220 protein-coding genes and 1 pseudogene (1 of these 221 cut by a window edge) are annotated in these 223,184 nt (G+C 64.7%); 116 read left to right on the top strand and 105 right to left on the bottom strand.

Going from position 1 to position 223,184, the window contains the following annotated elements:
- Positions 1–62: 62 nt before the first annotated feature.
- From DW352_RS01550 to DW352_RS01540, 3 genes are all read right to left on the bottom strand, one after another.
- Entirely contained in the window at positions 63–2,420 is a 2,358-nt protein-coding gene (locus DW352_RS01550) for a xanthine dehydrogenase family protein molybdopterin-binding subunit (protein ID WP_115687881.1), read from the bottom strand.
- A gap of 36 nt (positions 2,421–2,456) precedes the next feature.
- On the bottom strand, positions 2,457–2,957 hold the full coding sequence (locus tag DW352_RS01545; RefSeq protein ID WP_115687879.1) for a (2Fe-2S)-binding protein: 501 nt from the start codon (positions 2,955–2,957) through the stop codon (positions 2,457–2,459).
- A gap of 280 nt (positions 2,958–3,237) precedes the next feature.
- Entirely contained in the window at positions 3,238–3,687 is a 450-nt protein-coding gene (locus DW352_RS01540; RefSeq protein ID WP_115687877.1) for an SRPBCC family protein, read from the bottom strand.
- A 158-nt stretch (positions 3,688–3,845) separates the two neighbouring features.
- Between DW352_RS01540 and pcaD the strand changes: the two genes are divergently transcribed.
- Together pcaD and pcaC are read left to right on the top strand one after the other, a co-directional pair.
- A complete protein-coding gene (pcaD, locus tag DW352_RS01535) occupies positions 3,846–4,628 on the top strand; it encodes a 3-oxoadipate enol-lactonase (RefSeq protein ID WP_115687875.1) in 783 nt (260 codons plus the stop codon).
- Between the two features lie 12 nt (positions 4,629–4,640).
- Positions 4,641–5,030, top strand: a complete 390-nt coding sequence (gene pcaC / locus DW352_RS01530) for a 4-carboxymuconolactone decarboxylase (protein WP_115687873.1) — start codon at positions 4,641–4,643, stop codon at positions 5,028–5,030.
- A gap of 183 nt (positions 5,031–5,213) precedes the next feature.
- Here pcaC and DW352_RS01525 read toward each other — a convergent pair whose 3' ends face one another.
- From DW352_RS01525 to DW352_RS01510, 5 genes and pseudogenes are all read right to left on the bottom strand, one after another.
- Positions 5,214–17,234 (bottom strand): filamentous haemagglutinin family protein, encoded by a 12,021-nt coding sequence (locus tag DW352_RS01525; protein WP_162826711.1) that lies wholly within the window; start codon positions 17,232–17,234, stop codon positions 5,214–5,216.
- 347 nt (positions 17,235–17,581) lie between these two features.
- Positions 17,582–18,376: a FecR family protein gene (locus tag DW352_RS01520; protein WP_245434280.1), complete on the bottom strand. Its 795-nt coding sequence runs from the start codon at positions 18,374–18,376 to the stop codon at positions 17,582–17,584.
- A gap of 81 nt (positions 18,377–18,457) precedes the next feature.
- Positions 18,458–18,568 (bottom strand): annotated as a pseudogene (locus tag DW352_RS27600) (hypothetical protein); the annotation flags it as partial.
- On the bottom strand, positions 18,558–19,151 hold the full coding sequence (locus DW352_RS01515) for an RNA polymerase sigma factor (RefSeq protein ID WP_115687867.1): 594 nt from the start codon (positions 19,149–19,151) through the stop codon (positions 18,558–18,560). The pseudogene DW352_RS27600 and the gene DW352_RS01515, both read right to left, overlap by 11 nt.
- 10 nt (positions 19,152–19,161) lie before the next feature.
- Positions 19,162–19,872, bottom strand: a complete 711-nt coding sequence (locus tag DW352_RS01510; RefSeq protein ID WP_115687866.1) for a hypothetical protein — start codon at positions 19,870–19,872, stop codon at positions 19,162–19,164.
- A gap of 297 nt (positions 19,873–20,169) precedes the next feature.
- On the opposite strand from DW352_RS01510, the gene DW352_RS01505 reads away from it, so the two are divergent.
- Positions 20,170–21,243, top strand: a complete 1,074-nt coding sequence (locus DW352_RS01505; protein WP_115687865.1) for a flavodoxin family protein — start codon at positions 20,170–20,172, stop codon at positions 21,241–21,243.
- A gap of 24 nt (positions 21,244–21,267) precedes the next feature.
- Here DW352_RS01505 and DW352_RS26600 read toward each other — a convergent pair whose 3' ends face one another.
- Both DW352_RS26600 and DW352_RS01500 read right to left on the bottom strand, forming a co-directional pair.
- Positions 21,268–21,408 (bottom strand): hypothetical protein, encoded by a 141-nt coding sequence (locus DW352_RS26600; protein ID WP_162826710.1) that lies wholly within the window; start codon positions 21,406–21,408, stop codon positions 21,268–21,270.
- A 30-nt stretch (positions 21,409–21,438) separates the two neighbouring features.
- Positions 21,439–21,969 carry a hypothetical protein gene (locus tag DW352_RS01500; protein ID WP_115687864.1) on the bottom strand — a complete coding sequence of 177 codons (531 nt, stop codon included), beginning with the start codon at positions 21,967–21,969 and terminating at the stop codon, positions 21,439–21,441.
- Between the two features lie 205 nt (positions 21,970–22,174).
- Between DW352_RS01500 and DW352_RS01495 the strand changes: the two genes are divergently transcribed.
- Positions 22,175–23,590 carry an MFS transporter gene (locus tag DW352_RS01495; RefSeq protein WP_115687863.1) on the top strand — a complete coding sequence of 472 codons (1,416 nt, stop codon included), beginning with the start codon at positions 22,175–22,177 and terminating at the stop codon, positions 23,588–23,590.
- Between the two features lie 3 nt (positions 23,591–23,593).
- On the opposite strand, the gene DW352_RS01490 is transcribed toward DW352_RS01495, so the two are convergent.
- Positions 23,594–24,487, bottom strand: a complete 894-nt coding sequence (locus DW352_RS01490) for a helix-turn-helix domain-containing protein (protein ID WP_162826709.1) — start codon at positions 24,485–24,487, stop codon at positions 23,594–23,596.
- A 120-nt stretch (positions 24,488–24,607) separates the two neighbouring features.
- Positions 24,608–24,775 (bottom strand): hypothetical protein, encoded by a 168-nt coding sequence (locus DW352_RS27040; RefSeq protein WP_170153512.1) that lies wholly within the window; start codon positions 24,773–24,775, stop codon positions 24,608–24,610.
- Between the two features lie 433 nt (positions 24,776–25,208).
- Between DW352_RS27040 and DW352_RS01485 the strand changes: the two genes are divergently transcribed.
- Genes DW352_RS01485 through DW352_RS01460 form a run of 6 tightly spaced genes read left to right on the top strand, consistent with a single transcriptional unit; the run spans position 25,209 to position 30,694 of the window.
- The gene (locus tag DW352_RS01485) at positions 25,209–26,126 is read left to right on the top strand and encodes a branched-chain amino acid ABC transporter permease (protein WP_115687860.1); all 918 of its coding nucleotides are present in this window, start codon (positions 25,209–25,211) and stop codon (positions 26,124–26,126) included.
- Between the two features lies 1 nt (position 26,127).
- Positions 26,128–27,495, top strand: coding sequence for a high-affinity branched-chain amino acid ABC transporter permease LivM (livM, locus tag DW352_RS01480; protein ID WP_115687858.1), 1,368 nt, complete (start codon positions 26,128–26,130; stop codon positions 27,493–27,495).
- Positions 27,495–28,403, top strand: a complete 909-nt coding sequence (locus DW352_RS01475) for an ABC transporter ATP-binding protein (protein WP_115687856.1) — start codon at positions 27,495–27,497, stop codon at positions 28,401–28,403. The genes livM and DW352_RS01475 overlap by 1 nt, the downstream gene beginning before the upstream one ends.
- A complete protein-coding gene (locus DW352_RS01470) occupies positions 28,400–29,122 on the top strand; it encodes an ABC transporter ATP-binding protein (RefSeq protein WP_115687854.1) in 723 nt (240 codons plus the stop codon). Before DW352_RS01475 ends, DW352_RS01470 begins: the two co-directional genes overlap by 4 nt.
- On the top strand, positions 29,122–29,499 hold the full coding sequence (locus DW352_RS01465; protein ID WP_425374629.1) for a DUF6867 family protein: 378 nt from the start codon (positions 29,122–29,124) through the stop codon (positions 29,497–29,499). The genes DW352_RS01470 and DW352_RS01465 overlap by 1 nt, the downstream gene beginning before the upstream one ends.
- Positions 29,500–29,551: 52 nt before the next feature.
- Positions 29,552–30,694, top strand: a complete 1,143-nt coding sequence (locus tag DW352_RS01460; protein WP_115687852.1) for a branched-chain amino acid ABC transporter substrate-binding protein — start codon at positions 29,552–29,554, stop codon at positions 30,692–30,694.
- 214 nt (positions 30,695–30,908) lie between these two features.
- Here the strand turns inward: DW352_RS01460 and DW352_RS01455 are convergent, their stop codons facing one another.
- Positions 30,909–31,643, bottom strand: a complete 735-nt coding sequence (locus DW352_RS01455) for a cytochrome c biogenesis CcdA family protein (protein WP_115687850.1) — start codon at positions 31,641–31,643, stop codon at positions 30,909–30,911.
- Between the two features lie 83 nt (positions 31,644–31,726).
- Between DW352_RS01455 and DW352_RS01450 the strand changes: the two genes are divergently transcribed.
- Together DW352_RS01450 and DW352_RS01445 are read left to right on the top strand one after the other, a co-directional pair.
- Positions 31,727–32,716: a P1 family peptidase gene (locus DW352_RS01450; RefSeq protein WP_115687848.1), complete on the top strand. Its 990-nt coding sequence runs from the start codon at positions 31,727–31,729 to the stop codon at positions 32,714–32,716.
- A gap of 47 nt (positions 32,717–32,763) precedes the next feature.
- Positions 32,764–32,973 carry a KTSC domain-containing protein gene (locus DW352_RS01445; protein WP_115687846.1) on the top strand — a complete coding sequence of 70 codons (210 nt, stop codon included), beginning with the start codon at positions 32,764–32,766 and terminating at the stop codon, positions 32,971–32,973.
- Between the two features lie 124 nt (positions 32,974–33,097).
- On the opposite strand, the gene DW352_RS01440 is transcribed toward DW352_RS01445, so the two are convergent.
- Positions 33,098–34,669 (bottom strand): FAD-dependent monooxygenase, encoded by a 1,572-nt coding sequence (locus DW352_RS01440; RefSeq protein WP_210209913.1) that lies wholly within the window; start codon positions 34,667–34,669, stop codon positions 33,098–33,100.
- A gap of 106 nt (positions 34,670–34,775) precedes the next feature.
- Between DW352_RS01440 and DW352_RS01435 the strand changes: the two genes are divergently transcribed.
- Positions 34,776–35,759 carry a Bug family tripartite tricarboxylate transporter substrate binding protein gene (locus DW352_RS01435; RefSeq protein WP_115687842.1) on the top strand — a complete coding sequence of 328 codons (984 nt, stop codon included), beginning with the start codon at positions 34,776–34,778 and terminating at the stop codon, positions 35,757–35,759.
- 4 nt (positions 35,760–35,763) lie between these two features.
- Here DW352_RS01435 and DW352_RS01430 read toward each other — a convergent pair whose 3' ends face one another.
- The gene (locus DW352_RS01430; protein ID WP_115687840.1) at positions 35,764–37,011 is read right to left on the bottom strand and encodes an NAD(P)/FAD-dependent oxidoreductase; all 1,248 of its coding nucleotides are present in this window, start codon (positions 37,009–37,011) and stop codon (positions 35,764–35,766) included.
- 110 nt (positions 37,012–37,121) lie between these two features.
- Here DW352_RS01430 and DW352_RS01425 point away from each other — a divergent pair, with 110 nt between their 5' ends.
- Positions 37,122–38,081: a Na+-dependent transporter gene (locus DW352_RS01425; RefSeq protein ID WP_115687838.1), complete on the top strand. Its 960-nt coding sequence runs from the start codon at positions 37,122–37,124 to the stop codon at positions 38,079–38,081.
- Positions 38,082–38,083: 2 nt separating this feature from the next.
- Here DW352_RS01425 and DW352_RS01420 read toward each other — a convergent pair whose 3' ends face one another.
- On the bottom strand, positions 38,084–38,911 hold the full coding sequence (locus tag DW352_RS01420) for an EF-hand domain-containing protein (RefSeq protein WP_245434279.1): 828 nt from the start codon (positions 38,909–38,911) through the stop codon (positions 38,084–38,086).
- 239 nt (positions 38,912–39,150) lie between these two features.
- Here DW352_RS01420 and rpe point away from each other — a divergent pair, with 239 nt between their 5' ends.
- The 5 genes from rpe to DW352_RS01395 all read left to right on the top strand — a co-directional run bounded on the left by rpe (position 39,151) and on the right by DW352_RS01395 (position 43,054).
- Positions 39,151–39,828, top strand: a complete 678-nt coding sequence (gene rpe, locus DW352_RS01415) for a ribulose-phosphate 3-epimerase (RefSeq protein WP_115687836.1) — start codon at positions 39,151–39,153, stop codon at positions 39,826–39,828.
- A 9-nt stretch (positions 39,829–39,837) separates the two neighbouring features.
- Positions 39,838–40,539 (top strand): SDR family NAD(P)-dependent oxidoreductase, encoded by a 702-nt coding sequence (locus DW352_RS01410; RefSeq protein WP_115687834.1) that lies wholly within the window; start codon positions 39,838–39,840, stop codon positions 40,537–40,539.
- An 82-nt stretch (positions 40,540–40,621) separates the two neighbouring features.
- Positions 40,622–41,932 carry an adenylosuccinate lyase gene (purB, locus tag DW352_RS01405; RefSeq protein WP_115687832.1) on the top strand — a complete coding sequence of 437 codons (1,311 nt, stop codon included), beginning with the start codon at positions 40,622–40,624 and terminating at the stop codon, positions 41,930–41,932.
- Between the two features lie 4 nt (positions 41,933–41,936).
- Positions 41,937–42,488 carry an MOSC domain-containing protein gene (locus tag DW352_RS01400; protein WP_115687830.1) on the top strand — a complete coding sequence of 184 codons (552 nt, stop codon included), beginning with the start codon at positions 41,937–41,939 and terminating at the stop codon, positions 42,486–42,488.
- Between the two features lie 2 nt (positions 42,489–42,490).
- Entirely contained in the window at positions 42,491–43,054 is a 564-nt protein-coding gene (locus tag DW352_RS01395; RefSeq protein ID WP_115687828.1) for an RBBP9/YdeN family alpha/beta hydrolase, read from the top strand.
- A gap of 81 nt (positions 43,055–43,135) precedes the next feature.
- Here DW352_RS01395 and DW352_RS01390 read toward each other — a convergent pair whose 3' ends face one another.
- Positions 43,136–43,528, bottom strand: a complete 393-nt coding sequence (locus tag DW352_RS01390; RefSeq protein ID WP_115687826.1) for an SH3 domain-containing protein — start codon at positions 43,526–43,528, stop codon at positions 43,136–43,138.
- Positions 43,529–43,634: 106 nt separating this feature from the next.
- Between DW352_RS01390 and murI the strand changes: the two genes are divergently transcribed.
- Positions 43,635–44,450, top strand: coding sequence for a glutamate racemase (gene murI, locus DW352_RS01385; protein ID WP_425374628.1), 816 nt, complete (start codon positions 43,635–43,637; stop codon positions 44,448–44,450).
- On the opposite strand, the gene DW352_RS01380 is transcribed toward murI, so the two are convergent.
- Positions 44,447–45,064, bottom strand: coding sequence for a TerC family protein (locus DW352_RS01380; RefSeq protein WP_115687824.1), 618 nt, complete (start codon positions 45,062–45,064; stop codon positions 44,447–44,449). The two genes, murI and DW352_RS01380, sit on opposite strands and share 4 nt — an antisense overlap.
- A gap of 241 nt (positions 45,065–45,305) precedes the next feature.
- On the opposite strand from DW352_RS01380, the gene rpsD reads away from it, so the two are divergent.
- Positions 45,306–45,923, top strand: a complete 618-nt coding sequence (gene rpsD / locus DW352_RS01375) for a 30S ribosomal protein S4 (protein ID WP_115687822.1) — start codon at positions 45,306–45,308, stop codon at positions 45,921–45,923.
- Positions 45,924–45,986: 63 nt separating this feature from the next.
- Here the strand turns inward: rpsD and DW352_RS01370 are convergent, their stop codons facing one another.
- Positions 45,987–46,898: a LysR family transcriptional regulator gene (locus DW352_RS01370; protein ID WP_115687820.1), complete on the bottom strand. Its 912-nt coding sequence runs from the start codon at positions 46,896–46,898 to the stop codon at positions 45,987–45,989.
- Between the two features lie 96 nt (positions 46,899–46,994).
- On the opposite strand from DW352_RS01370, the gene DW352_RS01365 reads away from it, so the two are divergent.
- Positions 46,995–47,870, top strand: a complete 876-nt coding sequence (locus DW352_RS01365; protein WP_115687818.1) for an aldo/keto reductase family oxidoreductase — start codon at positions 46,995–46,997, stop codon at positions 47,868–47,870.
- Positions 47,871–47,933: 63 nt separating this feature from the next.
- Here DW352_RS01365 and DW352_RS01360 read toward each other — a convergent pair whose 3' ends face one another.
- Positions 47,934–48,905 carry a quinone oxidoreductase family protein gene (locus tag DW352_RS01360; protein WP_115687816.1) on the bottom strand — a complete coding sequence of 324 codons (972 nt, stop codon included), beginning with the start codon at positions 48,903–48,905 and terminating at the stop codon, positions 47,934–47,936.
- A gap of 105 nt (positions 48,906–49,010) precedes the next feature.
- Between DW352_RS01360 and DW352_RS01355 the strand changes: the two genes are divergently transcribed.
- Positions 49,011–49,871, top strand: coding sequence for a LysR family transcriptional regulator (locus DW352_RS01355; protein WP_115687814.1), 861 nt, complete (start codon positions 49,011–49,013; stop codon positions 49,869–49,871).
- Positions 49,872–49,943: 72 nt separating this feature from the next.
- On the opposite strand, the gene grxD is transcribed toward DW352_RS01355, so the two are convergent.
- From grxD to DW352_RS01340, 3 genes are all read right to left on the bottom strand, one after another.
- A complete protein-coding gene (gene grxD / locus DW352_RS01350) occupies positions 49,944–50,276 on the bottom strand; it encodes a Grx4 family monothiol glutaredoxin (RefSeq protein WP_115694184.1) in 333 nt (110 codons plus the stop codon).
- A 113-nt stretch (positions 50,277–50,389) separates the two neighbouring features.
- Complete coding sequence (locus DW352_RS01345; protein WP_115687812.1) at positions 50,390–50,797, bottom strand: RidA family protein; 408 nt, start codon at positions 50,795–50,797, stop codon at positions 50,390–50,392.
- A 2-nt stretch (positions 50,798–50,799) separates the two neighbouring features.
- Positions 50,800–51,036 (bottom strand): BolA family protein, encoded by a 237-nt coding sequence (locus DW352_RS01340; protein ID WP_115687810.1) that lies wholly within the window; start codon positions 51,034–51,036, stop codon positions 50,800–50,802.
- A 196-nt stretch (positions 51,037–51,232) separates the two neighbouring features.
- Here DW352_RS01340 and DW352_RS01335 point away from each other — a divergent pair, with 196 nt between their 5' ends.
- On the top strand, positions 51,233–52,195 hold the full coding sequence (locus DW352_RS01335; protein WP_210209912.1) for a hypothetical protein: 963 nt from the start codon (positions 51,233–51,235) through the stop codon (positions 52,193–52,195).
- Between the two features lie 18 nt (positions 52,196–52,213).
- Here the strand turns inward: DW352_RS01335 and purL are convergent, their stop codons facing one another.
- From purL to purC, 5 genes are all read right to left on the bottom strand, one after another.
- A complete protein-coding gene (gene purL / locus DW352_RS01330; RefSeq protein WP_210209911.1) occupies positions 52,214–54,433 on the bottom strand; it encodes a phosphoribosylformylglycinamidine synthase subunit PurL in 2,220 nt (739 codons plus the stop codon).
- Positions 54,434–54,588: 155 nt separating this feature from the next.
- Positions 54,589–55,290 carry a phosphoribosylformylglycinamidine synthase subunit PurQ gene (gene purQ / locus DW352_RS01325; protein ID WP_115687808.1) on the bottom strand — a complete coding sequence of 234 codons (702 nt, stop codon included), beginning with the start codon at positions 55,288–55,290 and terminating at the stop codon, positions 54,589–54,591.
- Positions 55,287–55,541, bottom strand: coding sequence for a hypothetical protein (locus tag DW352_RS01320; protein ID WP_115687806.1), 255 nt, complete (start codon positions 55,539–55,541; stop codon positions 55,287–55,289). The genes purQ and DW352_RS01320 overlap by 4 nt, the downstream gene beginning before the upstream one ends.
- Before the next feature lie 23 nt (positions 55,542–55,564).
- Positions 55,565–55,810: a phosphoribosylformylglycinamidine synthase subunit PurS gene (gene purS, locus DW352_RS01315; RefSeq protein WP_115687804.1), complete on the bottom strand. Its 246-nt coding sequence runs from the start codon at positions 55,808–55,810 to the stop codon at positions 55,565–55,567.
- Between the two features lie 100 nt (positions 55,811–55,910).
- Positions 55,911–56,678, bottom strand: coding sequence for a phosphoribosylaminoimidazolesuccinocarboxamide synthase (gene purC / locus DW352_RS01310; protein ID WP_210209910.1), 768 nt, complete (start codon positions 56,676–56,678; stop codon positions 55,911–55,913).
- Positions 56,679–56,976: 298 nt separating this feature from the next.
- Here purC and DW352_RS01305 point away from each other — a divergent pair, with 298 nt between their 5' ends.
- Together DW352_RS01305 and DW352_RS01300 are read left to right on the top strand one after the other, a co-directional pair.
- Positions 56,977–57,297 (top strand): DUF1476 domain-containing protein, encoded by a 321-nt coding sequence (locus DW352_RS01305; protein WP_115687800.1) that lies wholly within the window; start codon positions 56,977–56,979, stop codon positions 57,295–57,297.
- Between the two features lie 9 nt (positions 57,298–57,306).
- Complete coding sequence (locus DW352_RS01300; RefSeq protein ID WP_115687798.1) at positions 57,307–58,083, top strand: HpcH/HpaI aldolase family protein; 777 nt, start codon at positions 57,307–57,309, stop codon at positions 58,081–58,083.
- A gap of 3 nt (positions 58,084–58,086) precedes the next feature.
- Here the strand turns inward: DW352_RS01300 and DW352_RS01295 are convergent, their stop codons facing one another.
- Positions 58,087–58,629 carry a cytochrome b gene (locus tag DW352_RS01295; RefSeq protein WP_115687796.1) on the bottom strand — a complete coding sequence of 181 codons (543 nt, stop codon included), beginning with the start codon at positions 58,627–58,629 and terminating at the stop codon, positions 58,087–58,089.
- A 209-nt stretch (positions 58,630–58,838) separates the two neighbouring features.
- Complete coding sequence (locus DW352_RS01290) at positions 58,839–60,020, bottom strand: TrmJ/YjtD family RNA methyltransferase (RefSeq protein WP_115687794.1); 1,182 nt, start codon at positions 60,018–60,020, stop codon at positions 58,839–58,841.
- 290 nt (positions 60,021–60,310) lie between these two features.
- Here DW352_RS01290 and DW352_RS01285 point away from each other — a divergent pair, with 290 nt between their 5' ends.
- Entirely contained in the window at positions 60,311–62,533 is a 2,223-nt protein-coding gene (locus DW352_RS01285; protein ID WP_115687792.1) for an NADP-dependent isocitrate dehydrogenase, read from the top strand.
- Positions 62,534–62,788: 255 nt separating this feature from the next.
- Positions 62,789–64,003: an NADP-dependent isocitrate dehydrogenase gene (locus DW352_RS01280; protein WP_115687790.1), complete on the top strand. Its 1,215-nt coding sequence runs from the start codon at positions 62,789–62,791 to the stop codon at positions 64,001–64,003.
- Between the two features lie 121 nt (positions 64,004–64,124).
- Here the strand turns inward: DW352_RS01280 and DW352_RS01275 are convergent, their stop codons facing one another.
- Complete coding sequence (locus DW352_RS01275) at positions 64,125–65,360, bottom strand: cyclic nucleotide-gated ion channel (RefSeq protein ID WP_115687788.1); 1,236 nt, start codon at positions 65,358–65,360, stop codon at positions 64,125–64,127.
- A gap of 86 nt (positions 65,361–65,446) precedes the next feature.
- On the bottom strand, positions 65,447–67,195 hold the full coding sequence (locus DW352_RS01270; RefSeq protein WP_115687786.1) for a cation:proton antiporter domain-containing protein: 1,749 nt from the start codon (positions 67,193–67,195) through the stop codon (positions 65,447–65,449).
- 217 nt (positions 67,196–67,412) lie between these two features.
- On the opposite strand from DW352_RS01270, the gene DW352_RS01265 reads away from it, so the two are divergent.
- Positions 67,413–67,958, top strand: a complete 546-nt coding sequence (locus DW352_RS01265; RefSeq protein WP_115687784.1) for an AAA family ATPase — start codon at positions 67,413–67,415, stop codon at positions 67,956–67,958.
- A gap of 78 nt (positions 67,959–68,036) precedes the next feature.
- Here DW352_RS01265 and alaS read toward each other — a convergent pair whose 3' ends face one another.
- The gene (gene alaS, locus DW352_RS01260) at positions 68,037–70,694 is read right to left on the bottom strand and encodes an alanine--tRNA ligase (RefSeq protein WP_115687782.1); all 2,658 of its coding nucleotides are present in this window, start codon (positions 70,692–70,694) and stop codon (positions 68,037–68,039) included.
- A gap of 210 nt (positions 70,695–70,904) precedes the next feature.
- Positions 70,905–71,873, bottom strand: coding sequence for a zinc metalloprotease HtpX (gene htpX, locus DW352_RS01255; protein WP_115687780.1), 969 nt, complete (start codon positions 71,871–71,873; stop codon positions 70,905–70,907).
- Positions 71,874–72,140: 267 nt separating this feature from the next.
- On the opposite strand from htpX, the gene DW352_RS01250 reads away from it, so the two are divergent.
- Entirely contained in the window at positions 72,141–73,307 is a 1,167-nt protein-coding gene (locus tag DW352_RS01250; RefSeq protein WP_115687778.1) for an NADH:flavin oxidoreductase/NADH oxidase, read from the top strand.
- A gap of 151 nt (positions 73,308–73,458) precedes the next feature.
- Here DW352_RS01250 and DW352_RS01245 read toward each other — a convergent pair whose 3' ends face one another.
- From DW352_RS01245 to recA, 3 genes are all read right to left on the bottom strand, one after another.
- Positions 73,459–74,532, bottom strand: a complete 1,074-nt coding sequence (locus DW352_RS01245) for an ABC transporter substrate-binding protein (RefSeq protein WP_162826708.1) — start codon at positions 74,530–74,532, stop codon at positions 73,459–73,461.
- A 361-nt stretch (positions 74,533–74,893) separates the two neighbouring features.
- Positions 74,894–75,103: a hypothetical protein gene (locus tag DW352_RS01240; protein ID WP_162826707.1), complete on the bottom strand. Its 210-nt coding sequence runs from the start codon at positions 75,101–75,103 to the stop codon at positions 74,894–74,896.
- A gap of 234 nt (positions 75,104–75,337) precedes the next feature.
- A complete protein-coding gene (gene recA / locus DW352_RS01235) occupies positions 75,338–76,423 on the bottom strand; it encodes a recombinase RecA (protein WP_115687772.1) in 1,086 nt (361 codons plus the stop codon).
- Positions 76,424–77,188: 765 nt separating this feature from the next.
- Here recA and DW352_RS26595 point away from each other — a divergent pair.
- Positions 77,189–77,344 carry a hypothetical protein gene (locus tag DW352_RS26595; protein ID WP_162826706.1) on the top strand — a complete coding sequence of 52 codons (156 nt, stop codon included), beginning with the start codon at positions 77,189–77,191 and terminating at the stop codon, positions 77,342–77,344.
- A gap of 362 nt (positions 77,345–77,706) precedes the next feature.
- Here DW352_RS26595 and DW352_RS01225 read toward each other — a convergent pair whose 3' ends face one another.
- Positions 77,707–78,465, bottom strand: coding sequence for a hypothetical protein (locus DW352_RS01225; RefSeq protein ID WP_162826705.1), 759 nt, complete (start codon positions 78,463–78,465; stop codon positions 77,707–77,709).
- A gap of 534 nt (positions 78,466–78,999) precedes the next feature.
- On the opposite strand from DW352_RS01225, the gene DW352_RS01215 reads away from it, so the two are divergent.
- The 15 genes from DW352_RS01215 (at position 79,000) to DW352_RS01145 (ending at position 94,776) form a co-directional block, all read left to right on the top strand.
- Complete coding sequence (locus tag DW352_RS01215; protein WP_115687766.1) at positions 79,000–79,908, top strand: IS1 family transposase; 909 nt, start codon at positions 79,000–79,002, stop codon at positions 79,906–79,908.
- A gap of 594 nt (positions 79,909–80,502) precedes the next feature.
- A complete protein-coding gene (locus tag DW352_RS01210; RefSeq protein WP_115694182.1) occupies positions 80,503–81,096 on the top strand; it encodes an NYN domain-containing protein in 594 nt (197 codons plus the stop codon).
- 112 nt (positions 81,097–81,208) lie between these two features.
- A complete protein-coding gene (locus DW352_RS01205; protein WP_115687764.1) occupies positions 81,209–81,430 on the top strand; it encodes a hypothetical protein in 222 nt (73 codons plus the stop codon).
- Between the two features lie 591 nt (positions 81,431–82,021).
- A complete protein-coding gene (locus DW352_RS01200; RefSeq protein WP_115687762.1) occupies positions 82,022–82,867 on the top strand; it encodes an AraC family transcriptional regulator in 846 nt (281 codons plus the stop codon).
- Between the two features lie 119 nt (positions 82,868–82,986).
- Positions 82,987–85,932 (top strand): xanthine dehydrogenase family protein molybdopterin-binding subunit, encoded by a 2,946-nt coding sequence (locus DW352_RS01195; protein WP_115687760.1) that lies wholly within the window; start codon positions 82,987–82,989, stop codon positions 85,930–85,932.
- Positions 85,929–86,756 (top strand): FAD binding domain-containing protein, encoded by an 828-nt coding sequence (locus DW352_RS01190; RefSeq protein ID WP_115687758.1) that lies wholly within the window; start codon positions 85,929–85,931, stop codon positions 86,754–86,756. Before DW352_RS01195 ends, DW352_RS01190 begins: the two co-directional genes overlap by 4 nt.
- Entirely contained in the window at positions 86,744–87,253 is a 510-nt protein-coding gene (locus DW352_RS01185; protein WP_115687756.1) for a (2Fe-2S)-binding protein, read from the top strand. The genes DW352_RS01190 and DW352_RS01185 overlap by 13 nt, the downstream gene beginning before the upstream one ends.
- Entirely contained in the window at positions 87,246–88,799 is a 1,554-nt protein-coding gene (locus DW352_RS01180) for an AMP-binding protein (RefSeq protein WP_115687754.1), read from the top strand. Before DW352_RS01185 ends, DW352_RS01180 begins: the two co-directional genes overlap by 8 nt.
- Before the next feature lie 40 nt (positions 88,800–88,839).
- Positions 88,840–89,637 (top strand): enoyl-CoA hydratase/isomerase family protein, encoded by a 798-nt coding sequence (locus tag DW352_RS01175; protein WP_115687752.1) that lies wholly within the window; start codon positions 88,840–88,842, stop codon positions 89,635–89,637.
- Positions 89,638–89,639: 2 nt separating this feature from the next.
- The gene (locus tag DW352_RS01170; protein ID WP_115687750.1) at positions 89,640–90,119 is read left to right on the top strand and encodes a hotdog fold thioesterase; all 480 of its coding nucleotides are present in this window, start codon (positions 89,640–89,642) and stop codon (positions 90,117–90,119) included.
- A 26-nt stretch (positions 90,120–90,145) separates the two neighbouring features.
- Positions 90,146–91,330 carry an ABC transporter substrate-binding protein gene (locus tag DW352_RS01165; RefSeq protein WP_115687748.1) on the top strand — a complete coding sequence of 395 codons (1,185 nt, stop codon included), beginning with the start codon at positions 90,146–90,148 and terminating at the stop codon, positions 91,328–91,330.
- 64 nt (positions 91,331–91,394) lie between these two features.
- On the top strand, positions 91,395–92,285 hold the full coding sequence (locus DW352_RS01160; protein ID WP_115687746.1) for a branched-chain amino acid ABC transporter permease: 891 nt from the start codon (positions 91,395–91,397) through the stop codon (positions 92,283–92,285).
- Positions 92,278–93,330 carry a branched-chain amino acid ABC transporter permease gene (locus DW352_RS01155; protein WP_115687744.1) on the top strand — a complete coding sequence of 351 codons (1,053 nt, stop codon included), beginning with the start codon at positions 92,278–92,280 and terminating at the stop codon, positions 93,328–93,330. Before DW352_RS01160 ends, DW352_RS01155 begins: the two co-directional genes overlap by 8 nt.
- Positions 93,327–94,067: an ABC transporter ATP-binding protein gene (locus DW352_RS01150; RefSeq protein ID WP_115687742.1), complete on the top strand. Its 741-nt coding sequence runs from the start codon at positions 93,327–93,329 to the stop codon at positions 94,065–94,067. Before DW352_RS01155 ends, DW352_RS01150 begins: the two co-directional genes overlap by 4 nt.
- A 1-nt stretch (position 94,068) precedes the next feature.
- Positions 94,069–94,776 carry an ABC transporter ATP-binding protein gene (locus DW352_RS01145; protein ID WP_115687740.1) on the top strand — a complete coding sequence of 236 codons (708 nt, stop codon included), beginning with the start codon at positions 94,069–94,071 and terminating at the stop codon, positions 94,774–94,776.
- 27 nt (positions 94,777–94,803) lie between these two features.
- Here DW352_RS01145 and DW352_RS01140 read toward each other — a convergent pair whose 3' ends face one another.
- The 6 genes from DW352_RS01140 to DW352_RS01115 all read right to left on the bottom strand — a co-directional run bounded on the left by DW352_RS01140 (position 94,804) and on the right by DW352_RS01115 (position 102,698).
- Positions 94,804–95,784, bottom strand: coding sequence for a Bug family tripartite tricarboxylate transporter substrate binding protein (locus DW352_RS01140; RefSeq protein ID WP_115687738.1), 981 nt, complete (start codon positions 95,782–95,784; stop codon positions 94,804–94,806).
- Between the two features lie 108 nt (positions 95,785–95,892).
- Positions 95,893–97,386, bottom strand: coding sequence for an aldehyde dehydrogenase family protein (locus DW352_RS01135; protein ID WP_115687736.1), 1,494 nt, complete (start codon positions 97,384–97,386; stop codon positions 95,893–95,895).
- A 97-nt stretch (positions 97,387–97,483) separates the two neighbouring features.
- Complete coding sequence (locus DW352_RS01130) at positions 97,484–98,404, bottom strand: LysR family transcriptional regulator (protein ID WP_115687734.1); 921 nt, start codon at positions 98,402–98,404, stop codon at positions 97,484–97,486.
- 98 nt (positions 98,405–98,502) lie between these two features.
- On the bottom strand, positions 98,503–100,185 hold the full coding sequence (locus DW352_RS01125; RefSeq protein ID WP_245434278.1) for a thiamine pyrophosphate-binding protein: 1,683 nt from the start codon (positions 100,183–100,185) through the stop codon (positions 98,503–98,505).
- A 57-nt stretch (positions 100,186–100,242) separates the two neighbouring features.
- Entirely contained in the window at positions 100,243–101,670 is a 1,428-nt protein-coding gene (locus DW352_RS01120) for a UbiD family decarboxylase (RefSeq protein WP_115694181.1), read from the bottom strand.
- A gap of 53 nt (positions 101,671–101,723) precedes the next feature.
- The gene (locus tag DW352_RS01115) at positions 101,724–102,698 is read right to left on the bottom strand and encodes a Bug family tripartite tricarboxylate transporter substrate binding protein (protein ID WP_245434277.1); all 975 of its coding nucleotides are present in this window, start codon (positions 102,696–102,698) and stop codon (positions 101,724–101,726) included.
- Between the two features lie 236 nt (positions 102,699–102,934).
- Between DW352_RS01115 and DW352_RS01110 the strand changes: the two genes are divergently transcribed.
- From DW352_RS01110 to DW352_RS27035, 4 genes are all read left to right on the top strand, one after another.
- Positions 102,935–104,170, top strand: a complete 1,236-nt coding sequence (locus tag DW352_RS01110) for an alpha-hydroxy acid oxidase (RefSeq protein ID WP_115687728.1) — start codon at positions 102,935–102,937, stop codon at positions 104,168–104,170.
- A gap of 145 nt (positions 104,171–104,315) precedes the next feature.
- Positions 104,316–104,483 carry a hypothetical protein gene (locus tag DW352_RS26590; protein ID WP_162826704.1) on the top strand — a complete coding sequence of 56 codons (168 nt, stop codon included), beginning with the start codon at positions 104,316–104,318 and terminating at the stop codon, positions 104,481–104,483.
- 160 nt (positions 104,484–104,643) lie between these two features.
- The gene (locus tag DW352_RS01105; RefSeq protein ID WP_115687726.1) at positions 104,644–104,865 is read left to right on the top strand and encodes a hypothetical protein; all 222 of its coding nucleotides are present in this window, start codon (positions 104,644–104,646) and stop codon (positions 104,863–104,865) included.
- 182 nt (positions 104,866–105,047) lie between these two features.
- Complete coding sequence (locus DW352_RS27035; protein ID WP_170153511.1) at positions 105,048–105,209, top strand: hypothetical protein; 162 nt, start codon at positions 105,048–105,050, stop codon at positions 105,207–105,209.
- Here DW352_RS27035 and DW352_RS27555 read toward each other — a convergent pair.
- Complete coding sequence (locus DW352_RS27555; protein WP_342634887.1) at positions 105,206–105,508, bottom strand: hypothetical protein; 303 nt, start codon at positions 105,506–105,508, stop codon at positions 105,206–105,208. The two genes, DW352_RS27035 and DW352_RS27555, sit on opposite strands and share 4 nt — an antisense overlap.
- A gap of 88 nt (positions 105,509–105,596) precedes the next feature.
- On the opposite strand from DW352_RS27555, the gene DW352_RS27470 reads away from it, so the two are divergent.
- The 3 genes from DW352_RS27470 (at position 105,597) to DW352_RS01090 (ending at position 106,512) form a co-directional block, all read left to right on the top strand.
- Positions 105,597–105,728 carry a replication endonuclease gene (locus tag DW352_RS27470; protein WP_162826703.1) on the top strand — a complete coding sequence of 44 codons (132 nt, stop codon included), beginning with the start codon at positions 105,597–105,599 and terminating at the stop codon, positions 105,726–105,728.
- A gap of 159 nt (positions 105,729–105,887) precedes the next feature.
- Entirely contained in the window at positions 105,888–106,163 is a 276-nt protein-coding gene (locus tag DW352_RS01095; protein WP_115687724.1) for a ribbon-helix-helix domain-containing protein, read from the top strand.
- Positions 106,164–106,260: 97 nt separating this feature from the next.
- Positions 106,261–106,512, top strand: a complete 252-nt coding sequence (locus tag DW352_RS01090; RefSeq protein ID WP_115687722.1) for a ribbon-helix-helix domain-containing protein — start codon at positions 106,261–106,263, stop codon at positions 106,510–106,512.
- Between the two features lie 40 nt (positions 106,513–106,552).
- Here the strand turns inward: DW352_RS01090 and DW352_RS01085 are convergent, their stop codons facing one another.
- Positions 106,553–106,930 (bottom strand): hypothetical protein, encoded by a 378-nt coding sequence (locus tag DW352_RS01085; protein ID WP_115687720.1) that lies wholly within the window; start codon positions 106,928–106,930, stop codon positions 106,553–106,555.
- Between the two features lie 301 nt (positions 106,931–107,231).
- Here DW352_RS01085 and DW352_RS01080 point away from each other — a divergent pair, with 301 nt between their 5' ends.
- Entirely contained in the window at positions 107,232–108,227 is a 996-nt protein-coding gene (locus DW352_RS01080) for a Bug family tripartite tricarboxylate transporter substrate binding protein (protein ID WP_115687718.1), read from the top strand.
- Between the two features lie 25 nt (positions 108,228–108,252).
- Positions 108,253–109,860 carry an N-acyl-D-amino-acid deacylase family protein gene (locus DW352_RS01075; protein ID WP_115687716.1) on the top strand — a complete coding sequence of 536 codons (1,608 nt, stop codon included), beginning with the start codon at positions 108,253–108,255 and terminating at the stop codon, positions 109,858–109,860.
- 193 nt (positions 109,861–110,053) lie between these two features.
- Here DW352_RS01075 and DW352_RS01070 read toward each other — a convergent pair whose 3' ends face one another.
- Genes DW352_RS01070 through DW352_RS01055 form a run of 4 tightly spaced genes read right to left on the bottom strand, consistent with a single transcriptional unit; the run spans position 110,054 to position 113,232 of the window.
- On the bottom strand, positions 110,054–110,509 hold the full coding sequence (locus tag DW352_RS01070) for a RidA family protein (protein WP_115687714.1): 456 nt from the start codon (positions 110,507–110,509) through the stop codon (positions 110,054–110,056).
- A 29-nt stretch (positions 110,510–110,538) separates the two neighbouring features.
- Positions 110,539–111,360 carry an ABC transporter permease gene (locus DW352_RS01065; RefSeq protein ID WP_115687712.1) on the bottom strand — a complete coding sequence of 274 codons (822 nt, stop codon included), beginning with the start codon at positions 111,358–111,360 and terminating at the stop codon, positions 110,539–110,541.
- A gap of 2 nt (positions 111,361–111,362) precedes the next feature.
- On the bottom strand, positions 111,363–112,169 hold the full coding sequence (locus tag DW352_RS01060; protein WP_115687710.1) for an ABC transporter ATP-binding protein: 807 nt from the start codon (positions 112,167–112,169) through the stop codon (positions 111,363–111,365).
- 4 nt (positions 112,170–112,173) lie between these two features.
- Entirely contained in the window at positions 112,174–113,232 is a 1,059-nt protein-coding gene (locus DW352_RS01055; RefSeq protein WP_162826701.1) for an ABC transporter substrate-binding protein, read from the bottom strand.
- Between the two features lie 86 nt (positions 113,233–113,318).
- On the opposite strand from DW352_RS01055, the gene DW352_RS01050 reads away from it, so the two are divergent.
- Together DW352_RS01050 and DW352_RS01045 are read left to right on the top strand one after the other, a co-directional pair.
- Positions 113,319–113,855 (top strand): MarR family winged helix-turn-helix transcriptional regulator, encoded by a 537-nt coding sequence (locus DW352_RS01050; RefSeq protein WP_162826700.1) that lies wholly within the window; start codon positions 113,319–113,321, stop codon positions 113,853–113,855.
- 90 nt (positions 113,856–113,945) lie between these two features.
- Positions 113,946–114,932, top strand: coding sequence for an MBL fold metallo-hydrolase (locus DW352_RS01045; RefSeq protein ID WP_115687704.1), 987 nt, complete (start codon positions 113,946–113,948; stop codon positions 114,930–114,932).
- A gap of 40 nt (positions 114,933–114,972) precedes the next feature.
- Here the strand turns inward: DW352_RS01045 and DW352_RS01040 are convergent, their stop codons facing one another.
- A complete protein-coding gene (locus DW352_RS01040; protein WP_210209909.1) occupies positions 114,973–115,944 on the bottom strand; it encodes a Bug family tripartite tricarboxylate transporter substrate binding protein in 972 nt (323 codons plus the stop codon).
- 197 nt (positions 115,945–116,141) lie between these two features.
- Positions 116,142–116,816, bottom strand: a complete 675-nt coding sequence (locus DW352_RS01035) for a GntR family transcriptional regulator (protein WP_210209908.1) — start codon at positions 116,814–116,816, stop codon at positions 116,142–116,144.
- Between the two features lie 239 nt (positions 116,817–117,055).
- Between DW352_RS01035 and DW352_RS01030 the strand changes: the two genes are divergently transcribed.
- A complete protein-coding gene (locus tag DW352_RS01030; protein WP_115694177.1) occupies positions 117,056–118,030 on the top strand; it encodes a Bug family tripartite tricarboxylate transporter substrate binding protein in 975 nt (324 codons plus the stop codon).
- Positions 118,031–118,055: 25 nt separating this feature from the next.
- Positions 118,056–118,922 carry an amidohydrolase family protein gene (locus DW352_RS01025; protein ID WP_115687702.1) on the top strand — a complete coding sequence of 289 codons (867 nt, stop codon included), beginning with the start codon at positions 118,056–118,058 and terminating at the stop codon, positions 118,920–118,922.
- Between the two features lie 81 nt (positions 118,923–119,003).
- On the opposite strand, the gene DW352_RS01020 is transcribed toward DW352_RS01025, so the two are convergent.
- Entirely contained in the window at positions 119,004–120,647 is a 1,644-nt protein-coding gene (locus DW352_RS01020) for a fumarate hydratase (protein ID WP_115687700.1), read from the bottom strand.
- An 88-nt stretch (positions 120,648–120,735) separates the two neighbouring features.
- Here DW352_RS01020 and DW352_RS01015 point away from each other — a divergent pair, with 88 nt between their 5' ends.
- Positions 120,736–121,719: an RES family NAD+ phosphorylase gene (locus DW352_RS01015; RefSeq protein ID WP_115687698.1), complete on the top strand. Its 984-nt coding sequence runs from the start codon at positions 120,736–120,738 to the stop codon at positions 121,717–121,719.
- Positions 121,720–121,883: 164 nt separating this feature from the next.
- Complete coding sequence (locus DW352_RS26580) at positions 121,884–122,738, top strand: hypothetical protein (protein WP_162826698.1); 855 nt, start codon at positions 121,884–121,886, stop codon at positions 122,736–122,738.
- A 229-nt stretch (positions 122,739–122,967) separates the two neighbouring features.
- Here DW352_RS26580 and DW352_RS01010 read toward each other — a convergent pair whose 3' ends face one another.
- Both DW352_RS01010 and DW352_RS01005 read right to left on the bottom strand, forming a co-directional pair.
- Positions 122,968–123,261, bottom strand: a complete 294-nt coding sequence (locus DW352_RS01010; protein ID WP_115687696.1) for a helix-turn-helix domain-containing protein — start codon at positions 123,259–123,261, stop codon at positions 122,968–122,970.
- Between the two features lie 77 nt (positions 123,262–123,338).
- Entirely contained in the window at positions 123,339–123,662 is a 324-nt protein-coding gene (locus DW352_RS01005; RefSeq protein ID WP_115687694.1) for a helix-turn-helix domain-containing protein, read from the bottom strand.
- Positions 123,663–123,983: 321 nt separating this feature from the next.
- Here DW352_RS01005 and DW352_RS01000 point away from each other — a divergent pair, with 321 nt between their 5' ends.
- The 5 genes from DW352_RS01000 (at position 123,984) to DW352_RS27550 (ending at position 126,721) form a co-directional block, all read left to right on the top strand.
- Complete coding sequence (locus DW352_RS01000) at positions 123,984–124,511, top strand: glycine zipper family protein (RefSeq protein ID WP_115687692.1); 528 nt, start codon at positions 123,984–123,986, stop codon at positions 124,509–124,511.
- A gap of 541 nt (positions 124,512–125,052) precedes the next feature.
- Positions 125,053–125,199, top strand: coding sequence for a hypothetical protein (locus tag DW352_RS26575; RefSeq protein WP_162826697.1), 147 nt, complete (start codon positions 125,053–125,055; stop codon positions 125,197–125,199).
- Between the two features lie 2 nt (positions 125,200–125,201).
- Complete coding sequence (locus DW352_RS00995; RefSeq protein ID WP_115687690.1) at positions 125,202–125,450, top strand: DUF3551 domain-containing protein; 249 nt, start codon at positions 125,202–125,204, stop codon at positions 125,448–125,450.
- Between the two features lie 21 nt (positions 125,451–125,471).
- Positions 125,472–125,945, top strand: a complete 474-nt coding sequence (locus tag DW352_RS00990; protein WP_115687688.1) for a DUF1360 domain-containing protein — start codon at positions 125,472–125,474, stop codon at positions 125,943–125,945.
- 212 nt (positions 125,946–126,157) lie between these two features.
- Positions 126,158–126,721 (top strand): septal ring lytic transglycosylase RlpA family protein, encoded by a 564-nt coding sequence (locus DW352_RS27550; RefSeq protein WP_115687686.1) that lies wholly within the window; start codon positions 126,158–126,160, stop codon positions 126,719–126,721.
- Between the two features lie 3 nt (positions 126,722–126,724).
- Here DW352_RS27550 and DW352_RS00980 read toward each other — a convergent pair whose 3' ends face one another.
- The 3 genes from DW352_RS00980 to DW352_RS00970 all read right to left on the bottom strand — a co-directional run bounded on the left by DW352_RS00980 (position 126,725) and on the right by DW352_RS00970 (position 128,530).
- Positions 126,725–127,108, bottom strand: a complete 384-nt coding sequence (locus DW352_RS00980; RefSeq protein ID WP_115687684.1) for a hypothetical protein — start codon at positions 127,106–127,108, stop codon at positions 126,725–126,727.
- Positions 127,109–127,179: 71 nt separating this feature from the next.
- On the bottom strand, positions 127,180–127,512 hold the full coding sequence (locus DW352_RS00975) for a hypothetical protein (protein ID WP_115687682.1): 333 nt from the start codon (positions 127,510–127,512) through the stop codon (positions 127,180–127,182).
- 73 nt (positions 127,513–127,585) lie between these two features.
- Complete coding sequence (locus DW352_RS00970) at positions 127,586–128,530, bottom strand: DUF5996 family protein (RefSeq protein ID WP_115694176.1); 945 nt, start codon at positions 128,528–128,530, stop codon at positions 127,586–127,588.
- A 78-nt stretch (positions 128,531–128,608) separates the two neighbouring features.
- Between DW352_RS00970 and DW352_RS00965 the strand changes: the two genes are divergently transcribed.
- The 6 genes from DW352_RS00965 (at position 128,609) to DW352_RS00940 (ending at position 133,459) form a co-directional block, all read left to right on the top strand.
- Positions 128,609–129,544, top strand: a complete 936-nt coding sequence (locus tag DW352_RS00965; protein WP_115687680.1) for a lactate/malate family dehydrogenase — start codon at positions 128,609–128,611, stop codon at positions 129,542–129,544.
- Entirely contained in the window at positions 129,541–130,986 is a 1,446-nt protein-coding gene (locus tag DW352_RS00960; protein ID WP_115687678.1) for an MFS transporter, read from the top strand. Before DW352_RS00965 ends, DW352_RS00960 begins: the two co-directional genes overlap by 4 nt.
- An 88-nt stretch (positions 130,987–131,074) precedes the next feature.
- Positions 131,075–131,554, top strand: coding sequence for an SET domain-containing protein (locus DW352_RS00955; RefSeq protein ID WP_115687676.1), 480 nt, complete (start codon positions 131,075–131,077; stop codon positions 131,552–131,554).
- A 5-nt stretch (positions 131,555–131,559) separates the two neighbouring features.
- Positions 131,560–131,994: an SET domain-containing protein gene (locus tag DW352_RS00950; RefSeq protein WP_115687674.1), complete on the top strand. Its 435-nt coding sequence runs from the start codon at positions 131,560–131,562 to the stop codon at positions 131,992–131,994.
- Positions 131,995–132,054: 60 nt separating this feature from the next.
- On the top strand, positions 132,055–132,975 hold the full coding sequence (locus tag DW352_RS00945; protein WP_115687672.1) for a DMT family transporter: 921 nt from the start codon (positions 132,055–132,057) through the stop codon (positions 132,973–132,975).
- A 4-nt stretch (positions 132,976–132,979) separates the two neighbouring features.
- Complete coding sequence (locus DW352_RS00940) at positions 132,980–133,459, top strand: cupin domain-containing protein (RefSeq protein WP_162826696.1); 480 nt, start codon at positions 132,980–132,982, stop codon at positions 133,457–133,459.
- A 143-nt stretch (positions 133,460–133,602) separates the two neighbouring features.
- Here DW352_RS00940 and DW352_RS00935 read toward each other — a convergent pair whose 3' ends face one another.
- The 4 genes from DW352_RS00935 to DW352_RS00920 form a co-directional block, all read right to left on the bottom strand.
- The gene (locus DW352_RS00935; protein ID WP_115687668.1) at positions 133,603–134,313 is read right to left on the bottom strand and encodes a glutathione S-transferase; all 711 of its coding nucleotides are present in this window, start codon (positions 134,311–134,313) and stop codon (positions 133,603–133,605) included.
- A gap of 154 nt (positions 134,314–134,467) precedes the next feature.
- Positions 134,468–135,757 (bottom strand): GGDEF domain-containing protein, encoded by a 1,290-nt coding sequence (locus DW352_RS00930; RefSeq protein WP_115687666.1) that lies wholly within the window; start codon positions 135,755–135,757, stop codon positions 134,468–134,470.
- A 196-nt stretch (positions 135,758–135,953) separates the two neighbouring features.
- Positions 135,954–136,613: a lectin gene (locus DW352_RS00925; RefSeq protein ID WP_115687664.1), complete on the bottom strand. Its 660-nt coding sequence runs from the start codon at positions 136,611–136,613 to the stop codon at positions 135,954–135,956.
- A 307-nt stretch (positions 136,614–136,920) separates the two neighbouring features.
- Complete coding sequence (locus DW352_RS00920) at positions 136,921–137,124, bottom strand: cold-shock protein (protein ID WP_115687662.1); 204 nt, start codon at positions 137,122–137,124, stop codon at positions 136,921–136,923.
- Between the two features lie 312 nt (positions 137,125–137,436).
- Here DW352_RS00920 and DW352_RS00915 point away from each other — a divergent pair, with 312 nt between their 5' ends.
- On the top strand, positions 137,437–137,727 hold the full coding sequence (locus DW352_RS00915) for a PilZ domain-containing protein (protein WP_115687660.1): 291 nt from the start codon (positions 137,437–137,439) through the stop codon (positions 137,725–137,727).
- A gap of 61 nt (positions 137,728–137,788) precedes the next feature.
- Here DW352_RS00915 and DW352_RS00910 read toward each other — a convergent pair whose 3' ends face one another.
- Positions 137,789–138,772: a Tim44 domain-containing protein gene (locus DW352_RS00910; RefSeq protein WP_115687658.1), complete on the bottom strand. Its 984-nt coding sequence runs from the start codon at positions 138,770–138,772 to the stop codon at positions 137,789–137,791.
- Positions 138,773–138,974: 202 nt separating this feature from the next.
- On the opposite strand from DW352_RS00910, the gene DW352_RS00905 reads away from it, so the two are divergent.
- Both DW352_RS00905 and DW352_RS00900 read left to right on the top strand, forming a co-directional pair.
- Positions 138,975–139,241 (top strand): hypothetical protein, encoded by a 267-nt coding sequence (locus DW352_RS00905; RefSeq protein WP_162826695.1) that lies wholly within the window; start codon positions 138,975–138,977, stop codon positions 139,239–139,241.
- Positions 139,242–139,340: 99 nt separating this feature from the next.
- Complete coding sequence (locus DW352_RS00900; RefSeq protein WP_115694175.1) at positions 139,341–139,496, top strand: DUF3309 family protein; 156 nt, start codon at positions 139,341–139,343, stop codon at positions 139,494–139,496.
- Between the two features lie 3 nt (positions 139,497–139,499).
- Here the strand turns inward: DW352_RS00900 and cckA are convergent, their stop codons facing one another.
- The 7 genes from cckA to flgB form a co-directional block, all read right to left on the bottom strand.
- Positions 139,500–141,977 carry a cell cycle histidine kinase CckA gene (cckA, locus tag DW352_RS00895; RefSeq protein ID WP_425374646.1) on the bottom strand — a complete coding sequence of 826 codons (2,478 nt, stop codon included), beginning with the start codon at positions 141,975–141,977 and terminating at the stop codon, positions 139,500–139,502.
- Between the two features lie 228 nt (positions 141,978–142,205).
- Entirely contained in the window at positions 142,206–143,276 is a 1,071-nt protein-coding gene (gene flhB, locus DW352_RS00890; protein WP_115687652.1) for a flagellar biosynthesis protein FlhB, read from the bottom strand.
- A 12-nt stretch (positions 143,277–143,288) separates the two neighbouring features.
- Positions 143,289–144,059, bottom strand: a complete 771-nt coding sequence (fliR, locus tag DW352_RS00885) for a flagellar biosynthetic protein FliR (protein WP_115687650.1) — start codon at positions 144,057–144,059, stop codon at positions 143,289–143,291.
- Positions 144,060–144,206: 147 nt separating this feature from the next.
- Positions 144,207–144,470, bottom strand: a complete 264-nt coding sequence (gene fliQ, locus DW352_RS00880; protein ID WP_115687648.1) for a flagellar biosynthesis protein FliQ — start codon at positions 144,468–144,470, stop codon at positions 144,207–144,209.
- 60 nt (positions 144,471–144,530) lie between these two features.
- Positions 144,531–144,902 (bottom strand): flagellar hook-basal body complex protein FliE, encoded by a 372-nt coding sequence (gene fliE, locus DW352_RS00875; protein ID WP_115687646.1) that lies wholly within the window; start codon positions 144,900–144,902, stop codon positions 144,531–144,533.
- An 11-nt stretch (positions 144,903–144,913) separates the two neighbouring features.
- Entirely contained in the window at positions 144,914–145,333 is a 420-nt protein-coding gene (flgC, locus tag DW352_RS00870; RefSeq protein WP_115687644.1) for a flagellar basal body rod protein FlgC, read from the bottom strand.
- 20 nt (positions 145,334–145,353) lie between these two features.
- Positions 145,354–145,758, bottom strand: a complete 405-nt coding sequence (flgB, locus tag DW352_RS00865; RefSeq protein ID WP_115687642.1) for a flagellar basal body rod protein FlgB — start codon at positions 145,756–145,758, stop codon at positions 145,354–145,356.
- 288 nt (positions 145,759–146,046) lie between these two features.
- On the opposite strand from flgB, the gene DW352_RS00860 reads away from it, so the two are divergent.
- Both DW352_RS00860 and fliP read left to right on the top strand, forming a co-directional pair.
- Positions 146,047–147,057 carry a FliO/MopB family protein gene (locus DW352_RS00860; protein ID WP_245434276.1) on the top strand — a complete coding sequence of 337 codons (1,011 nt, stop codon included), beginning with the start codon at positions 146,047–146,049 and terminating at the stop codon, positions 147,055–147,057.
- 62 nt (positions 147,058–147,119) lie between these two features.
- The gene (gene fliP / locus DW352_RS00855; protein ID WP_115687640.1) at positions 147,120–147,818 is read left to right on the top strand and encodes a flagellar type III secretion system pore protein FliP; all 699 of its coding nucleotides are present in this window, start codon (positions 147,120–147,122) and stop codon (positions 147,816–147,818) included.
- On the opposite strand, the gene DW352_RS00850 is transcribed toward fliP, so the two are convergent.
- The 5 genes from DW352_RS00850 to fliL form a co-directional block, all read right to left on the bottom strand.
- A complete protein-coding gene (locus DW352_RS00850; RefSeq protein ID WP_115687638.1) occupies positions 147,815–151,570 on the bottom strand; it encodes a tetratricopeptide repeat protein in 3,756 nt (1,251 codons plus the stop codon). The genes fliP and DW352_RS00850 overlap by 4 nt on opposite strands.
- 92 nt (positions 151,571–151,662) lie before the next feature.
- Positions 151,663–152,544: a MotE family protein gene (locus DW352_RS00845; RefSeq protein WP_115687636.1), complete on the bottom strand. Its 882-nt coding sequence runs from the start codon at positions 152,542–152,544 to the stop codon at positions 151,663–151,665.
- Entirely contained in the window at positions 152,541–152,987 is a 447-nt protein-coding gene (locus tag DW352_RS00840) for a DUF6468 domain-containing protein (RefSeq protein ID WP_115687634.1), read from the bottom strand. Before DW352_RS00840 ends, DW352_RS00845 begins: the two co-directional genes overlap by 4 nt.
- Positions 152,984–154,186, bottom strand: coding sequence for a flagellar motor switch protein FliM (gene fliM / locus DW352_RS00835; RefSeq protein ID WP_115687632.1), 1,203 nt, complete (start codon positions 154,184–154,186; stop codon positions 152,984–152,986). The genes DW352_RS00840 and fliM overlap by 4 nt, the downstream gene beginning before the upstream one ends.
- A gap of 12 nt (positions 154,187–154,198) precedes the next feature.
- A complete protein-coding gene (gene fliL / locus DW352_RS00830; protein ID WP_115687630.1) occupies positions 154,199–154,708 on the bottom strand; it encodes a flagellar basal body-associated protein FliL in 510 nt (169 codons plus the stop codon).
- Between the two features lie 350 nt (positions 154,709–155,058).
- Between fliL and flgF the strand changes: the two genes are divergently transcribed.
- From flgF to DW352_RS00805, 5 genes are all read left to right on the top strand, one after another.
- Complete coding sequence (flgF, locus tag DW352_RS00825; RefSeq protein ID WP_115694173.1) at positions 155,059–155,823, top strand: flagellar basal-body rod protein FlgF; 765 nt, start codon at positions 155,059–155,061, stop codon at positions 155,821–155,823.
- Between the two features lie 23 nt (positions 155,824–155,846).
- Positions 155,847–156,635: a flagellar basal-body rod protein FlgG gene (gene flgG / locus DW352_RS00820; protein WP_115687628.1), complete on the top strand. Its 789-nt coding sequence runs from the start codon at positions 155,847–155,849 to the stop codon at positions 156,633–156,635.
- Positions 156,636–156,644: 9 nt separating this feature from the next.
- Positions 156,645–157,640: a flagellar basal body P-ring formation chaperone FlgA gene (gene flgA / locus DW352_RS00815; protein WP_115687626.1), complete on the top strand. Its 996-nt coding sequence runs from the start codon at positions 156,645–156,647 to the stop codon at positions 157,638–157,640.
- Between the two features lie 37 nt (positions 157,641–157,677).
- A complete protein-coding gene (gene flgH / locus DW352_RS00810) occupies positions 157,678–158,427 on the top strand; it encodes a flagellar basal body L-ring protein FlgH (protein WP_162826694.1) in 750 nt (249 codons plus the stop codon).
- A 200-nt stretch (positions 158,428–158,627) separates the two neighbouring features.
- Entirely contained in the window at positions 158,628–159,386 is a 759-nt protein-coding gene (locus DW352_RS00805; protein WP_115687622.1) for a methyltransferase domain-containing protein, read from the top strand.
- Here DW352_RS00805 and DW352_RS26570 read toward each other — a convergent pair.
- The 4 genes from DW352_RS26570 to DW352_RS00785 all read right to left on the bottom strand — a co-directional run bounded on the left by DW352_RS26570 (position 159,370) and on the right by DW352_RS00785 (position 163,164).
- Complete coding sequence (locus DW352_RS26570; RefSeq protein ID WP_162826693.1) at positions 159,370–160,302, bottom strand: radical SAM protein; 933 nt, start codon at positions 160,300–160,302, stop codon at positions 159,370–159,372. The two genes, DW352_RS00805 and DW352_RS26570, sit on opposite strands and share 17 nt — an antisense overlap.
- Before the next feature lie 117 nt (positions 160,303–160,419).
- A complete protein-coding gene (locus tag DW352_RS00795; protein ID WP_115687618.1) occupies positions 160,420–162,039 on the bottom strand; it encodes a tetratricopeptide repeat protein in 1,620 nt (539 codons plus the stop codon).
- A gap of 113 nt (positions 162,040–162,152) precedes the next feature.
- Complete coding sequence (gene dksA, locus DW352_RS00790; protein WP_115687616.1) at positions 162,153–162,566, bottom strand: RNA polymerase-binding protein DksA; 414 nt, start codon at positions 162,564–162,566, stop codon at positions 162,153–162,155.
- Between the two features lie 187 nt (positions 162,567–162,753).
- Complete coding sequence (locus DW352_RS00785; protein WP_115687614.1) at positions 162,754–163,164, bottom strand: flagellar assembly protein FliX; 411 nt, start codon at positions 163,162–163,164, stop codon at positions 162,754–162,756.
- A gap of 291 nt (positions 163,165–163,455) precedes the next feature.
- Between DW352_RS00785 and DW352_RS00780 the strand changes: the two genes are divergently transcribed.
- From DW352_RS00780 to DW352_RS00770, 3 genes are read left to right on the top strand one after another with little or no spacing between them, the layout of a single operon-like run.
- Entirely contained in the window at positions 163,456–164,529 is a 1,074-nt protein-coding gene (locus DW352_RS00780; RefSeq protein WP_245434440.1) for a flagellar basal body P-ring protein FlgI, read from the top strand.
- The gene (gene flgJ / locus DW352_RS00775; RefSeq protein ID WP_115687610.1) at positions 164,529–164,855 is read left to right on the top strand and encodes a flagellar assembly peptidoglycan hydrolase FlgJ; all 327 of its coding nucleotides are present in this window, start codon (positions 164,529–164,531) and stop codon (positions 164,853–164,855) included. The genes DW352_RS00780 and flgJ overlap by 1 nt, the downstream gene beginning before the upstream one ends.
- A complete protein-coding gene (locus DW352_RS00770) occupies positions 164,852–165,328 on the top strand; it encodes a hypothetical protein (RefSeq protein WP_162826692.1) in 477 nt (158 codons plus the stop codon). The genes flgJ and DW352_RS00770 overlap by 4 nt, the downstream gene beginning before the upstream one ends.
- Here DW352_RS00770 and DW352_RS00765 read toward each other — a convergent pair.
- Positions 165,312–165,995, bottom strand: coding sequence for a hypothetical protein (locus tag DW352_RS00765; protein ID WP_162826691.1), 684 nt, complete (start codon positions 165,993–165,995; stop codon positions 165,312–165,314). The genes DW352_RS00770 and DW352_RS00765 overlap by 17 nt on opposite strands.
- 294 nt (positions 165,996–166,289) lie before the next feature.
- Between DW352_RS00765 and DW352_RS00760 the strand changes: the two genes are divergently transcribed.
- The 4 genes from DW352_RS00760 (at position 166,290) to flaF (ending at position 168,913) form a co-directional block, all read left to right on the top strand.
- Entirely contained in the window at positions 166,290–167,102 is an 813-nt protein-coding gene (locus DW352_RS00760; protein WP_115687604.1) for a flagellin N-terminal helical domain-containing protein, read from the top strand.
- A 175-nt stretch (positions 167,103–167,277) separates the two neighbouring features.
- Positions 167,278–168,093, top strand: a complete 816-nt coding sequence (locus DW352_RS00755; RefSeq protein ID WP_115687602.1) for a flagellin N-terminal helical domain-containing protein — start codon at positions 167,278–167,280, stop codon at positions 168,091–168,093.
- 75 nt (positions 168,094–168,168) lie between these two features.
- Positions 168,169–168,603, top strand: a complete 435-nt coding sequence (flbT, locus tag DW352_RS00750; RefSeq protein WP_115687600.1) for a flagellar biosynthesis repressor FlbT — start codon at positions 168,169–168,171, stop codon at positions 168,601–168,603.
- Complete coding sequence (flaF, locus tag DW352_RS00745; protein ID WP_115687598.1) at positions 168,545–168,913, top strand: flagellar biosynthesis regulator FlaF; 369 nt, start codon at positions 168,545–168,547, stop codon at positions 168,911–168,913. Before flbT ends, flaF begins: the two co-directional genes overlap by 59 nt.
- Before the next feature lie 157 nt (positions 168,914–169,070).
- Here the strand turns inward: flaF and DW352_RS00740 are convergent, their stop codons facing one another.
- Genes DW352_RS00740 through DW352_RS00730 form a run of 3 tightly spaced genes read right to left on the bottom strand, consistent with a single transcriptional unit; the run spans position 169,071 to position 174,472 of the window.
- Positions 169,071–170,567, bottom strand: coding sequence for a flagellin N-terminal helical domain-containing protein (locus tag DW352_RS00740; protein WP_115687596.1), 1,497 nt, complete (start codon positions 170,565–170,567; stop codon positions 169,071–169,073).
- A 7-nt stretch (positions 170,568–170,574) separates the two neighbouring features.
- A complete protein-coding gene (gene flgK, locus DW352_RS00735) occupies positions 170,575–172,440 on the bottom strand; it encodes a flagellar hook-associated protein FlgK (RefSeq protein WP_115687594.1) in 1,866 nt (621 codons plus the stop codon).
- A gap of 31 nt (positions 172,441–172,471) precedes the next feature.
- Positions 172,472–174,472, bottom strand: a complete 2,001-nt coding sequence (locus DW352_RS00730; protein WP_115687592.1) for a flagellar hook-basal body complex protein — start codon at positions 174,470–174,472, stop codon at positions 172,472–172,474.
- Positions 174,473–174,801: 329 nt separating this feature from the next.
- On the opposite strand from DW352_RS00730, the gene DW352_RS00725 reads away from it, so the two are divergent.
- On the top strand, positions 174,802–175,647 hold the full coding sequence (locus DW352_RS00725; protein WP_210209907.1) for an AAA family ATPase: 846 nt from the start codon (positions 174,802–174,804) through the stop codon (positions 175,645–175,647).
- A 102-nt stretch (positions 175,648–175,749) separates the two neighbouring features.
- Here the strand turns inward: DW352_RS00725 and DW352_RS00720 are convergent, their stop codons facing one another.
- Complete coding sequence (locus DW352_RS00720; RefSeq protein WP_162826690.1) at positions 175,750–176,205, bottom strand: hypothetical protein; 456 nt, start codon at positions 176,203–176,205, stop codon at positions 175,750–175,752.
- A 226-nt stretch (positions 176,206–176,431) separates the two neighbouring features.
- Between DW352_RS00720 and DW352_RS00715 the strand changes: the two genes are divergently transcribed.
- Positions 176,432–176,980, top strand: coding sequence for a DUF2975 domain-containing protein (locus tag DW352_RS00715; RefSeq protein ID WP_115687586.1), 549 nt, complete (start codon positions 176,432–176,434; stop codon positions 176,978–176,980).
- Between the two features lie 9 nt (positions 176,981–176,989).
- Positions 176,990–177,193 (top strand): helix-turn-helix domain-containing protein, encoded by a 204-nt coding sequence (locus DW352_RS00710; RefSeq protein ID WP_115687584.1) that lies wholly within the window; start codon positions 176,990–176,992, stop codon positions 177,191–177,193.
- Positions 177,194–177,233: 40 nt separating this feature from the next.
- Here the strand turns inward: DW352_RS00710 and DW352_RS27125 are convergent, their stop codons facing one another.
- The 3 genes from DW352_RS27125 to DW352_RS00695 form a co-directional block, all read right to left on the bottom strand.
- Complete coding sequence (locus DW352_RS27125) at positions 177,234–178,049, bottom strand: hypothetical protein (protein WP_210209906.1); 816 nt, start codon at positions 178,047–178,049, stop codon at positions 177,234–177,236.
- Between the two features lie 54 nt (positions 178,050–178,103).
- A complete protein-coding gene (locus DW352_RS00700) occupies positions 178,104–178,928 on the bottom strand; it encodes a MipA/OmpV family protein (RefSeq protein WP_115687582.1) in 825 nt (274 codons plus the stop codon).
- Positions 178,929–179,071: 143 nt separating this feature from the next.
- A complete protein-coding gene (locus tag DW352_RS00695; RefSeq protein ID WP_115687580.1) occupies positions 179,072–180,433 on the bottom strand; it encodes an NAD(P)/FAD-dependent oxidoreductase in 1,362 nt (453 codons plus the stop codon).
- A gap of 121 nt (positions 180,434–180,554) precedes the next feature.
- On the opposite strand from DW352_RS00695, the gene DW352_RS00690 reads away from it, so the two are divergent.
- Positions 180,555–181,082 carry a SixA phosphatase family protein gene (locus DW352_RS00690; RefSeq protein ID WP_162826689.1) on the top strand — a complete coding sequence of 176 codons (528 nt, stop codon included), beginning with the start codon at positions 180,555–180,557 and terminating at the stop codon, positions 181,080–181,082.
- A gap of 68 nt (positions 181,083–181,150) precedes the next feature.
- A complete protein-coding gene (locus tag DW352_RS00685) occupies positions 181,151–181,576 on the top strand; it encodes a universal stress protein (protein ID WP_115687576.1) in 426 nt (141 codons plus the stop codon).
- Between the two features lie 63 nt (positions 181,577–181,639).
- Here the strand turns inward: DW352_RS00685 and DW352_RS00680 are convergent, their stop codons facing one another.
- Positions 181,640–181,906, bottom strand: coding sequence for a hypothetical protein (locus DW352_RS00680; protein WP_115687574.1), 267 nt, complete (start codon positions 181,904–181,906; stop codon positions 181,640–181,642).
- Between the two features lie 343 nt (positions 181,907–182,249).
- A complete protein-coding gene (locus DW352_RS00675) occupies positions 182,250–182,882 on the bottom strand; it encodes a hypothetical protein (protein WP_115687572.1) in 633 nt (210 codons plus the stop codon).
- A 162-nt stretch (positions 182,883–183,044) separates the two neighbouring features.
- On the opposite strand from DW352_RS00675, the gene DW352_RS00670 reads away from it, so the two are divergent.
- The 5 genes from DW352_RS00670 to DW352_RS00650 all read left to right on the top strand — a co-directional run bounded on the left by DW352_RS00670 (position 183,045) and on the right by DW352_RS00650 (position 188,290).
- Complete coding sequence (locus DW352_RS00670) at positions 183,045–184,541, top strand: hypothetical protein (protein WP_115687570.1); 1,497 nt, start codon at positions 183,045–183,047, stop codon at positions 184,539–184,541.
- A 168-nt stretch (positions 184,542–184,709) separates the two neighbouring features.
- Positions 184,710–185,231 (top strand): PRC-barrel domain-containing protein, encoded by a 522-nt coding sequence (locus DW352_RS00665; protein WP_245434275.1) that lies wholly within the window; start codon positions 184,710–184,712, stop codon positions 185,229–185,231.
- Positions 185,232–185,374: 143 nt separating this feature from the next.
- A complete protein-coding gene (locus tag DW352_RS00660) occupies positions 185,375–185,614 on the top strand; it encodes a hypothetical protein (protein ID WP_115687568.1) in 240 nt (79 codons plus the stop codon).
- 156 nt (positions 185,615–185,770) lie between these two features.
- Positions 185,771–187,423, top strand: coding sequence for an L-lactate permease (locus DW352_RS00655; RefSeq protein ID WP_115687566.1), 1,653 nt, complete (start codon positions 185,771–185,773; stop codon positions 187,421–187,423).
- A gap of 111 nt (positions 187,424–187,534) precedes the next feature.
- On the top strand, positions 187,535–188,290 hold the full coding sequence (locus DW352_RS00650) for a class I SAM-dependent methyltransferase (RefSeq protein WP_115687564.1): 756 nt from the start codon (positions 187,535–187,537) through the stop codon (positions 188,288–188,290).
- 245 nt (positions 188,291–188,535) lie between these two features.
- Here DW352_RS00650 and DW352_RS00645 read toward each other — a convergent pair whose 3' ends face one another.
- Positions 188,536–188,982, bottom strand: a complete 447-nt coding sequence (locus DW352_RS00645; RefSeq protein WP_115687562.1) for a hypothetical protein — start codon at positions 188,980–188,982, stop codon at positions 188,536–188,538.
- Positions 188,983–189,352: 370 nt separating this feature from the next.
- On the opposite strand from DW352_RS00645, the gene DW352_RS00640 reads away from it, so the two are divergent.
- From DW352_RS00640 to hemN, 3 genes are all read left to right on the top strand, one after another.
- A complete protein-coding gene (locus DW352_RS00640) occupies positions 189,353–190,741 on the top strand; it encodes a hypothetical protein (protein WP_115687560.1) in 1,389 nt (462 codons plus the stop codon).
- A gap of 168 nt (positions 190,742–190,909) precedes the next feature.
- Entirely contained in the window at positions 190,910–191,122 is a 213-nt protein-coding gene (locus DW352_RS00635; protein ID WP_115687558.1) for a ChaB family protein, read from the top strand.
- A gap of 2 nt (positions 191,123–191,124) precedes the next feature.
- Complete coding sequence (gene hemN / locus DW352_RS00630; protein WP_115687556.1) at positions 191,125–192,447, top strand: oxygen-independent coproporphyrinogen III oxidase; 1,323 nt, start codon at positions 191,125–191,127, stop codon at positions 192,445–192,447.
- Between the two features lie 13 nt (positions 192,448–192,460).
- Here the strand turns inward: hemN and DW352_RS00625 are convergent, their stop codons facing one another.
- Complete coding sequence (locus DW352_RS00625; protein ID WP_162826688.1) at positions 192,461–192,727, bottom strand: DUF6455 family protein; 267 nt, start codon at positions 192,725–192,727, stop codon at positions 192,461–192,463.
- Positions 192,728–192,926: 199 nt separating this feature from the next.
- On the opposite strand from DW352_RS00625, the gene DW352_RS00620 reads away from it, so the two are divergent.
- The gene (locus DW352_RS00620; RefSeq protein WP_162826687.1) at positions 192,927–193,346 is read left to right on the top strand and encodes a hypothetical protein; all 420 of its coding nucleotides are present in this window, start codon (positions 192,927–192,929) and stop codon (positions 193,344–193,346) included.
- 138 nt (positions 193,347–193,484) lie between these two features.
- The gene (locus DW352_RS00615) at positions 193,485–193,712 is read left to right on the top strand and encodes a DUF6894 family protein (RefSeq protein WP_115687550.1); all 228 of its coding nucleotides are present in this window, start codon (positions 193,485–193,487) and stop codon (positions 193,710–193,712) included.
- A 55-nt stretch (positions 193,713–193,767) separates the two neighbouring features.
- Here the strand turns inward: DW352_RS00615 and DW352_RS00610 are convergent, their stop codons facing one another.
- Positions 193,768–194,940 (bottom strand): vWA domain-containing protein, encoded by a 1,173-nt coding sequence (locus DW352_RS00610; protein WP_115687548.1) that lies wholly within the window; start codon positions 194,938–194,940, stop codon positions 193,768–193,770.
- A gap of 165 nt (positions 194,941–195,105) precedes the next feature.
- Positions 195,106–197,238 (bottom strand): TonB-dependent siderophore receptor, encoded by a 2,133-nt coding sequence (locus tag DW352_RS00605; protein WP_245434274.1) that lies wholly within the window; start codon positions 197,236–197,238, stop codon positions 195,106–195,108.
- 402 nt (positions 197,239–197,640) lie between these two features.
- On the opposite strand from DW352_RS00605, the gene DW352_RS00595 reads away from it, so the two are divergent.
- The 4 genes from DW352_RS00595 to DW352_RS00580 all read left to right on the top strand — a co-directional run bounded on the left by DW352_RS00595 (position 197,641) and on the right by DW352_RS00580 (position 201,779).
- Positions 197,641–199,005, top strand: coding sequence for a hypothetical protein (locus DW352_RS00595; RefSeq protein WP_245434273.1), 1,365 nt, complete (start codon positions 197,641–197,643; stop codon positions 199,003–199,005).
- 66 nt (positions 199,006–199,071) lie between these two features.
- A complete protein-coding gene (locus DW352_RS00590; protein ID WP_162826686.1) occupies positions 199,072–200,460 on the top strand; it encodes a hypothetical protein in 1,389 nt (462 codons plus the stop codon).
- 43 nt (positions 200,461–200,503) lie between these two features.
- On the top strand, positions 200,504–201,310 hold the full coding sequence (locus tag DW352_RS00585) for an ABC transporter substrate-binding protein (protein ID WP_245434272.1): 807 nt from the start codon (positions 200,504–200,506) through the stop codon (positions 201,308–201,310).
- Between the two features lie 16 nt (positions 201,311–201,326).
- Entirely contained in the window at positions 201,327–201,779 is a 453-nt protein-coding gene (locus DW352_RS00580; protein ID WP_162826685.1) for an acyl-CoA thioesterase, read from the top strand.
- A 4-nt stretch (positions 201,780–201,783) separates the two neighbouring features.
- Here DW352_RS00580 and cobT read toward each other — a convergent pair whose 3' ends face one another.
- A complete protein-coding gene (gene cobT, locus DW352_RS00575) occupies positions 201,784–202,803 on the bottom strand; it encodes a nicotinate-nucleotide--dimethylbenzimidazole phosphoribosyltransferase (protein WP_115687540.1) in 1,020 nt (339 codons plus the stop codon).
- Between the two features lie 37 nt (positions 202,804–202,840).
- Here cobT and cobS point away from each other — a divergent pair, with 37 nt between their 5' ends.
- Both cobS and DW352_RS00565 read left to right on the top strand, forming a co-directional pair.
- Entirely contained in the window at positions 202,841–203,602 is a 762-nt protein-coding gene (gene cobS, locus DW352_RS00570; protein WP_115687538.1) for an adenosylcobinamide-GDP ribazoletransferase, read from the top strand.
- Positions 203,599–204,165, top strand: coding sequence for a histidine phosphatase family protein (locus DW352_RS00565; RefSeq protein WP_115687536.1), 567 nt, complete (start codon positions 203,599–203,601; stop codon positions 204,163–204,165). Before cobS ends, DW352_RS00565 begins: the two co-directional genes overlap by 4 nt.
- On the opposite strand, the gene DW352_RS00560 is transcribed toward DW352_RS00565, so the two are convergent.
- From DW352_RS00560 to DW352_RS00550, 3 genes are all read right to left on the bottom strand, one after another.
- Positions 204,152–205,387 carry an FAD-dependent oxidoreductase gene (locus DW352_RS00560; protein ID WP_115687534.1) on the bottom strand — a complete coding sequence of 412 codons (1,236 nt, stop codon included), beginning with the start codon at positions 205,385–205,387 and terminating at the stop codon, positions 204,152–204,154. The genes DW352_RS00565 and DW352_RS00560 overlap by 14 nt on opposite strands.
- 162 nt (positions 205,388–205,549) lie before the next feature.
- On the bottom strand, positions 205,550–205,870 hold the full coding sequence (locus tag DW352_RS00555; protein ID WP_115687532.1) for a 2Fe-2S iron-sulfur cluster-binding protein: 321 nt from the start codon (positions 205,868–205,870) through the stop codon (positions 205,550–205,552).
- Positions 205,871–205,944: 74 nt separating this feature from the next.
- Entirely contained in the window at positions 205,945–206,331 is a 387-nt protein-coding gene (locus DW352_RS00550) for an Hpt domain-containing protein (protein ID WP_245434271.1), read from the bottom strand.
- A 391-nt stretch (positions 206,332–206,722) separates the two neighbouring features.
- On the opposite strand from DW352_RS00550, the gene DW352_RS00545 reads away from it, so the two are divergent.
- Complete coding sequence (locus tag DW352_RS00545; protein WP_115687530.1) at positions 206,723–211,255, top strand: apolipoprotein A-IV repeat region-like domain-containing protein; 4,533 nt, start codon at positions 206,723–206,725, stop codon at positions 211,253–211,255.
- Positions 211,256–211,488: 233 nt separating this feature from the next.
- Positions 211,489–211,998 (top strand): REP-associated tyrosine transposase, encoded by a 510-nt coding sequence (locus tag DW352_RS00540; RefSeq protein ID WP_115687528.1) that lies wholly within the window; start codon positions 211,489–211,491, stop codon positions 211,996–211,998.
- 52 nt (positions 211,999–212,050) lie between these two features.
- On the opposite strand, the gene DW352_RS00535 is transcribed toward DW352_RS00540, so the two are convergent.
- The 4 genes from DW352_RS00535 to DW352_RS00520 form a co-directional block, all read right to left on the bottom strand.
- Entirely contained in the window at positions 212,051–212,572 is a 522-nt protein-coding gene (locus DW352_RS00535; RefSeq protein WP_245434270.1) for an ABC-type transport auxiliary lipoprotein family protein, read from the bottom strand.
- A gap of 319 nt (positions 212,573–212,891) precedes the next feature.
- The gene (locus DW352_RS00530) at positions 212,892–213,755 is read right to left on the bottom strand and encodes an MlaD family protein (RefSeq protein ID WP_115687524.1); all 864 of its coding nucleotides are present in this window, start codon (positions 213,753–213,755) and stop codon (positions 212,892–212,894) included.
- A 54-nt stretch (positions 213,756–213,809) separates the two neighbouring features.
- A complete protein-coding gene (locus DW352_RS00525; RefSeq protein WP_115687522.1) occupies positions 213,810–214,676 on the bottom strand; it encodes an ABC transporter ATP-binding protein in 867 nt (288 codons plus the stop codon).
- Between the two features lie 4 nt (positions 214,677–214,680).
- Positions 214,681–215,811, bottom strand: a complete 1,131-nt coding sequence (locus DW352_RS00520; RefSeq protein ID WP_425374627.1) for an ABC transporter permease — start codon at positions 215,809–215,811, stop codon at positions 214,681–214,683.
- Positions 215,812–215,905: 94 nt separating this feature from the next.
- Here DW352_RS00520 and dgcA point away from each other — a divergent pair, with 94 nt between their 5' ends.
- The 3 genes from dgcA to DW352_RS00510 all read left to right on the top strand — a co-directional run bounded on the left by dgcA (position 215,906) and on the right by DW352_RS00510 (position 217,882).
- Entirely contained in the window at positions 215,906–216,901 is a 996-nt protein-coding gene (gene dgcA, locus DW352_RS00515) for an N-acetyl-D-Glu racemase DgcA (protein ID WP_115687518.1), read from the top strand.
- A gap of 92 nt (positions 216,902–216,993) precedes the next feature.
- Positions 216,994–217,170 carry a hypothetical protein gene (locus tag DW352_RS26565; protein ID WP_162826684.1) on the top strand — a complete coding sequence of 59 codons (177 nt, stop codon included), beginning with the start codon at positions 216,994–216,996 and terminating at the stop codon, positions 217,168–217,170.
- A gap of 187 nt (positions 217,171–217,357) precedes the next feature.
- Entirely contained in the window at positions 217,358–217,882 is a 525-nt protein-coding gene (locus DW352_RS00510) for a hypothetical protein (protein WP_245434269.1), read from the top strand.
- On the opposite strand, the gene DW352_RS00505 is transcribed toward DW352_RS00510, so the two are convergent.
- The gene (locus DW352_RS00505; RefSeq protein WP_162826683.1) at positions 217,814–218,962 is read right to left on the bottom strand and encodes an MFS transporter; all 1,149 of its coding nucleotides are present in this window, start codon (positions 218,960–218,962) and stop codon (positions 217,814–217,816) included. The genes DW352_RS00510 and DW352_RS00505 overlap by 69 nt on opposite strands.
- A 64-nt stretch (positions 218,963–219,026) precedes the next feature.
- On the opposite strand from DW352_RS00505, the gene DW352_RS00500 reads away from it, so the two are divergent.
- Positions 219,027–220,361: a hypothetical protein gene (locus DW352_RS00500; protein ID WP_115687514.1), complete on the top strand. Its 1,335-nt coding sequence runs from the start codon at positions 219,027–219,029 to the stop codon at positions 220,359–220,361.
- Positions 220,362–220,497: 136 nt separating this feature from the next.
- Here DW352_RS00500 and DW352_RS00495 read toward each other — a convergent pair whose 3' ends face one another.
- The 3 genes from DW352_RS00495 to DW352_RS00485 form a co-directional block, all read right to left on the bottom strand.
- Positions 220,498–221,490, bottom strand: a complete 993-nt coding sequence (locus DW352_RS00495; RefSeq protein WP_115694167.1) for a threonine ammonia-lyase — start codon at positions 221,488–221,490, stop codon at positions 220,498–220,500.
- Between the two features lie 217 nt (positions 221,491–221,707).
- On the bottom strand, positions 221,708–222,745 hold the full coding sequence (locus DW352_RS00490; RefSeq protein WP_115687512.1) for a glycosyltransferase family 4 protein: 1,038 nt from the start codon (positions 222,743–222,745) through the stop codon (positions 221,708–221,710).
- A gap of 211 nt (positions 222,746–222,956) precedes the next feature.
- Positions 222,957–223,184, bottom strand: the 3' portion of a protein-coding gene (locus DW352_RS00485; protein WP_115687510.1) for a UDP-2,3-diacylglucosamine diphosphatase. Its footprint extends 570 nt past the window's final position; the window shows 228 of its 798 coding nt (coding positions 571–798); its start codon lies off the right edge, out of view; it ends in the stop codon at positions 222,957–222,959.

Raw genomic sequence — 223,184 nt, 5'->3', positions numbered from 1 at the left:
CCGGGCCTCATCCTTCGAGACGCCCGCCTCCGGCGGGCTCCTCAGGATGAGGAGTAAGTCGTTCACGCCGCAGCGCGCGGTGTCGCGCGTTGCAGCGCCGACCAGACCGCGTTGGCGGTGGCCGGCATAGCAAGTTGCTCGGTGCCGATGGCATCGGTGATGGCGTTGATCACCGCGGCGGGTGCGGCGATCGCGCCGGCCTCGCCACAGCCCTTCATGCCGAGCGGATTGGACGGCGCCTTGGTCTCGGTGGTCTCCACCTTGAACGCCGGCAAATCGTGGGCGCGCGGCATGGTGTAGTCCATCATCGAGCCGGTCACGAGCTGGCCGTCCTTGTCGTAGATCACGCCTTCCAGCATGGCCTGGCCGACGCCCTGCGCGATGCCGCCATGCACTTGGCCCTCGACGATCATCGGATTGATGACCGTGCCGAAATCGTCCACCGCGGTCCACTTCACGATTTCGGTCTTGCCGGTGTCGCGATCGATTTCGATCTCGCAGATGTGGCAACCGGCCGGAAACGTGAAGTTGGTCGGATCGTAGAAGGACGTTTCCTTCAGGCCCGGCTCCAGTTCCTGCCCCGAGAACTTGTGCGCGATATAAGCGTTGAGCGCGACATCGCCCCACGCCGCCGACTTGTCCGTGCCGGCGACGGTGAACTTGCCGTCCTTGAACTCGATGTCGCCTTCGGCGGCTTCGAGCATGTGCGCGGCGACCTTCTTGGCTTTGGCCTCGACCTTGTCGAGCGCCTTGACGATCGCCGACATGCCGACCGCGCCGGAGCGCGAGCCGTAAGTGCCCATGCCGAACTGCACCTTGTCGGTGTCGCCGTGCACGATCGAGACGTTCTCGAAAGGAATGCCGAGACGCTCCGACACGAGCTGCGCGAACGTCGTCTCGTGCCCCTGCCCGTGCGCATGCGAACCGGTCAGCACTTCAACGCTGCCGGTCGGGTTGACGCGGACTTCCGCGCTTTCCCAGAGACCGACACCGGCGCCGAGCGAGCCGACGGCTTGCGACGGCGCAATGCCGCAGGCCTCGATGTAAGTCGAGTAGCCGAGGCCACGGAGCTTGCCGTGACGGGCGGCTTCGCGTTTGCGCTTGCCGAAGCCCTTCACGTCGGCAAGCTCCATCGCCCTCTTCAGCGACGCGTTATAGTCGCCGGCGTCATAAGCCATGATCACCGGCGTCTGATGCGGGAAGCTCGTGATGAAATTGCGCTTGCGCAATTCGGGCGGCTCGAGCCCCATCTCGCGCGCGGCGACTTCGACCAGACGCTCGACCACAAAAGTCGCCTCGGGACGCCCGGCGCCGCGATAGGCGTCGACCGGCACGGTGTTGGTGTAGACCGCGTCCACCTCGCAATAGATGTGCGGGATGTTGTACTGGCCGGACAGCAGCGTGGCGTAGAGATAGGTCGGCACCGACGACGAGAAGGTCGACATATAGGCGCCGAGATTGGCGATGGTGTGCGCGCGCAGCGCCAGGATCTTGCCGTTGGCATCGAGCGCCAGCTCGGCATGCGTGATGTGATCGCGGCCGTGCGCGTCGGTCAGGAACGCCTCGGTGCGCTCGGACGTCCACTTCACCGGACGGCGCACGCGGCGCGACGCCCACAGGCACACCACTTCTTCGGGATAGATGAAGATCTTGGAGCCGAAGCCACCGCCGACATCCGGCGCGATTACGCGCAGCTTGTGCTCCGGCGCGATGCCGACAAAGGCCGAGATGACGAGGCGCGCGACGTGCGGATTCTGCGACGTGTTCCACAGCGTAAGCTGATCGGTGCCGGCGTCGTATTCGGCGAGCGCGGCCCGCGGCTCCATCGCGTTCGGCGCGAGGCGGTTATTGATGAAGTCGAGCTTGGTGACATGCTTGGCCGCGGCGAACGCGGCTTCGGTCGCCTTGGCGTCGCCGAGCGACCATTCGTAGATCGTATTTTTCGGCGCCACGTCGTGAATCTGCGGGCCGGACTTGGCCTGCGCCGGATCGACCACCGCCGGCAGCTCCTCGTACTCGACCTTCACCTTCTCGGCGGCGTCTTTGCCGAGCGCGACGCTCTCGGCGATCACCACCGCGACCGCGTCGCCGACATGGTTGACCTTGCCGGCCGCGAGCGCCGGATGCGGCGACATTTTCATCGGCGATCCGTCCTTGGAGTGGACCATCCAGCCGCAGATGAGATTGCCGATCTTGTCGCCGGCGAGATCGGCGCCGGTGAGGACGTCGATCACGCCGGGCATGCGCTTGGCTTCGCCGGCGTCGATGCTCTTGATCTTGGCGTGAGCATGAGGCGAGCGCACGAACACCGCGCGCGTCTCGCCCGGCCGCGTCACGTCGTCCGTGTATTGGCCTTTGCCGGTAATAAAGCGGAAGTCTTCCTTTCGGCGCACCGCCGCGCCGATACCCGTCGCGCTCATGGCGGTCTTCCTTCCCTTTGAGTTTTTTAGTCGGCTTTACTCGGCGGCTTGGGCGCTCGGCGCGCCCGCGGCCATGGCCTTGGCTCCTGCTTGGATGGCTTTGACGATGTTGTGATAGCCCGTGCAGCGGCAGAGGTTGCCGTCGAGCTGCTCGCGGATCGTATGCTCGTCGAGATCGTTGCCGTTGCGGCGCACGATATCGAGCGCGGCCATGATCATGCCGGGCGTGCAGAAGCCGCATTGCAGGCCGTGATGCTCGCGGAAGGCCTCCTGCATCGCGTGCAGCGGACCGTTCGCTTCCGCCAAGCCTTCGATGGTGGTGATCGACGCGCCTTCGCACTGGAGCGCAAGCGTGGTGCAGGACTTCGCGGCGATGCCATCGATGTGGATAACGCAGGCGCCGCACTGCGACGTGTCGCAGCCGACATGGGTGCCGGTCAGCCGCAGATTTTCGCGCAAAAATTGAACGAGCAACGTGCGCGCTTCGACATCGCCGGTGACCGGTTTCCCGTTCACCGTCATGGATACGGACGGCATGGCCTTCCTCCCGACTTGGGGCCCATCGGCCCTTTTTCGCCCCTCCCGCACCTCGCGGGGACGACTGAGCCGCGGAATCGAGCCGATTCCCGGCCCGATCGCGGTTTAGAACTACAATAACTTTGAACCCCCGTCCCCTATCGGGTCAAGGGACTCCATCGCAAACGGCGCAAAAATCGGCAAATCGGCCTTTCACAAAATCGTTTAGGCCAGATTCGAGCCGTTTTTGCGCCGCCGGCAATTTAGGGAAATGCATGGCGGCTGTGCCGCCAGCGCGAAGCTACTTGGCTGCCACCGCGGCTGCGAAGTTCTGGAAGAACTCGTCGGCCACCTTCTTGGCTGCGCCATTGATGAGGCGCTGACCGAGCTGAGCGAGCTTGCCGCCAATCTGCGCCTCTACGTTGTAGGTCAGCAGCGTACCGCCGTCCTTGTCGGAGAGCGCCACCGTTGCGCCGCCCTTGGCGAAGCCGGCGATGCCGCCATCGCCCTCACCGGAAATCTTGTAACCGTTCGGCGGGTCGAGATCGGTGAGATGCACCTTGCCCTTGAAGCGGGCTTTGACCGGGCCGATCTTTTGCGTGGCGACGGCCTGGAATTCGGTGTCCGAGGTCTTGTTGAGTTCTTCGCAGCCTGGGATGCAGGCCTTGAGCACCTCGGCATCATTGAGCGCGGCCCATACCGTGTCGCGGCTCGCGGCGAGTTGAACCTCGCCCGTCATCGTCATCGCCATTGGCGTCGTCTCCTTCTCACGCGGCCAAGCCAATCGGCGCCGGCCCAACCCTGGCCTTTAAGCCCTTAATGGCCCGCTGAAAAGAGCTTTGCAGCCGCATACGGGCACGTTAGGTCTGTTGCCAAAGCAACCGTTCCGCGGGCGGGGAGGAATTTTTCATGCCGATTGTTACGACCGACGATGGCTGCCGCCTTTTCGTGCAGGTGGAAGGCCGCGACGACGCGCCGCCGCTGATGCTGTCGAACTCCCTCGGCACCGACCTCCACATGTGGGACGACCAGGCCGCCGAATTTGCCAAACACTTCCGGCTCATCCGTTACGACCGCCGCGGCCACGGCCAGTCCGGCACGACGACAGGGCCCTACAGCTCCGAGCTATTCGGCCGCGATATCCTCGCCGTCCTTGACGCGCTGGGGGTGGAGAAGACGAACTGGTGCGGCCTGTCGATGGGCGGCATGGACGGCCAATGGCTGGGCGCCCATGCTCCGGACCGCATCGAGAAGCTGGTGCTGGCCAACACCCATTTCCATTATGCCGACAAGGCGCCGTGGAACGATCGTCTCCGCTTTCTCAAAGACCATCAATTGAGCGAGATGGTCGCCGCTAATATGGAGCGCTGGTTCACCAAGGGCTTCCGCGAACGCGCGCCACAGAAGATCGAATGGATGACCAAGATGTTCGTCGCCACCGACCACGAAGGCTATATGGCCAGCGTCGCCGCCGTCCGCGACATCGACTTCCGCGACAGCAATCCGACCATCAAGGCACCCACCTTGGTCATCGTCGGCACGCAGGATCCGGCGACGCCGCCCGCCGCCGGCGAGGCGATTGCGAAAGCCATCTCAGGCGCCAAGCTCGTCGCGCTCGACGCCGCCCACATTTCGAACGTCGAGCAACCGCAGGCCTTCGCCAAAGCGACGCTCGAATTTCTGCTTGGCTGAAGGAGCTTTCCCATGGACGAACGCGAACGCTACGAAAAGGGCATGGCGCAGCGGCGCAAGGTGCTTGGCAATGCCTGGGTCGACCGCGCCAACGCCAAGAAGACGGCCTTCTCCGAGGAGTTCCAAGACTTCATAACCCGCGCCGCCTGGGGCGAAGTGTGGACGCGGCCGCATTACGACGAACGCACGCGCCGCATTCTCGTCATCGGCACCATGCTCGCCATCGACAAGTGGGACGAATTCCGCATGCATGTGCGCGCGGCCTTGACCGAAGGCGGCTTCACGCCGGACGACATCAAGGAGATCATCCTGCAGCAGGCGATCTATTGCGGCGTACCGGCGGCGAACCACGCCTTCAAGGAAGCCGCCGAGATCATCGCCGAGGTCGGGAAAGCAAAATAGCGCGGCTCCCTCGCTCATTTGGCGTCTTCGTGCGTCGGTTAACCCCGACATAACGGAGACGCTCCGTTGGCGGCATACGACGAGCGCCGTCACAGGTCCTTAAGAGATCGGTCCCTTACGAGTACGGTGCACGCCGAAGGCGGCGCGACGACGGGAGGCAAAAGATGGCCGCCCATCGCCCCGTCAAGGCGCACCGAGATTACGCCTTTCGGTTTCGGTCAGCTTCCCACGCTGGCCCGGTGTCAGTTCGCCGGCACCGATGACCTCAATAGCGCTGCGCGATTCCTGGCCTCGACCTTGCACATCGGTCCGCGTGTCGGGGCGGTGGTTTTCGGGCGTGGAATCGTCACCGCCAAAGCCCAGCACCTCGACGATAATGATGGAGGGCTGCGCCGCGTTGCCGTTCCCCGCCGGCGTCATCGTCTGCTGGGCCGCGCCGGCCGTGTTGGACGCCGCCAAGGCGCCGCTGACGTTCGGCAGTTGCACCACCGGCACGCCCGTCGTCGTGCCCTGGACCTGGATGTTGGCCGCGTTGACGACCTGCAGCGCTGCCAGGTTGACGTTGCCCGAGACGCGGATGCCCGCTTCGCCCGCATCGATCGTGCCGAGCGGCGCAATCAGGTCGATGTTACCGGCCTTGACCTCGGGGATCGGATTGAGCGTCGCGATGCCGGCGCCGCTCGACGGCACGACCGGCGACAGCGTGACATTGCCGTAGATGTCATACGTCCGCTTCGGCGGCGTGTAGAGCACCGTTGTTTTTGAGCCGCGGCCGGCGTTGATGTCGCCTTCCGCCGACCAGATCAGGATGTCGCCGCCGAACGTCGTCATGATGCGCGACAGGCCGAGCAGCACGCTGTCCTTCGAATAGACCTGGATCTCGCCCTGTCCTTGCGTGATCAAGCCTGCGTCGGCGCCCGGGGCCAGCCCCTCGGTGCCGACCACGACCTTACCGCCCGGCGTGAGGAACTGGATGTCGCCACCGAAGTCGGTGTGCACGAATCCGCTGTTGATCGTCGTGCTGTAGGCCGCCTTGGCGCTGAACATCGTGATGTCGCCGGCATAATTACCGGCCGGGAACAGCGCTGCGATGGCTTCACGGCCGCGCAGATAGCTGCCGAAACGCGAACTCGCTTTGTCGTTATACTCGCGGCCGCCGGCCGTGAGCTCGGCGTAATAGACCTGCCGCAGGAACACGCGCTGCTGCGCGCCCGGCAGCGCGTTGAAGTAAGCGAGCGCATCCGCGTCCGCGCCGCTATAGCCGAAGCGATCCTTGAGCCAGGTCACCAGTTCAGTGTCGTAGGTCTTCGCGACCTTGCCCGGCTGATCCGCCAGCGGTCCCGCGCCGGCGCGATTGGCCGGATCGAGATAGAGTTTGGCAAAGCCCGTCCAATCGACCTGCCCGACGCCGGGCGTGCCTTGGCCGACGCCGGCTTGCAGCACGACGCTCGCACCCGGCCGGCTGTCGCCCTGCACCAATGCGCCGATGCTTTCTATGCCGGCGAGCGAGCCTTGATAGATGTTGCCGCCCGCCGTGACTTCGAGCGTGCCGGGGCCGGCGATCTGCAGGCCGACCGCCGTAACGGACGTGGCCCCAACAGAGTAACCCACATTCGTTCCCGCATAGATCACATTGCCGCCCGCGGCGATGGTCGACACGTCGGTCGGCTCACTGTGCAGGATGAGGCCGCCAATATTGAAGATGTCGCCGCCGGCGATGATATCGATCGGCTTTGCCGCACGATAATAATCCGTGCCGACATAGCCTGAACCGAGGAACTGGACGTCGTGATAGACCTCGCCGTAGCGCAAACCGCTGATATCGCCAGTCAGCGCATAGATCTTCGAGCGGACGCCGTTGCCGGCTGCACTCGCATCGCTGGTGGTGTCAGGGCCGAATGCGAACAGCCGGCCGAGAGCGTTTATCCCAGCTTCCGTCGCGCCGAGCTGATCGCGCAGCATATTTCCCTGCGCCCAGAGATTGGACTCCTGCACGGTATCGCTGGAGCCGACCAATGCGTGCCATGCCCATGCGGGTCTGAACGGTGTCGCAATGCTGGCAAGCGAGGTCGATAGCGGGCCAAACGACGCAGTCGTGGAATTGACCTCGATAACCGAACCCTGCGCGAGCAATTGCAGCTCGCCATCCGGCGACGGCATCATCAGCGAGACTCCGTCCAGTGCCGGGTTCAGGAAAATGTCACCGCTTGCGGCTGTGACCCGCAACACCGACGGCAAAATGCCGACCGACTGGTTTGGCGACAGCGGCGACGCATCACCGCCGGCGGCGGTCAGATCGATTACGGTGCGACCGGTCCACAGCGTGAACCACGTCGAGCTCTTCACGCCATTCGCCCCGCCGGCGGTGTCCTGACCGAGAGTGACACGGCCAGGATCGTCGATACTTCCCATTGCCAGATCGCCGCGCGCGCGTACGGCGATCGCACCATCGCCCGGTGCGAAAGAGCCCCCCGCAAAAGCCGCGACTCCGAAATTCTTGAAGGGGTCGAGCGGCCGTGGATCGAACTGCCCGTTATATCCATAGTTTTTGCTGACGAGACTGCCAAAATCGCCGGCCGCGACTTGTGTGTCGCCACGCAGATTGACGAACTGGTTGCCCCCGGTACCAACATTGCCACCGGCGACGACCGACAGCGTGCCACCGCCGGTCTGGATCAATTGGCCGTCGGCCGTGACCCGGCCGCTGCCGCCAATAGCAACGACGACGCCCTGCCCGGCGTTACCGATATCGCCGCCGGCTTGCAGCGTGACGTTGCCGCCGCCAAGCGCGCCCATGCCGGAGAAGGCAGCAAGACCGATCTGCGGCCCCCCTCCGATATCGGTCCCGACATAGCTGCCGAAATTGATGCCCCAGGCGGTGGCTTGCCCGTTACCACCCTGACGCCATAGCCAGTTGCCAACCACCGTGGAGTCGCTTTGCGACGTATTCACCATCTTCTGCTTGCCGCCGATATCGCCTTGCGCCACCAGCAGGAAGTCGCCGCCATTTTCGGTGTAGTACATCCGCGGCCGATAATTGCCCCCCGCGTCTTTCAACGTCGCCTCATAGTCGGCATTTTGCGGATGGTCGGTGCTGCCAAGCACAGTGCCGTCCGGCGCGAGCGCGCGGCCGGTGTTATAGGCACTATCCACGGCGATTGCCGTGCCTGCCGTATAGACACCATAGGGCGAATCCTGCCGGTAGCTACCGCCGGCGAGAATTTCCAGATTACCGGTGCCGGTGCGCACCACGCTGACCCCGGCGCTCGATGTCCCCGTGCCGAGCAGATTGACGGTGAAAGGATCGTTCAACACAACATTGCCGGTGCCGCTCGCAAGCTTGGTTGTCGCTTGCAACGCGCGGCTGTCGGCACCGGTGAGATCGGCGCCCCCGACCAGCCGCATCGACCAGGACTGCGCGCCCGGCGTCTGCATCGCCGAGGTTGCCCAGACCTTGCGATCGCCAGGTCCGGTCAGAGTTATATCCGTGAGCGAAAAATTGAATGGCAGCACGGTGCCGGGTGGGAGCGATATTGCCTTTTCGACCGGGTTACCGCCGATCATGTAAAGATCGGTATTGGCCGGCCAAGCGGTTAGAGATGTATAGATTCCACCCCAGCCGCCGATCGAGGAATTGATGCCCCTGCCGAGCACACTGCCGGCCGGAATGATCGTCCCCCAATCAAGGATGTCGGTCGCCCTATAAAGGATATGCCCATTGGCGTCGCGAATATCGCCGCCAAGCGGATCACCAAACCCGCCATACATCAGATCCTGCGCTAGCGGGATATCGATCGGAATTGGATGATCGGGCGTGGGATCGATCAGAATGAGGAAGCCAGGCCCCAACGGAATGTCGAATCCAACCGTCACCGCCGGATCCCAGTCGTTGAAGATGCCCGTCAACCAGCCCGCCCCCAACGTCACGCCACCCGTCGTGACCGTGTAATCTGCCCCCAGCGTGCCGGAGAATAACGTGGTCAAAGCATCGGGCGAGACCGGCGGTGGCGCGAAGCCGTCATTGATGCTGCCCTTCACCGTCAGCGTGCCGCCGGCGCGGAAGTTGATCACGCCGACTTCGCCGAGACCCGTGTGGTTTTGTGTGTCGGCGCCAAGGCCGTAGCGATAATTAGAAAAATCGAGATCGCCTTTGACCGTCAGATTGCCGTTCGGCGTTGCGCTCGCGATCGTAACGCCAGGACGGAGATGGAAGGTCGAGCCAGCGATGTTCTTCAAGCCGGCAAGCCGAGCTTGGAGGTTCGTATTGCCGAGCGCGGCGTTGTAAAAGACGGTCGAGTCCTCATCGACCAGATCGAGCCAAGCTTGATCGATGATCTGCCCATTGGCATCGTCGGGATCGGCCGGCGCATTCGTGTAGGTGGCGAAGCCGTTGACCGCGACCGAGGCGGCGCCGCGGATGTTCAGCGGACCGGCTGCTGAGATCGCGATATCATCGCCGGTCGCATTGTCCGGCGCGCCGGCACCGGTCGCACTGCTCCCCGAGCCGAGCCGCGGCGCGTTGATCTCGAGCTTGCCGCGCGCAATGCCATCCGCCGATCGCATGTCGATGCTCGCGCCGGGTGCAAGATTTACCCAACCCTGCGAGCTCGTGAGGTCCACATGCGCCGTGTTATTCGCCTCGATCGGCGCGCCGTAGCTGTCGGTCTGCAGCACGGTGCTGTGGGTATCGAGGTTCGCCGTTGAAGCCAGCGTGAGATCGTCTCGCGCCGCGAGACGGATGCTGCCGGGCTTCGCGCCCGATGCATCGATGGTGCCGTTCACGGTCAAGCTGCCGTTATCGACCGAGATCGACACCGTATGCGCGCGCACGCCCGCGCCCACCACAAGATCGCCCTGCTTGAGCACGAAGGCGCGACCGCCAAAGAAACCCGCCTGATTGAGCATCGCGTTCAGCGCGGTGAAATCTCCCAGGCTCGCGGCGCGCAGGCCGATCCGGCCGCTCTGCGCATCATCGGCCGTGCTGCCGCGCAGAGTCCCGTCCAGCGCGATCACGCCGTCATCAGCGACCGCGGCGATCGACCCGGCCTGGTTATAGGTCGCCGACACGTCGATCAGCGATCCGGCCGCCTGCGTGATGTTGCCATTAGCGCTCTGCAGCATCAGGTCGCCGCCCCAGCCGAATTTGGTGATGTCGTAGAATGTGATGGCGCGGCCGGCGAGATCGACCCGGGCGTTGCCACCGAGCACGATATCGTTGGTCGCGGTCAGCGTCAGCTTGCCGCTCGGTAGCGCGAAGGCCGTATCGACGAACACGCTGTCGCCCTTGAACGATAAGGTACCGCCTTGATCGGCAACGACGGACGTTTCGCTTGGCACGCTGCCGGCCGGCGTGACGACGCGGATGGCGCCGCCGGCGGTGTAATCGATGGTGGCCCCGGCCTCCGCGGTGATCAAGGGCGACGACAGCGTGAGATTGCCGCCGATCAGCTTGCCCGATGGGTCTTTGCTGAGACCGACCGACAACGTGCCATCGCTGTTGCCTGTGATGCGGTCGGTCGCATTGATCGCGACATTGGCGAAGCCGACCGCGATCCGGTCCAGCGTGACGCCATCGCTCTGACGGCTGTATTTGTCATAGCCGAACGTAACATCCTGCGCCTGCAATACGAGATTGCCCGCACCTGTCCCCGCGCCATTGGGAGTGATAGGTGCCGGCGGTTGGACGCCATAATGTGGCGTGCCGGCGCCCGTGTTATCGAAATAGCCGGTGCGGATGCCATTCCAGAACAGCCGATCCGCGATGACCATCGCGGTGTCGCTCGCGCTCCCAAGGCCATAAATGGCCGGCGTGTTGAGCACGAATTCGACATCGCTCGTCGACTGGCTTCGCGCATCGAGGGTCACACTGCCGAACAGATTGATGGAACCGCCGACGGTGAGCGTGAGCTGCTCGAGCGCTGGCACGCCCGCGGTGGATGACGGCCGTAGCAACCGGTCCAAAGCGGCTTGGTTCAACGTCCAACCGTTTGGCAACACGCCTGCCGCCTGCGCCGCGGCGAGCGCCGCCGGGTCGCCGGCATTGATCGTATTCAGCGTAACGGAAAGATAGCGGGCGCCGAAATTGACGTCGCCCATGCTGAGCGATCCTGGCGCCCCGATCACGATGCCGCCATCGGTGAGCAGCGATGCACCAGTAGCGATCATTATGCTCCCGGTGCCGGTAGACGGCAGGAAGTTGAGCCGACCGTTGGCGACTGCAAGGAAGTTTGCGCCGCGGAAAACATAGCCGAGGCTCGAATCGAGCCCGGCCCTGCTCTGGCCGCGCGTGTCGATCGCCGCTCCGCCGGCAACACTGATCGATGAGCCGATCAGGAACACCTGCCTCGCTTGCAGGTAGGCGCCATCGAGAACGTTGACCACCGAGTCGCCGCCCGTCAGCGAGACCCCGCTGATCTCAACCCCGCCCGAAGTCGTACCTGGCGCGACATAAAGAGGCCCGCCGCCGACGAACAGGGACGCGGCGTGGAACGCGTTGAGATCGTCGGTCGAAATCGAACTGTGACCGATGATGGGCGCAACGCCCGGCGCGGTTATATCGATGATGTGGCTTGGTGCTGACGACGTAATCAGCAGGCTACCGGCAATACCGTCATTGGCGGGATCGAAATTCGCGGTACCGTCGAAGGACAACGATGGCGCCCCGGTGGACGCCCCGATGTTGAACTGCAGGATTTTGCCATCATCGGGCAGCCGTGGGCGGACGTTGCCGAACAACGCGGCTTTGCTGCGCGCGAAGTCGGCGTAGCTGGTCTCGTTATATTGCGAATAACTGCGTGTCACCTGCCCTGCCGACAGGATGAGCTCGGTGGGCAGCGCGTCGCGAATGCCTGTATTGGCGACGCCCAGGATGCCGGACGCAACATAGCTGCCATTCGCCATCGCGAACGGAGACATCGCGCGGTTGGTGCTGCCACCCAGTTCGACGCGGAACGCGCCCGGCAGCAGGGCGTAGCTCGACGGCAGCAACGTGTAGTTGCCGGCCGGCAGCCCCGGCACGCCGGCCGGGATCGTGATCTGACGGCCGATATTTGGATCGCCGGCGCCATTAGTGGCGATCGCCGGTCCGTAGGCCGACGCATAACCCGGCATGATCGCGTAGACTTTATTGCCAGCCGAACTGAATGTGTTGACCGGGTTGGCGTTGATGAGCGGCGTCTTGAGGGTGTCGACCGAACCGCCGCGGCCGGACACGAAGCCAGCGCCCGTCAATGAACCGCCACCGGACAGATCGAGGACGGCGCCTTTCTCCCCGATGACCGTGCCTGCAGTCACGGAAATGCCGGTGGTGATGACCGCACCGTTGGCAGTACTCACCAATGCCGATCCGAGATCGACCAAGGTGCCGTCGGCGCCTTGATAGCTGGTGCCATCGGCGGTGCCGCCGAACGGCATGATCAGCCCATTAGCTGTCGCGGAGGTGACGCTGCCGGCACGGAAGATTACCGTTGTTACGTCGGGCTTCTCGGTAAATTTGTCTGGAAGACCATTGAAAATAATTCTGCCCAGCGGCGCGCGCACGACACCGCCTTGGTCGATCGTGGCCGCGATCAAGGACAGATTGCCGAACACCGATGCCGGTTGCTGCGGTATGTCGCCGCTGCTGCGGCGAATTGTGATCGTCTTCTGCCGCGCCGGATCGAAGGTCTCATTTCCCCGGCTTCCAATCAGTCCCGCATAGATCGCCACCGAGGCGCCGCTGAGCGGATAGATCTGCGCCGCCGTCAGGGTCAGATCACCGCTGGTCTTCAGCCAGCCTCCGGGTTGCTGCGTGCTATCGGTCGAGAGACGGCCGTTGCCGAAGCGGATATCACCGCGGCTCATGAGATTGACCTGCGCGAAGCCGCCAGCATCGACGAACGCGCCTCCGCCCAGCGTATTATCGGTGTCGGATACCCAGCGCACATAGCCGCTGCCTTGCTGGCCGGATGCGCCGAAGCGAACACCACCGGTGATATCGAGCAGATCGGCCGCGACGGACAAGGTGCTGCTATTTAGCTTCGCGCTCGGGAGCACACTGGTCAATCCGGGATTATAATGTGTCGCGCCCACTTTATCTTCGGTGAAGCCGTCAATCCTCACATAGGGGGCGGCAAGCGCGACACTGATGTTGGGCGTTGCGTCTGAAACGCTGAAGATGCCACCGCCGAATGCGATACTGCGGGCGAGCGCCAGATTGACGTCCCCTTTAAACACGAACAGGTCGGAGGTGCGCAGCGCCAGCGATGCAAAGCCGCCTTGTGCGATTTGCTCGGCACTGATGGCGGCATTGCCGAACAGCAGACCACTATCCGCCTGTCCCGCCTGAGCACTGCCGGAAAGCCCGCTGGCCTCGCGCTGCTGGGTAACGGTGATGTCCCGCAGTTTGCGCAGCACCTCCGGCACCGTGCCAATGCCATCCGGAACCTGCGCGTTGGGTGTTGTCGGCGAATAGACACGGCTCACCAGGTTCATGCTCAGCGTGCCACCCGAGGCCCCGGCGCCGCCGGCGGCGGCGCGCATCGTGCCGTCGATATAGATGCCGCTGTTGGAATTGAGCGCGATCGAGCCGCCGTCGCTGGCGACGACGGTCGGCGTCGCGCCATTGCCGTCGAGGATGTCGATCGTCGCTGCGGTGCCCGAGGCATCGAGCAGCGCGCCGGGGCGGATGACGACGAAGGCGTCGCTGGCCGTGCCGTTGGCGCCGCCGAGCGCGATCGAGCCGCCATCGGCCACCATGCCTGAGACGCGGCCGCGCAAATCGGTGACGGTCGCGGCATAGCCGGACACGTCGAGCACGGCGTCGTCGCCGATCCAGATCGAGCGCGTCAGCGAGAAGGCGCCGTTGCCGCCGAGCTGGCGCCACTGACCTCGAAACAGTTGCGCGCCGGCAACGAGGATGTTGCCGCCCTTGGCCGTGATCGTGCCGTCGATCGTGGTCTGGCCGTAGGCGTAGATGTTGACGGCGTGGCCCGGATCGACCGCGATCGACGCGCCCTGGCCGAGCGTGAAGTCGCCGTTGCTTGCCACCAGAGTCAGGTCCGCGCCGGCGCGCGGCGTGACCGTGGCGGCAATCGGGTTACCGAGGAAGGCCGGCGGCAGCCAGAGATCCGCCGCGATGCGGCTGCCGGTCGGCAGCGACGCCAAGCCATCGTCGGCGCGATAGACCGGCACGGTCGGTGCGACCGCCGTGCCGTCGCCGATGGCGACGCCGCCGATGCCAGTGATGTCGTAGGCCGTGAAGCCCGACGCGAACAACGCCGTGTCGAGGTGCAGATCGCCGGATTGCGCGCCGCCGCCGATCACGATCTTCTGACCCGCGTTCAAGGTCAGCGTGCCGCCGCCATTGAAGCCGTAGGATTGCACGCGGCCGTCAAGTATGAGTTTGGCGTCGCGCGGCGTCGTGTAGAAGCCGCCGTCGGGCAGGTTCTCGAAGTCGTTGGCGATCAGGCTGACATCGCCGCCTTTACCGCCCTTGATCTTGCCGCTCGTCAGCATGGCGCCGCCCGACGACACATCGAGCAGCGTGCCGGATGCGACGGTGATGCCGCCGGTGGTCGCCACTTTCAGCCTGCCGCCGTTGACGAAGGCCAGGCCCGATTGATCGGACGGATCCTGCGCGGCATTGGTCCACAGACCGGTGAGATCAACGGTCGCGCCATTGCCGATCGAGACCTGCGCATGGCCGGCGCCATCGGTCAGCGCCCAATACTGCACGGGCAGGTTGACGGCCAGTTGCGCGCTCATGATGTTGCCGAGCGTGACGCGGCCGCCATGCGCCGTGATATCGGCGTTGATGCCGACGTCGGGCGCCGTGAAGGTCACCACCGCGCCGGGCGCCAAGGTCAAGGGCGCGTTGACCGCGATGGCGTCGTCGCTGGCGACGTTCAGGCCGCCGAGCTGCGCTTTGTTGACGATGCCCGCATCGAACAGCACCGTGCCGGTGCGCCCGGCCGGCACCGCGTCGGCCGCGTTCATGCCGGCGGTGATCCTGACGACGTCGTCGAACGTAACCTTGGCGGCGGTGCCGTTGATCAAGCCGCGCGCATCGTAACGGCCGATCGCCAATGTGCCGGCAAGTGGCGCGGCGTTCTGCGGCAGCTTGTAGCCGTCGCCGACGCCGTCCGGCCGCGCGCTGAGCTGCCGGCCGCCTTTGACCACGGCGGCCAGGATATCGCCTTCGAAGATCGCGGTCGGCGTCGACAGAACGAGACTGCCGGCGTCGCGGCCGACCGTATAAGCGTCCTCCCAGCGCGTGCTGACCGCGCCTTTGTTGAAGACGCTGGTCCAGGTCTCGCTGACGTTCCACCGCGCGCTGCCGCGCGTCCAACCGCCGGCAATGCCGGTGAACAGCATGTTCGCCGAGGCATCGCCGACGTTGTAGCTGCGTCCGTCGGCGCCGCGGAAGTTCGAGGTACGGATGTAGCCGCCCTGATACGCGACCGATCCGCCGGAGATGTCGAACACTGAACCCTGCTGCGCGATCACCTCCGGCGCCGCCAAGGTGATGGTGCCGCCGAGCGCCGACCATTCGCCGATCGTGTGTGCGGTGTTGTTCACGTAGCCCGACACTTCGAGCAGGCCGCCGGGCGTGTAGTAACGGTCCGAGGCGTAGCCGCCGGTGCCGGCCGGCACCAGGATGAGATCGCGCAGGTCGATCCAGACATTGGCGTTCAGCAGATTGCCGCTGTCGCGGTTGACCGGCGAGTCGCGCAGCTCGTTGCCCTGCACGTTCACCTGGATGTTGTTGGCGGCCATGGCGACCGCCACGTCGCGCACGCCGGACACGTCGATGGTGGCGCCGCTCTCGGTGAAGACGCGCCGGCCGGCGCTGACCGCCACCTGGCCGCCTTGCGCTTGCGTCAGCGAGCCGCCCTTGAACACCACATCGCCGCCGCTGACGATCTCAATGCGCGACTGATCCTGCCGGTCGGCGAGCAGCGAGAGATTGTCGAAGGCGCCGGTGGCGCTGCCGGCGCGCGCCAGATTGGCGGCGGCCGAGGCGGCGATCAGCGCGTCGCGCTGCGTGTTGAGCGCGGTGTCGGTGCTGTCGAGCTCGGGCAGGATGTCGGTGAGGCTCGACGCGCCCAAGGTGATGCTGCCTTGCGCATCCGATGCCGCGTTCAAGAGATGGATGGTGCCGCGCGTATTGACCGAGGTGGTCGACAGCAGCACGCCATCCTGCATCAAGGTGCGTCCGGCGAGCGTGATGTCGCCCTGCTGCGCGAAGATCAGACCGGTGTTGGTGACATTGCCGCTGGCGCTGCCGGCGCCGATCACCGGCGCGATCTCGCTGCCGCGCGTCGTCGAGGTGACGTTGGCCGTGGTGCCGAAGCCCGGCCGCAGGATGAAGTCGTCGCCGGCGGCCAGGATCGCCTGCCCCTTCGGCGTCGCGATCGCGCCGGCATTGTCGACCTGCGTGCCGAGCAAGGCGACAAAACCGCCGCCCGCAGTGACGGAGGCCGGCGCCGCCGTCGATATCTGCGCGCCCGCCTCGACCGTGATCTTGCCGGTGGCGCCGGTGAAGCTCGGCAGATAGACGCCGCCGGCCTGCGCCGAATAGATGCCGTTGGTGAGGAACTGCGTGTCGGCGATGTCGGCGCTCGAGGCGATCAGCGAACCGACATTCACCTGCGAGGCGCCGCCGAAGATGATGCCGTTGCGGTTGATGACGTAGACCGAACCGTCCGCCTTGATCGTGCCGAGGATGCGGCTCGGCGCCGTCGTGTCGAGCACGCGGTTGAGCGCGACCCAGTTGCGGTTGCCCTGCTGATCGAAACGCAGATCCGTCTCGCTACCGACATTGAAGGTCTGCCAGGTCAGGATGGCCTTCTGCTGGAACTGCCGCACCTCAACCTGCGTGCGGCCATTCGCCTGCGCCTGCGTCGGCAGTTGCGCGCCCTGCCACAAGCTCGATCCCGGCGTCGCGCCCGGCGCGACCTGCAGGCCGCCGACCGTCAGGCCGTTGGGCACGCCGCCGGCCGCCTGCAGCGCCGCGTTCCGCGCCGCCGCCTGCGTCGCCTGCATCGCTTGCACCGCCTGCGTCGCGCGCTTGAGCGCATTGCTCGCCGCCAGGCTCCCGTTCTGCGCCGCTTGCTGCGCGGCTTGTTGCGCCTGCGCCGCAGCGCTCGGCGACCCGCCGCCATATCCGCCCAAAGGTCGCGCAAAGGCCTGAGGCGCCGCCAGCAGCAAAGCGACCGCGCTCACGCTCGCGAGGCAGGCGGTACGGAACAAGCGAACGGAACAGGAAGCCTTGCGATGCTCCTGGCCGTGCCCAGCACCGTCCGCCGCGTTCGAGGTCAGGCGGCAAGGCTCGTGCCGCGAGAACGAAGACTCACAGGCAACGGACGGAGAATTGAACATGACACGACCTTTTCGCACGGCTCTGAACGGACAGGCTGCTCGGCTTGAGCGCGCAGTCCGTCGTCGATGGCGACCTGCCTTCGACGACGGAGCTGCTTTCCTGTTCACCAGACGACCGTGCGACGGCGTGAGCCGCCAAAGATTTCGATGAAGATTTCGTGACAGTCCGGCTCATGCGAGAGAGCCCGCGATCACCCAAGGAGGACGAAGCCGCCGGGCAGCCTCCGCACTTGCAAGCCAAACAGGCTCGCGAGCTTCGGCACGACCTCATCGAGACGGTCGAGCCGGAACGCGGCATTCAGCGGCAGCTGCCCGACGTCGCCGCTCATCAGAATGATCCGTCCGCGCCGATAGCGGTTGATCTCCTCGATCGCTTCCGATAGTGGCGCATTCTCGAACAACAATCGGCCGTCGCGCCAAGCCGACGTCACCCGACCATCATTCGCCGCGGCGACACCAAGTCCCTTCGCTGTATACGCGATCTGCTCACGGCCACGAAGCGTCGTGCTCTCGCCGTTGCATTGGAGCGTCAGCGAACCCTCGAGACAGGTGACATGACCGGCCTCACCATCGAAACTCAGGTCGAATACGGCATGCGTAGCACGAGCAACCGCGGGACCGGCGCTGACCGCCAGCGGCATCGATGCTCCGTCGCGGTTGACGCCCACTGTCGCGGCGATCTGCCCGGCGAGCAATTCGATCCGTCTTTGCTCGTTTCGCGCATGATCCATCACCAAACTCGTTCTGGTATTCAGATCGATGGTGACGTCGTCCGATAAGGCGATCCGGCGCCGCTCCCCGACGCCCGTCCGAACATCCGCGGTGAACTCCGAAAACGAGGGCCACAATCCGAGAGGCGGACGGATTCCGACATATATCGCCGCGCCGGCAGCCGCCGCGGCCGCGCCGCCCAGCAAAGCGCGCCGGCCCAGACGATGTCTCGCCGCGACCGTGTCGACATCGGCTATCTGCGCGCTTCGCCGCATAGCGCGCAAAGCCTGCCATTGCGCATTAGCTTCCGCGAAAGCCGCGCGATGGGCGGCGCTCTGCTCGCGCCACCGCCGCGCGGCGTCGAGGTCCGCCTGCACGACCTCGCCCGAATGCAAATGCACCAACCAACGCCGGGCCTCGGCGCGAAGCTCCGAACTCGCCGTCAGCAGATCGGGATCACTCGTCATCGCCGGCGTCCAGGACACGCCCCACGGACCGGCTCGCTTCCAGGAGCTCGGCCGGCGCCGCAACGCGCCGTCCTTCTTTGTGCTTGCCCAACCGCTTCGTGCAATGATCGAAGGCCTTGTTCATATCGCGTTCGACCGAGCGCACGGACATGCCGAATCGTTTGGCGATCTCCCGATACGATAACTCCTCGTACAGCGCGGCGAGAAAAACGGCGCGGCTTCGCGCTGGCAGTTCGGCGAGCGCCCGCTCGAGCGCGACGAATTCCGATTTGACCGAGAAAGCATGCTCGGGATCGATGGCATCGCTTTCCGAGCGCAGGAAGGCGGCGATTTGGTTGCGGCTGAGCCAGCGAATGTCGGCCCGGCGCCGATCCGCCGAGGCATTCAACGCCATGCGATACAGATACGATTGCGGTTGCTCGACAGCGCCGACAACGCTTGCCTGATCGAGGCGCAGCCAAACCTCGTGCAGCGCCTCCGTCGCGACATCCTCCGAACCGAGCCGGCGCGAGAGCCGGCGCCGCAGATCGTCGTAGCTCGCGATAAGCCATTGCCTCAGCAGCGCCGTGCCACCTTGCACCATTTGCCCCCGACTATCGCGTCGACGCGTCGCGCTGCGTCCGCACCGCGGACCGGCATGTATCGCCTGCGCCTTCGTCGCGTGGCGCCATCACCAAGGTGAGCGGCTGCGGCATGCCGGCCGGCGGCGACTGATCAAAAGCTATCGCGCGCATGGCTTCATCCACGGCCGCGTCGCGGACCGCCTCACCGGTCGTGTCCAGACGTTTGAAGTGCACCACCCTGCCCGATCTACCAACCCAAAGCGTCAAGGCCAACCGGTACCGTCCCGGCACCGTCTCCGCATGTGCGCAGAGCGTTGTTTCAATCTTGCCTTGAACCATCGCAAAATAGACTTTCTCGCGACCCGAGAACGCGGCCCGTGCACCTTCGCGTCCGGCCGCGGCGGTCCCCACCAAGACAGTGTCCGGCCCGAACTCGCGTGCGACGAATCCAGAACCGACCAGCAACGTGTCCAGCGCGTCGCGCGCCTCCATCGAACCCCTCACATCGAACGACTTCGTGTCCGTGGCGGCATGACGCGCATCCAGAAGCACATCGACGCCGGTCGCCGCACTGAATTTCAGCAGGGCTCGGGCCACCGGCTGCGGTGGAATGTCAAACACGATCGTTTGCCGCATCAACGACGATGGCGCGACCTCGGCCCCCGCCGCGCTCACAGCGCCCACGGATAAAAAGGCACCCAAAACGAACGAAGCCCATCGCCAAGCGATGCCGATCGACACCCGCGAACGGCACGTTGCCCGCGTCGCAGACTCAATGCACCGGCGTGAGCGTCGAAAGAGGCTCGCTCCGCTCAAATCCATAAACGCCATCTCGATACAATTGCGCGCGGCGGCCGCAAATTTCCCTTTTGTTCTTCGTACTTTATCCAGCGCGCATGGCACTTTGACGACAGTGGGCGGCGTCGTACCGGCCCCTGCGCAGCCGGAGCTTCGCCGACATTGGGCAAGGCAAAATAGCACGCGCCCTATCCTTTTGGCGTCTTCGTGCGTTGGTGACCCGACAGCACGGAGACGCTCATGGTCGAGGTCCGCAAGGGCATGCCGCCGGTCAAGCTCGACGAGGCGGAGTTCAAGAAAAGATATCTGTCACGCTTCTACGATCCCGCCTTCGAACCGCTCACCGTCGAGCTGGAGAAAGTCGCCAACGCCGCCTGGGACGCCTACAGCCACAACCGCAAGGCGCCGCGAACCGTCAAGGCCGGCCCCGGCTTTGCCGATCCCGATTACGACATGTCGATCGAGTGGCTGGACGCCCAGGCGGCGATCAAGGATGCGCAACGACGCTTTGAAGATGCGACCGGACCCTCCCGCATCCTGCTGATCAACGGATCGACACGCAGCGAGCATACCTGCCCCGGCGAAATGTCGAAGAGCTGGCGGCTGCTGGAAACGGCCGACGAGATCATCCGCGACGAGCCGGGCTTTGAATGCGACATCCTCAATCTCTCGGTGCTCGCTTCCGAGTTCAACCGCGTCATCTACCCATGCAAGTCGTGCGTCTCGACGGCAATGCCGCTCTGTCACTGGCCGTGCTCCTGCTATCCGAACCACGGCTTACAGCAGAACAATGACTGGATGAACGAGATCTATCCGAGGTGGGTCGCCGCGCATGGCGTCATAATCGTGTCGCCGGTCAACTGGTATCAGGTTTCGTCGGCATTCAAGCTGATGATGGACCGGCTCGTCTGCGCCGACGGCGGCAATCCCGATCCTACATCGACTCACGGTAAGAACGCGCAGGAAGCAAAGCAGCTTGAGCTCGCGGGCTGGTCCTATCCACGCCATCTCGCCGGACGCACCTTCGGCGTGTTCGTCCACGGCGACGCGGCCGGCGCCGACACGCTCAGGCGCATCCTCGGCGACTGGCTGGAAGACATCGGCCTCGTTGCGGCCGGACACCTTTCGAACGTCGACCGCTACATCGGCTATCTCAGACCTTACGCCACCAGCCACGAGGATCTCGATAAGGAGACAGCGACGCAGGAGGACGTGCGCAACGTGGCGCGCGCGGTCGTTCAGGCGGTGAAGCAATTGCGGAATGGCGAGTTGAAGCCGCCGGACCGGCGCCTCAAGGATCCGCGGCCGAAATGAGTGAGCGCAGCCGGGTGCCCGATTTCAGATTTTCGACAAGGCGCGCGTCACGACTTCGAGCTTTTCGCGTACGGTCGTCGTGTACTCATAAGCGATGAACCATGCCAGCGCACCCCGGATGCCCCAGAGCATGAGCATGGCGATGATGCGGTCCAGCGTCGGCATGGTCGTGCGCCCCGGTGCTGCAACCCGCGATCAGGGATGGATCGCCGGGCCGGAATAGGCGCCCGTCTCGCTCTCGGACTCAGCGTTATCGACCTCGCTCACGCTATACGTCTTGCTGCGCTCGGCGATGCACAGCGCCGTGGCAAGACAGGCCAGGACAAGCTGGATCGCGTATTCGCGCACGATCTCGCCGTTGCCGGACCGCGCCGCCAGACCCGCCGACATGATGCCGATCGCCACGATGATGATCAGCGCGCCTTCCAGCACGTCGGCGTCCGCCGTGCCGCGGATCAGCGCGCGGACGCGATCGACGATGTGCCAGGCGCAGGCGCCCGCCACGACAAGCTTCACCGCGCCGAAGAACGCCGCGACCTTAAGGAGACCGACCGGATCGAGCCCCAACATGCGGCCGACGATGAACACGTATTCCGACCGCCAGACTTCATCGAGACCGTAGTTCGGCGAAGTTAAAACACGCACCGCGTCGTAACCCCAGACGAGCGTGAAGTAGAGAGCGATCGCGATCACGATGGCCGTGCTGGCGCCCGAAAATTTGCGCATATGTTCCTCCACCTGAGCCGTCTCAACGCGTAAGCGTTTCAACCGCCGATTACAAAAGAAACCAATTCTTTACCTTACTTGTTAGGCGCTTAACCACAACGCGGAGCAAGCCTTAGCGCGTAAAATGCAGAAAACGGGTGGGTTTTCCACATGCGCGTCACTAGTTCAGGGTTAACAAATAACTGCACGCAGCACGGGAACTTGCATGAGCGCCATGCCCAACCATACGGTCGCGCCCACGCGGCCAAGCCTCGTCCTGATCGCCACGTCGCTCGGCGTTTTGCTCGCACAGATCGACACGTCCGTGGTCAATCTCGCGCTCAAAAGCATCGCGATCGATTTGCACGCCGGCGTGAGCGCCATGCAGTGGGTGATCGACGCCTACAATCTGGTCTATGCGAGCCTGTTGCTGACGGGCGGCACACTGGGCGATCTGTACGGCCGCCGGCGCATCTTTGTGACTGGCATCGCGCTGTTCGCGATGGGAACTCTCATCTGCGCTTTGGCGCCGTCAGCGACGGTCCTCATTCTCGGCCGCATCGTCAGCGGCCTGGGGGCGGCTTTCGCCCTGCCGATGTCACTGGTGCTGCTGACGATCGCCTATCCCGGCAGGGAAGAACGCGCCCACGCCCTCGGCATCTGGGCCAGTTGCAACGGACTTGCTTTTATCATCGGCCCGACGCTCGGCGGCTGGCTCGTGGACAGCATCGGCTGGCGCAGCATATTCTATCTGGCGCTGCCGATCTGCATGGTCGCCGTGGCGCTCACCTATCACGCGGTAAAGGAGAGCGCCGATCCGCGCGAACGCCACCTCGACATCCCGGGTCAGTTGCTGGCGATCGCCGGCCTTGGTGGTTTGGCCTTCGCCGCCATTGAGGGCGGCCATTGGCATTGGACGTCACCGCTCATCCTGGCGATTGGGGCAACTGCCCTCATCGCACTGACGCTCCTGGTGTGGGTCGAGGCGCGCACCGAGGGTCCATTGCTGCCGCTCGAGTTTCTGCGTGATCCGGTGTTCGCGGCTGCGCTTGCGATCGCCGGCCTAATGACGTTCGGCATGTATGCATTGCTGTTCCTGATGCCGCTTTACTTCCAGACCGTGCGCGGCGCGACGCCGTTCGAGGCCGGTCTCGCCCTGTTGCCGATGTCCCTGAGCTTCGTGATCGTATCGCAACTGGTCGGCTACCTGACCAATGCCTTTGGCCCGCGCGTCGTCATGACGACCGGCATGGCCTGCATGGCCGCCGGCGCGCTTGTCCTCGGCGAGATTGGGCCGGCGACGAGCATGATGGTCATCGGCATCGCGCTGTTCGTCGTGGGGGTCGGTCTCGGACTCAATACCGCCCCTGTCAATGGCGTCGCTGTCGCCGCCGTGCCGGCGGTTCGCGCCGGCACGGCCTCGGGCCTCCTCAACACCGCGCGCATGATCGGTGCAACGTTCGGCGTCGCCATCTTGGGAGCGATCTTCGCGGCCTACGCCGGACAGGAGGCAGCCTCCGGCGCCGGCTTTCTGCCCGGCCTGCGAGCGGCTCTTACCGTCGGCGGCATAGGTGAGATGCTCGGCGCCGCGCTTGCCTTCGCCTGCATCCGGCGCCATTCGCTCGAGGCGAGAGGCGCGTGATGCCTACCCGCCGCGGCCTTCGCGAAACACCTGCGGCGTCACGCCGGTCTGCTTGCGGAAGAAGCGCGTGAAGTGCGACGGGTCGGAGAAAGCAAGATCATAGGCGATCTCGTGAATCGCCTGGCCCGTGAACACGAGCTGACGCTTCGCTTCGGTGAGCACGCGTTGCCGGATGAGATGGCCCGCGGTGACGCCTGTTGCGCGCTTGACATGATCGTTGAGACGATCCGGCGTCATCGCCAGCTTCGCGGCGTAAAAACTGATGAGCCGCTCCTTGCGGAAATGCTGCTCGATCAGACCGCGCAACGCCTCGACCTGCGCATCGGCGCGCGTCAGCGTCACGGCGCCGGTGCGCGCGCGGCTCGCGGCCAGCCGCACGACTTCGATCGCGATGAGGGCGAGCAGCGCGCGCATCGCCAGCCGATAGCCTTCGCGCGCCACGGCGCCTTCCTCGTGCAAGTCCGCGCACAGCGCCGACAACCGCCTGGCCTCCGCGGCGTTGTAGAGCGGCACCAGGGGATCGGCCGCGACCGCCTTGAGCCGCTTCAAGGCTTCTCCGGACGATTGTTCGCCCAGGACATCGGCGACGTCGTCGGTGAATGTCACCACCCAGCCGTCGGTCTCCTGCGGCGTGAAACGGAAGCCGTGCGCGGCGGTGGCCGGCACGAGGATGGCGGTCGGCGCGGCGAACTGCACGGTGGCGGTCTCGAAGATCATCTCGCCGCCGCCCTTCTCGATCACCAGGATCTGCGACAGGTTGCGATGGCGATGCGCACGAATCGTCCAATCGTGCACCGACGAGCGCGACGCGATGGTTTCGATATGGATGAAATCGAACGCGGCGTCGTCCGGCGGATCGCCGTAAAGATGAAACAGAGGGAGCGCCGTCGCTGTCATGGCGGCAGCATAGGCGACCACGCCGGGGCGGCCAACGAGCCCCGTGGATAACAAAAGGGCCCCGCCGCCAGGCGGAGCCCTCGTTCTCGCTGAAAAATTCAACCGTCGATCACGGCCGCATTAATGGCCGCCTTGCTGACCACCCTGCTGCCCGCCCTGTCCAGGCCGCTGCTGGCCCGGCTGACCCTGCTGCTGCTGCCCAGGCTTCTGACCGCCGCCCTGCTGACCGCCTTGTTGGCCGCCTTGGTTCTGCTGGCCCGACTGCTGCGTGGGTTTATTTTGCTGCATGGCACTTCCTTCCGTGGATTGCGCTCCCCGGCCTTCGCAGCATGTCAACGCGCGGCCTCGCCCCGACGTTCCCGGTTTTGTTGGCGACAAAACATTGGGAACCAGCGCTGCCCGCCCGTGTTCCTTATCCCATGGAAAACGTCCTTCGGACACAAAAGGGGCTAACGACATGGGACGCTATATGCTGCTCTGGCTGCTGGGAGTGCCGCTCCCCCTTCTGCTGCTGATCTGGGTGTTCGGCGGTCTGCACTAGAGCGTCATCGCACCGCCGCACATCGACCGCACGGCGTCATCGAGGCAGCCCGCGCACCGCGCGGGCTGCGACTTGATAACAAGCCCGCAGAGGACGATTGCCGCTCCCCCAAGGCCCTGTTAAGCCTATGACATCATTGGTTGTCAGCCGGGCGACCTGGGAAGGCCTTTAGGGGACGGGATGGAAGTCTTCCTCCAGCAGCTCATCAACGGCATCACGCTCGGCTCGATCTACGGCCTGATCGCTCTCGGCTACACGATGGTGTTCGGCATCATCGGCATGGTCAATTTCGCCCATGGCGATGTGTTCATGGTGTCGGTGTTCATCGCGCTCATCGCGCTCCTGTTCCTGACGACCTGGGTCGGCCTGTCCTCCATCGCGCTGACCTTGTTCCTCGTCCTCATCGTGGCGATGCTGTTCACCGCCCTGGTGAACTGGGCCATCGAGCGCGTGGCTTACCGGCCGTTGCGCGGCTCATTCCGCCTGGCGCCGTTGATCTCGGCGATCGGCATGTCGATCTTCCTGTCCAATTTCGTGCAGGTCACCCAGGGACCGCGCAACAAATCCATCTCACCGCTGGTGCAGGGCGAGTTCGTATTGCTGCGGCAGAACGACTTCAACGTCACGCTGCCCTACAAATATCTCATCATCTGGGCGGTGACCGCCGTGCTGCTCGGATGCTTCTGGTACATCGTCGCCAAGACCTCGCTCGGCCGGGCCCAACGCGCCTGCGAGCAGGACCAGCGCATGGCCGCGCTTGTCGGCGTCGATGTCGACCGCACCATATCGACCACTTTCGTCATCGCGGCGGCACTCGCCGCCATCGCCGGCACCTTGTACCTGATGAACTACGGCGTCGTGAGCTTCGCCGACGGTTTCACGCCTGGCGTGAAGGCTTTCACCGCCGCCGTGCTCGGCGGCATCGGCTCGTTGCCCGGCGCGGTGATCGGCGGCCTTCTGATCGGATTGATCGAGACCATGTGGTCGAACTACGTTTCGATTGACTACAAGGACGTTGCCGCCTTTTCGGTGCTCGCCATCACGCTGATCTTCCTGCCGCAGGGATTGTTCGGCCGTCCGGATGTCGAAAAAGTCTGACATGGCGACGCACGCGGACGAAACGCGCGTGGATGTCGGCCGCGCCTTGAAGGACGCCGGACTCACCGCCTTGCTGGCGTTCGCGCTGTTCCTGCCCCTGATCGGCTTCCTGACGGTCCAGGACTTCAGCAACAATTTGGTGCTGACGACGCGCTGGCCGCTCTTGTTCTCGATCGTCGCGGTCATCGGTTTCGGGCGTCTTGCTTACGCGCTGTTCGTTGCGCCGCGGCTCGCCGCACGCGCGCGCAGACCTGCCGCCGCGCCGGCCGCTTGGCGCGGCGCCGTCGGCCGGTGGTTCGTCCCGTTCGCCGTCGGCTTCGTGCTGGTCTATCCGCCTTTGGTGATCTTCACCGCCGGTTGGGGCAGCGCGGTGAAATGGCTCGACAATTTCGGCATTCAGATCCTCATCTACATCATGCTCGGCTGGGGGCTGAACATCGTCGTCGGCCTCGCCGGCCTGCTCGATCTCGGCTACGTCGCCTTCTACGCCGTCGGCGCCTACTCCTATGCGCTGTTCGCCAAGGAATTCGGGCTGTCCTTCTGGATCCTGTTGCCGATCGCCGGCGTCCTCGCCTCGTTCTGGGGCGTGCTGCTCGGCTTTCCGGTGCTGCGACTACGGGGCGACTATCTCGCCATCGTGACGCTCGCCTTCGGCGAGATCATCCGCATCGTCCTGATCAATTTCGTCGACCTCACCAACGGCTACGCCGGCATATCGAGCATCCCGCGCCCGACATTCTTCGGCATCCCCTTCAACGCCGATGACGACGGCTTCGCGGCCGTCTTCGGGCTGGAGTTCTCGCCGGTCTACCGCACCATCTTCCTCTATTATCTCATTCTCGCGCTCGCGCTGCTCACCGCCTTCGTCACCGTGCGGCTGCGGCGTCTGCCGGTCGGCCGCGCGTGGGAAGCGCTGCGCGAGGACGAGATCGCCTGCCGCTCGCTCGGCATCAACACCACCAATACCAAGCTCACGGCTTTCGCGCTGGGCGCGATGTTCGCGGGCTTCGCCGGCTCCTTCTTCGCCGCCCGGCAAGGCTTTATCTCGCCCGACTCCTTCACCTTCATGGAGTCGGCCAGCATCGTCGCGATCGTCGTGCTCGGCGGCATGGGCAGCCAGATCGGCGTCGCCATCGCCGCCGTCGCCATGATCGGCGGCACGGAGATCATGCGCGATCTGGATTTTCTCAAGACGATCTTCGGCCCGACCTTCGACCCGACGCAGTACCGCATGCTGCTGTTCGGCTTCGCGATGGCGCTGATCATGATCTGGCGGCCGCGGGGCCTCATCTCGACGCGCGAGCCCTCGGTGTTCCTCAAGCAGCGCAAAGCCATCTCGTCCGATCTCGTCGGTGAGGGTCGCGGCTGATGGCTGAGGCGTCCGACATCCTGCTCAGGATCGAGCATCTACGCATGCGCTTCGGTGGGCTCGTCGCCGTCGACGATCTGTCCTTCGAGGCACGCACCGGCGAGATCACGGCATTGATCGGCCCGAACGGCGCTGGCAAGACGACGGTGTTCAACTGCATCACCGGCTTCTACAAACCCAGCGAAGGCCGGCTCGCGCTCCGCCATGGCGCGCCCACGGTGTGGGATGGCCTCGATACACTGACCGACAGCGGCAAGCGCAGCCTGACGCGCGAGGACGGCGCGCTGTTCCTGCTCGAGCGCATGCCGGACTATCTCGTCACGCAGGAGGCGCGGGTCGCGCGCACCTTCCAGAACATCCGCCTGTTCGCCGGCATGACCGTGCTGGAGAACCTGATGGTCGCCCAGCACAACCGCCTGATGCTCGCCTCGGGCTATACGCTGCTCGGCGTGCTTGGCTTTCCCTCCTTCGCGGCGGCCGAGCGCGCGGCCATCGACAAGGCGAGGGCCTGGCTCGATCGCGTCGGCCTCCTCGCCCGCGCCGACGACCCCGCGGGCGACCTGCCCTACGGCGCGCAACGCCGGCTCGAGATCGCGCGGGCGATGTGCGTCGATCCCGTGCTGCTGTGCCTCGACGAGCCGGCTGCCGGCCTCAATCCGCACGAGAGCGCCGAGCTCAACGAACTGCTGCTGTCGATCCGCGACGAGCACGGTCTGTCGATACTGCTCATCGAACACGACATGTCGGTGGTGATGGAGATTTCCGATCACGTCGTGGTGCTCGATTACGGCATGAAGATCGCCGACGGCGCGCCCGACGAGGTGCGCAACGATCCGAAGGTGATCGCCGCCTATCTCGGCGTCCCCGACAAGGACGTCGCCAAGGTAGAGGCGGAGGTGGGGATATGACCTCGCCGCTCCTCTCCGTGCGCGGCGTGAAGACCTTCTATGGCCGCGTGCAGGCGCTCAAGGGCGTCGATCTCGAGGTCAACGACGGCGAGATCGTCACGCTGATCGGCGCCAACGGCGCCGGCAAGTCGACATTGATGATGACCATCTGCGGCAATCCGCGCGCGCGCGAGGGCGCGATCGTGTTCGATGGCCGCGACATTACGCATCTGCCGACACACGAGATCGCGCGGCTCAAGCTCGCGCAGTCGCCGGAAGGCCGCCGCATCTTCTCGCGCATGACGGTATTCGAGAATTTGCAGATGGGCGCCACCGTCGCCGAGGCAAACGCATTCGAACACGATCTCGAGCGCGTGCTGACGCTGTTTCCGCGGCTCAAGCAGCGCATCGGCCAGCGCGGCGGCACGCTCTCGGGCGGCGAGCAGCAGATGCTGGCGATCGCGCGCGCGCTGATGGCGCGCCCGCGCCTGCTTTTGCTTGACGAGCCCTCGCTCGGACTCGCCCCGCTCGTCGTCCGGCAGATCTTCGATGCCATCAAGATGCTCAACGCCGAGCATGGCCTCACCGTGTTCCTGGTGGAACAGAACGCCTATCATGCGCTCAAGCTCGCGCATCGCGGCTACGTCATGGTCAACGGACAGATAACCTTGTCCGGCAGCGGCACCGAACTGCTCGACCGGCCTGAAATCAAAGCGGCCTATCTGGAGGGCGGACGATAATGGGCGATGTCGCCACCGCATTCTCGTTGCCGGTCCTTCTTTATGAAGAGGATTCGTTTGCGGTCTTCGTGCTGGTGACGCTGATCCTCGGCGGCGCCGCCGGATGGCTGACCGGCCGCGCCATCGCCCTGACATGGCGGCGGCCGTGGCAAATCGTCCTTTACACGCTGCTGCTCGGCCTCGGCATCCGATTCATTCATTACAGCGTGTTCGGTGGCACGCTGCTGTCGGCACATTATTATGCAGTCGATACAGCCATCTGCATGGGATTCTCCTTCCTCGGCTTCCGCACCGCCCGGGTCGCCCAGATGATCACCCAATATGGCTGGATCAACGAGAGCGGCGGCCTGCTGCGCTGGCACCGCAAGCCGTCGTGACGTAGGATCGGCCGAGGGATTTTCTTGCCGGCTTTATGAGAGGGGAAAAGCGATGAAGAGGATCAGCACGCTCGGCCTTGCATTAGGCTTTGCGATCGCGGCAGCCGGGTCGGCCTCCGCCCAGGTCAAGTTCGGCATGCAAGGGCCGATCACGGGTTCGAGCGCCTCGTTCGGCGCTCAGCTCAAGAACGGCGCCGAACAGGCCGTCGCCGACGTCAACGCCGCCGGCGGCATCCTTGGCAAAAAGGTCGAGTTGCAGTTCGGCGACGACGCGGCCGATCCGAAACAGGGTGTCTCGGTCGCCAACAAATTCGCTGCCGACGGCGTCAAGTTCGTGATCGGCGCCTTCAACTCCGGCGTCACGATCCCCTCGTCCGAGGTCTACCAGGAAAACGGCATCCTTGCGATTACGCCGGCGTCCACCAACCCGACCGTGACCGAGCGCAAGATGTGGAACATCTTCCGCGTCTGCGGCCGTGACGATCAGCAGGGCCAGGTGGCCGGCGCCTACATCGTCAAGCATTTCAAGAACAAGAAGATCGCCATCGTCCACGACAAGACGACCTACGGCAAAGGCCTCGCCGACGAGACCAAAAAGACGATCAACAAGAGCGGCATCAAGGAAGTGCTGTATGAAGGCGTCAACACCGGCGAGAAGGACTTCTCGGCGCTGGTGTCCAAGATCAAGCAATCGGGCGCCGACCTCGTCTATTGGGGCGGTCTCTACACCGAAGGCGGCCTCGTCGTGCGCCAGATGCGCGACCAGGGTGTGAAGGCCCCGCTGATGGGCGGCGACGGCATCACGGCCGACGAGTTCGCGTCCGTCGGCGGCCCTGGTGTCGAAGGTACGCTGATGACCTACGGCCCCGACGCGCGCAAAAATCCGGCCGCCGCCAAGGCGGTCGAAGAATTCCGCGCCAAGAAGATCGAGCCGGAGGCCTACACGCTCTACTCTTACGCCGGCGTGCAGGTGATCAAGCAGGCGGCCGAAGCGGCGAACTCGCTCGACCCGAAGAAAGTCGCCGAGAAGATGCACTCCGGCATGGTGTTCAAGACCGTGCTGGGCGATCTTGCCTTCGACAAGAAGGGCGACATCACCAAACTCGACTACGTGATGTATGTCTGGAAGAAGGACCCGAGCGGCAAGATCACCTACGTCGAGTGCCCCGGCTCCGACTGCACGAATGTGAAATAAGCTTCGGCTTAACTGGATACGAAAGCCCGCCAAATGGCGGGCTTTTTTTGCTTTGACGCCAAGGTTCGCCGCAATCTCTCTCCGTCATCCTGAGGTGCGAGCGCGCGTTCGCGCGCGAGCCTCCAAGGATGAACGGCCCCGTCGCCCTTCGAGGATCGCCTTCGGCGAGCACCTCAGGGTGACGGGTCAAATGTCGTGCGCCCGGAGCAAAGCCCTACCCGATCTTCCCCAGCGCGGGGAACATATCGAGCAGCCACACGCTCACATCGGTGATGCTGCCGGTGAGAAAGGCGATGCCGGTGAGGACCAAAAGGCCGCCCATGACCTGCTCGACGCGGCGCAGGTGCTTCTTGAAGCGGGCGAGGAAGCCGGCAAAGGGCTCGATCGCGAAGGCCGCGACGATGAACGGAATACCGAGTCCCAACGAATACACCGCGAGCAGGCTCGCACCCTTGGCGACCGTCTGTTCCGAAGCGGCGACCGCCAAAATCGCGGCCAGGATCGGCCCGATGCATGGCGTCCAGCCGAAAGCAAAAGCGAGCCCGATGACATAGGCGCCCCACAAGCCGACAGGCTTCGTCACCTCCAGCTTCTTTTGCCGGTGCAGCAGGGAAATCGGCGTCAGGCCGAGGAAATGCAGGCCCATGACGATGATGACGACGCCGGCGACAATCGCGAGCGGCCCCGAATAAGCGCGGATCAGCGAGCCGATCACGCTGGCGCTCGCGCCCAAGGCCACGAACACGGTCGAGAAGCCAAGCACGAACAAGGCCGCCGCGAGCACGGTCTCGCGCTTGACGCGCGGCTCCGGCTCCTTGTCCGCGAAGCGCTCCAGCGAGGTGCCGGCCAGGAAGATGAGATAAGGCGGCACCAGCGGCAGAACGCAGGGAGACAGGAAGCTGACCAAGCCCGCCACGAGAGCCGCGAGGTAAGTAACGTCACCGTTCATGCGCCGCTACATGCCCCGGCAACTGTGGCGATGGCAAGGTTCCCGTGACGGCGATGGCACACTTGTGATAAGAGCTTGAACGCATGACACGCAATCTCATTACCGACATTCCGGGAATCCGCGTCGGCCATGCTGGCGACATGGCGCTCGGCTCAGGCTCCACGGTCATCGTGTTCGACAAGCCGACGATCGGCAGCATCGATATTCGCGGCGGCGGCCCGGGCACCCGCGAAACCGCGATGCTCGAACCCGATTACACCGTCGACAACATCGACGCGGTCACCTTGTCCGGCGGCTCCGCTTTCGGCCTGGAGGCCGGCGCCGGCGCGCAGGCGCTGCTGCGCGAAAAGGGGCGCGGCTTCCGCATCCGCGACGCGGTGGTGCCGATCGTGCCGGGCGCGATCCTGTTCGACCTCCTGGCCGGCGGCAACAAGGACTGGGGACGTTACGCCCCGTATCGCGAGTTCGGCTACGAGGCGGCCAAGAACGCCCGCGCCGATTTCGCACTCGGTACCGTCGGCGCCGGCGTCGGCGCCACCACCCGCACCCTGAAGGGCGGCCTGGGCTCCGCCTCGGCCAAGACGCAGAGCGGCTTCACCGTCGGCGCCATCGTCGCGACCAATGCCGCCGGCAATGTCACCATCGGCAGCGGCCCGCATTTTTGGGCGGCGCCTTACGAGCACAACAAGGAATTCGGCGGCCGCGGCTGGCCGGCGAAGATGCCGCCCAATGCGCTCGCCTTTCGCAGCAAGGGCCAAGTGCGCGAAAACACCACCATCGCCCTGGTCGCGACCGACGCGGCGTTGACCAAATCGCAAGCCAAGCGGCTGGCGATCATGGCGCAGGACGGAATGTCGCGCGCGATCTATCCGGTGCACACGCCGCTCGACGGCGACATCGTTTTCGCGATGTCGGTCGGCCGCAAGCCATTGCCCGAGCCGATCTATGCGCTGAGCGAACTCGGTACGCTGGCCGCGAATGTGCTGGCCCGCGCCATCGCCCGCGGCGTGTACGAGGCCACGCCCCTGCCCTTCCGCGGCGCGCTGCCAAGTTGGAAGGACAAATTCGGCTGACGAACGAAACCCGGCGCGGCGCGTTGTCCGTGCGGAGGAGACGCGCCATGCCGTCGAGCGTGATTGCGGGATTTGACTACGATACCGACCACGCCACGCTCACCGTGGTGTTCGTCAGCGGCCGCATCTATCGCTATTTCGCCGTGCCCGCCGAGGTCGCGGCGATATTCCGCAAGGCGTCCTCGAAAGGCACGTACTTCAATACACACATCCGCGACCGCTATCCCTTCCGCGAAATCACCGCGGCGCCTGCGTAAAGCCCCTTGAAGACATCCGCCCGTCCCCGCGAAAGCGGGGACCCAGCGCGGCAATTCAAACTTATTGGAGCCGGTTGGATTCCCGCTTGCACGGGAATGAGCGTTGAATGTGGCGACCCCGACGCTAACGCCCGGCGACCTTGCGCATCAGCGCGAGCGGATCGGCAGGCGCAGCGTCGCCGGTCCAGGCGATGAACTGATCCGGCCGCACCAGGATCATGCGACAGCCGTAGGCTTGGCGCGCATCAGGGCTGCCATCCTCAACGACTTTCAGCGGCACCGCGAGCGCTGCGGCCGCTTCCTGAAATCTCACACCATCGGCCGAGTCAAAGGCAAAGAGCGTAAAGCCCTCGCCCAATTCCTCGAACGTATTGCGGCCTGAGGAAAGAAGCTGCGGCGCGAGGTGGTGCCCGGCGCGCGCCTCGAAGGCGTGATTGCCATGCGCCCCCGACTTGCCGTTCGGCGGCCCGGCCACAACGGGCGAGCCTTCGTAATTGGGTTCGTAAGACCGCACGCGGAGGCCGAGATCGCCTTCATGCGCGGCCCAGGCTTTTTCGAAGGCGGCCTTGTCCTTCGCCGGATTGTAGCGATTGAGGAAGTCCGCCTCTTTGCGAATGCGGTCGGCAATGAAATCCTCGGCCACGTCGCGGAACACCGGCTGGCGCTCCAGCGAATAGGAATCGAGCAACGTGTCACCGCCCCAGCCTTGCAGCCGCGCCGCCAGCTTCCAGCCGAGATTGACCGCGTCCTCGAGGCCGTTATTGAGACCGAAGCCGCCGTAGGGCGGATGGCTGTGCGCGGCATCGCCGGCGATGATCATGCGGCCGGCGCGATAGTGGTCGGCCACCGCGTTGCGCAGCTCCCAGAAGCCCGTGTAATCGAACTCCACCGCGAACTCCGCGCCGACCGCCTTGTACAGCGGTTGACGGAAATCGAAGTTGTCGCGATCGCTGTCGCGCGCGATGGGCGCGTGAAAGAAGAAGCTCTCGCCGACATCGATACGGCCGAAGAACTGCCAATAGCCTTCGAACTCCGGATGCATGACGCGATACGTCGACCGGTCTGGAAAGCGCTCGAACAATTTGTGCAGTTCGCGCGACCGGAACACGACCAGCACCATCAGCTTGTCGAAGTCCGTGCCGCTGCGCTCGATGCCGGCCGCTTTGCGCACCAGGGACCGCGCTCCATCGCAGCCGACAACGTAGTCGGCGCTCAACTCCTGACGGGCGCCGTCCTTGGCGATTGTCGCCCGCACGCCATTCGCATCCTGCGCAACCTCGACCGCCGTCCAGCCCCAGAACGCGTCAACGGACGACATGCTCGCCACCTTGCGGCGCAGCACGTCCTCCATCTGATATTGCGGCATCCGATCGTTGTCTTGGAAGTAGTACGGCCGCACGAGCTCGCGCCCCGCCGGAGCGTGCCAATACTCGCTCATGAGATTGCCGTAGGCCGTGATCTCTCCGATGGCATGCCCGCGCGGCATCAAGCGCGCGGCGCGAAGTTCCTCGACGATGTTCCAGAAATAGAAGTGCTCGAGCGTCCGTTGCGTAAGATTTTGCCCCTTTGGGATCTTATGCATCTCGGTTCGGCTTTCGATCAACGCGCATGAGATGCCGCGCGAGCCGAGACTGATCGCCAGCGCCAATCCGACCGGACCGCCGCCGACGATGATCACCTGAACGTGTTTGTCCACAATTGCATTCCCATTGCCGAGCACGACTCGCTTGCGTCGCTATCGTGATAGTCTCAAATGCGACCCCAAGAAAAATCAATAAACGTGCGCGCGGGAGAATGGAAACGTGACCATCATTTCGGCATTGCGAAATTTGCTGGCGCTAACTGTAACATTGATCGTCATCGCGGTGGCGAACACGGCCAGTGCGCAATCGTTTCCCACACGTCCCATCCGGCTCATTGTTCCGTTTCCCCCTGGCGGCTTGAACGACAACGTTGCGCGCATCGTGCAGCCCTATCTACAGGAGAAGCTCGGACAACCGGTCATCGTCGAGAACCGCGCCGGCGCGAGCGGCATTGTCGGCAGCGAGTATGTCGCGAAGGCGCCGCCTGACGGGCACACGCTGCTCGTGGTCGCGTCGTCGCATACGGTCATTCCGGCGACGAACTCGAAGTTGCCCTACGATCCCGACAGCGATCTTGCCGCCGTCGGCCTGCTGGCGCGCGACCCGATGCTGTTCGTCGTCAACGACAACGTCGAAGCGAAGACGCTGCAGGACTTCGTGAAGCTGGCCCAGTCGCAACCAGGCAAGCTCACTTACGCGACGCCTGGCACCGACAGCCAGTCGCACTTTGTGACGGAACTGTTCAGCCTCGAAGCGCATATCAAGATGCTGGAAGTGCCCTATCGCGGCGGCGCGCCGTCGGTGCTGTCGCTGATCTCGGGCGAAACGCAATTCGCAGTGCTGTCGACACAGCTCTCCGCGCCGCAAATCAAGGCCGGCAAACTACGCGCCCTCGCCTGGGGCGGCGACGCGCGCAACCCGCAATTCCCCGACGTGCCGACCTTGAAGGAGGCAGGCTTCGCCCGCGTGAAGGCGCTGCAATGGGTGGGCATGCTGGCGCCGGCGAAGACACCGCCGGATGTCATCGCGCGGCTCAACGGCGTCCTGCGCGAAACGCTGACAAATCCCGACGTCATGAAGAAGCTCGAAGTGCAGGGATTGACCGCAACGGCCACCACGCCGGCGGCGTTCGATCAGATGATCGACTCCGAGATCAAGGAATGGCGCGACGTCGGCAAGCAGGCCGGTATCGCCCAGCGCTGACACGTCAGCGAAGAAAGCGCTCGGCGCCATACGGGGCGGGATCGCAGAACGGCGTCTCGGCCGCCATCATCTGCGCGATCAGCTTGCCGGTCGGCGGTCCGAGCGTCAGGCCCCAATGCGCATGACCGATGGCGAGCCAGATGCCGGACAGCCCCGGCGCGCGGCCGATCACCGGACGTGAATCCGGGAAGCATGGCCGGCTGCCCAGCCAGGTCTTGTCGTCGGCGCGCTCGCCGAGCGCGAACAGACTACGCGCCCGCGGCATCAGTCGCTCGAACTGCACCGGCGTCGGCGCCGCATCGCGCGCCGCAAACTCAGCGCCGGTCGTCAGCCGGATGCCTTGCTCCATCGGCGTGATGAGATAGCCGGAGGCCACGTCGACCACCGGCCGCTTGAGCGTCGCGCCGTTTTCACCCTGGAAATGGCGGTGATAACCGCGCTTGAAGCCCATCGGCAGTTTCAGTCCCATCGGCTCGAGGAGATCGGGCGCCCACGGCCCGAGCGCCACCACGACCTGCGCGGAGTCGACACCGCCTTCGTCGGCCTCCACCCGCCAACGATTGCCGATGCGATGCAGCGAGCGTGCATCGCCGTTCACCGTGACGCCGCCCAACGCGGCGAAACGTTTGGCGTAAGCGCGCGTGAGCGCGAGCGGATTGCTGATGCTCGCCGCGGCGGGCCAAAACACCGCCTGCTCGAACACCGGCCGCAAGGACGGCTCGAGTTCGAGCGCGCCGGCCGTATCGAGCTTGGCGACCGGCAGGCCGAACTCGGCGGCGAGGTCGAATTCCGGTTGCAGCGCGGCCACCGACGCCTTGTCCGGATAGAGCTTCATCCACCCGGTCTTGCGCAAGAGGTGCGTCGCATCCGCTTCCGCCATCAACGCCTCGTGCTCGGGCACCGCGCGCGCAAACAGCGGCCGGTTGAGCCGCGCCGTCTCGACAATGCGGTCGGGCCGCGATGCAGCGCGGAAGGCGAACAGCCACGGCGCGGCCTTAGGCAGGAACGAGAAGTGATAATTCGCCTCGCTCGCGCGCTTGAGCGCGACCCGCATGAGCGCGCCGAACGAGGATGGAAAGGCCGGAGGCAGGATCGTCGACCCTTCGATCACACCGGAATTGCCGTAGGACGTCTGCTCGCCGACGCCACCACGGTCGACCAGCGCGACGGAAAGCCCACGCTTGACGAGATGCAGCGCCACCGACGTGCCGACGATGCCGGCCCCGAGAACAATGGCATCGGTCCGAGCCATGCTGAAAAGTCTCCACTCGCCATGCGATTTAGCCGGCTTTTAAATATGGATTGGATCGCTTGCAGACGCTATGACCCTTTAGCCGCACCTGCGCCGGAGACCCACCCCGAATGCCGATCCTGAACACGCTCGTCGCCGCGCTGTCATGGATCGGTCGAACGGGAACACGCGGGCTCGCCGTCTCGATCTTCCTCGGTCTCGCCGTTCCGCAGCTCGCAGCCTATGTGAAGCCGTATCTCAGCGAAATCGTCTTCATTCTGCTGCTGTTCTCCTATCTGCGCACGGACCCGCAGGCGTTTCGTGGTTATCTGCGCGCCCCGGCGCTGCCGGCGGCCGCTGCTCTCTGGGTCATGGTCGCGCTGCCGCTGCTGATCTGCTCGATCTACGCACTGTCGGGTGCGCGCAGCATGTTCCCCGATCTTTACGCCCTCCTCATCCTGCACATGGTTGTGGCGCCGTTGACGTCTTCCGCCGCGTTCGCGGCGCTGATGGGTCTCGACGTCGCGCTGTCGCTGATGGTCCTGATCGTCTCGAGCGCGCTGTCGCCCATCACCAGCGTCGCGTTCAGCTATCTCTTTCTCGGCACGTCGCTGTTCTCGCCGATCGGTCTCGGCGTAAAGCTGTTTTTCTTCTATGCCGCCTCCGGCGTGATCGCCTTCGTGATCCGTCGCACGGCCGGCCAAGCCTGGATCGAGAAGCAGCGCCAACCTATCGACGGCCTCAACATGATCGCGCTGTTCGCCTTCGCTATCGTCGCGATGGAGAACGTGCCGCGGAACGTGATGGCCGATCCGTTGTTCGCGCTCGGCATCCTGGGCTTCGTCGTGGCCCTCGCCTGCGCTCAGCTCGCCCTCACCGCGGCGGTCTTTGCCCGCGTGGGCATCGACCGCAGCATGGCCATCGGCTTTTGCGCCGCCTTCCGCAATCTCGGTGTGGTGATGGCGGCGCTCGGCTCATCGATATCCGACGTCGCCTGGTTTTATTTCGCGCTGGTGCAGTTGCCGATCTACGTGTTGCCGGCCGTGGTGAACGCGCTGGCCAAACGCGGCCGGCGCGTCTCCACGCCTTGAGTTCAGGCGATCGTCGAGACGAGCGAGGTCGCCTGGCCGATCAACTGCGACTGCATCTTGATCAGTTGTTCGATCAGATTGCTCGCTTGGCTATTGCCGCTGCCGGACGAACCGCTATCGCTCGATGAGCTGTCGCTGGACGACCCGCCGCCCGCCGCCTTGGCCGGCGTGGTCGAGGTGACCGTGCTGCCGTCCGCATAGGTGACGGTGGTCGTCGTCGAGCCATCGGCCGCGGTCGTCGTTTGCGTCGTAGCACCGGAAGCATCCGTTCCGTTCAGGAGCGACTCGAGGCCACCGCCTTGCCCTGACGCACCTTCCGCTTCGCCACCACCGCCGCCACCGTGGTGGTGGTGATGCCCGTGCGCGCTCGACAGTTCGCCCTGGCTGACGCTGCCGTCGCCGTTACGGTCGAGCTTGCTGAAAATCGCGTCCGCGCTCGAGGCATCGACGCCGGACGAGCTCAGCGCCTTCTCAAAATCGGACTTGCTGATGGTGCCGTCGCCATCGGTGTCCAGCTGCGAGAACAGGCCGGACGCGCCGCCCGCACTGTTGCTGCCCTGCAGGGACAGCAGGGCCGACAGCGTATCGCTTTGGAACGGCGACGAGAGGCTGCCGGTACCGCTGGTGCTTGCGGCGGATGGGGCACCGGCATTGCCGGTGGTGCTCGACGCGGCCTGCCCGAGGCCGTTGAACAGATCGGTGTTGCCCGTCGCCAGGGAGAGCCCCGACGACAGGAGTGATTGTAGATACGATAGTGCGGATGATGATGAGGTTGAACTCACCGCAGACATGACACAGTCCTCGCGCGCGCCGGCCGGGCCGGCAGACATCGCCCCACCGTGTCCGAGCAAGGGCCGGACCAACGCCGACCGATCGCAAAACTCCTGTTTTGCCTCTACTTTTCCACAGCCGCCTGCGAAGGACGCGTGCGCGACGGCGGCAAAAGCCGGCAATATTTGCCGCATGCGCGCGTGATTTGCCGGGTGCGTTAAGGTGAAGGGGCGCGAACTTCGGCGCGTTGCCCCCTACCGCCCAGCGTGTTACCCGAACTCCTTCAGGAGCCCCCGACATGTCCCGTCCGCTCATCATCTCGCCGTCGATCCTGTCCGCCGACTTCGCCAAGCTGGGCGAGGACGTGCGCGCCATCGACGCGGCGGGCGCCGATTGGATCCATGTCGACGTGATGGACGGCCATTTCGTGCCCAACATCTCGATCGGCCCGGCCGTCGTGCAGGCGCTGCGCCCGCATTCGAAGAAGATCTTCGACGTGCATCTGATGATCGCGCCGTGCGATCCATATCTTGAGGCCTTCGCCAAGGCCGGCTCCGACATCATCACCGTGCACGTGGAGGCCGGTCCGCACATCCACCGCTCGCTGCAGGCGATCAAGGCGCTCGGCAAGAAGGTCGGCGTGACGCTCAACCCGGGCACGCCAGTGTCGAGCCTGGAGAACGTGATCGACATGGTCGATCTCATTCTCGTCATGTCGGTCAATCCGGGCTTCGGCGGCCAGAGCTTCATCCCCGGCGCGCTGGAGAAGATCGCCGCCGTGCGCGCGCTGGTCGGCGCCCGTCCGATCGACATCGAGGTCGACGGCGGCGTGACGCCGCAGAACGCGGCCGAGGTCGTGCGCGCCGGCGCCAACGTGCTGGTCGCCGGCTCCGCCGTGTTCAAAGGCGGCGCCTACAAGGCGAATATCGACGCCATTCGCAACGCCGCCGCCTTGGCGCGCGGAGAAGCGGCGTAGAGCGCGCTTATGCGCGCGCTCGTCATCGGCAATTCTGACGGCATCGGGCTCGCGACCACGCGCGCGTTGCTTGCGCGCGGCCATGAGGTCACCGGCATTTCGCGGCGCGCCGCGCCGATCGCCGCCGCGGGGTACGACCACATCGTCCAGGACGTCACCGAGCCGCGCTATCGCGACGTCCTCAATGACTATCTCGCGCGTCACGCCGATATCGACCTTTGCATCTATTGCGCCGGCATCGGGGCGCGCCTCGATCTGAACGATCTCGCGCGGCAAACGCAGACCTTCGCCGTGAACCTGATGGCCGCCGTGATCACCACCGAGGTGGTCCTCGGCCACATGATCGCGCGCGACCACGGTCACTTCATCGGACTGAGTTCGATCGCCGACCTGATGGTGTCGCCGCAGGCGCCCGCTTATACCGCCTCGAAGGCCGGCATCTCGCGCTACTGGGAAGGTCTCGGACGCGCCCTCGCCGGCCGCAAGCCCAAGCTCTCGAACGTCAGGTTCGGCTTCGTCGACACCAAGATGGCCGACGCCCCGCTCCGGCCCTTGCTGATGACCGCCGACGCGGCGGCCCGTTTCGTCCTCGGCGTCGTCGACCGGCCCCGGCTCACGGCGACCAAGCCATTCGTCATGACCCTGCTCGCGCGGCTGACGACGCTCATTATCCGCTCGCCCTTGTCTTTCCTGTTCGTACCACGCAACTAAGTGCGTGGTGGCTATGGCTGGCCGACTTTGAAACGGCCGCCGCGACGTGTTACCCCCACCCGATCCCAACGAGAGACTGCCGATGATCCCCCGTTATTCCCGCCCGGCGATGACCGCCATCTGGTCGCCGGAGACCAAGTTCCGCATCTGGTTCGAGATCGAGGCGCACGCGGCCGACGCCATGGCCGAGCTCGGCGTCATTCCGAAGGAAGCCGCCAAGACGATCTGGGCCAAGGGCAAGGACGCCAAATTCGACGTCGAGCGCATCGACGCCATCGAAGCGGAAGTGAAGCACGACGTCATCGCCTTCCTCACCCACGTGTCCGAGATCGTCGGCCCGGAAGCGCGTTACATGCACTCCGGCATGACCTCCTCCGACGTGCTCGACACCTGCCTCAACGTGCAGCTCGTGCGCGCCGCCGACATCCTGCTCGCCGACATCGATGCGCTGCTCGCCGCGCTCAAGCGCCGCGCTTTCGAGCACAAGCTGACGCCGACCGTCGGCCGCTCGCACGGTATCCATGCCGAGCCGACCACCTTCGGCCTCAAGCTGGCGCAGGCTTATGCCGAATTCGCGCGCAACCGCGAGCGCCTGGTCGCCGCGCGTAAGGAAGTCGCCACCTGCGCCATCTCCGGCGCCGTCGGCACCTTCGCCCAGGTCGACCCGCGCGTCGAAGAGCACGTCGCCAAGGCGATGGGGCTCGCAGTCGAGCCGGTGTCGACGCAGGTGATCCCGCGCGACCGCCACGCGATGTATTTCGCGACGCTCGGCGTCATCGCCTCGTCGATAGAGCGCCTCGCCATCGAAATCCGCCACCTGCAGCGCACCGAAGTGCTGGAAGCCGAAGAGTTCTTCTCCGAGAAGCAGAAGGGCTCCTCGGCCATGCCGCATAAGCGCAATCCGGTGCTGACCGAGAACGTGACGGGCCTCGCCCGCATGGTGCGCTCTTACGCCCTGCCGGCGATGGAGAACGTTGCGCTCTGGCACGAGCGCGACATCTCGCACTCCTCGGTCGAGCGCATGATCGGCCCTGACGCGACGGTCACGCTCGACTTCGCGCTGGCGCGGCTTGCCGGCGTCATCGACAAGCTGATCGTCTATCCGGCGAACATGCAGAAGAACATGGATCGCCTCGGCGGCCTGATCCACTCGCAGCGCGTGCTGATCGCGTTGACCAAGGCCGGCGTGTCGCGCGAGGACGCTTATCGTCTCGTGCAGCGCAACGCCATGAAGGTCTGGAGCGGCGAGGAAAAGGACTTCCTTGCGCTGCTGAAGAAAGACCCGGACGTGAAGGCGAAGATGTCGGACAAGGAGCTCGAGGCCAATTTCGACCTCGACCACCACTACAAGAACGTCGACACGATCTTCAAACGGGTGTTCGGAGCGAGCTGAACGGATGACCGGAAATCCTGTCGGGCGCGTCGTCGCTGTCTGCGCCGCTAAAGGCCACAACTTCAGCAAGCCGCCGTGCTTGAGCATCCGCTTGCTGAAGGGCCTCGGCGTCGAAGGCGACGCGCACATGGGCGAGAAGGTGAAGCACCTCTTTCTCGCCCGCAAAAATCCCGATGCGCCAAACCTGCGACAAGTGCACCTGATGCACACCGAGCTGTTCGAGGAAGTGCGGGCCAAGGGCTTCGACGTCAAGCCGGGCGATCTCGGCGAAAACGTCACCACCGAGGGCATCGACCTGCTCGACCTGTCGACCGGGACGAAGCTGCATCTCGGCGACGAGGCGGTCATCGAAGTCACCGGCCTGCGCAATCCTTGCTATCAGATCGACAACTTCCAGAAGGGGTTGCTGCATGCGACGCTCGACAAGAGCGGCCCCAAGCTGGTGCGCAAAACCGGCATCATGAGCATCGTTCTGGTCGGCGGCGACGTCCGACCCGGCGACACCATCCGCGTCGAACCACCCGAAGGACCGCATCGGCCGCTGGAGCTGGTGTAACCATGCGCGACGCCACCGACGCTTACGACTTCCTGGTACTGCCCGGCCTGTCGAATTCCGGCGTCGACCATTGGCAGTCCTACTGGTGCATGGCGTTTCGCAACGCCAGCCGCGTGCTGCAGGACGAATGGGACAATCCGAAACTCGCCGAATGGCTGCCGCGGCTCGATGCCGCCATCGCCAACGGCACGCGGCCCGCGGTACTGATCTGCCATAGCCTCTCGTGCTCGCTCGCGGCGCACTGGGCGGCGCGCGGCAACAAGAGCCGTGTCGTCGCCGCGTTTCTGGCCGCCCCGTCCGACATCGAGTCCGATACGCATACGCCGCCATCGACCCGCGACTTCGCGCCGATGCCGCTCAAGCCGTTTCCGGTGCCGTCGCTGGTGGTGGCCAGCGTCGACGATCCTTTCGTCACCATCGCCCGCGCGCAACACTTCGCCACAGCCTGGGGCGCCGACTTCTGCAACGCCGGCGAGCTCGGCCACATCAATTCCGCCTCTCGGCTCGGCCTGTGGCCGCAGGGGCTGCTGCTGTTGGGGCAATTGCTCGCGCGCGCCGCGCGCTAACCCGCCTTCATCCGGACGGCAACAAGATGCCGCCGGCGCAGCGGACCGCGCCGGCGGCTGATCGTTTATCCGTGGAGGCGCCTAGCGCCGGTGATGCCATCCATGGTGACGGTGGTGATGTCCGCCATGCCAGCCGCGGTGCCAGCCACCGCCCCAACCGACACCAAAGCCGACCATCGGCGGCGGCGCGACGATCACCGGCGGCGGCTCTGCCGCGTAGACCGGGCTCATGCCGTCGAGATAGCTGCGGCTGGCAAAGCCGCGGGTACCGCCCCACGCCACCCGGCACCACGAGCCGCGGCAGCCGAGCACGTTCACGCTCGCACCCGCCGGCATCGTGTTGACCACGGCGTAGTTGGTGCCCGGTCCCGCGCGCAGGTTGAGATCACCGGTGACCACAGCAGGCGCCGCTGCAGCGGCCCCGGCGGAGGCCAGGAAAAGTCCGGCGGCGAGCGAGAAATGTTTAAGCTGCATGTGCTAATCCCATATTCATGATTGCGCCCCACTCCTGGAGAGAACGGCTGCGGCCGCCCGTTCCGGCTGCGACTCTTCGTCACCGTTCCGCCGCAACAGTCAGGTCATGCTGCCGCCTCCCGATCCGCTGACGCCGTCGATGACAGCCGCCCGCCCGCTCACAATCCTGGTGTTCGATTCCGGTGTCGGCGGCTTCACCGTCTTCCGCGCGGTGAAGGCCGCCCGCGCCGATGCGCGCTATGTCTACATCGCCGACGATGCCTTCTTTCCCTACGGCGCCCAGTCGGAGGATGTGCTCGTCGCGCGCATCGTCGATGTGATCGGCAAGGCGATCGACGACTACGCGCCCGATCTCGTCGTCATCGCTTGCAACACCGCCTCGACCATCGCGCTCCCCGCTTTGCGCGCGCGCTTCAAAGTGCCCTTCGTCGGCACGGTGCCCGCGATCAAGCCGGCCTGCGCGCAGTCGAAGACCAAGCGTGTCGCTGTGCTCGGCACGCAGGCGACGGTGAACCGCGAATACACGCGCGCGCTCATCCGCGAGTTCGCCAATGGTTGCGATGTCGTGCTGGTCGGCTCGGGCAAGCTCGCCGGATTTGCCGAAGCGGAGCTTGCCGGCGCACCGGTGAGCGACGACGACATTGCCGCCGAGATCGCGCCCTGCTTTGTCGACAAGGAGGAGCGGCGCACCGATACGGTGGTGCTCGCCTGCACGCACTATCCGTTGCTCACGCGGCGCTTCCGCGCCGTGGCCCCGTGGCCGGTCGAATGGCTCGATCCGGCGCCGGCGATCGCGCGCCGCGTCTCTGACCTGTTGCGCGACCGCCCGGCGGCGAGCGAACCGGCACCGCCCGCGCGCATCGTGCTCACCTCAGGCAAGACACCGCCGTTCATGGCCGGCCTCGCCAAGCTCGGTTTTTAGAACGCCTGCGCCTCGATTTCCCAGAAGCCGCGCCAGATCATGTCGAGCGCGACATAGAAGATAATGGCGAGGCCGATATAAGCGATCCAGCGATGACGGTTGAGCAGCCGCGCGATGAAGCTCGCGGCGATGCCCATCAAGAGGATCGACAGGCCAAGACCGAAGAACAAGGCCAGCGGATGCTCGCGCGCGGCGCCCGCCACCGCCAGCACGTTGTCGAGCGACATCGACAGATCGGCGACGACGATCTGCCAGGCCGCCTGCGCCAGCGTCTTCTTCGGCACATTAGCGTCACCGTTCGTGAGCGCCGCCTCGCAGTCGTCCTTGCCCGGGCCGCGCAGCTCGCGCCACATCTTCCAGCACACCCACAGCAGCAGGATGCCGCCGGCAAAGACCAGGCCGACGATTTCCAGGAGGCGCAGCGCGATGCCGGCGAAGGCGATGCGCAGCACCGTCGCCGCCGCAATGCCGATCAGGATGGCGCGCGGCCTTTTCTCGCGCGGCAGCCCGGCCGCGGCGAGGCCGATGACCACCGCATTGTCGCCGGCCAGCACCAGGTCGATCATGATGACCTGCAGGAAGGTGGCGATCGCCTGGTGGGAAATGTCGAACATTGTTGCCTTGCCTCGCGCTCCGAGCGACATACCGTACATGGACGGTGGGAAGTATTTGACTCTGCGGGCGCTTTTCCCTAGATAGCCCCTCGTCACGCGGGCCTTAAGGGCCCGCGCGGCGTTTCGCGACCCGTGGTAAGGCCTTGCGCTTACGAGGCTTTTCCTGTCGGCACCGGGGTGACCCGGGGCAAAGGAGGGCGCGGTTCCTCACCCAATACGCTCTAACAAACGCGAGGACGCGATGACCAAGCGCGCAGAATCCAAGTACAAAATCGACCGCCGGATGGGCGAGAACATCTGGGGTCGTCCGAAGAGCCCGGTAAACCGCCGTGAGTACGGCCCCGGCCAGCACGGCCAGCGCCGCAAGGGCAAGCTCTCGGACTACGGCGTGCAGCTGCGCGCCAAGCAGAAGCTCCGCTTCTACTACGGCAACATCTCCGAGAAGCAGTTCCGCGCCATCTACGACGAAGCCATCCGCATGAAGGGTGACTCGGGCGCCAACATGATCGGCCTCCTCGAGCGCCGCCTCGACGCGGTCGTGTACCGCTCGAAGTTCGTGCCGACCGTGTTCGCCGCGCGGCAGTTCGTCAACCACGGCCACGTCAAGGTGAACGGCCGCCGCGTCAACATCCCGAGCTACCGGGTGAAGATCGGCGACGTCATCGAGGTCAAGGAAAAGTCGAAGCAGCTCGCCATCGTCATCGAGTCGCAGGCTTTGCCCGAGCGCGACGTGCCGGACTACATCGAAGTCGACGGCGGCACGCTCACCGCCAAGCTGGCGCGTGTGCCGACGATCACGGACGTGCCCTACGCGGTCCAGATGGAGCCGCATCTGGTGGTCGAATACTATTCGCGCTGATCGAACGTCATCGCAGCGCTGCGAGACAGGGAAACCCCGCCCAAAAGGCGGGGTTTTTGCTTTTCACCTCGCCGTCGCAGCCGTCGTCTTGATGAAATCGATGAAGGCGCGCAGCGGCGCCGGCACGAGACGCCGGCCGGGATAATAGAGGAACGGGCCGGAGAAGCTTTCCCACCACTCTTCCAGCGCCGGCTCGAGTGCGCCGCTCTCGAAATGCGGTCGCAGCCAATCCTCGAACATATAAATGATGCCGGTGCCCGCGAGCGCCACGTCGACGGCGAGATCGGTCGCCCCGCCAAGCGTGACCATGAACGGGCCATCGGGCGCAATCCGCACCGTCTCACCGTTGCGCTCAAACTCCCACGGCGGCGGCGCTTTACCGGCGAAACGGCCGAGCAAGCATGCATGGCCGAGCAGGTCGCGCGGGTGTGCGGGCCGGCCGCGGCGGTTGAAATAGGCTGGCGCCCCGGCCAGGGCGAAACGCTGAACGCGTGGCCCGATCGGCACGGCGATCATGTCCTGCTCCAGCCGCTCGTCGTAGCGGATGCCGGCGTCGCAGCCGGCCGCCAGCACGTCGATGAAGCTTTCTTCCGCAATCACCTCGAGACGGATGTCGGGATAGGCGGCAAGAAACGCCGGCACGATGCTTGGCAGCACCAGACGCGCCGCACTCACCGGCACGTTGAGCTTGAGCGTGCCCGCCGGCCGGCCGCGGAAGGTGTTCACGACATCGAGCGCGGCCTCCACCTCGCTCAGGGCGGGCCCTAGGCGATCCAGCAGGCTCCGTCCCGCCTCGGTTGGCACGACGCTGCGGGTCGTCCGGTTCAAGAGCCGGACGCCCAGCTGCGCCTCGAGCCGCCGCACCGCCTCGCTCAGGCCGGAGGCGCTGACGCCGCTGACGCGCGCCGCGTCACGAAAGCCGCCGGCCCGCGCCACGGCCACGAAAGCATTGAGATCGGCCAGGTCCGCCTGCATTGTCCTAAATTCCGCACGACCTGTGCCGATTGTGCCGGATTATCGTAAAGCGGGCAACACACTATGTCCGGTCTCTCTTCAAAGGGAGATAGACCCATGACCACCATCGACAAAGCTGGCACCTACAAGCTCGCCGGTCACACCGTGCGGCGGCTCGGCTACGGCGCGATGCAACTCGCCGGCCCGGGCGTGTTCGGGCCGCCGAAGGACCCGACCGCCGCTCGCGCGGTGTTGCGCGAGGCCGTTGCCGCCGGCGTCAACCACATCGACACCAGCGACTTCTACGGGCCGCACGTCACCAACCAGATCATCCGTGAGGCGCTGCACCCCTATGCGGACGATCTCGTCATCGTCACCAAGATCTCGGCCCGTCGCGGCGCCGACGCGTCCTGGATACCGGCGATGTCGCCGGAAGAACTGACGCAAGCCGTGCACGACAACCTGCGCAACCTCGGCATCGACGCCATCGAGGTCGTCAACTTCCGCAGCATGCTCGATGTGCATGGGCCCGCCGAAGGTTCGATCGAGCCGCAGCTCACCGTGCTCGCCGATTTGCAACGCAAGGGGCTGATCCGTCACATCGGTCTCAGCAACGTCACGCCGACCCAGATCGCCGAAGGCCGCAAGATCTGCGAGATCGTTTGCGTGCAGAACCAGTACAACGTCGCGCATCGCGGCGACGACAAATTGATCGACGATCTCGCCCGCGACGGCATCCCTTATGTGCCGTTCTTCCCGCTCGGCGGCTTCTCGCCGCTGCAGTCATCGATCTTGTCGGATGTCGCCAAGCGCCTGAACGCGACGCCGATGCAGGTCGCGCTCGCCTGGCTGCTGCGCCGCTCGCCGAACATCCTGCTCATCCCCGGCACGTCGTCGGTCGCGCATCTGCGCGAGAATCTCGCGGCGGCCGACCTCGTATTGCCGGATGACGCGATGACGGCGCTAAATGGCATCGCAGTGAAGGCGAACTAATTCGCAAGCAACAGCATCAGAGAGGCTGTCCTCGGTGGCTGCCTCTCTGCTGCACCTTCGATGCTACGGCAAAAGGATGAGGCTCCCGGTCGTCCGGCCCGTTTCAAGATCGGCCTGCGCGCGATCAGCCTGAGCGAGCGGATATTCGCCGCCGATGTCGGCAACGATGCCAGCGCGCATAACGGCCATGAGCGCTTGCGCGGCGCGATGATAGCGGTCCATGTCCGCCGTGTAGCCCATGATGCTCGGGCGGGCGAGCGACAGCGACCGCACCGGGCCAAGCTCTTCAAGATCGAGCGGCGGAATAGGCCCAGCCGCCTGCCCGGTACTCGCCACAGTGCCAAAGCGGCGCACGCAAGCCAATGTCTGGCGCAGCATGTCGCCGCCAATGCCGTCGATCGCAAAATCGACGCCCCGCCCCTGAGTCAACTTGCCGACCTCCGCGACGATATCGGCATCGCGACCGACAATGACGTGATCGGCGCCATGAGCCCGCGCCACTGCCGCCTTGGCGGGTGAACCCGCCGTGCCAATCACCGTCGCGCCGATATGCTTAGCCCACCGAACCAGCAGGCCGCCGAGCCCACCCGCCGCGGCGTGCACAAGCAATATATCGCCCGCGCTGACGCAATAGGTTTCGGTAAGCAACATATGCGCCGTCAGGCCTTTGAATATCGTCGCCGCTGCTGTGCGCGCAGCAACGTCGTCCGGCAGGCGAACCAACCGCGCTACCGGCAGCAACCGCGTCGTTGCGTAAGCACCGACCGGCGCACCTGCATAAGCAGCCCGATCGCCGACGCGCCATTCCGTCACGTCATCTCCAACAGCTTCGACAACGCCGGCGCCTTCGATGCCGAGCACGGCGGGATAAGGCAGAGGATAAAGTCCCGTCCGGTGATAGATATCGATGAAATTGGCCCCGATCGCTTCGTGCCGAATACGCACCAGCCCCTGCCCCGGCATCTGTTCAGGAGCATCGACGAGGGCGAGCCTGTCGACGCCGCCCGGGCCAATCATTTGCACTGCCTTGCCCATAAGAACTCTCCGTTGTCAGTCCAAAATGGCAGGTGGCAAGGTGGTCGGAAATTGCTTATTATTTAGCATCGTATGTGAATATTTTAACAGACGGTCTGCGCGACAATGGACTGGGACAATCTTCGCTATTTCGCCGCGCTTGCCGCCGGTGGCAGTCTGTCTGCCGCGGCCCGCATGCTCGGCGTCGAACATGCAACGGTCGCCCGACGCATCGCCGCGCTTGAAGCCGAACTCGACCTCAAACTGGTCGATCGCCGCGCACGGCGGCTCACATTGACCCCCGACGGCGAGCGCATTGCCGCGATCGCTGCGCGCATGGAGCAGGAAACTCAAGCTGCGCGACGCACTGCATCGGGAGCCCGCGCGACGCTGAGCGGCACGGTCACGATCAGCGCACCACCGGCGCTTGCCGCGGCGCTACTCGCACCGCCATTGGTCGCGCTACGCGACAAGCATCCAAGCCTCGCAATTCACCTGCACGGCGAATTGCGCGAGGCCTCGCTTGACCGGCGCGAGGCGGACATCGCCTTGCGGCTGAGCCGTCCGACCGCGGGCGACCTCACGATCAGGAAAATCGCCGAGATGGTGTTCAGATTTTACGCGGCGCCTAATTATCTCAAGGCCGCCAAGCGCAAGGAGCGGCGTTATATCGGTTATATTGGCGCCATGCAGCAGTCGCCTCTGCAGCGACTAGTCGATCGATCGGGCGGCAGCAAGCCATCGGGCTTTGCCTCGCCGATGCTGGAAATTCATCAGGCGCTCGCGCGCGCCGGTGCCGGCCTCACCCTTCTGCCGGACTTCATGGCGGCAAACGACAAAGCCCTGGTCGCGGTGAAGGGTACCGAGACACTGACGCGCGATCTCTGGCTTGTCACGCATACTGACATGAACATGTCAGCGCCGATCCGCGCCGTCACACAAGCTTTGACGCAGTGGTTCGAAGCACCGGAGCGGTTGATTCGGTGACGCAAAAGAAAACAAACGCCGTCGCGGACGTTCCGCGACGGCGTTTTCAACTTATTGTGGCGGCGGGGACGCTCAGGCGACCTGACGGACCGCGACGCCCTTGTCCTTGAACACGTCCTGCAATTCTCCGGCTTGGAACATCTCGCGCACGATGTCGCAGCCGCCGACGAACTCGCCCTTCACGTAGAGCTGCGGAATGGTCGGCCAGTTCGAGTAGGCCTTGATGCCGTTCCGCAGATCGTCGGACTCAAGCACGTTGAGGCCCTTATAGGCGACGCCGAGATGGTCGAGGATCTGCACGACCTGGCCCGAGAAACCGCACATCGGGAACTGCGGCGTGCCCTTCATGAACAGCACCACGTCGTTGTTCTTCACTTCGTTATCGATGAATTGCTCGATGCTCATGATTTTAATCCCGTTGGGCGCCGCCGCGCGGTCGGCGCGGGGTTTCACCGCCTGTTCGCGATATATGTAGCGCAGATTCCGCCGCCACCCCAAACACCGCCAAGCACTGCAGCTCAACGATTTTGTGGGGCGTAGAAGGTCCCTTCGACCTCCACGATATCGTCTTGGTTGAGCCTCGTGACCTCCACGATGGTGCGCGGCGGGTAAGGTCCGCCGGCCCACAGCTCTTCCTGGACCCGGTTCACCAGCGGTCTTATGCCAGCCATATCAGTGACATAGACGACGAGCCGGACACAGTCGGCCAGGCCCGCCCCCTCCGATGCGGCAATCGTCCGCATATTGGCGAAGGCGGTCCGCACCCGCGCCTCGGCACCCTCGACCAGCCGGTTGCTTGCCGGGTCGATGCCGCGCATGCCCGCCACGTAAACGAAGTCCCCAGCGCGGGCGCCAACGCTCCAGGTGCCGGTCGGGTTGATCGCGCCCTCGGGCGCCAGCAGGCGGACGCCGTGTCCGCCGCTCATGGTCAGGCGTCCGGCGCGGCGGTCTGGAGGGCCAGCGCATGCAGCACGCCCCCCATCTGGCCCTTCAGCGCCTGGTAGACGAGCTGGTGCTGCTGGACGCGGGTTTTACCCTTAAAGGCCGAGGAAATTACCGTTGCCGCGTAGTGATCGCCATCACCGGCGAGATCGCGGATGGTCACCTGCGCGTCCGGCATGCTCTGCTTGATCAGCCGCTCGATTTCGCGGGCATCCATCGCCATTTCTATGTTCTCCTAAAGGCCGCGGACCCCATAAAGCGCGAATCCGTGCCTCTGCTAAGCATTAATTTGCGCCCAAATTTTTACGGCTGACAATATCCCGCGGCGCTCTAGCATGCCCTTCAACGCGATGCGTCACAGCTTTTCACGCTAAGCGCGCGCTGATGCCATTCGTCATGCAGGATTGGGGGGAATGATCATGCGGAACCAGGCTCATAAAGTGCTGCTACCGATTGCCACGGTTGTCGGGGCGCTGGCGCTGACATTGAGCGCACAGGCACAGGTCACGTCCGAGCAGCAGAGCGCGATCAAGGCCAACTGCCGCTCGGACTTCATGGCCAAGTGCTCCGGCGTGACGCCGGGCGGCAAGGACGCCCTCGTATGCCTGCAGAAGAACGTCAATGGCTTGTCCGCCGCCTGCAACTCGGCCGTGAGCGCGACATTGCCGCCGCCGGCTGCGCCGAAGGCCGTCGAGGCCGCTCCCGCTCCGGCGCCCGCTCCTGCCCCGCAATCAGCCCCACAGCCAGCCGCGACACCGCAACTGGTCGCCGTCCCGTCAGCGCCTGTGCCCGCCGCCCCACCGAAGGCTGCTGCCGCGGCTGCGCCGAAGGCCGCTCCGGTTGCCGCAGCGCCGACAGCAGCGCAGCAGAATGCGATCAAGCAGGCCTGCCGCTCCGACTTCATGGCGAAATGCACGGGCGTCACACCCGGCGGCAAGGACGCCCTCACCTGCCTGCAGCGCAACGCAGGCACGTTGGCGCCGGCCTGCAAGCAGGCGGTGGCGGCCATCGGTGGCGCAGCAGCCGCAGCTTCCGCGACGGTGGCGGCAACGACACCCGCCGTAACGGCCGCACCCGCGGCTGGACCGACGCCGCAGCAGCTCAAGGCGGTCAAGTTCACCTGCCGGGGCGACTTCACACGCTATTGCCGCGGCGTGCAGCCAGGCGGCGCGGAAGCGATCGGCTGTCTGCAAAGCAACGCCGCGCGCCTGACGCCTGACTGCAAGACCTCGCTCGCCGACATCGCCGACTCGATGCCCGCCGCCGCCAGCGCCGGCGCGCCTGCCGCCGCGGCACCCACGGCCGAACGCCGCCCGCTGCCGCCCGGCATCACGCCAGCCGGCCGCATTCTGCGCCGCGTGATGGAGCGTAATCAGCAGTGATGCGAGCGCGTTGGCCGCTCAGGCGTCGTAGACCTCGCCGGCCATATAGGCCGGTAGCCAATGCTCGGACTGCTGCCGGAGATCGGCGACCGGCAGCGGCCGCTCGCCTTCGAGCACGAGTGCTTCGCCGCCGGTAACGCCGATGCGTGACACCAGCATGCTCGACGCCCTGGCGCGTTCGATCACCGTTTCGACCTTGTCCTTCGGCACGGTAACCACATAACGCGCCTGATCCTCGCCGAACCAATGGGCGTGGGCCGGCACGTCGTTCGGCGCGGCCGATAGCACCGCGCCCATGTTCGCGGCCATTGCCATCTCGGCGACGGCAATCAGCAAGCCGCCATCCGACAGATCGTGCGCCGCGCTGACCATGCCGTCGAGAATGAGCGCGCGCACGAAATCGCCGTTCTCTTTCTCTTCAGTCAGATCGACCGGCGGCGGCGCGCCTTCTTCGCGGCCGCAGATTTCGCGCAGATACATCGACTGACCGAGCCACCCAGTGGTCTCGCCGATGAGCAGGATCGCCTCGCCCTCACACTTGAACGCGAGCGTCGCCGATTTGGTGAAGTCTTCGAGCAGACCGACACCGCCGATCGACGGCGTCGGCAAGATCGCGCGGCCGTGGGTCTCGTTGTAGAGCGAGACGTTGCCGGAGACGACCGGGAAGTCGAGCGCCTTGCACGCCTCGGCGATGCCGCGCACGCAGCCGACGAACTGGCCCATGATCTCGGGCTTTTCAGGATTGCCGAAGTTGAGGTTGTCGGTGATGGCGAGCGGCTTGGCGCCGACCGCCGTGAGGTTGCGCCAGCATTCGGCGACCGCCTGCTTGCCGCCTTCGAACGGATCGGCCTCGCAATAACGCGGCGTCACGTCGGTCGAGAACGCCAAGCCCTTCGGCCCGTCCTCCACGCGCACGACCGCGGCATCGCCACCCGGCCGTTGCACCGTGTTGCCGCCGATGACGTGATCGTACTGTTCCCACACCCAGCGCTTGGAGCAGAGGTCGGGCGAAGCGATCAGCTTCTCCAGCGCCTCGATCGTATCGACCGGCGCCTGCACGGTATCGGCCTCGATCTCTTCGAGCTTGGCCAGACTGACGAAAGGCCGCTTGTATTCGGGCGCCTCGGTGCCGAGCTCGATGATCGGCAGATCGGCCATCACCTCGCCCTGGTGCTTGACGACGAAGCGCTTGGTCGGCGTCGTCTCGCCGACGACGGCGAAGTCGAGCCCCCATTTGCGGAAGATCGCTTCGGCTTCCTGCTCCTTCTCGGGCTTGAGCACCATGAGCATCCGCTCCTGGCTTTCCGAGAGCATCATCTCGTAAGCGGTCATGCCCTCTTCGCGGCACGGCACCTTGTCGAGATCGAGCGTGACGCCGAGATCGCCCTTGGCGCCCATCTCGGTTGCCGACGATGTCAGGCCCGCCGCGCCCATGTCCTGAATGGCGATGACGCAGCCTTTGGCCATGATCTCGAGGCAGGCCTCGAGCAGCAGCTTCTCCGAGAAGGGATCGCCGACTTGCACGGTCGGACGCTTCTCCTCGGCGTCGGCGCCGAACTCGGCCGAGGCCATCGTCGCGCCATGAATGCCGTCGCGTCCGGTCTTCGAGCCGAGATAGACGATCGGCATGCCGACGCCGGAGGCGGCCGCATAGAAAATCTGATCGGCCCGCGCGATGCCGACGGCCATGGCGTTGACCAGGCAGTTGCCGTCATAACGCGAATGGAAGCGCACCGAGCCGCCGACCGTCGGCACGCCGAAAGAATTGCCGTAGCCGCCGATGCCGGCAACGACGCCGGACACGAGATGCCGCGTCTTGGGATGCGACGGTGCGCCGAACGACAGCGCGTTGAGGCACGCGATCGGCCGCGCGCCCATGGTGAAGACGTCGCGCAGGATGCCGCCGACGCCGGTCGCCGCGCCCTGGTACGGCTCGATGTAGCTCGGGTGGTTGTGGCTCTCCATCTTGAACACACAGGCGAGCCCATCGCCGATGTCGATGACGCCGGCGTTCTCGCCCGGGCCCTGGATCACCCACGGCGCCTTGGTCGGCAGGCCGCGCAAATGCACCTTGGACGACTTGTAGGAACAATGCTCGTTCCACATCGCCGAGAAGATGCCGAGTTCCGTCAATGTCGGCTCGCGTCCGATCAGCTTGAGGATGCGCTCGTACTCGTCCGGCTTGAGGCCGTGTTCGGCGACGAGTTCGGGCGTGATCTTCACTGTGTTAGGAATCATGTCGTTCCGGGCCGGGGGCGGGAGGGTGACGGTTCACCTAGCATATATAGGGGCGGCTGCCAGACAGCCTTTTCGGCGGCGTCCAGAGGAAAAAGCACGCGTTTTTCGTGACGATAAAGCGACGACGGTGTTACCGGCAGCACGCCAACGATCGGTCAGGCCGCCTGGCCGAGATAATCGGTCAAACCGGCGAACAGGCCTCGGCCGTCGGTGCAGCCGACGATGGCTTCGACGTGGTTCTCCGGATGCGGCATCATGCCGAGCACGTTGCCGCCATCGTTGAGAATGCCGGCAATGCCGTTGATGGCGCCGTTGTGATTCCAGTTGGGATCGACGAGACCGTCCGGCGACGAATAGCGGAAGAGCACCCGCCCCTCGCCTTCCAGCCGCGCGATGGTCTCGCCGTCGGCGATGTAATTGCCCTCGCCATGCGCCACCGGCACGCGGATCACCTGGCCGGCATTGTAGCCGCGGGTGAACGGCGTATCGGAACGTTCGACGCGCAGATAAACGTCGCGGCAGATGAACTTGAGCTGCTGGTTGCGCATCAACACGCCCGGCAGCAGGCCGGACTCGCAGAGAATCTGGAAGCCGTTGCAGACGCCAAGCACGAGGCCGCCTTTGGCGGCAAAGTCGTGCACCGCTTTCATGATCGGCGCGCGCGCGGCGATCGCGCCGCAGCGCAGGTAATCGCCGTAGGAGAAGCCGCCCGGCACGACGACGAGATCTGTGCCCGCCGGCAGCGCGGTCTCGGCATGCCAGACCATGGCCGGTTCATGACCGGACACCAGCTTGAGCGTGCGCGCCATATCGCGCTCGCGATTGATTCCCGGGAAGACGAGGACAGCAGCTTTCATAGCGATGGAGCGTCACTCAGTTCGAGGCGGAGTTCGATACGATCGAGGCGTTGCTCGTGGCGCACAAGCGTCGCATGGATGCCACTGAGCTCCTGGTGAACACCCAGCATTTCCTGGCGCCCCGCTTGCAATTGCGTCCTGACGGCCTGCATTTCCTGCTTCACTTCGTCGACTTTGCCGTCGACCTGCGCAAGCCGCGCCTGGACTGCGTTCAGCACCTCATAGATCAATTCGTTGGTCACTTCGGCCATCGGGCACCTTTGAGCTAAGTCCCCTAACCAAGTACCTGCACACTATAGTTCTCGACCACCGTGTTCGCCAGAAGCTTGTCGGCGGCCTGCTTGAGCAGTTCCTCCGCCTTGGCGCGGTCGGCGGTGCCTTCGAGTTCGATGTCGAACACCTTGCCCTGGCGCACGCTGGCGACGCCTTCGATGCCGAGCGAACGGAGCGCGCCCTCGATCGCCTTGCCTTGCGGATCGAGAACGCCGGTTTTCAGGGTGACGGTAACGCGGGCTTTCATCGGGGTTCCCAACGCGGAATTAAGAAGCAAAACGGGGGCCGTTAAGGCCCCCGGTTAGCATCCTTGCGGATTCGGCTCAATGACGACGAATCGCTCGTCCTCAGCCTTTCACCAATACCGGGCCGGTGCCTTGCGGCCGCTCGCCCTCGCTCATAATGCCGAGGCGCTTGGCGACTTCGGTATAGGCCTCGACGAGGCCGCCGAGATCGCGGCGGAAACGGTCCTTGTCGAGCTTCTCGTTCGACTTGATGTCCCACAGCCGGCACGAATCGGGCGAGATCTCGTCCGCGACGACGATGCGCATGACATCGTTCTCCCACAGCCGGCCGGTCTCCATCTTGAAGTCGACGAGACGGATGCCGACACCGAGGAAGAGCCCGGAGAGGAAATCGTTGACGCGGATGGCGAGCGCCATGATGTCGTCGATCTCCTGCGGCGAAGCCCAGCCGAAGGCGGTGATGTGCTCTTCCGACACCATCGGGTCGTTGAGCTTGTCGTTCTTGTAATAGAACTCGATGATCGAGCGCGGCAGCTGCGTGCCTTCCTCGATGCCGAGGCGGGTCGCCAGCGAGCCGGCGGCGACGTTGCGCACGACGACCTCGAGCGGAATGATCTCGACCTCGCGGATCAACTGCTCGCGCATGTTGAGTCGGCGGATGAAATGCGTCGGCACCCCGATGTCGTTGAGGTGCTGAAAGACGTATTCCGAGATGCGGTTGTTGAGAACGCCTTTGCCTTCGATCACTTCGTGCTTCTTGGCGTTGAAGGCGGTCGCGTCGTCCTTGAAGTGCTGGATCAACGTACCTGGCTCAGGGCCTTCATAGAGGACCTTCGCCTTGCCCTCATAAATGCGGCGACGGCGGCTCATTGGAGTATACCGTGGTTTGTGAAAGTCCATCGGGGGTGCCGTGGCTCCTGTTTAAGACTTAAGCGAGATCCGCGGCGGCGGGGCCAGACCGGCAGCGATTCCCGCGCGACGGTCCAGACACACGGGCAACCTAGCCCAACGGTCCGGGCAGCACAATCGATCAGGCCTCACGTTTTCCACTCCGCAATTTCGCCGCAAACGCGCGCCGGGATGTTGCCTTGACGCTGGCCGGGCGATATGCAAAGCCGCAGTAAAGTTACTTATGCACGCGGTTTTTCGATCGCAAGGAAGGGGCGGCATGACCACAACATTCGACAAGCGCGAAGAAGGCTTCGAAAAGCAGTTCGCGCATGACGAGGAATTGCGCTTCAAGGCCATGGCCCGCCGCAACAAGCTCCTTGGGCTCTGGGCGGCTGGTATCCTGGGCAAGAGCGGCGCCGATGCCGAGGCTTATGCCAAGGAAGTGGTGCTCGCCGACTTCGAGGAAGAAGGCGACAACGACGTCGTGCGCAAGGTGCTCAAGGATCTGGAGCCGAAGAGCATCTCCGAGCAGGATGTCCGCGCCAAGATGGCCGAGCTTCTGGCGCAGGCCGTCGAGCAGATCAAGAAGAGCGGCTGAGTCCTTCACATGACCACGGCGCCCTTTTCGCTCGCCCGCCGCCTGCGCGCGGGCGAAACCGTTTATTCCGGCTGGAGCAATCTCGCCTCCCCGGTCGTTGCCGAAAGCATCGCGCGCGAGGGCTTTCCGGCCGTCGTCATCGACGTGCAGCACGGGCTCTGGGACGTGGCCTCGGCCTTCGCCGCCATCGCCGGCATCAACCACGCGGGCAGTGCGCCGGTTCTGCGTGTACCGCTCAATGATTTCGCCTTCGTCTCGCGCGCGCTCGACATCGGCGCCGAGGGCATCATCGCGCCGATGATCAACACGCCGACGGACGCGAGCGCTTTTGCCGCAGTGGCGAAATTTCCGCCGGTCGGCGAGCGCAGCTTCGGCCCGCACCGGGCGATGGCGCTGCAAGGGCGCAAGGTCCCGGTCGACTATCTGCGCGAAGCCAACGAGGGCACCCTCACCTTCGCCATGATCGAAACGCCGACTGCCCTCGCCAATGTCGACGAGATCGCCGCGACGCCGGGCATCGATGCGCTGTTCATCGGCCCTTACGACCTGTCGACCTCGCTGTCGGCCGGCAAGGCGCAGGACATCACCGCGCCGGAGGTGGAAACGGCCATCGACCGCATCCGCGAGGCCGCCGACAAAGCGGGCAAGATTCCGGGCATCTTCTGCCGCGATGCCGAGCGCGCCAAGGCGATGGCCAAGCGCGGCTTCCGCTTCGTCACCGTCGGCAATGATCTCGGCTTCCTGCGCGAGAGCGCGTCGGCCGCGCTCAAGGTCTTGCAGGGCTGATCGTCAGCGCGCCGAGCCAGGCAGCATGCGGACGAGCGTGCGGTCGCGCAGAAGCCAGTGATGGCCCAGCGCTGCCGCGGCGTGCAGTCCGGCGACGATCAGCAAGGCGTTCGCCAAAGTCTCGTGCACTTCCTTCACCGAGCGCGCGAAAGCGCGGTCGGCCGGCCATGGTGAGGCGATCTCACCGAGGCCAAACAGCGGCAGCGCATTTCCGCGTCCGAACTGCGTGACGATGCCGACGATCGGCACCGCGATCAGCAGTGCATACAGCAGCACATGGGCGGCACGCCCGGCCCGGTCGAGCCAGATGCCGAACGGCGTGACTTCGGCTTTCGGCGGCGCGTCGACAAGGCGCCACATGAGCCGCACGACCACGATAGCCAGCACGGCCAATCCGGCCGAGATATGGGAGAACAGGCCGAAGGCCTTCGGCAGATCGTCGACGGTCTGCCCTAGCATCCAGGCGAGGACGACAAAGACGGCGGTGGACCAGTGAAGACATTGGGCGACGGCACCGTAACGCTGCGGGTTATTGAAAATCTGCATCCGCATCTCCTTTGCGTACCGAGTAGCAAAGGCGAAGCGGCTTTTTCTTGATTCACAGCAACGAATGCCTGCGATACCGATTAAATCTTGGCAATCAATGCAAAACGTTCGCAATTGCAGTCGCAGAACGTCGATAGCGAACAAGCCGCGCAAACGCGCATGAGACGCGGCGGCGACCGATGCGCCCTCCGGCTCTGCGCTGGCCGGTGCTAAGGGAGAGTCGCCGCCAACGTCTCGAGCACCGCCGGCAGATCGCGCTCGACGTCCTCCGCGTTCACGGCGACGACGCGGTAATTATGCTCGTTAAGCCAGACGTTCTTCTCCGCGCGCGTGCGCGCCGCTTCGTCCGACTCGGACGACGGCACCAGATCGATGACGCGACGCATCGGAAACGAGACGAAATCGACAATATGCGGACCGACCGGCACCTGCCGCCGGAACTCGCGGCCGGCGAAACGGCGATCGTTCGTCAAGGCTTGCCACAGAACGCGTTCAGCCTCGGTCGGATTGCGCCGCAAAAGCTTGGCGAGGCCGCGCGTCGGCGTCGGCTCGTTGGCGCGATGCTCGGCGATTACCTCGCGCAGACGCTGGGCTTCCTCGGCATCGAGCACGCCGCCGCGCGCCGGCCCTTTGCGCCCCTTCGCCAGCATCGCGACGATGCCGTGCAGCGTCTGGATGTCCTGCTCGGTCGGCGCGATGCGCAAGAAGATGTTGCGCAGGTTGTTGAGCATGACATCGCGCTTGGCGGCCGGACGGAAGAACTCCACCCGGTCGAGTTCGCTCTCCAATGTCCGGAAGAAGGCCGCAAGTTGCTGTTGCGGCGCCGGCGGCGACTTCTCCGGCATGGTGAACGGCAGCGTGCCGCCGGCCGCCTTGAACCATTCGTAGCCGAGGATCACCACCGCCTGGGCGAGATTGAGCGAGGCGAAGGCGGGATTGACCGGCAATGTGATGATGCGGTGCGCGAGACCGACCTCCTGCATCTCGAGTCCGTAGCGCTCGCGGCCGAACACCAACGCCACCGTCTCGCCGCCGGCGACGCGCGGCGCCATCTCGCTCGCGGCGGCGTCCGCGCCGATCACGGGCTTGGCCTGGTCATGCTGGCGGGCGGTACAGGCGAGCACGAAGCTGCAGTCGGCCACCGCGTCCTCGAGCGTCTCGTGGATGGTCGCGTTCTCCAGCACCCGGTCGGCGCCGGCGGCCATCACCCGGGCGCGCTCGTTGGGCCAGCCTTGCACCGGTTTAACCAGCCGCAGACGCGATAGCCCGAAATTGGCCATCGCGCGTGCCGCCGCACCGATGTTCTCCCCCATCTGGGTGCCCACCAGCACGACGATCGGCGCCGGCGTCTCCAGCCACCGTCTGGTCTTATCGGTTCCGGCCCCGGGCATGCACTGCTCCTCGAATGGGCAAATGCCCTGAAGGCGAAAGCCCCTGCCCAAGCCAGCCGCCGGCGTCAAGCGGCGGCGTGCCGGCGCTTATCTGGTACCAGCCGACAAGGCTTTTACGAGCCGGGTGCGGATGCTATAGGGCGCGCGCCGAACCCCCGTTGGCCGGATTCCCGGCTGGCGGTCTCCGCCGAGAACAATTCATTTGAAGGCCGAGGAAGCCATTCCGCCGCGCCTATCGATGGTCAGTTTCCGGTCGGCCCAATCAAGCACGGCGACCAGAGGTGTGAAGCATGTCGAATCTCGAAATTATGTGGACGAAGGTTGACGAAGCGCCGGGCCTTGCGACGTTCTCCCTGCTGCCGATCGTCGAGGCCTTCGTGGCCGCGGCCGGCGTAAAGGTGACGCTGAAGGACATTTCGCTCACGGGCCGCATCATCGCCAACTTCCCCGAGAAGCTGAAGCCGGAGCAGAGGATCAACGACGAGCTCGCCGAGCTCGGCAAGCTGGCGATGAAGCCGGAAGCCAACATCATCAAGCTGCCCAATATTTCGGCGTCGATCCCGCAGCTCAAAGCGGCGATCAAGGAGCTGCAGAGCAAGGGCTACGACGTCCCCAACTATCCCGATAGCGACGCGACGCCGGCGGACAAGGAAATTCGGGCCCGCTACGGCAAAGTGCTGGGCAGCGCCGTCAATCCGGTGCTGCGCGAAGGCAACTCCGACCGCCGCGCCGCCGGCGCCGTGAAGGCCTACGCGCGCAGCCATCCGCACAAGATGGGCGCTTGGAGCAAGGACTCGAAGACCCGCGTCGCGCATATGACGGGCAACGACTTCTACGGGTCGGAAGTCGCGACCACCACGGCTGCCGCGACGAACGCCCGTATCGAACTGGTGGAAGCCGGCGGCAAGACCACCGTGCTGAAAGAGAAGGTGCCGCTTCAGGCCGGCGAGGTCATCGATTGCTCGGTGATGAACGCGAAGGCGCTGCGCGCGTTCTACGCCGACGCGATCGAGGCGGCGAAGAAGGAAGGCATCCTGTTCTCGCTGCACCTCAAGACGACCATGATGAAGATCTCGGATCCCATCCTGTTCGGCTATTGCATTTCGGTGTTCTTCGCCGACGTGTTCAAGAAGCATGGCGCCACCTTCGCCAAGCTCGGCGTCAATCCCGACACCGGCGTCGGCGAGATGATGGCCAAGATCGAAACCTTGCCCGAGGCCGAGAAGGCGGCGATCAAGGCCGACATCCAGGCCGAATACGCCAAGCGGCCGGCCCTCGCCATGGTCAATTCCGACAAGGGCATCACCAACCTGCATGTGCCGAGCGATGTGATCATCGATGCGTCGATGCCGGCGATGATCCGCGAGTCCGGCAAGATGTGGGGCCCGGACGGCAAGCTGCACGACTGCATCGCGGCGATCCCTGACCGCTGCTACTCGACGCTCTTCCAGGCCGTCATCGACGACTGCAAGGCCAACGGCGCGTTCGATCCCAAGACCATGGGTTCGGTGCCGAACGTCGGCTTGATGGCCCAGGCGGCCGAGGAATACGGCTCGCACGACAAGACCTTCCGCATCCCCACGGACGGCACGGTCAACGTGGTGGCCGAGGATGGCAAAGTCCTGATGACCCAGAAGGTCGAGGCCGGCGACATCTTCCGCATGTGCCAGGTCAAGGACGCGCCGATCCAGGATTGGGTCAAGCTCGCGGTGCGCCGTGCACGCCTGACCAACACGCCGGCCGTGTTCTGGCTCGACAAGAATCGCGCGCACGACGCGCAGCTCATCGCCAAGGTCGAGAAGTACCTGAAGAACGAGGACACCAACGGCCTCGACATCCGCATCCTGGCCCCGGTCGAGGCGACCAAGTTCTCGCTCGAGCGAATTCGCAAGGGCCTGGACACGATCTCCGTCACCGGCAACGTGCTGCGCGACTACCTGACCGATCTGTTCCCGATCATGGAGCTCGGCACCTCGGCCAAGATGCTGTCGATCGTGCCGCTGCTGCAGGGCGGCGGGCTGTTCGAGACCGGCGCCGGCGGCTCGGCGCCGAAGCACGTCGAACAGTTCAAGCAGGAAGGCTATCTGCGCTGGGATTCGCTGGGCGAATTCCTGGCGCTGGGCGCCTCGCTGGAGCATCTGGCGCAAGTCAGCGGCAACGAGGACGTGAAGGTCCTGGCCGAGACGCTCGACGAGGCCAACAGCGAGATCCTCGAGCATAACCGCTCGCCGGCGCGCAAAGTGGGTGAGCTGGATAATCGCGGCAGCCATTTTTATCTGGCGCTCTATTGGGCCAAGGCGCTGGCCCGCCGCGACAACAGCTCCGGCCTCGCGGCACGCTTCAAGCCGCTGGCGGAAACGCTGACGGCGGAAGAAGCGAAGATCAATGCCGAACTGCTCGCCGCCCAGGGCAAGCCGGTGGATACCGGCGGCTACTACCTGCCCGACCAGAAGAAGACCTCGGCCGCGATGCGCCCGAGCGCCACGCTCAACGCGGCGCTCGATTCGCTCTAACGCCCGGCCAGCCGGCAAGGCTTCCAAGCCACGACCCGCGCGATGATCAACTCATCGGGCGGGTCGCTTTCGTTTTGCGCCCGGCCGAGCGCTTAGAATCCAACTTAAACCCAAACGCCAGTGCGCCTTTTACGGTAAGAAAGCCGATGCTATAGAGCCCATCGTGGCCGTGGCGGCGATGTCTTTCGTGAACGCGCCGAATTTTCCGTCGGCCCGACGGTTCCGATGCCGGCTCGCAAAAGGTGGCTTCTTAAAATGGCGAAGATCAAGGTAAAAAATCCCGTCGTCGAAATGGACGGCGATGAGATGACGCGCATCATCTGGCAGTTCATCAAGGACAAGCTGATCCATCCCTACCTCGATATCGACCTGCTCTATTACGACCTCAGCGTTCAGAAGCGCGACGAGACCAACGACCAGATTACCATCGACGCCGCCAACAAGACCAAAGAGGTCGGCGTTGCCGTGAAATGCGCCACCATCACGCCCGACGAAGGCCGCGTGAAGGAATTCGGTCTGAAGGACATGTGGCGTTCGCCGAACGGCACCATCCGCAACATTCTCGGCGGCACGATCTTCCGCGAGCCGATCATCTGCAAGAACATCCCGCGCCTCGTCCCGGGCTGGACCCAGCCGATCGTCATCGGCCGCCACGCCTATGGCGACCAATACCGGGCCACCGACTTCAAGTTTCCGACCGCGGGCACGATCTCGATCAAATTCACCGGCGACGACGGCAAGGTGATCGAGAAGGAAGTGTTCAAGGCGCCGGGCTCAGGCGTCACGATGGCGATGTACAATCTCGATGACTCCATCATCGACTTCGCCCGCGCCTCGATGAACTACGCGCTGAACCGCGGCTATCCGCTCTATCTTTCGACCAAGAACACCATCCTGAAGCAGTATGACGGCCGCTTCATGGAGCTCTTCCAGCAAATCTTCGACGAAGAGTTCAAGGCCAAGTTCGAGGCCAAGAAGCTGACCTATCAGCACCGCCTGATCGACGACATGGTCGCCTCGGCGCTCAAGTGGTCCGGCGGCTACGTCTGGGCGTGCAAGAACTACGACGGCGACGTGCAATCCGACACCGTCGCGCAGGGCTTCGGCTCGCTCGGCCTGATGACGTCGGTGCTGATGACGCCCGACGGCAAGGTGGTGGAAGCGGAAGCCGCGCACGGCACCGTGACGCGTCACTATCGAGAGCACCAGAAGGGCAACGAGACCTCGACCAACTCGATGGCCTCGATCTTTGCCTGGACCCGCGGCCTCGCGCACCGTGCCAAGCTCGACGACAACGAAGCGCTGGCCAAGTTCGCGGCCACGCTCGAGACGGTCTGCATCAATACGGTCGAGAGCGGCTCGATGACCAAGGACCTCGCACTCCTGGTCGGCCCCGAGCAGAAATGGCTCTCGACCACCGGCTTCCTCGACAAGATCGACGCGAACCTGAAGAAGGAGATGGCCGCGTAAAGCCGCTTACGAACCGAAGCCGAAAGGGCGCGGCCGCCGCCGCGCCCTTTTTGTTTTTCGGTCCAACATGGCACCGGCGCGCTCGACGCGCTTTCGGCGATACAGCGCTGCGGAGCCTCCCCTATTTCTTGGCCGGCTCGATGTTGCCCTCGTGGCGCTTGATCTCTTCGGTCACGAGATCGCCCTTGGCGCCGATGATCTCATGGCCGACCCGTTTTTCGACCACGTCCTTGATGCGCGCGGCGACGCGCGGGTCACGCTCCATGAGCGCGTGCAGGTCCTGCGCATCGAGCACCAGGAGGTTGGTGCGCGTCAGCGCCGTCGCCGTCGCGGAGCGGCGCGAGCGGCGCAACACCGCCACCTCGCCGAAGAACTGGCCGACACCGAGCCGCAGATGCTCCTTGCGGACCACCACCTCCACTTCACCGGCGGCGATAAAGTACATCGAATGGGCCGGATCGCCGGCGCGCACGATGATATCGCCGGTCTCGACCACCTCGGCGCGCAGCAGCTCCATGATGTCCGCAATTTCTCCCGCGTCGAGCTCGGTGAACAACGGCACGCGGGCGATCATGCCCCAGGTGACGATGAAGTTGCGACGATGGATTTCGTCGGCGAAGGCCGTGGCGATGATGCCGACCGGCAGCGCCATCATGATTAGCCCGAGAAAGATGGTGACCGTGGCGATGATCTTGCCAGCCACCGTGATGGGCACGACGTCGCCATAACCGATGGTGCCGAGCGTGACGATCGCCCACCACAGCGCCTGCGGAATGGTGCCGAGCTTGTCCGGCTGCACGCGCGCTTCGGCCAGATGCATGGCCGCCGCCGCGACCACCGCCGTGCCTAGCGTGATGACGACGCAGCCGATCAGCGCGCGGCGCTCGCGGTAGAGCACGTCGAGCAGCGAGCGCATCGCCGGCGAATAGCGCGCGATCTTGAAGAAGCGCACCATGCGGAACACCTGCAGTACCCGCAGTTCGCTCGGCACGAGGAAGGCGAACCAGAACGGCAGCACGGCGATGAGATCGACGAGGCCGGCCGCGCTCAAAGCGTATCGCACACGCGCCCGTGTTGCGCCGAGGCGATGGTAAGGCAGATGTTCCGGCGCCGCCCACAGCCGCAATACATATTCGACCGTGAAGATGACGAGCGATACGTCTTCGATCAGACCGAAGACGACACCATAGCGCTCGCTGTACTCCGGCACGGATTCGAGCGCGACGGCGACGAGGTTGACGACGATCACCGCCATCAGCAGCCGGTCGACCAGGCGGCTGGCGCCGTCGCCGACGCCGCCCTGCTCCAGGATCAGATAGATGCGCCGGCGGAGATCCCTCACCCGGTCGCGCGTCATCGTGTTCGTCGCTCTGTGGTTCGCGTAAAGAGGATCTTATACGCGACGCGACGCCGGACGATCCTTGCGTTTGATCAATCCGCCGCTCAGGCCTCGCCGGCCTCGGCACGATCGAGCTTGGCGACTTCGGCCGCGCGCATATCCGACAGGCGGCGCGCCACCGTGTCGTCCGACAGATCCAGTGTTTCCATCAAGCGGCCCGCGAGCTGCAGGCCTGCTTCCACCGTCTCGGGAATGACCCCGAACGCGCCGAGCTTGATCAGCCGGGCCGCATGCGTCGGGTCGGCGGCGCGCGCGAAGATGAAGGCGCTGCGGTTGATCTTCCGCGCGGCGACCACCATCCGCTCGGCCCCGCGCGCACGGTTGAGCGTGACGACGAACGCGCGCGCTCGCTGAGCGCCCACCTTCTCCAGGAGTTCGGTCCGGCAAGCGTCGCCGAAATAGGCCGGCCGGCCTTGCCTGCGCATCAGGGCAACCGCCTCGCCATTGAGGTCGAGACACACATACGGGATGCCCTCGGCCTCCAAAGCCTCGGCGATCAGTTGACCGACGCGGCCGCAACCGCCGATCACGACATGGTTTTCCATTTCGGATTGATCGGGGCCCGGCGCTTCGTCGAGGTGATCGGCCATCACCAGCTTCGCGCCAAACCGGCGTCCGAGTGCGGCGCAGAGCGGCGTCAGCATCATACTGAGGCTGACCACGGCGATGGCGCCAACGATAAGCCGTTGCGGCAACAGCGAGCGCTGCTGCGCGACGCCGAGCACGACGAAGGCGAACTCGCCCGTCTGCGCCAGCAGCAACGCCACCTCGGCGGCGACGGTGCGCGTCACGCCGAACGCGCGGGCGATGACGTAGAGAATGAGGGCCTTGCCCGCCAAAAGCACGACGACGGCGAGGAGGATCCAGCCGATGTCGCGGGCGATGACGAACAGGTCGAGATTGGTGCCGACCGTGATGAAGAACAGCCCGAGCAGAAGACCCTTGAACGGCTCGAGGTCGACTTCGATGTGATGACGCGCTTCGTTTTCGCTGAGCAGAAGGCCGGCCAGGAACGCGCCGAGCGCAACCGACAAACCGGCAAGGCCCGTCGCTACCGAGGCGCAGACCAGTATCAGCAAGGCCAGCGCCATGATGAGATCGCGGCTGCCGGTCTTCACCACCGAACGCAACAGCGGCCCGAGCAAAAAGCGGCCGGCCAGCATAATGGCGATGACGGAGGCGAGCGCGCCCGCAAAGGGCGTGATCAGGTCGTAGATGCTGCTCGCGCGCGCTTCGCCGCCGCCGCCGAGCATGCCGACGATGAACAGGATCGGCACCACCATCAGGTCCTGGAACAGCAGCACCGACAGCGCGATGCGTCCGACCGGATGCGCGACGCGATGCTGCTCGGCCAGGATCTGCATCACGATGGCGGTCGAGGACAGCGTGAGGCAGAGACCGAGCACGATGCCCGCGGGCGGCACGCCGCCGGCAAAGCGCACGGCCAGCCCGATCGCCGACGTGGTGATGACGACCTGCGCGAAACCGATGCCGAGCACGTAGCGGCGCAACTGCCAGAAGCGTTGCAGCGACAGCTCCAGCCCGAGCAGAAACAACAGAATGATGATGCCGAACTCCGCCAGCGCCTCGCTTCGCTGCGGATCGTCGAATGTGATGTAGTGGATCCAGGGATGGGTCGCCTCGAGCCGGCCAAGCCCGTGCGGCCCCAGCACCACGCCGGCGATGAGGAAGCCGAGCACGGTGCCGATCCGGGCACGGTGGAACAGCGGCACGATCACGCCCGCCACCACGAGGAAGACGATCAGGCCTTTGAGATTTTCGGCGTGCAGCACGGGTCAGGATCCGATGATCACATTGCGGACAAAGTCGCCGGCCTCATCTTCCGCCTGCGCCCGTGCGGACGGGACGCGCGCGAAAAATCCCCCCGTTTCTTCTTGGTCTTGGGTCCCCGCTGGAGCGGGGCCGAACGGCATCCCGTTCTGTGCCAGAACGGTTCCGCCGCTGCAATTTGCCGCGCGACTTTTTCCCCGACACAGCCTGGATATCGCAATGTGCTCCCCGAAACTTTTTGTCCTGACTGGCGGCCCGGGCGCCGGCAAAACCACCCTGATCGGTGCGCTGGCCCATGCCGGCTTCGCCGTCGCGCCGGAAGCCGGGCGGCACGTCATCCGGGCCGAGCAGGCCCAAGGCGGGACTGCCCTGCCCTGGATCGACCCGCTCGCCTTTGCACAAGCCATGCTCGCGCACGACGCCGAGAGCTACGCGCGGCTGCGTACGGCGCCGCAGCCGGTGTTCTGCGATCGCGGCATTCCGGACGTCATCGGCTATTTGCGGCTGGAAGGCATCCCTATCCCGGAGGCGATGTGGCGCGCTGCGCGGGCGCATCCCTATCAGGCCCGGGTGTTCATCTGTCCGCCGTGGCGCGCGATCTATGCAACCGACAGCGAGCGGCGGCAGACCTGGGATGTCGCCGAGCGGACCTACGCGGCCATGGCCGGTGTCTATACCGAGCTCGGCTACACATTGGTGGAGGTGCCCCGCGCACCGGTCGATACGCGGGTGAAGTTTGTGCGGGAGGCGGTCAGCAGCGTTTAGCACGACTTCGCCACTTGCACACTTCCCCTCGCCCCTTGCGGGAGAGGGAAAGAGAGATCGTGGCTGGCGCTTTCGCTTTTAACCGCCCAGCGCGGTTTCGACCGCCTTCAGCGCCGCGTCGGCCTTGGAGCCGTCCGGGCCGCCGGCCTGGGCCATGTCGGGCCGGCCACCACCGCCTTTGCCGCCGAGCGCCTCGGCGCCCTTCTTCACCAGATCGACCGCGTTGAAGCGCGACGTCAGATCGTTGGTGACGCCGACGACGATGCCGGCCTTGCCGTCGTCCGACAGGCCGACGATGGCGACGACGCCGGAGCCGACCTGCTTCTTGCCCTCATCGGCCAAGCTGCGCAGGTCCTTGAGCTCGATGCCGGTCACGGCGCGCGCCAGCAGCTTCACATCGCCGACGCTGCGCACGTCGTCGGCCGCAGCGGCCTTGCTGCCGCCACCGCCCATCGCCAGCTTCTTCTTGGCGTCGGACAGATCGCGCTCGAGCTTCTTGCGCTCGTCGAGCAGAGACGCGAGACGCGCCGGCATCTCTTCCACCGACGTCTTCATCTCGGCCGCCGCATGCTTGAGCAGCTGCACCTGGTGATTGGCCGACTTGCGCGCCGCCTTGCCGGTGAGCGCCTCGATACGGCGCACGCCGGCGGCAACGCCGGAGTCCGACAGCACTGAAATGAGGCCGATGTCGCCGGTGCGCTTCACATGCGTGCCGCCGCACAGTTCGACCGACCAGCCCATCATATTGCCGTTCGGCTCGCCCATCGCGACGACACGAACTTCATCGCCGTACTTCTCGCCGAACAACGCGCGCGCACCCGATGCGATCGCATCGTCCTGCGCCATCAGCCGCGTCGTCACCGGCGAATTCTGCAAAACGATCTCGTTGGCGATGTCCTCGACCTTCTCCAGCTCCTCGACCGTGATCGGCTTGGGATGCGAGATGTCGAAGCGCAGCCGGTCGGGCGAGACCAGCGAGCCCTTCTGCGCCACGTGATCGCCGAGCACGAGGCGCAGCGCCTCGTGCAAGAGATGCGTCGCCGAATGGTTCTGGCGGATCGCCGTGCGGCGCGCGTGATCGACTTCCAGGAGGAGCGGGTCTCCGGCCTTCACCGTGCCCTCTTCCACCTTGACGATATGCGCGAACAGATCGCCGGCTTCTTTCTGCGTGTCGGTGACGGTGAGGCGCACGCCGTCGCGGCGCATCTCGCCGGTGTCGCCGACCTGGCCGCCGGACTCGCCGTAGAACGGCGTCTGGTTCATGACGACGACGCCGGTGTCGCCCTTCTTCAGCTCGGCGACCTCCTTGCCGTCCTTCACCAAGGCCGAGACGACGCCTTCGGCGCTCTCGGTCTCGTAGCCGAGGAACTCGGTCGCCCCCAACTTCTCGCGCAGCGCAAACCACACCGCCTCTTGCGCCGCCTCGCCCGAACCGGCCCAGGAGGCGCGCGCCTTCGCGCGCTGGCGATCCATGGCGTCGGTGAACGAGGCGATGTCGACGCCGATGCCACGCGACTTGAGCGCGTCCTGCGTCAGATCGAGCGGGAAGCCATAGGTGTCGTACAGCGTGAACGCCGTCTCGCCGTCGAACATGTCGCCCTTGGTGAGCGACTTCGACGCCTCGTCGAGGATCGACAGGCCCTTCGCCAGCGTGGCGCGGAAACGCGTTTCCTCGAGCTTGAGCGTCTCGGTGATCAGCGCTTCGGCGCGCAGAAGTTCGGGATAGGCCTGGCCCATCTCGCGCGTCAGCGCCGGCACCAGCTTGAACATCACCGGGTCTTTCGCGCCGAGCAGTTCGGCGTGGCGCATGGCGCGGCGCATGATGCGGCGGAGCACGTAGCCGCGGCCTTCGTTCGACGGCAGCACGCCGTCGGCGACCAGGAACGAGGACGCCCGCAGGTGATCGGCGATCACGCGATAGGACGCGCGGTTCTCATGCGTCGGACCGCGGCCGATCGCATGCGACACCGCCTCGATCAGCGCGCGGAACAGATCCGTGTCGTAATTCGAGTGCACGCCCTGCAGGATCGCGGAAATGCGCTCCAGGCCCATGCCGGTGTCGATCGAGGGGCGCGGCAGCGGCTGGCGGTTGCCGGGCGCGATCTGCTCGAACTGCATGAAGACCAGGTTCCAGAATTCCAGGAACCGGTCGCCGTCCTCGTCGGGCGAGCCCGGCGGGCCGCCCTGCAACGCGGGGCCCTGATCGATGAAGATCTCCGAGCATGGGCCGCACGGACCGGTGTCGCCCATCTGCCAGAAATTGTCCGACGTGCCGATGCGGATGATCTTGTCGTCCGAGAAGCCGGCGATCTTCTTCCACAGGCCGTGCGCCTCGTCGTCATCGGCGTAGACGGTGACCAGGAGCTTGTCCTTCGGTAGCCCGAATTCCTTGGTGATCAGGTTCCAGGCGAGCTCGATCGCATTCTCCTTGAAGTAGTCGCCGAAGGAGAAATTGCCGAGCATCTCGAAGAAGGTGTGATGCCGGGCGGTATAGCCGACATTGTCGAGGTCGTTGTGCTTGCCGCCGGCGCGGACGCACTTCTGCGCCGTCGCGGCGCGCGAATAAGGGCGCTTTTCGAGACCGGTGAAGACGTTCTTGAACTGCACCATGCCGGCATTGGTGAACATCAAGGTCGGGTCGTTGCGCGGCACGAGCGACGACGACGGCAGCGGCGTGTGGCCGTTGCGGGCGAAATAATCGAGGAAGGTCCTGCGGATGTCGTTGACGCCACTCATCGGTAATACGCTAGCGCGAGCCCCCTCTGCCCGTGGGGGCTAAATCCCCATCCGGCTTGATGTTTCAGGGGCTTATTTAACGGCGGGGGCACCGAGAGTCGAGGGAGGACGGCGCCTCCCGGCCGTCGTGCCCGGCCGAGCGGGGCGTCCTGCAATCTCCGGTGCCAGCGAAACCGGATCGCCCGCTTACGCGGGCGACGACACGGCGCCCTAGCCCCACGGCCCGGAGCGGCGAGCCGCGCCACCGCCGCCCCAGGGACCGCCCGGCGCGGCCGTGCTGCCGCCCCAGGGGGCACTGCGCGGCGGCTGGGGTCGCGCGTAGGAACGCCCCATGGCCGTCGCCAATTGCTGGAGCGCGGCGATGCGATTCTCGGTCGCCGGATGGGTCGAGAACAGGTTGTCCATGCGCTCGCCCGACAGCGGGTTGACGATGAACAGATGCGCGGTCGCCGGGCTCGCTTCCGCCGTCTCGTTCGGCACCGCGTGCGCCATCTGCGAGATCTTGGCGAGCGCGGAGGCAAGCGCCATCGGCTCGCCGCTGATCTGGCCGCCGAGATTGTCGGCCGCGTATTCGCGCGTGCGGCTGATCGCCATCTGCACCAGCATGGCGGCGAGCGGCGCCAGGATCATCATCGCGATCGAACCGATGACGCCGAGGCCGTTATTGTTGTCGCGGTTGCCGGACAGGCCCGAGAACAGCGCGAAATTGCCGAGCATCGAAATAGCGCCGGCGATCGTCGCGGTGATCGTCATGATCAGCGTGTCGCGGTTGGCGATGTGCGCGAGCTCGTGCGCGATCACGCCCGCGATCTCATCGCGGTTGAGCGAGCGCAGAAGGCCGGTGGTGACGGCGACCGCCGAGTTCTCCGGGTTGCGGCCGGTCGCGAAGGCATTCGGCTGCGGGTTGTCCATGATGTAAACGCGCGGCATCGGCAGATTGGCGCGGCGCGCCAGCTCGGCCACCATCGCGTAAAGGTCAGGCGCCGCGCGCGCGTCGACCTCCTGCGCGCCGTGCATCGACAGCACCATCTTGTCCGCGTTCCAGTACGCGAACAGGTTCATGCCGCCGGCCATGAGCAGCGCGAAGAGCATGCCGCTCTGGCCACCGATCAGGAAGCCGACGCCCATGAACAGGGCGGTCAGGCCGGCCAAAAGGAGCGCAGTACGGAAGTAGTTCATTGTTCCCTCTCAAACGGGCGCATGGGGTCTGCCATGGCCCGACGGGGAAAATGTCGGTGGCACGGTCACTTGGCGCAAGATCGCGGGACAGGATGACGCACCGGCTTGCGCCGGCGCCGGTTTTGCCGGACCGCCACGGCCGCAGAAATGCAAAAATGCGGCCGGGCTCTTCGGCGCGGCGGGCGGCACAACGCGCCCGTTTGCCCGATACTTGCATGCCCATCCGCTTTCTTGCTTCACCGCGTCAACTGTGAACGATCCCAAAACATGTCCGACACTGCCGCCTATCCGCTGCTCTTCACGCCGCTCAAGTTGCGCGGCCTGACCGCCCGCAATCGCATCGTCGTCTCGCCGATGTCGCAATACGCCGCCGTCAACGGCGAGCCGACCGACTGGCACCTCGTGCATCTCGGCAAGTTCGCCATGGGCGGCGCCGGCATCGTGTTCGTCGAGGAGACATCGGTCGAGGAGAAGGCGCGCAAGACCTATTCCTGCCCCGGCATCTACACCGATGCGCAGGCCAAGGCCTGGCGCCGCATCACCGACTTCCTGCGCAATCAAGGCGCGCTGTCGGCGATCCAGCTCGGCCATGCCGGCCGCAAGGTGGCGACCAAGGCGCCGTGGGACGGGTTCTCGCCGCTGTCGGAGGACGATGCCAAGGCCGGCAAGGCGCCCTGGCGCGGCTATGCGCCCTCGCCCATTCCGTTCAAGCCCGGCGCGATGGTGCCGATCGAGATGGATCACGACGACATCAAGCGCGTCATCGCCGCGCACGTCGACGCCTGCAAGCGCTCGCTCGATGCCGGCTTCGACATCTGCGAGATCCACGGCGCGCACGGCTACATCATCCAGCAGTTCCTCTCGCCGATCACCAACCACCGCACCGACGGCTATGGCGGCGATCGTCCGGCCCGCATGCGCTTTTGCCTCGAACTGATCGAAGCCTGTCGCGAAGCCTGGCCGGCCGACCGGCCGCTGTTCTTCCGCGCCTCCTGCGTCGACGGCAAAGGCGGCGCCTGGACGCTCGACGACACCGTGGCGCTCGCGCATGAACTCAAGGCGCGCGGCGTCGACATGATCGATTGCTCGTCCGGCGGCATCGAAGGGCCTTTGACGCTCGCGGTGGTGCCGCGCGTGCCGGGCTATCACGTGCCTTTCGCCGAACGCATCAAGAAGGACGTCGGCATCCCGACCATGGCCGTCGGCCTGATCACCGAGGCGCAGCAGGCGGAAGGCTATCTCGCCGCCGGCCAATGCGATCTCATCGCGCTGGCGCGCGAGATGATGTGGAATCCGAACTGGCCGGCGCATGCGGCGCAGACGCTGCAGGCCGGCGATCCGCTCGACCTGCTGCCGCAGCGCTATTCGTGGTGGCTGCAGCGGCGCGAGGAAGTGCGGCGCCTTTATCCGACAGGAACCGAAGCGGCGGAGTAACGATCTCGCGGGCGGCGCAGTACGATTTCGGCTGTCGTCCCCGCGAAAGCGGGGATCCAGTACGCCGTGTCCTATCGATACGCTGCGGCGTACTGGATCCCGGGTCTCGCTTCGCTCACCCGGGATGACGCTTTGCCTGCGGCTGACGTTCCTACTTCACCAGCCGCTCCTCGCGCGGCGGCAGGAAGCGGTCGTCGTAGATGTCCTCGACGGTGAGCACCTTGTCGAGCCCGAAGGCCTGCGAGATCTGCTTGAGATTGAGCGCGAGCCGCGCCTTATCGTAATAGCCGATGCCCTGCTCTTTCGTGGCCGGCGGCGCGATCAGCCGGCGGCCGACCCACGCGAGACGCTCGGTTTCGTTTTCGAGCGGCGCGACTTCGTTGAACTTGCGCATCGCCATGATGGTCCCTTGCGGATCGGCGATGGCTTCGCGCCAGCCGCGCGCCGACGCGGCGACGAACTTGCGCACGAGATCGGCCTTGTCGCGCAGCGCCGCACGGCTCGCCAGAATCGCGTTGCCGTACACGTCGAGCCCGTAGTCGCCGTAATAGATGAAGTTCACCTCATCGAATTTCACGCCGTTGTTCTTCAGGTTGAAGAACACGGTGGAGTCGAAGCCGGTGACGGCATCCACCTGCCCGCCCATCAGCATGGATTCGCGCACGCGCGGCGCGATCTGCCGCCGTTCGATCTTCGACACATCGACGCCGGCCAGATTGGCGAAAGCCGGGAACATGCGCGACGGCGCATCCGCCGCGCCGACGCCGAGCACGCGGCCGGCAAGATCGGCGGGCTTGGCGATGCCGCTCTTCTTCAGCGAAATGACCGCCTGCGGCGAGCGGTTGTAGAGCAGGAACACGGCGCGCGGCGCGGTGTCCGGATTCTTCAGCGTGAATTCGGTGAGCGTCGCGATGTCGCCGACCGCGACGTCGTAGAGGCCGCCGGCCGCGCGCGCGATGGCATCGGCCGAGCCGTTCGAATGATCGAGCGTCACGTCGAGCCCGGCGTCGCGGTAATAGCCCTTGGCCAGCGCGTGATAGAAGCCGTTCAGTGCACCATCTGCTTGGAAATTGAGCACCACCTTGAACGGCACGAGATCCGCCGCCTGCGCCGATGGCGCGGCCGCTGTAACGGCGAACGCCGCCAGGAGAGACGGAAACGCCGCGCGCACGGCGACGGCGGCGAGGCGTGAGACAAAAGATGCGAAGGGGATGGCGCGTGACACGATGATTCGAAGCTCCCGAAAGGAGGCCGGCCGCGCTTCGTCTGGCGCGTTTGATCCGGCCGCAGAAAGAAAGCTATCGGGCTAGCAAGTCCCGTGCCTTCGCTGCGGGTGCTTGCACCCGCGTCGGGGCTTCTGCGTTCTGCTCGTGCGGATGCTGCTCTCGCGGTTGTTGCTCTTGCGGTTGTTGCCGCTGCCGCCGCGAAACGCCATCGCGCCGCATGTCGGCCGCACCCCGACGCGCCTTCGCCCCCGTCCTCGGTGGCGGCCGCTTTACGCAGCCGGGTGCCGACGGGGGCGAGACGCGCAACGCATCATGTCACGCGAGACAGGACATGATGCGGAACCTTCAAGAACGGACGGCTCACCGCCCGGCCTTGACCTTCTTCTTCGTCGCAGCCTTTGCGGGGGCCGCGGCCTTGGATGGGGCCTTGGCCGCTGGCGCGACCTTGGCCTTCCGCTCGACCTTAGCGGCCTTGCGCGCGGGCTCGGCTTGCTCGGCAGCCGCTTTTGCCTTGGCGCGTGGCCGTTTCGGGCTCGGATCGTTGGCGACGTCCGCCGGTGCGGCGGCCATCGCGACGTCCACTTCCGGCGGCGCCGGAACCTCATCGACAGGCTGAGACGCTTGAAGCGTGATCGGCGCCTGCGACGACGACGGACTTTCGGACTCCGGGCCAAGCGGTTGCGGGACCGCTTCGACCGGCGCGGGCGGCGTCAGAGCGGAGACCGCGGTCTCCTTTGCACCGTCCGGACCGGCTCTGCGCGAGGACGTCGGATCGACGACATCGCGCGGGGTGCCCTGTCCCTTTCAATCCTTGGGATCGGCCTCGTCGTCGTCTTCTTCCTTCTCGCCGGTCACGATCACCTCGGCGAGCACGCCGGAGTTCTGGCGCACCGCCGCTTCGATCTTGGCGGCCATGTCCGGATTTTCCTTCAGGAAGGACTTGGCGTTCTCGCGGCCCTGGCCGATGCGCTGGCTGTCATAGGAGAACCAGGCGCCCGACTTCTCGACCACGCCGGCCTTGACGCCGAGATCAATCAGCTCGCCGATCTTGGACACGCCCTCGCCGTACATGATGTCGAACTCGACCTGTTTGAACGGCGGCGCCAGCTTGTTCTTGACCACCTTGACGCGGGTCTGGTTGCCGATCACCTCGTCGCGCTCCTTGATCGCGCCGATGCGGCGGATGTCGAGGCGGACCGAGGCGTAGAACTTGAGCGCGTTGCCGCCCGACGTCGTCTCGGGCGAACCGTACATCACGCCGATCTTCATGCGGATCTGGTTGATGAAGATCACCATGGTCTTCGACTTGTTGATCGACGCGGTGAGCTTGCGCAAAGCCTGGCTCATCAGGCGCGCCTGCGAACCCGGCTGCACGTCGCCCATCTCGCCCTCGAGCTCGGCCCGCGGCACCAGCGCGGCGACCGAGTCGACCACCAGCACGTCGATCGCGCCGGAGCGCACCAACGTGTCGGCGATTTCGAGCGCCTGCTCGCCGGCGTCCGGCTGCGAGATCAGAAGATCGTCGGTGCTCACGCCGAGCTTGCGCGCATAGACCACGTCGAGCGCGTGCTCGGCGTCGACGAAGGCGCAGATGCCGCCCTTCTTCTGGGCTTCGGCGACGGTGTGCAGCGCCAGGGTCGTCTTGCCCGACGACTCCGGCCCGTAGATCTCGACGATGCGGCCGCGCGGCAGGCCGCCGATACCGAGCGCGATGTCGAGGCCGAGCGAGCCCGAGGAGATGGCCTCGATGTCCATCGCCTTGTCGTTCTTGCCGAGCTTCATCACCGAGCCCTTGCCGAACTGGCGCTCGATCTGGCTCAGCGCGGCCGCGAGGGCTTTCGACTTATCCATGGACGATCCTTCGACGAGACGCAGGGCAGGCTGACTCATTGTCGCGCTCCTTATGGCCTAAGATTCGGACCTCCGACAACGCGGGTCGCCGCCGCCGTCGTGGATCAATTGATGTAAAGGCAATGTACCCTATTTGTTCCTCGTTCGCAATATGTTCTTTTCGGGCGGTGGGTACTGGCCTGTTTCGATCCCCAGTGGCCTAGTTTGAATTGAGGAGTGGCCTGTTTTGAATTTCACGCGCGGGGAGCTTCTGAGTGAGGCGATCTGCTTCGCCTTGGGCAAATGCAAAATCCACGGGCGTAAGGGTGTCCTGACCGATTCGGACCGGCAGGAGGTCGCCAAGACGGTCATTGAATATCTGCGGAAACACGGCGATCGATGGGACCTGGATGCTCAGGTCGAGGTGCCTATTAGGCCGACTTGGGACTGGTCGCCGCACGGGAAATAACTCTCGACACCTCCGCCCCACAAGCGCACTGTTCACCATCATCGGCTGATGGCTTTGCCGTAGGCGCCGGTGGCTGAGAGACCAATTGTGCTCCCGCCTTCAACGGGAAACGCGCATGGCCCAGCCGGACAACCAAATTCTCTTGACGGAGATTGCGGAAATACAGCGCCGCATTGCCGAGGCAGCGCGTTCATTAAACGACACTGTGGCCGCCTCTTACGAGTCAATCATAAAATCGAAAGAGCTAATCGCCCGCGCCGACAGACTATTGCGAAGAAAGTGGCCGCCCTAGTTGGCGGCCTCTTTATTAAGCGCGGCCTCGGTTGCAGAATGACGCCTCCACAACGGAGGGCAACATGTCAGCTTGGGAAGATTTCTCGGACAGAGAAAAACTCAATTGGTTGCGAGCACGTCTCACCAAGGTCGAGAACCAAGTAGACGCACTACAGCACCTCATTCACGAGATCGGTGAAGCTGTGAAAGCACTCGAAAAGCGGCAACCTGAAAAGTAGCCGCAGCATGCCATTTGTTTCAGTTATGCGTTTCACGGGAAACGTATGCGGACGCTATCCTTCTTTAGCCTCATCAAAGAGGCGGCTAATGCGCGGATTTGCAAAGAATTTTTTTGACATGCGTTTGACGCATAACGAAAAAGTACGCATTGTTTGTCTCACGTGAAACACGCGAGATTCGAGCTTCTTCTGTCGCTTGGCAGAAAAAGAAGGGGGCCGCCCCCCGACCAAGGAAAGACGGCCCCAAACCGCCCCTTTATGGGACGTTCGCCTGCAGAGCGCCGCCTACCGGGCGGCGTTCTTGCTTTCGCTCCGGGCAGAGCCAGAAGCGAATCGGAATCTACACCTCGGAGGTCAGCCGTCTAGTTCGTTTTAGGACCCTCCTGGTAGATGAGTTTGAAACTACCTTCGAGCAGCTGGAGCCAGAGCTTCCGTTCCTCCTCAGGCCATACCTCGCCGGACTTCGGGAGGCGGACCAAAAGTCCCCGGATAATGGGGTCAATATCTACCCCACCGCCACCGCCCCCACCATTACCGCCGCCGTGCGCCAAAGCCTCAGGCTCGGCCTTTGGCTCATCCCGAACAGTATCTCGCGCGGCGAAACCCGGCATAACCAATCGGTTTTTTCCATGCTCGAAAAAGGCGGATTGCTCGGCCGACTTTTCAAACGCTTGCCGCGCCCGATCCTTCACTTTGTCGGACACGCCGAGGCTAACCATTTCTCGCTCTAGAGCGGCAGCGTTAGGGGGCAAAATTCCGCTCCGGTACTTCTCAAAGATAGCTTTGTAGAGGGGCACATTTAGGAACGCGGTCGCCTTCCCCTCACGGGCTCGACTAGGGTCAATGACCATTTGGCCCAAGTCAGTTAGACGGTGCCGCCCATTGCCGTCTGTTTGGATAAGTCCATACATACGGGCACCACTTAGCTGCACGCGAAAGCCGCTGCTTTTAGTGCTCTGCCCGGTCCATGCAGCCAGTTGCGCGTCGTCGCACTCTCCAAGGCCCACGTTCCCGTGGATCGCCTCGGCAAGTTTCATCGCATCATTCAAGCTGACGTAGGGAAAAGCGATGGTAGATCGCTGCCGCCCCGCATCATCGGACGAGGCCTTGGCCTCGGCCATGGATAGCTTCTCGCCAGTCATAGGGCTTTCTCCATACACGCCGATGGATTGGCGCTGACCTTAACTACGGCAACCATACCCTTCCGTCAAGACATTCATTTGAAGATTTAGGATATGACGCTTGACCGTATCCTAAATCTGCAATAGATTCTGCAAACCAACTGAGGTGCAGCTATGCTGAGGAGAGTTTGAGCCCCCGGACGCGCTAGCCGAGCCAAGGGGGCCCGGAAAAAGGAAAGGCCGCCTTCCCCGGGCTTCAAACTAGGGAAAAGCGGCCTTGCAATCGGCTTCAAGTTCTCGGGGCTCGTCTAACGGTAGGACACCCGCCCCTACAAGCGTGGAGATGTCGGTCCGAATCCGGCGCCCCGAACCATCGAATCAGTGGGACCGACCCGACGGCAATCGTGCCGGTCCCTGATCAGCAACCCCGGGATTTGGCCCCCGAAGTCGTGACCACGGAATATATAGCGGATTCAAAGCCGTTTTTCCAGAGTCCCCCCTTCGGGCCGTCCCCTAGCTTCATGGATTGGCCCCGTGAACATCCTTCCCCGCGAAAAGCAGATTGAAGTCATCGCCGCGCTTTGCGACGGCCTCGGCATCCGAGCTACCTCTCGTATTACCGGCGTCAACCGTGGCACGGTCGGCGCGCTTGCCCTCAAAGTCGGGCGCGGCTGCGCAGAGCTTCATGACCGCATGATGGTCGGCCTGCGCCCCTCCCGGCTGGAGCTTGACGAGCTTTGGAGCTTCGTCGCCAAGAAGCAGGTACGCGTCGGTAAAAACGATCTTGGCGCGGCCAGCGTTGGCGACCAGTACACCTACATCGCTTTGGGCGCCTCCAGCCGCGCGATCATCAGCTACTTCACCGGTAAGCGCGACAGCGGCAATACGCACGAGTTTATCGCGGACCTGCGCCAACGGGTCATCGGCTCGCCGGAAATCAGCACTGACGGCTTCTTGCCGTATCAGAACGCCATCCGTGCCGAGTTCGGAAACCGCATCGCCCATGGCGTCGTCAACAAGACCTACAGCGTAACGCACATCGGCATGAAGGAAGCCGCGCGGCGCTACTCCCCCGCGCAGGTAGTAGCCGTAGAATACGACGTAGTAAGCGGCGTGCCGTCGCACATTTCGACCAGCTACGTTGAACGCAGCAACCTTTCGATCCGGATGGGATCAAAACGGTTTTCGCGCCTCAGCAACGGCTTTTCAAAAAAGCTGGATAACCACTGCGCCGCCGTGTCGCTCTACGTTGCGCATTACAACCTGTGCCGCGTCCACGAAAGCCTACGGAGCACGCCAGCTATGGCGCTTGGCGTTGCCGATAGGGTTTGGACAGTGGCGGACTTGCTGGACGCGGCGCTGGCGACGCAGCCGATTACGCCGGTAACGACCGCGCCGGATCGGCGGAAGCGGTTTCGGGTAATCGAAGGCGGAAAGGGGTAGCAAAATGCTAGACCGTCCTCGATTCGCGTGTAATTTGAAGAGGCGGAAAGACCGCTGCTGAATCGCTTCCAATCTCCGGACGGCCCTCTGATGGCGGGGCTCAACCCCGAGAAAGGAGGTGATCGTTCATGCAGATGGATCTTTTCTGCCCGCTCAACATGCCGGTGCATGTCCGCTCTTATCGGCGGCTTCGCTTTGGCAAGTTGGAGCACGTGCGGGCACACTGCCGGGGACTGCCGAGCCGCTAAGGCGGATTAGCAGCCCCCTTTTAGTGCTCTAACGCGAATGAGAATGGCGGGTGGCAGCCCGCCATTCTTTTTTCTCCCTTCCGAGAGAAATCCTGAATTGGTGGTGCCTATAAAAGCACTGCTTCGCATGTACGAATCCTTAACACATTTGCACCCCTTCATAAAGAAATCTTTATATGTACAGTGCGGCGATCTTAATTGACTGGAAATTAGAACCAGACTACCCATTTAGCCGTTACACAGAACCGGCCCCGTCCATTCGTCCTTGATGGAAAGCGTCTCACGACGCTACGAGTGGGCGGGGTCTGTGTCTTTGGGGGGTATGGTGGGCAAGTATGCTGTCCTTATGGACGGCGGGTTCATCAAGAAGAAACTTCAACAACGCAACAAGCATTTCCCGACCGTCGCTGAAATAGAAGCGGAAGTTCAAAGGATTAAAATCAGCCCACAACTGGCTGCTTTCAGCCTTTTGCGAGTTTATTTTTATGACGCTCCGCCTGCCTCTGGGCGCCTGACCAACCCGTTAGATGGTACCGCTCTCGATCTTGGATCACACCCCCACTACAGAGCTAATGTAGCCCTGCAGCAGGGTCTCGAAATGCAGCCTGATTTTGCCCTACGGCAGGGCGATACGGCTGTGCACGGCTGGGCCCTTGGCAACGCAGCCATGCAGAACTTAGCAAAAAATGGCGCACGGACCCTTGCCGCTGCCGACCTCGTTCCAAACATAGAACAGAAGGGCGTCGACCTCCGCATCGGCCTCGACATTGCCCGTCTATCGCTAGGCAAGTTGGTTGACATCATTGTGGTCGTAACTGGCGATAGCGATATGGTGCCGGCCTTCAAGTTTGCGCGGCGTGAAGGCGTAAGAGTTTATTTGGACCATCTGGGGCATGGCGTGAAACGCGCACTAAAGGCGCACGTCGATATCGTTCTTTGATAGTGGCCTACTTTGCCTCTCCGACTGGCCTATTTCGGCCAGTACCGGGCGGTGGGGGTGCTGGCCTGTTTCGACCCCCAGTGGCCTAGTTTGAATTGAGGAGTGGCCTGTTTTGAATTTCACGCGCGGGGAGCTTCTGCGGGACGCGATCTGCTTCGCCCTCATCAAATGCAAAATCCACGGGCGGAAGGGTGTCCTCACCGATTCGGACCGGCAGGAGATCGCCAAGACGGTCATCGAATATCTGCGGAAACATGGCAGCCGCTGGGACCTCGATGCTCAGGTCGAGGTCCCTATCAGGCCGACCTGGGACTGGTCGCCGCACGGGAAATAAAGCGCGCCACTATGTCTAATGACACTTAAGTAGGCGCCGTGGCGATATAGATTAAGAACATCACCGGCCAAGCCCCTATCCGTAGGCGCCGGTGGCTGAGAGACACGACCGCGCTCCCGCCTAGCGACGAAAAAGGAGAGAAATCGTGCCGCACAGCAAGAACATCCATTTTCGGCAAAACGAAATCGACCGGCCCACGTGTCCACAATGCGGCTCGCAAATGTGGCTCGCCTGCGTTTCTCGCGATGGCGCGGACAACGAGCAGCAAAGGTTCGCGTGCCCCGTGTGCGAGATCTCGACCGGCGATAGCGATCTGCAAAAGCGCGGGACGCAAATGGGCATTTGAGGCGGCGCCGGCCGCCGGCCTCTCTCGTGGACCCTGCCCTGAAAGCCCGCGGGCGGTGGCGCTCCCGCGCCAATTAGCGGCGGCCGATGCGCCCGGGCCTTCGCGGTGAGAACACCGCGCGGCGGAACATCGTGCGACAACGTCCGAACGCGAGAATGCCGCCACTACTTTGGGTAGTGGCTATAGGGCGCGTGATACCCCTATAATGAAAGCCGCTTTCAGCTCCCGCTGAGCCAAGGATATCGATGTCGGACGCATTGCGCATCGCACACGGCGAGTTCGGACGTGTGGCATTACTGGACATGGACCGCAGCCTTGTCCGTCATGCCCATCCGCATTGCCATGTGCTGCTCAAGGTCGACGGCGACGACACGCAGTTTCTCGTCGGCGACAAAGTGGTGCCGCTGACGGACGAGATGGCCGTGCTCGTCAATGCGTGGGAACCGCACGCCTATGTGCACAATCCGCATCGCAAGAATGCGCTGATTCTCGCGCTCTATATCGAGCCGGAATGGCTGCGGACGTTCCGGTCGAACTGGGCGGCCAGCGGCGCCCCCGGCTTCTTCGAGCAATCCGCCGGCAGCATGACCGCGCATATCCGCAGGCTGGCGCTCGATCTCGCCGCCGAGATGGTGCACGAGCCGGAAGCGCGCAAGCATCAGGAGCAGCTGCTGTCGGAGCTGATGCTGGCCGTCATCCAGCGCTTCACGCCGTGGCGGACCATCGGCGCCTCCTTGCGCGAATTGTCGCAGAACGCGCGCGTCGACTGGCGCGTGCGCAACTCGATTTCGCTGATGCGCAGCGACCCGACGGCGCGCTTGAGCGTCACCGATCTGTCCAAGGCCGCCGGCATGTCGCGGGCGCACTTCTTCCGGATGTTCGAACGCTCGACCGGCGTGACGCCGCATGTGTTCATGAACATGCTCAAGGTCGAGATGGCGGTCGCCGCCATCATCGACAGCAATGCGTCGTTGGCCACCATCAGCGACCGGCTGGGCTTCACCGCGCAGGCGCACTTCACCCGCTTCTTCCGCGATCATTGCAGCGTTCCGCCGAGCGAATTCCGCACGGTCGCCCGTCTCGGCGCCTGATCCCCGTTTTTGAGACTATTTGGTAAAACGCGCGACCGTCCGGGATCGCCGCTCACCGACACGCAGAGCAGTTTGCCGCCCTCAAGCGCCCCGAAGATGCGCGCGAGGGAGAAACGTCGTTGCGAGTTGAGAGCTCACCCTGGACAGGCCAGTCGCTGCCGCGCGTCGAAGACGCCGCGCTTCTGACCGGACGCGGCCGGTTCGTCGACGACCTGCCGATCCGCCCAGGCACACTGCATGCCGCGATCCTGCGCTCACCGCACGCCCACGCCGACATCGTTGCGTGCGACATCGCGGCGGCGAAAGCGCTGCCCGGCGTTGTGGCGATCATCTGCGGCAAAGATGTCGCGGCGCTCACGACGCCCATGGTCGCCGGCCTGAAGAGCGCCGTCGAGAACTGGCCGATTGCCGTCGATCGCGTGCGTTACGCCGGCGAGCCGGTCGCCATCGCGGTGGCGGACACGCGGTACATCGCCGAAGACGCGCTCGATCTGATCGAGATCACCTATCGTCAGCGGCCGGCCGTGGTCGATCCGGTCGCCAGCGGCCGCGCGGACGCGCCGTTGCTGCACGACGGCACATCGTCGAACGTCGTCAGCGACCGCACCTTCCGCTACGGCGATCCGGAGGCGGCCTTCGCGCAAGCGGATCGCACGATATCGATCTCCATCCATTATCCGCGCAACACCGGCGCGCCCATGGAAACGTTCGGCGTCGTCGCCGAATACGATCCGCATGAGGGCGTCTACGACATCCTCACCAACTTCCAGGGCCCGTTCAGCATTCACGCCGTGCTGTCGCGCGCGCTGAAGGTGTCCGGCAACCGGCTGCGGTTGCGCATGCCGCCGGACTCAGGCGGCAGCTTCGGCGTCAAACAAGGCGTTGCGCCTTACGTCATCCTCATGGCGGTGGCGGCGCGGCTTTGCGGCCGCCCGGTCAAATGGATCGAGGACCGCCTCGAACATCTCGTGGCCGCGACCGCCGCGACGAACCGCGTCACAACGCTCAAGGCCGCGGTGACGAGCGAAGGCCGCATCACCGCGCTCGATTGGGACCAGATCGAGGACTGCGGCGCCTATCCGCGCGCGCCCGAGCCGGCGACGCTCTATCGCATGCACGGCAACATGACCGGCGCCTACGACGTCCGGAACGTTGCCATCCGCAACCGCGTCGCGCTCACCAACAAGACGCCGACCGGCCTCGTGCGCGGCTTCGGCGGACCGCAGGTGTATTTCGCGCTCGAGCGCCTGATGCAGCGGATCGCCGTCGAATTGAAACTCGATCCGGTCGACGTGATCCGGCGCAATCTCATTCAAACCGAGGCCTTTCCCTATCGCACGGCGACGGGCGCGCTTTACGATTCCGGCGATTATATCGGCGCGCTCGATGCCGCCGTCGGCGACGGCCGCTTGCAGGAACTGCGCCGCCGCCGCGACGAAGCCCGCGCGGCGGGGCGCCTCTATGGCATCGGTTTCACCGCCGTAGTCGAGCCCAGCGTCTCGAACATGGGCTACATCACCACCGTGCTGACCGCGAACGAGCGCGCCAAGGCGGGGCCGAAGAACGGCGCGCAGGCGACGGCGACCATCGCCATCGATCCCGTCGGCTCGGTCAGCGTGCATATTTCATCGACGCCGCAGGGTCAGGGCCATCGCACCGTCATCGCGCAAGTCGTCGCCGACGTGCTCGGCTTGAAACCCGACGACATCCGTGTCGCGACCGATCTCGACACCGGCAAGGACGCCTGGTCGATCGCGTCGGGCAATTACTCCAGCCGCTTCGCCGCGGCCGTCGCCGGTGCGAGCCATCTCGCGGCGGAGCGCCTGCGCACCAAGCTTGCAAAGATCGCCGCCGAACAGTTGCGCGTCGAAGCCGACGAGATCACGTTCGCCGACGGCAAGATTCGCGGACCGCACGAAAAGGCGGTGATGCCGTTCGCGCGCATCGCCGCGCTGTCGCATTGGTCGCCGGCCTTGGTCGGCGATGCCGGCGATCAGACCATCCGCGAGACCGTGTTCTGGACGCCGCCGGAGCTCACCGCGCCGACACCGGCCGACGAGATCAATTCGTCGCTCTGCCACGGCTTCATCTTCGACATGTGCGGCATCGAAGTGGATCGCGCGACCGGCAAGGTGCTCATCGACAAATACATCACGATGCACGACTGCGGCCGCATCCTGCATCCCGGCATGGTGGAAGGGCAGATCCGCGGCGGCTTCGCCCAAGCCCTCGGCGCGACGTTCTACGAAGAGCTGGCCTATGCCGACGACGGCGCGTTCCTGACCGGTACCTTCGCCGATTATCTGCTGCCGACCGCGACGGAAACGCCGGACATCGACATCCTCCACATCGAGACGCCCTCGCCTTTCACCCCGCTCGGCGCCAAAGGCGTCGGCGAAGGCAATTGCATGTCGACGCCGGTCTGCTTCGCCAATGCGGTGGCCGATGCGCTGAGCGTCAGCGACGTGACGCTGCCGCTCAAGCTCGGCACCGTGAACGCGCTCATCGATACGCCGGAGCCGCCGCCTCCGCCGCAAGCGACGAAGGCCGCCGCGCCCAAAGCCAAGCCCGGCGATCGCACTTTGCGCGGCGAAGGCGAGGCGCGCGTCGCCGCCGAACCGTCGGCGATCTGGGACATGCTGCTCGACGTCGACGTTCTCGCCTCCATCATTCCCGGCTGCCACGGCGTGCAGAAACTGTCGCCGACGCATTTCAAGGCCGACGTGACGTTGGGCGTCGGCCCGGTGAAGGGCCGCTACAAAGCGGAGATTCAACTTTCCGATCTCGACGCGCCGCGCGCCGCGACCTTGTCCGGCTCAGTCGTCGGCGCGCTCGGCACCGGCGGCGGCGCCGGGCGCGTGACGTTGTCAGCCGACGGCAGCGGCGGCACCGTCATCGCTTATTCCTACGAGGCCGCGGTCGGCGGCAAGGTCGCCTCGATCGGCGGCCGCCTGCTCGACGGCGCCGCGCGCGCGATCATCGGCCAGTTCTTTGCGGCGCTCGGCCGCCGCGCCGCGCCGCGGCAAGGCTCCTGGTTCTCGCGCCTGTTCGGGAGGCGCGGATGAAGCCGGCAGCCTTCGATTATCTCCGCGCCGAGACCATCGACGAAGCGCTGGCGGCGCTGGCCGAACACGGCGCCGATGCACGCATCATCGCCGGCGGCCAGTCGCTGATGCCGATGCTGAACATGCGGCTCGCCAAGCCCGCCGTGCTGATCGACATCATGCGCATCGCCGGGCTCGATGAGATCAAGCGCGAGCGCAACATGATCGTCGTGCCGGCCGCCGTGCGGCAGGCGCGGCTGCTGGCAAGGCCCGAGCTCGCGCAAGAGCAGCCGCTGCTCGCGGCGGCTCTCCCCTGGCTCGGCCATTACCAGACCCGATCGCGCGGCACGATCTGCGGCTCGACCGCGCATGCCGACCCGAGCGCGGAAATCCCGCTCTGCCTCGTCGCGCTCGACGGCGAAATCCGGCTGCGCTCGCGGGCCAAGCGGCGAACGGTCAAGGCCGACAGCTTCTTCACCGGCATGATGACGACGGCCAAGAACGACGACGAGATGATCGAAGCCGTCGCGTTCCCCGTCGCCGAACGAGGCGCCGGCTATGCCTTCCGCGAGGTGGCGCGGCGGCACGGCGACTTCGCGATCGTCGGCTGCGCGGCGGTCGTCACCGCGCGCGACATTCATTTTTCCGTCGGCGGCGTCGCCGATGCGCCGTCACGCCGCTCGTGGCCGCTGCTGAACGGCTCGGCGCTCGACGATGCGCTGAACGCCTTCGCCTGGGAGCTCGACGCGCGCGAGGACATCCACGCCACCGCGCGGCTGCGGCGCGATCTGGTGCGCAACATCGGCCGCGCCGTCATCGAGGAGGCCACGCGATGCCGCGGTTGAGCGCCAAGCAACGCCACGTCGTTGCCTTCACGATCAACGGCCAGCCGGCGCGCATGGACGTCGAGACGCGGACCTTGGCGACCGATGCCCTGCGCCACACGCTCGGACTGACCGGCACGCATGTCGGCTGCGAACACGGCGTGTGCGGCGCCTGCACCATCTGGATCGACGATGTCCCGGCCCGCGCCTGTCTGACGCTGGCCGTGCAACTGGAAGGCCGCACGGTGCGGACGGTCGAAGGACTGGCGCCACGCGCCGACGAACTCAGCGTCCTGCAAGCCGCCTTCCGCCGGCATCATGCGCTGCAATGCGGCTTCTGCACCGCCGGCATTTTGATGTCCGCGGCGGCGCTCCTGCGCGAGCGGCCGAACCCGACCGAGGCCGAAGTGCGCGAAGTCGTCGGCGGTCACCTGTGCCGATGCACCGGCTACACGCCGATCATCGCCGCCATTCTCGACGCTGCGTCCATCCTTCAGGAGAGCACTGCGAATGTTTGATCTCGGCACCAGCTTCATCGCCAGTGTCGGGCGCGACCCGAACGCCGTCGCGATCGTCGATGGCGACGTGCGGCTGACCTATGCGGCATGGCTCAAGACGATTTCCTCTGTCGTTGCCGCGCTCGACGGGCTCGGCCTGTCGGCCGGCGATCATGTCGTCACGGCGCTGCAGAACCGGTGGGAAGCCGCGACGCTGCATTGGGCCTGCCAGTTCGCCGGTCTCATCATCACGCCGATCAACTGGCGCGCGAAGGCCGACGAGATCGACTATGTGATCGACAATGCCGACGCCAAGGCGATCGTGTTCGAAGAGGTGTCCGTGGAAGCGGTGCGCCAGAGCGAACGCGCGGCAGGCATCATCCGCATCGCCGTCGGCGAACCGGCAAGCGGCTCAGACCTCACCTTCACGAAGATGACCGAAACGGCGGCGCCGACCGCCGTCCCGCGCGCCGCGGCGGATGCCACCTCGCTCATGCTCTACACCTCGGGCACCACGGCCAAGCCGAAGGGCGTGCCGCGCCGCCACCGCGCCGAACGCATGGCAGCGCTCGCGCATGTGGCGCAGAATCTCTACGGCCGCGGCGAATGCACGCTCGGCGTCATGCCGCTCTACCACACGATGGGTGTCCGCTCGCTGCTCGCCATGTCGCTCATCGGCGGCACCTTCGTGTGCCTGCCGCGCTTCGACATCGTGCGCGCGCTCGAATTGATCGCGGCCGAGCGCATCACCAATCTCTATCTGGTGCCGACGTTGTACCACGACCTCGTGCACCATCCGCGCTTCGCCGGTACCGACGTTTCTTCGGTCCGCAAGCTCGGCTTCGCCGGCGCGCCGATGACGGACGGCCTGCTGGCCAAACTGACCGACGCGTTCAAGCCCGAGCTCTTCGTCAATCACTACGGCTCGTCCGAGATCTACACCTTCACGATCAATCAGGATGCCGCCGCCAAGCCCGGTAGCGCGGGCAAGGCCGGCCTCAATCAGCATATCCGTGTGGTCAAGCTCAACGCCGCCAATCACGACGATCTTGCCGCCACCGATGAAGAAGGCGAGATCATCGCGCTGGCCTCGAGCGACGAGGCCTTCGAGGGCTATTGGCGGCGCCCCGATGCCGATGCCAAATCCCTGCGGCAGGGTTGGTATTTCACCGGCGACACCGGTTTCATGGATCGCGATGGCGATCTGTTCGTCACCGGCCGCGCCGACGACATGATCATCACCGGCGGCGAGAACGTCTCGCCTGTCGAGATCGAAAGCTGTCTGTCGAAGCATCCCGCCGTGGGCGAGGTCGCGGTGGTCGGCCTGCCCGACGAACGTTGGGGCAAGATCGTCGTGGCGTTCATCGTGGCGACCGCGCCCGTCACCGCGCAAGAACTCGACCAGCACTGCCGCACCTCGGGCCTCGCCAATTTTAAGCGCCCGCGCCGCTTCGAGTTCATCAAAGCGATCCCGAAATCGACCGTCGGAAAGCTGCTGCGCCGTCAGCTCGTCGCCGGCGACTACGAACCGGCCACCCCGGCCCGCAGCGACAGTCACGTCGCATGACCCCCTTCACCGTTCAGCAAGCGAACAAGAGAAAGCGAACATGAACCAGACGACCCATCCCGACCTCGCCAACCTCGACGGCTTCCGCGTCGAGATCGATGCGGCGCGCGAACGCGCCGACATCGTGCTCGACCGCGCGCCGATGAACACGATCTCCATGCCGCAGCGCGATCAACTGCGGAAGGCGTTCGAGGCGCTGGACGAGGACGATCGCGTCCGCGTCATCGTGCTGCGCGCGATGGGCGAGCACTTCTCCTCCGGCGGCTACATTCGCGGCTTCCTCGAAGCTTCGCCCGAACATGTCTCGAAGCTCGCCTGGAACATCGCCGCTCCGGCGCGCTGCGCCAAGCCCGTGATCGTCGCCAACCGCGGCTACACCTTTGGCGTCGGCTTCGAAATCTCGCTGGCCTGCGATTTCCGCATCGTGTCGGAGACCTGCCAGTACGCGCTGCCGGAGCAGAAGCTCGGCCAGATCCCCGGCTCCGGCGGATCGGCGCGCCTGCAAAAGATCGTCGGCATCACGCGCACGAAGGACATCGTGATGCGGTCGCGGCGCATTCCGGGCCGTCAGGCTTACGATTGGGGCCTCGCCACCGAATGCGTGGCCGATGCCGATCTCGAATCCGCGACCGACAAACTGGTCGACGAATTGCGTGCCTTCTCGCCGATCGCGCAGCGCACGGCCAAGAAGCTGCTCAATGACACCGAGGATGCCTCGCTCTCGATCGCCATCGAGCTCGAAGGCCACTGCTACAGCCGCCTGCGTCAATCCGACGATTTCCGCGAAGGCGTCGAGGCGTTCCACGCCAAGCGGCCGCCGAAGTTCAAGGGGAGCTGAGCATGACGGGCGCTGCCAACAGCACTGCGGACTCGATCTGGAAGAACGCCTGGACCCTCGACGAATTGACGCGGCTGACGCGCGGCACGTTGGTCGATCATCTCGGCATCCATTTCGTCGAGATCGGCGACAACCAGTTGGTGGCGGAGCTCCGGGTCACGTCGTCCACGGCGCAACGCATGGGATTCCTGCACGGCGGCGCCTCGCTTGCGCTCGCCGAGACGGTGGGAAGCCTTGCCAGTCAGATGGCCGTAGATCGCGACGCCTATGCGGCCGTGGGCCTCGACATCAATGCCAATCACTGCCGCCCGGTGAGCGCGGGCGAGACGGTGCGCGCGGTGGCGACACCGCTGCATCTCGGTCGCCAGACGCATGTGTGGGAAGTGCGTGTCGAGACGGACGACAAGAAGCTCGTCTGCATCGCCAGATTGACGACCGCGATCAAAGCCAAATCCGGCACTGCCGGCCTGAAAGCAGCCTAACCAACAACACACAGAGAGGAACGTCCATGAGGAAGCATAGCAAACACGTCGCGCGCTGCAGCGCCCTGCTCCTGGGTCTTGCCGCGTTGAGCACGACCGCATCCGCGCAATCGCCGGTGAAGATCGGCGTCGTCACGCCGCTGTCGGGCACCTATTCGCCGATCGGCCAGCAAGTACGCTGGGGCCTCGAGCTCGCCGCCAAGGAGATCAACGCCGCCGGCGGCGTCGCGGGCCGCCCGCTCGAACTCATCTTCGAGGACGAAGAGGCCAACCCCTCCGTCGCCGTGCAGAAAGCCGAGAAGCTGTTTCAAGTCAGCAAGGTCGACTTCCTGACCGGCACCGTGAATTCGGGCTCGACGCTGGCCGTCGCGCAGGTGGCCGAGCGCAACGGCAAGCTGGCCGCGACGACCGTCTCGTTCGCGGACTCCATCACCGGCGACAAGTGCTCGCCGAACATGTTCCGCGTGAACGCCCGCGCCGAACAGCAGTCGGTCGCGCTGTCGGCCTGGCTGGCCAAGCAGAAGCCGAAGGCCAAGGTATTCTATCTCGGCCCGGATTATGAGATGGGCCGCTCCACCGTCGCGGCATTCAAGGCCAGCGCCGAGAAGAACGGCGCGCAGTCGCTCGGCGAGGTGTTCGCCCCGCTCGATTCCAAGGACTACTCGCAGTATTTCGGCCAGATCCGCGCGGCCCGGCCGGAGGTCATGTACACGTCCGTCGCCGGCAACGACACCGTGCGGCTGTTCACGCAGTTGCAGGAGTTCGGCCTGCGCAACAACATCCTGATCGTCGGCGCATCCGGCACCCTCACCTCGCAGAACATCGGCGCTGTCGGCAGCGCCGCCGACGGCTTTGCCACCGGCGTCGGCTATTCGCCGCAGATCGATACGCCCGAGAACAAGAAGTTCGTGGAAAGCTTCCGCAATGCCTACAAGGGCGATCCCGACCTCTACGGCACCGACAGCTACGGCCTGCTCTATGCCTATAAGGCGGCCGTCGAGAAGGCCGGTTCCACCGACACCGACAAGGTGCGGACCGCGCTCAGCGGCCTGAGCTGGCAGACGCCGCAGGGCACCAAGACGATCCGCGCCGGCGACCATCAGGCGATGCAGACGATGTACGTCGTGCGCGTCAACAAGGGCAAGTTCGACATCATCGATCAGGTGCCGGCCGAACAAGCGATCGGTCCCGACGTCTGCACGCGCTTCTGATCCAACGCAGCCACCGCGTCACGCGCGGTGGCTGTCCTTTCCTGGTCCTGCCGGAGGCGACGTGATGGCGGCCCTCGATTATCTGCAATTCGTGCTGGCACCGCAGATGGTGAACGGCTTGGCGCTCGGCATCGCCGTGATCCTGGTGGCGCTCGGCCTCACCATCATCTTCGGCCTGCTCGACGTCATCAATATGAGCCACGGCGAGTTCTATGCCATCGGCGCCTATATCGCGCTGGCGTTGGCGGCGCTCGGCATCAACTATTGGCTGCTATTGGCCGCCGTGCCGATCCTGATGCTGCCGCTCGGCATGCTGACCGAACGCGTCCTTGTGCGGCCGGTGTTCGACAGCAAGGACCGGCACGTCACCACGCTGCTCGTGACCTTCGGGTTCTCGCTCGTGGCGGAGGACGTGCTCAAGCTCGTTTTCGGCCCCAACACGCAACGGCCGGCGACGCCGATCAGCGGCGCGACCGAACTGTTCGGCATCTTCATCCCGAACTACCGCTTGTTCCTCATCGTCTTCGGCACGCTCGTCGTGCTGGGAACGGCCTACGTCGTCTATCGCACGCGCCTCGGCGCGATGGTGCGCGCCGCCGCATTCGATCGCAACATGGCGGCCTCGTTGGGCGTGCCGGTCTCGCTCGTCTATTCCGGCACGTTCGGCTTCGGCGTCGCGCTGGCCGGCCTCGCCGGCGTTCTGCTGGCGCCGATCTACTCCGTCTTCCCGACCATGGGACGCGATTTCATCCTGCTCGCCTTCACGGTGGTGATCGTCGGCGGCATGGGCTCGATCTGGGGCGCGGTCGTCGCCGGTCTCCTGCTGACGCAGGTGCAAGCTTTGGCCAGCCTCGTCATTTCGCCGGTGTGGACCGACCCCATCGTGTTCGGAACGATGGTCGCCTTCCTCGTCTTCAGGCCGCAGGGCCTCTTCGGAAAACTCGGCCATGGTTGACCGCCTCACCCTCTCGATGCGGGCCAGCCATGTGCTCGCGCTTGCCCTGGTGCTGGTGGCGCTGGCGCTTGCCATCATAGGCGCCGCCGCCGGCGATACATTCTATCTGCGTCTCGGTACCGAGGCGCTGATCTTCGCCGGCCTCGCGCTGTCGGTCGATCTGCTGCTCGGCTTCTCGGGTGCGTTATCGCTCGGCCAGGCGCTGTATTTCGGTATCGGCGCCTACACCTCGACGGTGGTGCTGATGAAAGTGCCGTCGTTCTGGCTGGCAATGGGCGCCGCGTTTGCGACGAGCTTCGTCGCCTCCGTGATCGGCGGCTTGATCGCCAATCGCGTGCGCGGCGTCTACTTCGCGCTCATCACCTTCGGCATGGCGCAGGTCGTCGCCAAGATCGTCTACAACACGCGTGAACTCGGCGCCTCCGACGGCATGATCGGCGTGCCGGTCATCGATATCGGCTTCGGCCCATTCTCGGTCTCGGCCGGCAGCCCGGCCGGCTTCTTCGTCATCGTGCTGGCGACGATCATGATCCTCTACGGGATCACGGCCTATTTGCTCGACACGCCGTTCGGCCGCGTTCTGACGGCGATCAAGGCCAACGAGAAGCGGGTGCCGTTCCTCGGCTATTCGGTGCGGCAGGCGCGCATGGCCTGTTACATACTGGCCGGCGTCATCGCCGGGCTGTCCGGCGCGCTCTATCCGATGCTGCGCGGTTTCGTTTCGCCGGAGCTGATGTTCTTCATGACATCGGGCAACGCCGTCATTTCCGTCATTCTCGGCGGTGTCGGCACGCTCATAGGCGCGGTCTACGGCAGCATTCTGCTGGTCGTATTGAAGTCCTTCATCGGCAGTTGGACGGAGCACCATCTCATCGTCATCGGCCTCTTGTTCATCGCCAGCGTGATGTTCATGCCCAAGGGCATCATCGGCCTGGTGCGACCGCTCATCGAACGCATGCTGCTTCGCCGCAATGGCCTTGCCGCGAAAACACCGACCGACATCGAGCCCGGCCTGTCGCCCACCGCGGAAGGAGCCCGGCAATGACCTCAGTTCTGGAAGTCAGGAATCTCAGCATTGCCTTCGGCGGGCTGCGGGCGGTGGACGATGTCTCCTTCGCCGCGCAGAGGCACCGCATCACGACGGTCATCGGCCCGAACGGCGCCGGCAAGTCGACCTTGTTCAATCTCATCAGCGGCGCGCTGATGCCGCAGGCCGGCCAGGTGATCGTCGATGGCGTCGACATGACCGACGCGGCGCCCGAGCGCCGCCAGGCCGCCGGCCTGTCGCGGTCGTTCCAGATCACGAACCTGTTCTTCGAACTGACCGTCGCCGAGAACATCCGCCTCGCCGCGCAGATCCTCGAGCCGGCGTCGCGTCGCTTCCTGCCGCTGCGCGCCTCGACGCGGGCACGGGCAAAGACCGACGAGATGCTCGAGCGTTTCGAACTCACCCATCGCCGGGACGAACTCGCGGGGCATCTGTCGCATGGCGATCAGCGGCGGCTCGAGATCGCCGTCTGCCTCGCCTCGGAGCCGAAGCTGCTGCTGCTCGACGAGCCGACCCAGGGCATGAGCCACGGCGACACGGCGAATACCGCGGCGCTGGTGCGCTCGCTCACCGACGACGTGACCGTGCTGCTGATCGAGCACGACATCGCCTTGGTGATGGACCTGTCGGACCATGTCATCGTGATGCATCAGGGCCGCAATCTCGCCGACGGCACGCCGCAAGCCGTTCGAGCCAACCCAGCCGTGCAAGCCGCTTATTTCGGACAGGCCTGACATGCTGCAAATCGAGAACCTGCACAGCCACTACGGCACCAGCCACATCATCCAGGGCCTTAGCTTCTCGGCGGGCGCCGGCGAGATTATCGGCATTTTCGGCCGCAACGGCGTCGGCAAGACGACGTTGCTCAAGACCATCGCCGGCTGGGTGAAGCCATCCGAGGGACAGATCCTGCTCAAGGGCCGCTCGCTGGGCGGCCTCTCGCCCGATCGCATTTGTCTGTCGGGCGTCGGCCTCGTGCCGGAAGACCGCCGCATCTTCCCTGGCCTGACCGTGGAAGAGAACCTCAAACTCGGTCTCCTGCAGGTCCGCGGCCGCTCGCACAAGACGGAACGCGCCGCCATCGACGGCATCTACGAGCGCTTCCCGCGGCTCGGCGAGCGGCGACGCCAGCTCGGCACCACGCTCTCCGGCGGCGAGCAGCAGATGCTGGCGATGGCCCGCATTCTCGTCGGCGAGCCGGTCGTGGCGTTGGTCGATGAGCCGAGCGAAGGGCTCGCACCGATGATCGTCGCCGAAGTGTTCGCGATCGTGCGCGAACTACGCGACCGCGGCGCGCTCGTCCTGCTCGTCGAGCAGAACGTCCACGAGGCGCTTTCGGTCACCGACCGGTTCTTCGTGATCGAGCGCGGGCAGATCATCCTGAGCGGCCATTCGGAAGACGACGCCGACCGGCAGAAGCTGCTGGCGACGCTGGCGGTCTAAGCCAGCGCCGTCGTCGCTTGTGCGGCTTTAGTTCGCCTGGATGCCAGCCTTCTTGATGATGACGCTCCACTTGGCGATTTCGTCGGAGATGAAGGTCTTGAACTCCGCCGGCGTGCTGCTGTTCGGTTCGACACCGATGTCGAGCAGCCGCTTCTGCGTCTTCGCGTCGGCCATCGTCGCGCGGATATCGCGGTTCAGGCGCTCGATGATCGGAGCCGGCGTGCCTGCCGGTGCCGCAATCCCGAACCATGCGTAGCATTCGTAGTCGGTGATGCCCTGTTCGGCCATGGTCGGCACATCGGGCAGCGCCTGGCTGCGCGTCTTCGTGGTCACGGCCAGCGCTTTCACCTGGCCTGCCTTCAGCTGCGCCGTCACGTTCGGAATGAGCTGGAAACTCACCGGCACGCTGCCGGACACGAGATCGACGGCGACCTGGCTTCCCGACCGATAGGGTACGTGGACCATCTTGGTGCCCGCGACGATATCGAAATAGGCCGCCGCGAGATGCTGCGACGAACCGACGCCAACCGACGAGTAGCTGATCTCACCCGGCCGCTGACGGACGTAGGTGATGAACTCCTTGACGTTATTGACGGGGATCTTCTCCGGATTGACCACCAGCACATTCACCAGCTTGGCGACCAGCGAGATCGGCTCGAAATCCTTCTCGGGATCGTAAGTCAGCGGCGTCAGGGACTTGTTGATGACGAAGGGTCCCGGCGCCGCGAAAACAAGCGTGTAGCCGTCCGGCGCCGTTTTTGCGGCCGAACCCGTGCCGTTGTTGCCGCCCGCACCGGCATGGTTCTCGACGAACACGCGTTGCCCGAGGCGCTCGCCGAGGCCGTCCGCGACGATCCGTGCGATGCTGTCGCTCGCGCTTCCCGCGCCGAACGGTACGATCAGCCTCACCGGATGGTCGGGATAGCCCTGCGCCACGGCACCGGTCACGGAGGCCAGCGCGAACGCCGCCGCCAGCGCCAACTTCCTCGGATATGCAGAATATCGCATCGATCACGTTTCCCCTCTGAGCGGCCGCCCACGATCTCGACCGCTTTGTTGCCGAAAATTATCGCGCAGGACTTCGGGGACTTGAAATAAGTTCGCGCAATAGCGCTATCAGGCAAGTCGATTGCCCGTATCAGCAGCGTCGATTGCCGGCGAGAGCACGCCGGCGTTCAAGTGGATGTGCTTCAACTCCGTGAAGTCCGCCAATCCGTCGAAGCCGTGCAGCCGCCCTATTCCGCTCTGGCGATAGCCGCCGGTCTCGGCTTCGGCAAAAAGCTTGTTGTGGTCGTTGATCCACACCGTGCCGTCACGCAATGCGCGCGCAACCCGCATGGCGCGGTTGACGTCGTGCGTCCAGACGCTGGCCGACAGACCGAACACGCTATGGTTGGCCTTCGCCACCGCCTCGGCTTCGCTCGAGAACTTTTCGATGACGACGAGCGGTCCGAAGATCTCTTCCTGGCAGAAGAATGCGGACGTGTCCTCATGCGCCACGATCGATGGCGTCAGATAGGCTCCTTCCGCCAGACGCCCATTCGGCGCGCTGCCGTGCAACACCACCTCGTCGGCGAGATCGAACGCTTCTTCTATGCGGCTTTGCACCGCGTCTCGCGCGCGAAAATCGATCAGCGGCCCGATATGGGTCGCGGGATCGGTGCCGGGGCCGACGACGAGCGCCTCGAGCGCGCCCTTCAACGCCGCCTTCATCGCATCGTAATGCGCCTCATGCACGAGGATGCGGCGCGCGGCGGTGCATTGTTGTCCCGAGATGATGGTTGCGGCCGACGCCAGCGCCGGCGCGATCCGCGCAACGTCGGCGTCCTCGAACACGAGACAGCAGGACTTGCCGCCAAGCTCGAGCGAAAGCTTCTTCATGGTCGGCGCTGCCGCCACCATGATCGCCTTGCCGACATGCGTCGACCCCGTGAAACTCACGACATCGACATCGGCGGACGTCACCAAGGTTTGAGCCGCGTCATGCCCGCTTTCACCGATCATATTGACCGCGCCGGACGGCATGCCCGTGCCCTCGAGCGTTGCCAGGAACGCCGCCGTGAACAGCGTCGTTTGCGGCGCCGGCTTGACGACACTGGCACACCCCGCAGCCATGGCCGGCGCAAGCGAGCGCACCAGCAAAACGGCGGGCGCATTCCAGGGAACGATGATGCCGGCAACGCCCGCCGGTTCGCGGAGCATGGTCGAAAACGCGCCGGGCTCGACTTCGAGCACATGACCCGGAATGTGGCGCGCAAGGCCGGCGTAATAACGGATCTCGGAGATGGCGCCGACCATCTCGCCACGCGATTGCGCGATCGCCTTGCCGTTCTCCAAGGTCAGAAGCTGCGCCAACGATTCCAAATTGGCTTCGAGATTGGTCGCCCAGCGCAGCATCACGTCCTGACGCAGCCGCGGATTTTGCGACCACGACGGAGTCTCGAAAGCTTTCTTGGCGGCGTTGATCGCCGCCTCGGCTTCCGCTTTGCCGCCATCGGCGAAGCGGCCGACAATGCGGCCGGACGATGGATCAAGGCTTTCGACGGTGCCGCCGTGCGCGGCCTTTTCCCAGCGACCGCCGATCCAATGGAGAGCTTCGCGAATGTGCATGCGATGACGCGCCTAGCTGTTTTGGCGATAGCTAAGCGGCACGGGATATCAACGCAAATAATGATGGATGATATCGCCTATCACGAACGGCGAGCGTCTAGTCCCCAGCCGGCATGCGCAGAATTTCCGCGCCCGCCGCGAGCTCGGCCGTCATCACCTCGATGAACAGACGCGCCGCGGCCGACAACGGACGACGTGGATTGTGCAGGCAGACGATCTGACGCGTCACGCGCGGCGCGACGATGCGGTGCGCGCGCAAGGTCCCTTCCGACAGCCCGCGCCCGACCGCAATCGCCGGAAGCACGGTCACCCAATCTGAACGCCGCACGAGCTCTTCGATCGCGGCGACCGAGTCGACCTCCAGCCGTATCGACAGTTCGACGTCTTCATCCTCCGCGATCTTGTCGACGATCAAGCGAAGACCGTTGCGTTTCGACGGCAGAATGAGCGGTAGGTTTGCCAGGTCGCGAAACATCAGCGGCGATCCGAGTTGGCGCGCGCTCGCCGCCGACGTGACGACAACCATCTCCTCGTCGAGCATGTCGATCGTCGGCAATTCCGAGCGCCGGCGACCTTTATTGAGAATGGCGAAATCGAGCGAGCCGGCCCGCACGCCCTCCATGAGGACGCTCGAATAGCCGTCGCAGGCGGAGACTTCGACTTCAGGGTACTGGGTCGCAAAAGACGATAGCGAGCGCGCCAGCACGCTCGATGCGACCGACGCCACCATGCCGACGGCTATGCGCCCACGCACCGTGCTGGAGCGGTTGATCACCTGCTGCTTGGCTTCCGAGAGGTCACGCAGGATCGGCGCAAACAACCGATAGGCGGTTTCGCCGGCCGAGGTCGGAATCATGCCCTGCGATGTGCGCTCGAACAGCTTCTGCTTCAGCTCTTCCTCGAGCTTGGCGATCTGCATCGACAGCGCCGGCTGCACGACGTTCATCCGCCGCGCGGCGCGCGTGGTCGAACCCTCTTCGAACAGGCTGACGAAATAGCCGAGTTGGCGAATGTCCATGGGGAAATCCTCCGCCCCTTGGCTATCACAGAAACTGATTTAGACCAAAATCCCTATCATCAAATTGGTTGTACTCCGGCGCGGCCCATCGCCATGCGTTAGCGCTTCGCGGCCAACGCGCGCTCGCGCAATTGCGTCAGCGTGGCATTCGGCGTGATCGCTTCCGGATCGATCCGCAATTCGATCAGCGCCGGCCGGCGCTGTGTGTCGGCAAACGCGCGCGCCCGCGCGAAAGCGTCGGCGAATTCCTCGGTGCGCAGGACAAGTTCGCCGTGCCCGCCATAAGCCTTCGCCAGCGCGGTGAAGTCGGGATTGAAGAGATCGGTCGCATAAACGCGCCCGGGATATTCCTTCTCCTGATGCGCCCGGATCGAACCGTACATGCCGTTGTTCACGACCAGAACGACGATGCCGGCGCCATATTGCGTCGCCGTCGCGAGCTCATGTCCCGTCATCAGGAAGCAGCCGTCGCCGGCAAAACACACCACCGGGCGATCGGGATGAAGCAGCTTGGCCGCGATCGCGGCGGGTACGCCGTAACCCATCGCTCCCGAGGTCGGCGCAAGCTGGCTGCGAAAGCCGGAATATTGAAAGAAGCGATGCACCCAGATGGCGTAGTTGCCGGCGCCATTGGTGATGATCGCATCCGGCACCTCCGCGCGCACATGCGCGACGACGGCACCGTAATCGAGCGAACCCAGCATCGCGCCCGGCGTGATCTCGGCAAGATAGTCCGCGCGGGCGGCCTCGCGCCAGGCCTTGGCCGATGGCTTGCGCTGGGGCTGCAAGCGTGCCGCCGCGGCCGCGAATTCCGGCATCCCGGCATTGATCGGCAGGTCGCTCTGGTACACGCGGCCGAGTTCGCCGGCGTCCGCGTGAACATGGACAAACCGCTGGCTGGGGCGCGGCACATCGAACAAGGTGTAGCCGCCTGTCGTGGTCTCGCCGAGCCGCAGGCCGACAGCGATGATCAGATCGGACTCCCGAAGCCTCTTCACCAGCGCTACGCTCGATCCGAGCCCGGCATGTCCGGCATAATTCGGATGCCGGTTGTCGATGATGTCCTGACGGCGAAACCCGGACACAACCGGCAGGTCGAACGCTTGCGCGAAGGCGCACAGATCACGGCAAGCCTCGGCGCTCCATCCGCCACCGCCGACCATCATCACCGGCCGCTCGGCCTCGGCGATCATCGCCGCAAGTCGCTCGAGATCATCGGTGCCCGGATGCGCGGCGGCGCGCTTGTAAGCCTCGGCGTCCGCGACAGAGGCAACACGCGCGAGCATGTCTTCCGGCAGGGAAACGATCACGGGACCGGGCCGCCCCGACACCGCGACGTGAAATGCACGGCTTACCAGCTCGGGAATGCGCTCCGGGCGGTCGATCTCGACCACCCATTTGGCCATGCCGCCGAACATGCGCTGATAATCGACCTCCTGCCAGGCTTCGCGCCCGAGCATGTGCCCGGCGACCTGCCCGACGAACAGGATCATCGGCGTCGAGTCCTGCGATGCCGTGTGCACGCCGATCGCGGCATGGCTCGCCCCGGGGCCGCGCGTGACGAAGCAGATGCCCGGCCGGCCTGTCAGCTTGCCGTAGGCCTCGGCCATCGTCGCCGCGCCGACCTCCTGGCGCGACACGACCACCTTGATCGCATTGCGCGCATCGTAAAGCGCGTCGATCGCGGCGAGAAAGCTCTCGCCCGGAAGGGCGAAGACGGTCTCGACGCCGTGGATCTTCAGCGCATCGACCAGGATTTGGCCGCCGCTGCGCGTAGGCATCGCTTGCTTCATGCAGATAATCTCAATTGACCGCCGATGCTGACAGGCAGGTTGATCTCACGCGATGCCGAGCCGCTGAAAGGCGCCGGCCCCATCCACTTGCAGGGCCTTGGCGAGATCGACATTTTCCTCGCCCTTCACGCGGATGCGTTTGAAATCGAGCGGGGGCGCGTCGACCGGCGTCGTCGCGTCGAGCCCCATCTTGGCGCTGATACCGTTGCGCGACGATGGATCGAGTTTGGAGCCCTGCGCCCCGGACACCACGATCAGATCCTTGTCCGCCTGGAAGCGGGTGGCGATCGCCCAATCGACCTCATCGGGATCGTCGATATTCACATCCTCATCGACGACCACGACGCGCTTGATGTCGTAATGGCCGCCGAACGCGCCCATGATGATGTTCTTCGGCTCGCCGTCGCTCACCTTCTTGATCTTGACCACGAGATGATAACGGCACGTGCCGCCGCGCGGCAGACGCACGTCCAAGACGCTCGGGAAACTGCGTTGGAGATGTTGCAGCAGCGTCGCCTCGCGCGGCACGGCGCCCAGAATGAGATGCTCGAAGCCGCCGCCCACGATGGTGTGGAAGATCGGCTGGCGGCGGTGCGTCACCGCATCGACCTGGATGACTTCGCGATCGGCGCGGGGGCCGTAATATTGCGGAAACTCGCCGAACGGGCCTTCCGGTTCGCGCACCTTCGGCAGGATACGTCCCTCGATGACGATTTCCGCGTCGGCCGGAACGCGCACCGTGTTGGTCTTGCACTTCACGACGTCGATGGGCCGCCCGAGCAACGCGCCCGCGATTTCCATCTCGTCCTCATCGAGCGCCGCGATCGCCTGCGACGCCAGCAGGCAGATCGGATGAATGCCGATGACAAGCGCGATGTCGAGCGCGTCGCCCGCTTCTTCCGCCATGCGGAAGTAGTTCAAGGTGTGACGCGGCAGCAGAAGCACCCCGATGCGGTCCGGTCCGCTGACCTGGCAGCGATGGATCGCGACATTCTGGATGCCGGTGCGCGGATTGCGCGCGATCAGCAGCGCCGCGGTGATGTAAGGGCCGCTGTCCAGCTCATTGTGCTTCGGGATCGGCAGCAGCTTGAGCAGATCGATATTCGCCGTATGGACGATGTCCTGCGCCGGTCCGGTCGCGACTTCGCGACACGGCAAAGGATTGCGCACCGCGTCCTGAAAACGAGCCAGGAGTTCATCCTCCCTCGCGCCGATGGATTCGGCGACCGAACCGCGCGAGGTGAACAGGTTCGCCGCGACCGGAATGTCGTGACCGTCCGGGCGCGGAAACAGCACCGTCCGTTCGCGCTCGATCTTCTTCGAGACCGCGGAAAGCTCGTCGGCGAGCGCAATCCCCTCGCGAGCGATGGCGAGCCTGTCCTGCTCGGCCAGATGACAGAGCCAGCGGCGCAGATCGGCCGTTGGCTCTTGCTCTTTGCTCGCTTCTATGGCGTTGGCGTTTCTAGCCGTCATGCGCACTCTCTTCCGTCGCGGCCGCAGCAGGGCTGCGACCGCGCTCTCGACTGTCATTCGATGGTGATGTTGGCGTCCTTGATCACGGTCCGCCACTTGGCGACTTCCGATGAGATCAGGGCGCGGAATTCCTCGGGCGTCGATTGCGCCGGGTCGGCGCCGATCTCGATCATGCGCTTGCGGATCGTGGGGTCCGCCATGATCTTGCTGATGAGGCCGGACAGGCGGTCGACGATCGGCTTCGGCGTGCCCTTGGGCACCAGCAAGCCGAACCAAGCCGACGATTCGAACTCCGGCAAACCCTGCTCGGCCATCGTCGGCACATTCGGCAGCGCAAGGCTCCGCTCGCGGCTCGCCACGGCGATCGCGCGGATATCGCCCGCGCCCAATCGCGACCAGACGTTCGGAATCAGTTGGAAACTCGCCGGCACCTGGCCCGACATCATATCGACCACGATGTTGGTCGCGGCACGATACGGGACATGATTCATCTTCGTCTTCGTGATGCGCTCGAACAGAACGCCGGCGAGATGCTGCGAGCTGCCGACACCGATGGAGGAGTAATTGATCTGGCCCGGCCGTGCCTTCACGTAGGCGATGAACTCGGACACCGTCTTGACCGGAATGACCTTCGGATTCACCACCAGGACATTCGGCAGCTTGGCGACCAGCGACAGCGGCTCGAAATCCTTCTCGGGATCGTAAGGCAGGTTCTTATAGAGGATCTTGTTGACGGCGAGCGGCCCCGATGCGCTGAACAGGATCGTATGACCGTCCGGCTCGGCGGTCGCGACCGATGCCGTGCCGACATTGCCGCCCGCGCCGCCTTTATTCTCGACGATGATGCGCGTACCCAGATCGTCGCCGAGCCGGTCGGCAACGAGGCGGGCAATGATGTCGGTTGCGCCGCCGGCGGGAAACGGCACGACCATCTTGATGGTGTGCGATGGATAACCTTCTGGCTGCGCTTGGGCGGCCGTGAAGACGAACATCATGGCGCAGGCCGCAAAAATCTTCCGTAGAGACATCCATTCCCTCCTGAATCGCGTTTCCTTCGGCCGTCAGACGGCTTTCTTTTTGTTTTGGCGCGCCTGCTTCATTCAGGAGGGGAAGGCGCTTGGCAAATATCTATAAATGATCCGCTTATCATCGATTCTGATATCGTTGACGCTCGCTATCTATCTGTAGTTACAGAGCTTGCGCGACGCGCTGCGCGTCCTCGCCGGGTGAACGCGCCCGGACAATCAGCAAGGCAAAGCTCTCGATGACTAAAACCGCGGTTGAGGCATGGGGCGCCGGCAGCGCTCGCGGCAAGGCCGCACGACGCCGCCAACGCTATCCGACCCTTCAGTATTTGGAGCGGGCGGCGAAACGGCGCGTGCCGCGCTTCGCTTTCGATTTCGTCGAAGCCGGTACCGGCGATCATGTGGGCGTCGGACGCAACCGCACCGCGCTCGATGCGATCCAGATCGTGCCGCGCTTTGGCGCCGTGGCCAAAGTGTCCACCGAGGTCGAGCTGTTCGGGGCGCGCTATGCCGCGCCGCTTGGCATCGCGCCGGTCGGCACCGATGGATTGATCTGGCCTGGCGCGACAGTGGCCTTGGCGCGCGCCGCCGCCACCGCACGCATTCCCTACATCACCGGCACGCTCGCCTCCGCGTCATTGGAGACGGTGGCTTCGATATGCCCGGGAAGCTTCTGGTTTCAGCTCTACGGCTTGCCGTCGCGCGATCATGCGGTGAGCTTCGATCTCGCGGCCCGCGCGGCGGCGGCCGGCGCGCATGCGCTCGTCGTCACCATGGATGCGCCGGTGCGGGCAAAGCGTCCGAAGGACATGCGCAACGGTCTCGTTGTGCCGTTCCGCCCGAAGCTGCGCACCGTTGCCGATGTCGTCTCCTCGCCGTGGTGGGCTTTGCAATTGCTGAAAGCCGGCACGCCCGGCTTCCCGAACATGACGCCTTATCTCGGTGAACGGCCGAGCCTCGCCGCCGCGGCCGGCTTCGTGCAACGGGAGATCAAAGGCACGTTCGATTGGGACGACCTGCGGCGGCTGCGCCAGAAATGGCCGCGCGCCCTCGTCGTCAAAGGCATCATGCATCCGGACGATGCCGTGCGCGCCGTCGGCCTGGGCGCCGACGGCGTCTTGGTGTCCAATCACGGCGGCCGTCAATCGGATGCCGCGCCGGCGGCCATCGATATGTTGCCGGCGATCGTCGACGCCGTGGGCGCAAAGGCGGCAATATTGTTCGACAGCGGTGTGCGGTCCGGCCTCGATGCGGCGCGCGCATTGGCGCTTGGCGCCCATGCCGTCCTCTGCGGGCGCGCGTTCCTGTATGGCCTCGGCGCGCTGGGCGACAGCGGTGGCGCCTATGTCGCCGACCTTCTCATCGAGGAACTGCAAACCGCACTGGCGCAGCACGGCGCCGCGAGCCTCGACGAACTGCGGCACGCGGACCGCCGACACCCGGGTGCGTTCATGATGACGCCGCACGCGAAATAGCGGTACGATAACGCGCAGCGGCGCGTTCATTGAACTCAGCGTTTTCTCAGCCTACTATCAGCCATCACCGGCAAGCGGCCCCGTGCCGGCAGGCGCCGATGGCTGGAGACGACAAGTGCTCCCGCCTGTAACAGCGAGCACGCCGATGGTCCGGCCCGACGTCCGGCCTATATTGCACGAGATTGCCGAAACAGGGCGTCGCGTCGCTGAAATCGAGCGATCCATGCACGATATGACGCGGTCATCCATCGCGGCCATTGTCGAGTCGCGCGAACTCCTCGCGCGCATCGACAAACAATTGCAGAAACGCTGAAGCCATTAAAGGCCGCCCGCTTCTCCGCGGCGAGTTGGTCCGGCACCGGCTAAGGTTGCGTTGGGCGTCATCTTCATCGAAACAAAAAATGGCCGCGACCCCGAGAACCATCTCCGTGTTCCCGCTTTGTCATGTAAGCGACACAGCGGGAGCATGGGCCATGTGGGTTCCGACCGAAGCCGAAGCCGTCGAGATATTCGCGCACCATTTCGAAGCCCGGCACCGGAACGGTGCGCTCAGCAAAGCCAAAGAGACAGCCACGGAGCTTGAGAGAAAGGGCGACAGCGACGGCCATCGCGTCTGGACGATGGTGGCCGGCCGGATCGAGGAGCTGCGCTGCGCCGAGCGAATCGAGCAACGCCGCACCACCGAGACCGCCTAGCGGCTCCCGTTGATCCCGCGCAGACGGGCGGAGCGGCAGCGGGCCCGGCTGCCTCCGCCTTCTCTGTATGCCTTTTCACGGCTCAAACCGTACGATCGTACTCTGACGGACGGCCTATTTCGGGCCGCTCCAATGTCGGCTAATATATTTAAACCGAGACCTATTTTCAGCCCGAGGCCCGCGTGGATCGTACCGTCGCCAGGCTCAATATCGAGCACTACCGGCGTCTGCTCGCGCGGGAAACCGACGAGACCCGGCGGCAGACGATTCTTCGCCTCCTGGCTGAGGAAGAGGCCAAGCTCAACGATACCCCGCCACCGAACCGCAAGCACAAGCTGCGTTAGCCGGCTCCGTCACCGGCCCATTGCCGCCAGTGCGTCGGGTGGATGTCGAGGCGCTCCTTGGTCGCGGCATTCATCCACCCGTTCAGGATACGCCGACAGGGGAACACGAGCGCGTGCGGACCGTCTTCGTCGATGACGGCCAACTCCAGGTCGCGATCGAAAGGGGCGCTCGATATAATTTGCCACATGGTGCCAGTGTCCGCCGCTGCCGGCACAGCGGCTTTGACGTAAATCACAAACAGTTTGCTGATTGTGGAGGAGGCACGGCCTTGATCCGGTCGGACATTGATCTGGATCAAACGGCGAGCGCGCGATTTCGCCGATGCATGAATAATGAGCGTGCCGTCCCGTCCCCCGCTACGTCATTGCCCGGTTTGCGGAATCGCCATGCAGGCGAGCAAGTCCAGTGGCCATGCCGCGCGCTTCGACACCTTCGAGTGCCTGACCTGCGATACCAAGATCGTGGAAGCGCCCGGTCACGCCACGGGCAAGAACGGTTCAGGCAACAGCAAATCGTGAGCGCATGCCGGCACGGCCGGCTCGCGCGCCGACGCACGGCGCCGTCCTTCTATTTGACGGCCATTTGACATTCCTCAATGTTACACATTCCAGTCTTGTTAATTGTAGCTTGCGGTCGATCGTGAGTTTGATCCAACGGGTCGACGCAAGGGGTGACCTATGAAGACTGCGATTATCAAAAGATCGATCGTGCTCGACGGCCATAAGACCAGCGTCTCGCTCGAGAATGAATTCTGGGACGGTCTGCGCGAAATCGCCGAGCGCAACCGCGCCAACGTGTCGAGCCTGGTCCGCCAGATCGATCACGAGCGCAAGGCCGGCAACCTGTCCTCGGCGATCCGCGTCTACGTGTTCAACCACTTCCGCGCGCGTAACAAGAGCGAGCAGCCAGCGGCTGTGGAGCAGCCGGTGCGCCAGCCGGCCCTATCTGCCTGAGGATGCGAGAGAACGGGACGGAACCAGGATCGCTGCCTGTGCATTGATCTTTGCGCCGGCCGGGACAGGCCGGTTGGGAGCAATGCGAAGGCTTTCTATGCAACCAGTCGTGCACAAGCGATCGGTGATCATCGGCGGTCACAAAACCAGTATCAGCCTCGAAGAGGCATTCTGGCGGGAAGTGCGGGCCATCGCCGATTCACGCCGCATGACGGTGTCGGCGCTGCTGCGCGAGATCGATGAAGCCCGCCGCACCCCCAACCTCTCCTCCGCCATTCGTGTCTATGTGCTCGAACATGTTCGGGCACAGGCCGATGCCGCGCATCCGCGCGTGGCGGTCAGCGCCTGACGGGCACACCGCACGGGACGAGATACGCGGCGCCGCAACGCTATAGGTCGCGTTCGAGAAACAGCCAAACGCCGCCCTGGCGCGACGACTGTACGCGCAGGCGCAGTTCGCGCTTGGGATTCGCGTAGTCGTTCGGCCAGCCGAACTCGAGATCGACGAACCCCGCTTCACGCGCCTTCAAGACGCGCGCGCGCAAATCATCGCCCCCGCTCGCGCGCGAGAGGGCAAAGAAGTTCTGGCCGATCGCCGAGCCAGCATAGCCGGACTGGCGCGCTTCGGTTTCGCTGTAGAAGGTAATCGTGCCTTCGCGGTCGAGCAGAATGACCCCGAAAGGCAGACGATCGAGATCGTACTGCGAAAGCTGCTCGATGCGCTTGGCGAGATCCGGTGCGTTGAAATCGATAGACGCAAACGCCATTTACGAACTTATCCTCTTCCTAAGTCTAGTACGCGCTTTTCTTGTTATTTTTCAAAGGCGACGCTGACACGCCAAAGCGCAAGTCTCAAGTAAGAATCCCCCGCATCACCGACATCATGCTGCGTAGGTAAACGCGACGGCGCGCGCACGGGACGCACGTTGTGCCACGCGCTGCAACTCATGCGAGCCTAGTCAGCGCCCGCGAAGACTGCCATTCTTTCGCAACACAAGCCGCAAACGACGGCGACAGCGAGGAAGCCTTCGGGGCAACTGGTTACGAATCGCTTGGGGGAATCCACACATGTTTCATCGAAGGCTTAGGCTTAATAGGCTGACGTTCGCGTGCCTCGCGGCCGCGGTCCTCTGCACCGCGCTGCCGCAGGCGGGCGCGCACGCGCAGTCGACCTATCCCGACCGTCCGGTCCACCTGCTCGTGCCCTACCCGGCCGGCGGCCCCAATGACGTGATCGCGCGGCTCGTCGCCAACCAGCTCGAGCAGAAATTCAAACAGCAAATCGTTGTGGAAAACCGCGCCGGCGGCAGCGGCAACATCGCCGTCGTGGCGGCCGCGCGCGCCGAGCCCGACGGCTACACCATCGTGCTGCCGGCCATGGCCTATGCGGTCAATCCTTCGCTGTTCACGAAGGTCGGCTACACCTTCGATCAGTTCGTGCCGGTGTCGATCGTCACCAAAGGGCCGCTGGTGCTGGTGGTGCATCCCTCGCTCGGCGTGAAGTCGGTGAAGGAGCTGATCGAACTCGCCAAGAAAGAGCCCGGCAAGATCAACTACGGCTCCGGCGGCAACGGCTCGTCGCTGCACCTCGCCGGCGAGATGTTCAAGTATCAGGCCAAGGTCAATCTCCAGCACATCCCCTACAAGGGCACGAACGATCTGATCACCGACCTGCTCACCGGCCGCGTGCCGGTCGCCTTCATGAGTCCGCTCATCGCCAAAGAGCATGTCGCGCAGGGCAAGCTGATCGCGCTCGGTGTCACCGGCGACAAGCGCTCGCCGAGTTGGCCCGACGTGCCGACCGTCGCCGAAGCCGGCGTGCCCGGTTACGCGGTCGAAGCGTGGTACGCGATCGTCGCGCCGAAGGCGACGCCGAAGCCCGTGGTCGACAAGCTGTCGGCTGCCATCGCCGAAGCTGTGAAGTCGCCGGAGGTCGCGGGCAAGCTCGCGGCGCTCGGCAACGATCCGGTCGGCTCGACGCCGGCGGAAGCCGCCGCTTATATCGACGCCGAAGCCAAGCGTTGGAACGAAGTGCTGACCGCCGCCGGCATCAAGCTCGATTAGCCTTTCAAGTCCGGGACCATATCTCATGACATACGACCTGCTGCTGAAAGGCGGCACGCTGTTCGATGGCAGCGGCCGCCCGGGCGAACGCGGCGATCTCGCCATCACCGACGGGCGCATCGCCGCGCTCGGCGCTGTGCAAGGCGATGCCAAGCGCGTCATCGACGTCTCCGGGCTCGCCGTCGCACCGGGCTTCATCGACATCAAGACGCATTCCGACTTCACGCTGCCGATCAACCCGAAGGCCGAGAGCAAGGTGCGCCAGGGCGTCACCACCGAGATCATCGGCCATTGCGGCTTCTCGGTCGCGCCGGTGCTGCCCGGCAAGGTCGACCTTCTGCGCGATTATCTCTCGCCGTCGGCGCCGTGGCTCCCGTTCAAGGAGATGAGCTTCCCGACCTATCTCGACACGTTCCCGGCGACGGCCGTGAACGCCGGCATGCTGGTCGGCCACAACACGCTGCGGCTGATGGTCATGGGCATGGACAACCGCGCCCCGACCGAGGCCGAGCTCAAAGCGATGTGCGATCTCTTGGAGGACGGGCTCAAGGCCGGCGCGCTCGGCTTATCCTCCGGCCTGTTCACCTCGCCCGGCTCCTACGCCAAGCCGGACGAGATGATCGCGCTCTGCCGCGTCGTGAAGAAATACAACGGCGGCTACTTCACGCACATCCGCGATGAATCCAACAACGTCCTCGATGCCGTGGCGGAGGCGATCCACGTCGCCGAGACCGTCGGCATCCATGTCGAGATCGTGCACTTCAAGTGCTCGGGCGTCGACAACTGGGGCAAGGCCGCGGTCGGCCTCAAGATGATCGCCGAAGCCAAAGCCCGCGGCATCGACGTCGACTGCGACTCTCATCCCTACACCGCCGGCAGCAACCCGCTGAAAAACCTGATGCCGCAATGGGTGCAGGCCGGCGGCGTGCCGGCGATGATCGAGCGCCTCGCCTTGAAGGAGACGCGCGAGCGCATCCGCGCCGACATCGAGCGCGACGGCCTCAACAACTGGGGCCGCATCCCGAATTGGGATTGCGTGCAGATTTCGATCTCACCGCACCTCGGCCAGTATGCCGGCCGCACCATCGCCGACCTCGCGCGCGAGCGGAACGCCGATCCGATCGACGTCGTCTGCGACTACATGATCGAGGACAAAGGCGCGACGCGCGTCCTCGTCATTTCGATTTCGGAAGAGGACATCCAGGCGATCGTGAAGTCGCCCTTGGCGCTGGTCGGCTCCGACGGCAATTGCGTCGCGACCTACGGCATCACGAGCCAGGGCATGCCGCATCCGCGTTTCTACGGCAGCTTCCCGCGCATCCTCGGCCATTACGTGCACGAGCTCGGCCTGATCCCGGTCGAGCTCGCGATCCATAAGATGACCGGCGCCACCGCCCGCGCGCTGCGGCTGTCCGATCGCGGCCTGTTGAAGGAAGGCTATCGCGCCGACATCACGGTGTTCGATCCGGACGACTTCACCGACCGCGCCACTTACGGCGACCCGCACCAATACCCGACCGGCACACGCACGACGGTACTGGTCGCCGGCGAGATTGTGGTCGAGAACGCGACGCACACCGGCGCCCTGCCCGGCAAGGTGTTGCGACGGGATATGAGCGGCGCCGTTTCCTGACGACGTATTCGCCAAACCCATCCTCATCCTGAGGAACGACAAGGCCGGCATCAGCCGGCCTTGTTGCGTCTCGAAGGATGGGGATGGCCGAGGCGCAACCGCGCGATGACACGGGCCTCATCCTTCGAGACGCGGCCTGCGGCTGCTCCTCAGGATGAGGAGGCAAGCCCGCGCGTCGAGGTAGCCTCGCAGCCTACTTCTTCTTCGGCACGGCGACGATCATGTCCAGCTCGACGCGCGCGCCGGGCGAGGAGAGCTGGTTGATGCACACCGTCGTGCTCGCCGGCAGCCAGTCGCCGAAATAACCGTGCATAGTCCTGTGCATGGTGTCGGCGTCGCGGAAGTCGGTCAGGTATTTGGTAATCTTGATCACGTCGCGCCAGCCGACGCCGAGAGCGTCGAGGATCGACTTGATCGCATCCATCGCGTTACGCGTCTGCTGCTCGATCGAGTTCGAATGCACGTGCTCTTCGTCGCGGTGCGGATGGTGGTGATAGAGCGGCGAAGCCGTCGCGCCCGATAGGAACACGAGATCGCAATCGCCGGACACGCGGACCGCCGGCGCGTAAGGCATCTTCCACGCCTCCTCCGGCTTGGGATGCACCTGCGAGAGCGTATAGGGCTTCTTGGTATCGACAGCCACGTTCATGGCAACCTCCTCCGTACGAATTGTCCTGATCAGGCGACGCGCCAGCGGCTGAGGCGCTGGTCGATGAAGTCCTGGGTCTTGGTGATGACGACGCCGAGCGTCGCGAGCACGATCAGCACGGCGAACACCTGCTCGGTCTCCAGCACCTGGCCGGCCAGATAAAGCCGCGCGCCGAGCCCGAGCTTGCCGACCACCATCTCGGCCGCCACCACCAGGATGATCGACACGCCGAGACCGAGACGGATGCCGGCGAAGATCGACGGCACCGCGCCCGGCAGCAGCACCTTGCGGATGATCTGGCGGCGGTTGGCGCCGAGATCGCGGGCGGCAAGGACGAGGCCCGGATCGCACTGGCGAATGCCGAGCAGCGTGTTGAGGATGATGGGGAACACCGCGCCCAGCGCGCTGATGGTCAGCATGAACGGCCCGCCGGTGCCGAGCCAGATGATCAGCAGCGGAATGAGCGTCACCTTCGGCAGCGGATAAAGCGCGGCGATGAAATTGTCGGCGATGGCGTTGAACCGCGCCGAGACCGCCATCCAGATGCCGATGGCGACACCGAACACCAGCGCGATGGCGAAGCCGCCGAACACGCGGCCGAGCGTGAACAGGAGATCGGTCGTCAGCCCGCCGGTGCGAAACATCTCCACCAGCGCCACGACGATGCGGCTCGGCCGCGGCAGATAGATCGGGTTGAAGCCGAAGGCGATGACGATCAGCTCCCAGCCGATCAGCACCACCGCCACCGCGATCCAGCCGAGCGTTTTCGGCTCGCCGAGCCACGTGCCGACGCGCTGCAGGGGCCCACTCGTGGCCGGCGCGGACGTATCGGTGAGCGGGCTGTCGAGCATCGTCACGCCTCGCCCTCCGTCGTCATCGCCCGCACCACCTCGTCGCGCAACAGGCCGTAGATGCGGTCGAACAGCACGCCGTATTCCGGGTGGTGCGTGGTCGCGAGCGAACGCGGCCGCCCCAGATCGACCGTGATCTCCGCGGCGATGCGGCCCGGCCGCGCCGTCATCACCAGGATGGTGTCGGCGAGCAGGATCGCCTCCTCGATCGAATGCGTGACGAGGATGGCGGTCGTGCCGCTGGTCTCGACCAATGTCGCCAGTTGCTCCTGCAGCACCAGCCGCGTCTGCGCGTCGAGCGCGCCGAACGGCTCGTCGAGCAGCAGCACGTCCGGCTCCATCACCAGCGCGCGGGCGATGCCGACGCGCTGACGCATGCCGCCGGAAAGCTGCTTGGGGTACTTGTCCTCGAAACCGGCGAGATCGACCTTGGCCAACGCCGCCTTGGCCCGCGCCTCGCGTTCGCCGCGCGAGACGCCCGCGAGTTCGAGCCCGAAGGCGACGTTGTCGAGAACGTTGCGCCACGGAAACAGGTTGAACGCCTGCCATACCGTGGCCATCGCCGGCGCCGCCGCCGCTTGGCCGCCGAGCGTGACGAAACGCAGCCGTCCTTGCGACGGGTTGAGAAAGCCGCGCGCGATCTGCAGCAAGGTGCTCTTGCCGCAACCGGACGGCCCGATGATGGCCGTCACCTTGCCCGGCGCGAACCGGCAGCGCACGTTCTCCAACGCATTGACGGCGGTACCCGTCTTCGCGGTGTAGGTGAGCCCTACGCCTTCGCAATCGATGGCGACCGCCGGCCCTGTCATGGCGTCAGCCGAACGGATTCGACTTGGCGAGCCGCGCCACCGCTTCCTTGGCGGCCGACAGATCGAACAGCTGTGCCTCCGTCACGCTGCCCGATGCAATCTTCATGGTGTCGGTCCAGAACTTGCCCTGGGCCATGCAGGACGGGATGTTCGGCAGACCATCCTCGTTGAACCAGGTCCAGCGCGGCGCCGCCGCTTCGATCAGGTTCGGCGGCACCTTGGTCGCTTCCGAGATGATCTTGATGACCTCCGGATCCTTCGCCGCCGCGGCCTTGTTGTAGAGCCGGCCGGCGTAAGTGTGCGCCATGGCAAAGGCGATGGCGGCTTCCTTGTTCGCCTCGAGATATTTCTGCGACATCGCCCAGCAGGCGAGCTGGCAGTTGGGCTCGATGTCGTAGCCGGAGAACACCAGCTTGCCGAACTTGTTGCGCTCGACCAGGAAGCCGAGCGGCACCGGCACGTTGGCCGCATCCGCCTGGCCCGCGCCGATCGCCTTGACGATGTCGGGATAAGACAGGCCGCTCGACCATTCGACGTCGGTCTTGGGATCGAGGCCCGCCTTCTGCACGCCGCGGCCGAGGAGATATTGATCGATGCCGCCGGGCGCCTGGATGGCGATCTTCTTGCCTTTCAAGAGCGCCATCTTGTCCGGCGCCGTCAGCCCCGCCTCCACCAGCGCGTTCGATGCGGCGATGGTCATCGAGCCCGAGCCCGGCTTTTCCGAGCCGCGATCGAGGATCAGCTTGAATGGCGCGCCCTTGGCGACGACGTTGAACAGGCCGGCATTGAGCGTCGCCACCGTGACGTCGAGTTCGCCAGCCACCAAAGCCGGCATCGCCAGAACACCGTCAGCGAAATACTTGATCTCGACGTCGAGGCCGGCCTTCTCGAAGAAGCCCTTCGCCTGCGCGACGAAGATCGGGCCCGACGAGATCAGCGGCACGACGCCGATGCGAAGCTTGGTGCGCGACTGCGCGCGAGCGCGGCGCCCTCCGATCGCAGCGGCGAGGCCGGCGGCTGCCGTCCCTTGCAAGAGATGCCTGCGATTCAACGATCGTGACATGACGCCCCTCCATGGCAGACGTTTCCGGCTGGCCAACAGCGTCCGATCCATTTATCTTCAAGTCAAGATAAATTCGGATGCATGCAATGCACAAAAATCAAGCGAATGACGCGATCGACATCTTCATCGCCGAGTGGGCGCGGCAGCGGCCCGACCTCGATTTTCAGTATCTCGCAACCGTCGGCCGCGTTGTTCGCATCGCCGCGCACTTGCGCGAGCGCATGGACACCTGGCTCAAACCGTTCGGTCTGACATGGGAAATGTTCGATCTGCTGGCGTCGTTGCAACGCTCCGGCGATGCGCGCGGCCTGCGGCCCACCGCGCTCTATGAAGCCTGCATGCTGTCATCGGGTGCGACGACGAACCGCATCGATCGCGCCGAGAAGCTGAAGCTCGCGACCCGCAAGCCCGATCCGGACGACGGCCGCGCCGCGCGCATCGCGCTCACCAAGCGCGGCCATGCGATCACCGCCGAGGCCATGACCGAGCACAGCTACCGCGCGCAGGAGATCGCCGATCACCTGACGCAACGCGAGCAGGAAACGCTGGAAGCGCTGCTGCGCAAATTGCTGCGCGGCCTGGAAACGGCGAAAGAGAAAGAGGCCGCCAGCGCCCGCTCGTGACCCATGCGTTATTGATGGTCGCGAACTAAGCCGCGCGGTTTACATTACGTATCACAATTGTCGGGGGGCGATTCGCGTGGGAGTGCGTGCGTGCCGCGATCTGTGAATCCCTATTACGCCGGGCCGGCGAGCGACCATTTCGACGGCCTGCGCTTCTTCAATCCGGATCACGCCGAGACCGATCACGGCTTTCGCGATATCCTGCGCTGGCGTTTTAAAGAAGAGCGGGCCACGTGGTCGTCCCCGCCGCCGGTGCGGCCGGCCGTTCCGGACGCCCGTGTCGCCGGGCTGCAAGCGACGGTCGTCGGCCACGCCAGCGTGTTGATCCAGGCCGGCGGCCTCAACGTGCTGACCGATCCGGTATGGTCGGAACGCGCAAGTCCCTTCTCGTTCATCGGCCCGCGCCGGGTGTGGGCGCCCGGCATCGCCTTCGGCGCTTTGCCGCCGATCGACGTCGTGTTGCTCAGCCACAATCACTACGACCACATGGATATGGCGACGCTCCGGCGCCTGCACACCAAGCATCGCCCGCTCATCGTGACGCCCCTCGGCAACGACACGATCCTGCGTCGCGCCATTCCCGATGTCAGAGTGACCGCAGGCGATTGGTGGGACCGCATCGACATCGGCAAGGACGCCGAGGTGACGATCGTGCCGGCCCATCACTGGTCAGCGCGCACGGGCCGCGATCGGCGCATGGCGCTGTGGTCCGGCTTCATGCTGCGCACCGACGGCGGCCTCGCCTACTTCGCCGGCGATACCGGCTATGGCGACGGGCGCATATTCCGCGAGATGCGGCAGCGGCTCGGCAGACCTGAGCTGGCGCTGATCCCCATCGGTGCCTACGCGCCGCGCTGGTTCATGAAGGCGCAGCATACCGATCCGAACGAAGCCGTGCTGATCATGGAGGACATGGAAGCCGGCCGCGCCGTGGGGATTCACTGGGGCGTCTTCCAGCTCACCGACGAGCGCCGCGAGGAGCCGCCCGAGCTGCTGCTCGAAGGTCTGACGCGGCGCGGAATTGCCGAAGAACTATTCCCCGCCGGAGAGCCGGGACAGAGCTACGACAAGGATTGAGGGGCGCGTTGCCGGGCGCGCGGCAAAGCAACGCAAGCGGCTACTCGATGCTGATCTTGGCCACTTCGCAGGCGCGCTTCATGCGCGCGATCTCGCGGCTCATCAGCGCGCCGAAGGCTTCCACGGTGCCGGGCGTCACCGTCGCCTGCTGCTCGGCGAGCTTCTCGCGCACGACCGGATCGGCCAGCGCGTTGTTGAGCGCATCGTTGAGCGTCGTGATGATGGCCGACGGCGTCCTGATCGGCGCGATGAGACCGAAGAACGCGGTCCAGCTCAGATCGTCGATGCCGAGTTCGGTAAAGGTCGGCACGTCGGGCAATGCCGCGAGGCGCTTCTTCGACGACACCGCGAGCGCCCGCAGCTTGCCTGCCTGCACGAGCGGCAGCGACGTCGGCAGATTGTCGAACATCACCAGGATCTGCCCGGCCACCGCGTCGCCCAGCGCCGGGCCGATGCCGCGATAAGGTACGTGCACGAGATCGGTGCCGGTCGCGCGCTTGAACTGCTCGCCCATCAGATGACTGACCGAGCCGAGGCCCGACGAGCCGTAGGTGATGCGGCCGGGCCCTGCCTTGGCGTAGACGATGAACGACGCCATGTCGGTGACCGGCATGGCCGGATTGATTTCCATCACGTTCGGCACTTCGGCGATGGCACCGATCGGCGCGAGATCGCCGAGAACATCGTAGGGCAGCGTCTTGTAGGCCGCCGGATTGATGGCGAGCGTCGACGCGGTGCCCATGCCAATGGTGTAGCCGTCGGGATTGGCGCGCGCGACAACACCGGTGCCGAGCGTGCCGCCGGCGCCGCCGCGGTTCTCCACCACGACCGGCACCTTGAGCTGAAGGCGCATCGCGTCGGCGATCACACGCGCAATGACGTCGGTCGAACCGCCCGGCGGGAAGGGCACGACGAGCGTGACCGCCCGCGTCGGATAGCTCTCCTGGGCGCGGACGGCGGGAGCGGCGAGACTGGCGGTGAGACCGGCGAGAACGGAACGGCGATGCAACATTGAATAAATCTTACTGCATCCAGACGGGCGCGAGGTCCGCGTTTTGAATGCCAGTCAGGGCGGGAACGCAACTCTTATCGTCCTTCGCCCGCCTCCGCCAAGGCGGGTTTCCGAATGGCAGCGTACCGCCGGACGCACACGGCGGCGACGGCATGTGGTACCGCAGTCCGCGATACCGGGTTCCGCCGAGGCGTGGATTACAGCGCGCCGGCTTCCCGGTCCGTGATGATTTGCCGCAACGCAGCGAGCACTTCGTCGATGTGCTTGCGCATCGCGCGTTCGGCCCGATCGGGGTCGGCCGCACACACCGCGTCGACGATTTCGGTGTGCTCGAGGATCGATGCTGGCGGCCGTCCCGGCAACAGGATCGGCCGATACTGATAGCGCACGGTCTGCGATTTCAGGTTCAACAGCAGGCGCGCGACGATGGGTAATTTCGCAATGCGATAAAGCTCGGCGTGAAGCTGGCCGTTGAACTCCGAATAGCCGAGCAGATCGCCCGCTTCGAGGGCATCGCGCATTTTGCGTTCGATGCGCTTGAGCTGGGCCGTGTCCGCCTTGGTGACGTTGAGCGCCGCCTGGCGGACGATGAGGCCTTCGAGGGCACCGCGCGCTTGCGTGATCTCGATCGCTTCCTCGCCGGTGACCAGCCGCACCCAGGCGCCGCGATTGGGCGCCGAGACGACCAGCCCCTCCTGCTCCAAGCGCGCGAGCGCCGAGCGCACATGGCTGCGGCTCGAACCCAGCATCGTCACGAGGTCGGCTTCGACCAGCCGCTGGTTGGGCATGAGCCGGCCGCCGAGGATCAGCGATCGCAACTGATCGGTCGCGTCGCCGTTGCGCGTTGGAGAAAGGCTGACTGCGCTCGCCACTGTGTCACCCGTCTTGGGGCCGGCCGGCGACTCGGATCGTCCGCGCCGTTCCTCCAGCTTGGCCAATTTCCCACAATATTGTCAACGATATTGTTGACAATCTGGCGCGATCCGCCGACAGTGCCGTCAAACGACGGATGATGACACGCCGCGCCGGCGTGGCGGCGGGCACGCCGGACATCGCCGTGCATCAACAAACTGCGTGCTGGAGCCGTGGCGCGCCGGGGAGGATCACCGCCATGAGACCGTTGCGTACCGTTGCCTGTGCATTCACCGCGCTCGCGCTCGTCCTGTCGCAAACCGCGCGCGGCCACGCCGAGTATCCCGACAAACCCATCCGGCTGGTGGTGCCGTTCCCGGCCGGCGGCGCGGTCGATATCGTCACGCGCCTCATCGCCACCCACATGGGCCGCGAGCTCGGCACGACCTTCGTCATCGAAAACAAAGGCGGCGCCGGCGGCATCATCGCGACCGACTCCGTCGCCAAGGCGAGCCACGACGGCTACACGCTGCTGATCGCGACGCCCAACCTCACGATCAACGACGCGTTGCAGGCGCAGCTGCCGTACAACACGGAGAAGGATCTCGCGCCGGTCTCGATCATCGCCGAGGTGCCGGAGGTTCTGGTGAGCAACCCGAACGCGCCGTTCAAGACCTTCGCCGAATTCGTCGATTACGCGAAGAAGAATCCCGGCAAGGCCAACTATGCCTCGGCCGGCGTCGGCACCCTGCCGCATCTGACCATGGAATTGCTGCTCAAGCGCAGCGGCATCCAAGTGACGCCGGTGCATTATCGCGGCGCGGCACCGGCCATGACCGATCTCCTGTCCGGTGTCGTCCAGATCAAGCTCGACACCTACGCCACCTCGCATCAGCAAGTCGAAGCCGGCGGCCTGCGCATGCTCGGCATTGCCAGCAAGCACCGCTCCAAGCTGATGCCGGACACGCCGACCATCGCCGAGCAAGGGCTGCCCGATTACGAAGGCATTCTCTGGATCGGCCTGATGGCGCCGGCCGGCACGCCGCAGGCCATCGTCGACAAACTCGCCGCCGCGAGCGCCAAGGCGGCGCGCGACCCGGCGATCGCCGAGCGGCTCCAGCACGACGGCGTCAATCCGGTCGGCGGCACGCCGGCGGCGTTCGACGCGAAAATCAAGCAGGAGCTGCCGCAATGGCGCGAGCTCGCCAAGAGCGCCGACATCAAGTTGAAGTAACCCGCCGTCGGAAGAGACCATCGCAATGCCCCTCCTCAATCAGCCGCCGGATCCGGACCCGACCAAGCCGACGTTCGCGCTGCCGCCTGGCGCCTGCGACACGCATGTCCATCTGTTCGGACCGTCGCACAAATATCGCTTCGCCTCGGACAGTCCTTACGTGTCGCACGACGCGCTGCCGGCCGATTTGTTCGCGATGCAGGACGCCGTCGGGCTGAGCACCGCGGTGATCGTCAGCCCCGGCGGCTATGGCCGCGACTACACGATGCTCGCCGACGTGCTGGCCCAATATCCCGAGCGGCTGCGCGGCGTCGCGCTGATGCCGGACGATACGCCGTCGGCTGCGTTCGCGCGGCTCGGCAAGCTCGGCGTGCGCGGGCTGCGCATGATCAGCGACAAGCGCGGCGGCCACCTGCCGCATTACAACGCCGAGACTGCCGCGCGCGCGCACGAACACGGCTGGCACGTCCAGTTCTATCCGCACGGCACCGACATCGTCGATTACGCCGACAAGCTTCTGGCGCTGCCGAACGACATCGTGCTCGATCACTTCGCCAGCATCCCCGCCGCCGGCGGTGTCGACCAGCCGGCGGTCAAAGCGGTGCTCCGGATGCTCGACACCGGACGCGTCTGGCTGAAGCTGTCGGGGCCGATGCGCTGCACGACGGACAACCTGCCGTATGCGGCGGTGACGCCGCTGGCCAAGCTGTTCGTCAAGCACGCGCCGGAGCGGCTCGTGTGGGGCTCGGACTGGCCGCACGTCAACATGGCCGGACGCGAGATGCCGAACGACGGCGCGCTGATCGACCTGATGGCGGAATGGGTGCCGGACGCCGCCGTCCGCGACCGCATCTTCGCGCACAACGCCAAGGCGCTGTACGGCTTCGCCTGACCGCATCCCCAAACGACAATGGCCGGCGCCAAGGCCGGCCATGTTGCTTCATGACTGCGCGCGCCAACCTGCGCCCGGCGATCAGGCGAGGTTGAGCTCCTTGAAGAAGTCGTTGCCCTTGTCGTCCATGACGATGAAGGCCGGGAAGTCGACGACGTCGATCTTCCAGATCGCTTCCATGCCGAGCTCGGGATATTCGACCACCTCGACCTTCTTGATGCAGTGCTCGGCCAAATTCGCCGCCGCGCCGCCGATCGAGCCGAGATAGAAGCCGCCGTACTTCTTGCAGGCGTCGCGCACCGCCGCCGAGCGGTTGCCCTTGGCCAGCATCACCATCGAGCCGCCCGCCGCCTGGAACGCATCGACGAACGAGTCCATGCGCCCCGCCGTGGTCGGGCCGAACGCGCCCGAGGCATAGCCTTCCGGCGTCTTGGCCGGACCCGCGTAATAGACCGGATGGTTCTTGAAGTAGTCCGGCAGCCCCTGCCCGCTCTCCAGCCGCTCGCGCAGCTTGGCATGCGCGAGATCGCGCGCGACGACCAGCGGCCCGGTGAGCGAGAGCCGCGTCTTCACCGGATACTGCGACAGCTGCGCCAGGATGTCCTTCATCGGCCGGTTGAGATCGACCTTCACCACCTCGCCGCCGAGCGTGGCGGCGTCGACCTCCGGCAGATACTCCGCCGGATGGTGCTCGAGCTCCTCGAGATAGACGCCGTCCTTGGTGATCTTGCCGAGCGCCTGGCGGTCGGCCGAGCACGACACGCCGAGGCCGATCGGCAGCGACGCGCCGTGGCGCGGCAGGCGGATGACGCGCACGTCGTGGCAGAAATACTTGCCGCCGAACTGCGCGCCGACGCCGAGCGACTGCGTCAGCTTGTGCACTTCCGCTTCCATGTTGAGATCGCGGAAGGCGTGGCCGTCCTCGCCGCCCTCGGTCGGCAGCTCGTCGAGATACTTGGTCGAGGCGAGCTTCACCGTCTTCAGGTTCATCTCGGCCGAGGTGCCGCCGATGACGATGGCGAGGTGATACGGCGGGCACGCCGCGGTGCCGAGCGTCAGGATCTTCTCCTTGAGGAACGCGATCAGGCGCTCATGCGTGAGGATCGACGGCGTCGCCTGGAACAGGAAGGTCTTGTTGGCCGAACCGCCGCCCTTGGCGACGAACAGAAACTTATAGGCGTCGTCGCCTTCGGCGTAGATCTCGACCTGCGCCGGCATGTTGGAGCGCGTGTTCTTCTCCTCGAACATCGAGAGCGGCGCGAGCTGCGAATAGCGCAGGTTCTTCTTGAGGTAGGCGTCGCGCGCCCCTTGCGCGAGCGCGGCCTCGTCCGAGCCGTCGGTCCACACGCGCCGGCCCTTCTTGCCCATGATGATGGCGGTGCCGGTGTCCTGGCACATCGGCAGCACGCCGCCGGCGGCGATGTTGGCGTTTTTCAGCAGGTCGTAAGCGACGAACTTGTCGTTCGACGTCGCCTCCGGATCGTCGAGGATGGCGCGGAGCTGCTTGAGGTGCGCCGGGCGCAAGAGGTGATTGATGTCGATGAACGCGGCCTCGGCAAGGGCCCGGATCGCCTCGGCCGAGACGGTCACCACCTCCTCGCCCATGATCTTCTCGACCTTCACGCCGTCCGACGTGATCTTGCGGTATTTGGTCTTATCCGGCCCCAGGGGAAACAGGGGTGTGTGGGCGTAGGGCGGCAGCGGGGATTTGGTGGGGGCGTTCATGGGGAGGCACTTTCGTAACGGCTAGACGCACGCTCGGATATACTAAACGGCGAAAGAAACAAATATAGGCAGCAAAAAGAACATCAAGATGAAATTTGTCCTATGCTCTGATTGTTTCGCCAATCATGGATTACGAATCGAGGCCGCAAAACAAGGAGTGAGAATTCCGACCAAATGCCGAAACTGCAATTCCACTGAAGGCATGAAGCTGGACTCGAAGAGACTTGAACGACTCACACATCGCTTCTTTGTCCAAGGCACTATCCCGCACGGAGTCGGAGGCTGGACACCAATCTTAATGTATAACAAGCACTCCGAAGATAAAGTCGAACTCGACGAGGCCACCACACACGACTGGTTACTGATAAAAAGAGAGATCGGGGGAAGGCTTTTTCTTAACGCGCCCAACTTGTGGCAGCTTGGCATAACCAACCATTACGTCGATCCATACGTTATTCCGGACGAAACAATTTCGTCCATCGTCAAACAGTTATCTATCAAGTCGATTCCAAAAGGGACCAAAGTTTTCCGAATAAGAAAGAATGTCCCGGAGAACGCCACATCCAATCCCACGCAGTACGGCCTGCCACCCGGCAACCTCTCGCGAGAGTATGGCCGCTTTGATGATGCGGCATCACCGCTTCTATATACATCCCCTAGCGTATCAGTTTGCCTACATGAATGCCGCGTCGCGATTACTGACGATATTTTTGTTGCGACATTTGAAGCAGCATCCGAGCTCCATCTGGCCGACTTAACTGCGAATTACAAGGAAGAGGAGCCGACGTCCCCTTTTGATGCGCTGGAGTACTTTTTCAACGGAATCACTTTGACCAGAGCAGAGGAAATCTATGCCATAGCTCGCAGATTAGCCTCGTCCATCAAGACAAATCTTCCTGTAGATGGCTTTATAGCCAACAGCTTTTTCACGAACGTCGCCCAAGAACCAATAAGTCAGAACATCTGCATTTTTCCAGAGGCTTTAGAGCGCAAGAAAGTCTCGCTCCATTCCTTAAATCGCCTGCATCTAAAAACTGTAACCTATGATTTTGTGTTCGGACCAAACTTCTAGACACAATTCCAAATTTAGCATCGCAGCCATAACCAAGGGGCCCGGGTGAGAAAAGGCAAAGTCCACGACTTGCCTCGCATTTCGTCGCACTTACCGACCACAGAATCCCCGGCTAAACTTAGAGCGATATCACTAGACAAACAATCAAGGCCTTGGGGAGCCGAATGGACCTGCAAGAACTAAAAACAGCCATCACATTTCTTGATGCAAATCTTTTCCGAACGCTAATCGCATCCGCTTTTGGCACATTTGCCGGCGCGTGGCTTGCCAGCCGAGCACAAACAAAAAAAGCGATAGTGACAGAGCTTAATGCAATTGCCGCCGCCGATATGCTCGCAATTCAAATCGCGAACAGCCATCTCGCACTTAAGAGACAGTATGTGAAGCCAATTTACGACGAGTATGAGCAGCTAAAAAACAATTATGAGAGCTACAGAAAAAGTCGAGCAACAGGAGGAGCTCGTGTTGCCTTCTCCTACGCGGCAGAGCTGAGAAGCCTATCCCCAATCAAAACACCAATAGACGCTTTAGAAAAAATGATACTTGATAGAGTCGCAATTCGCGGGCGCGGACTTGCCGCCGTAACCGAGCTGGCCGACTCCGTCGACGTATTGCGATTGGTGATTGAAGGCCGAAACCGATTAGTCGAAGAATTTCAGACATCAGATAAAACTAGCGATGCAAAACTACAAATGCTTCTAGGGCTGCGAACGCAGGACGGCGTAATCGACGAGCGATTTAAAACGAATGTTGCAGCTCTATTTGCCAAGACAGATGACTGTATTTTCTTTGCTCGCATATTTTCCGATGACTTGCATCGATACGCGAAAAAGATAAGCAAGCGTTATCGATGGCGGTACTGGCTCAATGGGCTGTCGCCGGAGCAAGCAGACTGGACGCCCGTGGCAACAACTGGGTTATTGCCCAATGAAGCGGACTACGAACCTTGGCTTAAAGGCTTCAAGCGGAAGAAAGCAAATTGGCGTAAGATATTTTCAAAACTTCCGCCGAGCCAATAGGAGAAAAGCGTCATGCCCGGGCCTGACCCGGGCATCCATGATGAAGCGCCACGTGAACAAACGTACGGCCGAATATGCGGCGTGGCCTCATGGATTGCCGGGTCAAGCCCGGCAATGACAGCGGGAAAGGCTTTGCCTTAAAGCGTCAGCCCGTAGGGCGGATTAGCGAAGCGTAATCCGCCATTACACTCGTCGGCGCGTTACGCTGCGCTAACGCGCCCTACCCACGCTACTTCCCCACCCTCTTCCTGCTCTTCTCCACCGGCTCGAAGCTGATCTTCAGCCGGTGCCCGGTCGCGGCCGCGAAACGTTGCAACGTGCGTGTCGAAGGCTTCGTCCGTCCGCTCTCCAGCCGCGCGATCACGCTTTGCGTCGTCTTCATGCGCTTGGCGAGTTCGGCTTGGCTCAGGCCCGCGCGCGCACGCGCCTCGATCAATGCAAACTCCTCCTCCAGCGCATCGTATTCCTTGCGATACTCCGGGTCTTTCATCCACTTCTTGTGCAACGTGCTGAATTTGATCATGGCACCTCCTTCGCCCGCTGCCGCGCCAGTTCCAATTCGCGCTGTCCAGGACTTCGACGTCCAGCGCATTTTGCTATTCACCCCATCACCACTTCCATCTCGCCTTGCCGCTTCTTCGCCGGCTTCACGGTGATGCGCACGTCCTGGCCGAGCGCGGTCAAGAACGCCATCAGCCGCCCGACCGAGAACGTGCCCGCGCGGTTGCGCATCAGCGCCGAGACATGCGGCTGCTTGATGCCGAGCACTTCACCCGCCTGCGCCTGCGTCAGCTTGCGGTCCTTGATGATCTTGTAGATTTGCAATGTGAGCTGCGCCTTCAACAGCTCCTGCCCCGGGTTCGGCAGCCCAAGAGCGGCAAAGACGTTGCCACGACCGATCTGAGGTTTCGTTCGCTTCGCCATCAGTTCTGCCTTTGCCTGTGATCGCGCGCCGCGTCTGTCAGACGCTGGCGGATCAGGTCGATCTCCTGCTTCGGCGTCGCGATCCGTGCTTCGACTGCCGAAGCGGCCATGCAAATATACGTATAATTATATACACGTAAAGACCGTTTCCTTATCGTCCGCAACCGTCAGGTGTGCGTCAAGCTGACCATGGAACGGCCGCTCGGACCGTGTTGCTTCTCGGGCACGACCGATCCAAACGTCCGCGCCGTCCCGCCTTTTTAATTTCCGCTCCCCGCGCTCCCCTGTTAAATCCACCGCCTCAACGGAGGAATTGCCGAGATGATTCTGAAAACGTCTCACGTCGCCGTGTTCGGCCTGCTCTGCCTCGGCCTCGCCGGCTGCGCATCCACCGGCCCGGCGGAGCCGCAGGTGTCGGTCATGCCCGGCAGGGGCAAGTCCTACGCGGCCTTCCAGCGCGACGATCAGTATTGCCAGTCGTCGGCGCAGGCCGCGGTCGGCTATCGCTCGCCCGGCGAGGAGGCGAACCAGCAGGCGGCGCAAAGCGCCGTCATCGGCACGGCGCTCGGCGCGCTCGGCGGCGCCGCCATCGGCTCGCTGTCGGGCAATGTCGGCGCGGGCGCGGCCATCGGCGCGGGCACCGGCCTTGCCGCCGGCGCGGTCGTCGGCTCGAACCGCGCCGCCGCCACCGGCGGCTCGATCCAGCAGCGCTACGACACCGTCTACGCGCAATGCATGACGGCCAAGGGCAACGTACTGCCACCGCCGCCGGCAACCGTGGTGGTTCAGGAGCCGGCGCCGGTCTATGTCGAGCGCCCCTATTATGGCCGGCGCTATTACGGCTGGTAAGGCGAGGCCCCTTTTTTCTTAGCTAGGACTATTGACCTTTCGGCGGCTGAGACCATAATCCTCCGGTCTCATCCACCGAAGGGCGTCGTCGCGAGGCGTTACGAGGACGGGGTGGGACGCGGCGCTCGCGGGCGGAGGACGTAACGCATCCTTCCGCGCTCGAGCGGCGGCGGTCACCGCCCGGGGGCACTAAGACCCCCCGCCGGGAGCCGGCTGACACCGAGGACCCACGCCGCTTGCGATGGGCCTCCGTTGAAAGCGCGGCCCGCCGTTGGAAGACGCCGCCACGGCGCGCCGAGAGGCGCCCGCGTTTCGCCAAAAGCGGAGCGCGGCTCAGAGACGAAGACCGTCGCGCCGCTCGGCGCGCCGTCCCCTCGCGTGTGGCGGGGGCAAGGGAATGCAAGGGACTGAAGGCGTACCCGGCGCCTGCCAAAGAACACGGGCGGCGGAGCTTTAGCGCTCGCTCGCCGCATCCCCGGGCACCGCCGGGGAACGGACCTCCGAACCGCACGTTGGGTTCCCGCAACGCGAGGACCTCCCGATGACCGACAAAGCAGACGACAAATCCAGTTCCGCCACCCACGAGCCGTGGAAGAAGCCGGGCCAGACCAGTCAGGACCCGTCGCAGCAGCCGCTGCCCAAGGAAAAAGTGATCGAGCAGGAAAAGAACAAGAAGCAGGACAAGTAGCCATGCGCGCCCTGTTCGCCCTCGCCGCCGTGCTCGCCGCCGCAAGCGCCGCCGAGGCGCGCACGGTCCTGGTCGAACCGGCCCTCGCCGTCACCGAGGCGCGCTGGTGCACGGCGCAGGCCGTCTTCGTCGACGTCGCCTGGGACTGCCGCTATCCGACGCGGGCGATCTGCGAGGCCTATGCGCCGCACGATCGCGCCTGCCTCATCAACCCGAACTGGAGCCTCTATCACCGGAGCCTCCGCCGATGATGACGCGACCGGGGCCCGGCCATGTCTGACACGACGGCGCGCGTGCATGATGCCGAAATCCGCGACGAGCAGCACTTCTGGAGCGTGATCGCGCTCGTCGTGTTCGCGGCGCTGTGCGCGCTTGCGGTGTTTCTGATCGGCCGCTACGGCACGTTCGATCCGGCCGCGCTCACCTTCCTCGATCTGACCTTGCTCGCCTTCGGCGCGTTTCGCGTCGTGCATCTGCTCACCTACGACAAGATCTTCGAGATGGTGCGCGCCGCCTTCATGGACCGCGACGGCGGCCGGCTGAAGACCGCCGCGCGCGGTTGGCGCCGGCTCATGTGCGAGTTCATGAACTGCATCTGGTGCACGGGCATGTGGTCCGGGCTGATCGTGGTGACGGTCTATTTCCTCGGCGTGTGGGGCCGCTTCGCCGTCGTCGTCCTTGCCGTCGCCGGCATCGGCTCGCTGCTGCAGCTGGTGTCGAAAGCGCTCGCGGCGCAAAGTTCATGATCGGCCGCGCGCATTTGAATCAAACGATATGCAGGCGCATGCGCGCGGCGCTCACACGCACGCAAGCAATACCGTCGGCGCCGGCGCGCTGTCGCTTCCAAGTCACACCTCACGGCAAACCGCCCGCATCCCCCACGTCGTACCACCACGCGAGTCAACGGCGCCCCTAGCGTCGCCAGCGGGACCCGGGGGGCTACTGGGGCTCGCGTGACATGAACAAGCTCAGTCGTTCGGTTCGCGTATCGCGTCTTGTGTCCATGGCGGCCGTTGCCGCAGCCTGCTTTGCGCTCGCCAATTGCGCGGGCAACAACGTCGCTCAGCGCGCGACACCGCAACAGCCGGATGTCGCCAGCAACGATCAGCCGGGCGACGCGCCGGCCAGGCCGGCCAAGCGTCAAACGTCGGCGGCGCAGAAGCCGGCGTTCGTCGCGAGCGGCAGCTACAGCGCGGTCGGCCTCGCGTCGTGGTACGGCGCGGACTTCCACGGCCGGCGCACCGCGAACGGCGAGACCTTCAACATGCATTCGCTCACGGCCGCGCATCGCACGCTGCCGCTGCAATGCACGGTGAAGGTGACGAACCTCGCCAACAACCGCTCGCTGTTCGTGCGCGTGAACGACCGCGGGCCCTTCACCGGCAATCGTCTCATCGATCTGTCGGCGCAGAGCGCCAAGCTGCTCGGCTTCTACGACCGCGGCCTCGCCAAGGTGAAGGTCGAGCTCGTCAACCGCACGCCGCAGCCGTCGGCGCCGCAAGTCACCGCCGCGGCGATGTGAGCGTCAGAGCGCCCGGCATTCGCGCGCCGTCTGCGCCGAACCGCCGGCCATCGGCACGCGCATCGACCAGCTGTTCTTCGTTTCCTGGCCGGGCGAACCCGGCCGCAAGGTGAGCACGCCCTCGCCTTGCCGCGCGCCCTTGGCCGACGTCACGTAAGCGAAGACGCGGCAACGGATGCGCGCGTCGCATTTGTTGCCGAGCGCGATGGTGAAGGCGATGCGGCGGCCGTTGCGTGTCCAGCCGGAATTCTCCGACAGGCACGGCGACTGGCTGGTGACGCCGGGCTCGGGCTTGAGCCGCGCCGGCGCGTCTTCCGCGCGGGCGGCGGCGAGCGAGGCGGACAAAGCAAGCACCGTCACAACGGCGCGCGCGACGCTGCAAGTCATGGCTGTCTCCCCTGAGATCTGTCGATATGCGTCCCGGGTCGCGCACAACCGCACCCGGGCCGACAGTTCGGTCATTCGTGCGGCAGCACCTTGAACGGCTGCGTATAAGGCTCGACGCGCAGTGACGAATTGGCCAGCACGCCGGTCTTGAGCCGCGGCGCGACCACGCGTTCGCCGTCCTTCTGCGCCACGCTATACTGCCACAAGGTCACCGAGCCCTTGGCCGCGATCGCCTTGGCGATGCCGCCCGCGTCGCCGCCGAATTCCTTCAGCTCGGCGTCGTTGAGGCCGACGATGATGTCGTCCTTGACCGTGACGATCTTGAACAAAGTCTCGGCCGACGCCGGCAGCGCAGCGAGAACGGAGCCGGCGAGCACGGCGCCGGCGACAATTTTGGTCAGCATGGAAAGCCCCCTTACGAGTAGCGTTACAATGCCCCTTGGTCGCACCGTGGAACCGAAAGGTTCATGACCATCGTCAAATCGGACGCACTTTTTTCGGCGCCCCCAACCCACAATCGAGCGACGCACGGTCCCAATGGCCGAGATCGGCCGCGGCCTCATAGGTCGATTGCAGGAAGGCGAGCAGCGTCGCTTCCGGATCGGCGGCCTTGCGCACGGCATCGTAAGGCAACAGGAATTCGCCGAGGTCCTTGGAGAAGAACGCCTCGGCCGGCCGCACCTTGGCGGCGCCGAAGCCTTCCGGCGCCGGATAGGCATAAGAGTAGAACGCCGGATATTCGACCGGCCCCGGACTGCCGGGCCAGAAGCCGGCGCTCGACACTTCGTGCGAATAGGCCTCGCGCGCGACATTGTCCGGCAGGTTCGGCACGCCGCCCGGATGCGCCGGCGCCTTGCGGCCCGAGAAGCGCGTGACCGCAAGGTCGAACGAGCCCCAGAAGAAATGCACCGGGCTCACTTTGCCGAGGAAGGCCGTGCGGAAAAGCTCGAACACCGCATGGCTCGAGGCCAGCGCCCGCCAGAAGCGATAGGCATAGTCGGGATCGTAAGCGCTGTGCGTCGTGTCCTGCTCGAACGGCACCGCACCAGGGATTTCGTTCGGCATCGTGTTGATGCGCACCGAAACGCCGAGCGCCGACAGCGCGGCCATCACCTCACCGTAGAATTCGGCGACCGGCATGGGCTTGAGCATAATCTGTCGGAAGTGGCCGTCGCTCGTGCGCAGCCACAGCACGTGATCGATGAAATCGAAATCGATCTGCGTCTCGCGCACACCGCACGGCATCGGCCCGGTGGTCAAACCGCGCGCCGTCACATAGAGCGTCACGTGCCACGAGTGATTGATCCACGGCGTCAGCGCGAGGCGCACCTTGCCGACAACCTGCGTCCACAGATGCAGCGTCTCGCGCGTGTCTTTCCAGGCGTTGTAGTCTAGGGCGGGCCAGCGGTCGGCGGTTGTCATTCGATCGTCCTTCTCGAACGGCGGGAACACCGCCGCCTTTTACGGGTTTTCCATCATCGCGGATCCAGGAGCCTCTCCATGAAACTCGGAATCATCGGCGCCGGCAATGTCGGCTGCGCCTGTGCCCTGGCCGCCGCGACGCGCGGCAGTGCGCGAGAGATCGTGCTGGTCAACCGCACGCGCAAGACCGCGCAGGCTGTCGCGACCGATATCCGCTACGGCACGCCGCTCGGGCCTCGCGTCGATATCCGCGACGGCGATTATGGCGATCTCGCCGGCTGCGGCGTGGTGATGATCACCTCCGGCATCAACGAGAAGACCGGCGGCGCCACTGATCGGAACGACAAGGAGGGCCGCCTCAAGCTGCTCGACAAGAACGCGGCGATCTATCGCGACATCGTGCCGCGCATCGTCGAGGCGGCGCCGCATGCGGTGCTGCTGACGGTGACCGACCCGCCCGATCCGCTGGCGGACGTCGCACGCGAGGCCGCCGGCCACGGCAAGGTGATGAGCGCCGGCACCTTTCTCGACAGCCAACGTTTCCGCATCCACCTCGCCAGCCATTTCGGCGTCAGCCCGGCGGAGGTCGACGCCATGGTCATCGGCGACCACGGCACCTCGCAGGTCTTCGTCTGGTCTGCCGCGCGCGTCGGCGGCGTGCCGGTGGCAAAGCTGCTCAAGGACCGCGGCGAGGACGCAGCGGCAATGCACGCCCAACTCGAAAAAGACGTGCGCTATGCCAACATCACCATCATCGAGGGCCACGACGCCAGCCAATACGGCATCGGCATCGTCTCGGCCCGCATCACCGAGATGATCCTCAACGACGAACGCGCCACGATCCCCGTCGGCAGCCTGCAGAAGCCATACGGCGTCACGCTGTCGCTGCCGTCCGTGGTCGGCCGCGGCGGCATCGAGGCTGTGCTTGCTCCGGAGTTGTCGGCAACGGAGCGCGAAGGCCTCGAAAAGAGCGCCGAGAGCCTGCGCCAGGCCCTCGCCCGGGTTCAACGATGACGTCACAGGGCGACACCATCCGCACCCTGATCCCGGCGCGGCTCGATCGCCTGCCCTGGACCCGTTTTCATACCTGGGTGGTCGTCGCGCTCGGCATCACCTGGATCCTCGACGGGCTGGAAGTTACGCTTAAAGGCGCGATGTCGGGCGTGCTCCAGGACCCGGGAACGCTCGGGCTGAGGCCGAGCGAGATCGGCCTCATCGCCTCGTGCTATCTGGCCGGCGCGGTGATCGGCTCGCTGGTGTTCGGCTATCTGACCGACCGCTATGGCCGCCGCCTGTTCTTCTTCATCACGCTCGTCACCTATCTCACCGGCGCTTTTCTCACTGCCTTCTCCTGGGACCTGACGAGCTTCATCATCTTCCGTTTCATCACCGGTGCCGGCATCGGCGGCGAATACGCGGCGATCAATTCGGCCATCGACGAGATGATCCCGGCCCGCGTGCGCGGCCGCGTCGACATCTATATCAACGGTTCATACTGGCTCGGCGCGGCGCTCGGTTCCGGCGCCACTTTGATCTTCCTCGATCCTGCACTGTTCTCGGTCGATGTCGGCTGGCGTGTCGGCTTCGGCGTCGGCGCCTTGCTCGGATTGGTTATCCTGGCGGTGCGGCGCTTCGTGCCGGAAAGCCCGCGTTGGCTGGTCACACACGGCTATACCCGCGAGGCGGAAGCCGGCGTGACCGATATCGAGGCGCTGGTCGATTCGGAGACGGATGCGAGAATCCCCAAAGTCGACCCGGCGGACGCCATCACGGTCCATCCACGCCAGTCCTTCGGCTTTGGCATCATCATCCGCACCATGTTCGGACGCTACTGGCGCCGCGCTTTGGTCGGTTTTTCGCTCATGGTGGCGCAGGCCTTTCTCTACAATGCGATCTTCTTCACCTATGCCCTGGTGCTCACCCAATTCTACAAGGTGCCGGCGAGCACGACCGGGCTCTATCTCCTGCCCTTCGCACTCGGCAACTTCCTCGGCGTCATGGTGCTCGGCCATTTCTTCGACACGATCGGCCGCAAGCAGATGATCGCGGCGACCTATGCCTTCTCAGCCGCCATTCTGATCGTCACGGGGCTCTTGTTCGCACAGGGACATCTGACGGTCGTCACCCAGACCGCCCTGTGGACGCTCATCTTCTTCATCGCCTCGCCGGCGGCAAGTTCGGCCTATCTCACCGTCAGCGAGATATTTCCGCTGGAAACCCGCGCTCTGGCCATCGCCTTCTTCTTCTCGCTGGGCACGGGCGCCGGCGGCATCATCGCCCCGTGGCTGTTCGGCACCTTGATCGGCACCGGCTCGCCCTGGGCCGTGTTCTACGGCTATCTCGCCGCCGCCGTGTTGATGCTCGCCGCCGCGATCATCGAACTGGTGTTCGGCATCGCCGCCGAAAGGCAGCCCTTGGAGAAGATCGCCGAGCCGTTATCGGCCCGCGAGCGGTAACTTGACCATTTATCCCCTGTTTTCATTGACGTTGCCGCTTCTATCTGGCATTTGCGCCCCCTTGCCGGTAATGAAACGTCAATAATCCATGGCACCACGACCTTTCCGCCTCGGCCGCGCACGCACCGGTCTCGGCCTGTTTGCAATACGAGCGATCAAGAAGCGCAAGCGCGTGGCCGAATACAAAGGCCCACGGCTCAACGTGAAGGATGCGCTGAAGGCGGAAGCCCGCGGCAACCGCTATCTGTTCGAGGTCAACAGCCGTTGGACCATCGACGGCAAGGCGCGCAGCAATATCGCGCGCTATTTCAACCACTCCTGCAATCCGAACATCGATTGCACGATCCGCAGCGGACGCGTCTTTTTCTACACCCTGCGCAACATCAAGCCGGGCGAGGAACTGACCTTCCACTACGGCAACGACTACCTCAAGAACGTCATCGGCAAGTCGAACTGCAAGTGCTCGCGCTGCCTGCGCCGCAAGGCCAAGCGGGCCCGCGAGCTCCGCGCCGTGCGTAAGCGCAAAGAAGTGCGCGCGGCGGCCAAGAAACGGCGCAAGGCCGCCTGACGGGCATGGGCAAGGCCGCAAAACCCTATCGGGTCGGCCGCGCTCGGACGGGCCTCGGCCTCTTCGCCACCGCGCCCATCGGCAAGCGCGCGCTCGTCATCGAATACAAAGGCCGCCGTATCCCCACGAAGCTCGCGCAAGAGATCGAGAAGCGGCGGGCCAACAAGTATCTGTTCGAGATCAACGGCCGCTGGACCATCGACGGCTCGTCGCGGCGGAACCTCGCGCGCTACGTCAACCATGCCTGCGACCCGAACACCGAGGCCGAACTGATCCGCGGCCGGATGATGTTTCGCGCCGTGAAAGCGATCGTGCCCGGCGACGAGATCACGATCGACTACGGCGAAGATTATATCGATCTCTATTTCGGCAAGACCGGCTGCCTCTGCGCGACCTGCAAACCACGCGCGCGCAAGCCGCGGGCACAGGCGACGAAATAGACTTGCTGCGCGCGGCTTGCCGCACCATGCTGGCGGCATTGCATAGGCCGCGCGCCCACCGTGACATCCGACAGCCTCGACCAGCCGCATCCGACCCGCATCGACCGCATCCCGCTCGGCATCGTCTTCATGCTCGGCGCGACGGTGATGTTCGCGCTCTCGAGCGCGCTGTCGAAAGCGCAGGTCGCGGATTATTCGTTCGCCGAGGTGCTGTTCTTCCGCTCCTTCGCCTCGCTCATCACCTGCGCGCTCATCATCCTGCCGCGCACCGGCCTTTCAACCTTCCGCACCGCGCGGCTGCGCGATCATGCCGGCCGCAGCGTCACGCAGACCATCGCGCAGTCCTGCATCGTCATCGCCTTCGGCATGATGCCGCTCGGCGGCGCGGTGGCGATCAACTTCTCCGCGCCGCTGTTCGCCACTTTGTTCGCGGCGCTCTGGCTGAAGGAGAAGGTCGGCCTGGTGCGCGGCCTGGCTTTGCTGGTGGGTTTCGTCGGCGTGCTGCTCGTCGCGGCGCCCGGCGCCGACAGCTTCCGTCTCGGCGCGCTGTTTGCCGTCACCAATGCCGTGCTCTATGGCAGCGTCACCGCGGCCGTGCGCGGCATGACCAAGACCGAGTCGGCCGAAACGCTGACCATGTATCAGATGGTCTTCCTCACGGCCTTCTTCGCGCTCTCGCTGCCCATCTTCGGCTTCGTGTGGCCGAGCCACGCGGACCTCGGCGCGCTGCTCGTCAACGGCGTGCTCAACGCCATCGGCCAATATTGGTGGACCCGCGCGCTGACCATGGCGCCGCCGGCGGCCGTCGGTCCGTTCTATTACTTCTCGCTGGTCTGGGCGATGCTGCTCGGCTTCGCCTTCTGGGGCGATGTGCCGACGCTCGGCCTGCTCGCCGGCTCGGCCGTGGTGGCGGGCTCCGGCCTGTTCCTGCTCTGGCACGAAAGCGCCAGGAAGACGAAGTCAGTTGAAGCAAAGGAGTGAGACGATGGACGTGACGAAGCTGCGCCGTGTGGTGACGGGACATGATGCGCAAGGCAAAGCCAAGGTACTCATCGACGAGACCGTGACCAATGCCGCCGAAACGCGCCGGGGCGCGATCGCGACCGTGATCTGGTCAAGCGAAGGCTTTCCGGTCGACAACGACGGCAGCGACGATCCGTCCGACAAGAAGATCGGCACCACCATCCCAGGCGGCACCGTGTTCCGCGTGGTCAGCTTCGGCCCGGGCGTCGCGCCGCGCAACCATCGCACCGACTCGATCGACTACGCCGTGGTGATGGCCGGCGAGATCGACATGGTGCTCGACGACGAAACCGTGCGGCTCAAGGCCGGTGACGTCATGGTCCAGCGCGGCACGGTGCACAATTGGATCAACAACGGCAGCGAGCCCTGCGTCATCGCCTTCACGCTGGTGTCGGCCAAGCCCGTCAGCGCCGGCGGCAAGACGCTCAACGCGCAAGGCTGACGCTCCGTCAGCCCTCCCCCGCTTGCGCGGGAAGTGGCGAGCGAAGCGAGCCGGGCGGGGACTGAATACGATTGTGAAGCAACCCCACCCCGATCGCGCAAACGCGCGATCGACCCTCCCCTTTCAGGGGAGGGATAGAAGCGTCAGCGATCCAACTCCGGATAATACCGGAATATCCCGCTCTCGTTGAATGGGATGCGGCGGTCGGACGCAAGGTAAGCCTTGATGCCCGGCCGCGCCGCAACGCGGCCGCGCACGCCGACAAGACCGGGAATATCGCGCTCGATGCGCTTCATGCCTTTCGGGAACGCGTAACGCATCCCCTCGACGAGTTGGAACATCGACAGGTCGATATAGGTCGCCTTGCGCCCGAGCAGCCACGGCCCGCCGCTCTTCTTGAGCACGCGCTCGAAGTAGCCGAGATATTTCGGCGCGCGCTCCTCCAAGAAGCCTTGCGCATAGCGCTTGGCCTCCGGCTTCTGGTCTTCGTAATAGAGACCCGTGCCGACCGGATGATGCGTGTCGTGCACCTCTTTGATGAAATCCGTGACGGTCAGTTGCAACTGATGCAGCCATAGCCGTCCGGCCTCGTCGCGCGGCGCCAGTTTCAGCTTGGGCCCGAGGTAGAACAGGATCTCGGCCACCTGCGCGATGGTCAGTTTGCCGGCGCGCAGGAACGGCGGCGCGAAAGGCGGGCGCTTCTCGCGCGCGCCGCCCATGATGGCCATCATGCGCTCCGTGCCGCCACGCTTGCGGGCGACGTCCTCGTAGTCCGCGCCGGCGTCTTCGAGCGCCAGGCGCACGAACTCGCCGCGCCCTTGGATCTCAGCCCAGTAGAACAACTGATAACGCATGAATTCAGCCTCCTTTAGCGGCGCGGCAGCGCAAACACGCCTCAGGACTATCTACGTCCAGCACCGCGAACGCGTTCCCGCCCCCTCGCGAACGGCAAGGAGGGAATCCGCAGCGATCGCTTTGCCTTTCGGCGACGACGTGCGCGTGAAGTCTTCACCCCACCAGGCGCACCGAGCCATCGGCGGGCAGAATGCGTTCGCCGACGATACGATTTCGGCCGGCGGCTTTGGCTTGATAAAGGCGTTTGTCCGCAATCTCGAACAACGTGTCGTAGTCGGTCGCGTCGCGCGGGCACGTTGAAACACCGATGCTAACGGTGAGGCGCCCTTCCGCATCACCGCTGCCGGCGATGCGCCGCCGGATGCGGTCGGCGAGCGACAGCGCGTCCTCGGCATTCACGCCGTCGCCGATGACGACGAACTCCTCGCCGCCGAAGCGATAGGTGAAATCGGACACGCGCGCCGCGGCCATGATGTCGAGCGCGATGCGCTTGAGCGCCTTGTCGCCCGCCGCATGTCCGAACCGGTCGTTGAAGGCCTTGAAGTGGTCGATGTCGACGAGCACCAGCGCCAACGGCCGTCCAGCAGCGGCGGCATGCTCAACGGACCGGCGGCCGTGCGCTTCGAGCGAATGGCGGTCGAGCGCGCCGGTCAGGGCGTCGCAACCGGTGCGCGCCAGGAGGTCTTCGTAGCGCTCGCGATAGGTCAGCGTATCGAAGATGTCCCAGATCTTCGGCGCGTCTCTGCGTCGCCCGATCGGCCGCTCGAAATAGATCAGATAAATGCTGGCGAGCACGCTGTAGAGCGCGACGGCGCCCATCTTCGCCGCCCATCCACCGGCGAGCACGTGCACGCCCGCGCCGGTCAGCATGTGCAAGCCGGTGAAGAAGGCGAGCTGGTCGAAGGTCAACACCATCACGCCGCAGACGAACACCCGCGGAAACACGCGGTCGCCGAACCAGGCGCGCGAGCGCTCGTAGAGCAGAATGATGATGATGCAATCGAAGAACAGGATCGCCGTTCCCCAGACCATCAGCGCGCCCATCTCATTGAGGAAGGCGAAGTCGGCGGCCCGGCTCGGCGCGATCGACACCGGCACGTGCTGGCGCATGATGAAGGCGAGCACGAACAGCAGCACGTTGCCGAACAGCAAGCCATAGATCGGCTGGCGCACCACCACCGCGTCCTCGCGGATGTAGAGCAACAGCAACATCATCAGCTTGCCGGTGAACAGCACGGTCGAGCCCGGCGACGTGATGATGCCGTAAGGCAGCGAGACATAGAGGATGCTGGCGAGATAGGTCTCGAGGAAGTGCATCACGCCGAGCGCGCAAAAGAACGCGCCAAGGCCGATGCGGCCGCGCGCGCGCAGCAACGCAGCCAACGCGACGAAGTACACGATCGCGTCTACCCCGAGCAGAACGACGTTCTGGATCTCAGCCATTGCAGTGATTGGCTCGCGCCCCCCCGGGCGAAACCAGGCCCCAACCCGGATTCAACGATACTGTGCCGTGAAAACGGCTAACAAGTCGTAGCAGGAATCTAGCCGGGGGACGACCGATTCGCTGCAATTGTGAGGACGCCGGCGAATAGGCACACGGCCATACCGCATCGCCGGCGACGCTCAGTCTCGTGGAACTTTAGTTGGCGGCAAAACAATAGAGCAAGCCATCCCCGCCCGTGGAGCGCAGATCGGCCTGACTGCAACCGCCCTCCGGCCCGCGCGATGGATGCGAAGAGTTCCACGACTTCGAGGGCGCGTCGTCCTGCAGGCCGCGGCGGTCGGCGTGGCCTAGCATCGCCGCCCCTTGGGTGCTCGAGGTCCAGTTCCGGCAGGTACGATCGTCAGAACCGCTGAAGGCGGTGCCATCGGCCTGCGAGCCGGTCAGGATGTCATGGCGGTTAGGCGTGTCGCCGCGGCCGTTGATGACGTCGCCCTTCTCCGACAGCGCCGTCTGTTTGGTCAGGTTGTTTTCGCCGTGAAGCTCGGCAACGTCCTTGGCGACCACCACGCCCTTGGCATTGGTCCAGGGCCCTTTGCCGATACGATCCTTGGCGTTCACCGCGCCGCTGCCTTGCGTCGACAGGTAGGCGCGCCAGGTCTTGCCGCCCGCGCCGGCCGCCTGGGCGAGTTGCTGACAATGGGCGTCGGCGCCGGCGAGACCGCCGAGATCGGCCCCTTTCCCGATGCCCACGCTCGTCACGAAGAACGTCATGGTCGACTGCTGCGCCAATGCCGGCGCGGCGCCCAGCAGCGACAGACAGGCCGCGAGTGGTGCAGCGTTGCGAAGAACTCTCATGGAAGTACCTCCCTGCTCGGCACAGCTGGATCGCCTGCCCTAAGGAGGAGCCAACACTGCAACACGCCCGCCTATTCCCGCGACGTGACAAGTGCGTCAATTGGCGCAGGCGGGGACATACCGGGCGAACGGCTTACTGCTCGTCGCCGACGGGCTCGAGGCAGGACACGTGCTGCCCGCCTTCGGCTTCCTGCATGGCGATATGTTTCACGGCGCGGTCCGACGCCGCGCCGCCCGCGCAGCGGCGCGCAAATAAAAAGCCCGGCGTCGCCGCCGGGCTCGAGCATTCAGCGAAGTTCTAAAGACCTCAGGCCGACTGCAGATTGCCAGCAGCCTGCTTGCCGCGCTCAGTCACGATGTCGTAGCTGATCTTCTGGCCTTCGACCAGCGAGCGCATGCCAGCGCGCTCAACGGCCGTGATGTGCACGAACACATCCTTCGAGCCGTCGTCCGGCTGAATGAAGCCATAGCCTTTTTGAGTGTTGAAGAACTTCACAGTTCCGACGGGCATCAATAGTTCCTTTCACGCGTCTCTCGTTGAACGACCCCACAACCGTAGCAGGGGCGGCAACAATCAGTTTTGGGGGGTCACTTGAGGCGCAGTCCAAGACTGGAGCGTGGCAGCAAGGTGAGGCCGAAAACCAGGTTGCAGTTCGGCAAATAAACGGAATTCTTAACTTGGTCAACGGGAGGCGGTATCGAGAGACAGAAATACAATTTTATGAATTGGTAACAGCACCCCTCATATAGTCCCGCCACCGCCGAGGCAAGCCTTAACAGGCCGTGAATCGTTCAACGCTGCACTGCCCCTAACAATTGCACGATGCGTAAAGACCAACGAAAATCTCCACGCCGCTCGGTTCGTTACGCGGCGTGGCTCGCACTGGCGCCGGGCGAATTGCGCGGTTGTGCGCTATCGGACATTTCCAATACCGGCGCGCGGATCGATGTCGAGAATTCCGCGACGCTGCCGAACGAATTCGCCCTGTGGCTGGCCAGCAACGGTTCGGCACGGCGAAATTGCAGAGTCGTTTGGCGCACCCCAAAGCAGGTCGGCGTGCGTTTTGCGGGACGGCTCGCGAGCGGTGAACGCGCCGCGTTGGCCCCACTCTAAGCAAACGGCGGCGCCCGCATGGACGCCGCCGTGTCGTTTCCGCAGATCCAAAGACCGCTGATCAAGCCTGCTGGATGGCCGACAGGAGCCATTCACCTCCGCGCGAGCGCATGAACGTCCACAACTCTGTGGCTTCGCTCGGGCTGCCGCCTTCGACGGTGCGGCCGCTGGCCCGCTCGACCATACGGTCGGTGAGCGCAAAGCGCATGGCGACGGTCGCGTACTCCGTGCTGCCTTCGCGCCACGCTTCGGCGAGATCGCCCTGCAGCAGCTTCACGTCGCTGACCTGATTGACGACGCCGCGGCTGGCATTGTCCGCAAGATCCTCGGAGAAGTAAGAGAGCATCTCCGGCGTCACCAGTCGCCGCAATGCGTTCAGGTCCTCCGCCGAGTAAGCCGCCTGCACGTCACCGAGCAGACGCTCGAAGGCGTCATAGTCTTCCTTCTCGATGGAGAGCGGTTCGTCAGCCGGTTTGTTGCCGCCGAACATGCCACCGCCAAGTCCGGCACCGAGACCACTGCCGAGCCCCGTATAGGCATGCGTGGTCGGACCGCCCGGCGCGGCCCCCGGCGACGGCGCGCCGCTCGCATAAGCCGGCGCGTTGCGGCGCTGCCACCACGCGAACAGCAGCCGCGCGACGATGACGACGAGCACGACCTGCAGCAGCAGGCCGATGATGGAGGCAAAGCCCGCCATGCCGCCGAACAGGCCGTGACCGAACAACAGGCCGAACAGGCCGGCGCCGAGGAAGCCCGCGGCGAGACCGCCGAGCAGACCACCGCCGAACATGCCCCCGAACAGACCGGGGCGCGCCGCCGTCGCCGCGCCGGCGGTGCCGGTCCGGCCCGGCTGCGTCATCGAACGCTGCATCGGCGCTGCGGTCGAGGGCGCCGTCTGCGTCGGCGCGGGAGTCGAATAGGTGCGCATACCGCGGCTGCCAGCGGACGATCCGCGGCCCGCGCGCGCATCGGCATAATCGGCGGCGGCGACAACAAGCGCGGTCGCAATCGCGGCAATCGCAATCACGAAGCGGTGGCGAGTCATGGTCTGGTCTCCCGGCCAAGATTGGCGCGAAGAGAATATGTGCGCGCCCCGCGATTTGTAAGGGTCGGACGGTCGCCTGCGTCCCCGAGTCGCGGCCGAAAAACGCCGTCTTGACGCCACGGGAATGTCATGTCCGCGGCAGGAACTGCGCCCGCCACTTAGCGATTGCTCAAGCATACCGCAGTACGCAGGGGCGATGATCATGACAGTGCGCCACGCCGCAGTTGCCTTGCTGATCCTGAGCGCGCCCGCTCTGGGCGCGGCGACCGCTCGAGCGACTCCGACGCCTACCGAGCCGGTACGCCTGACCCATTCGACCGACGAGACATCGATGGCGACCGGCCCGGCCGGCGCCATGCTGGAGTCCGACTACTTCCAGGCGCCGCAGCGTCCGGTCACCGCCGGACGCATTTTTCCCTGTCGTCTGCAGATCTTCGACAAGGTGAAGCTGGCGCAATCCTGTCACTGAGCAGGAACTTGCGGGAAGGCCAGCCGTTATTGCCTCGCAACGCTTGGAACGTATGTAGGACGCGGCGATGTCCATGCCGCGCAACCGATGGGGCACGACATGTTGGGCACTATTCTTATTATTCTTCTGATCCTGATGCTGATTGGCGCCGTTCCGCGCTGGGGCTATTCCAGCGGCTGGGGTTATGGCCCGTCCGGCATCGTCGGCATTCTGCTGATTGTTGTCTTGGTGCTGGCGTTGACGGGACGCGTCTAGCCGTCAGCCCGCCAGCGTCTGCTTCACCTCGGCGACGAGCTGCTTGAGCGTGAAGGGCTTGGCCAGGAACGCATACTGCTCCTGGCTCGGCAGGTTCTTGGCAAAGGCTTCTTCGGCGTAACCCGATACGAAGATGATCTTCACCTTCGGGTCGCGCCGGCGAAGCTCTTTCAGCAGCGACGGTCCGTCCATCTCCGGCATCACCACGTCCGAGACGACGAGATCGACCGGGCCTTCGCGCTCCATCGCCTCGATGGCTTCCACACCATTGCTCGCTTCGACCACCGTGTAGCCGCGTGACGCGAGGCCGCGTGCGTTGAGCGCGCGCAAACCTTCTTCGTCTTCGACCAGCAGGATCTTGCCGTGGCCGGTCAGATCCGCCGCGGCCGCCTTGACGCTCTCCACCGCCGCGGTGGCGCCGGCAATGGCCGGCGCTTCCGCGGCCGGCGGCGCGAGCTCTTCGGCGCCGGGCACGTGGCGCGGCAAGAAGATACGGAACGAGGTACGGCCCGGCTCGCTATCGGCATAGATGAAGCCGCCCGTCTGTTTGACGATGCCGTAAACGGTGGACAGGCCGAGACCGGTGCCCTTGCCGACTTCCTTGGTGGTGAAGAACGGCTCGAAGATCTTCTCGATGATCTCCGGCGGAATGCCGGTGCCGGTGTCGCTGACCTCCACCATCACATAGTCGCCGTTCGGCATGCCTTTGGCACCAAGGCGGCCGGCATCCTTGGCTTCGACATTCGCGGTGCGCACCGAGAGCTTGCCGCCGTCGGGCATGGCGTCGCGCGCATTAACCGCAAGGTTCACGATCACCTGCTCGAACTGCGAGATGTCGACCTTCACCGGCCAGAGATCGCGGCCGGGGGTCACCTCGAGCTGCACCTTCTCGCCGATCAATCGCTTCAACAGCATGCCGATGTCGCTCAGGACCTCGCGCAGATCCAGCACTTGCGGCCGCAGCGTCTGCTTGCGCGAGAATGCCAGCAACTGCCGCACAAGCGCGGCCGCGCGGTTGGCGTTCTGCTTGATGGACATGATGTCCTTGAAGGACGGGTCCGTCGGACGATGCGCGTTGAGCAGGAAGTCGGTCGCCATCATGATCGCCGACAGCACGTTGTTGAAATCGTGCGCGATGCCGCCGGCGAGCTGGCCGACCGAGTCCATCTTCTGCTGCTGATTGATGCGGTTCTCGAGCGTGCGCTGCGCCGTGGTTTCGAGCGCGTAGACGATCGCCGCCTCGCTGTCGCGCTCCTTTTCCTCGACGGCGGAGACGAAGAAATTGGCATAGCGCTCGCCGCTGCCGACCAACGCCGCCTCGACCGGCGCGATCTCGCCCTGCCCTTCCGCCGCCTTGCGGATCGCGGCTTCGAGCGCCGGCCGGTCGCGTTCGTTGACCACCGCCAGGATCGACCGCAGATCGCCCTTGAGCGCGGCCTCGAAGGCCGAGGCGAAGCGCGCGTTCGAGCGCACGATACGGCCCGCTTTGTCGACGGTGGCGATGGCCATCGGCGTGTTCTGGAAGAAGCGCATGAAGCGCACTTCCGCCGCCCGCTGCGGATCGTGGCCTTCGTCGATGGCGCGGTTGAGCACCAAGGTGCGCGACGGCCCCGGCCGACCATCGGCGCCATAGGCCACCTTATGGAACAGCCGCGCCGGCACCGGCCGGCCGCCGCGTGCGCGCAGGTCGAGATCGAGCACCTCGGTCTTCACCTCGCCCGGCGCCGGCGGCAGCGTCGTGAGCAGCGCCGCGCCCTCGCCGGCAACGATGTCTGTGAGCTTGAGCGAGCCGAGCCCCACTTCCGCGAGATCCTGATCGAGCCAGGTCGCGAGCGTCGCGTTCAGGTAGACGACGTCGCCGTCGCCATCGACCGAGAAGAAGCCGGCCGGCGCGTGGTCGAGATAGTCGATCGCGTGCTGCAGTTCCTGGAAGACGTTTTCCTGCCGCTCGCGTTCGCGTGTCACGTCGGCGATCGACCACACCGTCATGCGCGCGTCGCGCTTGCCGGGACCGAGCGGCCGCACGCGCATGCGCAGCCAGCGCGCCGGCGCGCCCGCAGGCGACGGAATGCGCACCTCCTCCTGCAAACGGCGGCCTTCGCGGCCCGCCTTGAGCAGCCGATAGATCGCTTCGGATACGCCCGGGTCCCCCACAAAGACGCGCTCGATCGGGCGCACGTCGTTGGTGTCGGCGGCACCGATCAGGTCGAGGTAGACGGCATTGGCATAAAAAACGCGGCCGCTTTGATCGGTGACGACGATGCCTTCGAAGGCGCTGTCCACCACCGCTTTCAGGAGCGGATTGCCCTGATCGCGCCCGGCGAAACGCACGATGCCCGAGGCCAGCGCGAACAGTGCAAAGACGCCGATGGTGCCGAGGAGCGCGAGCAGCGTCAGGATGTAGGCGTCGGCATAGGCTCGCCCAATATAGACGAGGCCCGCGGCCGCGCCGACCAGCAGGACCGCGACCAGCAGCACCATGCCGACCGAACCCGAGCGCGGCGCGCTCTGGCTCTTGTCGAAGGCCGGACGCCCGGCCTCCGGGCTATGCGCCTCGTCTTCCGGCGCCGCCGTCCGCGCTGCTCGTTCCTGGTCCGTCATTTTGACCCTTGTCTCACCGCCGCGGCGGGCCCGCACCTCGCCTCCTCAAGTGCCTGAGGTGGCCTATGGGCGCAAGGCCCAGATGCCGCGCATCCCCTTGCCGCGCCGTTACCGTCCGCCCGGCGTCCGGCGCAGTTTCATGACGAAGCCGATCACTTCCGCCACCGCCTTGTAATGCTCCGCCGGGATCGCATCGTCGACCTCGACCGTCGCGTGCAGCGCTCGGGCGAGCGGCGGGTTTTCCACGATCGGTATCGAATGCTGGCCGGCGAGTTCGCGGATCTTGAGCGCCAGCGCGTCCATGCCCTTGGCGACGCAGATCGGCGCCTCCATGCCGCGCTCGTACTGCAGCGCCACCGCGTAGTGCGTCGGGTTGGTGATAACCACAGACGCTTTCGGCAGATTCGCCATCATGCGCTTCTTCATGCGCACTTGCCGCAACTGCTTCAGGCGGCCCTTGATGTGCGGATCGCCTTCGGTGTTCTTGAACTCCTCTTTCAGTTCCTGCAGCGACATCTTCTGCCGCTCGTGCCATTGCCGGTACTGGAAGAAATAATCGGCCGCGGCGACCACCGCGAGCATTGCGACCACGGCGCCCATCAACTTCAACGCCAGCACCTTGATGAAGGGCAAGAGCACCGCGGGATCGGTGGTGACGAGACCTTCGAAGCGATACCGCTCCGGCCACATCAATGCCAACAGCACGACAGCGACCACGATCAGCTTCACCAACCCTTTGGCGAAGTTCGCGAGCGTCTGCGCCGAGAACAGGCGCTTGAGACCGGCCAGCGGCGAGATCTTGGACAGCTTCGGGGACACCGCCTCGAAGCTCCAGACCAAGCGGTGCTGCACCATGTTGCCGGCAACGGCCGCGATGAGCAGCAGCAGGAACGGCACGGCCAGGCCGCCGATCAATTCGATGCCGATCTTCTGAAACAACTGCGGCAGCGCCGGCCCATCCACCCGGATCTGATGCGCATTGGCGACCAGCCCGCGCATCGACGTCATCAGGCTCGAGCTCATACTGCCCGAGAAGACCATCAGCACGAGGGTCGCGGCGCCCATCACGAACCAGGTGTTGACCTCCTGGCTCTTGACGACATCTCCGCGTTGCAGCGCTTCGTCTAAGCGTTTTTGGGACGGTTCTTCTGTTTTTTCATTCTCGGAATCTTCGGCCATGTCGCGCTCCGTTTATCCGGTGGGCGCGAGTTGGCCGAGGACGTTCCCGATATATCCGGTGAACAGGCCCATCATGGCCCCGAGCACCAGCACCAGGAGCATCAGGCCGACCAGAATGGTGACCGGAATGCCGATGAAGAACACCTGCATCTGCGGCATCAGCCGCGACAGCACGCCGAGGCCGAGATTGAACAAGAGACCGAAGGCCAGAAACGGCGCCGACAATTGGACACCGATGCGGAACGCGGTCGCGACGACGTGCGTGATATGCTGCGCGACGTCGCCGGACAGCGGCATCTCGCCGGGCCGGAAGATCGTATAGCTGTCGTTGATGGCGATGATGACCAGGTGGTGCAGATCGGTCGCGAAAATGAGCGCGATGCCGAGCAAGGTTAGAAAGTTGCCCAGGATCATGCCCTGCTGATCCTGGGTCGGATCGATCGCCGTGACGAAGCCGAGGCCCAATTGCTGCGCGATGATCGAGCCGGCGATTTGCAGCGCCGAGATGGCGAGCCGTGCGGTCATGCCGAGCACGGCGCCGACGATGATTTCCTCGACCAGAACGACCATCACCGGCGCCAGCGTGTTGAGATCGACCGCGTAGGCGCTGCGGTGCAGCGGCGTGATGAGGCCCGTCAGCACCAGCGCAACCGTCAGGCGCACGCGCGAGGGGATGTTTCTCTCGCCGATGCCGGGCAACATCATCATCATCGTGCCGACGCGCGCGAACGTTAAAATGAACGCCGCGGCCAGCGCCGGGAGGAATGAGATGTCGATGCGCATCAGCCTATCCGCGCCCGAGGGGCTCTCGAACAGTCGCACCAGGTCCGCCTGGACCTGGGCTCACGCTTGGCATCCACGATTCTCTTGCCGCTTGCAAAAGAAAGGCGGACGGCCGGACCGGTTCCAGCCAAAACGCAAGTCACGCCATCAGCCGGTGGCGATGCGCGCGGCGATGCGCAGCATCTCTCCGTGCAGCTTTTCGGCCATGAACGGCAGCGCGATGAGCAGCGAGACGAAGATCGCCAGGATCTTCGGCACGAAGGCGATGGTCTGCTCCTGCAATTGCGTCAGCGCCTGCAGCAAAGAGACCGCGACGCCGACCGCGAGCCCCACCAGCATGACCGGCGCGGATACGAGAATCAGCGTGAAGATCGCCTCGCGACCGATATCGAGAACTTCAGGTCCTGTCATATAGACTGCTCTGCCCTGAGGCCTCGCGCTCTTGTGGCGCGTAAGCCCGTTTGACCAAGGTTAGATCGGCATCCGCATGATTTCTTCGTAGGCCGCGATCACCTTGTCGCGGACCGCGACCACCGCGTCGATGGCAACCTCGGTTTCGGAGACCGCGGTCACGACGTCCACCATGTTCGCCTTGCCGTTCACGGCGTTGCGCGTCTGGGTGTCGGACTTCTGGCCAAGTTCGTTCACCGCGCCGATCGCCTCTTTCAACACCGACGAAAAGCTCGTCTGGCTCGGCTCCGGCATGCCCATGCCGCGGGCGAGCGCGGCGCTCGGATCGCCGGTCAGACGCGAGGCGTTGGCGAAACCGCCGGCGGCGTTGGAATCGGTCGTCAGGCGCGCGATGTTGGCGTAGGCGCTTGCGGCAGAGAGAGGTGATGACATTGTCTGAACCTTCAGGCTTTGAGGATGTCGATGGTACGCTGCAGCATGCGCCGGGTGGCGCTGATCACATTGATGTTCGCCTCGTATGAACGCTGAGCCTCCCGCATATCCGTCATTTCAACGAGCGAGTTGACGTTCGGATATTTGACGTTGCCGTTCTGATCGGCGGCGGGATGGCCCGGCTCGTACTTCATGCGGAATGCCGACGTGTCGGGTTGGGTCTTGCCGAGCTCGACGATCTGTGCGTCCACGGCGCGGTCGAACTCCGCCTTGAAGGTCGGAATCTTGCGGCGGTAGGGATCGGCGCCCGGACGCGACGGCGTCGAGTCGGCGTTGGCGATGTTCTCCGAGATGATGCGCATGCGACCGGCTTGCGCGCGCAAACCGGAGGCCGCGATCGCCATCGTCTTCATGAAGTCCAAACTGGCCATCGTCCTTAGCTCCGTTCCGCTCAGCGCTTGCCGATCGCGGTTTTGATGAGGCCAAGGCTGCGCGTGTAGAGCGCCGATGCGGCCTGGTAATCCATCTGGTTGGCGGCCACCTTCATCATCTCTTCTTCGAGACTGACGGCGTTGCCGGTCGGGCGGACGTCGTAGCCCGCCTTGCTCTCGCTGAATTGGCTGCTGCCTTCGGCCATGCCGAAATGCCCCGCCTCGGTCTGCGCAAGCTGCACGCGCGGCGGGGCGGCGGTCGCGACCTTGGCTGGGTCAGGAAAATTCAGGGGCGCGAGATCGCGCGCCCGGTAATTTGGGGTGTCGGAGTTGGCCACGTTCTCGGCCAGCAGACGTTGCCGGCTCTGCGCCCAGTCGAGCCGCGTCCGCAGCATGGAAAAGATTGGTATATCGGTAATGGCCATGAGGCCGACCCCCGCAATCTGCCGGTAGAATCATGTGGTGCAACGCAGCACTAGGCAGACTTTGCCGGGGGTATGGTTAACGGCTGGTAAATAGATCGCCGCGGAACTCCCAGGATGGAACTGTTGTTTACCATACCAACTATCTGAAAACGCGGCTTTGGTGCGGAAACGGCCTTTATTTGTTAATATCGAACTAGTATCCCGGGCGGCAAATAGTGCCTATAAAAGTTAACTATTGGCACGATTCCCGTTCGATAGCGGCAGCGCGAACAACACTGGAGTGATTTGATGTTCGAAAGCCTATTCGGCTCGGAGATGCCGCTGGCCGCGCGCTTCTTCATTGCCTTCCTCGTGGTGCTTGGCCTGATCGGCGTGACCGCTTGGCTGGTGCGCCGGTTCGGCGCCAGCCGTCTTGGCGGCGCCGGCGCCCGTGGCCGCCAGCCGCGCCTCGCCGTCATCGACGCAGCGACGGTCGACGGCCGCCGCCGGCTGGTGCTGATTCGCCGCGACAACATCGAGCATCTGCTGATGATCGGCGGTCCGACCGACGTTGTCGTCGAACAGAACATCGTCCGCGCCGCCGGGCGCGAAGCGACCCTGCGTGAGACCGGCCGCACTGAATTGCGCGCGGCGCAGCCTGAAACGGCGTGGCCGTTGCAGCCGCTGCACGAGCCCGCGCCTGTCGCCCCGGCCCGCCCCTTCCGTTCGTCAGCGACCGAAGAGCCCTGGCTCGCGCCCGAACCGGGCGCGCGTCCGCGTCCGGCCGACAATTTCGCGCCGCTGCCGACCGAACCGCCGCCGCGGCTCGCACCTGAGCTCAACGTGCCGCGGGCACCCCGCGTTGACGCGCCGGCGCCGCGTGCGCCGACCATCCCCCCGGTAGCCGCCGAGCCGGCTCAGGCCGCGGGTCAGGCCGACCACAATCTCGCGGAGATGGCGCTTCAACTCGAGGCCGCGCTGCGCCGTGCCCCGGCGCCGGAAGGCCGCCCGCCGGTCACCGATCCGTTGGCCGGACAAGTCGCCAAGCCCGCGGAGCCGCGCCTGCGCGAGTTCAAGCCGCGCGTCGAACCGAAGTTCGAACCGAAAGCCGAGCCCAAATTCGAACCCAAGTTCGAACCCAAGGCGGAAGCCAAGCCCGAACCCAAGTTCGACCTGCCGAAGTTCGAACCGAAGCAAGAGCCGAAGCTCGACATCAAGCCAGAGCCGAAGGCGGAGCCCCCGCAAGCCGGCAAGAACCTCTACGACAACCTTGAAGAGGAGATGGCCAGCTTGCTCGGCCGTCCTTCCGGGAAACCGTGATATCGGTTTCCGGCCGCCGCGTCCGTCAGTTGTTGACGGTGGCGGTCGGGGTAGTAGGGGTGATGCTCGCCGCGACGGTGCCTGCCGGCGCGCAAGACGTCAGCATCAATTTCGGCCAAGGTGCCGGCCTCACCGAACGCGTGATCCAGATGATCGCGCTGTTGACGGTGTTGTCGCTGGCGCCGTCGATCTTGGTCATGATGACGTCGTTCACGCGCATCGTCGTCGTGCTGTCGCTGCTGCGCACCGCGCTCGGCACCGGCACGGCACCGCCGAACGCCGTCATCATCGCGCTGTCGCTGTTCCTGACCGCCTTCGTGATGGGTCCGACGCTGCAGACGGCCTATGAGACCGGCATCCGGCCGCTGGTCGCCAACCAGATCACCGCCGAGCAGGCGTTCGAGCGCGGCAGCGTGCCGTTGCGCGCCTTCATGCAGAAGAACGTCCGCGACAAGGACCTGCGGCTGTTCATGGACCTCGCCAAGGAGCCGGAGCCGGCGACGCCGGACCAGCTCTCGCTGCGCATCCTGATCCCGGCCTTCATGATCTCCGAACTCAAGCGCGCCTTCGAGATCGGCTTCCTGCTCTTCTTGCCGTTCCTGATCATCGACCTGGTGGTGGCCTCGGTGCTGATGTCGATGGGCATGATGATGTTGCCCCCCGTCACCGTGTCCCTGCCGTTCAAGCTGATCTTCTTCGTGCTGGTGGACGGCTGGAGCCTCGTCGCCGGCTCGCTGATCCAGAGCTACGGCGGCAACTAGCGCGCCGCCGCGCGCTGCTGTGCCGCCGGCTTCGGGATCGAGCCCGTCGGCGTCATGTCGGGCCGCAACGGCACCCCCGCCGGCGCCTTCGGCGGCAACGGCGATGCCGACGCCGGATCCGCCGGCGCGTTCACAGCGGCCTTCTCGGCGGCTGCGGCCTTCTTCGCCTGCGCTTCAGCTTCCTTGGCCTGCATCGCGGCTTCGCCCGCCGCGGACGGTGACGGCGCTTGCGGCGTGCCGTCTGGAAAGCGCTTACGCATGTCGCGCAAGAAGCCCTGCAAGGTATCGACGGCCGCAAGGCGCTTGGCGACCGCGAGGAATTCCGGACGGTTGCCGCCGATCGGCACGCTCACGGTTTCGAAGGCGCGCGCATCGGTACTCTCGGCCATTTTCGCCGCGAACTTCTCCCGCAGCCGGCCAAGCCCGATGGTCTCGTCGGCGAGCGTGTAACCAACCGCCGCGCGCAGAACGTCGCTGCGCTCGTCGTCATTCAGCGGCGCGAAGTCGCGCCAGCGCTCGCCCATCAGCAACTCGATCTGCTCGGCCGCCTCGCGCCACCGCTGCGCCGCCCACAACGTGTCGGAACGCAGCCGCATCGCTTCCGGGCCTTTGACATTGGCAATCAGTTCGAGCGCCAGTTCATGCCGACCGATGTCCGACAGCGCGCGCGCCTCGAGCAACAAACGCTGATCGCGTATTTCGTTGGAGAGATCGCCCATGCGCGTCGACTGCAGCGTCGCCAGCGCCCGCTCCGGCCGGCGGTTCATTAGATAGATCAGCGCCAGACGCGTCGCGACCTGCGACCGCGCCGCGCCTTGCAAGCGATGATCGACCTGGTGCTGCAACAACTCCGCGGCCTGGTCGAGCAAGTCGACGGCCACCAGACGGTCGGCCAGGCGCCGGATCATCTCGTCACCCCGGCGCCCAATGGGCGTCAGTTCACGATAGTCGTAAAATAGACCGAGCGCTTCGACCGCCGGCAGCGTGTCGCCTTTGCCCTCGAGGAACAGGCTGTCGAACGTGGCGGCGGCCTCGTCCTGGAGTTTGCGCGTCATGTCCGAATTCGGATTCGACCGCAGCGCCGCGCGCATGACGTGGAAGGCGTCGCGAAAACGGTTCTCCTGGGTGTAAAGCTGCGCCAGCAGCCTCAAACCTTCGGCTTCGGTCTCGTCGCCGCGCCATACGGCGGTCAGCGTCTCCAACGCGACGATCGCTTCCTTGCGCGGCATTTGCCCGCTCGCTTGCAGCAAGGCGATCTCGCGCAGACGCGCTTGCGATGCGGCACGACGATCGGTGGAGTCGGCGGCGGCGTGATAATTGGCCAGCGCGTCATCCTTGCGGCCAAGGCCTTCGTTGAGACGGCCAGCCAGCACTTTGACGGTGGGATCGATGTCGGCGGGAATGCCGGCGGTTTCGAAGTCATTCAGCAATCGCGACGCGGCGGTGAAGTCGCGGACCTCAATCGCCGCGCGCAACGCTTCAAGCATTGCGACACGTTGCAATTCGAGCGGCAAGTTGCCGAGCGTCGCCTCGCTGCCTTTGAAAGCCTCGCGGGCCTCCGGCCACTTGCCCTCGCGCGCGAAGGCGACCGCGCGCCAGATCGGCGCATCTTGCTGGCTCGCGACCTGTGGCGACGCCAAGACCTTCAACGCCTCCTGCGGCCGGTCCAGCATCACCTCAGCGACGGCGCGCAGGATGCTGCCGGTGACATCGTTGGCCTCCTGCGGGTCCGCGAGCGCAACGTCGATCACGCCCTTGGCTTCCGCCGCCATGTCGCGCGCCAGATAGAAGCGCGCGAGATTGAGGCGCGCCTGTTTGCGCTTGGCGTCGGGCGCCGCGGCGGCCAGACGGATCAACTCCGACTGGCGATCGTTGAAAACGGCCTGACGATCGTAGCCCCAGGTCTGCGGATCGAATGTCAAAGAGCGGAAGGTGGAGGCGATTTGCTCCTCCGCCTGATCGGTCGGCGATAGCGACAACCCGCCGGGCCGGCTGAAGGTGACGCGATCGGCCTCGAGATCGGCGGCGACGTCATCGGCCAGCGGCTCGACGACGATGCCATGAGTCGAGACGAGCGCGCGCAGTTCGACGAAATCCTGCTGCTTAAGGAAGCCGCGGGCGGGGCCGAGCCCCGTGACGACCATGAGCGTGCTGCCGACATCCTTGTCTTTCAGCACATGCAGATGGCCCGGCCCGTCGAACGGCATGGCGATGCTGGTATGCGCCTTGCCGAGCAGCGCACGCGTAACCGAGAGCGGTTGCGTCGGCGTCATCACGGCGTCGGCGATGGTGACGACCCACTCGGGCCCATCCGCTACGAGACTGACGAGGCGCGGACGCGCCAAGCGAATGCGGAGAATTGCCTCGCCGTCGCTGCCGCGCTCAAGTTTCGCGCTGCGAATGCCGCTGCTCTTGTCGGCCGTGAGCGCGGCGATGTCGATCTTCTTATCGCTATCGAAGACCAGCCACACCGTATCGCCACGCCGGAAGACGGCTGCCGGGGTGGGCGCCGCAAACGGAAAATCGAGCCGCAACGTGTTGCCGGACTGCTCCAGACCGGCGACGACATTGTTCGCATCGGTCTTAGCCATCTTGGCCGCGGGCTTCGCCGGCTCCTTGACCCCGTCCTTGATCGTTGCCTTCGGCGCCGCCTCCGCTACCGGCGCGGCCTTCGGCGGTTCGGCCGTCGTGGGCGCCGCCGCCTGCGCGACCGGCTTTGCGGCATCCGCCTTCGGCGCTTCTGAGCGCGGCGCGACGTCGGGCTTCAGCGCTTCACCCTTCGGGGCTGCCGGCGTCGGTGCCGCGCTCTTGACGTCGGCCTTCGGCGTCGATGCATCCTTCGCGGCCGGGACTGTTTCCGGCGCGTCGATCGACGGCGCCGAGACAGGAGCCGGCGCGGCGCTGGCTTCCGACGGTTTGCTGCCGGTGCCGATATCGACGACGATGCTGCGATCCTCGCGGAAGGTGCGCACCTCGGGCTGCCCGTTCAGGGTGAACGTCACGGCACCCGACGCGAAATCGGTCGTCGCATCGACCGACTCCAGCGTCGGCGGCATGATCGCCTTGGCATCGGCGAGGTCCCACCGGATCGCCTGGTCGAAATTGAGCGTCAGCTTACCGGCGCTTTCATCCGGCACGACATTGGCGGCGTCCGGCAGCTCGAAGACGTAACGGACGAATGTCGGCTGCCGCGCCACACGCACGCGGAGCAGCGGCGGCTCTTTCTGCTTGGTGATGATCTTGTGCTGATAGAGCAGCTTCTCCGCATCCCGCGCGCGGCGCGCGAGATCGTCGACCACCTCCTGCGGCAACCCGGGCAGAATGCCGGTCCAGGTGTCCGGCAACAGATCGACGTAGAAGCGGTCGCCCGCCGGAATGGTGTTGACCTTCACCTTGCGCGCGAGGGCGATGCGGATGGCGGTGCCGTCCGGATCGCGCCGGGCGATGCTGATATAATCGCGCGCGCTGTCGCTCAGGCGGTCGACGCCGATCTGCACGGGCTTCTTGAAGCTGATGACCATAATCGAGCCGGCGACGCTGACGCGCGCGGGCACTTCTTCTTCCAGGCGAAACAGAAGCCGCGTGTAGCCGCCGTCGGTGAAGACGCTCACAGTGCCCCTAACCGGCTCATCGGCCTGGGCCGGCCCGGCAAGGCTCGGCGCAAGCGAAAGGGCGAGCGCAAGCGGTGCCGCCGCGCGCCGTAGCCGCGCCCAGGCATGCACAAACACCGGGCGGAAGGTCAAAGCCGTCATAACGCGATCCAACTGGGAACGACTGGTGACGGCAGCCTAAGGGCGGGGCGTTTAAAGGGCCTTAACCGTGATCGCGGGCTCTACGGGAATTATCAGCCGCCGTTCGGCCGGCCCTCGATCTTGGGCAGTTCGTCGGCAACCGGCGCCGTTTGCGCACCGCGGCCAGCCAGCTCGACCGTCAGGCGTTCGGCGGCTTCCGGGTTCATCTGCGCCAGGATGGCGGACATCGTGCGCGGGTTCATGGCGGTCGAGACCTCGACCAGAATCTTGATGTCGAGCCGGTCGAAGATGCGCGCCGCCTCTTTCGGCTTCATGTTCTCGTACATCGAAACGACGCCCTTGAGCCGCTGTACCTCGGCCTTTTCGCGCGACTCGTTCACGGAATTGACGCGCGTCTCGATGTCCTTGAGTTCGTTGACCTTTGCGTCGAGCCGCTTCTCGGCGGCCTTCAGCAGTGTCTCGCGCATCTCCAGCTCGCGATTGCGGCTGTCGAGCTCGTGGCGGCGGTCCTGCAGGCGCTCCAAAACCGCACGCTCGCCCGGTGAATTGATCTTGCCCTGCTCCATCGGAATGGAGGCGCCGGCGACTTCGAGCTTAGGCGCATCGGGCGGCTTGGTGCTGGTCTTCAGCGGCGGCCCGCTCGTCTTCGGCTCGCTGGCGCCCACCGAGCCCGTGACGTCGCGGTCCGCGCTCACGCGATCAGCGCCGCCGTTGTAGTTGAACATCTCCTGCGCCCAGGACTTCGGCGGGCCCTGGTCGGGCTTCACCCGCTGGTCGGCGATGACAATCTTCGGCTGGTCCGGCACGCTCTCGCGTGTCGTGACCTGCAGGCTGGCTTTGTCCCGGCTCTGCAACCGCTCGGCCAGCGTATAGCCGCCTTCGAACACCAATCCGGATACCTTGAGCGCGAGCAGGCTCACGGTCGCCACGATGACGACCGGAAACAGCCTGATATCGCGCAAGAACCGGGTCATGCAGCCATACCGTTGATGCGGGCGCGGGCCCGTTCTGCAAAAGCTTGGGCCGCGGCCGCGACGGCCTTGGCGCCGGGCGCCGCCGTCTCGGTCTCGGCTTCGGGTTCACCGTCGGCCCGCGTGGCGCCGACGATGCGGACCAGGCGTGCCATCAGTTGCTCGCCGGCCGTGACTTGGCGGCCGATCTCGGCCGACAGCTGCTCGCCGCGCGCGAGGCGCGTACCGAGCGTCTCGTCGCCCTCGCGCATCGTGTTCTTCAGCCCGGCAATGGCGCGCTCGGCCACTTCCGTCGCGGTGACCAGTTCGGAAATGGTCGCGCGCAAGGCCTGCTCGTCCGCCTTGAGCATGCGCAACTGCTTGCTGAGCCGAACACAATAAAGGATCGTCATGAGGAGAAGGACCGAGACCATGCTCTCGATCAGAAAACCAAAATGGTAGCTCACGGGGTCTCCATTCGATTAGTTGATTCGTCGGCTTTTTCGAACATCGCAAAGGTTGTACGCGGCTTGCGCAGCGGCTTGCCGACGCGCACGGCGACGCGGTCGCCCACCCGGCCCATGCGGCCCTCGGTCAATGTGACGTCGCCGCAACGGACCGTGACCATGGCTTCGGGCTTGAGCTCGAGCATCAGCGTGTCGCCGACCTCCAGGCTCATCATGCGCCGCAGCGGCAGGCGCTGCTCGTAGAGCACGGCATCGACGCTGACCTGCGCCTGGCCGATTTCGGTGGCGAGATGGCCTTCCCAGATCGGGTCGCGGCCGAATTTCTCGCCCATGAACATCTGGAGGAGAACGGCGCGGATCGGCTCGATGGTCGCGTAAGGCAGCAGCAATTCGATATTGCCGCCGCGGTCCTCCATGTCGATGCGCAGGCGCACCAGAATGGCGGCGTTGGCCGGACGCGAAATCGCGGCAAAGCGCGGGTTCGTCTCGAGCCGATCGATATTGAATTTCACAGGCGACAGCGGCTTGAAGGCCAGCTCGGCGTCGGCCAGCACCACCTCGATCATGCGCTTGACGAGGTTGGTCTCGATCGTGGTGTAGGGCCGGCCTTCGACGCGCACCGAGGTGGCGCCGCGGCGGCCGCCGAGCAGCACGTCGATGATAGAGTAGATGAGCGTCGAGTTGACGGTCGCCAGGCCGAAGTTCTCCCACTCTTCCGCCTTGAACACGGCGAGGATCGCCGGCAGCGGAATCGAGTTGAGATAGTCGCCGAAGCGCACCGAGGTGATGCGGTCGAGCGAGACTTCGACGTTGTCCGACGTGAAATTGCGCAGGGAGGTCGTCATCAGCCGCACGAGGCGGTCGAAGACGATTTCCAGCATCGGCAGGCGTTCGTACGACACCATCGCGGAATCGATGATGGCGCGGATGCCCGAGTTGTCGTTCAGCGTGACGTCGGCCAGGCTGAAGCCGAGCAGGCTGTCGATTTCCTCCTGGTTGAGGACGCGTTCGGCGCCGCCTTTGGCGCCTTGCATGCCGTTGCTGTCGTCGGCCATCGCCGCCCATTGGGCGGCGGCTTCATCCGTGGTTGCCGCGGGCGCGCTTTCGCCGTTGGCGGACGGAGCGCCCGACTCAGCTTCGAGCGCGAGGCCCCATTCGGCGGCGAGCGCGTCTTGGTCGATCTGTTCTTTGTTGGCCATGGTCTTTCGCCGCTACTGGACGACGATCTCTTTGAATAAGACGGCCGTGACGCGATTCGGCGCGACGACAGCGTTGACCCGGCGGGTCAGTTCTTCCTTGAGGCGGTAGAGGCCGGCCGAGCCGTCGAGGTCGGTCGCGCGCAATTCGCGCAAATAGGTCTGGAAAGCGTCCATCACCCGCGGCATCAGCGGCTGGATCTTCGGCACCAGCTCGGCCTCGGGCAGTTCGAGCACGACCTTCACCTTGAGATATTGCGTGCGGTCGCTGCCGGTACCGGCGAGGTTCACCAATACGTCGGGCATGTCGACGAAAGTCGCCGGCTTGACCACGGCCTCCTTCGGCTTCTCCTCATGCTTCTTATGCATAAAGAGATAGGCGCCGGTGCCACCGCCGCCGACCACCGCAAGTCCGGCCACGGCCATGATGATCAGCTTGAGGGGGAGTTTCTTCTTGGCCGGGGCCGCCTCGCCCTCCGGCTTATCGTCCGTATCTGCTTCAGCTTTCTTAGCCGCCTTGGCCATGAACTGCCCCGATCACTGTTCGACGGGGCGGACACGCGCCGCACTTGCGCGCCTTAAACCCCCGTACCCCCTGGCAGCGAAGGTAAGTTCGTATGGTTAACAGAAACTTTATTGGAACCCCGAAGTGGGAAACTTTTGCCGGGTTGGACCGGCAAGAAGCAGCTTTTTGCCGGCTTCGGAAAACAGCCGTTTTTATATAAATAATTGATTTTATTAAATTTTTAGAGTTGGCACGGTGGCTGCAATACCCCTTGCGTCGCCCGGGCTTGGGAGAGCTCGACGCGGCGGACGACGGAGCGGTTTGGCCTCGGGAGGGCCAGTCCGGTTCGGCACAATCAGGGGAGATGCCGATGCAGAATGGCCTTCTGGTCGGACTGTCACGCCAGGTCGCGTTGTCGCGCGAGTTGGACGTGGTGGCGAACAATATCGCGAACATCAACACCACCGGCTTCAAGGCCGACGGCGCGGTGTTTGAAGAATACATTGCGCCGACCGCGCGCATCGGCGGCGCCACCGGCGCCGACAGCCGCGTCAGCTTCGTGCGCGACCGCGCCACCTGGGTCGACCTCTCGCAGGGCCCCATCGAGCGCACCGGCAATCCACTCGACCTCGCCATCGACGGCGGCGGATATCTCGCGGTGCAGACGCCGCGCGGCGAGCGCTACACGCGTAACGGCGCACTTCAGGTCAACGCCCAAGGCGAACTGGTGACCGCGGAAGGCTATCAGGTGCTCGGTGAAGCCGGCCCGGTCGTCTTTCAGCCGAAGGACCGCAACATAACGATCAGCAAGGACGGCAACATCAGCGTCCGCGCCGGCACCGACCCGACCGACAGCGTGCGCGGCAAATTGCGGATTATCGCCTTCGACGCGCCGGGCCGCCTGCAGAAGGACGGCGCCTCCACCTTCGCCGCGCCGGCCAACGTCACGCAGCAGCCCGCCACCGGCATCAAGATCGAACAGGGCGCGGTCGAGAAATCCAACGTGCGCGCCGTCCTCGAGATGACGCGCATGATCGAAGTCACACGCAGCTATAGCCAGGTCGCCAACATGCTTTCGCAACAATCCGACATGCGTCGCTCGGCGATCGAAAAGCTCGCCGACGTCCTCAACTGAAGCCGCTGGTAGGAGAATAGACAATGCGCGCACTGCACACCGCGGCGACCGGCATGATGGCCCAGGAGCTCAACGTCCAGGTCATCTCCAACAACATCGCCAACATGCGCACGACTGGCTACAAGCGCCAGCGTGCGGAATTCCAAGACCTGCTCTACGAGCATGTCAACCGCGTCGGCACACAGACCTCGTCGCAGGGCAACATCCTGCCCGCCGGCATCGAGCTCGGCTCCGGCGTCAAAACGGTCGGCACGCCGCGCCTGATGTCGCAAGGCGAATTGGCGCAGACCGGCAAGGATTACGACATTGCCATCCGCGGCGAAGGCTTCTTCAAGATCCTGATGCCCGACGGCCGCACGGCCTATACCCGTGACGGCTCATTCGAGCTCGACCAGCAGGGCCGTCTCGTCACCGCCCAGGGCAACGTCGTCCAGCCGCAGATCACGATCCCGGCTAACGCCAGCTCTGTGTCGATCAACAGCCAGGGCCAGGTCTCGATCACGCAGCAAGGCACGACCACGCAGACCCAGATCGGCCAGCTTCAGCTTTCGATCTTCGTCAACAAAGCGGGCCTGCAGAGCATGGGCGACAACCTGTATATGGAAACGCCCGCCTCCGGCACGCCCCAGGACGGCACCCCGAGCACCGACGGCTTCGGCAACCTGCAGCAGGGCTATCTCGAGCAGGCCAACGTCGAGTCCGTGAGCGAAATCTCCGATCTGATCGCCGCGCAGCGCGCTTACGAGATGAACGCCAAGGTGATCAGCGCCGCCGATCAGATGCTCTCGGCAACCTCCAACCTGATGCGATGAGGTAAGGCCATGATCCGCGCCTCCATTGCGGCCTTCGCGACGCTCCTCGCTTTCAGCGCCTCGGCACAACAAGCCGACACGACGGAAGAATTCCGTCCGGTACTGAAGGCGCAAGCGACGGTCCACGGTCCGACCGTGCTGGTCGGCGACCTCGTCGAAAATGCCGGCGCGCTCGCCAAGGTGGCGATCTTCCGCGCGCCCGATCTCGGTTTCACCGGCACCGTGCCGGCGCAAGCCGTCGCGGAAGCGGTGCGCAACCGCGCCCTGGCCGACATCGACACCGCCGGCCTGACTGAAGTCTCCGTGACGCGGGCCGCCCGCGCGATCCACGCCAAGGATATCAGCGACGCGATCGTCCGTGCGCTCGCCGTGCAGTTCAACTTCGGCAATCCGAACGACATCACCATCACCTTCGATCGCGACCTGCAGACGGTTTATGTCGAGCCCAACGCCATCGGCCAGCCGCGCGTCGCGCATATCGGCCTCGACCGCGGCGGCCGCTTCGATGCGAGCCTCGAAATGCCGACCGGCAACGGCAAGCACGGCCTGCTGCGCATCGCCGGGCGGGCGCAAGTGACGGCGGAGGTGCTGACGATCGCACGCACCCTCGAGCGCGGCGCCGTGATCAAGGATTCCGACGTCGTGCTTGAGCGTCGACCGCGCGCTGAAGTCGGACGCGAAGCCTTGACCGATCGCAGCCAGGTTGTCGGTCTTTCATTGCGGGTCCCCAAGCAGGCGGGCAACATGCTGCGTGCCGCCGAATTGGCGAGGCCCGACACCATCGCACGGAACGAAGTCGTGATGCTGATCTACGAAGTGCCAGGCGTCACGCTCTCGGTCCGCGGCAAAGCCATGGAAGGCGGCGCCGAAGGCGACGTGATCTCCGTCCTCAACGAACAATCCAAACGCACGCTGCAGGGCGTCATCGCCGGCCCCGGCCGCGTCGTGATTACCACGCAGGGCAACCGCATTGTCGCCAATGCCGCCCTGCCCGGCCAGAACTAGACCGCGCCGCGAGGCGCCCCTTGTGAAAGTGACACCGATGCAACGCCAATCCGTCCTGCGTCCCATCCTCCTCGCGTCGACAATGCTGACGCTCTTGAGCGGCTGCTCGGCGATCGACCGCCTCAAGGACATCGGCTCGCCGCCGGCGCTGGCTGCGGTCGACAATCCCACCGCGCGCCCCGGCTACAAGCCGGTGCAGATGCCGATGCCGGCGGCGCAGCCCGCTTCGTACAATCCGAACTCGCTGTGGCGGAACGGTTCGCGCGCCTTCTTCAAGGACCAGCGCGCGCATCAGATCGGCGACATCCTGACGGTCTCGGTCAACATCACCGACAAGGCCATCATCGACAACGAGACCAAGCGCAGCCGATCCAATACCGAGGACTCGGGCGTCAGCGACTTCATCGGCAGCAAGACCATCGTCAACCCGGCGAAGGCTATTCTGCCCGGCCGCATCCTCACCGCCGACGCCACCGCCGCCAGCGAAGGCAAGGGCTCGGTGAACCGCTCCGAAGCGTTGCAGACCAACGTCGCCGCCGTGGTCACGCAAGTGCTGCCGAACGGCAACCTGGTGGTCGAAGGCAAGCAGGAAATTCGCGTCAATTTCGAAATTCGCGAACTGATCGTCGCCGGCATCGTGCGTCCGGAAGACATCCAGAGCGACAACACCATCGACTCTTCGAAGATCGCGCAAGCGCGCATCGCCTATGGCGGCCGCGGCCAGATCACCGATGTGCAACAGCCGCGCTACGGCCAGCAGGTCTTGGACGTGATCCTGCCCTTCTAACGTTTCGCGCCTCGGCCTTCATCGGCCGAGGCCACGATCTCCCGCGCCGCTTTCGTCTCGCGAGCGGAAACGGCGTACACGACGCGGCCTCCGGTAGCTCCCCTGCCGGAGGCCGTGTTCATTTTGCGCGCGGGGGACACACTGGTGAAGGCTCACAGCAAAAGGGTTGAATAATTTTTTAAATCAACCTAGATGACACCATGCAAGAGTTTAAATATGAGGGCTTCTGTCCTATCTGCGATCACTTGGCCACGTTCCACAGCCACAGTTCGCGCTGGTGGGATTTCCGCGCAGGACTCGTTTGCAAGACCTGCCCCGGCGGCTCGCTTCCGCGCGAGCGCGCTATAGCGTTTGTGATGAAGCGCCTCTGTCCCGATTGGCGGGCCAAACGAGTCCATGAATCATCTCCAGCGGAGCGAGGTCTATCAGTCGTTCTCGCTAAAGAATGTGCAGGTTACATCCCTACCCAATACTTCCCGAACGAGCCTCTTGGAAAGACAATCGGAAAATTCCGGTGCGAGAACCTTGAGAAGCAGACTTTCGCCGATTGCTTATTCGATATTGTGATTACACAGGATGTCTATGAACACATCTTGGACCCAATACGAGCGACGGCCGAAATCTTCCGCACTCTTGTTCCAGGTGGCCTCAGTATATTGACGACGGGCGTTTTTAAACAGCACGTCAAATCAGTATTCCAGGCAAGACACGGGCGAGACGGCGATATTGAATATCTGAAGAAACCTCCCGAGTACCATGGCAATCCGATTAGCAGCAAAGGTTCTCTGGTGACCGCTTCCTATGGACATGATTTCCCCGAGCTGCTGGCCAAGTGGGCCCCATTCGACGTTGAGCTTTTTCGTTTCGTGGACCGCGAACACGGGATTCTGGGTGAGTTTACCGATGTTATCGTCTGCCGAAAGCCGCGATATGCCTGTCAACTCACCTGGGAAACATAGGGAGGCCCGACGATCCGACAGAAAGTTCAAGCCCGGCCTCCCGAATTCTCTCTCGATCTTCCTCGGTCGCCACCCGACGTGGGTTCGTACAGCTACGGCAAAAATTGTGTTGCAACCGCGCACGAAGTACTTCGTGTTCCGGCATTTCCAGATAGGCGCCGATTTTCAACGCCGGGACATTTGGCATGGCGCAACAGAGAAACACATCGCCAGCGGAATCAATTGCAACTTGGTCCATCATAAGTCTGCACGTCTGGCCCGCCATCTCCGGGGAAGGAAGACTTCGTCCGCGATCAGATTCAGCGATATAGAATTGATTGTTGAACCGGCGCTGATCTGACACTTTTGGATCGCCAACTCCGGGAAGCGCTTCGAAGAAGAAGCCGATTTCTTCAGCAAATGCTTTGGCAATTTCCTCTTCGAAAACGTTGTACTCAAACTTGATAAACCGCCAATAAGACATCATTTCCAATTTATGGCGCTTCACGAGTTCGGAAACACGCCTTGCATTATCCATCGCGTATTGGAGATTGCCGCCGACGTGATTGACCTCATAGACACGTTGAGTCATTCCCGACGTAGAAACTACCAATCGATCTATGCCCGCCAACAATGATCTTTCGAGATTATCAATATGACGCAGAGAAAATGTCGTTGAAACCCAGCACTGAAATCCATAATTTTTGACGACTGCAATGTAGTCTTCCAAAGTTCTATTTAAGAATGGCTCAGTCCAATTAAAAAGCCCAAAGCGTCGATAACCGGCATCCTTCAATTTTTTTGCCAGAACCTCGAATTTTCCGAGCGGCATCTTCGCACTCGAATTATCCATGACTCGCACGCCGCGCACGCAGGTTGGGCATCTTAGCTGGCAAGCATCAATTGTATCGACATAGGCAAAATCTAGTGCTGGCATCGCCGACCTCGCAATTCGACCTAGGATTGATACTGCAAACAATACTACCATTAAGTTTAGGTTGATAGTCAATCCAACCGGCCGCTTTTCGTAGATCCGGGGCCCACAACGCGGAAACTACTTGAGGACGATTGCCGGGACCGCAGTGAATACGCGGTAAGTTGTTAATTCTGCCAGCAGGTCGCGCGCCGCATCGATCACGCTGTCCCAGTCCTTCAGCCGCGGCTGGCGCAACAGACTCATGCCCGGATACCAGGCGCTCGTGCCCCCTGTTCGCAGCCAGCGGAAATCGGCCGCGAAAGGCAGCATGACGACCGCCGGTACGCCCAGTGCGCCGGCGAGATGCACGACCGAGGTATCGACCGACACGACGAGATCGAGCTGCTTGATGAGACCGGCGGTGTCGTCGAAGTCCGTCAGCTGCGCCGAATAGTCGAGCACATTCGCGCGAGTGCTCAATATAGCGCGTTCGTCGTCGCTCAGGCCGACGCGCAGATTGACGAAATCGATGTCGGGCCTGTCGAGCAGGGCGGCAAAACGCGCCAAGGGAATCGAGCGGTTGATATCGTTGCGATGGCCGGCCTTGCCGGCCCAGCAGAAGCCGACGCGCGGGTTGCCCGCCGGCAATCGCTTCGCCCATTCCGCCATACTGGCGTCATCGAGATCGATGTAAGGGATCGATGCCGGCACGGTCGCCGCCGTCGTCTTGAACGCCAGCGGCAAGCTCATCAGCGGACAATGAAAGTCGAAGGCGGCGAGCTTGCTGCCGCGCGCCACGACGCGATCGACGCCGGGCACGCGCGCCATCAGGCGCACAAGCTCCGGCTGCACTTCGAGCACGACCGTCGCGCCGAGACGTTGCACGAGCGGCGCATAGCGGACGAACTGGATCGTGTCGCCGAAGCCCTGCTCGGCGTGCAGCAGGATGGTGCGGCCGCTCAAGGATTGGCGGCCGGTCCATTGCGGCGATGAGAAGTTGCGACGGTGTTCGGCGAAGGCGCCCGTCTCCCAGCGCCGCTCATATGACGCCCAGCCGTTTTCGAAATCGCCCAGCGCCAGCTGCACCATTCCGCGTTCGAAAGCCGCTTCCGCGAAGTTCGGTTCGATCGCCAGCGCCTGCTGCAGATCGGCAAGCGCCTCATCCAACCGGTCCAGCCGCTTCAATGCATGCGCCCGGTTGGTCAGGAGGCGCGCGGTCGCGCCCTTGATCCGGATGGCCGCGTCGTAACTGGCGATCGCCTGTTCCGGCTCGTTGAGCTTGAGCATCGCGTTGCCGCGATTGCCCAGGGCATCGACATGCGCCGGCTCGCGCGCGAGCGCCTGGTCGAAGGCGCCGAGCGCTTCCTGCAACCGGCCGAGATGCAGACAGGCGACGCCACGTTTGCTGAGCAAATCGGGATCGTCCGGTGCGAGCGCGAGCGCCGCATCGAAGCTCGCCAGCGCTTCGTCGGCGCGGCCCAGCGCATAGAGGACGAGACCGTGATCGGACCACAGATCCGCCGAGGGTATGCCGCCCTTCAAGGCCTCGGCCAGGTAGCGCAACGCCTGCGCCGACCGCCCCGTCTGGTAGTGGAGAAGGCCGAATAGATGCAGCGCTTCGACGTGCCGGGGATCGCGCGCCAGAATGGCCTTGTACTGCTTCTCCGCCCGCGCCCAGGCGCCCTCGCCGTGAGCCGCGCGCGCCGTTTCAAGCAGCGACGCTAGATCCACAACCGGTTGCGAGTGATGACGGGCCATGGCGACGAACCGGCGAAGGAAAGCGAATCACGACGGACCCGAGGGTAACGAAAAATCCCCCGGCCGAGGGCCGAGGGATCAAAATTCGCCCTGAAATCAGGCCAACCGCGTCGTCAGTCGTCGCGATAGACGCGCTCGCGGCGCTCATGGCGCTCCTGCGCTTCCACCGACAAGGTCGCGATCGGACGCGCCTCGAGACGGCGCAACGAGATCGGCTCGCCGGTCTCTTCGCAGTAGCCGTAGGTGCCATCGTCGATCCGGCCAAGCGCCTCGTCGATCTTGGCGATCAGCTTGCGCTGCCGGTCGCGGGCGCGCAGTTCGATGGCACGGTCGGTCTCGGACGAGGCCCGGTCGGCCAGGTCCGGATGATTCTGATTTTCCTCCTGCAGATGCTGCAGGGTTTCCTTGGCCTCTTTCAGAATGTCCTCGCGCCAGGCCAGGAGCTTCGCACGGAAGTACTCGCGCTGGCGCTCGTTCATGAACGGCTCCTTGTCGGAAGGCCGGTAGTTTTTGTTCTTCGCCAACATGTCCCACCAACTCCCTGTATTCTTATTTCTTTCGTTATCGCCGCTTCACCCTCCCAGGTGCGGCTGGCTTATATACGTGCGCCACGCGCGCGACAATATGGGACTGTGCGCGACTCTTGCGCAAAATTATTATGACATTCCAATGACTTGATGGATTTTTGGGCGCCGCCGCCTCAGCCTTGGGCGGCTAGCGAATGCCGGCTTTGGCCAGTTCCACAGCGACGCGCAGGTCGATGGCGCTCAGCACCTCGTCGAGGCCCGGATCGCCCGATTCTTCGGTCAGGCCTTCGGCCGCCACCTTGAGGCGGGCAAGCGTCGACTGGTCGACACTGCCGTCGAGCAGCGCCACCTTCAGACTATCGAGCATATCGAGGGCGTTCCGCCCCTTGGCGACCGACCGCTTCTTGCGCTCGGTGGGGTCATCGACTCCCTGGAGGGCGATCAGCGCGTCGACCGTGGAGATCGCGCGGAGCGACACCGCGGCGCCGGCGCTGCGCGGGGTTTCCTGCTCGCTGACCGTGAAGGTGCCGGATGCAGTGCGGCGAGCGGACGCCGGCGCATTTGCCAGCGCGGTACCGTTCGGCCCATAGACACGCATTGTAGAGTATCCCCAGCCCGGCTTGTTGTCGGTCCCCCAAGCACCTGCACAGTGCGGCCCCTATGGTTAACAACCGGTAAATGCCCGGCAAAAACTGCCGGGATACGTCGGTTTGTGCCGAGTCAGCGCGACGCGCCCAGGTCCGGTCGAATCAGAAAAATACAGCAATACCAATACTTTAAAGGGCGCCGGCCGCGTGGCACGCGCCTCGCATAGGTCATGGAAAGTCATACGTCACATTGGGGAGCAGTGATGACGAAGACCCTTCGTGCCGCCTTCTTGGCGGTAGCTATGGCCGTGTTTCTACCTGGTGGCGCCGGGGCGGCTTCGCGCATCAAAGATCTCGCCAATATTGAAGGCGTTCGTCAGAACCAGCTCATCGGCTACGGCTTGGTGGTCGGTCTCAACGGCACCGGCGATACGCTCAACAACATCCCTTTCACCAAGCAGTCGCTGCAAGCGATGCTGGAACGACTCGGTGTGAACGTCCGCGGCCAGACGCTGCGCACGGGCAACGTCGCGGCCGTGATGGTGACCGCCAACCTACCGGCCTTCGCGACGCAGGGCACGCGCATCGACATCACCGTGTCGGCGCTCGGCGACTCCAAGAGCCTGCAAGGCGGCACCCTGCTGGTCACGCCCCTGCTCGGCGCGGATGGCAACGTCTACGCCGTCGCGCAAGGCTCGGTGGCCATCAGCGGCTTCCAGGCCGAAGGCGAAGCCGCCAAGATCGTGCGCGGCGTGCCGACGGTCGGACGCATCTCGAACGGCGCGCTGATCGAGCGTGAGATCGAGTTCAACTTGAACCGGCAGAGCCAGCTGCGCATGGCGCTGCGCAATCCGGACTTCACCACCGCCAAGCGCATCGCCGCCGCCATCAACGACTTCATTGGCGCACCGACGGCGGAGCCGCTCGATCCCTCGACCGTCGGCATCACGGTGCCGGTGCCCTACCGTGGCAACGTGGTGAAGCTTCTGACCGAAGTCGAGCAGTTGCAGGTCGAGCCGGACCTCTCGGCCAAGATCGTGATCGACGAGCGCTCCGGCGTCATCGTCATGGGCCGCGACGTCCGCGTATCCATGGTGGCAGTCGCCCAAGGCAACCTTACGGTCAGCATCAGCGAGACGCCGCAGGTCAGTCAGCCGCAGCCGTTCTCGCGCGGTGGTACCACCCAAGTCGTGCCGCGCACCCGCATCGGCGTCCAGGAGGACGGCAAGCGGCTGGCGGTGGTGAAGGACGGCGTGTCGTTGCAACAGCTCGTCGACGGCCTGAATGCCCTCGGCATCGGTCCGCGCGACATGATCGCCATCCTGCAGGCGATCAAGGCCGCCGGCGCGATCCAAGCCGACATCGAGGTGATGTAATGGCCAACGCCGCATCCCTTACCGCGCCCGGCCTTAGCGCCACCGATCTTCTGGCGACGAAGGCGCCCGGGAAGCTCTCGGCCAACACCGAAGCCAAAGCCCGCAGCAAGGCCCAAGACTTCGAAGCCATGTTTCTCAACTCGATGTTCCAGCACATGTTCACCGGCCTCAACGGCGACGGTCCCATGGGCGGTCAGGGAGCGACCGGCGTCTGGCGCTCCATGCTGACCGACCAGTTCGCAAGGACGATCGCCAAATCCGGCGGCATCGGCATCGCCGATCAGGTCTATCGCAGCCTGATCGCCCACCAGGAGGCCAGTACGTGACCGAACAATCTGCAGACCAAACAGCCGTAGCCGTTACCGAAGACAATGCCGAGCGCGTTGTGGCGGACCTGAACGCCATCCTCGACGATCTGCTGCGGACGGTCGAACAAGAGACCGCACAGGTCCGTGCCGGTCACTTGCGCGAGGCCGTGCGTCTGAGCGACGCGAAGATCGCGCTGTCCCGCCGCTACGCCTTGGAAAGCGCGCGCATGCGGGCGGCGCAAGCGATCGTCGAGCGGGTGATGCCGAATGCACTTGAGGCGCTCCGCCTGCGACACGAGACCTTCCATAGCGTCTTGAGGAAGAATCTCACCGTATTGGCCACCGCGCATGCAGTGTCCGAGGGCATCATCCGCGGCGTGTCCGGTGAGTTGGCGCGCAAGCAGGTGCCGTCGACCTATGGCGCGACTGGCCGCGCTAATACGCCGGGGCCGAAGGCCAGCCAGCCGCTGGCGGTCAGCCGGTCGTTGTAGGATCTTGGGTCGTATCCTGCGGTGCCGGATCCGACGTTGCGCCATCCGTCGGCGTCGTATCGTTCGACGTCGAGTCCGATGACGGCGTGTTATTCAGCGCCTTCAAATCCTTGATCTTCAAGCCCGTGACGGTGTCGTACTCCGTACCGTCCGGCATGGTCAGGATGTTGTTCTTGGTGTCGAGATAGGCGCCGTTCGGCATCTGGATCATGTAGGACGGGTCGATCACCTTGACGCCCGTGATTGCGTCGATCTGCGTGCCATCCGACATCGTCATCACGTTGGTATCCGTGTTCAACGACGCGCCGTTGTCGAAATAGATGTAGGTGTCGAGCACATTCTTCGGCTTGACCGTGTTCTGCTGGCGCTGCAGCTCGGTTATCATCTTCTGCATCTGCTCGTCCTGGCGCTTCTGAAGCGCCTGGGAGGCGAGCTGCGCATAGAAGCTCGACGTATTGGTCACGTTGCTTGTGGTGATCGTCGCCATATTGTTGGCGAAGGCCGAGGTCGCGCTGAGGAACGAGCTGACGCTGCCGTTGCCGGCATTCTGCAGCATGCCGATGAGACCGCCCGGGTTCTGCGAATTCTTTATCGACGTCATGGCGTCGGCGAGCCAGTTCGGCTTGCTTGAGCTGTTCAACAAGGACGAGGAAGAGACGGAAGACATGGTTGGCACCTCGGATCGCGCCACCCTACCAATCGACCGTTAACAAAAATCAACCGTTAGCAAAGCGTTCACTCTGTTGCTCCCCTCGCGACGGCAAGCGAACGACCGGTCGAAAGCCGAGCCCCAAGATATTTCATAAACTGAATTAAATACGGGCCATCCCCTTAGAGAAACGAGAACTCGTTAACCACGTTCTTTTACGGCGCATTTGGAGGCTACGTGAGAAGACATCGGCCGATCCAACGGATCGACGTAGTTGCCAGTACGGCACTGTGACCAGAAAGGTAGCGTAAGATGTCTCAGATCGTTCTCTCCGCAGGCGTCCGTTCGAACCTGCTTCAGCTGCAGCAGACTTCGGACCTGATCACCTCCACCCAGACCAAGCTCGCCACCGGCAAGCGCGTCAACTCGGCCCTCGACAACGCCAACAATTTCTTCACGGCGCAGGGCCTCGATAACCGTGCCAGCGACCTGAACAACCTGCTCGATGCCATGTCCACCGGCATCAACACCATTCAGGCCGCCAACAACGGCATCACGGCGATCACCAAGCTGGTCCAGTCGGCCCAGTCGCTGGTCAGCCAGGCCCAGCAGACGTCGGATACCGCCACCCGCGCCAGCCTGTCCTCGCAGTTCGATGCGATCCGTACTCAGATCGACCAGCTCGCGGGCGACGCCGGCTTCAACGGCACCAACCTGCTCAACGGCGACAACCTCACGGTTACGCTGAACGAGACGGCGACCTCGAGCACGACGGTCAGCGGCGTGACCGACACCTCGACCGGTCTGGCCATCAACGCCGCCGCCAACAGCTGGGCCGCCACCGCGGACATCACCACCGCTGGCACGGACCTCACGGCCGCGTTGTCGACCCTTCGTTCGCAGTCGCAGACCCTGAGCTCGAACCTGTCGACCGTGCAGATCCGCCAGGACTTCACCAAGGCGATGATCAACACGCTGCAGGCCGGTTCGGACGCCCTCACCCTCGCCGACTCCAACGAGGAAGGCGCCAACCTGCTCGCCCTGCAGACCCGCCAGCAGCTGTCGACGACCGCTCTGTCGCTCGCCTCGCAGGCCGACCAGAACGTGCTCCGCCTGTTCGGCTAAGCCGTCCGGCATACACACTTCCGAAAACGGCGGCCTCCGGGCCGCCGTTTTTTTATTCACAAGGCGATTATGGCTAATATCCGGTTACCAAAAAGGAGCCCTTTAACCCTCTATCAACCCTAATAAATCACTATCGGCCCGCCGTTCAGCGATATTTTCCGGCATGGAGCCAGCAATGAGTGACATCGTTCTTTCAGCAGGCGTTCGTTCGAACCTGCTGCAGCTACAACAAACGTCCGATTTAATTACCTCGACTCAGACCAAGCTCGCGACCGGACGCCGGGTCAATTCGGCTCTCGACAACCCGATCAACTACTTCACGGCCCAGAGCCTGAACGTGCGCGCGAACGATCTGAACGCGCTGCTCGACACCATGTCGACGGGCATCAACACCATCCAGGCCGCCAATAACGGCATCACGGCGATCACCAAGCTGGTGCAATCGGCTCAGTCGCTGGCCAGCCAGGCGCAGCAGACGGGCGACACCAACGTGCGCGCGACGCTCGCGAGCCAATTCGATTCGATCCGCTCGCAGATCGACCAGCTTGCCGGCGACGCCGGCATCAACGGCGTCAACCTGCTCGGCGGCAACGACCTGACCATCACCTTGAACGAGTCCGCGACATCGTCGGTCACGATCACGGCGGTCAATGACACCACGGGCGGCGACCTCACCGTCAACCCCTCGGCCAACGGCTGGGCGACGTCGGCCGATATCACCGCCGCTTCGACCGAGTTGACCGCCGCGCTGACCAAACTCCGCTCGCAGTCGCAAGCCCTGAGCTCGAACCTGCAGACCGTGCAGATCCGCCAGGACTTCACCAAGGCGATGATCAACACGCTCAACACCGGCGCCGACAACCTGACGCTGGCGGACAGCAACGAAGAAGGCGCGAACCTGCTCGCCCTGCAGACCCGCCAGCAGCTGTCGACGACGGCCTTGTCGCTGGCTTCGCAGGCCGACCAGAACGTTCTGAAGTTGTTCAGCTAATTGGATTGCCGCGCGAGAACCGTTCGTTAAGGTCGGACGGTTTACCAAAGAAGCCCGGCAAGGAGCGGCGTGCTTATGGGTCTCAAAGTCGAGCTCAAGCCAGGCGAAAGATTTATTCTCGGCGAGTGCCTGGTCACCAATGGTGGCCAGCGCACGCGGCTTTTGATTGAAGGCCAGTCGCCGATCCTGCGCGAAAAAGACATCATGACGAAAGCGCAGGCCGATACCCCGGCCAAGCGGATCTATCTCGTCGTGCAGCTGATGTACACCTCCCGCGACCCGGCGGTGCATCACCCCACCTACTTCTCGCTCATGCACGATCTCGTTCAGGCTGCGCCGAGCGCCTGGCCCTATATCGTCGACGTGAGCAACCACATCCTCGCCAACGAAATGTACAAAGCGCTCAAGAGCGCCAAGGCGCTCATCGCGTACGAAAAGGAGCTGATTGACAATGCATCACGCGGCGAAAGCGTACGGGCAGGTCGCCCAACAAACCGCAAACCCGCGTGAACGCGAAGCCGATCTGCTTCTCGACGCGGCTGCGCGGCTGCAGGCGATCCGTGACGGCTGGGATGCCCGCCGTTCTGAGCTCGACGCCGCGCTTCTCAATAACCGCAAGCTTTGGACGATCTTCATGACCTCGGCCACCAGCCCGGAGAATCCGTTGCCGGTGGGCGTGCGTCAAAACGTCGTCAATCTCGGCCTCTTCGTGCTCAAGCAGACGATCGCCGTCCTGGCCAATCCGAAGCCGGAAAACCTCGGCACGCTCATCAACATCAACCGCGAACTGGCGGCGGGCCTGCTGAACCGCGCCGCCTGACCGTCGGCTCCTCGCGATGAAAAGAAAACCGCGGCTCTCTGCCGCGGTTTTTTTATGCCGCCAAGCCAGCCCTGATCGGCAAACACCGCGCAAAAAAAGAACGTCCGGAAAGCGCCAAGCGCCTTCCGGACGTTCGACGGCGGCGTAAGAAGAGCCGCTATTTGAGGTAATTCACCAGGCTGGTCTGGAACAGCATCGCCGTCGTCTGCATCGACGCCTGCATCCGCGTCTGCAACGCCAGGATCTGTGCGGCGACTTCCTCGTTCGATACGCCGGAGATCTGCTGCAAGTAGTCGCCGACCGTCGCCGAGGTCTGCTGATGGCGTGCCTTGGCGGCCGTCATCGACGTCTGGGCGCCGGCAAGCTCGGCCTGGATATCCACGACCGTCTGTCCGCCATCGCTGTTGCTCAAGCTCGCCGTCAGGCGGTTATTGAGGGCAGCGCTCAGGTCGGCCGCATTGGGCGAGGTCGAGTTGATGTTCACCGCGGCCAAGGTGGCGACGTTCTTGACGATGTCGCGAATGCCTTCCTCATTGGCGCGGACGCCGTAATCGACCGACAGCGACCGGTCGATCTGCGCGGTTGCCGTTCCGCGGGCCGGGTCGGAGCCTGCCTCGCCGGTGTACCAGATGACCGAGTTGGCCGCGGTGCCCGCTACCAGGCCCGTCGCGCTGTCGAACGGCGGGCCGTCGACGCGCAGCGGCGGATGGTTGATGTCCGCGTTGAAAAACTCGTTAGACGCCTGCACCGCCGAGGCCGCCGTCAACGACGTCTGGGCGAACTTGCCGATCGTCGTATTCAACGACGACTGGAAGTTCGCCGCCGTGTCGGCCGCCGTCGCACCGATGGTGAACTGACCGTTCCCCGGCGGCGACTTGGTGGTCGCCGTCATGGTGATGTTCTCGGTGCTGCCGTCCGGCAGCGTCACGCGCAAGGTGAGCGCATCGCCTTCGTTCGGCACGCCCGTGAAGTCCACGGTCATGTTCGACGGCGGGGTGCCGGTCGGGCCCGTGACCGTCGCGTTCGACAGGGTCGACGATGCCGACGACAGCTTGATGCCGAAAGGCGAGGCCTCGTCGCCGACGCTGACCGAGGTCGCGGTCGGCGCCGTGACGGTGAGCCGGCCGGTGCCCGCCGTACCGAGATCGGCCTGCTGACGCTCGGAGATGATCTGCTTGAGACCGGCGCGCGAGCCCTGACCGTCAAGCATGTCGGTCATGGAGGCCAAGGCCGGCTTGTCGGTATCGCGACCGGAGAACAGATAGCGGTCGCCGGACTGCGTGTTGAGCAGGCCGACGAGTTCGTCCAGCGACGTACGCGCCGTCGCCTGCAGCGTGCCGGCGCTGGTGCCGGCGGCATTGGCCTGCAGGATCGTCGAGCGCGTCGTGTTGGCGATATCGCCGACGCGGTTCAGCGCGGTCTGCATGATGCCGATACGCGTCCCGACATTGGTGATTGTGTCGGAATAGGCACTGACCGACGAGAGCTGCGCTTGGAGGCCGATCGCGAGACCGCGGCCAAGTCCGAGGCCGGCATAGGTATCCGACTTCTGCCCGGTGCTCATCTGCCGCTGCAGATCGTTGAGCTGCGCCCGCATCTGGACCAGCATCTGAATAGCCGAAGCGGATTGCGAGCCAATCGAGGAAATGCTCATGGCGACCTCATATCTTCATCAGCGCGTCGAGCATGTCTTTGACAGCCGACATCACGCGGGCGTTCGCCGCATACGAGTTCTGCAGCGTGAGCAGGTTGGCCATTTCCTGGTCGACGTTCACACTGGACGTATCGTTGAAGCGTTGTTGCAGCGACGACAGCACCACGTCCTGCCCTTCTTTCAGGTTCTGGGCCGAACTCGCGGCCTGTCCCTGCGAACTGATCACCTGGCGAAGGAAAGTCGTGATCGAACCCGAGAACGGCGTATCTTCCGTACCGAGCCCCGTCGACGGCGAGAACTGCGTGCTCGCCTGCGTCAGCTGGCTGAGCAGAAAATCGGGCCGCGTGCCGTCGCCGGACGACACGCCGCTCCCGTAAGTCACGAGCTTCGACGGATCGGCAACGAGCGCGGCGTTCACCGTGATGCGCCCGGCAAAGCCGACGCTCTGAGAGCCGAGCGTCGAAATCGCCCCCGTATACGGACTGTTGGCATCCGTGAAGAACGGCAATTCTGCGCTGCCGCCGGTGAGCGACGTCGCGGTCGTCGTGGTGCTGACGGAATTGACCTTGACGATATTGCCCGGACCGTCATCGAGGATGCGCAAGGTCGTGCCAGACGGGTTCGACGCCACCATACTGGTGGAACCGATCGCCTGCTGGATCTGGCCAAGCACCGTGCTGAAGCCGCCGGAGAAGTCGATGCCGTAGACCTTGTCGTTCGGATTGGCGGTCACGTCGTTCTTCAGCGGCAGGACGGACGGATCGTCCACCCGCATCAACGTGATCGTACGCGGCGTGTTGGTCAGCGTGTCGGTGTAGTTGATCGTGATGGAGTTGCCGGCGGCCAGGCTGCCGATATCGATATCGTAGCCGTTCTGCACGCCCGACGTCACCGCCGTGCCCGACGTCGTCTTATCCGATAATGAACTCGCCATCGACGCGGCGATGGCATCGATCTGGTTCTGCGCCTGCGGCAGGACCTTGTCGCGCATCTCCAGATAGGAGGCGATCTCGCCGGACCGGATCGCGCCCGAGGCGATCAGATCCGTCTCGCCGCCATAGGGCGACTTCAAAGTCAGCGTGCCCACCGTCCGGGTCGCCGGATCGTTGGTCCACTGCGCGCCGGCGCTCATCGTGCCCTGCGCGTCGAATGAGATCTGCGCCGCCTGCGTGCCGACGAGCTGGACGCCCGAATTGGTGAAGACCGCGACCTGATTGTGGTCGATGGACAGCACGTTGATGTCCATGATCTTCGACAACTGGTCGACATACGAATCGCGCTGGTCGAGCAGGCTCGCCGTTGCGGTATCGTCCGCACCCGACGCCGCGATCTGCGTGTTCAGCTTGGCGATCTGGCTCATCGCCTCGTTGGCGCGCGACGTCGCGTCGGCAATCCCGAGCTCGGCATCCTTGCGCAAGCCCTGGATGCTGTCGGTCATGTAGTTGAGCTGTTGCGCCAGCGCCTGCGCCGTGCTGATCACCGAGGAACGCGCCGCGGTATCGTCGGGGCTGGTCGAGAGCGCCTGCAGCGCGGTCGTGAAGTTATTGTAGATCGTGTCCAGCGCGTTGCTGGAGCCGGGCGTGCCGTAGACCGTCTGCAGGCGGTTATAGAAATCGGCGCGCGTGCTGGCGTAGGTCGCGCCGGAATTCTCGATCCGGAGCTGACGCTGCACATAGGTGTCGAGCTCGCGCTGGATGGCGCTCACCCGCACGCCGATGCCGGTGTTGTTGCCGGCGATCGCGACCTGGTTGACGGTCTTGCGGATATAGCCCGGCGTATCCGCGTTGGCGACGTTGGCAGCAACCAGCGCGAGACTCTGCTGGTTGACCTTCAGCCCGGACATCGCCGAGACGAGTGCCTGCGACAAACTCATGTCGGTCGCTCCATGCCGTTACCCGCCCCCATCAGCGCAACATGTTCAGGAGGTCCTGAACCATGGTGTTGGTGGTGCTGATCACGCGGGTATTGGCCGAATAAGCCTGCTGCGTGACGATGAGCTTGGTGAACTCGTCGGCGATGTCGGTGTTCGAGCCCTCGAGCGCGGAGCCCTGGATCTTGCCGCTCGCGTTGAACAGCGGCGGGCCGGATTCCGCCGTGGTCTCGAAGGCGCCGCCGTCGATGCGCTTGAGCGAGTCGGCACCCGTGAAGTTGGCAAGCGTGATCTCGGCGAGATCGATGGTGCGGCCGTTCGAATAGGTGCCCGCGATGCGGCCCTTATCGGTGACGGCGACCGACTGCAGCTCACCGGCGGCGAAACCGTTCTGGTTGAGGATGTTGACCTGCGCCGTACCGTTGGCGTCGGCGAACTGCGTGACGCCCGACGTACCGTGCACGAGCTGGATGCTGCCGAGGTTCACGCCGTTGACGGTGAGGTTGTTGAGCGTCACCGAGTTGATCGGCGGATTGAGCTGGTTGTTGGAGCCGAAGGTGTAGTCGACGCCGACGTTCGTCCAAGCCGCCTGCTGGCCGGTCGCGGTGGTGCTGTTCTGATAGAACAGATTCCACTTGTCGACGTGAGTGCCGCCGAGCGTCGCGGAATCGACCTTGGCCCAGCGGAGCTGCACGTTCACCGAGGCGCCCGAGCTGTCGTAGGTGGTGACCGAACCGCCGCTGATCGACTCGTTGAGGAAGGCCGGAACGTCGCTGGCGATGACGGTGCCGCTCGCCGGCAGGCCGGTCGTGGTCTTCATGCCGAAGTTGGCCGCGGTGGCGGAACCGGTGACCGTGATGGTGCTGGTGGCGTTACCGGCGGTGACGGTGATGTCGCCGGTCGAGGTGTTGACCGAGGCGGTACCGCCGGTGAGACCGGCGAGCGCGGTGTTGAGCTCGGCGAGCGTCGAAACCTGGCCAGGACCGGTACCGAAGGTGATCGACAGCGCCGGATTGCCGCTGACCACGATGGCCATGGTCTGACCGGCCGAGGCGCCGCTCTGCGTCAGAATGTTGGTCGGATTGGTGGTACCGGCCGAGATACCGAGATCGGTAAGCACCGACGGCGTCGTCGACGAACCGATGACGACATTGCTGTCGGCGTCGGCGCTGGTGAGCACCAGGTGATCGGTGCTGTCGAGCGTCGCGGTGACGCCGGTCGTGCCGGTCTGCGCGTTGATCGCGCCGACGATGGTGGTGATGTTATCGCCGGGATTGATGGTGATCGACGTACCGTTCAGATCCAACGTGCCGCCGGTGGCGGCCAGCGACGTCAGCACGGCCGAACCGGTCAGTTTGGCCGGCGCGTCGGGCAGCAGCTTGCCGCCCTTGCCGATGATCGAGGCGGCGGTCGACGCGCCGTTGATCGGGTTGGCGGAGAAGGCGGACGGCTGCAGGAGCTCGGAGCCCGGAATGGTCGAGTCGTAATCCTGCGTCTTCGGCGTGCGCGCGAGATTGAGCTTGTAGTCGATCTCGGTGGTCGGCTGCGCCGGCAGGAAGCTGCTCTGGAACTGCATCAACTGCGGCTGGCTGCCGATGGTATTGCCGGTCTTGGAGTCGATCGGGATGCCCATCAGATAGTAGCCGGCCCCGTTCACCAGATAGCCGTTCTGGTCGAGCTTGAAGTCGCCGCGGCGAGTATAGAGATCGGCGCCGTCGAAGGTCGGCGTCGAGTCCGCGAAGCTGGACGGCTTCTGCACGACGAAGAAGCCCTGGCCGTTAATGGCCATGAAGGTGGAGACCGACGCGCTCTGGATGTCGCCCTGCACCGTGTTGGTCGAGCGCGACGACGCGCTCACGCTGCCGGACAGTTGCTTGCTCGGGTCGCTGCTCGGAATGAGATCTTCGAAGCTGGTATCGATGCGCTTGAAGCCGGTCGTCTGCGAGTTCGCGATGTTGCCCGACACGTTCTCGAGCGCATAGCTCTGCGCCTTCATGCCGGTGACCGCTGTGGTGAGCGCCCCAAAGATACCCATGACTGTTCTCCGCTGTCGCGCCGCCCTTCGCCCCGACGGGGGCTCGCGCGCGATCTCGGCGAAGACTTGGCAATCGGCGTGCCAGCCGAATGCGTATTTATTTTCAATAGGTTGGCGAGACCACAGCGGCGCGCGCGACCGCCATCAAGGTTGTTTTCTGCCGCCGCGCGGCAGATTTTGCCGGGCGCGGGATGGGCTTTGGGGGCTCGTATTGAACGGGAGAGGCTGCAGATCCGGGCGCACTTTGTAAGCGCAAACGACGGGTAGCGCGCGGCCCCCGCTCTATAATAAAGCTAGCGCCGACCTGCCGGTGAAAGGGTGAGATTTCAATGCGTTTCGAGGGTACACAAGCCTACGTCGCGACCGACGATCTCAAGGTAGCGGTCAATGCCGCCATCACGTTGGAGCGCCCGCTGCTGGTGAAAGGCGAGCCCGGCACCGGCAAGACCGTGCTGGCGATCGAAATGGCCAAGGCCCTCGGCGCGCCGCTCCTCGAATGGCACGTGAAGTCCACCACCAAGGCGCAACAGGGTCTCTACGAGTACGATGCGGTGTCGCGCTTGCGCGACAGCCAGCTCGGCGACGAGCGCGTGAAAGACATCCGCAACTACATCAAGCGCGGCAAGCTGTGGGACGCCTTCGTCTCCGACGAGCGCCCGGTGCTGCTGATCGACGAGATCGACAAGGCCGACATCGAGTTTCCCAACGACCTGCTACAGGAACTCGATCGCATGGAGTTCTTCGTCTACGAGACCGGCGAAACGGTGAAGGCGCGCCGCCGCCCGATCGTCGTCATCACCTCGAACAACGAGAAGGAATTGCCGGACGCGTTCCTGCGCCGCTGCTTCTTCCACTACATCCGCTTCCCCGACGACGACACGATGCGCGCGATCATCGAGGTGCACTTCCCCGGCATCAAGCAGCGCCTTGTCGCCGAAGCGCTGCGTCTGTTCTACGAAATCCGCGATGTGCCGGGCATGAAGAAGAAGCCGTCGACATCGGAATTGCTCGACTGGCTCAAGCTCTTGATGGTCGAGGACATCACGCCCGAAATGCTGCGCGAGCGCGATCCCAAGCGGCTGATCCCGCCGCTGCATGGCGCGCTGATCAAGAACGAGCAGGACGTGCACCTGTTCGAGCGCCTGGCGTTCATGGCGCGCAGAGACGGTCGCTGACGCGGCACGAGGGCCGCTGAACACTTGGTCGTCTCATGCGAAAGTGGGAATCCATACGCTGTGTCCTATCGATGAACGGCGGCGCATTGGGTCGGCGCGCGATCACGCACACGGTGGGATTAAGGCGGCGATATCGCGTGTTGCGTCGAGGCTGCGCAGATCGACGTCGCGCGTGAGCGGCACGTAGCTGCCTGTTTCGCTCGTCCGCAGATAAGTCGAGAACAAGACCGGCCCCTCGCCAAGCGTTTCGGTGCGACAGGTCTCCGGCCGGACCGAGATCGTCAGCGATCCCTTCACGCCGGTGTTTTTCTTCGCGAGCATGGTCGCGCGAAACGCTTTCAACCGCGCCAGGTCGTCGGGATCGATGCGATAGGCAAACAGCGCGGAACCTGACGAGAGCTCATTGCGCAATGCCAACAGGTCAGCCGCATCCGACACCTCGCGCAAGGCGAAATCCTGCGCCTCCTCCGAGCCGTTGTTCATTTTCACGACGAGATGCAAGCGCATCCCGTCCGGGCGCGGCCGCAACTGACGCGGCAACTTGACCGCCGCGCGCATGAGCGCCGGATCGGTGGTGACGAAATCGATCTGCGACAGTTTCAGAAGCGATGTGACCGGCACATGGCTGCAACTCGCTAGCACACACGCCGACACGATTACGGCGACCCAGCGGAATCGACAGGCCGCCGCAGCAAAATCGTACATAGCCTCCGTCTCCATATTGACGATGATTAATTATTGTAATACGATAATTTAATCGCATGTCAAATGAAGGAATTCACGAATGCTCCCCACGCCGGCCCGACTCGAGCGTTTGACCCGCCTGTCGCGCGTCATGGAGGTCGTCACGCTCGTCGGCATGGTGCTGATCGGAATTCTGACGGCGCTGATGTTCATCATTCCCGAGTGGACGCGGAATCTGGTGCTCGCCAAACTCGGCGAGGCTGGTGCCACACTGCCAATCACCGTGGAGGGACGACTGATTGCCGGGCTGATCACTGCCGTGCCGCTGGCTGTGCTGCTCTACGGTTTGTGGACCGTGCGCCGGCTCTTTCAGGAATTCGCACGCGGCCGCGTTTTGACGACCGAAGCTGCTCGCTGCCTGCAGACATTCGCCGTGACAGTGCTCGCGCAAGCGCCATTGTCGCCCCTCGCAGGCGCCGCCATCTCACTGGCTTTGACGCTCACCGCGCAGCCCGGTCCGAAAACGGTGATGCTCGGTATTTCGACCAATGATTACCTGGCGCTGATTATTGGCGGCGTGCTGCTTGCCGTGGCCACGGTCATGCGCGAGGCAGCCCGTCTTGCCGAAGAGAATGCAAGTTTCGTCTGAGGCAACGCGATGTCGATTGTGGTCAATCTCGACGTGATGCTGGCGCGCCGCAAGATGCGCTCGAAAGAACTTGCCGAGCGCATCGGCATCACCGAACAGAACGTCTCGCTCTTGAAATCGGGCAAGGTCAGGGGCGTAAGGTTCGACACGCTCGCCCGCATCTGCGCGGTGCTCGATTGCCAGCCGGGCGATATCCTCGAATACCGCCCCTGACGAGAGTGCGCATTCGAACGTCGAGACGCGCAGGCGCGCCTTACTCCGGCGCGGCTTCCTCGGCCGGCGTCTCTTCCGCGGCCGGCTTGGCCGCCGGCTTGGCCGCCGGTTTCGGCGCAGCGGCAGGCGAACGCCGCTTGTGCGCCGCGGGCTTGGCTGGCTCCGCCGCCGCCACAACCTGCTCCGCGATCCAGCCTTGCTCCTTGGCATAAGCGACGATGCGCTCGCCCGCCGCGCGGCCGATGGCACGGGCCGGTCCCTCGACGTCGGGCGACAGCTTTTCCGTCGGCGAACCGGTCGCAGCAATGACCGCGGCGATCGCGCTGCTCGCCGCGGCGTTCGACGCCGCGGCGCGGCGCGCCGCCGGTGCGCCGACGCTGAAGCTGAGCAATTCCTTGCGCGAGCCGCCAGCCATATTGGTGACAACCATGTCGGCGGCGACGCCGCCGCGGTTCGGGCCGAAGCCGGTCGTATCGCGCGCCCGCTCGCCCTCGGCATGCAGCGTGCCGGTCACGAGCACGGCGGCATCGCCGGCCGCGATGCTTTCGGCTGCACCCGGCTGCGCATCGAGCCCGGCTTGGCGCAGGGTCACCACGATGGTCGCGACGATCTCGTCGTTGACGCGCTCGTTGGTGCGCTGCTTGCGCTCGTAGGTCGGGATTTCGCCGATCTTGCGCGACAGCCGCGCGGTGTAGCCGCGGTCAACCGCCGCCACCTCCGGCTGAAAAGAGAAGTCGCTGACGACGATGGTCTTCGGTTTGATGGGGGCGCTGGCGCCCGCGAGGTTCAATCCGTTATTGGCACAGCCGGCAAGGGCCAGCGCTGTGAGGCACAGGCACAGAGAGAGAATGCGCATGGCAGGGAAAGTTCCGTGGGGATCAGGCCGCGCTCCTATAGAGCGGGAACTTGCTCACCACAAGGCGTGCATGTCGAAAGAATAGGTCACGCCGAGACCGGTCTGCCACTGATCGCGCGAGCCGCGCAGCGTGACGATCGGCGAATTGCCGGCGTCGCCGACCAGCCGCTCGTATTCGACAAAGACATAGGTCGCCCACTGCGGCGACCATTGATAACGCGCCTGACCGCCGGCGCCCCACGAGTAGACACCGCCGCCGGCGCTGTAGACCGGCAGGCCGGAATTAGCGGACTGCACCGAGTTGACGCTGAAGTACGGATCGACCGCCTTGTCGGACATCAGCGTGGTGCGCGGACCGCCGGACAACGTAAGCTGCGGCGTCACCGGCATCACCAGATCCGCCATCAGATCACCGACCACGCCGTGATGACCGCCGAAGCCCTGACGCACTTCGGCGCGCGTCCGCAGCCACTGGGTCGGCCAGAACTCGACGAAGCCGCCGGCCTCGAAGGTGTAATCGACGTTGCCGAGGCCGTTGAGATTGCCATCGGCGCTTTCACGCCGCGGCAGACGGATTTTGAAAGCCGGACCGGCGCGGAAGCTGCCGGTGTCCAGGATAGGCACGCCGAAACCGTCGCGGGCGCTGTGGAAGCGCGGCGCAGTACCCGCCCGACGCACGTCGAACAATGGCAACGGCAAGAACGTGTAACGATCCGAGCCCGGGAAGGTCGGCGTCATGCGGCCTTCGACGCCAAGCGTGACCGTCCACTCTTTGGAAGCGCCAGGTGCCCAAGCCGGCGTCACGATATCCGCCGCCTGCGCGGACGCGATGCCGCTCGCCACCAGAACCGCAGCCACTCCGATGCGCACGCTCAACATCAAACCAATCCCCTGCCCGCGGCAAACGGCCGAAACGATAGAACCCGCTTCGACCTTAGCAACACCATGGTGCAGCAACGTTTACGCCAGAATCGAAGTTCTGGCGCGGGAAAAATCTGTGCGGATATGTTGCATTTTTGCCGCTAGGGCGCGGCCACCGGGGCGCGACGCGAAGCCAGACGCGCTTGCTTCCGTGTCCGCGCGCGCTCGCGCTGCCGGGCGACCATGCCCGCCACCGCTTCGACCGGACGGGAACCCCAATAGACGGCTTGAGCAAAGGCACGCCCCGGACGGCCGCCGGCCCAGACCAATTCGTAAGGGGCAAACAAGCGCCAGGTTTGGTCGGCGTCGACGATACCGCGGCCGATCAGTTCGCCCGCCATCGCCGTGGTGTTGAGACCATGGCCGCCGAAGCCGCCCGCCACCCAGACGCCCCGCTCGATCTCGCCGATCTGCGGCATCCGATGCACCGTGCGGCCGAGAGTTCCGCGCCAGACGTGCGCGATATCCACTTTGCCGAGCGAGGGGAAGTTGCGGCGAATGTCGGCGACGAGGCTGCGGCCGATCCGGCGCGGCTCCGCGTCCCAGGTGCGCATGCGCCCCGACCATTGCAGCCGGTTGCCGTCGACGATGCGATAGTGGTTGTCGGCGCGATTGGTGTCGCTGACCGCGCCGCGATAGCGGATGACCTCGTCGAGCTGCGGTCCGAGCGGCTCGGTGACGACAACGAAGGTCGAGACCGGCAACAAAGTCGCGGCAAGTCGCGGCATCAGACCGCCCAACTGCACATTGCCGGCGAGCACCACATGCGGCGCCCGCAACCGTCCGTCTGGCGTGACAATCCGCTTGCGCACGCCGGCCGGATCGATCTCCAGCGCCGGCGTATCCTCGAAAATGCGCACGCCGGCTTTTTCGGCAAGCGCGGCAAGGCCCAGCGCATAATTGAGCGGATGGATATGAAAGGCGCTTCTGTAATGCGCCGCACCGAAATAGCGCGGATTCGGCAACACCTCGCGCACGCGGTCCTTCGACCAGTATTCGACATCGGCGCCGATCCAGCGCAGACGCTCGATGTCCGCGCGCACAGCTCTGTCGTTGTCGGTCTTCGAGATGTGCAGCCAGCCCGGCATCGGATCGGTGCCCGGCATGTCCGTGTCGACGATGGTGCGGCGAACATAGTCGAGACCACGCTCCGACAGCGCCCATAGCTGCTTGGCGTGGTCGAGCCCGACCCGCTCGACGATGTCGTCGATATCGGCGCCAAAGCCGGGCAGAACAAACCCGGTGTTGCGGCCGGAGGCCGCATCGGCGACGCGCCCCGCCTCCAGCACCGCGACCGACCAGCCGCGCTCCGCGACCTCACGCGCGACCGTAAGTCCGGCGAGCCCCGCCCCGATCACGCAGACGTCCACGTCGAGGTCGAAGTTCAGCCGAGGCCGCGCCGGGCGCGGAACGCTCGTGGTCTCGTACCACGTCGAGGCTGCTTGGTCGCTCGTCTGGCTCATTCCGTTACCGGTGGTTCCGCCTGTGCCGCGGTGGCGCGCATGCTAGACTGCCGCGGATTCGAAATCGACGTCGTCGATACGCCCTTTCGCAACCCACCGCCACCGGCCTCGTTGAGAGACTATGCGTCGCCTTTTACTCTTTCGTCACGCCAAAGCCGAGCGCCCCGAGTTCGGCATGGACGATCTCGCCCGCGCGCTCGTCGAGCGCGGCCGCAAGGATGCCGGCCGCATCGGCGCCTTCATGGCGGCCCACGCGCTGATGCCGGATCGCGTCCTGGTGTCGCCCGCCGCGCGCACGCAGGAGAGCTGGAAATATCTGTCGGTCGCGCTCAAGCCGGCGCCCGCCGCGACCACGGTGGAGCGGCTCTATGACGCAACGCCGCACGCGATCCTGGCTGCGATCAAGGATGTGCCGGCGAGCGCGCATACTCTAATGGTCGTCGGCCACAATCCGGGCCTGCAGGAAGTGGCGCTGATGCTGATCGCCTCGGGCGACATCGAGGCGCGCGAGCGGCTGCATGAAAAGCTGCCGACCGCAGGCCTCGTGATCATCGACTTTGCTTTTGACGATTGGGGCAAATTGCATCCCGAGTCCGGCCGGCTGGAACGTTTCGTCAGTCCGAAGACGCTGGACGCTGCGGCGCATTGAGGCAGCCCCTTTTTCCCTTCTGAAAACGTGTCATGCTGGTGCCCCGCAGCGAGATGAGGGGCGCTGTCATGTACAAGAATATCCTTGTTCCGGTGGATGTCGCCGAGCCCGATCTGGCCAAGCTGGCGATCGACACCGCTTGCACGATGGCCAGAACGTCGAATGGGTCGATCCGGCTCATCAATGTGATGCCGATGACGCCGGTAATGCTGGCCGAATACGTACCGCCTGACTTCGATGCTCAACAACGTCAGACCGCGGAAGATGCGCTCAACAAACTGACAGGCAATTGCGGTCTCACACCGGGCCGGGTCTCGGCGACCGTACGGCAAGGCGGCATCTATCACGAGATTTTGGAGGAAGCCAAAGCGATCGGCGCCGATCTCATCGTCATGAGTTCGCATCGCCCGGCGATGCGCACTTACTTCCTCGGCTCGAATGCCGGACACGTGGTGCGCTACGCGCAATGTTCGGTGCTGGTGGTGCGCAACTGACGCGCACATAAGAGAAGAGGCCGCCGTCGCCGGCGGCCTCGCTCAACGTCGTGCAGTCGAGGCTTAGCTCTGGCTGCCGGCGCCGAAGTCACGCACGTTGTAGTTCGCGCCCTGCACCTGGAACGGCGCCTGCGCAAACGACTCGGTGCCGCGATACGCGCTGGGAGCGAACTGCGCATGAGCCGGGTTCGAAGCCGGGCCATTGGCATAAACGTAGGTGTTGCGCTCTTGCAGCTGCAGCGACGCCGGATCGGCATCGGCGGCGAACGCCGACGTGGCGGCCGTAACGGCAAGCACAGTGGCGGCGGCAATCTTGGTGATGGTCTTCATTGTAAATCTCCGGTGAATTCGAGTTGGGCAGGAGCAAGCTTTGTTCTTGTTCTTGCTGACGACGGATATGGGCCGGAGAGCCATCACTCTCAACCAACGTTGCAGTCACAAATGCGGACGTTTCGCTCACGGAAATGAGAGGGGACGGTGAGCATAAGAATGGAATTTCTCCAAACACACCGGATAGAAAAGCCGCATTCGCCCGCATCGCCGTGTCGCGACACAGATGCACCGTTCGTCGCAGCGTTGCGCGGGTTGTTTCGATCTTGCGCAGATCGGCACAGCAAGAATGCGCTTGTCGATCTCGACCGCGCTCAGACGTTTTCGAGGAGCGTTGGTCGCTTTACGTCTTCGGCAGCAACACGTCCGGCACCGCATCGGGCCGATACGTCCCCGGCCGATTGCGGCGGAGAAAGTTGCCGCCATGCCAGGCGAAGACCGCGAGAAAGACGGCGACGAATGCCGCGCCCGCCAAAACGTTCTGCTGCAGGCCACGCACCGCAAGGACGATGAAGGCGAGGCAGACGACGCCGAACACCGCGACCCCGGGCCAGTAGATCAAGGGGTGCGTGCCCCGCTCATAGACGATGGGCGCGCCGACCTCGCTCAGCCGCCGGTGCAAGGCTGTGACAAAGACGGCATAGCCCTGGTCCAGCCGCTCCTGCAGGAACATGCTCTTCCACGAGGTCGAGACGACCCGCAGCCGCGGTGCGCCCTCCGCCCAGATCTCGGTGACGAAGCGATAGGACTGCATATTGGCCGGCCGGTAGGACAGCCGGACCCGGCGCACCGCCTCGTAAGGGACCAGGCCGCTCCGCCGCCCCGCCGTCCACGCGATGCCCGCCGGGGTCAGCGTGAATTGCCAGGGCGCCCCGAGCAGCGACGGCCGGTAGGTGTAGGCAATTTCCCCCGCCGGCGGGGTTTCCGCCGCCGTCACGTCCGCCACGACCGTCTTATCGGCGCTGCCAGTGCGCATTCCCGCATGATTCACGCGTTAACCATGATGAAGTTCAGTAAACGTCGGACGCCGCAGCCATCGCGCCACGTGTTCCCATCGCCAAAAGTATATAATATCTTAAATCTGCACAGGTGGCATTTTCAGCGCTGTGTCGTAGGCGTACGGGTTGGAGGCCCTCCCATGGCGAAGTTGTCGGATCTCTTTGGCCGCAAGCCCGGCGAGATCGGCGCCGACAAGTTTCTGCCCCAGCCCGGCAACGGCGCCCCTCGCCCGCTATCGATGAATGTCGAGAACTTCTCCGACGTCGGCTCGCGCATCGGCGAGGAGAACGAGGCGCTGCGCGCCCTCCTGACCGACACCGGCCGCAAGATTGGCGAGCTCGACGAACTCAAGCAGACCTTCGAGCGCCTGGTGCAGCCGTTCAACTCGACGCTGCGCGCGCTCGAGCAGGAGAAATCGATCACCCTCAGCCTCTCCGGCATGTTGGACGAGGCGCGCTCGTCCTACGACACGCTGCGCACCGAATACTACCTCATCGAACGCAAGGCGACCGCGGCCGAAGCCGAAGCCAGCAAGTTGCGCGACGACCTCGAACTCGTGCGCGAAAGCAACCGCGGCCTGGAGAGCACGCAGATCGAGCTCAGCCAGGAGATCACGACCAAGCAGGCGCAGATCTCCGAGCTGGAACGTCAGCTCGCGCAGGAAAGCACGCAGCGCCGCACCGTGACCGAGAGCCGTCGCGCATTGCAGGAGCAGTACGACGCGACCGAAAGGCGCATCATGGAGTTCGAGGGCGAGCTTGCCGCCGCCCGCGAGAAGCTGGCGCTGCTCGAAGACGACAAGCGCTCGCTCCAGATCGCGGTCGATCAGGGGCTGAGCGAGATCGCCCGCCTCACCCGCCGCCTCACCGAAAGCGAGAACACGCTGACCGCGACGCGCGCGCAGTTGGGCAAAGTGGAAGCGAGCTTTGCGGAAGCCTACGCCGAGCGGGGGCGCCTCGGTAACGCGCTCGACGAGGCCAAGGAGCAGTATCAGGCCGAGCGCAACAGCCTGAACATGCGGCTCGATGCGCTGCAGTCGCGCGCCGCCACCGCCGAGCGCCTGCTCGCGGAGACGCGGCAGAATCTCATTGCCCGCACCGAGGAAGTGCGTGCCTTCGATCGCAAGTCGGTCGAGGCCACGATCGCGCGCAACAACTCGGAAAAGCGTCTGGCGCAAATCGAGGCCTCGCACGAGCAGCGCGAGCGTCAGATCCGCGATCTCGAGCAGGCGCGCGTCGCTTTGTCCGAGCGCACCAACGCGCTGACCAAGACGTTGAAGACGCGCGAGACCGCCCTCAGCCGCGCCGAAGAGAAGATCGCCGCGCTGACGGAGCGCAACGGCCATCTCGAGGCCGACATCCAGGTCAGCCGCACCAATATCGAAAAGCGCGTCGAAGATCTGAACTCGGCGCTGCAGCGCGAGCGCATGGAACGCGCCGTGGTCGAGGGCGCCCTCGAAGCCGCGCGCAAGGACAATTCGCGTCTGCAGAGCGAGGTCGCCGCGCTACGCTCGGCGCTGCGCCGCGGGGTGCCGATCGACGAGCAGCCGCTGGCGCCGCCGACCGAGGTGGCCAATGACGAGGCCGCGCCGCTCGAACACGAGCCGGTGATGAAAGAAGCGGCGGCCAAAGGCTAGGCGATTCGCCGCGTCGCCTCGACGCACCTAAACATTCGGTCATGTCGGAACGCGGGGCAAAGGTCCCGCGTTTCTATTTGGAGTGGCGCGGCTGCCGGCGGCGCCACGACGTCTGGCGTTGCCACGTGCGCGCGGACCCTTTCAGCTTAAGTCCTATGAGGAGGCACAATGATCAAGCAAACCATGACCGCTGCCGCGCTTGTTACCATGCTCGCGGCGCCGTCTTTCGCGCAACAACCCAGCACCCATGCCGCGCCTTCGGCGACGCCCGGCGCGGCGGCCACGCACAATGGCGCGGCCAAGCCCGGCTTCGTTCAGAACCAGGCGCCGCAGGATTGGCGCGGCTCCAAGCTGGTTGGCGCCAGCGTGTATGGGCCGGACAATCAGTCGATCGGTGAGATCAGTGACGTGATCGTCGACGGCACCGGCAAGGTGAAGGCTGCCGTGATCGGCGTCGGCGGTTTCCTTGGCGTCGGCCAGAAGGACGTCGCCGTCCCGTTCGATGCTCTGAGCATCACGCGCCGTCAGAACTCGGCCACGATCGACAAGATCACGGTCGCGTACACCAAGGACGACCTGAACAAGGCGCCGAAGTTCGCCTACTACGAACCGAACGGTTCGTCGCAGACCACCGGCTCCTCGTCGACCGGCACCTCCACGACCAACAGCGGTGCGGGTATGAAGCGCTAAGGCCAGCGCGCCAAGCCGACAATAAGCTGACCGAGCGCCCGGCCAATGGCCGGGCGCTTTTTTTATGAGCGGGCCCATCCATCGCCGAAGCGATGCGTTAAGAAGACGCACGCACCGCTTCTACGAACGGAAGGAGCGCCTTCATGCGTAACCTCTATGTCGTGGTACCGCTGTTCGCGCTGCTGATCGCGGCGATCTGGTTTTTAATTACCACCTGGAATCACATTGGCGGACCCGACGTGCCCGTATGGGGATGGGTCGCCATCGGTGGCGGTGTGTTCTTTTCGCTTCTGGTCGGCGGCGGCCTGATGGCCCTGCTCTTTTACAGCAGCCGCAAAGGCTACGACGATCAGGCCGCAGAAAATTTCGATAAACGTCTTTAAAAATCAAAATCATACGAAGACAGTTGCGACCTTAGTCGTATTCATTTTTCCGACGGTGATATCTGCTGCCCATAGTTGACCCCATGGGTGACCGGCGCTTTGGTCACAACCAGACGGCGCAAACAGAATGCCGTCGTGGTCTGGGGACGAAACACCATGTGGAACCAAGTCTACAACCCGTTCGGTAGTTCGGCGCTGTCGACGCTGGCCGCGGCCTTGCCGGTGGTCACGCTGCTCGTGCTCATTGCGTCCAACAAAGTCAAAGCGCACATCGCGGCGCTCATCGCTCTCGTCGTTGCCAACTTCGTCGCCATCGTTCTCTTCACGATGCCCGCCGACATGTCGTTGCGCGCGACGGTGCTCGGCGCCGTGACCGGTTTCTTTCCGATCGGCTGGATCGTGCTCAACGTGATCTTTCTTTACCGGCTCACGGTCGAGAAAGGTCTGTTCGAGACGTTGCAGAACACGATCGGCGGCGTGACGCAGGATCGCCGTCTGCAACTGCTCTTGATCGCCTTCTCCTTCGGCGCCTTCTTCGAAGGCGCCTCGGGCTTCGGCACACCCGTCGCCGTCACCGGCGCGATTCTGATCGGTCTCGGCTTCTCGCCGCTCGCCGCGTCCGGACTGTCGCTGATCGCCAACACCGCGCCGGTCGCTTACGGCGCGCTCGGCACGCCGATCGCCGGCCTCGCCAGTGTCACCGGCATCGATCCGTTCCTGCTCGGCGCCATGGTCGGCCGTCAGCTTCCGTTCTTCTCGCTGATCGTGCCGTTCTGGGTGGTGTGGGCTTTCGCCGGCTGGAAAGGCATGAAGGACGTGTGGCCCGCCATTCTGGTCACCGGCGTGTCCTTCGCCATCCCGCAATTCCTGATCTCCAACTTCATCAATCCGTGGATTGTCGATATCGGCGCGTCGCTGATCTCGATGGCCTGCCTCATCGGCTTCCTGAAGGTCTGGCAACCGAAGGTGCTGTGGCTGTCGCCGGCGTTGCGCAGCAAGGATGAATCCGCGGCCAGCGCGCCGCCGCCCAAGCCGTTGGTGACGCCGAGCCGCGCGCAAGTGTGGATGGCGCTGCTGCCCTGGATCGTGGTCTGCGTGATCCTGCTGTTGTGGGGCACCAACGCGGTCAAGAACGTGCTCAACGCCTATGCGACCTGGAACTACCAGGTGCCGGGCCTGCACAACATGATCAACAAGGTCGCGCCGGTGGTGTCGAAGCCGACGCCGGAAGGCGCGGTGTTCTCCTTCACCTGGCTGTCCTACACCGGCTCGGGCATGCTGATCGCGGCGATCATCTCCGGCTTCCTGATGGGCTTCTCGCCGGTGAAGCTGGCGGCCGAATACGGCAAGACGATCAAGGTCTGCGCCTATTCGCTCATCACCATCTCGGCGATGCTCGCGATCGGCACCCTCACCCGTTTGTCCGGCATCGACGCCACACTCGGCCTCGCCTTCGCCGGCACCGGCGTGCTGTACCCGTTCTTCGGCACGCTGCTCGGCTGGTTGGGCGTCGCGCTGACGGGGTCGGACACGTCGTCCAACATCCTGTTCGGCAACCTGCAGAAGGTCACGTCCGAACAACTGGGGCTGTCGCCGATCCTGATGGGCGCGGCGAACTCATCCGGCGGCGTCATGGGCAAGATGATCGACGCGCAGTCGATCGTGGTGGCATCGACGGCGACCAACTGGTTCGGTCACGAAGGCACGATCCTGCGCTTCGTGTTCTGGCACTCGATTACGCTGGCATGTCTGGTCGGCCTTCTGGTCATGGCGCAGGCCTACATCTTTACCGGCATGATCGTGCACTGACCGCCCTCCCTTGGGAGATCGGTGCAACTCTGCCCTGCATCGAAAGGTGCAGGGCTTTTTTTTGCCCGGCGCTATAGTCCCCGCCGTCGCAGGGCAACGTCAGGGAACGCCATGAGCAAAACCGCCGTCCAAGAGCAATTCGGCAAGACCGCCGCGCATTATCTCACCTCCAAGCCGCATGCGCAGGGCAAGAGCCTGGAGCGGCTGGTGACGCTGGCGGCGCCGCAGCAGGACTGGCGCGTGCTCGACATCGCCACCGGCGGCGGTCATGTCGCCTACACTTTCGCGCCGCATGTCGCGCGTGTCTGGGCGACCGACGTCACGCAGGAGATGCTCGATCAGGTGAAGGCGGAAGCCGGCCGGCGCGGCCTCGACAATGTGCGCGTCACTTACGCCAAGGCCGAAGCGCTGCCGTTCGAGGACGCGAGCTTCGATCTCGTCACCTGCCGTATCGCGCCGCATCATTTCGACTCGATCCCGGACTTCCTCGCCGAGGTGCACCGTGTGTTGAAGCCCGGCGGCACGTTCGCGCTGGTCGACAACGTCGTGCCCGTGGGCAGCGTTGGCGACTACATCAATGCCTTCGAGCGTCTGCGTGACCCGAGCCACTTGAGAGCCTGGACTCTCGACGAGTGGCGCGACGCGCTGAAGGCCGCGCATCTGCCGCCGACGCATGAAGAGACGCTCGACAAGAAGATGGAGTTCAAGTCCTGGGCGGCGCGTTACGACGACACGATGAAGGCGCTGCTACGCGCGATGCTGTCGCAGGTGACGCCCGACGTCGCGGCCTTCTTGAAGCCGCAGACGGAGAACGGCGATTTCGTCTTCCATCTTCGCGAGGGGCTGTTCATCGCGAAGAAGCAATAGCCGTTAACCCGCAGCCCGGATGAGCGAAGCGAAATCCGGGGCAACACATCCAGCCGTTCCCGGATTGCGCTTCGCTCTACCCGGGTTACGCAGCCCTCGAAGAATGAACGGCCGCCGCCATCCTTCGAGGCTCGTTCGCTCCGCTCACTCGCACCTCAGGATGACGGCGCAAGCGTCGTCCCCCACAAACGAAAACGCCGGCGCCTCATCGGCGCCGGCGTTCTCATGCGGCAAGGCCGCTGTATTTACTTGGTGGCGACGTGACGCTTGCGGTGCTTCTTCACCGCGACCGGCTGCTGCTCGTCCGGCGCCCACAAGATGCCTTCGTTGTAAGCCTCGTTCACCAGCCAACCGCCGACGACCGGGATCAGGCAGGAGCCGACGAGGATGTGGGCCTCGCGATAGGTCAGCGGGCGATGCATCACGGCGGTGCCGACGATCGGAGACAGCGCAGCGCAGCCGACCGTGGTGATGGCATAGGCGCCCATGCTGGTGACGCCGGCGCGGGCCGAGTCCCACTTCCAGTTCCAGTTGTTGAACGCGAAGTAAGCCGCCGTCGACGCCGCGCCGACACCGACCGCCGTGGCGCTCAGGCGCGGATCCACCTTCCGGCGTCCGCCGGCTTCGGCCGCCTGGGTCACAAACGCAAAGGCGGCCAGCGCCGCGACGAAAACTGCAAGCTTACGGTTCATTGTTGTTCTCCCCACGAGGGCTGCCTCGAATCGTCCACAATTTGTCGACCGCTTTGACTGCGAAGTCGAGCAAGGGACCTGCCGCGCCCGACTTATACACAGGCGGCCTGCGCGAAACTGACCCTCGCCCCGGTTCCATAGCACCGTGTCACAAAGGGCGTAAGCACCTGCGTCGACTATATTTTTCACTATTAACCTCTCGTTTACCCTCCTCCGTTCAGATTCTGTTAGTCAATATTAACCTGTGTGATTCGGAGTCGCTTCGGGCCGGGCGGATCGGCGCATTCGGGGATCACGTCCGATGACCAAACTGGGGGGCCTCTTCGCCCGCAAATCCGGCCTTTACGATAGGCCAGCCGAAGATCCTCCCATGTCGGCCGCCGCGGCGCAGACGCCGGCTAGCACCCTCCCCCCCGAAAATCCGCTCGAACTCGACGAAGAACTGTTCTCGACGTCGAGCGCGCAGCTCGGCGGCGAGAACGAAGAGCTCCGCAATCTTCTGATCAATGCAGCGACGAAAGTCGCCGAGCTCGAGAGCATCAAGGCCTCGGTCGATCGGCTGGTCGCGCCGGTGACCCGAACCTTGCAGGCCGTCGAGGCCGAGCGCGCCGAGAAGCTTGGCCTGCAAACCGTGCTCAACAACACGCGTCTCGCCTACGGCAAGCTTCGCACCGAAGCCGCCGAGACCGAGAGACGCGCCGCCGCCGCCGAACGCGAATGCGAGACGCTGAGCCAGGAACTCGCGGCGAGCCAATCGCTGTTGCGCAACACGGAAGCCGCTAAATCCGAAATCGCGGTCGACCTCGCGACGCGACGCGCGCAGATCGCCGACATCGAAGCGCGTCTCAATCAGGAGACCGGCGAGACGCGCATTCTGCGCGAGGAGAACAAGCGGCTCGACGAGCGGCTGATCGCCACCGAGAAGCGCATCATTGCGCTCGAAGGCGAGATCGCCACCAACCGCCAGCGGCTGATGATGGCCGAGGACGAGAAGCAGGCGCAGCAGGCGGCATTCGAGAAATCGAGCGCGGAGGGCGCCAAGCTCGCCCGCCGGCTCGCCGAGACCGAGACGGCGCTGGCCGCGACGCAAGCGCGCCTGCGCACCACCGAGGGCAATTTCGTCGAGATGAACGCCGAGCGCACCCGGCTCGTCGGCACACTCGACGAGAGCAACGAACGCCACGAGCACGAACTCTCGACCCAGCGCATGCGCTTCGAGACGTTACAGGCACGCGCGGCCGCGACCGAGAAGCTGCTGATCGAAGCACGTGAACATCTCATCGGACGCGCCGAGGAGATCCGCGAGGCCGATCGGCGCAATGCCGAACTCGCGCGCGAACGTGACACCTTGCATGCACGTGTCGCCGAATTCGAGGCTGACCGTTATGCCCGCGAAGCACAACGTCAAGAGGTCGAGCAAGCCCGCAACACGTTGATGGAGCGCAGCACCGCCCTCGCCCGCGCCTATACGGCCAAGGAAACCGCACTCACCCGCGCCGAGGAATCGATCACCTCGCTCAACGAGCGCATCATCACGCTCGAAGCGGCTCTCCTCGATCAGAAGCACGCGGCCGAACAGACGATCGAAGAGCTCAGCTCGTCGCTTCGTCGCGAGAAGATGCAGCGGGCTGTGGTCGAAGGCGCGCTCGAGACCGCGCGCAAGGACTTCTCCCGCCTGATGCGGGAAACGGCGACGCTGCGCCGCGAACAACCGCTGCCGGAGGAGCCGACGCCGCTGCATGCGGCCAACGCCGCCTGAAGCGACCGCGGCAGAGTTCGATGCAAGCGCCGGGCCTCGTGCCCGGCGCTTTTTTTTAACTTAAGCCCTCGGAACAACTCCTCTTTCTTTGATTTAGCGCAATGAGTGTCCGCTTGACGACGTTAGAGTAACTGCCGATCGCTCCGGCAGCCGCCGAAGGTTTGTTGAATGCCGTATCGTAGCAGCACCGAATTGCCGCCCTCGATCCGCTCGCATCTGCCGCCGCACGCGCAGGACATCTACCGCGAGGCTTTCAATCACGCCTACGCCGCCCATGCCGGCGAGATCGACCGCGAAAAGCGTTCGCACATGATCGCTTGGGCGGCCGTGAAACGCAGTTACGAGAAGGTGGACGAGACGTGGGTTCCTCGCCGGTCATAAGCATGTCGCTCGCGCTCGCCGAGCGCAACGTTCCCCGCTACACCTCATATCCTACCGCACCTCATTTCACCGCCGCAGTGGATGGCGACGTCTATGCGGAATGGCTGGCGGCGCTGCCGCCCACCGCAACCTTGTCGCTCTATATTCACGTCCCGTTCTGCACGGAGCTTTGCCACTATTGCGGTTGCAACACCCGCGCCGTGCGGCGGCGCGAGCCGGTCGAAACCTATGCCGAGCGCCTTCTGGAGGAGATCGAACTTCTGGACGGCCTCGTCGGGCGCAAGCTCACGCATCTGCATTGGGGCGGCGGGACGCCGTCGATCCTCGGCCCGGCCCTGCTCGAAACGATCGCCGCGAAGCTCGCCTCGCGCTTCGATCTGTCGGCGTTGAAGGAACACGCGATCGAACTCGATCCGCGCCGGCTCGATCGCGCACTGGTGCGTTCCTTACAAGCGATCGGCGTCACGCGTGCCAGCCTCGGTGTGCAGGATGCCTCCGCGCATGTGCAACAGGCGATCGGCCGCATCCAGCCGTTCGAACTTGTCGCGCGCGCCGCCGACTGGCTGCGCGCGGCCGGCATCGCCAACCTCAACATCGATCTCATGTATGGGCTGCCGACGCAGACCGTGCGCGACGTCGTCCACAGCGCGCAACTCGCGGCCGCGCTCGGCGCACAGCGTCTCGCCCTGTTCGGCTACGCGCATGTGCCGTGGTTCAAGTCGCATCAGAAACTGATTGACGAGGCCGCGCTGCCCGGCCTTGCCGAGCGGCTGCAACAGGCCGATGCCGCGGCCGAGACGCTCTGCCGCGTCGGCTATGAAGCCGTCGGCCTCGACCATTTCGCCCTGCCGGACGATGAACTCGCGATCGCCGCGCGCACCGGCACACTGCGCCGCAATTTCCAGGGTTATACCGTCGACGAAGCCGACGCGCTGATCGGCTTGGGCGCGAGCGCCATCGGCAGGCTGCCGCAGGGCTTCGTACAGAATGCGCCCGACCTCGGCGGCTACAGCCGGACGGTCGCCGACGGCCGCTTCCCCATCGTAAAGGGTCTGGCGCTCAGTGACGAAGACCGGCTGCGCGCCCACCTCATCGAACGGCTGATGTGCGATCTCGCGCTCGACCTCAATGCCGTCGAAGGCGGCGTCGGCCGCTTCGCATCCGAGCTGGCCGCTTTGGCACCGCTCGCCGACGAAGGTCTGCTGACGATCGATGGCGGCCGCATCGAGGTCACGGCGCGCGGCCGCGCTTATGTGCGGATCGCGGCGGCGGTATTCGATTCTTACCTCGCGGCCAGCCAGAAGAAGCATTCGATCGCGGTGTAATCCGCGCGGCGCCTCACGCCTTCTTCTTCGCTTGCGCTTCTCCGAAAGCCGGCGCATTCGGACAAAATGCGGGCGGTACCGCGATGGACTTGGGCGCGCGCACCAGCCAATCCGTGCAGACCTCGAACGCGTCGCAATGCTGGCAGGCATTGATGGTGAGCGCCAATTGCGACACGCCTGTCGGCCACGCGGCCGGAACCGTGCCGAGGCCGAGACGATCGGTCATCGCCGCCATGTTCGGCACATGGCTGACGCTTGCTTTCGGTGCAGCGGTAAGCATGGTCGGATCTCTCTTCTCGCGCATCATAACGAGACATTGTTCACGGATTCGCGGCGCGGGCCTTGATCCACCGCAACAGTGCTTAACGACATCCTTCGAAGCTTTGCCTTCGGGGCAGACCAATTAAGTCCCGTCCGCGCGAAACTTCGGCACGCGCTTCACGTTGCCCGCAGACAGGATGCGCAACAGGAGCACGGCGATGCGGACAGGACGGATTCTCACGACCCTTGCGGCGGCGCTGATTGCCGCGAGCGCGGGCGTCGCTTTGGCCCAATCCGGCGGTGGCGGTGCGGGTGGCGCGGGCGGTGCCGGCGCCGGCGGCATGAGCGGCGGTACCACCGGCGGCGGCATCAACGGCGGCACGGGTGTCACGCCCGGCGGCGTCGGCGGCACCAACAACGGCATCAACAACGGCCGTACCGATCTAAATGGTCAGCCTTGCGGCTCGGGAAATAACAGCCTGTCGATGAACACCAACCCGAATGCCGGCGGTGCGAGCGGCAGCGCCACCGCGCCATCGACCAATTCGACGACCGGCATGGGCACCCACTCGAATCCGAGCGGCACCAACGGCGCGACCAGCGGATCGAGCTCGGGCAGCATGGCCAGCGGCTGCTGACGCGAATAACACAGGAGTGGCTGACGTGCTTCGGTACGCCGGCCGCTTCATGTCCGGCGCCGATCGGTCCGCGTGACGGCACGCGAACGGATTGCTAGGCTTCGAGCCCGCGCCCACGAGCCGTACAGCGAGCCACCCATGCCCCGTTATTACTTCCGACTGACCGACGGCAAACAGGTATTCAACAATCACAAGGGCATCGATCTCGCGGGGCCCGCGGCCGCGCGCGAGGACGCGGTCGCCTTCGCCCGCAGCCTGGCGCAAGGCGCGGTGATGCCGGGCTTCAACTGGAGCGGCTGGCTGGTCTCGATCACCGACGAACACGGCCGGCAAGTCGACGAAGTGCCGATCGACGCGGTGGGGTAGCTCCGCGCGCTCTGCCGGACCTCGCTTCGCTCATCCGGCCGACGCCGACAAGCGCCTACCGCACCAACTCGCGCATCGCTCGGTCTAGGCCCTCCAGCGTCAGCGGATACATGCGCCCGCCCATGAGCTGGCGCATCAGCTGGATCGAGTGGGTATAGGCCCACTCCTTCTCCGGCACCGGATTGAGCCACACGCACGCCGGATAGGTGCGCGTCACGCGCTCCATCCAGGTCGCGCCGGCTTCGTCGTTGTAATGTTCGACCGAGCCGCCGGTCACCGTGATCTCGTAGGGCGACATCGAGGCGTCGCCGACGAACACCACCTTGTAGTCGTGCGGGTAAGTGTGCAGCACGTCCCAGGTCGCGGTGGTCGCCTGATAGCGGCGCTGGTTCTCCTTCCACACTTTCTCGTAGAGGCAGTTGTGGAAGTAGAAGTGCTCCATATGCTTGAATTCGGTGCGCGCCGCCGAGAACAGTTCTTCCGTCGCCTTGATGTGCCAGTCCATCGAGCCGCCGATATCGAAGAACAACAACACCTTTACCGCATTGTGCCGCTCGGGCCGCATGACGATGTCGAGATAACCTTTGTGCGCCGTACCTTGGATGGTGCCGTCGAGATCCAACTCGTCCGGCGCCCCGGTGCGCGCGAACTTGCGCAGGCGCCGCAGCGCCACTTTGATGTTGCGCGTGCCGAGCTCGACATCATCGTCGAGATCCTTGAACTCGCGCTTGTCCCACACCTTCACCGCGCGGCGGTGCGTGCTCTCGCCGCCGATGCGGATGCCTTCCGGGTTGTAGCCGCCGTTGCCGAACGGCGAGGTGCCGCCGGTGCCGATCCATTTGTTGCCGCCCTGGTGGCGGCCCTTCTGCTCGGCCAGGCGCTGCTTGAGCGTCTCCATCAGCTTGTCGAGCCCGCCCATGGCCTCGATCTGCTTTTTCTCTTCCTCGGTGAGATACTTCTCGGTGAGCTTCTTGAGCCACTCGGCCGGGATATTCGCCTCGACCGCGTCACCCATGAATTCGAGGCCTTTGAAGACGTGGCCGAACACACGGTCGAACTTGTCGAGGTTGCGCTCGTCCTTCACCAACGCGGCGCGCGAGAGATAATAGAAGTCCTCGACGCGGCGGTCGGCGAGATCGGCCTCCATCGCCTCCATCAGCGTCAGATATTCGCGCAAAGTCACCGGCACGCCGGCGGACTTCAGTTCCTGGAAGAAGGTAACGAACATTCTCGGGTGGCCTCGAGTTCACGCGGCCACCCTAGCAAATTCCCGCCGTCCGTGTCCTCTCCACCCGTCATGGCCGGGCTTGACCCGGCCATCCACGTCTTATTGCCTGGCGTAAAGTCTTGGATGCCCGGCACAAGGCCGGGCATGACGAATTCTGGGCGTCTCTCAGAACTTGTAGGTCAGACTCGCGATGACCGAACGGCGATTGCCGAAGAAGCAGTCGCCGCGCGTCAGACAGGCCGTGTAGTAGGTCTTGTCCGTCAGGTTGGTGCCGTTGACCTGGAAACGCCAGTTCTTGTTTTCCCAGGCCACCATGGCGTCGACCAACGTGTAGCCGGGCGTCTGAATGGTATCCGCGCCGTCCCAGACCGAGCCGATATAGCGCACGCCGCCACCGAGCGAGAAGCCGTCCACGCCGAGGAGCGCGAAGCGGTACTTGGCCCACAGCGACGCCTGATGTTGCGGCACCGTCTCGATGCGCTTACCGGCATTGTCGCCATCCACGATCTTGGCATCGAGGTAGGTGTAGGCGCCGATCAGGTCGACATCGCGCGCGATCGTCGCCAGCACCTCGAGTTCGGCGCCACGAATGCGCGCCCGGCCGATCTGCACCATGCCGATGCCGCTCGGATCGCTCGTGGTGCGGTTCTTCTGCGTGATATCGAACAGCGCGCCGTTGACGGCGAGGTCTTTCGAGTGACGATACTTGAACCCCACTTCGTATTGCTCGCCGCGCACCGGCTTGCAGAGTCCGCTCGGGCTGTCGTTGCACTGGCTGTTGCCATAGGCTGCCGTGCCGAATTGAGGATCGAACGACTGCGCATAGGAGACATAAGGCGTCAGGCCGAAGGGTAGTTCGTACATCAGACCCGCACGGCCAGTTACGGCTCGATCGGTCTGCTTGTCGAGACCTTCAATGTCGCTGCTCGCAGTGTCGTGGCGCAGGCCGAACACGCCGATCAACTGGCCCCAACGGATCTGGTCCTGCACGTAGAAGCCGACCTGACGCTGCACGAGGCCCGGCATTCGCATCATGTCCGGCAGCGCAATCGGATTATAGGTCGGCGAATACAGATCGAACGGCGTTGTATCGAGGGAACCGCCCGCCATGCTGCCTTCGCTCATGCGGCGGTAGTCGAGACCGACCAGAAGTTTGTGCGACACGGCGTGGGTGTCGAATTTCAACTCGGCATTGGTGTCGGAGGTGAAAGTCTTGCGATTGGCGTTCGAGAAATCGACGTAGCGCGACACCGTACGCTGCGCCGGGTCGAGGTAAGGATTGGCGGAGAAGCTGTTCGCGTAAACCGTGTTGTAGATGCCGTCGATGTCGGAGTAACGCATGTTGTGCGACACCTTCAGCCAGTCGCTGAAGCGGTGCTCGAACAGGCTGGCGATCGACCGCGTTTCCGTCTGATAGAGGTCGGTCGCCGGATCGCCGGCGAAACGGTTGCTCGGAATCTGTCCGTTCGGATTGGGGAAGATCGTGCCCGAATGCGGCATGAAGCCGGTCGAGGAACCGGTCTTGTCCTTCTGATAGGTGGCGATCACCGTCCAACTGGTCCGCTCGGTCGGACGCCAGGTGACGGCCGGCATCACCACGACCCGGTCATCCTTGACGTAATCGGTCTGATAGTCGCTGCCGCGCGCGATGCCGATGATCCGGTACAGCCACTGCCCGTCCGCGGTGATCTTGCCGGTATGGTCGGTCTGGATCTGCTTGCGGTTGAAGCTGCCGTATTGGACGCCGACTTCGTGCAGGTCCTGCGCCTGCGGACGCTTGGTGACGAGATTGAGCAGCCCGGCTGTGGTCGTGCTGCCATACAGCACCGAGGACGGGCCGCGCAGCACCTCCATACGCTCAAGCATATAGGGATCGAGCCGCTGCGAATTCCACCACGAGTTCGTGGTGCGCATGCCGTCGAGATAGACGTCGGCCGACATGCCGCGGATCTGGAACGAGTCGACGCGCGAGTCGGGGCCGTAGCTGTCGGCCATCACGCCCGGCGTATAGCGGAGCGCCTGTTGCACATTGGTGGCGCCCTGATCCCGCATCTGGTCGGCGGTGATGACGCTGATCGACTGCGGGATCTCCTGCAGCGGCGTGTCGGTTTTGGTTCCGGTTGCGCCGCGCGAAGCGTTATAGCCCTGCACCGGGCCGTAGGCGGTTTCGGAAGCGCCCTCCACCTCGATCGTCGGCAACGCCACGCTTTGCGCTTGCGCCACGACGTCCGTCGACATGACCGTCAGCGACAAGACCCCTGCACCGGCGACCGCCGGCACACGCCACATACGTTCCATTGACACCCCATCGATCTTCTTCGCGTCAGCGCATGCGGCGACGCGTTGTTTGAATCGCGGGAGAGATTGCGAAGACGACGGCGTGTTTGAAATCGAAATGAAATCACCGCGCGACGGAGTGATTTGCAGTTACGACTTTGAACAGTTCGAAGAGCGGCGGATCGAAGTCGCGCATCAATGCGATGGCTTCTCTTTGCCAATCGGAATAATTCGAAGGTTGAAAACGCGGACAATATGTCGCAATCCGCCATGCGCGCGCCGCGTGGATTTCCGGACGGCGCACGCATCAAGCGAGGACGAAAATCCCCCTGGCGCCATTGGCGCGAACGCGGCTACGATGCCGCCAAGAGCGACGAACGACGAGAACGACGGAAGTCGTCGAAGAGCCGGGGGATATTCACCGTGAGCCTGCGCGACCGCGCCAGCTGGGCGTTGGTGATCTTTTTGTCTGTTGCGATATTGATCGCACCGGCTATCTGGAACGGCTTTCCTCTCCTCCAATGGGACACCGGCGGCTATCTCGCCCGCACCTACGAAAGCGTGCTGGTGCCGAGCCGGCCGGTCGCCTACGGCCTCATTCTGCGCGCCGGCGTGCCGTTCGACTTCTGGCCGGTGTTGATCCTGCAATCCTTGCTCACCGTATGGATCGTGGCGCTCACCTTGCGCACGCAAGGGCTGGGCGGACGTCCCTGGCTGCTGGCTGGCGTTATCGCCACCCTGTCCGCGCTGACCACCCTGCCCTGGCTCACCTCGATCCTGCTGACCGATATCTTCTGCGTCCTCAGCGTGCTCGCGCTGCATTTGCTGGTCACGCAGTCGGAACAATTAAGCCGCGGCGAACGTCTCGGGCTCGTTGCCCTGATTGCCGTCAGTGCGGCGACGCACAGCGCCACCTTCGCTGTCCTCGCGGCGTTGCTGGTGGCAGCAGCCGCCGTCCGTTTGTTGCCGCGCGTCGGCTTCAAGGCGCGCATCGCGCCCGGCATTGCCGCGCTCGCCCTCGGCGCTGCGCTGGTGTTCGCGACAAACTTCATCATCGTCAAACGGCTGACCTGGACTCCGGGCGGGCCTTCGATCGCCTTTGGGCGCATGCTCCAGGATGGCATCGTCAATAAATATCTCGACGAACATTGTCCCGATCGCCATCTCACTTTGTGCACCTATAAGGACCAACTGCCGCGCGACGCCGATGTCTGGTTCTGGGGCAATGCGCTGTTCGACAAGCTCGGGCGCTTTTCGGGGCTCGACCGTGAGATGGGCGAGATCGCATGGCGTGCGCTGCTCGAATATCCCGGCTTGCAGATCGAGACCGCGTTGAGCGCCACCGCCCGCCAACTCGTTGCCGTCCACTCCGGCGAGGGCGTGCTCAACACCATCTGGCATACTTACGCGATCATCGAGCGCTACGCGCCGCAACTCGCGCCGGCGATGCACGCCGCGCGTCAGCAGCGCAACGGCATTTCGTTTACCGCGCTCAACGAGCTGCATTATCCCGTGGCACTGCTGTCCATGGCCCTGCTGCCTTTGTTGATCGGCATGGCCTGGCGCGGCCGGCTGCCGGACGAACTCGGCCGTCTGGCGACCACTTGCACCTTGGCGCTGCTCGCCAATGCTTTCGTCTGCGGTGTGTTGTCCAACCCGCACGACCGCTACGGCGCGCGCCTGGTCTGGCTGGCGGCGTTTGTCGGCGTCATCGCCGTGGCGCGGGCGGTAGAAGAGCTGCGGCGCGAGATGCCCCCTGCCACCGCCCAAGCGTCGCTGCTGAACTAAATTCCGCCGCAAGCGTTGCCGAGCTTGGTATAAGTCTGGTGCCGGGACGGCGCGACGGGGCTGAGCATGACAGATATGGCGGTAGCCCGGACGGGCGCGGTTGAGCTTCCGCGCCCGGCGCAGAGGGCAGCCTGGCTGGTAGCCATTGCCGGCATGTTGTTCGTATTGCTGGGGCCGGCGCTGTGGAACGGCTTCCCGCTCATTTTTCCGGACACAGGCGGTTATCTGACCCGTCCGATCGAAGGCATGCCCACGCTCGGGCGCTCCGCGCTATACGGCTGGTTTCTGTACCTCGCCATGCCGCTGGCGTTTTGGCCGGTCATCGTGGCGCAAGCCGCGGCCACCGCATGGATCATCGTGCTGACGCTGCGCTGCCATGGCCTGGGCGGACGGCCGTGGCTTGCGCTTGGTATCGCCACCGCCTTGTCCGTGCTCACCAGCCTGCCCTGGTTCGCGGCGCAATTGATGCCGGACATTCTGTTTCCCCTCGCCGTTCTGGCCCTGCATCTCCTCCTCTTCCGCACAATCGAACTCACCACCGCCGAACGGTGTGGCCTTGGCGCGCTCATTGCGATCGCGATCGCCTCGCATATGGCGGCGCTCGCGCTTTGCCTCGGCTTACTCGTGGCTCTCCGTTTGCTTGCCTTCGTCACATCGCTCGGCCTACCGCCGGTACGGCTGCGCGACGGCGCCATTGCGGTGACAGGCGGCATCGCGCTGTGCCTTGCCTCGAGCGCAGCCATCACCGGCGTCGTCGGCTTCACCCCTGGCGGCACCAGCTTTCTGTTCGGCCGCCTCATCGAATACGGCGTTGCGCAGCGCTACCTGCACGAACACTGTCCGGACCCCGCGTTACGTTTGTGCGCCTATGCACGGCATATGCCGGTGAGCGCCGACGACTGGCTGTGGGCCAATGACACGCCGTTCTACAAGCTCGGCGGCGTCGAGGGCTTCGAGCCGGAGGAAAAACACATCATCCTGGAAACGCTCAAGCTCTATCCGATGATGCATCTGAGAACGGCGCTGGACGCCACGTTCGAGCAGCTCACGAGCTTCCAGACCGAAATCAGCCTCGATGATAACGACCCGACCTTCGACGCCATCCGCGATCATGCCCCGAGCCTCCTGCCCGTCTACCAGGGCGCGCGTCAGCAGACGCAGGGCTTCGATGTCGCAACGCTCAATCTTGTGCATGTGCCCGCGGCGGCGTTGGCGATTGCCGCCATCATCGTGGCAGTCGCGGCACGGCGGCGCTTAAATATCCCGCCGGAAATTCTTGCGCTGTGCGTCGTGGCGTTGACCGCCCTTCTCGTCAACGCTGCAATCTGCGGCGTGTTCTCGCATCCGGTCGACCGCTATCAGAGCCGGCTGGTGGTGCTGGCGCCGTTGGCACTGGCGATGCTCGCCGCATACCGGCGCCGCGCGCCGCCGCGCTTGGAAGCCGCCGCCGTCTGACCTAATCTCCGCCGCCACAGAAACGGCCCTCCGGGAGAAACCTTTGTCACTGGTCCATCAGCTGAGCCTGCTCGCCGCCACCACATTGGCGCTCGCCGTTCCCGTTGCCGCGCAGCCCGTGCCTGACGAGGCGCGCAAGGAACTGGCGCCGACAGGAACGTTGCGCGCCGCCATCAATCTCGGCAACGGCGTGCTCGCGCAAAAGGACGAGAAGACCGGCGAACCGAAAGGGGTCACCCCCGAGCTTGCGCGCGCGCTCGGCAAACGCCTCGGCGTGCCGGTTCAGCTCGTCGTCTATGAGGCGGCCGGCAAGGTGTTCGACGGCGCGAGCAAGAACGAATGGGACATCGCCTTCGTCGCCATCGAGCCGGTGCGCGCGAGCGTGATCGAATTCACCGCGCCCTACGTCCTCATCGAAGGCGTGTACATGGTGCCGACGGACTCGCCGATCAAATCGCTTGCCGACGTCGACAAAGCGGGCAATCGCATCGCTGTCGGCCTCAAGTCGGCCTACGACCTCTTCCTTACGCGTACGATCAAGAACGCCACCATCGTCCGCGCCGCGACCGGCGGCAGCCGCGCCATGATCGATCTGTTTCGCGCCGAGAAACTCGAGGTCGTCGCCGGCGTGCGCCAGCCGCTCGCCGACTACGCCAAGGACCATGCCGACGTGCGCATGATCGACGAGCCGTTCATGCAGATCGAGCAGGCCATGGGGACGCCGAAAGGCCGGCTCAAGGGCGTCGCCTATCTGCGCACCTTCATCGAGGAGATGAAGGCCTCCGGCTTCGTTGCCGATGCGCTCAAGCGCAGCGGGCAGAACGCCGCCGTCGCCCCCGCCGCCAAGTAATTTCGCGACAGACACCATGACCGAACAGACCGCGGCGCGGCCGAAGAAACCCGCGCCGATCCTTGCCGACTATCCGCATCAGGTGACCGAGATCCTCCGCTACGGCGATATGGACCCGCAGGGCCATGTCAACAACGCGGTGTTCGCGACCTATTTCGAGTCGGGCCGCGTCGCGATGTTCCGCGATCCGGATCTCGGCATCGGTGTGCCGAACGCCACCTTCGTGCTGGTGCGCCAGGAGATCGACTTTCTGCGCGAACTGCGCTGGCCGGGCACCGTCGTCGTCGGCACCGCGCTGGCCGAATTCGGGCGCAGCTCGTTCATCGTCACGCAGGCGCTGTTCCGCGAAGAGGAATGCACGGCCGCCGGCCGCGCGACCTTGGTGATGATGGATACGACGACGCGCCGCGCGCGGCCGCTGCCGCCGGAGATCGTCGCCAAGCTGTCGCAATGGAAGTATCGCGGCTGACGGCTTAAGGCCCCGACCGCTCCGCGACACCAGCCTCGGCAAACGTCGCCATGCCGGCGTGACAGGCGACGGCGGCACGCAGCAGCAAGATTGCGGCGGCCGCGCCTGAGGCTTCGCCGAGGCGCATGCCGAGATCGAGCAGCGGATTGAGCTTCATCGCCGCGAGCAAGGCGCGATGGCCCGCCTCCGCCGAGACGTGCGCGGCCTGACAATGTGAAAGCGCATCGGCATTCAGCTTCAGAAGCGGCAGCACGGCCGCTGTGCAAACGAAGCCATCGAGCAGAACGGGAATGCCGTGCCGCCGCGCCGCCACGGTCGCGCCCAATATTGCGGCGAGTTCGCGTCCGCCGAGGGACATTGCCACCGCCAGCGGATCGCCGAGCACCGCGCGATGCCGCGCCAAGGCCATGTCCACCACTTCCTGTTTCAGCCGCAAGCCGTCATCGCCGATACCGGCGCCGCGTCCAACCCAAGAAGCCGCATCGCCGCCAAGTAGCGCGGCGGCTATGGCAGCCGCCGCCGTCGTATTGCCGATACCCATCTCGCCAAGCGCCAAGAGCGCGCACCGCGCCGGCACGGCGTCGTAGCCCGCATTCACCGCATCGAGGAACTGCGCCACGTCCATCGCCGGCGCGCCCGTGAAATCCGCGGTCGGCCTGTCGAGATCGAGCGGCACCACCGTCAGCTTCGCTTGCGCGAGCGTGGCGAGTTGGTTGATCGCCGCGCCGCCGCGCGCGTAGTTCGCGACCATCTGCGCCGTCACGGCCGCGGGATAAGGCGACACGCCTTGCGCCGTGACGCCGTGGTTACCGGCAAAGACGATGACGCTGACGTCGTCCAGGCGCGGCACCGCCTGGCCCTGCCAGCGCGCCAGCCACACCGCGAGCGCTTCGAGTTGACCGAGGCTTCCCGTCGGCTTCGTCAATTGGTCCTGACGCGCCGCGGCGGCGGCGGCACTCGTCTCATTGCCAGCCGGCAAATCACGACAAGCGCTGCGGATGTCGTCTAGACTGCGAAATTGCACGCGAATCTTCCCCGATGTGACGGCGGGACTATCTACCATGAACGAGTGGCTCGACGACTTTCGTGTCGCCGTGGCGATGCTGACACGCATTCCGATGCCCCATCCGGATGGCGCATCGCCGGATAATTTCGTGCGCGCGCAACGCCTGATGCCGCTCGTCGGCGCCGGCGTTGGCGCCGTCATCGGGTTGGCGTTCTGGGGTCTGCATGCCGCGGGCTTGCCGGCCCTGGCCGCGGCGGCGCTCGCGCTCGGCGCCGGCATGTGGCTCACCGGCGGCTTTCACGAGGACGGCCTCGCCGATTTGGCCGACGGCTTCGGCGGCGGCCGCGACAAGGCCGCCAAGCTCGAGATCATGCGCGACAGCCGCATCGGCACCTACGGCACGCTGATCCTGATCGTCGCCTGCGTCAGCAAAGTCGCCGCGCTCGCAAGCTTGCCGAATGCCACGGCGTTGACCGGCCTCATCGCCGCGCACGCGCTGTCGCGCGGCTTCCTACCGGCGGTCGCGTTGTATCTGCCGCCGGCCCGCAGCGACGGCCTCGGTGCCAGCGCCGGACGCCCCGATGCAACCATTGCCACCGTCGCGGCGGCACTCGCCGTCGTCATTGCGCTCGTCTGCCTGCCGTTCGCAACCGCCGTTCCGGCCATCGTCGGCGCCATCGCAGCCGTCTGCGCCGTCGCATGGATCGCGTGGCGCCAGATCGGCGGCTACACCGGCGACGTGCTCGGCGGCGCGCAGCAAGTGGCGGAAACCGCCGTGCTATTGCTTGTCGCCGCGCGCATGGGCATTGCTTCATGAGCGCCGAGCAGCGCTTCTGGTTGATCCGGCACGCGCCGGTCGCGCGGCCGCACGGCATCATCCACGATGCCGACGCACCGGCCGATCTGAGCAACAGCACAGCCTTGGCGGTGGTGCGCGAACGCCTGCCGAAAGCGCTCGCGGTCTTTGCCAGCCCAGCGCGCCGGACCATGGAAACCGCCACCGCGCTCGGCCTGACGCCGACACCGGAGCCGCGCCTGCGCGAACAGAACTTCGGCGTCTGGACAGGCCGCCGCCATACCGAGATCGAAGCCGAGCTCGGTCCCGCCTACGCCGACTTCTGGCGCAGGCCCGCCACCAACCGGCCGCCCGGCGGCGAAAGCTTCGACGATCAGATCGCGCGCGTGCGGGATTGTCTGCCGGCCTTGCCCACGGGCGACGTCGCGCTGGTCATCCACTCTGGTACGATCCGCGCCATCCTTGCCATCGCGCTCGATCTGCCGGCGGAGAACGCGTTGCGCTTCGTCATCGATCCACTGTCGTTGACGCAGATCGACCGCCTTGACCAGGGCTGGCGTGTCCGCACCGTCAATGTGACGTGAGAGCAGCCTCAGGCGTATGCACGTGCTCGGGCCTGACGCCCATGCCGATGAGGCGCGCGGGAATCCGGCGCAACAGCGGGAACCAATTGAACAACTTGGCGGCAAACGGCGCCCGCGGCCGCGCTGTCGTGTTGAGCGCCGAGGTGATCACTTTGTTCTGGATGAACACCTGCAGGCGCTGCGTGACACGTACCGCGAATTCGCGGCGCTCCTGCACTCTGTGCAAGTCCGCTTCGCCCACCGTCTTATCGCGCAACGGCTGCCAGAGAATGTTCGCCGCCGCGACCGCATCCTGGATCGCCAAATTGATGCCGACGCCGCCGACCGGCGACATCGCATGCGCCGCGTCGCCGATGCAGAGCAGTCCGGGCTTATGCCAGCGCGGCAGACGATCGACGGCGACCGTCAACAGCTTCACGTCGTCCCAAGTCGCGATCTCGCCGATGCGGTCTTCGACGAACGGCGACATGCCGACGACGGTCGCGCGGAAGGCATCTAGCCCGCGCGTCTTCACTGCGTCGAATCCACCCTTCGCAATGACATAGGCGCATTGCCAGTAGTCGCCGCGGTCGAGCATGATCATCATGCGGCTCGCTTCGATATGGCCGAACGTCTCCGCCGTATCGCCCTGCTTGCGCGAGAGGCGGAACCAGAGAATGTCCATCGGCGCGCCGATGCTGTCGACGGCGAAGCCGGCGGCCTCGCGCAAGGTCGAGTGGCGGCCGTCGCAGGCGACCGTCAGATCGGCGCGGATTTCGATGTCGCCCTCGGGCGTATGCGCGCGCACGCCCGCGACACGACCACCTTCCTCGATGAGCCCCGTCGCTTGCGCGCGCATACGCAGATCGAACGTCGGATAACGTTTGCCCTGCGCGGCGAGGAAATCGAGGAAGTCCCATTGCGGCATCAGCGCCACGAAGCGGCAATGCGTCGGCAAGTGGGTGAAGTCGGCGATGGTGACGTGCGTGTCGCCGATCTGGCCGGAAAGACGATCGACGCGCGAATGCGGCAGCTTGAGGAATTCGTCGATCAGCCCGAGCTCGTGCATCAATTCGAGCGTCGAGGGATGAATGGTGTCGCCGCGAAAGTCGCGGAGGAAGTCGGCGTGCTTCTCGAGCACGACAACCGGTACGCCGGCACGCGCCAGGAGAAAGCCCAGCATCATGCCGGCCGGGCCGCCGCCGGCAATGCAGCAGGTGGTGGAAACGACCGGCGCGCTCATGACGACCTCTCCCCATCACCCCGAGGTGGCCGCGCGTAGCACGGCCCTCCAGAGGCGACGGCCAAGGCGCGGCACCGCGTGGCAACTCATCGGCCGCCATCCTTCGAGGCTCGCTATCGCTCGCACCTCAGGATGACGGAACCAAGACTGTAGCGCGAAGCCTTAAGCCTGCCGCTCCGGCGTGCGCACGACGAGACCATCGATCTCGTCGGTGACCTTGATCTGGCACGACAGGCGCGAATTCTCGCGCACGTCATAACCGAAATCGAGCATGTCCTCTTCCATCGGCGAGGGACCGCCGACCTTCTCGCGCCAGGCCTCGTCGACATAGACGTGACAGGTCGCGCAGGCGCAGGCGCCACCGCACTCGGCCTCGATGCCCGGAATGTTGTTGCGGATCGCGGTCTCCATCACGGTGGAGCCCAGGTCGGCATCGACGGTACGCGCGGTATCGCCGAAATCAATGAAGGTGATCTTTGGCATAAGAACAGTTGGGAGGAAGGACCCGGCCGGAATTGGCGGGCCGAGGTCCCTATATAGGCAATCTGGCGGGCGCGCTATCCCTTCCCGCCCGCGCCGTCCACGGCTAACAGCACGGCGATGTGCGCGCGCGCCCCGGCAATCGCAACCCCAAGGCGCGCGATGGCCTCTCTGAGTGCGGCGGGATCGCGCGCCTGCTCCACCGCCCCTGCCGCCTCCGCGACGGCAAAGGCGCCGACACCCAGGGCCGAACCCTTGAGCGTATGGGCCAGGGCGCCCACCGAGGCCATGTCCGCCGTCTGCATGCGCGGCAGCAGCACAGCGGCCTGCTGGTCGAACAAGACCAGCAGTTCCCGTTCGAGCTGCTGATCCCCGAAGGTCAGCCGCGATAGGTGCTCACGATCGATGCCCGCGTCGGACACGGCCGCCGGTGCCTCCAACATCTTCGGTGCAGCTTGCGCCATGACTTATCCCCCACTGTCTTTTGGCGTCCCGAGTGTCGCCGCGAGAAGCGTAAAGCGAGGTAAATAAGCCCGTACCTCCCGTCCCGCCGGTTAAGCCGCCCGTAACCGCGTGAGCGGCCGGCCGCCCTGCGGCCGTATCCTAGCCGCATTTCAGCCGCCATGATTGCCGCAGAAAGCCTGTGGGAGTTATGCCTAACTCTCATTAACGATGATTAAAAACTCCTTACCGGCGTGGTTTCTTTCGCACACTCAGCGCGATAGGATTAACGCCGGCGGTTAACGGGGCTTGAGCGGCGGCTGGACGGATGGGCGATGGCGGCGCAGCTGTTCGCAGCGCGGCCTCGTTTGACGTTACGGTTGCGGCCCGGACGAAGTAACGAGGCGGCAGCGTATGGCGAACATCTCGCAAAAATCCAAGGATCCCACGGAAGAGGCGCTGAACGCCATCGAAGAGGCGCTCGCCATCCGCCCGGTGGAACCCAAACAGGCGCCGCCCGTGGCCGCCCCCGAACGCGAGTCCTCCGCGCCCAGCACGGCGCCGGCCGTCGCGGCCGATCTGTTTCACGAAGACACACCCGCGCCGGAGTGGACCGACGAAGGCCCGCGCCGAGCCGCCAATGACGACCGTGCCTATATCGGCCAGATCCTGCAGAGCCTGAACCGCAAGCCGAGCCGCGGACCTTATGTCGCCGCAGCCATTGCCTCCTGCGTCTGGGCCATCGGCGGCGTTGCAGTCGCTTATCTCTATTTGCCGGAACTCCAGGCGATGATGGCGACGCCGCGTCTCGGCATCGCTGCCGCCGCGGCCGTCATTGCCGCCATCGTCCTGCCGCTCGTCTTCTTCTATGCGCTCGCGCATATGGTCCGCCGCACGCAGGACATGCGCATCGTCGCCGAGTCCATGGCGGAGGTCGCCGTGCGTCTGGCGCAGCCGGAAATCGCCGCGCGCGAGTCGGTCGTGACCGTCGGCCAGGCGATCCGCCGCGAAGTCGCCGCCATGGGCGACGGCGTCGAGCGCGCCCTCGCCCGCGCCGCGGAACTCGAGGCCCTGGTGCACAACGAAGTCTCGGCGCTCGAGCGCGCCTATAACGACAACGAAGTGCGCATCCGCGACCTGCTCAACGAGCTCGCCAATCAACGCGAGACTTTGGTCAATCAGGCCGAGCAGGTACGCAACGCCATCTCCAGCGTGCACCTCGATCTGTCGCACGACATCACCTCGGTCGGCGATCTCGTCGCCGACAAGGTCAGCGAAGTCGCGCAGCGCGTCACCCGCACGCTCACCGAAAAGGGCGAGCACATCACCCTCGCGCTCGGCCATGCCGGCGACTCGATGATCGACACGTTGAGCGAGCGCGGCTCCACTTTGCTCGAGCGCCTGGAATCGACCAGCGACCGCGCCACCACCGCGATCGCCTCGGCCAGCGAACGCCTGACCGACAGCCTCAAGTTCCGCTCGGAGACGGTGCACGACGAGTTCGCCGACATGGCGGCGCGCCTGCAGCAGATGATGACGACGCGGCTCGATCAGGTAGCGCAGGGCTTCGAACAGCGCAGCACCGCCACCATCGACAACATGGCGATCCGCTCGCAGCAGTTCACCAACTCGGTGACCGAGACCACCGCCCGTATCGCCGACACCATCACCGCGCGCACCGACGAAGTGAACGCGGCGCTGCGCGCGAGCGGCGATGCCGTGGTCAACGACCTGTCGCAGCGCGGCAGCGATGTCGTGTCGAAGATCGAGCATACCGGCAAGCAGGTGGCGGAAGCGCTGGTCTCCCGCAGCAACACCGTGGCCGACACCTTCCACGACAATGCCGAAACGCTGGTGCAGACCATCGACAATCGCGGCAACGCGATGAAGGAGATTCTGGAGCAGCGTCTGCAGGCTTTCGACGAACTGTTCGACAGCCGCGGCACCGCCCTCTCCGAGAAGGTCGCGCGCGACGCGACGACCTTGGGCACCCTGATCACCCGCCACATCGCCGAGTTCGACAACACGGTGAAAACCTATGGCGGCGAGCTCGTCGAGCGCCTCGGCCAGCGCACGCAGGACGTCTCCGAGGCCATGCGCTCGTATATCGACTCGTTCGACCAGCGCGTCGCCGGCCGCACCGAGGAAGTATCGGGCGCGCTGGACCAGCGGCTCGTCAAGTTCGACGACATGCTGAGCGCGCGCACCGGCAACATCGTCAAGACGCTCACCGATGGCGGCAAGGACGTCGTCGATGCGCTCGACGCCCGCGTCGGCGCGGTGGCCGAGACCATCGACAGCCGCGGCCGTCAGGTCGCGGAGACGATCGCCGCGCGCGGCGCGGAGGTCGCCGATACGATCGATACGCGCGGCACGAAGATCGCCGAGACCATCGGCTCGCGTGGCGTCGAGGTGGCCTCCCTCCTCGACTCCAGTGGCGCGCAGCTCGCCTCGCTCCTCGACTCGCGCGGCGCTCAGGTCGCATCGCTCATCGACACACGCGGCGCGCAGATGGCGTCGATCATCGATACGCGCGGCGCGCAGCTTGCCGCCGCCATCGACAGCCGCGGCACGCAGGTCGCCGATACCATCAGCGCCAAGGTCGGCGAGATCGACCGCGCGCTCGGCGCGCGCGCCGACGAAGTCGCCGACACCCTCGACACGCGCATCAGCCGGTTCGAAGATCTGCTGCTGACCCGCGCCGAAGCGGTCACCGGCGAAATCGAGAACCGTACGCGGTCCGCGGCCGACGCCATCCATGTGCGCATGGAGCAGCTCAGCCACACCATCAAGGTCAACGCCAGCGAGGCCGAGCGCTCGCTCGGTCAACTCGCCCTCACCGCCGCCGAGGCGATCCAGAAGAGCGCCGGCGAAGCCGAACGTTCGCTCGTCGGCGTCAGCGATGTCGTCGCCCGCAACTTCGTCGAGAACGCCAACGAGATCTCGTCGGCCGTCAGCCAGCGCGCCAGCGAACTCGAGATCCTGCTGTCGGACAAGAGCAGCGGTCTGCTCGGCGCCATCACCGAGAAGGGTCAGCAGTTCGCCCAGGAGATCACCCAGGCCACCGACAACGCCATGTCCTCGATCGAGGAGAAGGGCTTCGTCTTCACCCGCTCGATGATCGAGAACTCCTCGGAGATCACCCGTCTCATCAACGCCGCCGGCGAGAACGCCGCGAGCACCGTCAACCGCACCCTCAGCGAGTTGCACGGCACCGCCGAGCGGGCCATCGCCGTCTCCAAGGACACCGCGAGCAAGGCGGTCGCCGACATGCTGGAGACGCACAACATGCTGCGCTCCGACAGCACGGCGCTGTTCGAGCGCCTGCGCGAGGCCAACATCCTCCTGCAGGAAGTGCTCTCGGGCTCGCACGAGAACATGAGCACGCTCGAGAACACGCTGATGATGCGCGTGTCCGAGTTCGTCGCCGCCATGAACGAGGTCAACAATTCGACCGGCGCGGCGGCCGCGCAGGTGGAAACCAACATCGGCAACTTCCGCCACGTCACCGGCGAAGTGCTGAGCAATCTCGGCCAGCTCGCGCATCAGTTCAGCGCGCATGGCCAGGAGCTCGCCAAGGCGGCCGAGCAGATCGAGGTCAGCAACCAGCGCACCGAGGCGAGCCTCGGCGAGCGCCGCGGTCAGCTCGACCAGCTCGTCACGACGATGGACGTGCGCACCAACGATCTCGAGCAGCGCCTCAAGCGCTTCTCGTCCCTGCTCGACGAAACGCTGGAAGCCGCCGCCGGCCGCGCCCGCGACGTCGCCCGCGTCGTCTCGGAAACGAGCGCCGAAGGCACGCGCGCGGTCAGCGAACAATTCGAGCGCGTTCGCAACCAGGCCGAGGAAGTGGCGCGCGTCGTCACCGAGTCGAGCGCAGACGGCGCCCGCACGCTCAGCGAACAGTACGATCGTCTGCGCGAACACGCCGAGAGCGAACGCCGCGAGGCGGCCGAGGCGATGCGCAACATCTACGACCGCGCCAGCGGCGAGACGCAGGGCCTCTTCCGCGAAGCCACCGAGCGCTTCGCCGATACGCTCCGCGGCATGAAGCAGATGGCGCAGGAGATGCAGCGCGAACTCGAAGAGACCCGCGCCGAGCTGCGCCGCGGCGTGTTCGAACTGCCGCAGGAGACCGCCGAGAGCGCCGCGCAGATGCGCCGCGTGATCGTCGATCAGATCGAGGCGCTGGCCGAGCTCAACCGCATCGTCGCCCGCCACGGCCGCAGCCTCGACGCCGTCGAGCCGGTGCGGACGCAACGGGTCCGCGAGGAGCCGACGCTCGCCGTCGCCGGCGGTCGCGGCGAGACGGTAACCGCCCGCACCGAGCTGCCGAGCCGTCCGGAGCCGGCGCCGCGCACGCCGCTGCGCAGCGAGCCCGCGCACTTCGCGCCGGCCGCGCGCCGCGCGCCGGAGCCGCCGAGCGTGTCGCCGCTGCCGTCGACGCCGCAGGGCACCGGCTGGCTGTCCGATCTGCTCAGCCGCGCCTCGCGCGAGGACGAGCCGACGCGTGACTTCCCGCGTGAAAGCCGCGACGTCTCGCGTCCGCGCGACACCGGCCGCGACAGCATGCGCAGCGGCAACGAGGATCGCACGCCGCGCCACTCGATCGAGTCGCTCGACAGCCTTTCGGTCGACATCGCGCGGATGATCGATCACGAGGCCGCGGCCGATCTGTGGGACCGCTACAAGCGCGGCGAACGCAACGTGTTCACCCGCCGGCTCTATACGCTGCAGGGTCAGCAGGCCTTCGACGAGATCCGCAAGAAGTATCGCGCCGACCGCGAATTCAAGCAGACGGTGGACCGCTACATCAGCGAGTTCGAGCGTCTGCTCGACGAGGTCTCGCGCGACGACCGCAGCCAAGTGATGGCCCGCACGTATCTCACGTCGGAAACCGGCAAGGTCTACACCATGCTGGCGCACGCGGCCGGGCGCTTCGACTGACCTCGCGCCGATCGCAAAAAACAAAAGGCGGGCTCGGTGAGCCCGCCTTTTTTGTTTTCTGCCTCCCGTAGCCCGGATGAGCGAAGCGAAATCCGGGGCGGGACGTCCAACATTCAGACCCCTGCCACGCGGCAGGCCCGTCCCGCATATCGCTGCGCTCATGCGGGCTACTGCACGCTGGCCGCAGGCTGTATTTCGGATCAGCGAAACGAAAGCCAGGATATGATGGCGCTATGGTCCGCTACCGGCGCAATTTCGTTCCCGGCGGCACGTTCTTCTTCACCGTGACCCTCAGGGATCGGCGGTCGTCTGTGCTCGTCGAGCATATTGCACTTTTGCGAACAGCCTTCCGACGAGCGCGGCGCCTGAACCCATTCGACATTGATGCAATCGTTGTGCTTCCGGATCACCTGCACGCGATCTTCACCTTGCCGGCCGGCGATGCAGATTTTTCGGTTCGATGGCGAACGATCAAGGCTGCGTTCACGACCGGCCTCGTCGCTGCGGGGGAATACGCTTTGTGGCAACGAAGGTTCTGGGAGCACACCATCCGCGACGACCGAGATTTCGAGCGGCACGTCGACTACATCCACGTCAATCCGGTGAAGCACGGCCTGGTAACGGCCGTCGCGGATTGGCCGCACTCGTCGTTTCATCTGTATGTACAACGCGGTCTGTTGCCCGCGGACCGGGCCGGCGCCGCCACGCAAAACTCCGAAGGCTTCGGCGAGCGGGAGGGTTAGTCCCGCATTTCGCTGCGCTCATGCGGGCTACGGCTCTACCGCTCGGAGACCGTCACACGATCCGCGACACCCAGAGGACCAGTTCGGTCGCCACCTGTTCGAACGCCGCGTTGATCGCGGCGACCGCTTCGGGGCCCTGCATCGCCGAGGCCGGCACGGCGGCGCGCAGCACGCGCGCTGCGACGATGCGGCCGGAGCGCTCGTTGACGATCTTGGCGGCAATCTCAACCTGGGCCGTGCCGTCGACCGCCGACACTTCGAAGACCCGCAGGTCGGTCAGCAGCGCGAAGTCCGTGGTGATCTTGTCGGACGGGCGGCCGACGCCAAGCCGCTTGGCGTTTTCGAACGACTGCACCAGCCGCGCCTGCACCAGCCGCGGCAGCCGCTCTTCCCACTGCCCGTCGCCGATCTGCGCGAGCTGACCGGGCGCGGGGCGCACCAGAATGCGATCGCCGTCGAGCGGACCGAGCGCGGTCGGTTCGGCGACCACGAGTTGGCCCCGCCCACGTCCGACCGGCCGTGCAAAACTCTTCGCCGGGCTAAGGTCGTAAGCCGTGCCGGGCGATTTGGTCACAAGCCCGCCCAGGCCGCCGGAACACCCCGTCAGCGCAAGCGCCAACGTGGCCACCGCCACCCAGTTCAAACGGGAATGACGCCCCAATCGACGCCCCGGATACCCCACGCGCAACAACCCTCTTACCGACCGACGCGACTCGGACGCGGTTTCGCGATACCGGCACAGTCTAGTCGGACACTAGCCCGCTGCCCTGGCAATAATGCAAAACTCTTGGGGATGGACGCAAAAAATTTGCGCCAAAAAGGCCGATCGCGGCCGGCTGTGACATTTTTAGCCACATTGCCCCGACGCCTGAACCGCGCGCCGGCCCGTGGGCTTAGCGTCGGCCGTTATATTCGGGCAGGTTGGAACTTCCGCCGCCCCAGATCAGCCGGCTCGGGTTACGGTCGAGGTTGTCGACGGCTCGGTTGATGGTCGACAGCGTGCGCTGCGCGTTCGACGAAAGTTGATCGATCTGCTTGGTCCCCGCCGCCGACAGCCGGTTGATGCCGACCGTGATCTCGGCGGTGCGCTGATCGAGATTGTCGGCAAGCTTCTTGATCGAGCGCGCCGCCTCGTTGATGTCGCCGCCCTTGCCGTCCGGGCCACCGGTCAAAGCCTGCAGGCCGGACGTGATGTGGTCGATCTTGTCCGAGTTGCGCGCCAGCGCCGCGCTGAACGTATCGAGGTGATCGATCGCGCTCTTGAACGCCTTCTGGTTCTCGGTGATGAATTCGTTGACCTTGGTCAGCACGTCACGCGCTGCCTGCGTCACGTCGGAGGTCGCATTCGGCGGCGCCGTGAGCAGCGGCGGATTGTCCTTGCTGCCGACCAGCGCCGGCTTCGACGGATCGCCGCCCTTCAGCGACAGCGCGGCGATGCCGGTCAGCCCCTGGAACTCCATGCCGATCTGCGTGTCCGGACGGATGGCAACGGAGCGATCCACCGCGATGGTCGCGAGCACCTGACTCGGTTTCTGCGGATTGAGCTGCAGGCCGGTCACCTCACCGACGCGGATGCCGTTGAACAGCACGGAACCGCCCGTGCGCAGGCCCGACACCGAGCCCTCGAACGCCACGCGGTAGAGCGAACGCTCGCCGGTGCCGCCGATGTTCTGAAACCAATAGACGAAGCCGAACACGCCGGCGATGACGGCCAGGGTGAACAGACCGATCACCACATAGTTCGCTCGGGTCTCCATCGTCGGCTCCGTCAGTTCTCGCCAGTCCGCTGCGCGCGGCCTTGCGCTCGCATTCTATGGTGTCGGAATCGGGGCGGCATCTGCTTTACTATCAAGCCCTTGGGCTCCCCGCGAACGCTTGCCGTGGAAATAGGCGCGCAGCCAGGGATGCGTCGAGGCCAGCATGGTCTCCATGGTGCCGGCGACGGCCACCTTGCCGTCGACCAGGACCGCGATGCGGTCGCACACCGTGTGCAGGCTGTCGAGGTCGTGCGTGACCATGAACACGGTCAGTCCCAGGGTTTTCTGCAAGGTCGCGATCAGGCTGTCGAAGTCGCCGGCGCCGATCGGATCGAGGCCGGAGGTCGGTTCGTCGAGAAAGACGATATCGGGATCCAGCGCGAGGGAGCGCGCCAGCGACACGCGCTTGGTCATGCCGCCGGACAGCTCCGAGGGGAACTTGTCCATCGCCGTGGCATCGAGGCCGACCATCTCGAGCTTGGCCACCGCCATTTCGTCCATCAGCCGCTGCGGCAGCTTGAGATATTCGCGCATCGGGAACTGGATGTTCTCCTTCACGGTAAGGGAGGAGAACAGCGCGCCCTGCTGAAACAGCACGCCCCAGCGGCGTTCGACCGCGTGACGCGCCGCTTCCGGGCCGGAGGTCATGTCGACGCCGAGCACCTTGATCTGGCCGCTGCGCTTGGGCAGCAGGCCGACGATCGTGCGCATCAGCACGGACTTGCCCGCGCCCGAGCCGCCGACGAAGCCGAGGATCTCACCGCGGTAGACATCGAGGTCGAGGTGATTGAGCACGACGCGATCGCCGAAGCCGACGACGACGTCGCGCACTTCGATGATGACTTCCCTCGCCTTGCCGTTGGCTTGGACGTTCGCTTGACCGTTTGCCTGACCGTTTTCTTGACCGTTTTCTTGCGCCATCGCCCTACATCCCGATCGAGGCGAAGAAGATGGCGAACAGGCCGTCGAGCACGATCACCAGGAAGATCGACTCCACCACCGAGGCGGTGGTCTGCAAGCCGAGCGACTCGGCGCTGCCCTTGACCGACAGGCCTTCGACGCAGGAGACCGTACCGATCACCAGGGCCATGAAAGGCGCCTTGATCATGCCGACCTGGAAAGTCTTGAGGTCGATCGCCTCCTTGAGGCGTTGCAGATAGATTTCCGGATCGATGCCGCCGTAGAGCCAGCACACGAGGCCGCCGCCGTAGAGGGCGGCCATCGAGCCGAGAAAAGTCAGGATCGGCACGCCGATGATGAGCGCGATGATGCGCGGCAGCACCAGCACCTCGATCGGATCGAGCCCCATCGTGCGCAGCGCGTCGATCTCCTCGCGCATCTTCATGGCGCCGAGTTCGGCCGTATAGGCGCTGCCGGAGCGGCCGGCGACCATGATGCAGACGATGAGCACGCCGAGTTCGCGCAACGTGAGGATGCCCACCATGTCGACGACATAGATATCGGCGCCGAACTTGCGGAAATGGAACACGCCCTGCTGGGCGATGATGCAGCCGACCAGGAAGGTGATGAGCAGCATGATCGGCACCGCGCGCCAGCCGACATTGTCGAGCTGATGCACGGTCGAGGTCAGCCGCAGCCGGCGCGGATTGACGATGACGCGCAGGAACGCGACCGCCAGCGCGCCCAGCATGTTGACCATCGCCATCAGCGACTGGCCGACACCGGCGATGCTGACGCCGATGGAGGCGAGCGCCTGGATGATCGGATTGGGCTTGCGGTGCGCCTCGGCGAGCTTCACCGTGTGCAGCTCGTCCATCAGCGCGCGGTAGTCTTCCTTCAGGCCGACCACCTGCGTCTGGGCCCCGCGCGCGGAAAAGGCGCGCACGAGCCGCTCCAGGAGCCAGGCGCCGAAGGTGTCGAGCCGATCGACCTGCGCCATGTCGATCGCTACGGCTTTCGCGGCGGCGTAGCGGCGCACGGACGCGTCGATCAGGCTTTCCAGCTGGCGCGCATTCGCGCTCGTCCAGGCGCCAGTACCGGCAAGCCGGATCTGGTCGCCGTCGGCTGTTCCTTCGAGCAAGCTCTTGCCGTTCACCGTTCCGCTCCGAGGCGAAGAATCGCGCATATGGCGCGGCTGACGCCGGCCATACTTGACCTACCCACGCGAACCTGTCGAGGGTTTGACAGCCATGGATATCCCCAACGCCACGAGCCTCAAAGTCACCGTCGAGCGCTGGCCGATCGCCGGCGCCTTCACCATCAGCCGCGGCGCCAAGACCGAAGCGGTCGTTGTGGTCGTGGAACTTGGCGAGGGCAAGGCACGCGGCCGCGGCGAATGCGTGCCATATGCCCGCTACGGCGAGAGCACCGACAATGTGACGGCGCAAATCGAGGCCATGCGGCCGCGCCTCGCGGCCGGCCTTAGCCGCGCCGCTTTGCAGGAGGCCATGCCGCCCGGAGCCGCGCGCAACGCGCTCGACTGCGCCTTCTGGGATCTCGAAGCCAAGCGCGCCGGCCGCGCGGTGCATGAGCTCGCCGGGCTGCCGGCGCCGCGACCTCTGACCACGGCTTTTACGATCTCGCTCGGCACGCCGGAGACGATGGCGCAAGCCGCCGCCAAGGCGGCGCAGCGCGCGCTGCTGAAGATCAAGCTCGGCGGCGACGGCGACGCCGCCCGCATCAGCGCGGTGCGCACGGCGGCACCGAACGCCATGTTGATCGTCGATGCGAACGAAGGTTGGACCGAAGACAACCTCGCCGCCAACCTCGAGGCCTGCGCCAATGCCGGTGTCGTGCTGGTCGAGCAGCCGCTGCCTGACGGCCGTGATGCGGCGCTCGGCCGCATCACACGCCCGATCCCGGTCTGCGCCGATGAAAGCGCGCATGATCGTTCGTCACTTGCCGCGCTGATCGGCAAATACGATGCGGTCAACATCAAACTCGATAAGACCGGCGGCCTCACCGAAGCGCTGGCGATGGCCAGCGAGGCGTCGCGGCTCGGACTGACCATCATGGCCGGTTGCATGGTCGCGACATCGCTGGCCATGGCGCCGGCGGTGCTGCTCGCGCAGTCGGCGCGGTTCGTCGATCTCGATGGGCCGTTGCTGCTCGCCAGAGACCGGCCGGACAGGTTGATCTATCGCGACAGCTTGGTCTGTCCGTCCACCCCAGCCCTCTGGGGCTGACGGCCGACCGACCGATTGATGCCGATCAATGCTGCGCGGAACGGTTGACGACATATTTATGTCGTGCCGGTCAAACGCGTGGTGGGGCTATCGTGCCAGAGCCGTCTAAAGTCGCCGAACGGTTGCTGGCGCATGCCCGTCTGTACCGTCATATCGCCGAACAAAGTTGGAGCGAGGAAGACGCTCGCCAGCTCGGCGCATTGGCCGACGAATGCACCCGCGCGGCGGCCGAACTGACGCCGTCCGACTCAGAACATCGCGACCCCTGATAGTGTTACCGCCGCTTCGCTGGGCATGTGCTGTCCGAAAACCGGGCGCATGAACCAAGGCGCTGATTCGGCTGGTAAATTGTCCGCCGAAAATTAGTTAACCAAAGCTTCCCGTTTGGCCCGCAATGGGTTTAGACTTGCGGCACAATCGCTCCGCTGCTGTGGCGGACCCAACGGGGATGGGGTCATGCGAATTCGGGGGTTGTTGCTTTCCGCGGCACTCGTCGTAGCCGGACTGGTTCCGGCGAACGCGACCATGCGCATCGCCGAAGACCGGGGCGGACAGATCGGCCAATACTTGCAGGCTTACGCGCTTCTGCGCTCGAGCGGCGAGAACGTGGTCGTCGACGGCAACTGCCTCTCCGCCTGCACGTTGCTCCTCGGCGTCATCCCCCGCGATCGCATCTGCGCCACTGAGCGCGCCCGCTTCGGTTTCCATGCGGCCTGGATGCCCGACCAGGACGGCCGCCCGGTCACCAGCCCGATGGGCACGCAAGCTTTGTGGCGCATCTATCCGAGTTCGGTGCGCAAGTGGATCAACCGCAACGGCGGTCTGTCGCGTAAGATGATCTATCTGGAAGGCCGCGCCCTCTCCGGCATCGTGCCGAGCTGCTCGCGCAGCACGCGACAGGAGCAGGCCTCCTCAGATCGTCGCTATCTGCCGCGGCCGGTTCGCTATGAGCGCGCAAACGCCGCCAGCTATCGCCGCTAGCGCCATCGCGGCGTAACTCGCCGCGCCGTAGGCCGCATAAAGCAGGCCCGACAGCGCCGTGGTCGCGGCCATCACCAAGCCCATCGTCACCGCGAGATAACCTTGCGCCGTCGCGCCTTGCCGCGCCGGCACCGCGCGCAACAGAAACATCTGCGCGCCGAGATGGCTGGCGCCGAAAGTCGCCGCGTGCAGCAGTTGCAGCAGCGGCAGCACGATTGCCGGCGGATCGAAGGCCATGGCGGTCCAGCGCAGCGCGCCGCCGGCCGCGCCGAGCATCAGCAGCATCGCCGGCGTGAGAAATGCGGGCAGCCGTCCTTGCAACGCGAACAGCACGATCTCGGCGGCAACGCCCAAGCCCCACAACGCCGCGATGGTCATGCCGTCGTAGCCCTGCGTCCGCCAAGCCAATACCGAGAAACCGTAATAGGTGGCATGGCTCGCTTGCACGAGACTCGCGGCCATGACGATGGCGATGAAGGCGCGGCTGCGCAGCAGAGTCGGCGCGGGCGCGCCGTCCCGCAGATGCGGCGGCTCCGTCCCGAGCGGCTCCAACCTCGCCGCACTCAACGCGATGAGCGCAGTGCCTAAGACGATCAGCCAGATCAGATGCCGCGCAGCGATGACGTCGGCGGCGATCCCAGCGATCAACGAGCCCAGCACGAAGGCGGCCGATCCCCACAGCCGCACCGGCCCATAGGCGCGGCCACGCGCCGTCAGGCCCTTCAAGGCATAAGCCTCGACCAGCGGCATGATCGGCGTGAAGACCAGCGACGCCGCCGCGAACGCCAAAACGATGCCAACCAAGCCTGAGGCAGACGCCAGCACGACATAACCGGCGACGCTCAGAAGGGTGGCGATGACGATGGCCTCACGGAGCGAACCGCGCCGGTCCACAAGGCGCGTCGCCGCCGGCACCGCCAGCAACCGAACGATCATTGGCACCGCCAGCACCATGCCGATCTCGCCGGCGCCCAGGTCCTTGGCCTTCAGCCACAGCGGGAAGAACGGCAGATGGACGCCGTTCATCGCGAAAATAGCGGCATAGAGACCCGCCAGGCGGGACGCGAAGCCGAAAAACATCGGGGATGGCTCGCTGGCCGAATCGCACTGCATGATTGATAAACTGCGCGACTAAGGAATGCACATGGCCAACGACCCCTTAGCGCTGGCGGCGCCTGACGCGCCGAGCGAAGACGAGTATCAGGCGTTTTTAGCGGCGCTCTCGGAGAGCGCGCGCGGCCGTGCCTTTCTCGCCGAACATGCGCGGCGCAGCCGCAATGAGGACAGCGCCACGCTGCTGTCGTCGGTGCAGCGTCTGGAGGGCCTGGTGCGGGCGCAAGTCGACGCGCCGCCGGCCGAGAACCCGATCGACGACGTGCGCGGCATGCTGGAAGCCATCCGCGCGGCGCAGGCGGACATCGATCTCGGCACGCTGACCGCGCAAGTGGCCAAGCTCGCCGAGCTGATCGAAGGCGTGCAGCAGCGTATCGATACGCTCGCCACGCCGCCGGCACCGCCGCAGGAAGAGCCGGCGGAGCAGGCCGCAGCGCCTGTGGACGAACCGGTTGCCGCGGCAGAAGCCGCGCTGCTGGCGCCAGCGGACGAGCCGGAGATATTCGAGACCGAGAGCGCCGAAGACATCGCGCCCGAGGCCGACATCGACACGGCGACACCGGTTGAAGCTGACCTTGCGGCAGACGTTCCTGCTGAGGCTGAGGCTGAGGCTGAGGCTGAGGCTGAGGCTGAGGCTGAGGCTGAGGCTGAGGCTGAGGCTGAGGCTGAGGCTGAGGCTGAGGCCGAGAATCAAGCCGAAGCTGAGACGGAAGCCGAAGCGCCCACCGAGATGGCAGTGGCGGCAGACGTCGAGGCCGAAGCCGAGCCTGCTGCGACGCTTGAGCCCGCGTTCGACCTTGCGGCGCAGGCCTCATTCGACGTCGCGCCCGAGCCGGCGATTGCGGCTGAGCCCGAGGCCGCTGAGGCGCCTGTAAGCGAAGAGCCCGCGCCCGAGACGGACACGATGTCCGAGCCGGAGGCGCTGCTGGCGCCGCTGGAGTTTATGCCGGCCAGCGAAACCGCCGACGAGACGCTTCCCGAGGCGGAGGCGCCAGCGGCGTTCGACGAAGACACCGCGATGCCGGAAGTCGCGTGGGGCAACGAAGCCGCCGGCGAGGCTGCCTCCGATGAAGCGACGGTAGACGCCGCGCCCTCGCCGCCGCCGGGTCTGGCGATTTCAGCGCTGGTCGAAACCTTGGCCGCCGCCGAGGTCGCAACCGCGCCCGATGCGCCGGTACCGGAAGCGACGGTGATCAAGGCCGGCAGCATTCCGCCGCCGCAGCCTTTTGCCGGCGAGGATTTCTCCACCGCCAGGAGCGAGAGCCCCACGCCTGGCCGTCGCGCGCGCGCCGTGCCGCCGCCGGTCGATCCGCTCGCCGACATCAAAGCGCTGAGCGAAGAAGAACGCCTCGCACTGTTCACCTGACGCAGGTTTCGCGCGGCCTGTAGGGTGCGCAAAGGCGCGCAACGCGCGCGCCGTGCGCACCTCTTGAGTGCGGGATGTGCGGGACATCGGCCGTGGGCACGGCGCGTGAAGAACGCGCCTTTGCTTGCCGGACGCGCTATGCCGCGATCAGCTGCGCGAACAAACTCGCATCGACATTGCCGCCGGACAGGATCGCGACGACCGTCTTGCCCTTCACGTCGAGCTTGCCGGCGAGCAGCGCGGCCAGGCCGATGGCGCCGCCCGGCTCCACCACCAGCTTCAACTCCTCGAAAGCGAAGCGCACGGCGCGCCCGACTTCCACATCGCTCGCGGTCAACCCCTTCCCGATCAAGGTGCGCGTGATCGGAAACGTCAGTTCGCCCGGCGTCGCGCTCATCAGCGCATCGCAAATCGAACCCGAGAGGTTCGGATTGCTCTCGCGCTTGCCGCTCTTGAACGAACGCAACGTGTCGTCGAACCCTTCCGGCTCGACTGTATAGAGTGCCGTCTCAGGAAAGCGCGCCTTGACGCCAAGCGACGTGCCGGCAGCCAAACCGCCACCCGATGCGCCGATCACGACGATATCGGGCGTAATGTCGAGGCGCGTAAGATCTTCGACGATCTCGCGGCCGATGGTGCCCTGCCCGGCAATGATCAGCGGGTCGTCGTAGGGCGGCACCAAGGTCGCGCCGCGCTCGTCCATGATCTTGCGCGCGATCGCGGCGCGGTCTTCACCGGTGCGATCGTAAAGCACGACCTCGGCGCCGAGCGCCTTGGTGCGCTCACGCTTGGCCGTGGGCGCGTCGCGCGGCATCACGATCACCGCCGGCATGCCCATGAGACGCGCCGCCGCCGCGACGCCTTGCGCGTGATTGCCCGACGAAAAGGCCACCACGCCGGCGGCGCGCTTCTCGGGCGCAATCGAGGAAATCTTGTTGTAGGCACCGCGGAACTTGAACGAGCCGGTGCGCTGCAGCGTCTCGGCCTTCAAGAAGACACGGGCGCCGAGGCGCTCGTCGAGCACAGGCGCGGTGATGAGCGGCGTGCGCACGGCCACGCCGTGGATGCGGCTCGCCGCCGCTTCGATGTCGGTGACGTTCGGGAGCGTCGTCGGTGTGATGGCGGACATGCGCGAAGGATAGCGCAAGGCGGGCTCGGTGCGAACCCCACCTTCTGTCGTCCCCGCACACATCGGGTTTACCCGATGTCTGCCATCACGACGCGCAACTCGGCTATAGCCGACTTGCGAAAGCGGGGCCCCATACGCCGTGCGCTATCGATAGGCTGCGGCGTATGGGTCCCGGGTCTCCTTCGCAAACGCTCAGTCGCCCGGGACGACAGTATTTTTACGCCGCCAGACGCGGCCGGCCGGAACGCGCGGCCTCCAGAACGTGCTGCAGGAAGGTGCGCGCGCTCGCTTCCCAGGTCATGCCGAGCGCGAAGTCGCGGCAATCGCCGCGCTTGAGCTTGAGCGCGGCGTGGCAGGCTTTCTTCAAATCTTCGTCAAGCGCGCCGACCGGCGCGGTTCCAATGACGTCGCGCGGCGCATCTGCCGGAAAGGCCGCGACCGGAACACCGCTCGCCAAGGCCTCGAGCAGCACCAAGCCGAAGGTATCGGTGCGGCTCGGGAACACGAACACATCGGCGGCGGCATAAATGCGCGCCAGCTCTTCGCCCTGCTTCGAACCGAGGAACACCGTCTCCGGATATTGCTTGGCGAGCGCGGCGCGCGCCGGTCCATCGCCGACGACAACCTTGGTGCCGGGCAGGCGGAGCGAGAGAAAAGCCTCGAGATTCTTTTCGACCGCGACGCGTCCCACCGTGAGGAAGATCGGCCGCGGCAAATCGAGATCGATGTCGTCACGCGGATGGAACACGTTCGCGTCGACGCCGCGCGACCACAGCTTCACGTCGTGGAAGCCGCGCTGCGTGAGTTCGGTCGCCAAAGTCGGCGTCGCGGCGAGTACGGCGGCACCGGGCGCGTGGAAGCGGCGCAGCCACGACCAGGTGAGATCGGAGGTCCAGCGCTCCGGCACCGGCAGACGCTCCGCGACGTAATCGGGAAAGCGCGTGTGGAAGCTCGTTGTGAACGGCAGGCCGCGCCGCATGCAGGCGCGGCGCATGGCGTGGCCGATCGGGCCTTCGGTGGCGATATGGATCGCGTCGGGCTTGGCGGCTTCGAGACGGCGCTCGATCTCGCCCGGCGGTACCAGCGCCAGACGAATTTCCGGATAGCTCGGCATCGGCAGCGTCCAGAACGCATCCGGCGCGAGAAATTCAAGCTCGGCGCCGAGGCCGCGCGCTTCGCGCGCCACATGGCCGAGCGTACGCACGACGCCGTTCACCTGCGGATGCCAGGCATCGGTGGCGACGATGATTTTCATGCCTATGTTCCGTCCAATCCGAATTGCGTTAGGGCAGCGAGCTTCCACGCACTCTGTTCACCTCTCCCATAGGAAGAGGTCGGCGCACGCAGTGCGCCGGGTGAGGGGTTACAGCGCGTAGAGAGAGCGCCTCCCCCTCACCCCGACCCTCTCCCCAATGGGAGAGGGAGCGCGCCTACATCGTGGCCGCGCTACCTTCCCGTCGTTAGGGTCACGCCGCCTTTTGCGCCAGTTCGAGCGAGGGCTGATAGTCCGCGCTCAATTGCGTCCAGGTGATGATCTCGAACTTGCCGTCGTGGTGCTCGGCGATGGCCGTGCAGCTTTCGACCCAGTCGCCGCAGTTGATGTAGCGCAGGCCGTAATCGTCGTGCATCGCCGCTGTATGGATGTGACCGCAGATGACGCCGTCGACCTTGTGGCGGCTGGCTTCGGTCGCCAG

The organism is Pseudolabrys taiwanensis (genome assembly GCF_003367395.1).
Classification (GTDB): domain Bacteria; phylum Pseudomonadota; class Alphaproteobacteria; order Rhizobiales; family Xanthobacteraceae; genus Pseudolabrys; species Pseudolabrys taiwanensis.
Note: the sequence above shows the minus strand (reverse complement) of the source record. Positions and strands in the feature narration are given on the sequence as shown.

Bases quoted from the DNA above. Each gene is read 5' to 3' on its own strand.
- DW352_RS01550 (WP_115687881.1), bottom strand. From the start codon at position 2,420: ATGAGCGCGACGGGTATCGGCGCGGCGGTGCGCCGAAAGGAAGACTTC.
- DW352_RS01545 (WP_115687879.1), bottom strand. From the start codon at position 2,957: ATGCCGTCCGTATCCATGACGGTGAACGGGAAACCGGTCACCGGCGAT.
- DW352_RS01540 (WP_115687877.1), bottom strand. From the start codon at position 3,687: ATGGCGATGACGATGACGGGCGAGGTTCAACTCGCCGCGAGCCGCGAC.
- pcaD (WP_115687875.1), top strand. From the start codon at position 3,846: ATGCCGATTGTTACGACCGACGATGGCTGCCGCCTTTTCGTGCAGGTG.
- pcaC (WP_115687873.1), top strand. From the start codon at position 4,641: ATGGACGAACGCGAACGCTACGAAAAGGGCATGGCGCAGCGGCGCAAG.
- DW352_RS01520 (WP_245434280.1), bottom strand. From the start codon at position 18,376: ATGCGGCGAAGCGCGCAGATAGCCGATGTCGACACGGTCGCGGCGAGA.
- DW352_RS01515 (WP_115687867.1), bottom strand. From the start codon at position 19,151: ATGGTGCAAGGTGGCACGGCGCTGCTGAGGCAATGGCTTATCGCGAGC.
- DW352_RS01505 (WP_115687865.1), top strand. From the start codon at position 20,170: ATGGTCGAGGTCCGCAAGGGCATGCCGCCGGTCAAGCTCGACGAGGCG.
- DW352_RS26600 (WP_162826710.1), bottom strand. From the start codon at position 21,408: ATGCCGACGCTGGACCGCATCATCGCCATGCTCATGCTCTGGGGCATC.
- DW352_RS01500 (WP_115687864.1), bottom strand. From the start codon at position 21,969: ATGCGCAAATTTTCGGGCGCCAGCACGGCCATCGTGATCGCGATCGCT.
- DW352_RS01495 (WP_115687863.1), top strand. From the start codon at position 22,175: ATGAGCGCCATGCCCAACCATACGGTCGCGCCCACGCGGCCAAGCCTC.
- DW352_RS01490 (WP_162826709.1), bottom strand. From the start codon at position 24,487: ATGACAGCGACGGCGCTCCCTCTGTTTCATCTTTACGGCGATCCGCCG.
- DW352_RS27040 (WP_170153512.1), bottom strand. From the start codon at position 24,775: ATGCAGCAAAATAAACCCACGCAGCAGTCGGGCCAGCAGAACCAAGGC.
- DW352_RS01485 (WP_115687860.1), top strand. From the start codon at position 25,209: ATGGAAGTCTTCCTCCAGCAGCTCATCAACGGCATCACGCTCGGCTCG.
- livM (WP_115687858.1), top strand. From the start codon at position 26,128: ATGGCGACGCACGCGGACGAAACGCGCGTGGATGTCGGCCGCGCCTTG.
- DW352_RS01475 (WP_115687856.1), top strand. From the start codon at position 27,495: ATGGCTGAGGCGTCCGACATCCTGCTCAGGATCGAGCATCTACGCATG.
- DW352_RS01470 (WP_115687854.1), top strand. From the start codon at position 28,400: ATGACCTCGCCGCTCCTCTCCGTGCGCGGCGTGAAGACCTTCTATGGC.
- DW352_RS01465 (WP_425374629.1), top strand. From the start codon at position 29,122: ATGGGCGATGTCGCCACCGCATTCTCGTTGCCGGTCCTTCTTTATGAA.
- DW352_RS01460 (WP_115687852.1), top strand. From the start codon at position 29,552: ATGAAGAGGATCAGCACGCTCGGCCTTGCATTAGGCTTTGCGATCGCG.
- DW352_RS01455 (WP_115687850.1), bottom strand. From the start codon at position 31,643: ATGAACGGTGACGTTACTTACCTCGCGGCTCTCGTGGCGGGCTTGGTC.
- DW352_RS01450 (WP_115687848.1), top strand. From the start codon at position 31,727: ATGACACGCAATCTCATTACCGACATTCCGGGAATCCGCGTCGGCCAT.
- DW352_RS01445 (WP_115687846.1), top strand. From the start codon at position 32,764: ATGCCGTCGAGCGTGATTGCGGGATTTGACTACGATACCGACCACGCC.
- DW352_RS01430 (WP_115687840.1), bottom strand. From the start codon at position 37,011: ATGGCTCGGACCGATGCCATTGTTCTCGGGGCCGGCATCGTCGGCACG.
- DW352_RS01425 (WP_115687838.1), top strand. From the start codon at position 37,122: ATGCCGATCCTGAACACGCTCGTCGCCGCGCTGTCATGGATCGGTCGA.
- DW352_RS01420 (WP_245434279.1), bottom strand. From the start codon at position 38,911: ATGTCTGCCGGCCCGGCCGGCGCGCGCGAGGACTGTGTCATGTCTGCG.
- rpe (WP_115687836.1), top strand. From the start codon at position 39,151: ATGTCCCGTCCGCTCATCATCTCGCCGTCGATCCTGTCCGCCGACTTC.
- DW352_RS01410 (WP_115687834.1), top strand. From the start codon at position 39,838: ATGCGCGCGCTCGTCATCGGCAATTCTGACGGCATCGGGCTCGCGACC.
- purB (WP_115687832.1), top strand. From the start codon at position 40,622: ATGATCCCCCGTTATTCCCGCCCGGCGATGACCGCCATCTGGTCGCCG.
- DW352_RS01400 (WP_115687830.1), top strand. From the start codon at position 41,937: ATGACCGGAAATCCTGTCGGGCGCGTCGTCGCTGTCTGCGCCGCTAAA.
- DW352_RS01395 (WP_115687828.1), top strand. From the start codon at position 42,491: ATGCGCGACGCCACCGACGCTTACGACTTCCTGGTACTGCCCGGCCTG.
- DW352_RS01390 (WP_115687826.1), bottom strand. From the start codon at position 43,528: ATGCAGCTTAAACATTTCTCGCTCGCCGCCGGACTTTTCCTGGCCTCC.
- murI (WP_425374628.1), top strand. From the start codon at position 43,635: ATGCTGCCGCCTCCCGATCCGCTGACGCCGTCGATGACAGCCGCCCGC.
- DW352_RS01380 (WP_115687824.1), bottom strand. From the start codon at position 45,064: ATGTTCGACATTTCCCACCAGGCGATCGCCACCTTCCTGCAGGTCATC.
- rpsD (WP_115687822.1), top strand. From the start codon at position 45,306: ATGACCAAGCGCGCAGAATCCAAGTACAAAATCGACCGCCGGATGGGC.
- DW352_RS01370 (WP_115687820.1), bottom strand. From the start codon at position 46,898: ATGCAGGCGGACCTGGCCGATCTCAATGCTTTCGTGGCCGTGGCGCGG.
- DW352_RS01365 (WP_115687818.1), top strand. From the start codon at position 46,995: ATGACCACCATCGACAAAGCTGGCACCTACAAGCTCGCCGGTCACACC.
- DW352_RS01360 (WP_115687816.1), bottom strand. From the start codon at position 48,905: ATGGGCAAGGCAGTGCAAATGATTGGCCCGGGCGGCGTCGACAGGCTC.
- DW352_RS01355 (WP_115687814.1), top strand. From the start codon at position 49,011: ATGGACTGGGACAATCTTCGCTATTTCGCCGCGCTTGCCGCCGGTGGC.
- grxD (WP_115694184.1), bottom strand. From the start codon at position 50,276: ATGAGCATCGAGCAATTCATCGATAACGAAGTGAAGAACAACGACGTG.
- DW352_RS01345 (WP_115687812.1), bottom strand. From the start codon at position 50,797: ATGAGCGGCGGACACGGCGTCCGCCTGCTGGCGCCCGAGGGCGCGATC.
- DW352_RS01340 (WP_115687810.1), bottom strand. From the start codon at position 51,036: ATGGCGATGGATGCCCGCGAAATCGAGCGGCTGATCAAGCAGAGCATG.
- DW352_RS01335 (WP_210209912.1), top strand. From the start codon at position 51,233: ATGCGGAACCAGGCTCATAAAGTGCTGCTACCGATTGCCACGGTTGTC.
- purL (WP_210209911.1), bottom strand. From the start codon at position 54,433: ATGATTCCTAACACAGTGAAGATCACGCCCGAACTCGTCGCCGAACAC.
- purQ (WP_115687808.1), bottom strand. From the start codon at position 55,290: ATGAAAGCTGCTGTCCTCGTCTTCCCGGGAATCAATCGCGAGCGCGAT.
- DW352_RS01320 (WP_115687806.1), bottom strand. From the start codon at position 55,541: ATGGCCGAAGTGACCAACGAATTGATCTATGAGGTGCTGAACGCAGTC.
- purS (WP_115687804.1), bottom strand. From the start codon at position 55,810: ATGAAAGCCCGCGTTACCGTCACCCTGAAAACCGGCGTTCTCGATCCG.
- purC (WP_210209910.1), bottom strand. From the start codon at position 56,678: ATGAGCCGCCGTCGCCGCATTTATGAGGGCAAGGCGAAGGTCCTCTAT.
- DW352_RS01305 (WP_115687800.1), top strand. From the start codon at position 56,977: ATGACCACAACATTCGACAAGCGCGAAGAAGGCTTCGAAAAGCAGTTC.
- DW352_RS01300 (WP_115687798.1), top strand. From the start codon at position 57,307: ATGACCACGGCGCCCTTTTCGCTCGCCCGCCGCCTGCGCGCGGGCGAA.
- DW352_RS01295 (WP_115687796.1), bottom strand. From the start codon at position 58,629: ATGCAGATTTTCAATAACCCGCAGCGTTACGGTGCCGTCGCCCAATGT.
- DW352_RS01290 (WP_115687794.1), bottom strand. From the start codon at position 60,020: ATGCCCGGGGCCGGAACCGATAAGACCAGACGGTGGCTGGAGACGCCG.
- DW352_RS01285 (WP_115687792.1), top strand. From the start codon at position 60,311: ATGTCGAATCTCGAAATTATGTGGACGAAGGTTGACGAAGCGCCGGGC.
- DW352_RS01280 (WP_115687790.1), top strand. From the start codon at position 62,789: ATGGCGAAGATCAAGGTAAAAAATCCCGTCGTCGAAATGGACGGCGAT.
- DW352_RS01275 (WP_115687788.1), bottom strand. From the start codon at position 65,360: ATGACGCGCGACCGGGTGAGGGATCTCCGCCGGCGCATCTATCTGATC.
- DW352_RS01265 (WP_115687784.1), top strand. From the start codon at position 67,413: ATGTGCTCCCCGAAACTTTTTGTCCTGACTGGCGGCCCGGGCGCCGGC.
- alaS (WP_115687782.1), bottom strand. From the start codon at position 70,694: ATGAGTGGCGTCAACGACATCCGCAGGACCTTCCTCGATTATTTCGCC.
- htpX (WP_115687780.1), bottom strand. From the start codon at position 71,873: ATGAACTACTTCCGTACTGCGCTCCTTTTGGCCGGCCTGACCGCCCTG.
- DW352_RS01250 (WP_115687778.1), top strand. From the start codon at position 72,141: ATGTCCGACACTGCCGCCTATCCGCTGCTCTTCACGCCGCTCAAGTTG.
- DW352_RS01240 (WP_162826707.1), bottom strand. From the start codon at position 75,103: ATGGCCGCCGCACCGGCGGACGTCGCCAACGATCCGAGCCCGAAACGG.
- recA (WP_115687772.1), bottom strand. From the start codon at position 76,423: ATGAGTCAGCCTGCCCTGCGTCTCGTCGAAGGATCGTCCATGGATAAG.
- DW352_RS26595 (WP_162826706.1), top strand. From the start codon at position 77,189: ATGTCAGCTTGGGAAGATTTCTCGGACAGAGAAAAACTCAATTGGTTG.
- DW352_RS01225 (WP_162826705.1), bottom strand. From the start codon at position 78,465: ATGGCCGAGGCCAAGGCCTCGTCCGATGATGCGGGGCGGCAGCGATCT.
- DW352_RS01210 (WP_115694182.1), top strand. From the start codon at position 80,503: ATGGACGGCGGGTTCATCAAGAAGAAACTTCAACAACGCAACAAGCAT.
- DW352_RS01200 (WP_115687762.1), top strand. From the start codon at position 82,022: ATGTCGGACGCATTGCGCATCGCACACGGCGAGTTCGGACGTGTGGCA.
- DW352_RS01190 (WP_115687758.1), top strand. From the start codon at position 85,929: ATGAAGCCGGCAGCCTTCGATTATCTCCGCGCCGAGACCATCGACGAA.
- DW352_RS01185 (WP_115687756.1), top strand. From the start codon at position 86,744: ATGCCGCGGTTGAGCGCCAAGCAACGCCACGTCGTTGCCTTCACGATC.
- DW352_RS01180 (WP_115687754.1), top strand. From the start codon at position 87,246: ATGTTTGATCTCGGCACCAGCTTCATCGCCAGTGTCGGGCGCGACCCG.
- DW352_RS01175 (WP_115687752.1), top strand. From the start codon at position 88,840: ATGAACCAGACGACCCATCCCGACCTCGCCAACCTCGACGGCTTCCGC.
- DW352_RS01170 (WP_115687750.1), top strand. From the start codon at position 89,640: ATGACGGGCGCTGCCAACAGCACTGCGGACTCGATCTGGAAGAACGCC.
- DW352_RS01165 (WP_115687748.1), top strand. From the start codon at position 90,146: ATGAGGAAGCATAGCAAACACGTCGCGCGCTGCAGCGCCCTGCTCCTG.
- DW352_RS01160 (WP_115687746.1), top strand. From the start codon at position 91,395: ATGGCGGCCCTCGATTATCTGCAATTCGTGCTGGCACCGCAGATGGTG.
- DW352_RS01155 (WP_115687744.1), top strand. From the start codon at position 92,278: ATGGTTGACCGCCTCACCCTCTCGATGCGGGCCAGCCATGTGCTCGCG.
- DW352_RS01150 (WP_115687742.1), top strand. From the start codon at position 93,327: ATGACCTCAGTTCTGGAAGTCAGGAATCTCAGCATTGCCTTCGGCGGG.
- DW352_RS01145 (WP_115687740.1), top strand. From the start codon at position 94,069: ATGCTGCAAATCGAGAACCTGCACAGCCACTACGGCACCAGCCACATC.
- DW352_RS01140 (WP_115687738.1), bottom strand. From the start codon at position 95,784: ATGCGATATTCTGCATATCCGAGGAAGTTGGCGCTGGCGGCGGCGTTC.
- DW352_RS01135 (WP_115687736.1), bottom strand. From the start codon at position 97,386: ATGCACATTCGCGAAGCTCTCCATTGGATCGGCGGTCGCTGGGAAAAG.
- DW352_RS01130 (WP_115687734.1), bottom strand. From the start codon at position 98,404: ATGGACATTCGCCAACTCGGCTATTTCGTCAGCCTGTTCGAAGAGGGT.
- DW352_RS01125 (WP_245434278.1), bottom strand. From the start codon at position 100,185: ATGCCTACGCGCAGCGGCGGCCAAATCCTGGTCGATGCGCTGAAGATC.
- DW352_RS01120 (WP_115694181.1), bottom strand. From the start codon at position 101,670: ATGACGGCTAGAAACGCCAACGCCATAGAAGCGAGCAAAGAGCAAGAG.
- DW352_RS01115 (WP_245434277.1), bottom strand. From the start codon at position 102,698: ATGTCTCTACGGAAGATTTTTGCGGCCTGCGCCATGATGTTCGTCTTC.
- DW352_RS01110 (WP_115687728.1), top strand. From the start codon at position 102,935: ATGACTAAAACCGCGGTTGAGGCATGGGGCGCCGGCAGCGCTCGCGGC.
- DW352_RS26590 (WP_162826704.1), top strand. From the start codon at position 104,316: ATGGTCCGGCCCGACGTCCGGCCTATATTGCACGAGATTGCCGAAACA.
- DW352_RS01105 (WP_115687726.1), top strand. From the start codon at position 104,644: ATGTGGGTTCCGACCGAAGCCGAAGCCGTCGAGATATTCGCGCACCAT.
- DW352_RS27470 (WP_162826703.1), top strand. From the start codon at position 105,597: ATGCAGGCGAGCAAGTCCAGTGGCCATGCCGCGCGCTTCGACACCTTC.
- DW352_RS01095 (WP_115687724.1), top strand. From the start codon at position 105,888: ATGAAGACTGCGATTATCAAAAGATCGATCGTGCTCGACGGCCATAAG.
- DW352_RS01090 (WP_115687722.1), top strand. From the start codon at position 106,261: ATGCAACCAGTCGTGCACAAGCGATCGGTGATCATCGGCGGTCACAAA.
- DW352_RS01085 (WP_115687720.1), bottom strand. From the start codon at position 106,930: ATGGCGTTTGCGTCTATCGATTTCAACGCACCGGATCTCGCCAAGCGC.
- DW352_RS01080 (WP_115687718.1), top strand. From the start codon at position 107,232: ATGTTTCATCGAAGGCTTAGGCTTAATAGGCTGACGTTCGCGTGCCTC.
- DW352_RS01075 (WP_115687716.1), top strand. From the start codon at position 108,253: ATGACATACGACCTGCTGCTGAAAGGCGGCACGCTGTTCGATGGCAGC.
- DW352_RS01070 (WP_115687714.1), bottom strand. From the start codon at position 110,509: ATGAACGTGGCTGTCGATACCAAGAAGCCCTATACGCTCTCGCAGGTG.
- DW352_RS01065 (WP_115687712.1), bottom strand. From the start codon at position 111,360: ATGCTCGACAGCCCGCTCACCGATACGTCCGCGCCGGCCACGAGTGGG.
- DW352_RS01060 (WP_115687710.1), bottom strand. From the start codon at position 112,169: ATGACAGGGCCGGCGGTCGCCATCGATTGCGAAGGCGTAGGGCTCACC.
- DW352_RS01055 (WP_162826701.1), bottom strand. From the start codon at position 113,232: ATGTCACGATCGTTGAATCGCAGGCATCTCTTGCAAGGGACGGCAGCC.
- DW352_RS01050 (WP_162826700.1), top strand. From the start codon at position 113,319: ATGCACAAAAATCAAGCGAATGACGCGATCGACATCTTCATCGCCGAG.
- DW352_RS01040 (WP_210209909.1), bottom strand. From the start codon at position 115,944: ATGTTGCATCGCCGTTCCGTTCTCGCCGGTCTCACCGCCAGTCTCGCC.
- DW352_RS01030 (WP_115694177.1), top strand. From the start codon at position 117,056: ATGAGACCGTTGCGTACCGTTGCCTGTGCATTCACCGCGCTCGCGCTC.
- DW352_RS01025 (WP_115687702.1), top strand. From the start codon at position 118,056: ATGCCCCTCCTCAATCAGCCGCCGGATCCGGACCCGACCAAGCCGACG.
- DW352_RS01020 (WP_115687700.1), bottom strand. From the start codon at position 120,647: ATGAACGCCCCCACCAAATCCCCGCTGCCGCCCTACGCCCACACACCC.
- DW352_RS01015 (WP_115687698.1), top strand. From the start codon at position 120,736: ATGAAATTTGTCCTATGCTCTGATTGTTTCGCCAATCATGGATTACGA.
- DW352_RS26580 (WP_162826698.1), top strand. From the start codon at position 121,884: ATGGACCTGCAAGAACTAAAAACAGCCATCACATTTCTTGATGCAAAT.
- DW352_RS01010 (WP_115687696.1), bottom strand. From the start codon at position 123,261: ATGATCAAATTCAGCACGTTGCACAAGAAGTGGATGAAAGACCCGGAG.
- DW352_RS01005 (WP_115687694.1), bottom strand. From the start codon at position 123,662: ATGGCGAAGCGAACGAAACCTCAGATCGGTCGTGGCAACGTCTTTGCC.
- DW352_RS01000 (WP_115687692.1), top strand. From the start codon at position 123,984: ATGATTCTGAAAACGTCTCACGTCGCCGTGTTCGGCCTGCTCTGCCTC.
- DW352_RS26575 (WP_162826697.1), top strand. From the start codon at position 125,053: ATGACCGACAAAGCAGACGACAAATCCAGTTCCGCCACCCACGAGCCG.
- DW352_RS00995 (WP_115687690.1), top strand. From the start codon at position 125,202: ATGCGCGCCCTGTTCGCCCTCGCCGCCGTGCTCGCCGCCGCAAGCGCC.
- DW352_RS00990 (WP_115687688.1), top strand. From the start codon at position 125,472: ATGTCTGACACGACGGCGCGCGTGCATGATGCCGAAATCCGCGACGAG.
- DW352_RS27550 (WP_115687686.1), top strand. From the start codon at position 126,158: ATGAACAAGCTCAGTCGTTCGGTTCGCGTATCGCGTCTTGTGTCCATG.
- DW352_RS00980 (WP_115687684.1), bottom strand. From the start codon at position 127,108: ATGACTTGCAGCGTCGCGCGCGCCGTTGTGACGGTGCTTGCTTTGTCC.
- DW352_RS00975 (WP_115687682.1), bottom strand. From the start codon at position 127,512: ATGCTGACCAAAATTGTCGCCGGCGCCGTGCTCGCCGGCTCCGTTCTC.
- DW352_RS00970 (WP_115694176.1), bottom strand. From the start codon at position 128,530: ATGACAACCGCCGACCGCTGGCCCGCCCTAGACTACAACGCCTGGAAA.
- DW352_RS00965 (WP_115687680.1), top strand. From the start codon at position 128,609: ATGAAACTCGGAATCATCGGCGCCGGCAATGTCGGCTGCGCCTGTGCC.
- DW352_RS00960 (WP_115687678.1), top strand. From the start codon at position 129,541: ATGACGTCACAGGGCGACACCATCCGCACCCTGATCCCGGCGCGGCTC.
- DW352_RS00955 (WP_115687676.1), top strand. From the start codon at position 131,075: ATGGCACCACGACCTTTCCGCCTCGGCCGCGCACGCACCGGTCTCGGC.
- DW352_RS00950 (WP_115687674.1), top strand. From the start codon at position 131,560: ATGGGCAAGGCCGCAAAACCCTATCGGGTCGGCCGCGCTCGGACGGGC.
- DW352_RS00940 (WP_162826696.1), top strand. From the start codon at position 132,980: ATGGACGTGACGAAGCTGCGCCGTGTGGTGACGGGACATGATGCGCAA.
- DW352_RS00935 (WP_115687668.1), bottom strand. From the start codon at position 134,313: ATGCGTTATCAGTTGTTCTACTGGGCTGAGATCCAAGGGCGCGGCGAG.
- DW352_RS00930 (WP_115687666.1), bottom strand. From the start codon at position 135,757: ATGGCTGAGATCCAGAACGTCGTTCTGCTCGGGGTAGACGCGATCGTG.
- DW352_RS00925 (WP_115687664.1), bottom strand. From the start codon at position 136,613: ATGAGAGTTCTTCGCAACGCTGCACCACTCGCGGCCTGTCTGTCGCTG.
- DW352_RS00920 (WP_115687662.1), bottom strand. From the start codon at position 137,124: ATGCCCGTCGGAACTGTGAAGTTCTTCAACACTCAAAAAGGCTATGGC.
- DW352_RS00915 (WP_115687660.1), top strand. From the start codon at position 137,437: ATGCGTAAAGACCAACGAAAATCTCCACGCCGCTCGGTTCGTTACGCG.
- DW352_RS00910 (WP_115687658.1), bottom strand. From the start codon at position 138,772: ATGACTCGCCACCGCTTCGTGATTGCGATTGCCGCGATTGCGACCGCG.
- DW352_RS00905 (WP_162826695.1), top strand. From the start codon at position 138,975: ATGACAGTGCGCCACGCCGCAGTTGCCTTGCTGATCCTGAGCGCGCCC.
- DW352_RS00900 (WP_115694175.1), top strand. From the start codon at position 139,341: ATGTTGGGCACTATTCTTATTATTCTTCTGATCCTGATGCTGATTGGC.
- cckA (WP_425374646.1), bottom strand. From the start codon at position 141,977: ATGGTGCTGCTGGTCGCGGTCCTGCTGGTCGGCGCGGCCGCGGGCCTC.
- flhB (WP_115687652.1), bottom strand. From the start codon at position 143,276: ATGGCCGAAGATTCCGAGAATGAAAAAACAGAAGAACCGTCCCAAAAA.
- fliR (WP_115687650.1), bottom strand. From the start codon at position 144,059: ATGCGCATCGACATCTCATTCCTCCCGGCGCTGGCCGCGGCGTTCATT.
- fliQ (WP_115687648.1), bottom strand. From the start codon at position 144,470: ATGACAGGACCTGAAGTTCTCGATATCGGTCGCGAGGCGATCTTCACG.
- fliE (WP_115687646.1), bottom strand. From the start codon at position 144,902: ATGTCATCACCTCTCTCTGCCGCAAGCGCCTACGCCAACATCGCGCGC.
- flgC (WP_115687644.1), bottom strand. From the start codon at position 145,333: ATGGCCAGTTTGGACTTCATGAAGACGATGGCGATCGCGGCCTCCGGT.
- flgB (WP_115687642.1), bottom strand. From the start codon at position 145,758: ATGGCCATTACCGATATACCAATCTTTTCCATGCTGCGGACGCGGCTC.
- DW352_RS00860 (WP_245434276.1), top strand. From the start codon at position 146,047: ATGTTCGAAAGCCTATTCGGCTCGGAGATGCCGCTGGCCGCGCGCTTC.
- fliP (WP_115687640.1), top strand. From the start codon at position 147,120: ATGCTCGCCGCGACGGTGCCTGCCGGCGCGCAAGACGTCAGCATCAAT.
- DW352_RS00850 (WP_115687638.1), bottom strand. From the start codon at position 151,570: ATGACGGCTTTGACCTTCCGCCCGGTGTTTGTGCATGCCTGGGCGCGG.
- DW352_RS00845 (WP_115687636.1), bottom strand. From the start codon at position 152,544: ATGACCCGGTTCTTGCGCGATATCAGGCTGTTTCCGGTCGTCATCGTG.
- fliM (WP_115687632.1), bottom strand. From the start codon at position 154,186: ATGGCCAACAAAGAACAGATCGACCAAGACGCGCTCGCCGCCGAATGG.
- fliL (WP_115687630.1), bottom strand. From the start codon at position 154,708: ATGGCCAAGGCGGCTAAGAAAGCTGAAGCAGATACGGACGATAAGCCG.
- flgF (WP_115694173.1), top strand. From the start codon at position 155,059: ATGCAGAATGGCCTTCTGGTCGGACTGTCACGCCAGGTCGCGTTGTCG.
- flgG (WP_115687628.1), top strand. From the start codon at position 155,847: ATGCGCGCACTGCACACCGCGGCGACCGGCATGATGGCCCAGGAGCTC.
- flgA (WP_115687626.1), top strand. From the start codon at position 156,645: ATGATCCGCGCCTCCATTGCGGCCTTCGCGACGCTCCTCGCTTTCAGC.
- flgH (WP_162826694.1), top strand. From the start codon at position 157,678: ATGCAACGCCAATCCGTCCTGCGTCCCATCCTCCTCGCGTCGACAATG.
- DW352_RS00805 (WP_115687622.1), top strand. From the start codon at position 158,628: ATGCAAGAGTTTAAATATGAGGGCTTCTGTCCTATCTGCGATCACTTG.
- DW352_RS26570 (WP_162826693.1), bottom strand. From the start codon at position 160,302: ATGCCAGCACTAGATTTTGCCTATGTCGATACAATTGATGCTTGCCAG.
- DW352_RS00795 (WP_115687618.1), bottom strand. From the start codon at position 162,039: ATGGCCCGTCATCACTCGCAACCGGTTGTGGATCTAGCGTCGCTGCTT.
- dksA (WP_115687616.1), bottom strand. From the start codon at position 162,566: ATGTTGGCGAAGAACAAAAACTACCGGCCTTCCGACAAGGAGCCGTTC.
- DW352_RS00785 (WP_115687614.1), bottom strand. From the start codon at position 163,164: ATGCGTGTCTATGGGCCGAACGGTACCGCGCTGGCAAATGCGCCGGCG.
- DW352_RS00780 (WP_245434440.1), top strand. From the start codon at position 163,456: ATGGCCGTGTTTCTACCTGGTGGCGCCGGGGCGGCTTCGCGCATCAAA.
- flgJ (WP_115687610.1), top strand. From the start codon at position 164,529: ATGGCCAACGCCGCATCCCTTACCGCGCCCGGCCTTAGCGCCACCGAT.
- DW352_RS00765 (WP_162826691.1), bottom strand. From the start codon at position 165,995: ATGTCTTCCGTCTCTTCCTCGTCCTTGTTGAACAGCTCAAGCAAGCCG.
- DW352_RS00760 (WP_115687604.1), top strand. From the start codon at position 166,290: ATGTCTCAGATCGTTCTCTCCGCAGGCGTCCGTTCGAACCTGCTTCAG.
- DW352_RS00755 (WP_115687602.1), top strand. From the start codon at position 167,278: ATGAGTGACATCGTTCTTTCAGCAGGCGTTCGTTCGAACCTGCTGCAG.
- flbT (WP_115687600.1), top strand. From the start codon at position 168,169: ATGGGTCTCAAAGTCGAGCTCAAGCCAGGCGAAAGATTTATTCTCGGC.
- flaF (WP_115687598.1), top strand. From the start codon at position 168,545: ATGCATCACGCGGCGAAAGCGTACGGGCAGGTCGCCCAACAAACCGCA.
- DW352_RS00740 (WP_115687596.1), bottom strand. From the start codon at position 170,567: ATGAGCATTTCCTCGATTGGCTCGCAATCCGCTTCGGCTATTCAGATG.
- flgK (WP_115687594.1), bottom strand. From the start codon at position 172,440: ATGAGTTTGTCGCAGGCACTCGTCTCGGCGATGTCCGGGCTGAAGGTC.
- DW352_RS00730 (WP_115687592.1), bottom strand. From the start codon at position 174,472: ATGGGTATCTTTGGGGCGCTCACCACAGCGGTCACCGGCATGAAGGCG.
- DW352_RS00725 (WP_210209907.1), top strand. From the start codon at position 174,802: ATGCGTTTCGAGGGTACACAAGCCTACGTCGCGACCGACGATCTCAAG.
- DW352_RS00720 (WP_162826690.1), bottom strand. From the start codon at position 176,205: ATGCGCGCGGCGGTCAAGTTGCCGCGTCAGTTGCGGCCGCGCCCGGAC.
- DW352_RS00715 (WP_115687586.1), top strand. From the start codon at position 176,432: ATGCTCCCCACGCCGGCCCGACTCGAGCGTTTGACCCGCCTGTCGCGC.
- DW352_RS00710 (WP_115687584.1), top strand. From the start codon at position 176,990: ATGTCGATTGTGGTCAATCTCGACGTGATGCTGGCGCGCCGCAAGATG.
- DW352_RS27125 (WP_210209906.1), bottom strand. From the start codon at position 178,049: ATGCGCATTCTCTCTCTGTGCCTGTGCCTCACAGCGCTGGCCCTTGCC.
- DW352_RS00700 (WP_115687582.1), bottom strand. From the start codon at position 178,928: ATGTTGAGCGTGCGCATCGGAGTGGCTGCGGTTCTGGTGGCGAGCGGC.
- DW352_RS00695 (WP_115687580.1), bottom strand. From the start codon at position 180,433: ATGAGCCAGACGAGCGACCAAGCAGCCTCGACGTGGTACGAGACCACG.
- DW352_RS00690 (WP_162826689.1), top strand. From the start codon at position 180,555: ATGCGTCGCCTTTTACTCTTTCGTCACGCCAAAGCCGAGCGCCCCGAG.
- DW352_RS00685 (WP_115687576.1), top strand. From the start codon at position 181,151: ATGTACAAGAATATCCTTGTTCCGGTGGATGTCGCCGAGCCCGATCTG.
- DW352_RS00680 (WP_115687574.1), bottom strand. From the start codon at position 181,906: ATGAAGACCATCACCAAGATTGCCGCCGCCACTGTGCTTGCCGTTACG.
- DW352_RS00675 (WP_115687572.1), bottom strand. From the start codon at position 182,882: ATGCGCACTGGCAGCGCCGATAAGACGGTCGTGGCGGACGTGACGGCG.
- DW352_RS00670 (WP_115687570.1), top strand. From the start codon at position 183,045: ATGGCGAAGTTGTCGGATCTCTTTGGCCGCAAGCCCGGCGAGATCGGC.
- DW352_RS00665 (WP_245434275.1), top strand. From the start codon at position 184,710: ATGATCAAGCAAACCATGACCGCTGCCGCGCTTGTTACCATGCTCGCG.
- DW352_RS00660 (WP_115687568.1), top strand. From the start codon at position 185,375: ATGCGTAACCTCTATGTCGTGGTACCGCTGTTCGCGCTGCTGATCGCG.
- DW352_RS00655 (WP_115687566.1), top strand. From the start codon at position 185,771: ATGTGGAACCAAGTCTACAACCCGTTCGGTAGTTCGGCGCTGTCGACG.
- DW352_RS00650 (WP_115687564.1), top strand. From the start codon at position 187,535: ATGAGCAAAACCGCCGTCCAAGAGCAATTCGGCAAGACCGCCGCGCAT.
- DW352_RS00645 (WP_115687562.1), bottom strand. From the start codon at position 188,982: ATGAACCGTAAGCTTGCAGTTTTCGTCGCGGCGCTGGCCGCCTTTGCG.
- DW352_RS00640 (WP_115687560.1), top strand. From the start codon at position 189,353: ATGTCGGCCGCCGCGGCGCAGACGCCGGCTAGCACCCTCCCCCCCGAA.
- DW352_RS00635 (WP_115687558.1), top strand. From the start codon at position 190,910: ATGCCGTATCGTAGCAGCACCGAATTGCCGCCCTCGATCCGCTCGCAT.
- hemN (WP_115687556.1), top strand. From the start codon at position 191,125: ATGTCGCTCGCGCTCGCCGAGCGCAACGTTCCCCGCTACACCTCATAT.
- DW352_RS00625 (WP_162826688.1), bottom strand. From the start codon at position 192,727: ATGCTTACCGCTGCACCGAAAGCAAGCGTCAGCCATGTGCCGAACATG.
- DW352_RS00620 (WP_162826687.1), top strand. From the start codon at position 192,927: ATGCGGACAGGACGGATTCTCACGACCCTTGCGGCGGCGCTGATTGCC.
- DW352_RS00615 (WP_115687550.1), top strand. From the start codon at position 193,485: ATGCCCCGTTATTACTTCCGACTGACCGACGGCAAACAGGTATTCAAC.
- DW352_RS00610 (WP_115687548.1), bottom strand. From the start codon at position 194,940: ATGTTCGTTACCTTCTTCCAGGAACTGAAGTCCGCCGGCGTGCCGGTG.
- DW352_RS00605 (WP_245434274.1), bottom strand. From the start codon at position 197,238: ATGGAACGTATGTGGCGTGTGCCGGCGGTCGCCGGTGCAGGGGTCTTG.
- DW352_RS00590 (WP_162826686.1), top strand. From the start codon at position 199,072: ATGACAGATATGGCGGTAGCCCGGACGGGCGCGGTTGAGCTTCCGCGC.
- DW352_RS00580 (WP_162826685.1), top strand. From the start codon at position 201,327: ATGACCGAACAGACCGCGGCGCGGCCGAAGAAACCCGCGCCGATCCTT.
- cobS (WP_115687538.1), top strand. From the start codon at position 202,841: ATGAACGAGTGGCTCGACGACTTTCGTGTCGCCGTGGCGATGCTGACA.
- DW352_RS00565 (WP_115687536.1), top strand. From the start codon at position 203,599: ATGAGCGCCGAGCAGCGCTTCTGGTTGATCCGGCACGCGCCGGTCGCG.
- DW352_RS00560 (WP_115687534.1), bottom strand. From the start codon at position 205,387: ATGAGCGCGCCGGTCGTTTCCACCACCTGCTGCATTGCCGGCGGCGGC.
- DW352_RS00555 (WP_115687532.1), bottom strand. From the start codon at position 205,870: ATGCCAAAGATCACCTTCATTGATTTCGGCGATACCGCGCGTACCGTC.
- DW352_RS00550 (WP_245434271.1), bottom strand. From the start codon at position 206,331: ATGGCGCAAGCTGCACCGAAGATGTTGGAGGCACCGGCGGCCGTGTCC.
- DW352_RS00545 (WP_115687530.1), top strand. From the start codon at position 206,723: ATGGCGAACATCTCGCAAAAATCCAAGGATCCCACGGAAGAGGCGCTG.
- DW352_RS00540 (WP_115687528.1), top strand. From the start codon at position 211,489: ATGGTCCGCTACCGGCGCAATTTCGTTCCCGGCGGCACGTTCTTCTTC.
- DW352_RS00530 (WP_115687524.1), bottom strand. From the start codon at position 213,755: ATGGAGACCCGAGCGAACTATGTGGTGATCGGTCTGTTCACCCTGGCC.
- DW352_RS00525 (WP_115687522.1), bottom strand. From the start codon at position 214,676: ATGGCGCAAGAAAACGGTCAAGAAAACGGTCAGGCAAACGGTCAAGCG.
- dgcA (WP_115687518.1), top strand. From the start codon at position 215,906: ATGGATATCCCCAACGCCACGAGCCTCAAAGTCACCGTCGAGCGCTGG.
- DW352_RS00510 (WP_245434269.1), top strand. From the start codon at position 217,358: ATGCGAATTCGGGGGTTGTTGCTTTCCGCGGCACTCGTCGTAGCCGGA.
- DW352_RS00505 (WP_162826683.1), bottom strand. From the start codon at position 218,962: ATGTTTTTCGGCTTCGCGTCCCGCCTGGCGGGTCTCTATGCCGCTATT.
- DW352_RS00500 (WP_115687514.1), top strand. From the start codon at position 219,027: ATGGCCAACGACCCCTTAGCGCTGGCGGCGCCTGACGCGCCGAGCGAA.
- DW352_RS00495 (WP_115694167.1), bottom strand. From the start codon at position 221,490: ATGTCCGCCATCACACCGACGACGCTCCCGAACGTCACCGACATCGAA.
- DW352_RS00490 (WP_115687512.1), bottom strand. From the start codon at position 222,745: ATGAAAATCATCGTCGCCACCGATGCCTGGCATCCGCAGGTGAACGGC.